172 protein-coding genes, 4 tRNA genes, 2 pseudogenes and 1 riboswitch are annotated in these 179568 nt (G+C 70.3%); of the genes and pseudogenes, 109 read left to right on the top strand and 69 right to left on the bottom strand.

Annotated features, from left to right (window positions below; translation table 11 throughout):
- Positions 1-431 precede the first annotated feature (431 nt).
- The 5 genes from C503_RS46805 to C503_RS46800 all read right to left on the bottom strand — a co-directional run bounded on the left by C503_RS46805 (position 432) and on the right by C503_RS46800 (position 3705).
- Complete coding sequence (locus C503_RS46805) at positions 432-596, bottom strand: hypothetical protein (RefSeq protein WP_018683366.1); 165 nt, start codon at positions 594-596, stop codon at positions 432-434.
- 81 nt (positions 597-677) lie between these two features.
- A complete protein-coding gene (locus tag C503_RS0116715; RefSeq protein ID WP_156893261.1) occupies positions 678-1364 on the bottom strand; it encodes a phosphotransferase in 687 nt (228 codons plus the stop codon).
- Positions 1365-1540: 176 nt separating this feature from the next.
- The gene (locus C503_RS0116710) at positions 1541-2377 is read right to left on the bottom strand and encodes an aldo/keto reductase (RefSeq protein ID WP_026316385.1); all 837 of its coding nucleotides are present in this window, start codon (positions 2375-2377) and stop codon (positions 1541-1543) included.
- Entirely contained in the window at positions 2314-3522 is a 1209-nt protein-coding gene (locus C503_RS0116705) for a JmjC domain-containing protein (protein WP_018683363.1), read from the bottom strand. Before C503_RS0116705 ends, C503_RS0116710 begins: the two co-directional genes overlap by 64 nt.
- A gap of 12 nt (positions 3523-3534) precedes the next feature.
- On the bottom strand, positions 3535-3705 hold the full coding sequence (locus C503_RS46800; RefSeq protein ID WP_018683362.1) for a hypothetical protein: 171 nt from the start codon (positions 3703-3705) through the stop codon (positions 3535-3537).
- Positions 3706-3977: 272 nt separating this feature from the next.
- On the opposite strand from C503_RS46800, the gene C503_RS0116695 reads away from it, so the two are divergent.
- The 3 genes and pseudogenes from C503_RS0116695 to C503_RS48880 form a co-directional block, all read left to right on the top strand.
- A complete protein-coding gene (locus C503_RS0116695; RefSeq protein WP_051114842.1) occupies positions 3978-5432 on the top strand; it encodes a helix-turn-helix transcriptional regulator in 1455 nt (484 codons plus the stop codon).
- Between the two features lie 563 nt (positions 5433-5995).
- Positions 5996-6559, top strand: a complete 564-nt coding sequence (locus C503_RS0116690) for a hypothetical protein (RefSeq protein ID WP_018683360.1) — start codon at positions 5996-5998, stop codon at positions 6557-6559.
- A pseudogene (locus C503_RS48880) lies at positions 6556-7893 on the top strand (recombinase family protein); the annotation flags it as partial. The gene C503_RS0116690 and the pseudogene C503_RS48880, both read left to right, overlap by 4 nt.
- Before the next feature lie 584 nt (positions 7894-8477).
- On the opposite strand, the gene C503_RS0116675 reads toward C503_RS48880, so the two are convergent.
- Positions 8478-8550, bottom strand: a tRNA-Arg gene (locus tag C503_RS0116675).
- Positions 8551-8654: 104 nt separating this feature from the next.
- On the opposite strand from C503_RS0116675, the gene C503_RS0116670 reads away from it, so the two are divergent.
- The 3 genes from C503_RS0116670 (at position 8655) to C503_RS0116660 (ending at position 11675) form a co-directional block, all read left to right on the top strand.
- Positions 8655-9614, top strand: a complete 960-nt coding sequence (locus C503_RS0116670; RefSeq protein WP_051114848.1) for an ABC transporter ATP-binding protein — start codon at positions 8655-8657, stop codon at positions 9612-9614.
- A complete protein-coding gene (locus C503_RS0116665; RefSeq protein ID WP_018683358.1) occupies positions 9611-10819 on the top strand; it encodes an ABC transporter permease in 1209 nt (402 codons plus the stop codon). The genes C503_RS0116670 and C503_RS0116665 overlap by 4 nt, the downstream gene beginning before the upstream one ends.
- A gap of 208 nt (positions 10820-11027) precedes the next feature.
- Positions 11028-11675 (top strand): response regulator transcription factor, encoded by a 648-nt coding sequence (locus C503_RS0116660; RefSeq protein WP_018683357.1) that lies wholly within the window; start codon positions 11028-11030, stop codon positions 11673-11675.
- On the opposite strand, the gene C503_RS0116655 is transcribed toward C503_RS0116660, so the two are convergent.
- A complete protein-coding gene (locus C503_RS0116655; protein ID WP_018683356.1) occupies positions 11651-13165 on the bottom strand; it encodes a GGDEF domain-containing protein in 1515 nt (504 codons plus the stop codon). The genes C503_RS0116660 and C503_RS0116655 overlap by 25 nt on opposite strands.
- 161 nt (positions 13166-13326) lie before the next feature.
- The gene (locus C503_RS0116650; RefSeq protein ID WP_018683355.1) at positions 13327-13968 is read right to left on the bottom strand and encodes a histidine phosphatase family protein; all 642 of its coding nucleotides are present in this window, start codon (positions 13966-13968) and stop codon (positions 13327-13329) included.
- A gap of 125 nt (positions 13969-14093) precedes the next feature.
- Between C503_RS0116650 and C503_RS0116645 the strand changes: the two genes are divergently transcribed.
- From C503_RS0116645 to C503_RS0116590, 11 genes are all read left to right on the top strand, one after another.
- Positions 14094-14939: a 3-hydroxyacyl-CoA dehydrogenase family protein gene (locus C503_RS0116645; protein ID WP_018683354.1), complete on the top strand. Its 846-nt coding sequence runs from the start codon at positions 14094-14096 to the stop codon at positions 14937-14939.
- The gene (locus C503_RS0116640) at positions 14933-16090 is read left to right on the top strand and encodes a GNAT family N-acetyltransferase (RefSeq protein WP_018683353.1); all 1158 of its coding nucleotides are present in this window, start codon (positions 14933-14935) and stop codon (positions 16088-16090) included. Before C503_RS0116645 ends, C503_RS0116640 begins: the two co-directional genes overlap by 7 nt.
- A 52-nt stretch (positions 16091-16142) precedes the next feature.
- Positions 16143-16754 carry a trimeric intracellular cation channel family protein gene (locus tag C503_RS0116635; protein WP_018683352.1) on the top strand — a complete coding sequence of 204 codons (612 nt, stop codon included), beginning with the start codon at positions 16143-16145 and terminating at the stop codon, positions 16752-16754.
- A gap of 66 nt (positions 16755-16820) precedes the next feature.
- The gene (locus C503_RS0116630) at positions 16821-17534 is read left to right on the top strand and encodes a response regulator transcription factor (protein ID WP_018683351.1); all 714 of its coding nucleotides are present in this window, start codon (positions 16821-16823) and stop codon (positions 17532-17534) included.
- A complete protein-coding gene (locus tag C503_RS0116625; RefSeq protein ID WP_018683350.1) occupies positions 17534-18928 on the top strand; it encodes a sensor histidine kinase in 1395 nt (464 codons plus the stop codon). The genes C503_RS0116630 and C503_RS0116625 overlap by 1 nt, the downstream gene beginning before the upstream one ends.
- Positions 18929-18995: 67 nt before the next feature.
- Entirely contained in the window at positions 18996-19808 is an 813-nt protein-coding gene (locus C503_RS0116620; RefSeq protein WP_026316381.1) for a DeoR/GlpR family DNA-binding transcription regulator, read from the top strand.
- Entirely contained in the window at positions 19805-20881 is a 1077-nt protein-coding gene (gene galT / locus C503_RS0116615) for a galactose-1-phosphate uridylyltransferase (RefSeq protein WP_018683348.1), read from the top strand. The genes C503_RS0116620 and galT overlap by 4 nt, the downstream gene beginning before the upstream one ends.
- 727 nt (positions 20882-21608) lie before the next feature.
- Positions 21609-22889, top strand: a complete 1281-nt coding sequence (locus C503_RS0116605; protein WP_018683347.1) for a S1C family serine protease — start codon at positions 21609-21611, stop codon at positions 22887-22889.
- Between the two features lie 523 nt (positions 22890-23412).
- A complete protein-coding gene (locus C503_RS0116600) occupies positions 23413-23724 on the top strand; it encodes a hypothetical protein (protein ID WP_018683346.1) in 312 nt (103 codons plus the stop codon).
- Positions 23725-23923: 199 nt separating this feature from the next.
- Complete coding sequence (locus tag C503_RS0116595) at positions 23924-24424, top strand: MogA/MoaB family molybdenum cofactor biosynthesis protein (RefSeq protein WP_018683345.1); 501 nt, start codon at positions 23924-23926, stop codon at positions 24422-24424.
- Between the two features lie 9 nt (positions 24425-24433).
- Entirely contained in the window at positions 24434-24697 is a 264-nt protein-coding gene (locus C503_RS0116590; RefSeq protein WP_018683344.1) for a hypothetical protein, read from the top strand.
- A 16-nt stretch (positions 24698-24713) separates the two neighbouring features.
- Here the strand turns inward: C503_RS0116590 and mscL are convergent, their stop codons facing one another.
- The 4 genes from mscL to C503_RS0116570 all read right to left on the bottom strand — a co-directional run bounded on the left by mscL (position 24714) and on the right by C503_RS0116570 (position 27049).
- Complete coding sequence (gene mscL, locus C503_RS0116585; RefSeq protein ID WP_018683343.1) at positions 24714-25112, bottom strand: large conductance mechanosensitive channel protein MscL; 399 nt, start codon at positions 25110-25112, stop codon at positions 24714-24716.
- Between the two features lie 52 nt (positions 25113-25164).
- Positions 25165-25779, bottom strand: a complete 615-nt coding sequence (locus C503_RS0116580) for an SAF domain-containing protein (protein WP_018683342.1) — start codon at positions 25777-25779, stop codon at positions 25165-25167.
- 111 nt (positions 25780-25890) lie between these two features.
- Complete coding sequence (locus C503_RS44600; protein ID WP_033400671.1) at positions 25891-26292, bottom strand: FmdB family zinc ribbon protein; 402 nt, start codon at positions 26290-26292, stop codon at positions 25891-25893.
- Positions 26293-26440: 148 nt separating this feature from the next.
- A complete protein-coding gene (locus C503_RS0116570; RefSeq protein WP_051114841.1) occupies positions 26441-27049 on the bottom strand; it encodes a 5-formyltetrahydrofolate cyclo-ligase in 609 nt (202 codons plus the stop codon).
- Between the two features lie 25 nt (positions 27050-27074).
- On the opposite strand from C503_RS0116570, the gene C503_RS0116565 reads away from it, so the two are divergent.
- The 8 genes from C503_RS0116565 to vanX all read left to right on the top strand — a co-directional run bounded on the left by C503_RS0116565 (position 27075) and on the right by vanX (position 33918).
- Positions 27075-27965, top strand: coding sequence for a UTP--glucose-1-phosphate uridylyltransferase (locus tag C503_RS0116565; RefSeq protein WP_018683339.1), 891 nt, complete (start codon positions 27075-27077; stop codon positions 27963-27965).
- 19 nt (positions 27966-27984) lie between these two features.
- A complete protein-coding gene (gene glp, locus C503_RS0116560; RefSeq protein ID WP_018683338.1) occupies positions 27985-29208 on the top strand; it encodes a molybdotransferase-like divisome protein Glp in 1224 nt (407 codons plus the stop codon).
- Positions 29201-29869, top strand: coding sequence for a GNAT family N-acetyltransferase (locus C503_RS0116555; RefSeq protein ID WP_026316377.1), 669 nt, complete (start codon positions 29201-29203; stop codon positions 29867-29869). The genes glp and C503_RS0116555 overlap by 8 nt, the downstream gene beginning before the upstream one ends.
- 162 nt (positions 29870-30031) lie before the next feature.
- Complete coding sequence (gene sepX / locus C503_RS0116550) at positions 30032-30736, top strand: divisome protein SepX/GlpR (protein ID WP_018683336.1); 705 nt, start codon at positions 30032-30034, stop codon at positions 30734-30736.
- Positions 30737-30793: 57 nt separating this feature from the next.
- A tRNA-Ala gene (locus C503_RS0116545) sits at positions 30794-30866 on the top strand.
- Between the two features lie 373 nt (positions 30867-31239).
- On the top strand, positions 31240-32280 hold the full coding sequence (gene vanH, locus C503_RS0116540; protein WP_026316376.1) for a D-lactate dehydrogenase VanH: 1041 nt from the start codon (positions 31240-31242) through the stop codon (positions 32278-32280).
- The gene (gene vanA / locus C503_RS0116535) at positions 32273-33313 is read left to right on the top strand and encodes a D-alanine--(R)-lactate ligase (RefSeq protein WP_018683334.1); all 1041 of its coding nucleotides are present in this window, start codon (positions 32273-32275) and stop codon (positions 33311-33313) included. The genes vanH and vanA overlap by 8 nt, the downstream gene beginning before the upstream one ends.
- On the top strand, positions 33310-33918 hold the full coding sequence (vanX, locus tag C503_RS0116530) for a D-Ala-D-Ala dipeptidase VanX (protein ID WP_018683333.1): 609 nt from the start codon (positions 33310-33312) through the stop codon (positions 33916-33918). Before vanA ends, vanX begins: the two co-directional genes overlap by 4 nt.
- Before the next feature lie 110 nt (positions 33919-34028).
- Here vanX and C503_RS39625 read toward each other — a convergent pair whose 3' ends face one another.
- Both C503_RS39625 and C503_RS0116520 read right to left on the bottom strand, forming a co-directional pair.
- The gene (locus C503_RS39625) at positions 34029-34733 is read right to left on the bottom strand and encodes a hypothetical protein (protein WP_018683332.1); all 705 of its coding nucleotides are present in this window, start codon (positions 34731-34733) and stop codon (positions 34029-34031) included.
- 58 nt (positions 34734-34791) lie between these two features.
- Positions 34792-35577 carry a maleylpyruvate isomerase family mycothiol-dependent enzyme gene (locus C503_RS0116520; protein ID WP_018683331.1) on the bottom strand — a complete coding sequence of 262 codons (786 nt, stop codon included), beginning with the start codon at positions 35575-35577 and terminating at the stop codon, positions 34792-34794.
- Between the two features lie 75 nt (positions 35578-35652).
- On the opposite strand from C503_RS0116520, the gene C503_RS0116515 reads away from it, so the two are divergent.
- Positions 35653-36378, top strand: a complete 726-nt coding sequence (locus C503_RS0116515) for a glycerophosphodiester phosphodiesterase family protein (RefSeq protein ID WP_018683330.1) — start codon at positions 35653-35655, stop codon at positions 36376-36378.
- Positions 36375-37211, top strand: a complete 837-nt coding sequence (locus tag C503_RS0116510; RefSeq protein WP_018683329.1) for a hypothetical protein — start codon at positions 36375-36377, stop codon at positions 37209-37211. Before C503_RS0116515 ends, C503_RS0116510 begins: the two co-directional genes overlap by 4 nt.
- Before the next feature lie 238 nt (positions 37212-37449).
- On the opposite strand, the gene C503_RS0116505 is transcribed toward C503_RS0116510, so the two are convergent.
- A complete protein-coding gene (locus C503_RS0116505) occupies positions 37450-37842 on the bottom strand; it encodes a hypothetical protein (protein ID WP_018683328.1) in 393 nt (130 codons plus the stop codon).
- A 261-nt stretch (positions 37843-38103) separates the two neighbouring features.
- On the opposite strand from C503_RS0116505, the gene C503_RS0116500 reads away from it, so the two are divergent.
- The 4 genes from C503_RS0116500 to C503_RS0116485 are packed head-to-tail and all read left to right on the top strand — an operon-like array spanning position 38104 to position 42428.
- Complete coding sequence (locus C503_RS0116500; protein ID WP_018683327.1) at positions 38104-39000, top strand: M48 family metalloprotease; 897 nt, start codon at positions 38104-38106, stop codon at positions 38998-39000.
- Between the two features lie 39 nt (positions 39001-39039).
- Positions 39040-40218, top strand: a complete 1179-nt coding sequence (locus C503_RS39620; protein ID WP_018683326.1) for a glycosyltransferase 87 family protein — start codon at positions 39040-39042, stop codon at positions 40216-40218.
- Positions 40218-41588 carry a dihydrolipoyl dehydrogenase family protein gene (locus C503_RS0116490; RefSeq protein WP_018683325.1) on the top strand — a complete coding sequence of 457 codons (1371 nt, stop codon included), beginning with the start codon at positions 40218-40220 and terminating at the stop codon, positions 41586-41588. Before C503_RS39620 ends, C503_RS0116490 begins: the two co-directional genes overlap by 1 nt.
- Positions 41589-42428, top strand: a complete 840-nt coding sequence (locus C503_RS0116485; RefSeq protein ID WP_018683324.1) for a putative RNA methyltransferase — start codon at positions 41589-41591, stop codon at positions 42426-42428.
- Here the strand turns inward: C503_RS0116485 and C503_RS0116480 are convergent.
- A complete protein-coding gene (locus tag C503_RS0116480; protein WP_018683323.1) occupies positions 42385-42951 on the bottom strand; it encodes a TIGR03086 family metal-binding protein in 567 nt (188 codons plus the stop codon). The two genes, C503_RS0116485 and C503_RS0116480, sit on opposite strands and share 44 nt — an antisense overlap.
- 91 nt (positions 42952-43042) lie before the next feature.
- A complete protein-coding gene (locus C503_RS0116475) occupies positions 43043-44029 on the bottom strand; it encodes a hypothetical protein (RefSeq protein WP_051114840.1) in 987 nt (328 codons plus the stop codon).
- A 72-nt stretch (positions 44030-44101) separates the two neighbouring features.
- Between C503_RS0116475 and C503_RS0116470 the strand changes: the two genes are divergently transcribed.
- The gene (locus C503_RS0116470; protein ID WP_033400670.1) at positions 44102-44695 is read left to right on the top strand and encodes a TetR/AcrR family transcriptional regulator; all 594 of its coding nucleotides are present in this window, start codon (positions 44102-44104) and stop codon (positions 44693-44695) included.
- An 89-nt stretch (positions 44696-44784) separates the two neighbouring features.
- Complete coding sequence (trxA, locus tag C503_RS0116465) at positions 44785-45180, top strand: thioredoxin (protein ID WP_018683321.1); 396 nt, start codon at positions 44785-44787, stop codon at positions 45178-45180.
- A gap of 51 nt (positions 45181-45231) precedes the next feature.
- Here trxA and C503_RS0116460 read toward each other — a convergent pair whose 3' ends face one another.
- Positions 45232-45444, bottom strand: coding sequence for a KTSC domain-containing protein (locus C503_RS0116460; RefSeq protein WP_018683320.1), 213 nt, complete (start codon positions 45442-45444; stop codon positions 45232-45234).
- Positions 45445-45751: 307 nt separating this feature from the next.
- Here C503_RS0116460 and C503_RS0116455 point away from each other — a divergent pair, with 307 nt between their 5' ends.
- Both C503_RS0116455 and C503_RS0116450 read left to right on the top strand, forming a co-directional pair.
- Positions 45752-47617 carry a serine/threonine-protein kinase gene (locus C503_RS0116455; RefSeq protein ID WP_051114845.1) on the top strand — a complete coding sequence of 622 codons (1866 nt, stop codon included), beginning with the start codon at positions 45752-45754 and terminating at the stop codon, positions 47615-47617.
- 102 nt (positions 47618-47719) lie between these two features.
- On the top strand, positions 47720-48697 hold the full coding sequence (locus C503_RS0116450; RefSeq protein WP_026316371.1) for a hypothetical protein: 978 nt from the start codon (positions 47720-47722) through the stop codon (positions 48695-48697).
- On the opposite strand, the gene C503_RS43370 is transcribed toward C503_RS0116450, so the two are convergent.
- The 3 genes from C503_RS43370 to C503_RS0116435 are packed head-to-tail and all read right to left on the bottom strand — an operon-like array spanning position 48670 to position 51368.
- Positions 48670-49974: a caspase, EACC1-associated type gene (locus C503_RS43370; RefSeq protein ID WP_051114839.1), complete on the bottom strand. Its 1305-nt coding sequence runs from the start codon at positions 49972-49974 to the stop codon at positions 48670-48672. The genes C503_RS0116450 and C503_RS43370 overlap by 28 nt on opposite strands.
- Positions 49961-50380 (bottom strand): effector-associated constant component EACC1, encoded by a 420-nt coding sequence (locus C503_RS39610; RefSeq protein ID WP_018683317.1) that lies wholly within the window; start codon positions 50378-50380, stop codon positions 49961-49963. Before C503_RS39610 ends, C503_RS43370 begins: the two co-directional genes overlap by 14 nt.
- Positions 50381-50411: 31 nt before the next feature.
- Positions 50412-51368, bottom strand: coding sequence for a GlxA family transcriptional regulator (locus C503_RS0116435; RefSeq protein WP_018683316.1), 957 nt, complete (start codon positions 51366-51368; stop codon positions 50412-50414).
- Positions 51369-51454: 86 nt separating this feature from the next.
- On the opposite strand from C503_RS0116435, the gene C503_RS0116430 reads away from it, so the two are divergent.
- Positions 51455-51733: a hypothetical protein gene (locus tag C503_RS0116430; RefSeq protein ID WP_018683315.1), complete on the top strand. Its 279-nt coding sequence runs from the start codon at positions 51455-51457 to the stop codon at positions 51731-51733.
- Here the strand turns inward: C503_RS0116430 and C503_RS0116425 are convergent.
- Positions 51684-53252: a dolichyl-phosphate-mannose--protein mannosyltransferase gene (locus tag C503_RS0116425; RefSeq protein WP_018683314.1), complete on the bottom strand. Its 1569-nt coding sequence runs from the start codon at positions 53250-53252 to the stop codon at positions 51684-51686. The genes C503_RS0116430 and C503_RS0116425 overlap by 50 nt on opposite strands.
- A gap of 188 nt (positions 53253-53440) precedes the next feature.
- On the opposite strand from C503_RS0116425, the gene C503_RS0116420 reads away from it, so the two are divergent.
- Complete coding sequence (locus C503_RS0116420; protein WP_018683313.1) at positions 53441-54292, top strand: helix-turn-helix domain-containing protein; 852 nt, start codon at positions 53441-53443, stop codon at positions 54290-54292.
- Here C503_RS0116420 and C503_RS0116415 read toward each other — a convergent pair.
- From C503_RS0116415 to C503_RS0116405, 3 genes are all read right to left on the bottom strand, one after another.
- The gene (locus C503_RS0116415) at positions 54289-55311 is read right to left on the bottom strand and encodes a glycoside hydrolase family 183 protein (protein WP_018683312.1); all 1023 of its coding nucleotides are present in this window, start codon (positions 55309-55311) and stop codon (positions 54289-54291) included. The genes C503_RS0116420 and C503_RS0116415 overlap by 4 nt on opposite strands.
- A gap of 172 nt (positions 55312-55483) precedes the next feature.
- Positions 55484-56320, bottom strand: a complete 837-nt coding sequence (gene rsmI, locus C503_RS0116410; RefSeq protein ID WP_018683311.1) for a 16S rRNA (cytidine(1402)-2'-O)-methyltransferase — start codon at positions 56318-56320, stop codon at positions 55484-55486.
- Positions 56317-56781 carry a hypothetical protein gene (locus C503_RS0116405; RefSeq protein ID WP_018683310.1) on the bottom strand — a complete coding sequence of 155 codons (465 nt, stop codon included), beginning with the start codon at positions 56779-56781 and terminating at the stop codon, positions 56317-56319. The genes rsmI and C503_RS0116405 overlap by 4 nt, the downstream gene beginning before the upstream one ends.
- An 87-nt stretch (positions 56782-56868) precedes the next feature.
- Between C503_RS0116405 and C503_RS0116400 the strand changes: the two genes are divergently transcribed.
- Positions 56869-57420: a PadR family transcriptional regulator gene (locus tag C503_RS0116400; protein ID WP_018683309.1), complete on the top strand. Its 552-nt coding sequence runs from the start codon at positions 56869-56871 to the stop codon at positions 57418-57420.
- Positions 57421-57452: 32 nt separating this feature from the next.
- Here C503_RS0116400 and C503_RS0116395 read toward each other — a convergent pair whose 3' ends face one another.
- Together C503_RS0116395 and C503_RS42690 are read right to left on the bottom strand one after the other, a co-directional pair.
- A complete protein-coding gene (locus C503_RS0116395) occupies positions 57453-58220 on the bottom strand; it encodes an ABC transporter permease (RefSeq protein WP_018683308.1) in 768 nt (255 codons plus the stop codon).
- A pseudogene (locus tag C503_RS42690) lies at positions 58210-59162 on the bottom strand (ATP-binding cassette domain-containing protein). The gene C503_RS0116395 and the pseudogene C503_RS42690 overlap by 11 nt, the downstream one beginning before the upstream one ends.
- Positions 59163-59416: 254 nt before the next feature.
- Between C503_RS42690 and metG the strand changes: the two are divergent.
- The 6 genes from metG (at position 59417) to C503_RS0116360 (ending at position 67502) form a co-directional block, all read left to right on the top strand.
- Positions 59417-61207: a methionine--tRNA ligase gene (gene metG / locus C503_RS0116385; protein ID WP_026316369.1), complete on the top strand. Its 1791-nt coding sequence runs from the start codon at positions 59417-59419 to the stop codon at positions 61205-61207.
- Positions 61204-62055 carry a TatD family hydrolase gene (locus tag C503_RS0116380; protein WP_018683306.1) on the top strand — a complete coding sequence of 284 codons (852 nt, stop codon included), beginning with the start codon at positions 61204-61206 and terminating at the stop codon, positions 62053-62055. The genes metG and C503_RS0116380 overlap by 4 nt, the downstream gene beginning before the upstream one ends.
- Before the next feature lie 308 nt (positions 62056-62363).
- On the top strand, positions 62364-63923 hold the full coding sequence (locus tag C503_RS48520) for a resuscitation-promoting factor (protein ID WP_018683305.1): 1560 nt from the start codon (positions 62364-62366) through the stop codon (positions 63921-63923).
- A 216-nt stretch (positions 63924-64139) separates the two neighbouring features.
- A complete protein-coding gene (gene rsmA / locus C503_RS0116370; protein ID WP_026316368.1) occupies positions 64140-64994 on the top strand; it encodes a 16S rRNA (adenine(1518)-N(6)/adenine(1519)-N(6))-dimethyltransferase RsmA in 855 nt (284 codons plus the stop codon).
- Between the two features lie 111 nt (positions 64995-65105).
- Positions 65106-65195: riboswitch (SAM riboswitch) on the top strand.
- A 223-nt stretch (positions 65196-65418) separates the two neighbouring features.
- On the top strand, positions 65419-66426 hold the full coding sequence (locus C503_RS0116365; RefSeq protein ID WP_018683303.1) for a methionine ABC transporter ATP-binding protein: 1008 nt from the start codon (positions 65419-65421) through the stop codon (positions 66424-66426).
- Between the two features lie 110 nt (positions 66427-66536).
- The gene (locus C503_RS0116360; protein WP_026316367.1) at positions 66537-67502 is read left to right on the top strand and encodes a 4-(cytidine 5'-diphospho)-2-C-methyl-D-erythritol kinase; all 966 of its coding nucleotides are present in this window, start codon (positions 66537-66539) and stop codon (positions 67500-67502) included.
- A 161-nt stretch (positions 67503-67663) separates the two neighbouring features.
- Here the strand turns inward: C503_RS0116360 and C503_RS0116355 are convergent, their stop codons facing one another.
- Positions 67664-68203 carry a hypothetical protein gene (locus tag C503_RS0116355; protein WP_018683301.1) on the bottom strand — a complete coding sequence of 180 codons (540 nt, stop codon included), beginning with the start codon at positions 68201-68203 and terminating at the stop codon, positions 67664-67666.
- Between the two features lie 262 nt (positions 68204-68465).
- On the opposite strand from C503_RS0116355, the gene C503_RS0116350 reads away from it, so the two are divergent.
- Entirely contained in the window at positions 68466-70253 is a 1788-nt protein-coding gene (locus C503_RS0116350) for an ABC-F family ATP-binding cassette domain-containing protein (protein WP_018683300.1), read from the top strand.
- Between the two features lie 64 nt (positions 70254-70317).
- A complete protein-coding gene (locus C503_RS0116345; protein ID WP_018683299.1) occupies positions 70318-71952 on the top strand; it encodes a fatty acyl-AMP ligase in 1635 nt (544 codons plus the stop codon).
- A gap of 60 nt (positions 71953-72012) precedes the next feature.
- Here the strand turns inward: C503_RS0116345 and mfd are convergent, their stop codons facing one another.
- Positions 72013-75585 carry a transcription-repair coupling factor gene (mfd, locus tag C503_RS0116340; protein ID WP_425393525.1) on the bottom strand — a complete coding sequence of 1191 codons (3573 nt, stop codon included), beginning with the start codon at positions 75583-75585 and terminating at the stop codon, positions 72013-72015.
- Positions 75586-75706: 121 nt separating this feature from the next.
- Here mfd and C503_RS0116335 point away from each other — a divergent pair, with 121 nt between their 5' ends.
- Complete coding sequence (locus C503_RS0116335; RefSeq protein WP_018683297.1) at positions 75707-76309, top strand: HD domain-containing protein; 603 nt, start codon at positions 75707-75709, stop codon at positions 76307-76309.
- 33 nt (positions 76310-76342) lie between these two features.
- On the opposite strand, the gene C503_RS0116330 is transcribed toward C503_RS0116335, so the two are convergent.
- Positions 76343-77104: an enoyl-CoA hydratase/isomerase family protein gene (locus C503_RS0116330; RefSeq protein WP_018683296.1), complete on the bottom strand. Its 762-nt coding sequence runs from the start codon at positions 77102-77104 to the stop codon at positions 76343-76345.
- Positions 77105-77250: 146 nt separating this feature from the next.
- On the opposite strand from C503_RS0116330, the gene C503_RS0116325 reads away from it, so the two are divergent.
- The gene (locus C503_RS0116325; RefSeq protein ID WP_018683295.1) at positions 77251-78390 is read left to right on the top strand and encodes a PQQ-dependent sugar dehydrogenase; all 1140 of its coding nucleotides are present in this window, start codon (positions 77251-77253) and stop codon (positions 78388-78390) included.
- 66 nt (positions 78391-78456) lie between these two features.
- Here the strand turns inward: C503_RS0116325 and C503_RS0116320 are convergent, their stop codons facing one another.
- Positions 78457-79074: a TetR/AcrR family transcriptional regulator gene (locus tag C503_RS0116320; RefSeq protein WP_018683294.1), complete on the bottom strand. Its 618-nt coding sequence runs from the start codon at positions 79072-79074 to the stop codon at positions 78457-78459.
- 117 nt (positions 79075-79191) lie between these two features.
- Positions 79192-80154: an acyl-CoA desaturase gene (locus tag C503_RS0116315; RefSeq protein ID WP_026316364.1), complete on the bottom strand. Its 963-nt coding sequence runs from the start codon at positions 80152-80154 to the stop codon at positions 79192-79194.
- Between the two features lie 396 nt (positions 80155-80550).
- Here C503_RS0116315 and C503_RS0116310 point away from each other — a divergent pair.
- From C503_RS0116310 to C503_RS0116240, 15 genes are all read left to right on the top strand, one after another.
- Positions 80551-80621: transfer RNA gene (locus tag C503_RS0116310), tRNA-Gln, on the top strand.
- A 161-nt stretch (positions 80622-80782) separates the two neighbouring features.
- Positions 80783-82570 (top strand): GGDEF domain-containing protein, encoded by a 1788-nt coding sequence (locus C503_RS0116305; protein WP_018683292.1) that lies wholly within the window; start codon positions 80783-80785, stop codon positions 82568-82570.
- 87 nt (positions 82571-82657) lie between these two features.
- Complete coding sequence (gene glmU, locus C503_RS0116300; RefSeq protein WP_018683291.1) at positions 82658-84157, top strand: bifunctional UDP-N-acetylglucosamine diphosphorylase/glucosamine-1-phosphate N-acetyltransferase GlmU; 1500 nt, start codon at positions 82658-82660, stop codon at positions 84155-84157.
- Positions 84154-85134: a ribose-phosphate diphosphokinase gene (locus C503_RS0116295; protein WP_018683290.1), complete on the top strand. Its 981-nt coding sequence runs from the start codon at positions 84154-84156 to the stop codon at positions 85132-85134. Before glmU ends, C503_RS0116295 begins: the two co-directional genes overlap by 4 nt.
- Before the next feature lie 228 nt (positions 85135-85362).
- On the top strand, positions 85363-85986 hold the full coding sequence (locus C503_RS0116290; RefSeq protein WP_018683289.1) for a 50S ribosomal protein L25/general stress protein Ctc: 624 nt from the start codon (positions 85363-85365) through the stop codon (positions 85984-85986).
- Between the two features lie 65 nt (positions 85987-86051).
- The gene (pth, locus tag C503_RS0116285; protein WP_018683288.1) at positions 86052-86633 is read left to right on the top strand and encodes an aminoacyl-tRNA hydrolase; all 582 of its coding nucleotides are present in this window, start codon (positions 86052-86054) and stop codon (positions 86631-86633) included.
- Between the two features lie 18 nt (positions 86634-86651).
- Positions 86652-87188, top strand: coding sequence for a DivIVA domain-containing protein (locus C503_RS44050; RefSeq protein ID WP_018683287.1), 537 nt, complete (start codon positions 86652-86654; stop codon positions 87186-87188).
- A 202-nt stretch (positions 87189-87390) separates the two neighbouring features.
- Complete coding sequence (locus tag C503_RS0116275) at positions 87391-87717, top strand: hypothetical protein (RefSeq protein WP_018683286.1); 327 nt, start codon at positions 87391-87393, stop codon at positions 87715-87717.
- Positions 87707-88975: a PPE domain-containing protein gene (locus C503_RS0116270; protein ID WP_018683285.1), complete on the top strand. Its 1269-nt coding sequence runs from the start codon at positions 87707-87709 to the stop codon at positions 88973-88975. The genes C503_RS0116275 and C503_RS0116270 overlap by 11 nt, the downstream gene beginning before the upstream one ends.
- Positions 88972-89715: an ESX secretion-associated protein EspG gene (locus C503_RS43365; RefSeq protein WP_018683284.1), complete on the top strand. Its 744-nt coding sequence runs from the start codon at positions 88972-88974 to the stop codon at positions 89713-89715. The genes C503_RS0116270 and C503_RS43365 overlap by 4 nt, the downstream gene beginning before the upstream one ends.
- 52 nt (positions 89716-89767) lie before the next feature.
- Positions 89768-90772, top strand: a complete 1005-nt coding sequence (locus C503_RS0116260) for a SurA N-terminal domain-containing protein (protein WP_018683283.1) — start codon at positions 89768-89770, stop codon at positions 90770-90772.
- Complete coding sequence (locus tag C503_RS0116255) at positions 90769-91707, top strand: nucleoside triphosphate pyrophosphohydrolase (RefSeq protein ID WP_018683282.1); 939 nt, start codon at positions 90769-90771, stop codon at positions 91705-91707. Before C503_RS0116260 ends, C503_RS0116255 begins: the two co-directional genes overlap by 4 nt.
- Positions 91708-92016: 309 nt before the next feature.
- The gene (locus tag C503_RS0116250) at positions 92017-95217 is read left to right on the top strand and encodes a S41 family peptidase (RefSeq protein WP_018683281.1); all 3201 of its coding nucleotides are present in this window, start codon (positions 92017-92019) and stop codon (positions 95215-95217) included.
- Positions 95218-95260: 43 nt separating this feature from the next.
- Positions 95261-96091 carry a class I SAM-dependent methyltransferase gene (locus C503_RS0116245; protein WP_018683280.1) on the top strand — a complete coding sequence of 277 codons (831 nt, stop codon included), beginning with the start codon at positions 95261-95263 and terminating at the stop codon, positions 96089-96091.
- Positions 96092-96171: 80 nt separating this feature from the next.
- Positions 96172-97002, top strand: coding sequence for a lysozyme family protein (locus tag C503_RS0116240; protein WP_245572494.1), 831 nt, complete (start codon positions 96172-96174; stop codon positions 97000-97002).
- On the opposite strand, the gene C503_RS0116235 is transcribed toward C503_RS0116240, so the two are convergent.
- The 5 genes from C503_RS0116235 to C503_RS0116220 all read right to left on the bottom strand — a co-directional run bounded on the left by C503_RS0116235 (position 96999) and on the right by C503_RS0116220 (position 99230).
- A complete protein-coding gene (locus C503_RS0116235) occupies positions 96999-97346 on the bottom strand; it encodes an Imm1 family immunity protein (protein ID WP_063710801.1) in 348 nt (115 codons plus the stop codon). The two genes, C503_RS0116240 and C503_RS0116235, sit on opposite strands and share 4 nt — an antisense overlap.
- A 62-nt stretch (positions 97347-97408) precedes the next feature.
- Positions 97409-97831 carry an Imm1 family immunity protein gene (locus C503_RS0116230; protein WP_018683277.1) on the bottom strand — a complete coding sequence of 141 codons (423 nt, stop codon included), beginning with the start codon at positions 97829-97831 and terminating at the stop codon, positions 97409-97411.
- Positions 97828-98496: a DddA-like double-stranded DNA deaminase toxin gene (locus C503_RS44595; protein ID WP_156893258.1), complete on the bottom strand. Its 669-nt coding sequence runs from the start codon at positions 98494-98496 to the stop codon at positions 97828-97830. Before C503_RS44595 ends, C503_RS0116230 begins: the two co-directional genes overlap by 4 nt.
- Complete coding sequence (locus C503_RS45965; protein WP_018683276.1) at positions 98493-98747, bottom strand: hypothetical protein; 255 nt, start codon at positions 98745-98747, stop codon at positions 98493-98495. The genes C503_RS44595 and C503_RS45965 overlap by 4 nt, the downstream gene beginning before the upstream one ends.
- A gap of 96 nt (positions 98748-98843) precedes the next feature.
- A complete protein-coding gene (locus C503_RS0116220; RefSeq protein ID WP_018683275.1) occupies positions 98844-99230 on the bottom strand; it encodes a tetratricopeptide repeat protein in 387 nt (128 codons plus the stop codon).
- 142 nt (positions 99231-99372) lie between these two features.
- On the opposite strand from C503_RS0116220, the gene eno reads away from it, so the two are divergent.
- The 3 genes from eno to C503_RS0116205 are packed head-to-tail and all read left to right on the top strand — an operon-like array spanning position 99373 to position 101694.
- A complete protein-coding gene (gene eno, locus C503_RS0116215; protein ID WP_018683274.1) occupies positions 99373-100659 on the top strand; it encodes a phosphopyruvate hydratase in 1287 nt (428 codons plus the stop codon).
- Positions 100660-100663: 4 nt separating this feature from the next.
- Positions 100664-101197, top strand: coding sequence for an FtsB family cell division protein (locus C503_RS0116210; RefSeq protein ID WP_018683273.1), 534 nt, complete (start codon positions 100664-100666; stop codon positions 101195-101197).
- Positions 101194-101694: a DUF501 domain-containing protein gene (locus tag C503_RS0116205; RefSeq protein ID WP_018683272.1), complete on the top strand. Its 501-nt coding sequence runs from the start codon at positions 101194-101196 to the stop codon at positions 101692-101694. The genes C503_RS0116210 and C503_RS0116205 overlap by 4 nt, the downstream gene beginning before the upstream one ends.
- Here C503_RS0116205 and C503_RS0116200 read toward each other — a convergent pair.
- Together C503_RS0116200 and C503_RS0116195 are read right to left on the bottom strand one after the other, a co-directional pair.
- Positions 101641-102261 (bottom strand): VanZ family protein, encoded by a 621-nt coding sequence (locus C503_RS0116200; protein WP_026316361.1) that lies wholly within the window; start codon positions 102259-102261, stop codon positions 101641-101643. The two genes, C503_RS0116205 and C503_RS0116200, sit on opposite strands and share 54 nt — an antisense overlap.
- Before the next feature lie 103 nt (positions 102262-102364).
- Positions 102365-103984, bottom strand: a complete 1620-nt coding sequence (locus C503_RS0116195; RefSeq protein WP_018683271.1) for an acyl-CoA dehydrogenase family protein — start codon at positions 103982-103984, stop codon at positions 102365-102367.
- A gap of 312 nt (positions 103985-104296) precedes the next feature.
- Here C503_RS0116195 and C503_RS42685 point away from each other — a divergent pair, with 312 nt between their 5' ends.
- The 7 genes from C503_RS42685 to C503_RS0116160 all read left to right on the top strand — a co-directional run bounded on the left by C503_RS42685 (position 104297) and on the right by C503_RS0116160 (position 112553).
- Positions 104297-105574: a lytic transglycosylase domain-containing protein gene (locus C503_RS42685; RefSeq protein ID WP_018683270.1), complete on the top strand. Its 1278-nt coding sequence runs from the start codon at positions 104297-104299 to the stop codon at positions 105572-105574.
- Between the two features lie 107 nt (positions 105575-105681).
- Entirely contained in the window at positions 105682-106653 is a 972-nt protein-coding gene (locus tag C503_RS0116185; protein WP_018683269.1) for a Ppx/GppA phosphatase family protein, read from the top strand.
- A 274-nt stretch (positions 106654-106927) separates the two neighbouring features.
- Positions 106928-108583, top strand: a complete 1656-nt coding sequence (locus C503_RS0116180; protein WP_026316360.1) for a peptide ABC transporter substrate-binding protein — start codon at positions 106928-106930, stop codon at positions 108581-108583.
- Between the two features lie 76 nt (positions 108584-108659).
- A complete protein-coding gene (locus C503_RS0116175) occupies positions 108660-109589 on the top strand; it encodes an ABC transporter permease (RefSeq protein WP_018683267.1) in 930 nt (309 codons plus the stop codon).
- Positions 109582-110538 carry an ABC transporter permease gene (locus tag C503_RS0116170; protein ID WP_018683266.1) on the top strand — a complete coding sequence of 319 codons (957 nt, stop codon included), beginning with the start codon at positions 109582-109584 and terminating at the stop codon, positions 110536-110538. Before C503_RS0116175 ends, C503_RS0116170 begins: the two co-directional genes overlap by 8 nt.
- 25 nt (positions 110539-110563) lie before the next feature.
- Complete coding sequence (locus C503_RS0116165; RefSeq protein ID WP_018683265.1) at positions 110564-111562, top strand: ABC transporter ATP-binding protein; 999 nt, start codon at positions 110564-110566, stop codon at positions 111560-111562.
- Entirely contained in the window at positions 111555-112553 is a 999-nt protein-coding gene (locus C503_RS0116160; protein ID WP_018683264.1) for an ABC transporter ATP-binding protein, read from the top strand. Before C503_RS0116165 ends, C503_RS0116160 begins: the two co-directional genes overlap by 8 nt.
- Positions 112554-112560: 7 nt before the next feature.
- On the opposite strand, the gene C503_RS39585 is transcribed toward C503_RS0116160, so the two are convergent.
- From C503_RS39585 to C503_RS0116140, 5 genes are all read right to left on the bottom strand, one after another.
- Positions 112561-113619: an NsdA family TPR-like regulatory protein gene (locus C503_RS39585; RefSeq protein ID WP_018683263.1), complete on the bottom strand. Its 1059-nt coding sequence runs from the start codon at positions 113617-113619 to the stop codon at positions 112561-112563.
- Entirely contained in the window at positions 113616-113768 is a 153-nt protein-coding gene (locus C503_RS45960) for a hypothetical protein (RefSeq protein WP_018683262.1), read from the bottom strand. Before C503_RS45960 ends, C503_RS39585 begins: the two co-directional genes overlap by 4 nt.
- Positions 113769-113929: 161 nt before the next feature.
- Entirely contained in the window at positions 113930-114145 is a 216-nt protein-coding gene (locus C503_RS0116150; RefSeq protein ID WP_018683261.1) for a hypothetical protein, read from the bottom strand.
- A gap of 159 nt (positions 114146-114304) precedes the next feature.
- The gene (locus tag C503_RS0116145; RefSeq protein WP_018683259.1) at positions 114305-115480 is read right to left on the bottom strand and encodes a helix-turn-helix domain-containing protein; all 1176 of its coding nucleotides are present in this window, start codon (positions 115478-115480) and stop codon (positions 114305-114307) included.
- 102 nt (positions 115481-115582) lie between these two features.
- Positions 115583-117055 (bottom strand): S10 family peptidase, encoded by a 1473-nt coding sequence (locus C503_RS0116140; RefSeq protein WP_018683258.1) that lies wholly within the window; start codon positions 117053-117055, stop codon positions 115583-115585.
- Positions 117056-117094: 39 nt separating this feature from the next.
- Between C503_RS0116140 and C503_RS0116135 the strand changes: the two genes are divergently transcribed.
- Entirely contained in the window at positions 117095-117796 is a 702-nt protein-coding gene (locus C503_RS0116135) for a uracil-DNA glycosylase (RefSeq protein WP_018683257.1), read from the top strand.
- Between the two features lie 209 nt (positions 117797-118005).
- Here C503_RS0116135 and C503_RS0116130 read toward each other — a convergent pair whose 3' ends face one another.
- A complete protein-coding gene (locus C503_RS0116130; protein WP_018683256.1) occupies positions 118006-118854 on the bottom strand; it encodes a helix-turn-helix domain-containing protein in 849 nt (282 codons plus the stop codon).
- 374 nt (positions 118855-119228) lie between these two features.
- Here C503_RS0116130 and C503_RS44585 point away from each other — a divergent pair, with 374 nt between their 5' ends.
- The 10 genes from C503_RS44585 (at position 119229) to C503_RS0116085 (ending at position 128333) form a co-directional block, all read left to right on the top strand.
- Positions 119229-119402 carry a DUF397 domain-containing protein gene (locus tag C503_RS44585; RefSeq protein WP_084477152.1) on the top strand — a complete coding sequence of 58 codons (174 nt, stop codon included), beginning with the start codon at positions 119229-119231 and terminating at the stop codon, positions 119400-119402.
- A 61-nt stretch (positions 119403-119463) separates the two neighbouring features.
- Entirely contained in the window at positions 119464-120150 is a 687-nt protein-coding gene (locus C503_RS0116125) for a DUF4129 domain-containing protein (RefSeq protein WP_018683255.1), read from the top strand.
- A gap of 172 nt (positions 120151-120322) precedes the next feature.
- Complete coding sequence (locus tag C503_RS0116120; RefSeq protein WP_018683254.1) at positions 120323-120784, top strand: hypothetical protein; 462 nt, start codon at positions 120323-120325, stop codon at positions 120782-120784.
- 43 nt (positions 120785-120827) lie between these two features.
- Positions 120828-121793, top strand: coding sequence for an AAA family ATPase (locus C503_RS0116115; RefSeq protein ID WP_026316358.1), 966 nt, complete (start codon positions 120828-120830; stop codon positions 121791-121793).
- A gap of 80 nt (positions 121794-121873) precedes the next feature.
- A complete protein-coding gene (locus tag C503_RS0116110) occupies positions 121874-123214 on the top strand; it encodes a DUF58 domain-containing protein (protein ID WP_018683252.1) in 1341 nt (446 codons plus the stop codon).
- 102 nt (positions 123215-123316) lie between these two features.
- Positions 123317-123847, top strand: coding sequence for a hypothetical protein (locus C503_RS43360; protein ID WP_018683251.1), 531 nt, complete (start codon positions 123317-123319; stop codon positions 123845-123847).
- Positions 123848-123952: 105 nt separating this feature from the next.
- A complete protein-coding gene (locus C503_RS0116100; protein ID WP_018683250.1) occupies positions 123953-125278 on the top strand; it encodes an NAD(P)/FAD-dependent oxidoreductase in 1326 nt (441 codons plus the stop codon).
- Between the two features lie 90 nt (positions 125279-125368).
- A tRNA-Leu gene (locus tag C503_RS0116095) sits at positions 125369-125442 on the top strand.
- Positions 125443-125694: 252 nt separating this feature from the next.
- Positions 125695-126441 carry a MerR family transcriptional regulator gene (locus tag C503_RS0116090; protein WP_018683249.1) on the top strand — a complete coding sequence of 249 codons (747 nt, stop codon included), beginning with the start codon at positions 125695-125697 and terminating at the stop codon, positions 126439-126441.
- A 104-nt stretch (positions 126442-126545) separates the two neighbouring features.
- Positions 126546-128333: an SDR family oxidoreductase gene (locus C503_RS0116085; protein ID WP_018683248.1), complete on the top strand. Its 1788-nt coding sequence runs from the start codon at positions 126546-126548 to the stop codon at positions 128331-128333.
- A gap of 308 nt (positions 128334-128641) precedes the next feature.
- Here the strand turns inward: C503_RS0116085 and C503_RS0116080 are convergent, their stop codons facing one another.
- Together C503_RS0116080 and C503_RS0116075 are read right to left on the bottom strand one after the other, a co-directional pair.
- The gene (locus C503_RS0116080) at positions 128642-129028 is read right to left on the bottom strand and encodes a hypothetical protein (protein WP_018683247.1); all 387 of its coding nucleotides are present in this window, start codon (positions 129026-129028) and stop codon (positions 128642-128644) included.
- A 71-nt stretch (positions 129029-129099) separates the two neighbouring features.
- A complete protein-coding gene (locus C503_RS0116075; protein WP_026316356.1) occupies positions 129100-129909 on the bottom strand; it encodes a Bax inhibitor-1/YccA family protein in 810 nt (269 codons plus the stop codon).
- Positions 129910-130348: 439 nt separating this feature from the next.
- Here C503_RS0116075 and C503_RS39575 point away from each other — a divergent pair, with 439 nt between their 5' ends.
- The 5 genes from C503_RS39575 to C503_RS0116050 all read left to right on the top strand — a co-directional run bounded on the left by C503_RS39575 (position 130349) and on the right by C503_RS0116050 (position 136048).
- Entirely contained in the window at positions 130349-131830 is a 1482-nt protein-coding gene (locus C503_RS39575; RefSeq protein WP_018683245.1) for an MSCRAMM family protein, read from the top strand.
- Between the two features lie 5 nt (positions 131831-131835).
- On the top strand, positions 131836-132582 hold the full coding sequence (locus C503_RS0116065) for a class F sortase (protein WP_018683244.1): 747 nt from the start codon (positions 131836-131838) through the stop codon (positions 132580-132582).
- 167 nt (positions 132583-132749) lie between these two features.
- Complete coding sequence (locus C503_RS0116060; RefSeq protein ID WP_018683243.1) at positions 132750-133895, top strand: polysaccharide deacetylase family protein; 1146 nt, start codon at positions 132750-132752, stop codon at positions 133893-133895.
- A gap of 91 nt (positions 133896-133986) precedes the next feature.
- On the top strand, positions 133987-134946 hold the full coding sequence (locus tag C503_RS0116055; protein ID WP_018683242.1) for an ATP-binding protein: 960 nt from the start codon (positions 133987-133989) through the stop codon (positions 134944-134946).
- Positions 134947-135133: 187 nt separating this feature from the next.
- Complete coding sequence (locus C503_RS0116050; RefSeq protein ID WP_026316355.1) at positions 135134-136048, top strand: coiled-coil domain-containing protein; 915 nt, start codon at positions 135134-135136, stop codon at positions 136046-136048.
- A 35-nt stretch (positions 136049-136083) separates the two neighbouring features.
- On the opposite strand, the gene C503_RS0116045 is transcribed toward C503_RS0116050, so the two are convergent.
- Together C503_RS0116045 and C503_RS39570 are read right to left on the bottom strand one after the other, a co-directional pair.
- The gene (locus C503_RS0116045; RefSeq protein WP_018683240.1) at positions 136084-137304 is read right to left on the bottom strand and encodes an acetyl-CoA C-acetyltransferase; all 1221 of its coding nucleotides are present in this window, start codon (positions 137302-137304) and stop codon (positions 136084-136086) included.
- A 77-nt stretch (positions 137305-137381) separates the two neighbouring features.
- Complete coding sequence (locus C503_RS39570; RefSeq protein WP_084477151.1) at positions 137382-138191, bottom strand: SGNH/GDSL hydrolase family protein; 810 nt, start codon at positions 138189-138191, stop codon at positions 137382-137384.
- Positions 138192-138372: 181 nt separating this feature from the next.
- Between C503_RS39570 and C503_RS0116035 the strand changes: the two genes are divergently transcribed.
- The 4 genes from C503_RS0116035 (at position 138373) to C503_RS0116020 (ending at position 143140) form a co-directional block, all read left to right on the top strand.
- Positions 138373-139752, top strand: a complete 1380-nt coding sequence (locus tag C503_RS0116035; protein ID WP_018683238.1) for a cystathionine beta-synthase — start codon at positions 138373-138375, stop codon at positions 139750-139752.
- A gap of 130 nt (positions 139753-139882) precedes the next feature.
- Positions 139883-141103, top strand: a complete 1221-nt coding sequence (locus C503_RS0116030; RefSeq protein ID WP_018683237.1) for a hypothetical protein — start codon at positions 139883-139885, stop codon at positions 141101-141103.
- A 126-nt stretch (positions 141104-141229) separates the two neighbouring features.
- A complete protein-coding gene (locus C503_RS43355; protein ID WP_026316354.1) occupies positions 141230-141889 on the top strand; it encodes a hypothetical protein in 660 nt (219 codons plus the stop codon).
- A 93-nt stretch (positions 141890-141982) separates the two neighbouring features.
- A complete protein-coding gene (locus C503_RS0116020) occupies positions 141983-143140 on the top strand; it encodes a cystathionine gamma-synthase (protein ID WP_018683236.1) in 1158 nt (385 codons plus the stop codon).
- Between the two features lie 43 nt (positions 143141-143183).
- On the opposite strand, the gene C503_RS39560 is transcribed toward C503_RS0116020, so the two are convergent.
- Positions 143184-143438: a hypothetical protein gene (locus C503_RS39560; protein ID WP_018683235.1), complete on the bottom strand. Its 255-nt coding sequence runs from the start codon at positions 143436-143438 to the stop codon at positions 143184-143186.
- 133 nt (positions 143439-143571) lie between these two features.
- A complete protein-coding gene (hppD, locus tag C503_RS0116010; protein ID WP_018683234.1) occupies positions 143572-144774 on the bottom strand; it encodes a 4-hydroxyphenylpyruvate dioxygenase in 1203 nt (400 codons plus the stop codon).
- A gap of 171 nt (positions 144775-144945) precedes the next feature.
- On the opposite strand from hppD, the gene C503_RS0116005 reads away from it, so the two are divergent.
- Positions 144946-145425 carry an Lrp/AsnC family transcriptional regulator gene (locus tag C503_RS0116005; protein ID WP_018683233.1) on the top strand — a complete coding sequence of 160 codons (480 nt, stop codon included), beginning with the start codon at positions 144946-144948 and terminating at the stop codon, positions 145423-145425.
- A 26-nt stretch (positions 145426-145451) separates the two neighbouring features.
- A complete protein-coding gene (locus C503_RS0116000; RefSeq protein ID WP_156893257.1) occupies positions 145452-146264 on the top strand; it encodes a hypothetical protein in 813 nt (270 codons plus the stop codon).
- Between the two features lie 71 nt (positions 146265-146335).
- On the opposite strand, the gene greA is transcribed toward C503_RS0116000, so the two are convergent.
- Together greA and C503_RS0115990 are read right to left on the bottom strand one after the other, a co-directional pair.
- Positions 146336-146830, bottom strand: a complete 495-nt coding sequence (greA, locus tag C503_RS0115995) for a transcription elongation factor GreA (protein ID WP_018683231.1) — start codon at positions 146828-146830, stop codon at positions 146336-146338.
- 172 nt (positions 146831-147002) lie between these two features.
- Positions 147003-147443 (bottom strand): DUF4307 domain-containing protein, encoded by a 441-nt coding sequence (locus C503_RS0115990; RefSeq protein WP_018683230.1) that lies wholly within the window; start codon positions 147441-147443, stop codon positions 147003-147005.
- A 130-nt stretch (positions 147444-147573) separates the two neighbouring features.
- Between C503_RS0115990 and mca the strand changes: the two genes are divergently transcribed.
- From mca to C503_RS0115970, 4 genes are all read left to right on the top strand, one after another.
- On the top strand, positions 147574-148455 hold the full coding sequence (mca, locus tag C503_RS0115985) for a mycothiol conjugate amidase Mca (RefSeq protein WP_018683229.1): 882 nt from the start codon (positions 147574-147576) through the stop codon (positions 148453-148455).
- Positions 148452-148796 (top strand): hypothetical protein, encoded by a 345-nt coding sequence (locus C503_RS0115980; protein WP_018683228.1) that lies wholly within the window; start codon positions 148452-148454, stop codon positions 148794-148796. Before mca ends, C503_RS0115980 begins: the two co-directional genes overlap by 4 nt.
- 87 nt (positions 148797-148883) lie before the next feature.
- Complete coding sequence (locus C503_RS0115975) at positions 148884-150035, top strand: NAD(P)/FAD-dependent oxidoreductase (RefSeq protein WP_018683227.1); 1152 nt, start codon at positions 148884-148886, stop codon at positions 150033-150035.
- Positions 150032-150916, top strand: coding sequence for an RNA polymerase sigma-70 factor (locus C503_RS0115970; protein ID WP_033400679.1), 885 nt, complete (start codon positions 150032-150034; stop codon positions 150914-150916). Before C503_RS0115975 ends, C503_RS0115970 begins: the two co-directional genes overlap by 4 nt.
- Here C503_RS0115970 and C503_RS0115965 read toward each other — a convergent pair whose 3' ends face one another.
- Together C503_RS0115965 and C503_RS0115960 are read right to left on the bottom strand one after the other, a co-directional pair.
- On the bottom strand, positions 150917-153418 hold the full coding sequence (locus tag C503_RS0115965) for a polynucleotide kinase-phosphatase (RefSeq protein ID WP_018683225.1): 2502 nt from the start codon (positions 153416-153418) through the stop codon (positions 150917-150919).
- Complete coding sequence (locus C503_RS0115960; protein WP_018683224.1) at positions 153418-154758, bottom strand: 3' terminal RNA ribose 2'-O-methyltransferase Hen1; 1341 nt, start codon at positions 154756-154758, stop codon at positions 153418-153420. Before C503_RS0115960 ends, C503_RS0115965 begins: the two co-directional genes overlap by 1 nt.
- A 59-nt stretch (positions 154759-154817) precedes the next feature.
- Between C503_RS0115960 and C503_RS0115955 the strand changes: the two genes are divergently transcribed.
- The 3 genes from C503_RS0115955 (at position 154818) to C503_RS0115945 (ending at position 158382) form a co-directional block, all read left to right on the top strand.
- Entirely contained in the window at positions 154818-156803 is a 1986-nt protein-coding gene (locus C503_RS0115955) for a thioredoxin domain-containing protein (RefSeq protein ID WP_018683223.1), read from the top strand.
- A gap of 460 nt (positions 156804-157263) precedes the next feature.
- Positions 157264-157809 carry a hypothetical protein gene (locus C503_RS0115950; protein WP_018683222.1) on the top strand — a complete coding sequence of 182 codons (546 nt, stop codon included), beginning with the start codon at positions 157264-157266 and terminating at the stop codon, positions 157807-157809.
- Positions 157810-157854: 45 nt separating this feature from the next.
- Positions 157855-158382: a GNAT family N-acetyltransferase gene (locus tag C503_RS0115945; protein WP_018683221.1), complete on the top strand. Its 528-nt coding sequence runs from the start codon at positions 157855-157857 to the stop codon at positions 158380-158382.
- On the opposite strand, the gene trhA is transcribed toward C503_RS0115945, so the two are convergent.
- The gene (gene trhA, locus C503_RS0115940; protein ID WP_033400678.1) at positions 158373-158996 is read right to left on the bottom strand and encodes a PAQR family membrane homeostasis protein TrhA; all 624 of its coding nucleotides are present in this window, start codon (positions 158994-158996) and stop codon (positions 158373-158375) included. The genes C503_RS0115945 and trhA overlap by 10 nt on opposite strands.
- 101 nt (positions 158997-159097) lie before the next feature.
- Entirely contained in the window at positions 159098-159535 is a 438-nt protein-coding gene (locus C503_RS0115935) for a CoA-binding protein (RefSeq protein ID WP_018683219.1), read from the bottom strand.
- A 49-nt stretch (positions 159536-159584) separates the two neighbouring features.
- Here C503_RS0115935 and C503_RS0115930 point away from each other — a divergent pair, with 49 nt between their 5' ends.
- Both C503_RS0115930 and phoH2 read left to right on the top strand, forming a co-directional pair.
- On the top strand, positions 159585-160361 hold the full coding sequence (locus C503_RS0115930) for an isoprenyl transferase (RefSeq protein ID WP_033400669.1): 777 nt from the start codon (positions 159585-159587) through the stop codon (positions 160359-160361).
- Positions 160362-160868: 507 nt separating this feature from the next.
- Entirely contained in the window at positions 160869-162251 is a 1383-nt protein-coding gene (phoH2, locus tag C503_RS0115925) for an RNA 5'-3' helicase PhoH2 (RefSeq protein ID WP_026316350.1), read from the top strand.
- Between the two features lie 450 nt (positions 162252-162701).
- Here the strand turns inward: phoH2 and C503_RS0115920 are convergent, their stop codons facing one another.
- From C503_RS0115920 to pdxR, 7 genes are all read right to left on the bottom strand, one after another.
- Positions 162702-163499 (bottom strand): ABC transporter permease, encoded by a 798-nt coding sequence (locus C503_RS0115920; protein ID WP_018683216.1) that lies wholly within the window; start codon positions 163497-163499, stop codon positions 162702-162704.
- Entirely contained in the window at positions 163496-164557 is a 1062-nt protein-coding gene (locus tag C503_RS0115915) for an ABC transporter ATP-binding protein (protein WP_018683215.1), read from the bottom strand. The genes C503_RS0115920 and C503_RS0115915 overlap by 4 nt, the downstream gene beginning before the upstream one ends.
- Positions 164558-164631: 74 nt before the next feature.
- Positions 164632-166068 (bottom strand): GuaB1 family IMP dehydrogenase-related protein, encoded by a 1437-nt coding sequence (locus C503_RS0115910; RefSeq protein ID WP_018683214.1) that lies wholly within the window; start codon positions 166066-166068, stop codon positions 164632-164634.
- A gap of 17 nt (positions 166069-166085) precedes the next feature.
- Entirely contained in the window at positions 166086-167003 is a 918-nt protein-coding gene (locus tag C503_RS0115905; protein WP_018683213.1) for a hypothetical protein, read from the bottom strand.
- 159 nt (positions 167004-167162) lie between these two features.
- Positions 167163-167642, bottom strand: a complete 480-nt coding sequence (locus C503_RS43350) for a hypothetical protein (RefSeq protein WP_156893255.1) — start codon at positions 167640-167642, stop codon at positions 167163-167165.
- A gap of 129 nt (positions 167643-167771) precedes the next feature.
- A complete protein-coding gene (locus C503_RS39550) occupies positions 167772-169340 on the bottom strand; it encodes an ATP-dependent DNA ligase (protein WP_156893262.1) in 1569 nt (522 codons plus the stop codon).
- Between the two features lie 308 nt (positions 169341-169648).
- Entirely contained in the window at positions 169649-171037 is a 1389-nt protein-coding gene (gene pdxR / locus C503_RS0115890) for a MocR-like pyridoxine biosynthesis transcription factor PdxR (RefSeq protein ID WP_026316349.1), read from the bottom strand.
- A gap of 107 nt (positions 171038-171144) precedes the next feature.
- Here pdxR and C503_RS0115885 point away from each other — a divergent pair, with 107 nt between their 5' ends.
- A complete protein-coding gene (locus tag C503_RS0115885) occupies positions 171145-172074 on the top strand; it encodes a DMT family transporter (RefSeq protein WP_169514544.1) in 930 nt (309 codons plus the stop codon).
- A gap of 304 nt (positions 172075-172378) precedes the next feature.
- Here the strand turns inward: C503_RS0115885 and C503_RS0115880 are convergent, their stop codons facing one another.
- On the bottom strand, positions 172379-172540 hold the full coding sequence (locus C503_RS0115880) for a hypothetical protein (protein WP_156893254.1): 162 nt from the start codon (positions 172538-172540) through the stop codon (positions 172379-172381).
- A 186-nt stretch (positions 172541-172726) separates the two neighbouring features.
- Positions 172727-173710, bottom strand: a complete 984-nt coding sequence (locus C503_RS0115875) for an NAD(P)/FAD-dependent oxidoreductase (RefSeq protein WP_018683207.1) — start codon at positions 173708-173710, stop codon at positions 172727-172729.
- A gap of 96 nt (positions 173711-173806) precedes the next feature.
- Between C503_RS0115875 and C503_RS0115870 the strand changes: the two genes are divergently transcribed.
- The 3 genes from C503_RS0115870 (at position 173807) to C503_RS0115860 (ending at position 176367) form a co-directional block, all read left to right on the top strand.
- On the top strand, positions 173807-175198 hold the full coding sequence (locus C503_RS0115870; RefSeq protein WP_018683206.1) for a class II fumarate hydratase: 1392 nt from the start codon (positions 173807-173809) through the stop codon (positions 175196-175198).
- A 105-nt stretch (positions 175199-175303) separates the two neighbouring features.
- Positions 175304-175507, top strand: a complete 204-nt coding sequence (locus C503_RS43345; RefSeq protein WP_018683205.1) for a hypothetical protein — start codon at positions 175304-175306, stop codon at positions 175505-175507.
- Positions 175508-176091: 584 nt separating this feature from the next.
- A complete protein-coding gene (locus C503_RS0115860; protein ID WP_156893253.1) occupies positions 176092-176367 on the top strand; it encodes a hypothetical protein in 276 nt (91 codons plus the stop codon).
- On the opposite strand, the gene C503_RS0115855 is transcribed toward C503_RS0115860, so the two are convergent.
- A complete protein-coding gene (locus C503_RS0115855) occupies positions 176368-177033 on the bottom strand; it encodes a L,D-transpeptidase (RefSeq protein WP_018683203.1) in 666 nt (221 codons plus the stop codon).
- Positions 177034-177170: 137 nt separating this feature from the next.
- Positions 177171-178241 (bottom strand): class II fructose-bisphosphatase, encoded by a 1071-nt coding sequence (gene glpX / locus C503_RS0115850; protein ID WP_018683202.1) that lies wholly within the window; start codon positions 178239-178241, stop codon positions 177171-177173.
- 136 nt (positions 178242-178377) lie between these two features.
- On the opposite strand from glpX, the gene C503_RS39540 reads away from it, so the two are divergent.
- Complete coding sequence (locus C503_RS39540; protein ID WP_018683201.1) at positions 178378-178914, top strand: DUF4245 domain-containing protein; 537 nt, start codon at positions 178378-178380, stop codon at positions 178912-178914.
- Between the two features lie 364 nt (positions 178915-179278).
- On the opposite strand, the gene C503_RS39535 is transcribed toward C503_RS39540, so the two are convergent.
- On the bottom strand, positions 179279-179568 hold a 290-nt coding region (locus C503_RS39535), incomplete at its 5' end, for an IS30 family transposase (RefSeq protein WP_018683200.1).

Raw genomic sequence — 179568 nt, 5'->3', positions numbered from 1 at the left:
CGGGCGGGTCTGGGGTCGCACCCCAGAAAAAACAACGAACGACCCAGTTCGCGCTTTCCGCGAACACAGGTCGCCCAGAGTGAGTGCCCCCGGGCAGGCTCGTACAGCATCCACACGAACCAGCACCCGTCGTGAGCTGCGCGTTTCTGCCACGATGGGAGTTATGCGCCGACGACGCTCAGGTCGCGATGCGCAATGACCCTTGGGCGATTCGTACCTGACTGACGCTCTGCAGCGACGCGGGCCGACCGCGAGTCAGCCAGGTCGGCCAACCCTGCACGAACCCCCGTGCCGCGCGGTACCGGCGCTGTCCGCGCGGCACGGGGAGTCACTACCAGACGAGATTTGCCGAGACGTGTCCGCAGTTGCCCGACGACATCTGCCCGAACTAGAGATGCGACACGACCAGCCGGACTTGCGTGGGGCGGGTATCAGGAGACACTAGTGAAACCGGGATCGAGAAGGACATCGATGTCCACGCCGCCATCGCCGTAGACCACGGTGTCGCTGTCCCAGTGCAGCTCGACATCGTCGAGCCCGCGGCTGCGAATGAGGTTGTCGTAGTTCTTCAACGCGATGCGGGTTTCGTCGGTCATGACACAGACAGTAACAACCTTGCTCATCCCTCAGCGTCGTTGTCTGGAAGCATCCGTGTCCGGTTGCTGACGCTCGCTCGGTCAACTGGGAGCAAGGTCTTGCTTCGCCATCAAGTCTGCTGCGACTGCCTGCACAGATGCATAGAGCGAATCGTGAGGTTCGGTGGTGTCGCTGAGGATCTTGGCGCAGTGGAACAGCGCCATGAGTCGTCCTGAGGGGTTGGCGAGGTCGGCTAGGCGTTCCTGGTGGATGCGTTCGGCCAGGTCAGGGACACTTAGTGAGGTGATCCACAGGGTTGCGGCGTCCAGGCCGCGTGGGGCCAGCCCGAAGTCCTCCCAGTCGATGATCGCGCAGTCGGGCGCGAGCAGGTTGGACCAGTTCAGGTCGGCGTGGGTGGGGACCCAGTCCAGGATGTCCAGTCGGGTGTCGACCTGTCCGGGGAAGACCTGATCGATGGTGGTCGTGACTAGGTCTTGGGTGATGAGTTGGGTGTCCGGGGTCGCGGTGCGGGTGGTGTGGTGCGCGGCTAGGGCGTCGAGTGACTGGTTGAAGGTGTGCCACCAGGCGGGCGACAGGGTGGACGCGGTCGCCAGTGACGCGCCTTGGCGGATGGGTGTGCCCTGTACGTGGTCGACTTCGTCGGCTCGCCAGACGGTGTCCTCGTCCAGCCACGTGACCGCTGCGTGCCAGCGAGGTTTAGCGACGCCGTCAAGGTGGGCGCTGGCCTCGATGCCGTCGCCGGGTTGTCCGTGGGCGATGATCCGCACGAGTGGGCGGGCCTCGATTCGGACCCAGGTGTCTCTGTCGCTGCGTGCGCCGAGTGTGCGTCGTTTGCGGACCAAGGTGGTGGGGTCGAGTTGGGTGCCTAGTCGCTGCTCGACTGTGCGGACGATGTCGTCGATGGGTTGTTTGCGCAGGTCGCGGCGGTGGGCAGGCTCGGTGGTCAACGGTCGTGCTCCCGGGTGAGTCCGCGGTAGGTGGTGACGGCCTCGGGGATGATCGGCAGGTTGGTGGCCGCGACGAGACTGCGGAGATGATCTCGGTTGGTGGTGCCTACGGCAACCCGTGTGACCGGTGGCAGGTCGTAGGCCACGCGGAACGCGATGTCGGTGTTCGGGGCGCTTGCTGGCGTGAAGTCGGTGAGGTCGACCTCTTGCCATGCCGCTTCTCGTGCGTCGCCACCGAAAGGGGACATGCCCCACACGTTGGTTGCCGGTAGGTCGCATAGCTCGATGAGGCGTTCGCACGCGGTCAGGATCGGGTGCGCGACGGACAGGCCGGATCGCAGCAGCAACACTGACGGCAGCGTCGGTGGTGGGGCTGTGATGAGTGAACGCGGGTCCCAGGTGGCAATGCCCCAGGCGCGGCACAGCCCAGCGCGCTGGGCGTCGGCCAGGGTGATGCAGGCTGCATCAAGAGCTTCCTCGGGAGCGCGGCCGGTTAGGCTGCGTTCGGGGGAGTGGAGGAACACCACGTCGGGCACGCGACCCAGGCTCTCGGCTGACTGCTCGACGGCCTCACGCAGGCGGCGCGGGTCGAGTGAGTGCAGCGCGCACGCCGCCGGGTCGCTCCCGGGGAAGAACCCCACCTTGGTGGAGATGGTGAAGTCGTCCAGGAGATCGCCGGCGACGTGCGCGAGGTGGCGGTGGGAGTTGAACCGCTGGTAGTTGAAGGCGGTGTCGATGCCCACCACGCCGAGGTCACGCGCGGTTTCGATCAGTTCCCGGGTGGGAGCAGATCGGTACAGGCCGAGGACAACGCCTCGGTCAGTTCCGCGCACAACCCCTCCTTGATCAGTACTTGCACCAGGTCGGTGACGCTCGTGCCCGCTGCTTCCGTGGCCGCAGTGACGGTGACCGGTCGGCCGCTGAGCAACAGCCGTAGAGCGGGCTCGACGGTGTCGGTGAAGGTGATCCGCCGCCCGGCTGCAGAGACGGTGAGCATGGTTCCTTCCCGCTCGATGTGCGGCGGGAAGTCGGTCACGCAGATCACCGCTTCAGGTGGTCCGAACACGCCGCCCGTGGCCACGTGGCGGGGTGGCTGTCGCTCCTGCTCGCGGGCAGCCAGGTACGTGTCGATGGGGTAGGTCTTGAGCAGGCCGGAGACGCCATCGGCCAATCCGCACTGCTGGGCGAACTGGTCGTCGGGGCTGCCCCAGCGGTCGAGGTCGTGGCGGAACCACTCCCGTTCCCGGCTGCGATCTGCCACCCAGTTCAGCCAGTCGACACCGGTGCGCTTCACGAACCCGAACGTGACGTGGAGGCTGAACCCCTCGCCGCAGTCGGTGCGTGTCGCTTGGTGCCAGTAGCCGCGCGGGATGTGCATGACGTCCCCGGCCTGCATGGTGCCCGACCAGACGATGTCGGGACTGGGCTCGTCGTTGGGTTCGGCGTCGCGGTACATCGGCGCCACCCGGGACGAGCCCCGCACCTCCCAGGACTTCTCCCCGGCCAACTGGACGATAACCACGTCGTGGTCGTCCCAGTGCAGGGAGAATCCGGCCGCGTCGTTGGTGGTGAGGTAGGTGTTGACCTGTGTCAACTCCCGTGACCACCATTGCAGCGCCCGGCAGGCGATCTCCATCGTGGGGTCGAACGAGTCCAGCGCGTCCAGCACCAGGGTGCACCCCGACTTGAGCAGTTGGCCCAGCCGGTCCATGTTGGCCACCGGCAGCGTCTGACCTCGTCGGGTCACCTGATGGGTGAGGTAGGCGTCCGGGTGCAGTTCGTCGCCCTTGCGGAAGCACCGCAACTGCGGCGGCGCGAGGCTGCGCCGCATCACGGTGTCCAGCAGCCGTGTCGGGGTCAGCAGCCGTCCGCAGATGGCGGGATCGTCCATCGCGCCGCGGACGAATCCCTGCCCGAGCCGGTCCGGGCCGGACCAGTCGAGCGCCTTCTCGATCGCCTGAACCAGGAGGTGTCGCATGGCGGCCTCAGATCAGGACGACTCGGGGATGTTCAGCCCGTCGCCACCGGAACTGCCGTGGCCGTCGCCGCCCGCGTCCTGCGCGCCGTCGGAGTGCTGGGCGTCCATTCGACCCCGGATGGTGCCGAGTCGCTGGACGGCGACGACCACGCCGCCGCCGGTCTGGTTGTCGGTCTCGTTCATGGGCAGGTTCCTCCTCGTGCGAGTTGCTGACGACCGTCGAGTGCGGTGTCAGGTCGCGCCCGTTCGTTTCTCTTGTGGAGACAAGGCCAGCGGCGGAGGCGTACAGGGGTCGGCACGGCTGGCCTTGTCAATTCGGGGGCGACGAGATCAATTCCACCAACCAGCGGGGCTGTGCCCAACCACTTCGAGCGCCCACCTGCGGGACGGTCGTGGGACATTGACGGGACATGCCTGCCCCGGCGCGTTCTGGCCTCTACGGTGGGGATGTGTCCATGCCTGCTCGCGTGCCTAACGCCGCGTTGAACCAGCTCCGGGAGAACGCCGGACTCTCGCAGCAGGAGCTGGCGGACGCGCTCAACAACCACGCTGCCCAACGACACGACCAGCACCCTCAGATCACCCGCAAGACCATCAGCCGCTGGGAACGCGGCGAAGTCGTCTGGCCCCAACCGTTCTACCGGCGGCTGCTGGCGGAGTACTTCGACGTGGCAGCCGACGAACTGGGCTTCCGAAAGACGGGACAACCAGCTTCGCCAGTGGTCGGTGTGCCGACCGAACCGCTGATGTTCCCGGTCGCCGCCGACCAACCGGACCCTCGGGTCGAGGCCGACCAAGCAACTTGGCGGGCCACCCGAGCGGCGCTGGGTCGCAACCGCCAGTCACTTGCTTGCCTGGCCGAAGGGCTCTACCCGGACTTTCGAGTACCAGGACTTGAGCACTCTGGGGTGATCGCAGCGCCAGACTGGCTGCCGCAGAAACCGATCCCGCTGGACCGCATTTCCCTCGTGCTCGACCCCGACGCACCACAGTCAGCGGTGTCCGGAACCGAGAACGCGACAGCGTTGCTACGCCCACTGCTCAGCTCTGAACGACGCTTCCGCAGCTACCACGCTGCGGTGCGGGACTTGGCCGCCCCGCGGCTGTTCGAGAACCGACTCTGCTTCCGCACGGTCGCCCTAGATTGGTCGGTCCCAACCTTGCGCATGTCGTTCGGACAGATGGGCTTCTTCGACGCCATCGACACCAACGAAGCCCTCGCCCACGAGTTCGCAACCCAACACCTGACCGGCGAAACCCTGGTCCCCCGAGCATCCTGGCGGCGCCTGCCCTTCCGCAAGCTGATCGGAAACCCCTTCGACCTGACCCGCCGACCCGTCATGGGCGCGGTCGGCACCTTGACCATCCGAGGCGGCGAAAGCCCCTGCGTCGTGCTGCACCAACGCGACAGCGACAAGGTGGCCGGAGGCGGCGGCATGATCCACCTGCTACCCGCCGGTATCTTCCAACCATCGTCGGTGATCCCAGAAGCCATCGCCGAAGACTTCTCCCTCTGGCGCAACATCCAACGCGAGTACGCCGAGGAACTGCTGGGACACGACGAATACGACGGCAGCGGCAAACCCATCCGGTACGGGCAGCTTGAACCTTTCGCCACCATGGACCAGGCCCTGGCCGATGGCCGCATCCGCGTGTGGTGCCTGGGCCTCACCCTCGACGCCCTGACCCTCGCCTGCGACATCCTCACAGTGGCCGTGTTCCAACCCGAACTCTACGACCAACTCTTCGCCGACGCAGTAGACTCCAACACCGAAGGAACCGTACCGAGCCGCGCGCTGCCCTTCGAGGAAAACACCCTCACCTGGCTACGAGACTCCCAGCGACTGTCACCGGGAGCCGCCGCGGCACTCGAACTAGCGTGGCGCCACCGAATTGATCTTCTCAGATAGGCGTGGTGCCCGACTAGCGATCTACTAGCGGTGCAGGTCAAGAGACGTTTCAGGCAGACTTGGCCGATCTCTGACGACGACGGAAACCGGCAGCGGATGCCGCACTGCCGTCTATTCACGGCCCGTCTTTCATAGATCGACGCCGACTCGGCGGCCTCTCGTCTCACCCCTCCTCCGCCTACTCCACCGACGCCTCCTCCCATTAGGTGAGGGGAGGGCAGGGATTGCATAGTGCCTGGCAGGCGGGGGTGTGGGGTCCTCCCGTGCGTCGGCCAACTCGGCATCAGAACGAGTAGTGTCGGGCCGATTCGACTGCCGCGCCGGGCTGGCTCCGCGGCGTCAGAAACTCACAGGAACCGCCGTGTCCAAAAACGGCGTTACGATTGGTTTTCAGGGATGTCAGTTCGCCGAAGGCGAACCCGCCGTGTTCGCTGGAGGGCGTCCCGTTGTCTGCTCAACCCGCTCCACGCCACCAACCACCCTCAGTCAGGTCGTGGCCATCCTTGCCCGCCGCCCGTTGGTCCACACTGGCCGCTGCGCTGGCGGTGCCTGACGGTGGCTTCGTGGTCGACCCTGCCACCGGGGCCGATGTGGTCGAGGGCTACGCGGTGTCGGTCGATCCGTACTGGGAGCGGGTCTACAACGAACCCGTGATCGCTGACGACCTTGTCCGCTACCTGACCGACGCGGACCGCGCCCTGGCGTTGCCCGGACGCGTGCTCAGTGGCTGGCGCGACCTCGCGTCCGGGCAGGTGTGGCTGTTCGTGGCGGTGGTTGTGCGGACCCTGTCGGATGCGTTGACGCTGGGACGCGCTGCCGGTCAGGCCGCGGTGTTCGATCTTGCGAACGGGAAGTCCGTTCCTGTGCCGGACGGTCCGGACGCGACTGTCATCCCACTCGGTAAGTCGTATGCGCTTGATGACGCCAGTAAATGCGTGACCGATGGGGGTGTATGGCGGTATCATGAAAGGCGGCGCGGGAAGTCAGGCCGAATCTATTCCGGCCACGTCTCCCGGGTGAATGGCGGCGAGGGTAAGCGTATTCGAGGCGAGCTTGCCGCTGCTGTTCTTGACTTGCTGAATTGGGCTGACGCCCGGAGATCATCTGATGAAAGGAATGCGGCATGAGGCGATCAGATGATCCGGTGGTCAACCCGCCCGCTCCCGGCTTGACGAGACGGGCTGTGTCGCTGGCGGCGTCCGTGCCAGTGTCCGGCCCATCCGGCTTGTCCGACTACGCGGTGTCGCCGCTGGGTGCGCCGCTGGCGCTCATGCGTGACGAGATCCGGGTCGCGTGGCTCGGGCGGACCTCGACCGACGACCAACAAGACCCGCGCCAGTCGGCGATGCGGCAGTTGGGCAACAGCCGTACGGCGATCCCGGAGTCGTGGGTGATCGTCGCCCACTTCTACGACGTCGAGTCCGGGCGGCTCGAACTGGACGCGCGCGGACAGCGCACCGACTACGAGAAGTACGACATCCCCATCCCACGTGACGGTGGTGTGGCCGACCTGCTGGCGGAAGCGGCGCATCCTGGGCGGCGTTTCGATGTGGTGATCTGCGAAAGCGTCTCTCGGGTGGCGCGGCGCACGTTCGAGGGTCTGTCGATCGAGCGGGAGTTGGAAAACGCGGGCGTGCCGCTGTTCGCGGCCAACGAGCCCATCACGCTCACCGGTAGCCGTGCTCAGCGGATTCTGCAACGGCGCATCAACCAGTCCGTCGCCGAATACGAGGTGTTGAACACCCTGGAGCAATCGTGGGGCGGGCTCTGTACCCACGTGCGGGAAGGGTGGAACATCGGCAAAGCCCCCTACGGCTACAAAGCGAAGACCTTCCGCCACCCCAACCCGACGAAAGCCGACAAGGGGCAGACCAAGACTCGGCTTGAGCCCGACGGTGTGCTGGGTGAAACGGTGACTCAGATCGTGCTGTGGCGGTATCACGAGGGCATCGGCTATGACACCATCGCCGACCGGCTCAACGCCGACCCGGTGAAGTACCCGCCGCCGACCCCGCCCGGTGGGCGGCGTGCGCGTGGCGCGTGGGGGAAGACGTCGGTGTACGAGATCCTGCGGAACCCCAAGTACACCGGATACCAGGTGTTCAACCGCCGCGCCTCACGCTCACGCGGAGGGAAGGTCAACGACCCGGCGCTGTGGGTCTGGTCGCTGGAACCGGCGCATGAGCCGTTGATCCCGAAATGGATGTACGACGAACTCAACGCCCGCCGCACCGCCCGACGCGGCTCACGCGACGCCAACACCCCGAACGCCCACCCGGAAACGCTACGGACCTACGTGTTCCGAGGTCTGCTGTTCTGCCACTGCGGTAGGCGGATGAACGGCAACGTCCGGCACCAATCCGCCTACTACATGTGCTGGCCGAAGAACAACAACCGAGGACGCCCGGACAAGTACGCAGGTCACCCGAAAGCGGTCTACCTGCGGGAAGACGCCGTGTTGGACGCGGTGTCCCGGTTCTTCGCCGACAGGGTCCTGGGACCGAACCGCCGCACCATCCTGGCGGCTGACCTGTCCACCGTGGATGACCGGGAAGCCCAAGCACGAGACGCCGAACGCGACCGGTTGCGGCGGGTATTGGCGGACCTGTCCCGACGCCAGAACTCGATCATGCGACAGGCACAAGATGGCGATCCTGACGACCCGTTCACCAGGGCACTGCGGGGCACCTACAACGACCTGGAAGCTGAACGCCACGCGGCCCTGTCCCTTGTCGCTGCCCTAGACGCTGCTGACGACGCGGAACCTGCCCGCCCCGACACGGCGGACGTAGATCTGTTGGACGCGCTTCCCTACCTGGTAGGACATCTGTCCGAGGCGCCGGAACCGTTGCTGCGCCGTCTGTTCGAGGCGGTCAGTCTGTCCGTCACTCTCTCTGACGATGGTGACCACGTGACCATCAGCGTTCGCCTGCCGGGCGACAACCTTCCGGAGATCATCAGCACGGCGGAATCCATCAACACCATGATCGACAAACACGAAACGCCTGGCCAGGGCGGCTCAGGCGCTTGTGTGGATGCTGTACGTGCCCCCGGCAGGATTCGAACCTGCGACACACGGTTTAGGAAACCGATGCTCTATCCCCTGAGCTACGAGGGCTGGCAGCCCACACCCTACCGGGTCCGGGGTCCGGGTGTGGCGGGTGGGCCGGGGTGGTCCACTAGGGGTGATACCGGATGTCGGTCCGCTTGCGGGCGGGCAGGATGTGCGCAGGTCAGGGTCGACGTGGGAGGGGTGGCTGCCAGGTGGAGCGGCGGTTGGAGATCGATCGGGTCTCCAAGAGGTACGGGGACGTCGTGGCGTTGCGGGAGATGGCGTTCGAGGTCGCGGCGGGGGAGTTGTTCGGGTTTGTCGGGTCCAACGGGGCCGGGAAGACGACCACGATGCGGATTGCGTTGGGGGTGCTTGCGGCCGATAGTGGGGTGGTTCGGTGGGGTGGGGAGCCCATTACCCTCGAAACTCGGCGGCATATCGGGTATATGCCGGAGGAGCGGGGGCTTTATCCCAAGATGAAGGTGGGGGAGCAGCTCGTCTACCTGGCTCGGTTGCACGGTTTGTCAGCTGTGACGGCTAAGCGGTCCGTGGTGGAGTGGACGGAACGGCTGGGGGTGGCGGAGCGGCTCGGGGATGAGGTGCAGAAGTTGAGTCTGGGGAATCAGCAGCGGGTGCAGCTGGCCGCGGCGCTGGTGCATGATCCGTCGATTCTCGTTCTCGATGAGCCGTTCTCCGGGTTGGACCCGGTGGCCGTGGATGTGATGAGTCGGGTGTTGTTGGACAAGGCGGCGGAGGGGGTGCCGGTGGTGTTCTCCAGTCACCAGCTGGATCTGGTCGAGCGGCTGTGCCATCGGGTCGGCATTGTCCGGAGTGGACAGATGGTGGCCTGTGACACCGTGGACGCGTTGCGGGCCGGGGGGACCGTGCATCTCGTGGTTGAGGCGCCGGGGGCGGTGCCGGGGTGGGCGGATGGGGTGCCGGGGGTCACGGTGACGGAGCATCTCGGTAGTCGGACGGTGTTGGAGTTGGCGGACGGGGCCGATGACCAGGCCGTGTTGCGGGCCGCGTTGGCGACCGGGCCGGTGGTGGAGTTCAGCAGGCGGCGGCAGTCGTTGACCGAGTTGTTCCGGAATGTCGTCTCGGAGCACACCGAGGAGGTGGCGGCGTGAGCGCGTCGGTCGATGTCAAGGTGGGAGACTGGGAGGCTGTCGGGCTGGTCGCCGGGCGTGAAGTCCGGACTCGGCTGCGGTCCAAGGCGTTCGTGATCACCACGGCGGTCACGCTGCTGTTGCTGATCGGGTTCAGCGTGGTCATGAAGTTCGTCTCCACCAACGGCTCCGACGCCACGGTCGGTGTGTCCGGTGGCGCGACGGCCCTGTCGGCGCCGCTCAAGGGGACGGCGGCCGCGATCGGGCAGACCGTGGATGTCGAGCAGGTCGACGAGGCCGCCGGGCGGGATCAGGTGGCCAAGGGTGACCTGGACGCGCTGTTGGTCGGTGACGGCACCACGGTCACCGTGGTGGTCAAGAAGGACATCGACCAGAAGCTCCGCAACGTGCTCAACGTGCTGGCCGGGCAGGTCGCGCTGAACCAGCAGATCACCGCCATCGGCGGTGACCCGGCCGAGGTGGGTCAGGCGGTCTCGGACGCCCGCGCCGTGGTCGAGCCGATCGAGCAGCCCTTCGACTACAACGGCCAGCAGGTGGCGCTCGGCGCGATCGCAGGCGTGCTCATCTACATGTCCCTGCTGATCAACGGCCAGGCCGTGGCGCAGGGCGTGGTGGAGGAGAAGTCCAGCCGGGTGGTCGAGCTGCTGTTGGCCACGATCCGGCCATGGCAGCTGATGGCGGGCAAGGTGCTCGGGATCGGCATTGTCGGGTTGATCCAGATGGTGGTGATCGGCGGTGTCGGTGTGGCCGCGGCGTTGACCACCGGGGTGTTGACGGTCTCGGTCTCGGCCGCGTTGGGCACTGTGATCTGGCTGATCGTGTGGTTCCTGCTCGGCTTCTTCGCCTACTCGCTGGTGTTCGCCGCGCTGGCCGCGCTGGTGTCCCGGCAGGAGGACGTCGGCGGGGTGATCACGCCGCCGCTGATGTTCGTGATCCTCGGCTACGTGCTGGGCATCTCGATCCTGCCCAGCGACCCCGGCAACCAGCTGGCCGAGGTGCTGTCGCTGGTCCCGCTGTTCGCCCCGACGCTGATGCCGATCCGGCTGGCCATGGGCGGGGTGCCGGTCTGGCAGGCGGCGGTCTCCGTGGTGCTGGTGCTGGCGTTGATCCCGGCCCTGGTCTGGTTGTCCGGCCGGATCTACCGCAACGCAGTGGTGCGCGGCGGGGCCAAGGTCAAGCTGTCGGACGCACTGCGCGCGGCCTGAACACGTCTCACGTTCCCATTCCCACCCGCACTGTGGCTTTCCCATTCCCACCCGCTCTGCCGCTCTCCCATTCCCACCCGCCCGATGCGGGTGGGAATGTTCTTTTCCGGGGTGATGGTCGTGCGGCGGTGGTCGGGTATCGGACGGTAGAATCCAACGTTATATACATATTGTTGGTGACAGGTTGACGTCAACCGGGGAGGCGCGTGTGATCAAGGTGCTGGTCGCCGACGACGAGGACCTCGTCCGATCGGGGCTGCGGACCATCCTGTCCGGCGCGGGCGACATCGAGGTGGTCGCGGAGTGCGATGACGGTGGGCCGGTGGCCGAACTGGTCCGTGTGCACCGGCCGCGGGTGGTCCTGCTGGATATCCGCATGCGCGCCGCCGACGGCATCGATGCGCTGCGCGAACTGATGATGTTGCCCGAGCCGCCCGCCGTGTCGATGCTGACCACCTTCGACGTGGACGAGTACGTGCGCGAGGCGCTGCGGGTGGGTGCCAGCGGGTTCCTGCTCAAGGACACCGCGCCCGGCCACCTGGTCCAGGCCGTGCGCGACCTGGCTCGCGGCGGTGCCGTGCTCGATCCCAAGGTGGCCGCGCGGCTGGTCAACTCGGTCGCGGTCGGCGCGCGGGCGGCCGAACCGGCGCGGCGGCTGCTGGCGATGTTGTCCGACCGCGAGCTGGAGGTCGTGGGCCTGGTCGGCGAGGGGTTGTCCAACGCGGAGATCGGGCACCGGCTGCACCTATCTGAGGCGACGGTGAAGGGTTATGTCTCCGCTGTGCTCGGGAAGATCGGTGCGGCTAACCGTGTGCAGGCCGCCCTGGTGGCCTATCGCGGTGGCCTGATCGCGTAGCCCTCGTCGGGTGTGTGTACCTCGACGCGGTTACGTCCACGGCGTTTCGCCCGGTACAGCGCCACATCCGCGTTCGCGAACAACCGTTCCAGGGTGTCCTGGCCAGTCGCCACCCCGACGCTGACGGTCGGCCGTTGTGATCCGCCGAGTACCGCTGTCCAGTCGTGGTGGTCGACCGCGATGCGGATCCGTTCGGCGACGGCAACACCCACTGGGCTGGTGCGTCCCTCCGAGTGGTCCAGCCGCGCCTCGGTGAGCAGTACTACGAACTCGTCACCCGCCCACCGCGCGATCACGTCCCCACCACGGCATTCCGCGCGCAGCAGCTGCGCGATCTCACGTAGTGCGGCGTCACCGGCCGCGTGTCCGGCGGCGTCGTTCACGCCCTTGAACCAGTCCACATCAATGAGCACCAGCCACGGCACCCGTCCGGTCGCGACCGCGCGCTCCAGGATGCCCGGTGCCATCCGCTCCAACCCGAGCCGGTTCGACAGTCCGGTCAACGGGTCGCGCGCGGCAGCCTCCTGCGCCGCAGTCGCGAGTCGTTGCGCGCGAATCGCCAGTCGCCGCTGCTCCAGCGCTTGGCCGAGCCCTTCCTGCAACGTCTCCATGGCGGTCTGGCGCGCGGTGATGTTGCAGCGCAGCGCGGCCGCCTCGCCCGCCGCGTCCTCGTTTTCCCGGCAGATGTCGGCGAGGTCCTGGGAATAGCGCTGGAGCAGCGAGGTGTCGTTGATCCGCGCCGCCTCGTCGACCGCGATCCGGCCGTGCTCGGTGGCCTCCCCGAGGGCGCCCTGCCGGTGCCGGATCCGGGACAGCACCCAGTTGCCGACCGACCGCGCCCACCGGTTCTCGTGCCGGGCGGCCAACTCCAGCGTCTCGTGCGCGATGCCCTCGGCCCGGTCGATCTCGCCGACGCCTGCCAGCGCGGCGCCGTAGGCAGCCAGCAGCGCAAGATGGATGCGGCCCTCGGAGACCAGCGCCAGGCCCTCCTCGAACAGCGGCACGGCCTCGGTGTAGGTGACCAGCGCGTCGTCCGGCGGCTGCTCGCAGGCGCGGAAGTTCAGCGTGCCCGCCAAGCCTTGCAGGCAGTGCGCGAGGGTCTCGACATCGTCCCCTGTTCGGGCTACATCGACTGCCACCCGAGAGATGTCCAGTGACGCTCGGCGGTGGCCGATTCCCTCCAGCAGGTAACCCAGACGGCCCAGTGTGTCCGCCGCGAACGAGCCGTGCGGCTGGTCGGCGTCGATATCGCTCCAGCCCTCCGCGGCCAGCTCCAGGGCCAGCGGGATGCGCCGCAGCCGCCACGCCGCGACCGCCCGTCTGGTCAGCAGCGCGGCCCGGGTCCACGCGTCCAGGCCCGGTGGGATCTTGGCCAGCAGCTGGTCGAACAGGGTGTTGGCCTCGTCCGTGCGGCCCGCGTCGATGAGCAGTCGGACCTCTTTGTCCGCCCGCAGCGCCTCCGAGGCGGCGATCCGGTCATCCTGCCCCACGGTGCCCCACCCGTCCCTCGAACGTTCCATCGAACGGCGGCCCGTCCGCGGCCTGCGACACGGCGACGGCCAGATTACAAGGGGCTTCCGTCGTGACTCGATCGGAGTGGTCCACAACCGAACCCCGGGTTAACGGAAGGTGATCAAGTCACCGCGACAGGTCAGACCTGGGTGGTGCCGTCCGGGGAGTCCCGCCACTGCGTGAACGGGCGCTCCAACCGCCACCGGCCATCGGCGTCGGTCAGTATTCGGTGGTCGCAGTGCGGCGGGTTGGACAGGGACTCGAACAGCTCGATGCTCCACGAGAACAGGCGCCTGCACAGCAATCGCATGGTCAGGCCGTGGGTGACCACGAGAGCCGTGTCGGGGTGGTCGGGATCGTGGCGTACCCGGTTCTCCAGTTCGGACAGGAAGCTGGCCACCCGGTCGTCCACGTCGGCACCGGACTCGCCGTGTTCGAGGCGGTAGAAGAAGTGCCCGAACTCGTGCCGCTTCTGCTTCTGCACCTGTTGGCCGACCGGGTCCTGCAAGTTGCCCCAGTCCTGTTCGCGCAACCGCGGCTCCTGGATCCGCCGCTCTATCGGGAGCCGCAACAGTTCGAAGGTCCGCATGGTGCGCACGTACGGACTTATGTACGCGGCGACAGGGGTGTCTCGCAGTAGCGCGCGCAACCGCGCACCCTCGGCGTCGGCCTGTTCCTCACCGCGTGGCGTCAACGGCAGGGCGTGGTCGGGAATGCGGCAGTAGGCGAGTTCGTCGATGTTGCCCAGACTCTCGCCGTGCCGCAGCAGAATGATCCGCACACTCACTATCGTGCCCAATGTCCACGAGGCAGTGTGGCCCCACCGAACCTACCCGGGAGTTCGACCGTGATCACAGACCCAGTGCGCGAACCGCCGCGAACCACCCCGAACCCGGGATCCCGGGCGTGAGCGGGGTTCCGGCCGCGGTCGCGGTAGTCGGTGGCGGGACCATGGGCGCGGGCATCGTGCACGTGTTCCTGGCCGCGGGCAGCGCGGTCACCCTCGCGGAGGCGGACGCGGACCGCGCGCGGGTCGGCGCGGCCAATGTCGAGGCGTCGCTGCGCAAGGCCGAGGAGCGCGGCAAGCTGGCCGAACCCGCGGCATCGCTGCTCGCCCGTCTGTCCGTTGTGGACGACCTGGGCGCGCTGCCGACGGACACCGCGCTGGTCGTGGAGGCGGTGCCGGAGAAGATCGAGCTCAAGCTGGCGGTGTTCACCGCGGTCGCGGCCAGGTGCCCGGACGCGGTGCTGGCGTCGAACACCTCCTCGCTGTCCATCGCCGAGTTGGCCAAGGGGCTGCCCGGTGCGCGGGTGATCGGGATGCACTTCTTCAACCCGGTCCCGGTGCAGGCGCTGGTAGAACTGGTTGTGCACGATGGTCTGCCCGATCGGGTGGTGGCCACCGCGCGCAGGTGGGCGGAGGCGCTGGGCAAGACCGTGATCGAGGTCCGCGACTCGCCCGGGTTCGCGACCTCGCGGCTCGGCGTGGCGGTAGGCTTGGAGGCGATCCGGATGCTGGAGGAGCGGGTGGCGTCCGCCGAGGACATCGACACCGGGATGCGCCTGGGCTACGGCTGGCCGATGGGCCCGTTGCGGCTCACCGACCTGGTGGGACTGGACGTGCGTCTGTCGATCGCCGACCACCTTGCCACGCGGTTGGGCCCGCGCTTCAACGCGCCACAGCTGCTGCGCGACAAGGTGGCCAGGGGCGAGCTGGGGCGCAAGAGCGGACAGGGGTTCTTCACATGGTGACCATTCGCCCGTTCCAGGACGACGACCACGAGCTGGCGTACCGGGTCGCCCGGCTCGCGTTCGGCGGACCGCCGCGGCCGACGGGGATCCCGGTCGATCCGCCCGGGGCCTGGCACGGCCTGGTCGCGGAGGATGGCGGCGCGATTGAGGGCTTCTTGCGCGTGTGGCGGTACAACCAGTTCTTCGGCGGCCGGGCGGTGCCTACGGGTGGCGTGGCCAGCGTCGCGGTGTCCCCGCACGTGCGCAGGCGCGGGATCGCCGGACGGATGCTCGCCGAGGCGTTGCAGGTGATGCGCGAGGAAGGGCAGTGCGTTTCGGCGCTGTACCCGTATGTGGTGCCGGTCTATCGCGCGCGGGGGTGGGAGCTCGTCGGCACTCGGCGTGAGGCGGTCGTACCGTTGTCCGAGCTTGCTGCTGTTGCGGACACGGATGTTCCACTGCGCCAGGCGACCGCCACTGACCTGGACAGCCTGCACGCGTGTTATTTGCGGACGGCGTCGCGGATCGACGGGATGTTCGATCGTGCGGCGCCCGCGTTCGATGTGTCCCGGGTACTTGAACTGGACGTTGTCACGGTCGCGCCCGGAGAGAGTGGTCTGCGGGGTTATCTGAGTGCGAACCGCCCGGATGGCAAACGTTTGCAGGTCTACGACCTGGCCGCGGACGACGTGGACACCGCGCGTGCCCTGCTGCGCGGGATCGCCAGCTGGGCGGGTGCGCTCGCCGACGCGAGCGTCCGGATCCTCGACGGCGCCCTGCTGGAGCTGATCTTCCCGATGCGGCTGTCGTACACCACCGAGGCCTTCATGCTCCGCGTGGTCGACCTGCCCGCCGCCGTCGCCGCGCGCGGCTGGCCCGCGGTCGCGTTCGCCCGGCCGTTCCGGGTGGACATCGAGGTGATCGACCCCTGGGCGCCCTGGCAGGCGGGTCGCTGGCGGCTCGCGGTCGAGGACGGTGTGGTCACCTGCGAGCCGGGTGGTGCGGGCGAGGTGACCCTGCACGCCGGTGCGCTCGGTCCGTGGTTCGCCGGATCGACGACCACCGACAGCCTGCGCCAGGTAGGACTGCTCACCGGTGATCCGGCTGCCGCGGCGGCGTTGGACGCGTTGACCGGCGCACCGCATCCGGTGCACCTCGCCGAGGCGTTCTAGCCGGTAAGGGCAGGTCTAACGGCAGTCGGGGCACTGGGTAGCGTGCGCTCTCGTGCTTGTCGTCGTCCTGGAACTGGCGGGGCTCGCGGTGTTCGCGGCTTCCGGGGCGCTGGCTGCTGTGCGGGCACGGTTGGACGTGTTCGGTGTCGTGGTGTTGGGGCTGACCACCGCGCTCGGCGGCGGCGTGATCCGGGACGTGCTGCTGGGCATCCACCCGCCGACGAGCCTGCGCAGGTGGCCGTACCTGCTGGTCCCGGTGGTCGCCGCGCTGGTGGTGTTCGTGTTCCACCCGCAGTTCGCCCGGCTGCGGCGTGCGGTACTGCTGGCCGACGCGGTGGGGCTCGGACTGTTCACCGTTTCGGGTACGGCTACCGCGCTGGCTACGGACGTGCCCGCGTACACGGCGTGCCTGATCGGGATGACCGCGGGGATCGGCGGCGGCGCCCTGCGCGACCTGCTGCTGCGGGAGATCCCGATGGTGCTGCGGCGGGAGATCTACGCGTTGGCCGCGCTCGCGGGCGCCGTGTTCGTCGTGGCGGCCACCAGGGCGGGCTTGCCCGCGGCCCTGGTCACGGTCATCGGCGCGGCGCTGGTGGTCACGGTCCGGTTGGTGACGGTGTGGCGGCAGTGGAACGCGCCGGTCGCTCGGGGCGGGTGGGAGTGAGATCCGTGTTGGGAATTGACGGGTTGCTCTCAGGCGCGTCTCAGCAGCAGGGGGAAGACTGACGATATGCGCATTCTCGTGGTCGACGACGATCGGGCCGTCCGCGAGTCCCTCCGGCGGTCGCTGCAGTTCAACGGCTACCAGGTGGACCTCGCCACCGACGGTCAACAGGCGTTGGAGTCGGTGCTCGGCACCGGCGCCGCGGCCGAGAATGGCGGCAGGCCCGACGCGATGGTGCTGGACGTGATGATGCCCAGGCTGGACGGCCTGGAGGTGTGCAGGCGGCTGCGCGGCATCGGCGACGACCTGCCGATCCTCGTGCTTACCGCGCGCGACCTGGTCTCCGACCGGGTGGCAGGCCTGGACGCGGGCGCCGACGACTACCTGCCGAAGCCGTTCGCGCTGGAGGAGCTGCTGGCCCGGCTGCGCGCGCTGCTCCGCAGGGCCACCCCGGAGCAGGCCGCGGGCAGCACCGCCGCGCTGCGCTTCGCCGATCTGGAGCTGGACCCGGGCACCCGCGAGGTGCGCCGGGCCGACCGCGAGATCAGCCTGACCCGCACCGAGTTCGCGCTGCTGGAGCTGCTGCTGGCGCACCCCAAGCAGGTGCTCACCCGCGGCCGCATCCTGGAGGAGGTCTGGGGCTACGACTTCCCGACCTCGGGCAACGCCCTGGAGGTCTACGTCGGCTACCTGCGCCGCAAGACCGAGTCCTCCGGCGAGCCCCGGCTGATCCACACCGTCCGCGGCGTCGGCTACGTGCTGCGCGAGACCCCGCCCTGATGGCCCTCCCGCACGCCGGGGAGCGGCCGCACCAGCGGGTCTCCCTGCGCTCCCGCATCACCCTGCTCGCCGCGTTCTGCGTCGGCGGCGCCGTGGCCCTGGTGTCGCTCGGCGCCTACATCACCGTCTACCGGGGCATCTACCAGCAGGTCGACGACACCCTGCGGGTCAGGGCCGCGGCCCTGGTCAGCAACACCCAGGTGGTCTCCGAGGGGCGCACCCAGCTGCCCACGTTCTTCCTGAACCTGTCCGACATCCGGTTCGACGTGATCGACCAGACCGGCCAGTCGATGATCAACCGGGCGGTGGTCAGCCCGCCGATCAGCACCGAGGAGCTGCGCGTCGCCGCGGGCCAGAAGACCGAGTTCTACCGCACCGACGAGGCCACCAACACGCGCGTGTTCTCGTTGCAGTACCCGTTCCTGCGCGGCACCGCGCTGGTGCTGGCCCAGCCGCTGGCCACGACCAAGAGCACGCTGAGCAAGCTGGCCGTGGTGCTGATCGTGATCGGCGGGTCGGGCATCATCGTGGCCGCGCTGGCTGGCACGGCGGTCGCCCGCGCCAGCCTGAGACCCGTCCAACGGCTGAACGCCGCCACCGAACGCGTCACGCGAACGGGTGAACTCCGGCCGATCCCGGTGGCGGGTGACGACGAGCTGTCCCGGCTCACGCACAGCTTCAACACCATGCTCGGCGCGGTCGCCGAGGCCCAGGAGCGACAACGCAGGCTCGTTGCCGACGCGGGCCACGAGCTGCGCACCCCGCTGACCTCGCTGCGCACCAACCTGGAGCTGCTGCTCGCCTCCGAGGCCCCGGGCGCGCCCCGGCTCTCCGCCCTGGACCGCACCGAGATCCAGGACGACCTGCGGGCCCAGCTCGGCGAGCTGACCCAGCTCATCGGCGACCTGGTCGAGCTGGCCAGGGAGGACGCCGCGCCCGCCGAGCAGGAGCACGTCGAGCTGGTCGAGGTGGTCGAGCAGGCGCTGGACCGGGCCCGGCGGCGGGCGGGCGACGTGCATTTCGACGTGCGGTTGCAGCCATGGCACCTGGTCGGGCATGCGGCCGCGCTGGAGCGCGCGGTGCTCAACCTGCTGGACAACGCGGTCAAGTTCAGCCCGCCCGGCGGCACCGTCCGGGTCGACCTCGCCCCGGCGGGCGACGGGTACGCGTTCCTGCAGGTCGCCGATGCCGGGCAGGGGATCAACGATGTCGACCTGCCGCACGTGTTCGACCGCTTCTACCGCTCCAGCGAGGCGCGCACGCTGCCCGGGTCCGGGCTCGGGCTGGCCATCGTCAAGCAGGCGGCGGAACGGCATGGCGGCACGGTCTTCGCGGGCCGTTCGGCCGACGGTGGCGCCTTGATGGCGATGCGGTTGCCGGGCAGCGGCGAATGAGTGTGGATCGTGTTCACACGCACACGACCACAACAACATCGCGCGTTTGACTGCGTAGAATTGTGTTGTGCTCGCTCGTCAGCGTCAGGAAGTGATCCTGGAGGAGATCCGGCGCACCGGCGCCGTCCAGGTGCACGCCCTGGTCGCCCGGCTCGGCGTGTCCGACATGACCATCCGCCGCGACCTGGACGCGCTGGCCAAGCGCGGCTTGGTGGAGAAGGTCTACGGCGGGGCCACCTCGGTGGTCGGCCGCCCGGCCCAGGACGGCGCGGGCGAGCCGCGCTCGGTGCGCGCGTTGGCCGAGAAGGAGGCGATCGCCGCGCATGCCGCGCGCCTGATCCGCCCCGGTACCGCTATCGGCGTCTCGGCAGGTAGCGCGACCTGGACCTTCGCCCGGTTCCTTGAGGACGTGCCGGACCTGACCGTGGTCACCAACTCGATTCGGGTCGCCGACGTGCTGCGCACCGGCGGCCGTGGCGACCGCACGGTGGTGCTCACCGGCGGTGTGCGCACCCCGTCCGACTCGCTGGTCGGGCCGGTCGCGGTGCGGACGCTGCGCTCGCTGCACCTGGACATGGTGTTCCTCGGGGTGCACGGCATGGCCGAGGGGCCGGGGTTCACCACACCGAACATCAACGAGAGTGAGACCGAACGCGCGCTCGTCGAGGCGGGCCGCAAGCTGGTCGTGCTGGCCGATCGCGGGAAGTGGGGCGTGGTCGGCATCTCGACGGTCGCCGCGCTGGACGAGGCGGACGTGCTGGTCACCGACGACGGGCTGCCGCCGGAGGCGGTCGAGGTGCTCCGCGACCGGGTGGGTGAGCTGGTGATCGTGGAGACCGTCGCGGCCGAGCTGCCGGAGCTCGCCGAGGCCGAGGCGTGAGGCGGACCGCCGCCCGGCTCGCGGACGGTCGGGAGATCGTCTACTTCGACGACACCCCTGGTGCTGCCCCGCGTGTTGCCGTTGACGAGCGGGATCTGCCGCGTGCGGAGTCGGTGTCGCAGATCCGTCGTGATCCGTTGACCGGCGAATGGTCGGTGCTGGCGGCGTTTCGGCAGACGCGCACGTACAAGCCGCCTGCGGGGCTGTGCCCGTTGTGCCCGTCCACGCCAGGTCGTCCTACCGAGATTCCGGAGGCGGACTACGACGTGGTGGTGTTCGAGAACCGGTTTCCTTCGTTCTCCCAACACGCCATGGGTGAGCCTGAGCCTGGGCTAGTGGCGCGCGCGCCGGGGCTGGGGCGATGTGAGGTGCTGTGCTTCACGTCTGACCACACTGCTTCGTTCGGAACGCTCAGTCCTGAGCGGGTGCGCACGATCATGGATGTGTGGGCGGATCGCACTGCGGTGTTGGGGGCGTTGCCCGGTGTGGAGCAGGTTTTCCCGTTCGAGAACCGCGGTGACGAGATCGGGGTGACGCTCGCTCATCCCCATGGGCAGATCTACGGGTATCCGTTCGTGACGCCGCGCACCGAACGCATGCTCACGGTCGCGCGAGAGCGGGGCGGGTCGCCGATGGGGGAGGTGCTCGCGGCCGAGCGTGCCGCGGGGACCCGGGTGGTGGCCGAGTCCGCGCACTGGACGGCGTATGTGCCCACGGCCGCGCGGTGGCCGGTCGAGGTGCATGTCGTGCCGCATCGGCAGGTGCCCGACCTGCCCGCGTTGACCGCGGCCGAACGCGCCGATTTCGCCGACTTGTACCTCGGAGTACTCGGTCGCCTGGATGGTCTTTATGACCGGGAACTGCCTTATGTCGCCGGTTGGCACCAGGCGCCGGTCCGCCTGGACCGTGAGCTGGGATGGCTGCACCTTCAGCTGTTCTCGGTGCTGCGGGCCGCGGACAAGCTGAAGTACCTGGCAGGCTCCGAGTCCGGTATGGCGGTCTGGATCAACGACGTGGATCCGGACGACCTCGCTGCCCGCCTCCGATCTGCTCCGCCGCGTTATAGGCGTTGATCGCTGGGTACCCCGGACGGGTGCTGAACCCGAAAATCTCGATCGGCGGCGGAATCTCGGCTTTCGCACAGGACGGTCTCAGGTGCTTCTCAGTCGGGGGGCGCAGGGTGGTGGCATGACGGAGAACAAGCCCGACGACGCGACCGGCGAGGTCAGCCCGTGGTCCGCGCGAGGGGCGGCGCACTCGACGCCGCCGCGCGCGAGCGGGGAGTCGGGTTACCGGACGCCGACCGGGGAGCAGGGCCCCGGCCGACCGGAGTCCGGCCCCCAGGCACGCGGGGAGCAGGGCCCCGCGGCGCCGGGGGCCGGAGACTCCACCCCCGCCCAGGCGACCGGTCACCCGGCCCATGAGCACACCCAGGACACCGCGGGCCCGGACGGGCGTGGGGTGTCAGGACAGACGACAGGACAGCAGGCAGTGGGGAGCACATCAGAGCAGGGAACACCGGAGCAGGGTGTACCGGGACAGAGTGTTTCGGGGCAGAGTGTTTCGGGTGAGGCCGCGCTGAGGCACGGCGGACCGGACCAGGCAGCCTCGGGAAACGCGCTGCCGGGCCAGGGCGCGGCGGGCCAGGGTGTGCCGGGGTCAAGTGCGCAGAGCCATGATGGGTCGGCGCAGCCGTTGGGATCGGGCGCGGCCGGGCACATCGCGCCTGGGCAGGCCGTGCCGGTCCAGGCGCCGCCTGGGTTGGGTGGTGTCGGGCATACCGGGGAGTCCTGGCCGCGAATGTGGCAGGGGGATCAGGGGACTGGTTCCTGGGCGCGGCCTGGAGACCAGACGCACGGGGCGCAGCACGGCCACGGGCTGGGCTGGCAGTCCGGCACCGGTGAGCACAACTTCGGTGCCGCCACTGGTGAGCACCGTTTCGGGTCCGCGCACTTCGCGGGTGCGCCGCAGCAGACGCAGACCTTGGTCAAGCCGCGTGGGGAGTCGCGGCGGAGTACCGGGTTGATCGTCGGGTTGACCGCGCTCGCGCTCGTGGTGGGTGGGGCGGCGGGGGCGGCCGGTGGCTATCTTGCCGCCGACTCGCATTCCTCGTCGGTGACCGCGTTGGACGCGGCGCCGCCCGCCAAGCAGACCGCGGCCGCGCCCGCCGGGTCGGTGGAGGCGGTGGCGCAGAAGGTGTTGCCCAGTGTCGTGCAGCTGCAGGTGCAGGGTCGGTCCTCCGCAGGGGAGGGGTCCGGCTTCGTGATCAGCGCCGACGGCCTGATCGTCACCAACAACCACGTGATCGAGGGCGCGGTCAACGGTGGGCAGATCGTCGCGGCGTTCCAGGACGGGCGCACCGCCAAGGCGACCATCATCGGTCGGGACCCCACCTCGGATGTGGCCGTGGTCAAGGCGCAGGGCGTGGACAACCTGACGGTGTCCGAGCTCGGGCGGTCCGACGACCTGCGGGTCGGGCAGGGCGTGGTGGCCATCGGGTCGCCGTTCGAGCTGTCCGGCACGGTGACCTCGGGCATCGTCAGCTCGCTGCAGCGGCCCACCAGGGCGGGCGGCGAGTCCGGCACCCAGGCCACGGTCATGGACGCCATCCAGACCGACGCCGCGATCAACCCGGGCAACTCCGGTGGTCCGCTGGTGAACACGCAGGGCCAGGTGATCGGCATCAACTCCGCCATCTACAGCCCGCAGACCAGCGCCAACGGCACCGGAGGCTCGGTCGGCATCGGGTTCGCCATCCCGATCGACCAGGCCCGCCGCACCGCGGACGAGATCGTCAAGACCGGCAAGGCCACCCAGACCGTCCTCGGCGTCTCGGTCCGCGACAACCAGCAGGGCGGCGGTGCGCTCATCTCCGAGGTCGTCGGTGGTGGTGCGGGCGAGAAGGCGGGCCTGAAGTCCGGCGATGTCGTCACCAAGCTCGACGACCGGCGCATCGACGCCTCCGACGCCCTCGTCGCCGCGGTCCGCTCCAAGGCGCCCGGTGACAAGGTCACCCTGACTCTCGCCGACGGCCGCACGGTCGACGCGACTCTCGGCGGCCAGCCCGTCGACCCACAGTAGAAGACGCTCGGGTGCTCCGCGCCCGAGACCAGCCCCGGTTCGCTGCCCCCGAACCGGACAGGGCCCCGGAACCCGGAGCCCGACCCAGGAGCCGCACGCGGATGGCAATCCCCTCGCCTGTCCGCTGCGGCTCCTGTCGTGTCCACCCCTGGGTCGCCGATGCGGGTCGGGTCACACAGTGTGGTCGGGTGGCGAGGTGGGGTGTGGTTGAACCAGTGCGAGACGGGCTCGTGTTGGTGTGAAACCGGTTCATTGCCGTGGGTGTACGGGCAGGCGGGATGTCTTCCCAGTTTGGGTCTCCGCAGGTAGATCGACTCGTCGAAGGGTTGTTCCCACTCCGTTTCACTAGGGTTCGCGCGAAGTTCCACTGTGGAGTCGCCGGGTTGGGAGCGCGACCAATGGGCCGTTCCGGGGATTCGCTGGTTCTGACGTGGACGGTCAAACCGTTGTTGTGGTGTACAGCGGGAGATCACGAATCGGGGGCTGCGCGCGGAAGGGGGAGCGTGGTCGTGACAATGGGGTCATGGCATCGCCGTTGCGGAGACTGCGCGACACCCTCGGGGGTCCGGTGCGCCTGCCGGTCGGGCTGGTCGCCGCGGCGGTGTGTCTCGGGGTGGCGTTGTTGCACGCGACCGTGTTGAGCGTGCGGATGCCGGACGGGTTGGCGCCCGCGCATGCCTTTCTCGTCCGGTGGGCGCATCCGGCCGTGTGGGTGGTGTTGGCGCTGGTCTGCCTGGAGTACGCGCTGCGCGCGGAGCGGGTCGTGCTGTCCCGGACGGCGATGGTGGCGGTGGGGCTGTACCTGGCTTTCCTGCTCGGGTTGAGCTTCGCCTGATCGTCAACGCCGGTGGACGAACCGGCCCGGCGCGGGCAGTAGACCGAACGGGTGGTGGGTTTGGTGATGATCAGTCCACATCGGCCGTCCGGATGCGACGTTTTCGTGAGGCGGGCACGCGTTCGGGCGGGTGGCGACGCGCTGTGACCGGGTCCACCTCCGAGGGCTCCTGGTCGGCCCGGCGGCTACGGTGGAGCGCATGGAACGCAGCGCGCAGCGGCTTGGCAGGGCACTGGTCGTGATCGTGGACGACCGGGTGGCGCATCGGGAGCACGAGGACACGTTCGGCCCGCTGGTGACGGAGCTGCTGGAGGAGGCGGGCTTCATCGTCGACGGTGTGGTCTCCGTGGTCGGCGAGACCGTGGCGATCCGCAACGCGCTCAACACCGCCGTGATCGGCGGGGCCGACCTGGTGGTCACCGTCGGCGGCACCGGGGTGTCCCCGCGCGATGTCACCCCGGACGCCACCCAGGGCGTGCTGGACCGGCCGGTCCCCGGCATCGCCGAGGCCATCCGCTCCTCCGGCCTGGCCGCGGGCTCGGTGGACGCGGGCGTCTCCCGCGGGCTGGTCGGCGTCTCCGGCAGCACCCTGGTGGTCAACCTGGCGGGCTCCCGGGCCGCTGTCCGGGACGGTATGGCCACCCTGTCCGCCCTGGTCCCGTACGTGATCGGCGAGCTGTCCGGTCTTGAGGGCAACTGACCGACGGGCATGGCGAGCACCGACGACACCCCACCGCCCGACGGCCAAGAGCTGGCCGACGGCCAAGAGCGGATAGCCGCGGGCGAGGCGGGCGCGGGCGACGGCGAGGACGAGACCGGGCAGGCCCGGCCGCGGGTATCGCGGCCGGACCTGGACCGGATCTTCGGGGACGTCCTCCCGGACACCACGTCCGACGAGCGCGGACCGGGCCGGGACTCCCGGGGCACCGACGACTGGTACCTGGGCAACCGTCCGCCGCACCACGGCGGTTGACCGGCGCCCCGGATGGTCAGCGGCTCTGCTGGTGCTTGAGCAGGTCGCGGATCTCCTTGAGCAGCTCCACATCGGTGGGCTCGGCCGGGCCGGGCTCCTGCCCGCGCTTGCGGCGCTCCTGGATGTGCTTGACCGGCAGCACGATCAGGAAGTAGATGATCGCCGCCACGATCACGAAGTTGATCGCGGAGTTGATCACACCGCCGAAGTCCAGGAACGTCGTCTCCTTGCTGCCGATGATCCGGAAGCCCAGCCCGTCGGCGGCGCGCGCGCCGCCCGCGGAGTTGAGCAGTGGCTTGAGCAGGCCGTCGGTGAACGACTTGACGACGTCGGTGAAGGCCGCGCCGATCACCACGGCGACCGCGAGGTCGATGACGTTCCCGCGCATCAGGAAGTCCTTGAAGCCCTTCAGCACGTCTGCGCTCCATTCTCGGCGAGGACGGTGGGTAGCCGTCCGGGGTCCAGGGCTACCGGAGCGTAACCGCCACCGGACCGGCCAACGCCGCCGAGGCGACCATGGTCGCGGACTCCCTGGGCAGCGCCAGGACCACCAGGTTCCCCGGCTCTCCCGGCCGCCCCGGGCGGACCGTCACCACGGCCGCGTCCCGGGCCAGCACCGCCGCCCGGCCGCCCGGATCGGCGCTGATCACGTCGACCCGGACGCCGGGCCGCAGCAGCCCGGCCACATCGGGGTCGGCGAGCCGGATCGCCACCGCGGCCGCGCCCGATCCGGCGGTGGCGGTGGTGTTCTCCGCGCCGACCAGGCGCAGCCGGGTGATCGGCTCGCCCGGTCCGATCGCGGCGGCGGGCACCCGGCCGATGGCGTCCAGCGGGTCGCCGAGCGCGAACTCCGGGCGCAGGTCGGGTGGGGCGCGGAGTACCCGGACATCGGCGGCGGTCAGCGCGGTCCCTGGCGCGAGCACACGGGTGGCGACCAGCAGCGGCTCGGCGGGGGACGGCGGGCGCAGGGCCAGCGCGGTGGCGGCGGCGCACAGCAGGACCGCCAGTACGCGGCGGGGCCGCAGGGCACGCGGGAACTTGCGGATGGTGGCGCGCACGCGGGCCACGTCGAAGCCGGACACGGGGTTCCTCCACAGGTCGGGTCGGGTTTACGACTCGACGTTAGGAAGGAACCCCGGCGGCGGGCACTCGGCGTCGTCCGGCTGTGGACAACTCCGGGGGATGTGGATAACTCAGGAGGCCTTGGCGGCCGTCGTCGTGGTGCTCGCGGACTTAGCCGTACTCCCGGACTTGGCCGTACTCCCGGACTTGGCCGTACTCCCGGACTTGGCCGTGGTCGACGACGAACCGGAGTCCGAGGAGGTCGAGGACGAGGACGACGACGTGGACTCGCTCTTCGCCGTGGACGGCGAGGACTCGGCCGAGGTGCCGGTGGTCGCTGACGTGCTCTTGCCGCCGGACCGGCTGTCGTTGCGGTAGAAGCCGCTGCCCTTGAACACCACGCCCACGGAGCCGTAGAGCTTGCGCAGGCGTCCCGTGCATTCCGGGCACTCGGTCAGCGCCGAGTCGGTGAACGACTGCACCGCCTCGAAGCGGTGCTCGCATGCCGTACAGGCGTACTGGTACGTGGGCACGGGGTGGTCTTCCTTTCCGACCTTGGCACTCGATCCGAAAGAGTGCTAACCGATTCTGCGGCAACGCGCACACGTAGCGCAAATGTTCCTGACAGAAGTCACAGCAGCACGGACACAACCTGTTACGGACCGCGCGCGTGCACCGGGTTCACCGCAGCCGGAGTAAGCCCCGTCCGGGCGTGAGAACACCGGTCACCATCACGTCGTGCGGTTCCGCGGGCAGCTGGTCGAACAGCTCCGGGTCGCGCACCACCGCGACCAGCGGTGTGCCCGGCGTCGCCAACGACAACGACCGGTCGTAGTACCCCGCCCCGCGCCCCAACCGCGTGCCGTTGCGATCCACTGCCAAGGCAGGCACCAGCACCACATCCGCGATCCGCAGCGCCGACTCGCCCAGCCGCTCACCGCTCGGCTGGTACAGCCCGTACGGTCCCGGCCGCAGGTACTCCCGGCCGTCGTACCAGGCCCAGTCCAGCGGACCCCGCCCGGACACGATCGGCAGCAGTATCCGCACCCCGTGCTCGGCCACCTCGTCGAGCATCTGCACCGAACCCGGCTCCGACCCGATCGGCACGTACGCGCACAGCGTCTGTCCGGTCCCGACCACCCGCCCGCTGGTCAGCAACGCCGTCAACCGCATGGCCTCCGCGAAGCGCACCCCGGCGGGCACCCGGCGGCGCTCGGCGAGCAGGGCCCGCCGCCATTGGTCCTTGGTCCACGCGCGAGTCGCATCGAGATCATTCCCAGGCCCGGCCACAGGACTGAGGTTAGGCTGCGTGTCCATGAGCGCGTCGACCGCATTCACCGCCGCCATCGTGCCCGCGGCGGGTCTGGGCACCCGATTCCTGCCCACCACCAAGGCCGTTCCCAAGGAGCTCCTGCCGGTGGTCGACACCCCCGGCATCGAGTACGTCGCCGCCGAGGCCGCCGAGGCGGGCGCCGAGCGGCTGATCATCGTCACCTCGCCCGGCAAGGACGCCGTCGCGCAGTACTTCCAGCCCCGGCCCGACCTGGAGAAGACCCTCGCCGACCGTGGCAAGGCGGCCCTGCTCGAAAAGGTCCGCCGAGCCCCCGGACTGCTCGCCGTGGAGACCGCGATCCAGGAGGAGGCCCTCGGTCTCGGCCACGCGGTCGGCTGCGCCGAACCCAACCTGCGCCCCGAGGACGAGGCTGTCGCCGTCCTGCTGCCCGACGACCTGGTGCTGCCGACCGGTGTGCTGGCCAGGATGGCCGAGGTGCGCGCGGCGAAGGGCGGCACCGTCCTGTGTGCCTTCGACATCCCGCGCGCGGAGATCTCCGCCTACGGCGTGTTCGACGTCGAGGAGACCGGCGACCCGGACGTCAAGAAGGTCAACGGGATGGTGGAGAAGCCGCCAGCCGACCAGGCCCCGTCGACCTTCGCCGCCGCGGGCCGCTACCTGCTCGATCGGGCGATCTTCGACGCGCTCAAGCGGATCACCCCGGGCGCGGGCGGCGAGCTCCAGCTCACCGACGCCATCGCGCTGCTGATCTCCGAGGGCCACCCGGTGCACGTGGTCGTGCACCGGGGCGGCAGGCATGACCTGGGAAATCCTGGCGGTTTCCTGCGCGCCGCCGTGGACTTCGCGCTCGACCATCCGGAGTATGGGCCCAGCCTGCAGGCTTGGCTGCGGGAACGAATCGGCTCCCAGTGAACGAACATAAGGTGACCGGATGAGGTCTGTCGACGAGCAAGTCGCACGGGCGTTGGCCGCCGCGGTGCGGCCAGCTCCGGTGCGCGTCGCCATCTCCGAGGCGCAGGGCCTGCTCTGCGCCGAGGAGGTGGTGGCCGAGCGGGCATTGCCCGGGTTCGACCAGGCGGCGGTGGACGGGTACGCGGTGCGCAGCGTGGACACCCAGGCCGCCGGGGTCGAGCCGGTGGTGCTCCCGGTCGTCGGCGAGATCGCCTCCGGATCCCGGCAGCCGCGCCGGTTGCAGCCCGGCCAGGCGGTCCGGGTGGCGACCGGCGCGCCGCTGCCGACCCTGGCCGACGCCGTGGTGCCGACCGGGTTCACAGACGGCCACCACGCCCGGGTGACGATCAACCAGCCGGTGCCGTCGGCCGCGTACGTCCGGCGCACCGGCGAGGACGTGCAGACCGGCGACGTCGCCGTGCGGCGCGGCGCGGTGATCGGCTCCGCCCAGGTGGGGCTGCTGGCCGCGGTCGGCCGGTCCAAGGTGCTGGTCTACCCGCGGCCCCGGGTGTCGGTGATCTCGCTCGGCGACGAGCTGGTGGACATCGACCGCACCCCGGGCGAGGGGCAGGTCTACGACGTCAACTCCTACGCGCTGGCCGCGGCCGCGCGGGACGCGGGCGCGGAGGTCAACCGGGTCGGCATCGTCAGCACGGACACCCGGCGGCTGCGCGAGGTGGTGGAGAGCAGGCTGCTGCTGTCCGAGATCGTGGTGATCTCCGGCGGGGTGGGCGGCGAGCTGGCGCACGAGGTCCGCGCCGCGCTGCGCGACCTCGGCGAGGTCGACCTGACCCGGGTCGCCATGCACCCCGGCTCGGTGCAGGGCTTCGGGCGGCTGGGCCCGGACGCGGTGCCCACGTTCCTCCTGCCCGGCAACCCGATGAGCGCCCTGGTGGTGTTCGAGGTGGTGGTGCGGCCGCTGATCCGGGCCGCACAGGGCAAGCGCAACCCGCACCGGCGGGTGGTGAGCGCGCGGCTGCTGTCGCCGGTCAGCTCCACCAAGGCCAGGCGCGGGTTCCTGCGCGGGCAGCTGCTGCGCGACGAGGCCAACGGCGAGTACCTCGTGCAGCCGCTGGGCCAGTCCGGTTCGCACCTGCTCGCCTCGTTGGCCGAGGCCAACTGCCTGGTCCTGGTCGACGAGGAGACCACCGAGATCTCCGTCGGCGAGCAGGTCCGGGTCACCTTCCTCGCCCAGCGTGGCTAACGGCCAACCGATCGGGCGACACCCCGGCTGGCCCGCCCGGCTGGGGCCGCTGACGGTGCCCGGTGGCGTGGTCGAGGTGCGCGCGCCCAGGCTGCTGGACGGTCGCGCGTGGAGCCGGGTACGCCTGCGCGACCAGGCCTACCTGCAGGAGTGGGAGCCCACGGCGCCCGGGACGTGGGCCGAGCGCAACGCCACCTCGGCCTGGCTCGGCCAGTGGTCCACGCTGCGCGCGCTGGCCCGGCGGGGCATGTCGCTGCCGTTCGTGATCACCGTGGACGGGCGGCTGGCGGGGCAGGTCACGGTGGGGAACGTGGTGCGCGGCGCGCTGTGCTCGGCGTGGGTGGGCTACTGGGTGGCATCGGACGCGGGTGGCGGGGGCGTGGCCACGGCCGCCGCGGCCCTGGTCGTGGACCACTGCTTCGGTCCGGCGGGGCTGCACCGGATCGAGGCGACGGTCCGGCCGGAGAACATCGCGAGCCTGCGGGTGCTGGCCAAGCTGGGTTTCCGCGAGGAGGGCCTGTTCCGTCGTTATCTGGACGTCGCGGGTGCCTGGCGTGATCACCGGTGTCTGGCCCTGACTACTGAGGACATTCCGACCGGTTTGGTGAACCGCCTGGTCACGGCCGGAAAAGCGGTTATCCCGCAGCTCGGTTCAGGTTAATCTGCGGACAAGTTCGATCAGTGCCGTTACGAGACATGGTCCACAAGCGAACTACCCGATCGGGTGGGCCTGGTCGGCGCGCCTCCGCCACACGTGTGACTGTTGTGACTAACGTGGCGAAGGAAGGCTGGGGGAGACGGAGCAAGGGGGAGGTGCCGGGACATGCCGAGCTCGTTGATCGTGGTCGGACTCGTGGTGGCGTGGCTCGTCGTGCTCGTCCCCATGGTCGTGCGCAAGCGCCAGGAGATCGCCCGCACCACCGACACCGCCCTCTCCGCCCGGGTGGTCCGCAGCGGTGCCGCCGTCGACCAGGACGCCGGGCCCGCCCCGGCCGAGGAGTCCGACGGCGAGCCCGAGGAGGAGTTCGCCATGGCCGAACCCGAGCCGGAGACCCCCGCGACCGACCCCGACACCCGCCGCTACCGCCCCGGCCGCGGCGGCTACGACCCGGAGGCCGCGGCCCGCACCGCCCGCGCCAAGTACGGGTTCCGCCAGCGCGTCGTGGTCCTGATGCTCGTGGCCGCCATCGCCACCGGCGTCGGCGCGGGTCTGGTCGCGCCCATGCTCTGGTGGGCGCACGGGCTGCTGGACGCACTGCTGGTCGGCTACCTCAGCTACCTGCGTCGCCAGGTCCGCATCGAGGAAGAGATCCGCGACCGCCGCGCCGCCCGCATGCAGACCACCCGTCGCTCGCACGCGCGCCCGGCACCGGAGCACGCGTACGAGGACGACGAACCCGTCACCGCGATGCCTGCCCGGGCCATCCACCCGGGCGCGGTCGTGGTCGAGCTCGACGACGAGGACCCCTGGTTCGACGAGCTCGGCGAGCCGGGAACCCCCACCTACCGCCGCGCGGTGGGCGAATGAGGACCCCGGTGCACGAGGCTGTGCGAGCGGACTGCTAAGCTCTGCGAGCACAACCAAGGGGCTGTAGCGCAGTTGGTAGCGCGTCTCGTTCGCATCGAGAAGGTCAGGGGTTCGATTCCCCTCAGCTCCACGCACTCAGCACGACCCTGCTCGCCGTTTCGCGGGGTCGTGCGTCATTATTTCTGGGGGCCGAGCCCTCAGACCCCCACGGTGCGGTCGGGTCCGACCCAGCGGTGTTGGGTAAGTGGGGCTTTTTCTCACCGCTTCGCGGTATCGCTTAGCCTGCGTTCGTTTGTGGCTTGGGTGTTCGCGGTTGCTGCTAAGGATCTTGTTGTGGCTATCTGGCTAGGTCCGGTGCGGGTGATCTGGTTTGGGGTGGGTTACTGGGGGTTGTGGGGTGTGTGCGGAGGGTTGGTTGTGGGGGTTACCGGTGGGTAACGTATTGTTGGCGTAGTTAGAACCACGTACGGGGTGGGGCGGGTAGGTTGCCTACAATGGAAGGCATGGCCCACAGCGAACCAGCACGAACAGCGGCCCACCGCACGTCATCGCTGGCGTCCGCGTCCGCCACGGCCGCCCCGGCAACGGGGATCACGATCTATGGGTGCTGCGCGGACGAGGCCGTCCTGTTCCGGGAAATGGCGCCCCGCTTCGGGATCGTGCCGACCATCAGCTCGGCGGCGCTGGCCGAGGACAATATCGGGTTGGCCATCGGGAACCGGTGTATCAGCATCGGGCACAAGACCAAGGTGACCCATTCCATTCTGCGTGCGCTCAACGAAGCGGGTGTGGACTATATCTCCACGCGCAGTATCGGGTTCAACCATATCGACGTCGAATACGCGGAAAGCATTGGGATTTCCGTCGGGAATGTGGCCTACTCGCCGGACAGTGTCGCCGACTACACGTTGATGCTGATGCTGATGGTGGTGCGCAATATCAAGGCCATGCTCCGCCGGGTCGAGGTGCACGACTACCGGCTGGACGAGGTGCGCGGAAAAGAGCTGCGCGACCTGACCATCGGGGTGGTCGGCACCGGGCGAATCGGGGTCGCGGTCATGGACCGGCTGCGCGGGTTCGGCTGCCGGGTGCTGGCATATGACAGCTACCCCAAGGCCGACGCCCATTATGTCCCGCTCGACGAATTACTCCGGCAGAGCGATATCGTCACACTGCACACCCCGCTCAACCCGGAAAGCCACCATCTCCTCGACCGGCACCGCATCGAGCACATGCGCCCCGGCGCGTACGTCATCAACACCGGGCGCGGTCCCCTCATCGACACCGAGGCCCTGATCTCGGCCCTGGACAGCGGCAGGCTCGGCGGCGCGGCGCTGGATGTCCTGGAGGAAGAAGAGGGCATCTTCTACGCCGACTGTCGGGACAAGGCCATCCCGAGCAAGCTGCTGCTGCGGTTGCAGGAACTCCCGAACGTGCTGATCAGCCCGCATACCGCCTATTACACGGACCATGCACTGAGTGACACCGTGGAAAACTCCATCATCAATTGCCTGGAATTCGAAAGCAGGAAGCAGCATGGGTAGGTTGAAAATCGGAATCATCTTCGGCGGTTGTTCCGAGGAGCACCCTATCTCTGTCAAGTCCGCACGCGAGGTCGCCAAGAGCCTCGACACCGGGAAGTACGAACCGTTCTACATCGGGATCACCAAGGACGGGTCGTGGCTGCTCTGCGACAGCCCGGAGGGCGACTGGGAGACCCGCGACACCCGCCCGGCCGTGCTGTCGCCGGACCGCGAGGTGCACGGGCTGCTGGTCCTGGACGAGGGCAAGTACGAGACGGTCCGCCTCGACGCGCTGGTGCCGGTGCTGCACGGCAAGCTCGGCGAGGACGGCGCGATGCAGGGCCTGATGGAGATCTCCGGCGTCCCCTACGTCGGCTGCGACGTTCAGAGCTCCGCGCTGTGCATGGACAAGTCGCTCGCCTACCTCGTGGCCCGCAACGCCGGGATCCCCACCCCGGACTTCTGGATCGTCGTCGCGGACCAGGAGGTCGACGCGGACGAGCTGACCTACCCGGTGTTCGTCAAGCCTGCCCGCTCCGGCTCGTCCTTCGGCGTCACCAAGGTGACTCGCAAGGAGGAGCTGGCGGAGGCGCTGGCAACCGCCCGCGAGTTCGACACCAAGGTGCTGATCGAGGCCGCGGTCGTGGGCAGCGAGATCGGCTGCGCCATCCTGGGCAACGGCGCGGAGCTGTTCGCCGGTGAGGTGGACCGGGTCGCGCTGACCCACGGCTTCTTCAAGATCCACCAGGAGAAGGAGCCGGAGAAGGGCTCCGAGAACTCGACGTTCATCGTGCCCGCGGATATCCCGGACGAGGCGCGCGACCGCGTCCAGGCGACCGCGAAGCTGCTCTACCACGCCCTCGGCTGCCGGGGCCTGGCCCGGGTGGACATGTTCCTCAAGGAGGACGGCGAGGTCGTGCTCAACGAGGTCAACACCCTGCCCGGCCTGACCTCCTACAGCCGTTACCCGCGGATGATGGCCGCCGCGGGCGTGCCGCTCGGCGACGTGGTCGACCGGCTGGTGACGCTGGCCCTGGCCGGACAGCCCGGATGAACGACGACTTCGCCTACGTAGACGAGCTGGTACCCGGGATTCGCTGGGACGCCAAGTACGCCACCTGGGACAACTTCACCGGCAAGCCGGTGGACGGCTACGTGGTGAACCGGATCGTCGGCACGAAGGCGTTGTGCGCCGCTCTGGCGCTGGCACAGGAGAAGGCCGCGGCCCTTGGCTTCGGTCTGCTGCTGTGGGACGGGTACCGCCCGCAGCGCGCGGTGGACTGCTTCATGCGCTGGGCGGAACTGCCGGAGGACGGCCGGAAGAAGGCGCGGCACTACCCGAACATCGACCGGCCCGACATGTTCGAGCAGGGTTATGTGGCCACCAAGTCGGGGCACAGCCGCGGTAGTACCGTCGACCTGACGATCTACCACCTGGACTCCGGTGAACTCGCCGCCATGGGCGGTGACCACGACGTGATGGACCCGATCTCGCACCACGGCGCGAGCGGGGTCACGGCGGAGGAGGCGGCGAACCGTCAGCACCTCTGCGCCATCATGGCGGAGAGCGGGTTCGCCCGCTACGACTACGAGTGGTGGCATTACTCGCTGACCGGCGAGCCGTATCCGGACACGTATTTCGATTTCCCCATCGTCTAGTCGCGACGGGTGATCGCAGGTGACGCCCTGGTCCCGTAAAGTCGGGACCAGGGCGTCACTTTCTCCGTCGGTAATGTCCATATCGGACAGTGCTTTGTGGACTCTCCCGATCAGTGTCCGCTGCCTGTCCGGCGGTGGGCGGCACCGTCGAGCAGGTTGGCGACGGTTCGACGCGGGACATCGGGGGCAGCAGGCAGGCCGGTCTCGGCGGCGGTCGCGAGAAGAACCGCGTCGAGCCGTAGGAAGTCGGCCAGGGCCTGCTGGGCCGGGGTGAGTGAGCCCAATCCGGGCGGCACCGGCGGTTCCAGGTCGCCATCGGCCTCGTCGTCGAAGGCGTCCTCGTCGCGTTCCCAGGTGCCGTAGGCGGCCAGCCAGGCCAGGTAGAGCGGCCGGAGATCGCCTGCCGCCAGCTCGCCCCGGACACCGACGATCGCCGACAACAGCGACTCGGGCTCGCGATCGATCTCGCTGTCCTCGTCCTCATTGGCGAAGTCGAGCACCACGAACTCGTCCACGACCCAGGCGCTCACCTGCTCCCCGACGCAGTACTCCGCGACGGTGTCGGGATCGAGCAGATCGCACGGCAGCCGGAACATCACCCGGTGCATACCCCAGTTCGCCAGGTACAGGTGGACGTCGTAGTAGCTCTCCATCAGCTCGTTCGGATCGCCCTTGAAGTCGCCGAAGTCGTACTCGTTCACGAACCGGGTCGATGTGATCGTCGCCCTGGACGACAGCGCCTCGATCTCGGCCCGCTCGTCGTCGTCCAGCGGACGGTCGATCGCTACGAACTCGTAGTACTGGTACTCGCTCACTGCCTGTCCAGTCCATCGGCGTCGGGAACAATGCGATGCCGATAGTACGACCGGCCGCTCAGCCGAAGGTGGAGTGCTTGTCCCAGAGGGAAAGCACGCCCGCATCGCCGCTGGAGACCACCGGCGTGGCAGGGGGGCGGTGGTAGAGGGCCAGGAGCAGGGAGAACAAGGAACCCTCGATGGTCGCCGTAGTCTCGGTGGCCTCGGTGGGGCGCGAGTACGTCATGGTCGTCCCGGACAGGTCCAGCAGCCAGGGCGCGGTATCGGGAGTGCGGAACAGAAGCGTTCGGCCAGGAGCGAGCAGCTCCCGCCGCGCTGGGAAGAAGTCGAACATCTCGGGCAGGGTGGCCAGGTCGAAGTACTCGTCGACGGCGTCCTCCAGAACTCCCGCCGGAACCGGGAGGTCGGCCGTGGACTGGCGCACGGCCTGCGCGGCGTCGACCCGGTGCATCAGGGTTTCGTGGGTGAAGCGACGGGCGTAGAAGGACGCCGTGGGGTCGCGGGGGACCGGGGACCAGACAGGGGTGTCCGGGGAAGTGGAGCCGAGGGCCTCGGTCAGGGCGTCGGCGCCCTCGCGGAGCCAGGTGGCCAGGTCGGCGGGGGACTTGGTGATCTCGGCGGGGAGCACGCGCAGAGCGTTGTCGGGTAGTGGGTCGGTGGCGCGGGTGCGGACCACCTCGGCGGCCCAGCGGTGGCCCTCGCCGATGTGGTGGAGGAGCTGGTGGAGGTTCCAGTCCGGGCAGGAGGGGACGCGGGCGGTGAGGTCCGCGGTCTGGATCTCGGCGGCGAGGGCGGCGGTCTGGGCCGTGATCTCGGTGCGGTACCGGTCGTAGCGGAGCGGCATCCGTGGTCTCCTGTTCGTGGGTCGCGGTCGCAGACATGACGGAGCCGCGGCGGAGTCCTCGACAGGGAGGGTGACGTGCGGGAGCGGTGGGTTTTCTCGGGGCCGGTGGCGCACCGGGGGCTGCACGGCACGGGGGTGCCGGAGAACAGCCTGGGCGCGTTCGAGGCCGCGGCGGCCGCCGGGTACGCGATCGAGTTGGACGTGCACCTGTCCGCGGACGGGCAGGTGGTGGTGATGCACGACCCGAGCGCGCTGCGGATGACCGGGAGAGACGTGTTGATCTCGACCGTGGCCGCGGCGGAGCTCGGCGGGCTGCGGCTGGACGGCACCGAGGAGGGGGTGCCGGTGCTGCGGGAGGTGTTCGACCTGGTGGCCGGGCGGGTGCCGGTGCTGGTGGAGGTCAAGGCGGGCAACCCGGTCGAGCGGATCGGGGCCGCGGTGGTCGCGGAAATCCGTCGGTACCGCGGCGAGGTGGCCGTGCAGTCCTTCGATCCTCGTATCGTGCTGTGGCTGCGTAGGCACGCCCCGGAGGTGGTGCGCGGGCAGCTGTCCGGGTCGATGCGGGGCGAGGGGTTGCCGTTGACGCACAGACTGTTGCTGCGCAGCATGCTCCTCAACGTCCTGACCCGGCCCGACTTCCTGGCCTACGAGGTCACCGCCCTGCCCAACGTCTTGGTGTCGCTGTGGCGGTGGCTGCTGCGGGCGCCGCTGCTGGCCTGGACCGTGCGTACGCCCGACCAGCTGGAAGTGGCCCGGCGGACCCGCGCCACGCCGATCTTCGAGGGCTTCCGGCCCGGATGAACCACCTGGCCGAGTACGTCGACGAGGTCGGGGTCAACCTCGTCGCCGTCTTCGTGGTGTTCGTGGCCCGCGTGCTCGGGTTCGACGTGTACGCCCGCGCCATCCGCGGCCGCCGGGCCCTGGGCACCGGGGTGCGCAGGCTGTGGCGCACCCGCACTGTCCTGCTCTACACCGACTGCAACGACGAGCTGCACACCAGCAAGGCCCTCGCCGCCCGATTACAGGAGGACCTGCTGGCTGCGGGTTTCCGGGTGCGGGTCCGGATGGCCCGCGACGGCGCCGACCTGGCGCGCTGGTCGTTCTCCCGGTCGGTGGTCGGCATCATCCTGCTGATCACCGACGTGACCCAGCTCAGCGTCCGCCCGCGCGACCGCGACCGGCTGCAGAAGCGCCTGGTCCGCTACGTGCACCGGGGCGGCTGCCTGGTGCTCGGCCACGACGTCATCTGGCGGCGCAGCCGCAACGAACGGCTGCAGAAGCTGGCGGGCTGCAGCCTGGACACCTTCGAGCGCAGCACCGAGCCGATCCGCTACACCCGGGTCGACTCCGGGCCGCGCGCCTCCGACCACACCGACCTGCTCGCCGCGCTCCCGGAGACCATGGAGCTGGGCGACAACGAGGTGGTCATCGGCAGGTGGAACCGCGACGTCGACTTCCTCTACTGCTGGGCCGACCGGCCCGACACACCGCTGGTGACCCGCCGGAGCATCGGCGACGGGCGGGTGTACTGGGTCAACAGCGGTGATTCGGACAGCAGTGGCCCGCCGAGATCCCTGGCGCGGCCGGAGCGGCCGTTCATCATCTTGCTGGCCGCCCTGATCCGCCTGGCGTGACGCACGACCTTGGCGATGGTGCCCTGCCGAGTCGGGGACGATGCCGGGCGGGGAAGTGGGGGCGGGAGGAGGCGGACACAGCCCGTCCGTGGGAAACTTGTAGGTGGCGCCGGGGTGTATAGCGGACACCCCGGCGCCCCTTTTTCGTCCGCATGCCAGCGCGCGGCGGGCGGAATACGTCGACCGTATTGTCAACAGTTCCTGTGTGGTGCTGTTAATCGACGGTCGTGGCGTTCACTTATTCGGCGGAAACGGCGACCGACGCGGAGCTGACCTCGGTTTCCTCGCCATGCGGGCCGAGTGTGTACACCTTGGCCCAGGTGGGCCCGTGCAGGCAGGCCAGCACGAAGGTGTCGGCGTTGCCGCGGAAGTGGATCGGCGAGCTGGTGTGCGGCGCCGGGTCCGGGCACAGGGCGCGCAGGATGAAGGCGCCCTCGCCGAAGCAGCCGCCCATGACCATGCCGGGCATGTGCGGGTCGAAGCCGACAGCGCAGTCGATGCGCGGGTGGTGCGGCGGCGGGGGCAACGGGTCGTCGTCGGCGTTGGCGCTCGCGGTCAGGCCCGCCATTCCGGCGGAAACCAGCAGCGCACCGGCGCCGAGGAATCCGAGTGCGCGTTTGGTGATGCCCACGTGCGTATCCTCTCGTCGGGGTGGTGGATTTACGAACCCCCGCCGCGATGCCGGCGGGGGCCGGTCGCTGGGACCTCTCGAAAACTTATCATCAATCGCTATGTGACCCGGTCGGTGTGAATTTCACCAACGGGATGGAGCCATACTGAATTCATGTGCCGGAAATGTCTGGGTCGAGCCGTGCGCGGTTTCCCGGCGGGCGGCTGGACAGCGGGCACCCGGAACCGCCAGGGTGGGCCGACACGATCTTTGTGAGGTGCGGTGACGCAGAGCTGGATCCCGCGCGAGCCGGTGCGCCCCAGGCCGGACGCCTCGGCGGTGATGGGATTGGTGTTCGGGCTGCCCGCGTTCGTCAGCAGCCTGGTCGTGGTCGGGCTGCTGCCGTCGCTGCTGTGGCCGGGCCGGACCTGGGTGCTCTGGCTGGTGATCGGTCTGTGGCTGGCCTCCGGGGCGCTCACCTTCCTGCCCGCGGTGGAGAGCCTGCTGGCCCGCGCCATGTTCGACATGCGCGCCCCGAGCGTGGGCGAGATGACCCGGCTCGCGCCGCCGTGGGAGCGGGTGTGCGCGGCGGCCGGGGTCGACGGCCGCCGCTACTCGCTGTGGGTCGAGCAGTCGCGCGAGTTGAACGCGTTCGCCGCGGGCGGTCGCACGGTCGCGGTGACCCGGCGCGCGCTCGAACTACCGCCGCGCGCGCTGGAGGCGATCCTGGCGCACGAGCTGGGGCACCACCTCTCCGGCCACTCCCGGGTGTCGCTGCTGGCTTGGTGGTACGAGCTGCCCGCGCGCGCATCGATCTTCCTGGTCCGGTGGGCGGTCCGGTTGGTACTCATGGTCGGCAACGTCTTCGCCCGCTTCGGCAGCGGCGCGGGCGCGTTGGCGTCGGTGTTGCTGGCGCTGTTGCTCGTGTTCGGGTTGGTCGTGCTGAACCCGTGGCTGCTGCTGATGCCGTTGCTCAGCCCGCTCCTGGCCTGGTCAAGCCGGTTGGGCGAGTACCGCGCGGACGCCACCGCCGCCCGCCTCGGCTATGGACCGGCGTTGGTCGACGTGCTCTCCGGCTGGCTCGCCGCGGAACGGGGAAAGCGGTCATTGCGGGTGCGCATGCTCGCCAGCCACCCGTCGACCTCGGACCGCATCAGAAGGTTGCACGGCACCCGCTAGCCCGATCTGGCCCGGGCCGAGGCACTAGGGTGGGGCGCCATGGGGGTCCTGCGGCGAGTGCCGCCCGCCGCGTTGTTGCTGGCTGCCGCGTTCATCGGCCTGGCCGTCTGGAGCTGGTCGATCAGCCGCGGCCTTGGCGTGGACAGTGTGGTCTACCGCGCGGGCGCGTTGACGGTGTTAAAGGGCGACCCGTTGTACGCACCGCTCACCACGGAGGACTCGTGGGCGCCCGCGCTGCCGTTCGCGTACCCGCCGGTCGCGGCTTTATTGTTTCTCCCGCTCGTGGTCGTGCCGTCACAACTGGGCTGGGGGGCGCTGGCGGTGCTGTCCACGCTGGCGCTCGCGTTCGTGCTGCGGGGGAGCCTGCCGGAGTCACTGCGCACCGGGTGGAAGTTCGGTGGCCTGTTGGTGGCCACGGTCGTGCTCGAACCGGTCTGGCGCTCGCTGGGCCTCGGGCAGGTCAACCTGATCCTGATGGCGATGGTGTTCGCCGATGTGCTGTTCCTGCGCGGCAGCCGCTGGTCCGGGTTGCTCATCGGGGCGGCGTCGGCGATCAAGCTGACCCCGCTGATCTTCGTCGGCCACCTCGTGCTGACCCGCCGCTGGGCGGACGCGGGTCGCGCTGTGGCCGCCTTTGCCGGGTTGAACGTGCTGGCCGCGTTGGTCCTGCCGCGCGACACAGCCGAGTTCTGGGCAGTGGGGCTTATCGACGGCAACGACGCCACTACCAACTCCTGGATCGGCAACCAGTCCCTCAACGGCATCTTCCAGCGGCTCACCGGTGAGGGCCATGCTGCCCTGGCGCTGTTCGCGATCACCGCGCTGCTCGCGCTGGTGGTCGGCGCGTTGGTGGTGCGCGCCCGGCACCGTGAGGACGACGACCTGGGCGCGTTGCTGGTCAGCGCGTTCGCCGGGCTGCTGGTATCGCCGGTCAGCTGGACCCACCACTGGGTGTGGGTGGTGCCGCTCGCGGGCTACCTGCTGGCGCGGCGGCGCTGGTGGGAGGTCGCGCTGCTGGTCGTGGTGTTCACCGGCTGGCAGTTCCCACTGGTCCCCAGCGGCTCGAAGAATGAACTGCGTTGGACCGGTCTCGACGCGCTGCTCGGCAACGCGTACATCGTGGCGGCACTGGTGGCCGCGCCCGTTGTGGTGATACTGGCGCTGCGCGGCCGCGTCCGCCGTGCTGGGGTGGACGTGGAAACGGCGACGAGGAGTTGATGCGCGTGTCCGGCACGGAAATCTCGGTCGAGGTGGCGGTCGTCGGTCTCGGACCCGGCGGAGAGGCGCTGGCCACCCGGCTGGCGCGGGCCGGGCTGTCCGTCGCGGGCATCGAGTCCCGCCTGGTCGGCGGCGAGTGCCCGTACTACGCGTGTGTCCCGACCAAGGCCATGATCCGCGCCGCCGACGTGCTGGCCGAGGCGCGCCGGGTACCGGACCTCGCGGGCGAGGTGGACCTGCGGCCGGACTGGGGCCGGGTCGCCGCCCGGGTCCGGGACGAGATCACCGACGACTGGAACGACCAGGTCGCGGTGGACCGGCTGGCAGCGGCGGGGGTTCGGGTCGTGCGCGGGCGGGCGAGGATCACCGCGCCGGGCGTGCTGGACGTCGACGGTCAGGTCGTCCGGGCGAGTCGCGGGATCGTGCTGAACCCGGGCACCGACCCGGCCGTGCCGCCGATCCCCGGCCTGGCGGGCACTCCGGTGTGGACGAACCGGGAGGCGGTCCGGGCCACCGCGGTGCCCGCGTCGTTGATCGTGATCGGCGGCGGCCCGGTCGGCTGCGAGTTCGCCCAGGTCTTCGCCCGGTTCGGGGCCGCGGTGACGCTGTTGCAGGCCAACGACCGGCTGCTGCCGCAGGACGAGCCGGAGTCGGGCGCGCTGCTGGCCGAGCGGTTCGCCGCCGAGGGTATCGACGTGCGGACCGGGGTCAGGATCACCGCCGCCCGGTACGACGGGGAGCGGTTCACCCTCGATCTCGACGGCACCGAGCCGGTCACCGCCACGCAGGTCATGGTCGCCGCCGGGCGCAGGTCCGACATGGCCGCGCTCGGTATCGGTGCCTACGGCCTGGACGAGTCCGCCCGTGGCGTGACCGTGGACGAGCACCTGCGCGCGGCCGATGGCCTGTGGGCCATCGGCGACATCACCGGCGCGGGCGCGTTCACGCATATCTCGATGTACCAGGCGGGCATCGCGGCCGCCGACATCCTGGGCGAGGGCGGTCCGGGCGCGGAGTACCACGCGGTGCCAAGGGTGACATTCACCGACCCGGAGATCGGATCGGTCGGTCTATCGGAGGCCGCCGCCCGCGCCGCCGGGCTGACCGTGCGCACCGGCAGCGCGCAGATCTCCGCGTCCACGCGCGGTTTCCTGCACAAGGCGGAGGGCCTGATCAAGCTCATCGAAGACGCCGACCGGGGTGTCCTGGTCGGGGCGACCTCGGTCGGGCCGACCGGCGGCGAGGTGCTCGGCGCGCTCGTGGTGGCCGTGCACGCCCAGGTCCCGGTGGACCGGCTGCGGCAGATGATCTACGCCTATCCGACGTTCCACCGCGCCATCGAGGCCGCGCTGTCGGATCTGCGCGGGTAGGTGCTCGCCGACGTCCTGCCTTACCTGGTCTGTCCACATTGCTCGGATGGACTCGACCAGGTGGGCAACACCTTGCGCTGTGCCAACCGGCACAGCTTCGACATCGCCCGTCAGGGTTATGTGAGCCTGCTGCGCGCCGCGACCGCGTTCACCGGCGACACCCCGGCGATGGTCGAGGCGCGCGCGGCGTTCCTCGGTGCCGGTCATTACGCGCCGATTGAGCGCGCGCTCGCGACAGTGCAACCGGGGCCGGGGTGTGTGGTCGATGTCGGCGCGGGTATCGGGCACTACCTTGCACGTGTGCTGGACGCGCGCCCCGATCGCGTCGGTATTGCCTTGGATGCAGCCAAACCGGCCTTGCGGCGGGCAGCCAAGCATGCACGTGTGGGCGCGGTCCTCGCGGACGCTTGGCAGCCGCTGCCGATCCGGACGGGCTCGGTCGGGTTGGCGCTGAACGTGTTCGCCCCGCGCAACCCGGCCGAGCTGCACCGGGTGCTGCACCCCGAGGGGCGGCTGGTGGTCGTGGCGCCGACCGGGCACCACCTGGCCGCGCTGGTGTCCACTGTGGATATGGTGACCGTCGCGGCGGACAAGCGTGAGCAGGTGGCGGCCCGGTTGGCGCCTGGTTTCGAGCCGGAAACCGAGGTGGTGTGCGAGTTCGAGCTTGTGCTGTCCCATCGCGACGCCGCCGCCCTGGTCGGGATGGGGCCGACGGCGTTCCATGCGGACGCCGACACCATCGCCGCACGGGTGGCAGTACTACCGGAACCGGTAGCCGTCACCGCCTCGGTCATTGTCAGTTCGTTCCGGCCGGTGCCCAGTCCGCCTGCCGACCGGTGATCGCGAGCAGCCGATCGTGCGCGGACGACCCCTCGGCGACCGGCAACCGTCCGGCGAACGCGGCGTCCGGTCCCCACACGTCCGGCGTGTTCGGGAACGCCTCCAGCGTCTGGACCATCTGCTCGGCCAGCTCCTCCTCGAACCGCACCTCCACCCCGATGGACCGGCCGAGGTCCCAGCCGTGCACGAGCACGTCGCCGAACATGATGCCCAGCACCTCGCCGCCGGTGCGGGACTTGCCCGCCAGCTCGTAGGTCGCCGACAGCGCGGCGCCGTCGGCGAACGCCGCCTGGGTCGCGTCAGTGGCCCTGCGGTACCCGACCCGCACGTCGTCGGCGGTCTCCGGGGCGGTGCCGCCGAGCGCCGCGATCAGCCGCGTGTGGTTGTCCACCATGTGCCCCACGACCTCCCGGACCGTCCACTTGGAACACGGCGTCGGCAGGTCGAGCTGCGCGTCGGTGAGCCCGTCGACCAGCTTGCCGGTGGCCTCGACCGCCCGTCGGTGCAATGCGCGAACGCCCATCGTTACCCTCCCTGATGTTGACCGAACGTTCGGTCAAATAGTTCCACGGGACAGGACGCCACGTCCAGGTGTCGGCGATCTTTCGTCAGGATCAGCGGGGCGGGGAATACCCCGACTGCTGCGGATACCAGGGCTGCGGCGGGTACTGCTGCTGCGGATACCCGTGCGGGTAAGGCTGCTGCGGGTGGCCGGGCTGTTGCGGATAGCCCTGCGGGGGATACGGCTGCTGGGGATATGGCTGCTGCGCGCTGGGCTGTTGCGGATAGGGCTGCTGATAGGCCGGTTGTGGGTACTGCTGCGGCGGGTACGGCTGCTGATAGGCCTGCTGCGGCACAGGTGCCTGTTGCGGATACGGGACCGGCGCCTGTTGCGGGTACGCCTGCGGCTGCTGGTAGCCCGGTTGTTGCGGGTACTGCTGCACCGGCGGTTGCCCTGCCTGACCGGGAAGCAGCGGCACCAGGTACGCGAGTGCCTGGAGGCCGGACAGGATCATCTCCGGCTTCGTCGCGGGAATCATGTGCTTGCGCGTGTACAACACATCGGTGCCGAGCAGTGACAACGAGTCACCCTCGCCGTCCCGCAGCCACGCCTGCACCCACGGCGTCAGCACCTGGCCCGCCGCGTACGGATCGGTGTCGACCAGCCGGAACTTCTTGTCGAACTTCTTGTCCCCGGTCGCCGGGCGCGGGTTGGAACCGTTGTCCTCGTGATAGGTCCACCGGCGCGCGATCTGGAAGAACGGCATCCGCGGCAGATTGTGGAACACCCACACCGTGTCGATGTCGTACTGGTCGCGCTCGGAGACCTTGATGCCCAGTTCCTTGCGCACGATCACCGTCGGCCTGCGGAAGAAGTCGACCACGGTGAACGACATCCCCTGGAACGCCCCGGTCATCACGCCGTAGGCGTGCCGCATGTCACCGCGCTGCGAGAACGGGATCACCGGCCACCGTTCCGGTAGCCACGGCGCCTCCTCCGCGAACTGCCAGCCGTACGCGCGCGCCAGCTCGGCCCGGCCCTCCAGTGCCTTCCTGATGCCGTACCGGTGCCCCCAGTTCGGCTTGCCCCGCTCGTCCACGGGCGACAGGCTATCCGGCCATTCCCGCAGCTCGTGGCCGATTGGGTTCCGGTGTCCGATTAGATTGGAGCCATGGACGGACGACGAGCCCGCGGCGCGGAGACCAGGCGCGCCATCCTCGCCCGTGCGATGGACATCGCGGGCGTGGACGGCCTGGAGGGGCTGACCGTGGGCAGGCTCGCCGCCGACCTGGGGTCCAGCAAGAGCGGCATCTTCGCCCAGTTCGGCTCCAAGGAGGAGCTGCAGCTGGCCACGGTCGCCTTCGCCGAGGAGGTGTTCACCGGCAACGTCCTGGCCCCCGCGCTGAGTGAGCCCCGCGGCGTGCCGCGGCTGCTGGGCCTGTTCGAGCGGTGGATGGTTTTCTCCCGGGCACGCGTGTGCCAGGGTGGCTGCTTCTTCTCCGCGGTCAGCGCCGAGTTCGACGCCCGCGACGGCCGGGTGCGCGACGCGCTCGCCGAACGCAGCCAGGGCTACCGCGACCTGCTCGTCCGGCTGGCCACCGAGGCCGTCGAGGAGGGGCACCTGCCCGCCGACACCGATGTCGTCCAGCTGGTCTTCGAGATCGTCGCGTTCGGCCGGGCCGCCAACCACGAGGGCCTGCTGACCCGCGAGGATGCCCCCTACGAGCGGGCCATCGCGGCCGTGCGCGCCCGGCTGGGGCGGTAATCGGGCGGGAATGTTTGCCGCCCGTGCCTCGTTGGTAGGGCTGTAGCGCGCACACCGGGGGACCCGAGCACCGGACACAAGGAGGCACTGTGGCAACGGTCGAGCTGACCAGCGAGAACTTCGACGAGGTGGTCGGTGGCGGAGGCACCGTGCTGGTCGACTTCTGGGCATCCTGGTGCGGACCGTGCCGTCAGTTCGCCCCGGTCTACGACGCGGCCTCGGAGAAGCACGGGGACGTCGTGTTCGCCAAGGTCGACACCGAGGCCCAGCAGCAGCTGGCGCAGGCGTTCAACATCTCCTCCATCCCCACCGTGATGGCCGTGCGCGAAGGTGTCGTGCTCTACGCCCAGCCCGGCGCGCTGCCCGCGCCCGCGCTGGAGGACCTGATCACCCAGGTCAAGTCGGTGGACATGGCCGAGGTGCACGCGCAGGTGGCGGCCGCGCGGGACGAGGCGGACGCGAAGCTCGCGGGCCGCGAGGACTGAGTCCAGGATCTCCCCGATGGGCCCCGGCGACGAGCCGGGGCCCATCGGCGTTCAGTCGACCTCGCGCACCTCGTAGCGGCCCTTGATCTCGTGGTTGAGGTACGAGCCGAGGCTGGGCGCCGAGGCGAACTGCCAGTAGACCTTCTTCGGGACCGACAGGTACTGGAAGACGCCGCCGTGGTGGAACTCGACCTCCAGCACGTGGTGGTCGGCGTCGTAGCCGACGGCGGCGATGCTCGCGGACGCGACGGGTCTGCGGTGCACGGGACCTCCGATCGCCTTCCCCCGGCTTCACTGTGCCACTGGCAGTGGCGTGCCACCGAGTATCACCCGATTCCGGGAAACGTGAACCGGACCCCGGTTCGTGCCCGGATGACCACGATCCGTCAACGATCCGGGCGCCCAACCGCCCTGGGGTGCTACCCCGGGCGGATAAACTGGGTGCCGCGGGTGACTGCGTGGGCGAGGCCACCACAACCCGGGCGCCCCGGTCCGCGTCGTATAGACGACGAGCCGGGGGCCCGGTCACAGCTCGACCTACTCCGTGACCGGTGCGCCGGTACCCGGTCGGATGTTGTCCGGTTGGACGAGAAAGGAGCTGGTGGACGCGGTGCTGGAGCTCGCTGCCTCACTGTTGTCGTTCGCGCACACCGTGTTCGGACCGGGGTTCTGCCCCGGCGACTGGGTGTGGGCGACCAGCATGGCGGGCGCGCTGGTCGCGCTGCTGCCGGTGCTCGGCACGGTGGTGATCGCGATCGTCCGTAAGGGGACCGGCAACACATACAACGCCACGACGCTGACGGTGTTCGGCATCATCGGCGGTCTCACCGCGTTCCTGTTCCCCTGGCTGCTGTTCAACGGCATCGGCAGCGTGTACCGCAGCGTCTTCGCCAACGAGGGTGTCGTCGACTTCACCAGGGCGGAGCTGGCGTCGTTCAGCGAGAGCCACTGCGTCGGCACGCAGAGCTCCTTCCTCGGCGGCCAGGCCACCGGCTACGAGCTGCTGTTCCACCCGTACGAGGACTGGCCGATGTACCTGCTGCGGCTCGGCGGTCTCGTCGTCGTGCCCGCGGTGTGCCTGCTGTTCGTGATGCTCCAGGCCAGGATGGCCCTGCGCCGCGGCCCCAAGTGGCCCGGCCGGTTCGTCTGGATCCCGTTCGCCGCGTTCGCCCTGCTGAGCCTGCCGGTCGAGGCCAACACGGCCGCGTTCCTCTGGCTGGGCTTCCTGCCGATCAGCGTGCTCGGGCTGGTGCCGGTGCTGGTGATCGGACCGCCGAGCTGGTCGACGGTCGAGCGGAACTACCAGAAGCCGGAGGGGGCCCAGCACCCGCAGCCGGTCGGCGCGCAGCAGCCGGGGCAGCAGAAGCCGCCGCCGTACCAGCCCCCGCCGCCGGTGCCGAAGTACGTGCCGCCGCCGCAGTCGATGCGCCAGCCGCCGTTCCCGCCGCTCAACCCGACCCGGCGCGAACCGGAGCCGGACCGTGCCGCGCTCGCCCGGCTCGCCGCCGACCCTGGCCCGCTGCCGTTCGCCCCGCGCGGCGCCGCCCCGCCGCCTCCGCCGATCAAGCCGTCCGGCAGCCGCTTCCGCAAGGTCCGGGCGCTCGGGCACGGCGGTTTCGGCACGGTCTGGCTGGCGGTCGACACCCAGCTGGACCGCACGGTCGCGGTGAAGACCGCGCACGCGCCGGACGCCGAGACCGAGGAGCGGATGCTCCGCGAGGCCCGCGCGCTGGCGGCCGTGCACCACCCGAACTGCGTGCGGGTCTACGACATCGTCTCCGAGCCGGACGGCCTCGGCCTGGTGATGGAGTACATCGAGGGCCAGCCGCTGGCCGACCGGGTCACCAGCGGCGGCCCGCTGGACGATGTGGCGGTCGCCCGGCTGTGGATCACCATGGCGGGCGCGCTGTCCGCCGCGCACGCCAAGGGCGTGCTGCACCGGGACGTGAAGCCGTCGAACATCATCATCGACCCGGACGGCAACGCGCACCTGATCGACTTCGGCATCGCCCGGTCCAAGGGCGACTCCACGCTGACCGCCACCGGGATGATGGTCGGCACACCCGACTTCCTCGCCTCGGAGACGGCCGCGGGCGCCAACGCCACCCCGGCCTCGGACGCCTGGCAGCTGGCCGCGACGGTGAGCTACGCGCTCACCGGGAAGCCGCCGCGCGGCACGCGGGACAACGCGATGGCCGCGTTGATGGCCGCGGCCAAGGGCGAGCCGTTGTCGGAGCTGCCCACGAAGAGCGCGCACCAGCGGCTGCTGCGGGCCTCGCTGGAGGCAGACCCGGCGCGCAGGCCGACGCTGAACGCGGTCGCCAGGGAGCTGAGCGACTGGCTGGCGCGGGAAGGGCACACCGAGACCGGCCCGGTCACCCAGATCGTTCGGCGGCAGCACATCGAAGCCGAGGAACGCACCCGTCCAATGCGCTGACACCCGAGGCGAAACCCGAGCGCCGGTTACGTTTTCCCGCTGCTTGACCGGGGGTGTTCGGGGTAAGACACTGGGCGGGCAGAGCCTTGGGTGGGAGTGCGGATGATTCTCGGTGGCTTGCTCTTGGCCGTTCTCGGGGTGGGCGGCCTGTTCATCGACAAAGTCATCACCACCATCCCGCACGAGGTCATCCCCTACGTCCACGGCGGCGCCATCGCCTTCATCGCGGTGGGTGCGCTGATCTTCGCGATCGGCGCCACCGAGGAATACGGCGCGGGTTTCTGGGCGCTGGCGGTCGTCGGTTTCGGCGCCAGTGAACTGTTCGGGCACTGGCTCTCCCCGCAGCTGCGCCCCTGGGTCCTGTGGACGACCTTGGCGATCATCGTGCTCGGCGCGCTGATCGGCGTCGGCGTCGGCCTTCTGGTCCTGGACGAGGAGTTCGGGACCGAGGCGTCCGGCGGCGTCGCCGCCACGGTCGGGCTCATCGCGGTCTTGGTGGGGGCCTTCCTCGACCTGGGCCCGGGATGGGATCCGTCCCTGGACGGGGTCGGCGTGTCCCTGTTGGCAGGCGGTGTCACCGCGGTACTCGCCGACGGAATGCGGTATTCCGGCCAGGCCCAGCCGATCGAGCCGATCTTCCCGGCGCTGCTGGCCGGGCTGGCCGGTGCGGCCGCCGTGGTGGTCGTGGCGGGACCGGCGGCCTGGGTGACCGCGCTCGTCTGGCTCATGGGCGCGGCCGCGGCGGCGGCCGTGCTGGGTCTCGCCTTCGCCGCGCTGTTGTGGTGGCGCCATCCTGTCCAGACGAAACTCGACCTGGGTCAGTACCTGCCATTGGGGATTGTGGCGGCGGGTGTGGGTATTTACGCGGTCGTCCTCGCGTTGTGCGGTTGGCTGCTCTGGTTGTTCATCCCGCTCGCCGTGGCGGGTTCCGGTTCGGCGTATTTCGCGGGTCGGAGAGTCTGGTGGGACTGGGTGGCGGCAATCGGCGAGATACCGCCGGTGCGGCGGTTGTCCGACCACCTCCTCGATCTCTCCGCGCGTACCGATCCGGTCTACCGATTGCTGCCGCGCGAGTGGTAGGCATTCGCCCGGTATCCGGATAGGCCGTTCAGGAGGGCCTCGGCCTGGGCGGGCTTGCCCAGCACCGCCAGCTCGTGCACCGCCTGGTGCCGGGCCTTCTCGCTGAGGCCGAAGGCGTGCAGGGTCATGGCCATGAGCAGACCCCATACCTGGTCCGGGTCGTCCGAGCCAAGCACCGGGTCGATGTCCCAGCTTGGGGACATCGCCGCGTACCAGGCGTCGTGGTCGTCCAACAGCCGCAGGAACGCGGCGACCGCCGCCCACTCCGGCCGGATGCTCGGATCCCGGTCGAACGAGGTCAGCAGGACGGAGGCGACCGCGGGCCCGAGCACCAGGCCTGCCTTGTGTACACAGTGGATCCGCAACAGGATCGGCAGCCGGAGGTCGCCTGCCAGCGTGGTGAGCGCCTGCGCGATCTCCGGCGCGCCTGCCAGCGAGGCCAGCTCGTCCACCGCCGCCATCCGGCTGCCCAGCTCAGCGGCGGGGTCCAGCGCCCGCGACCGGGTCAGCTGCCAGCGCGGGATCTGCGCGGGAATCGCGACCACCGGTGTGGCCGAACGGTTGCGGACCAGGGCGAGGTTCTCCGCGGTGTTGGTGTTCAGCTGCTTGGGCGAGGGCAGGCCCTGGCGCAGCAGCCTGCGGTTCAGGTCGCGGAAGATCGTGTGCATGGACAGCAGGTCGCCTGCGTCGGGAACGCCGGTGCGCAGCAGGTCGATCAGTTCGCCGGTGAACGCGGTGTGCCGGGCGCCCGGCGGGGCCACCGCGGGGTGGTACTTGGAGGCGGAGGCGAGCGTGTAGGTGCCGACGATCTCCAGCTGTGCGTCCGTCGGCCCCATCGCACCGAGCTCACGCAGGGCGCGCTCGGAGTAACAGCTGTCCAGCACCAGCACGCAGACCCGGGCCGGGCTGTTGGTGATCGCCGAGCGGAGCTGTCCGACCGTCCACACGTTGTAGTCCGCCAGGTCGCTCTCGGTGTTGCGCATCGCGAAGGCGATCTGGCCCTGCGAGGTGAACACGCTGTGCCCGGCGAAGTAGATCAGCAGCAGGTCCTCGGCCTCCCGTGCCAGGCGCTGCACCCGGGTGGTCTGGTCTGCGGTGATGTCCAGCAGCACGTGGCAGGACTCGGGCGCGAGCCCGCCCAGCGCGGGGTCGGTGAACACGGCCGCGAGGTCGGCGAGGTTGTTGGCCACCGCGGGCAGGGCCGCCAGCCGCGCGTCCTCGTAGTGCGCGCTGCCGACCAGGATCACCCGCGAGCGTCGCGGATCACCCAGCTGCATCCGGCCGCCCCTCGATCCGCCCCGGTGCCCCGTGCGCTTGCTGTGCGCGTTGCATCGCCTCGATCGCCGCCGTGGTCAGCCGGAGCACGGCCGCGGGGTCGGCGTTGAGCTGCTTGGCGTCCAGCACCAGTTCGTCCCCGCCGATGGTCAGCCTGATCGACAGGTCCCGCCGCTTGCTCTGCAGCCAGCCGAACAGCGACTGCACCAGCACCGTGACCGCGCCGCCCGCGCCCGCCGCGACCACCAGCACCTCCCACAGCGACCCCATCTCGCCCGGTCGTGGCGGTGCGGACCGCAGATCGATCCGACCGCGCAGCTCGTCCTCCAGGCGCAGCCAGGCGGCGATGTCCGCCAGGGCGTCGGCGTCCCTCGGGTCGGCCGTGATCGGGGTCACCAGGATATCCATGCTGGAAACGTACCTAATCCGTCACCCGCGGTTAGCCGGTTTGGCCTGCGAAAGTGCGCCGGTAGTCGGTGGGGGACACACCGACGATGCGCTGGAAGTGGTGGCGCAGCAGGGCGCCGCTACCGAACCCGCACCGGCGGGCCACCTCGTCCACGCCCAGCGTCGTCTGTTCCAGCAGCCTGCGCGCGTGCAGGATGCGCTGCGCGGACAGCCACTTGTGCGGGGTCGTGCCGGCCTCGGCCACGAAGTGCCTGGCGAAGCTGCGCTCGGACATCCGCGCCCGCCGGGCCAGCGCGGCCACGCTGTGCTCCTCGGCGAGGTTCTCCACCAGCCAGGCCAGCACCGGCTGCAGGCTGTCGCTGGAGCACTGCGGGATCGGCAGGTCCACGAACTGGCGCTGGCCGCCGTCGCGCTGCGGCGGCACCACCATCCGGCGGGCGATCGCCATCGCCACCTCCGAGCCCAGTTCGCGACGCACCACGTGCAGGCAGGCGTCGATGCCGGAGGCGGTGCCCGCGCTGGTGACGATGTCGCCGTCGTCCACGAATAACACGTCCGGGTTGAGCCGGGCGGCGGGGAACCGCTCGGCGAACAGGGACGCGTACCGCCAGTGCGTGGTGCACGCGCGACCGTCGAGCAGCCCGGCCGCGCCGAGGATGAACGCGCCGCTGCACTCGGACAGCAGCGTCACCCCGCGCGCGCTCGCCTCCCGCAGCGCCGCCAGGACGGCGGGCGGGTACTTCTCGCGGATCACGGTCGCGGGGACCGCGATCAGGTCGGCACCGGCCAGCGCGTCCAGCCCGTGCGGCGGGATCAGCGGGACGCCGATGCTGGTCGGCAGGGGCGCGCCGGGGTTCTCCCCGCACACCCGGAACTCGATCGGCGGCACGCCGTCCTCGGTGCGGTCGATACCGAAGATCTCGCACAGCACGCCGAACTCGAACGGGGCCACACCGTCGATCAGGACGGCCGCCACGGTGGTCAGCATGCGGTCAGGGTAACTGGCAGGATCTTTGCGGACAAGGTCGTAACTGCCACTGTTGGCGGGATTTCGGCCAACGCAAACTTAGTGCCATGACCGCATCTGACCTGATCGGAGGCCTGGTCCTCATCGCCATGGCGGCCCTGGTGATCTACCGCCTGGACCGCGTTCACCAGCACTCACGCCACACCCGACAGTCCACCCGCACCCTAACCGGCACCACCGACATCGAGGACCGGGACGTGATCCGGGTCGCCGACGAGATCCGGGCGGCCCAGGTGGTCGGCCACCCGGACCGCCCGGCGGAGCGGACCGCTCAGCTCACCGCCAGGACGGCAGCCACAGTTCGGCCTGCCAGCGCCATTCGGTGATCGAGTCGCCGTTGAGGATCGGCCACAGCCAGACGAAGTTGGCCACCACCAGGCCGACGTAGAGGGCGAGGGCGAGCAGACCGGTACGCCGCCGTTCCGGTCCATCGCCCTCCTTGCCCAGCAGGTGCCCCGCGCACAACGTCAGCCCGAGCACCAGGAACGCCGCCATCGGGGTGGCGTAGAAGAAGTACATCTGCCGGTCCAGGTTCAGGAACCAGGGCAGGTACCCGGCCAGGTACGCGGTGACCACCGCGGCGTAGCGCCAGTCGAAGCGGGTGACCATCCGCCACAGACCCCAGCCCAGCATCGGCAGCGACAGCCACCACAGCGCGGGCGTGCCGATCAACATCGTCGCCGAGACGCACTTGGCCTCGCCGCAGCCGAGCGTCGAGCCGTCGTAGTAGTAGAGCATCGGCCGCAGGCTCATCGGCCACACCCACGGCTTGGACTCCCACGGGTGCTGCTTCTCCGGGTTCGTCTTCAGCGTCTCGTGGAAGTTGAGCACGTGCTCGTGGTAGTTGAACAGCGAGCCGATCGCGCCCTTGGTCACCGACCACGGGTCCGTGCCCATGGTCTCCACCAGGTGCCGGTCGATCCCGGTCTCGCTGCCGAACCACGCCCACCAGCAGGCCAGGTAGGTGATCACGGCCAGCACCAGGAACGACCAGAGCGCGGGCAGCAGGTCGCGCAGCAGCACCGCGACCCAGGGCTTGCGGACCCCGGCGGTGCGGCGCGCGGACAGGTCGAACGCGAGCGTCAGCAGCCCGTAGGCGGCCATGAAGTACAGGCCCGACCACTTGACCCCACAGGCCAAGCCGAGGGACACACCGCCCGCGACCCGCCACCAGCGCACACCGAGCCGGGGGCCGTAGACGGACTCGTGCAGCCAGCCCTCGTCCAGCGCCCGGCCCAGCCGGTCGCGCACCTGGTCGCGGTCGAGCAGCACGCAGGCGAACGCGACCAGCACGAAAAAGGCCTGGAAGATGTCCAGCATGCCCATCCGGGCCTGCAGGTGCGAGACGCCGTCGGCGATCAGCAGCACGCCGCCGACCGCGCCGAGCAGGGTCGACCGGGTCAGCCTGCGGGCGATGCGCACCACCAGGATGACCATCAGCACGCTGCACAGCGCGCCGGTGAACCGCCAGCCCCAGCCGTTGTAGCCGAAGAGGTACTCGCCGATGGCGATCATCGTCTTGCCGAGCGGAGGGTGTACGGTCAGCTCGTAGGCCGGGTTGTCCTCGACCCCGCCGTTGCGCAGCATCTGCCACGCCTGCGGCACATAGTGCTTCTCGTCGAAGACCGGCGTCCCCTTGTCGGTGGGGAAGCCAAGGTTCTGGAAGCGGATGATGCCCGCGAGCACGCCGATGAACGCGGTCACCAGCCAGCCGCGCAGGCGGTCGGTCGGCATGGGTCTGCCGAGCAACCGCGCGCGCGCGACGTCGGCAGGGTCGGCCGCCGGGGTCACCGGTTCGGGTGACGGGGTCCGGCTGGCCTCGTCGTCGGCTACGAGGGCGCTCACGGGGGGAGATCGTAGGGTGCGCGGTGTGCGGTCCGCGTCGGAACTTCCCGTTCGGGTGGTCCGGCGGCGCGCGGTCACCGTCCGCATCATCTGATCGTGTAGTTGTTTGCCCAGTTCAGGCGCGGTACAAGAGATCATAAGCCGCTGTCGTACGGGGACGTCGGCGCGAGGAACGGGCGGGGGACGAGGTGCCTCCTGGACGGCCGACCATCCGGTCCCGGCAGGTCGCGGGCGAACTGCGGCGACTGCGCAAACAGGCCGGCTACACCACCGGCGAGGTGGGCGCCCGCCTCGGCCTGTCCCAGGCGAAGGTCAGCCGGGTGGAGACCGGCACCAGCGGCCTGCGCCTGCGCGACGTGGAGGCGATGCTCGGCCTCTACCGGGTGCCCGAGCCGCGCCAGGAGGAGATCCTCGACCTGGTCCGGCAGGCCGCCGAACCCGGCTGGGTCCAGGTGCACGGCCGCGGCCTCCCCGACCAGTGGCAGACCCTGATCGACTGGGAGTCCAAGGCGATCGCGCTGCGCGTCCACCACCCGGTCCTGGTCCCTGGCCTGCTGCAGACCGCCGACTACGCCCGCGCCGCCATCCGCGACACCGCCCCCACCATGCCGTCGGCGGCGGAACTGGACGGCAAGGTCGCCGCCCGCCTCGCCCGCCAGGGCATCCTCAGCCGCGAGTACCCACCGACCCTGCACGCCCTGCTCGGCGAGGCCGCGCTGGGCATCCCGGTCGGCGGCACGGCGGTGGCCTCCGCCCAGCTGCGGCACCTGCTGGAGATCATCCGCAAACCGCACGTCCTGGTTCGCGTGGTGCCCCAGGACGTCGGCGCGCACCCCGGGCTGGAGGGCTCGTTCGTGGTGATGGACCTGCCGCAGGGGCAGACCGTCGTCTACACCGAACACCGCTCGCGCAGCCTGTTCCTGGACGAGGTGCTGGAGGTCGAGTCCCATCGGCTGGCGTGGGAGCGGGTCTCCGAACTGGCCCTGTCGGTCGAGGACTCGGCCAAACTGATCACCGACCTGGCCGACCGCGCGGGCTAGCGGCTTGGGTTATCGAACGTCAGCCGGGTGCGCATCAGGAACACGTTGTACGGACCCCACTGGGACATCGTGAAGTAGACGTCCGGGCCGGTCGCGGACACCGGATGCAGGAAGCCGCCATACAAGGCGGGAAACTCCTGGCCGGTGACCAGCGGCAGCGGATCAGTCCACGGACCGGCGAGATCCGTCGCCGTCCGCAGCACCAACGCCGCCAACGACTCATCGAGGTGGATCGCCAGCCACCGGCGGGCATGCGCGGAGTAGATCACCGACAGCTCACCCACGGGCCCGCGCATTACCGGTTGCGCGCGGTATTCGTCGCTCGGGTGCCAAGTCGCTCCGGTCCAGTATTCGTAGGCACGTCGGTCGAGAACATGATCGGGCGAGACCCTGGCCAGATAGGCGTGACCGAGACGCCCGCTCGGAGTGCCGAGCAGGTACAGATGGTTGTCGGCCCGTGCGAAAGCTCCCATCTGGAACGGGCTGTCACGCCTGGACCGTCTACGCCAGAAGGATCTGATGTGGTTGCGCCAGATCGCGGACGACGGTTTGTCCCAGGTAGCCCCACCATCGCTGGACACCGCTATCCCGCCATAGTTGGTGTACCAGCGCCTTGGCCCACTCCAGGTCCGTACGGACATGTACTGCAGATAGTGCTTCCCGCCGATCGAGATCCCGGAACAGGGAATGACGGTCTCCTCTTTCACCCGCGGATCTCGTTCGATGATCTGCCGCGCATGCCCATCCGGGCGGGCCACCATCGAGTCGATCGTCAGACCGGCGGAGAGATCCCGGTTCGTGCAGTAGCCGAGCACATTGCAGCGCCAGTCCGCCTCGCGCGGCCCAGCGCCATGGCCGCCCCAACGCTCGCCATAGGTGTCGCCGAAGACGATCAGGGTGCGGCCGTCGTCGGCGTCCCAGGTGATGCCCAGGTCGGTGCCGTGCACACCGAACCGGTCGGTGCGGTTCGCCGACCCCGGCCCGGTGACCCGGGCGACCAGCTCGGTCTCAGTCAGCACTTGTCCTCCTAGGCGCTGTCCGGCAAGTCCGGCACGCGCTATCCGCGCCCGCGCGGCCTCTGGCCGCACGGGCGGAAAGCCCAAGTACAACCCGGTACGTGCGGCTTCCCGCCCGCACGCCCAGAGGCCACGCGGATCACGAATCCCGCGCACCAGACTTACAGGACAGCGCCTAGGCGCGGCTCCCCGCGCGCACGGCCGCGTCGTACAGGGTCTTCTTGCTCACCCCGGTCGCCGCGGCGATCTCACCGGCGGCGTCCTTGAGCCGGGCGCCCGCGTCGGCCAGCTCGCGTACCCGCTCGACCAGGGTGTCCAGGTCGACCGCGCGCGGCTCGGCCCCGGCGAGCACGACCGTGATCTCGCCGCGCACGCCCTCGCGCGCCCACTCCGCCAGCTCAGCCAGCGTGCCCCGGCGGACCTCCTCGTGCGACTTGGTCAGCTCCCGGCACACCGCCGCCCGCCGCTCGCCGCCCAGCACCTCGACGGCATCGGCCAGCAGGTCGTCGATCCGGTGCGGGGCCTCGAACAGCACCGCCGTGCGCGGCTCGTCCAGCAGCGCGGCCAGCCACTTGCGTCGCTCGCCGGACTTGCGCGGCGCGAACCCCTCGAAGCAGAACCGGTCGCACGGCAGGCCGGACAGCGCGAGCGCGGTCGTCACGGCCGATGGGCCGGGCAGGCACGTCACCGGCAGGTCTTCCGCCACGCACGCGGCGACCATCCGGTAGCCGGGGTCGGACACGCTGGGCATACCCGCGTCGGTGATCAACAGGACCGTCTGGCCGTCGCGGACCGCCGCCACCAGGCCCGGCGCCCGGTTGGCCTCCACCGCGTCGTAGAAGCTGACGATGCGACCGGTCGTGGTGACCCCGAGTGCGGAGGCGAGGTTGCGGGCGCGGCGGGTGTCCTCGGCGGCGATCACGTCCGCCGAGCCGAGCGCGGCCACCAGGCGGGGCGAGGCGTCGCCGATCTCGCCGAGCGGGGTGGCGGCCAGGATGAGCTGCCCGGTCATCGGTCTCCCAACGCCACACCGACCGGCGAGGTCCGCCAGTCGCGGAAGTACCGGGAGATGAACACCCGCCGTTGCGCGTCCCGCCTCCGCAGTCTGCGGTCCATCCGGCGGTTGGGTCCCCCGTTGGCGAACTCGACCTCGCCGTCGGTGAACCACAGCTCGACCCGCCCGTGCGAGCGCTCCCGCACCCGCTCGAAGTCCGTCCAGCGCACCGTGACGCGCGAACCGCTGCCCTCGACGAAGACCCCGGCCTGGGTGATGCACAGGACCCGCGTCCGGACCATGTAGGCGAGGAACCCACTGGCAACGACCCCGGCGGCGAGCTCACTCCAGCGGAACCCCGCCCACTCCCACGGCAGCAGCGCCATCAGCGCGAACAGGCAAGCCATCATGGCGAGGTACAGCAGCGTCATGAGAAACACGTACGACCAGCGCGGCCTGTGCTCCGAGATCACCCTCACCGGCCAAGCGTAGCGAGTGCGGTCCACGCGACCCCGCGAATATCAGGCTCTAGCCTGGTGTTTCAAAACCCGACCGGTGGAGGCTGGATGTCGGCGGCGCGAATGCTGGCGTTGGGCGTGGTGCACTGGGCCAAGCGTGCCCACATGTACCAGATCCGGGCCGAGCTGCTGAGCTGGCGAGCGGACGACTGGGCCCGCGTCAAACCCGGCTCGCTCTACCACGCGCTGCGCAAGGCGGTGGCCGACGGTCTGCTGGTCGACTCGCACGAACCCGGCCACGGCGGTCCCGACCGGACTGTCTACACGATCACCGGCAAGGGCCGCGCGGAACTGGAACGCCTGGTCACGAACGGCCTGCGGGAGCCGGGCGACCCGTTCATGCTGAACGCGGCCATCGCCATGCTGCCCATCTTGGACAGTCCGACCGCCGCGCGGATCCTGCGCGAGCGGGTGGCCGCGCTGCACCGGCAACGGGCCGACCTCGACGAGCGGCTGGTCGAGCCGGTCAAGCCCGCGCACGTGGCCGAGCAGTTCCAGCTGTGGGCGGGCAACGTCGACAACGAGATCGCCTGGGCGAACCGCCTGATCGACAAGCTGGACGCGGGCACCTACGCGACGTTCGAACCCCCGGAGTCCTGAGGGCGCCCGGACCACCGGACGCCCTCAGGTGTCTACGCGTCCTCGCGGCGGAACGCGCGCGTGCCCCACAGGAGACTGAGCGCGGCCAGCGCGATGAGCACCAGAGACCCGGTTAGCAGCGCGTCGGTGGTGAACTCACCACGGAAGGACGCGCGCTCGGCGTCGACCACGTGCGTGAACGGATTCCACCGGGAGACCGTGTACAGCCAGCCCGGCGCCAGGCCCTGGGTGATCGGGATGAAGATCCCGGACAGCAGGAGGATCGGCAGCAATACCGTGTTGAGCACTGCGGGGAACGCCTCTTCACTGCGCAGCGCGAGTGCTAGGGCGTAGGAACAGGAAGACAGTGCTACCGCCAGCATCGCGACCATCACGAGGGTGAGCACTACCGCGCCCACAGACGCGCGCAGGTCGAACACGGTGAACGCGAGAATCAGAATCAGGCTCGCCTGTACGAGGGTGTGCACGGTGTCCCGCATGACCCTGCCGAGTAGCAGCGCTGAGCGGCTCACCGGAGTGACGCGCAACTGTTCCAGCACACCCATGCGCAGCTCGGCCAGGAGAGAGAAGCCGACGAAGGACGCACCGAACAGCGCCAGCTGCACGATGAGCGCCGGGGTGAGGATCTGCCAGGACGTGCCGGTCGGGAAGCCTGGGGTGTGTTCGGTCATCCGTTCCAGGAGGGGGCCGAAGAAGAAGAGGTACAGAACGGGCTGCATCAGCCCGACCACGGTCCAGGTCGGGTTACGCAGGGACAGCTTCATCGCCCGGGAGAACACAAGCCAGGTGTCACGCGGCATGGTCGGCCTCCGCGAGGGTGCGCCCGGTCAGGATGAGGAACACGTCGTCCAGCGTCGGCCGCTGCACACTGAGCGAGGTCGTGCTGATGTCGTGCGCGTCGAGGGCGCGGAGCAGCTCCGGCATGACCAGATCGCCGCGCGGCACCCGGAAACTGACGGTGTCCGGTTTCGTGTCGACCTCATCGGCGAACTTGCCCGCGATATCCGCCGTCTTCACCAGATCCACCGCGTCGACCCCGACGGTGACGAGGTCACCGGAGATCCGCGCCTTGAGCTCCGTGGGCGAGCCGGTGGCCACGATCCGGCCGCTGTCGATCACGAGCACGCGGTCGCAAAGGGCGTCTGCCTCGTCAAGGTAATGAGTGGTGAGGAAGACGGTGGTGCCCAGCTCGGCGTGCATGGTCCGGATGTGCTGCCACACATTCGCCCGACTCCGCGGATCCAACGCGGCGGTCGGCTCATCCAGGAACACCAGCCGCGGCCCATGCACCAGTCCTTTGGCGATATCCATCCGCCGCCGCTGCCCGCCTGACAGGGTCTTCACCGGCCTGGCCAGCAGATCGTCCAACTCGAACTGCCCCGCAAGCGCTTTCGCCCGCTCTTGTGCCTTGGCTGCCGACAGGCCGTAGAGCCTCGCCTGGGCCGCCAACTCCTCGCCGACCCGGGCGTCGAACTGCGCACCACCCGCCTGTCCGCGTACCCGATGTTCCGTCGCACCCCGACGGGATCCGTCGCCAGATCGCATCCGGCCACGGTGGCGGCTCCCGATGTCGGCCGGAGCAGGGTCGTCAACATCCGCAACGTGGTCGTCTTCCCGGCTCCGTTGGGGCCTAGGAAGCCGACCAGCTCCCCAGCCGCCACATCGATGTCCACCCCTTGAACGGCCTGCACAGTCCGACCTCTACCGGCGAACTCCCGCGCCAACCCGCGCGCCTCGATCATGCCCACCCCTCTAGTCAAGTTTGAATACTTGAGCCAGACGAGGATGGCCGACCGAGGTCCAACTAGTCAAATTTGAATACTCGGTGGTGGTCCGGTGTTCCGAAGTCGGAAGCGAGCTGGGCCCTCAGGCCGGGAAGCGCCAAGGTTTGTCCCCGGCGGCGCGCGGGCGACTACCGGCGCGCCTGATCCCGGTCGCGTGAGCAGGGGATAACCCGGTGTCCCCCACCCGCCCGGGCTCCGTACCCTAGGCAACCATGAGTGCCCCCGTGTTGACCGCGGTGGCCTGGCCCTACGCCAATGGCCCCCGCCACATCGGTCACGTTTCCGGATTCGGTGTCCCTTCGGACGTCTTCTCCCGCTACATGCGCATGTCCGGGCACCGCGTGCTCATGGTCAGCGGTACCGACGAGCACGGGACGCCGATCCTGGTGCAGGCCGAGAAGGAGGGGCTGATCACCCGGCAGCTGGTCGACAAGTACAACCGGGTCATCGCCGAGGATCTGCATGGGCTCGGGCTCTCCTACGACCTGTTCACCCGCACCACCACCGGCAACCACTACCAGGTGGTGCAGGACCTGTTCCTCGCGCTGTACCGCAACGGCTACGTGCAGGCGAAGGTGCAGATGGGGGCGATCAGTCCGTCCACCGGCCGCACGCTGCCCGACCGCTACATCGAGGGCACCTGCCCCATCTGCGGTTACGACGGCGCGCGCGGCGACCAGTGCGACAACTGCGGTAACCAGCTCGACCCCGTCGACCTGAAGAACCCGCGGTCGCGGATCAACGGCGAGATTCCCCAGTTCATCGAGACCGAGCACCTGTTCGTCGACCTGCCCGCGTTCACCGAGTCGCTCGGCAACTGGCTGTCCACGCGCACCGAGTGGCGGCCGAACGTGCTCAAGTTCAGCCAGAACCTGCTCGACGACATGCGGCCGCGCGCCATCACCCGGGATCTCGACTGGGGGATCCCGGTGCCGTTGGACGGCTGGCGGGACGCGCCGATGAAGCGGTTCTACGTGTGGTTCGACGCGGTGATCGGGTACCTGAGCGCGAGTGTCGAGTGGGCGCGGCGCACCGGGGACAAGGACGCCTGGAAGGAGTTCTGGACCGACCCGGCCCAGGGCTACTACTTCATGGGCAAGGACAACATCGTCTTCCACTCGCTGATCTGGCCCGCGCTGCTGCTCGGCCAGAACGGCGCGGGGGACAAGGGCGGGCAGCCGGGTGCGTTCGGCACGTTGAACCTGCCCACCGAGGTGGTGTCCAGCGAGTTCCTCACCATGAGCGGCTCCAAGGTGTCCACCTCCCGCGGCACCGTGATCTACGTGCGGGACTTCCTCCGGGAGTTCGGGCCGGACGCGCTGCGGTACTTCATCGCGGCGGCCGGGCCGGAGAACCAGGACACCGACTTCACCTGGGACGAGTTCGTCCGGCGGACCAACTTCGAGCTGGCCAACGAGTGGGGCAACCTGGTCAACCGGTCGGTGTCGATGGCGCACAAGAACGTCGGCGCCGTGCCCGCGCCGACCGCGCCCACCGCGGCGGACGAGGAGCTGAAGGCGCTGGCCAGGGGTGCGTTCGCGACCGTGGGCGACAATCTGCGCCGGTCCCGGTTCAAGGCGGCCATCGGCGAGGCGATGCGGGTGGTCGGTGCGGCCAACAAGTACCTGTCCGACGAGGAGCCCTGGAAGCGCAAGGACGACCCGGCGCGCCGCGACACCATCCTGCACACCGCGCTGCAGGTCGTGTCCGACGCGAACACGCTGCTGACCCCGTTCCTGCCGCACTCGGCGCAGAAGGTGCACGAGGCGCTCGGCGGTACCGGCGTGTGGGCGGCGCAGCCGGAGGTCCGTGAGGTCGAGGACCTCGACAACGCGGGCATCGACTACCCGGTCCTCACCGGCGACTACGCGGGCGAGCAGGCGCGCTGGGCGTCGACCGAGATCGAGGTCGGCAGGCCGTTGGACAAGCCGGTGCCGTTGTTCGCCAAGCTCGACGCCGAGCTGGGCGAGACCGGTCCGGAGTGGGCGCCGATCGTCAAGTGACCCCGCGCAAGGGCGAGCGGCCGCCGGTGCCGGAGCGGCTTCCGGCGCCGGTGGTCGACGCCCACACCCACCTGGATGCCTGCGGTGCCAAGGATGCCGCCGATGTGTCCACAATGCTCGACCGGGCCGGGGCGGCCGGGGTGGACCGGGTGATCACCGTCGCGGACGACCTGGCTTCGGCTGGCTGGGCGGCCGAGGCGTCCACCTGGGACAGTCGGGTGTTCGCCGCGGTCGCGGTGCACCCGACCAGGACGAAGGACTTCTCCGACGCCGACAAGGCCGTGCTGGAGGAGCTGTCCCGGCGGCCGCGGGTCGTCGCGGTGGGGGAGACCGGGCTCGATTACTACTGGGATTACTCCCCGCCGGAGGCCCAGCACGAGGCATTCCGCTGGCATATCGACCTCGCCAAGCGGGTCGGCAAGCCGTTGATGATCCACGACCGGGACGCGCACGCGGACATCCTGCGCATCCTCACCGAGGAAGGCGCCCCGGAGTCGGTCGTGTTCCACTGTTTCTCCGGTGATCTGGAGTTCGCGCGGGCCTGCGTCGAGCGCGGTTTCGTACTCTCCTTCGCCGGTCCGGTGACCTTCCGCAACGCGGCGCCGCTGCGCGAGGCGGCCGCGTTCACGCCCGTCGACCAGCTGTTGGTGGAGACCGACGCGCCATTCCTCACCCCGCACCCGTTCCGCGGCAGGCCGAACGAGCCGTACTGCGCCGCGTACACGCTCCGCGACCTCGCCGCGCTGCGCGGTGCCGACGTGGCCGAGCTGGCGAGCGCGGTGTCCGCGACCGCGGACCGCGTGTTCCGACTGCGGAACGTGACATCCGACGATGCGGGCAGTGCATGACTGGGCTGTTCGAGGGATGTCCAGACGCCGCCAGAGGTGTGATGGGACTCACGAGATCGCACGATGTGTTTGCGCAACCCGCCGGTCCTCGTTACTGTCCCGTGACCGTACGACCAGGGGCAGACCGCCCCGAGTCGGCCCGGAGCGGGTCAGTACACGTCGGGGTGGCTGGCAACGGGTCGTCGGACGCACTTGAAAGCGCTGGAACAGGCACGAACGTGAGGGAGTGGGAGTCGCTGGCAGACAGCTGAGCCGACAACCACCACGCGCGGGCCACGGGTCCGGCGCCTTCTGGAGGAAACGACCCTGTGAGCGGTAAACAGACCGGCGGTTCCGACCGCCCCGGCTACGACGACGGCTTCGCCGACACGGACTGGTTCAGACCGGTGACCGTGCCTGGCACCGCGACCCTGGACGACGACTTCAAGGCGTGGCAGGCCGAGTTCCCGCCGGAGTACCGATCCTTCCCGGCCAGCCAGTCCACCGGCTTCTATGACGTCCGTGCCGAGTTCGACGGAGACGGCTACTCCTCCTCGCTCGCCATCACGGACCACGACGTTCGGCACGCCCTCGGCCCGCAGGCCGACGAGATCATGGCCACCGCCGGTGTCGACGTCGACGAGCTGATCCGGCTCATCAACGCCGAGACCACTGTCCTCCCCGCCCTCCCCGACGAGCTGTCCGCGGAGCCGCAGCCGCTCAAGGTCGGTATCGCCGACCCCGACGCGCCCGCTCCCGGCCTCATCGCCGCCGTCAAGCGGTGGAAGTCCACCTTCCTCAAGGCCACCATCGCGGCCGTGCTCGCCACCCTGATCGGCGGCGGCAGCGCGGCCATCGCGATGAACAACACGGTGACCGTCGACGTCGACGGCCAGACCCACCAGGTGCACACCTACGCCGACACGGTCGGCGAGGTCCTGGCCGAAGAGGGCATCACCGTCGGCGCGCACGACACCCTGAGCCCCTCGCCGAGCGCCGAGATCGGCGACGACGGCAAGATCGTCCTCCAGCGCGGCCGCCTGCTCCAGGTGACCGTGGACGGCGTCCAGCAGGACCACTGGGTCCGCGCCGACAACCTCGGCGACGCCCTCCGCCAGCTCAACGCCCCCACCGCGGGCGCGTGGGTCTCCCAGGGCGCCGACGCCCAGGTCCCGCTGAACGGCCTCGCCGTCGAGATCCGCACCCCCAAGAACATCACCCTGTACGACGGCGGCAACGAGCCGGTCGCGTTCACCACCACGGCGCTCACCGTCGGGGACCTGCTCGCCGAGCGCCACCTGAGCCTCGGCCCGGCCGACGCCATCCTCCCCGGCGCCGACCTCAAGATCACCTCGGGCGCCGAGATCCGGATCAGCCGCACCGGCGTGACCGTGATCAACCAGGCCGAGCCGATCGCCATCCCGGTGCAGAAGGTGGACGACCCGGAGGCCGACAAGGGCACCGAGACGGTCGTCGACCCGGGCGCGGCGGGCCAGCGCATGGTGACCTACCGGATCACCGAGAAGGACGGCAAGGTCGTCAAGCGCGAGGAGATCGGCTCCAAGACGCTGACCGAGGCCAAGCCGAAGATCGTGAAGGTCGGCAGCAAGAAGCCGCCGCAGCCGGTCATCTCGGACGGCGAGGTCTGGGACCGGCTGGCTCAGTGCGAGGCCACCGGGAACTGGGCCATCAACACCGGCAACGGGTACTACGGCGGTCTCCAGTTCGACGCGGGCACCTGGCGGTCCAATGGCGGCACCGCGTACGCGCCATTGCCCAACCAGGCCAGTCGGGAACAGCAGATCGCCATCGCGACCAAGGTCCGGGACGCCCGTGGCGGCTACAGTGCCTGGCCTGCCTGCGCTCGGAAGCTCGGCCTCCCCACCTGACCGACTCGGCAAGAAACGAAAGCCCCGGCCTGGACTACCAGGTCGGGGCTTTTCTTTGCCGAGTCCTGGCCTGTTTCTTGTATCGCCGACTCGAAATCGGGAATAGGAAGCTCATTACGCATCACCGGTGGGCAGCCACCCCGCTGCCGTGCGCGTAGCCCATTGCGTGGCGGGCTGTCGGACGGGTCGGGCGGGGCTTCCCGTATCGTTCGGTCGGTGAGTGGATCGGGATTGTTGGGACCTGCCGACGTGCGCCGGTTGGCCGCGGATCTCGACGTCCGCCCCACCAAGAAGCTGGGCCAGAACTTCGTCCACGACCCCAACACGGTCCGCCGCATCGTCACCACGGCCGACCTGGGCGACGACGACATCGTCCTGGAGGTGGGCCCCGGCCTTGGCTCGCTGACCCTCGCCCTCCTCCCGGCGTGCGCCGAGGTGGTCGCGGTGGAGATCGATCCGGTGCTGGCGGAGCAACTCCCCAAGACCGCCCAAGAGCGCACCCCGGAACTGGCCGACCGCCTCCGGGTCGTCAACGCCGACGCGCTCAAGATCACCACAGCGCGGCTGGGCGTCGCTCCCACCGCCTTGGTCGCGAACCTCCCCTACAACATCGCGGTCCCGGTGGTGCTGCACCTGCTGGCCGAGGTCCCGAGCCTCCACACAGTCCTCGTCATGGTCCAGGCCGAAGTGGCCGATCGGATGGCCGCCCCGCCCGGCAACAAGGTCTACGGCGTGCCGAGCGTCAAAGTGGCCTGGTACGCGGAAGCGCGGCGAGTGGCCACTGTGTCCCGTTCGGTCTTCTGGCCGGTGCCCAATGTCGACTCCGCCCTCGTTCTGTTGCGCAGGCGGGAAACACCGACCGGCATCGACCGTGACGCTGTGTTCTCCGTTGTCGACGCGGCGTTCTCGCAGCGGCGGAAGACGTTGCGGGCGGCGTTGGCGGAGTGGGCCGGGTCGGCGGCGCGGGCCGGTGAAGTGCTCGAAGCGGCCGGGGTCGAGCCGGGCCTGAGGGGTGAGCAATTGTCCGTACGGGAGTTCGTCCGGATAGCCCAGGCTGTCACGCGGGTGTAGTAAGCCGTTCACGTCGGCATTACTCCCTCCGTGTGACGTGGCGGACGTCAAACCTCATCTTGACCTCTCGCTCTTGCGTTCAGGTGTGCTGGTCAGGTCTACTCTTGGGGCAATCCATCCCGAGCGGCTGAGAGACCTGGCTCGTAGACGCCGCAGCAACCACCCACCGCGGGCAGGTGCTACCGCCAGGAGCGATGGAGGAGTTGAGAACGATGGGGATGCGGGTCCTCACCGAGCGTCGGGTCATCGACCAGTGCAGGCGAACCGTGACGGCATGTCGTCCGATGTGCGTTGCCAGCTGATCTTCTGCCAGCACCACGTCACCTTCGCCCCTGATCATCATCGGCACCGCCGAGCACCGGACTGTCCATAGTGGACTTCCGTAGTTGCCGCGTGCCGTCGCGCCCGCTTGGAGAGAACCACCGTGATCACCGTCGAGAACCTGAGCAAGTCCTTCTGGGGCAACGCCGGTCCCGTCGTCGCGCTCGACGACGTCACCCTGGACGTGCCCACCGGCACCATCACCGGCGTCGTCGGGCCCGCGGGCTCCGGCAAGTCGACCCTGGCCCGGCTCGTCGCCCTGCAGGAGCGCCCGGACAGCGGCGTCATCCGGGTCGACGGGTTCAACACCGCCGCCCTCGACCCGCGCAGACTGCGCGCCGCGCGCCGACGAATCGGCGTGGTCACCCAGGGCGACCTGCTGCCGCAGCGGACCGCGGCCGGGAACATCGCGCTGCCGCTTGAGCAGGCGGGCGTGGACGGGCCGCAGCGCCGGGAGAAGGTCGGCAAGCTGCTCGACCTGATCGGGCTCACCGACAAGGCCGCCCGCTACCCGGACACCCTCACCCCCGGCCAGCGCGCCCGGGTCGAGGTGGCCCGCGCCCTGGTCGGCGACCCCGGCCTGCTGCTCGCCGACGACCCCACCCGGGAGCTGGGCACCGACGCCGCCGCGGGCGTGCTGACCGTGCTCGACCGGGCGCGTGCCGAGCTGGGCGCGACCGTCCTGGTGGTCACCAGCGACGCGGGCGTGGTCCGCCGGATCGCCGACGACGTCGCCCTGCTGGACGGCGGCCGGATCGGCGAGAGCGGCCACCTGCTGTCCCTCGTGCAGGACCCGACCAGCCAGGTCGCGCAGACCCTGCTGCCCGCGGTGGACGTGCCCAAGGGCGCCACCGCGGCGCACGACCGGGTCGCCGAGGTCGTGCTGGTCGGCTTCGCCGCGGTCGGCGCGCTGCTGCCCGAGGCCACCGCCCGGTTCGACGTGTCCGTCTCGGTCATCGGCGGCGGCCTGACCCGGGTCGGCGAGACCCCGGTGGCCCGCTTCCTGCTCGGCCTCACCGGCGGCCGGGCCGACCAGGCGCTGGGCTGGATCGGCGAGCGCGGCGGCGTCGTCCGCCAGACCACCGGCCCGCGCGCCGTTCTCGCGGCTTAGTGGTGGGTTGCACCACTAGTGTCTCCGGGTCCTGCCTCGCCCAGGGGACGGGGCAGGGCCCGGTACTCGGGGGTGCCGGGCGGCCCGTCGGACCCCCGTAGGCTGGTCTGGTGCTCGCTGTCGTGCCCACCCCGGTGACCGTCCGCGTGCCGTCCAAGGTCAACCTGCACCTAGCGGTCGGCGACCTGCGCCCGGACGGCTACCACGACCTGGCCACCGTCTTCCAGGCCCTCTCGCTCACCGACGAGGTCACCGTGGCGGTGGCCGACGAGCCAGGGGTCGAGGTGCACGGCGAGGGCGCGGACGCGGTGCCCACCGGGGCCAGCAACCTGGCCTGGCGGGCCGTGCAGGAGCTGGCCAGGCATGTCGGCCGGGACGCGGACGAGCCCAAGGTGCGCATCGTCATCCGCAAGGGCATCCCGGTGGCGGGCGGCATGGCGGGCGGCAGCGCGGACGCGGCCGCCACCCTGGTCGGCCTGGCCGCGCTGTGGCGGCTGGAGATCGGCCGGGACGAGCTGGCCAGGATCGCCGCCCGGCTGGGCAGCGACGTCCCGTTCGTGCTGCACGGCGGCACCGCGCTGGGCACCGGCCGGGGCGAACGGCTGGTGCCGGTGCTGACCAGGCACACCTACCACTGGGTGCTGGCGTTCGACCGGCGCGGCCTATCCACCCCCAAGGTCTTCGGCGAGCTGGACCGGCTGCGCGCCGAGGGCGACCCGCCCCGCATCGGCGAGGTCGAGCCGGTGCTGGAGGCCCTGGTCACCGGCGACCCGCGCCAGCTGGCCCTGCTGCTCGGCAACGACCTGCAGGCCGCCTCGGTGTCGCTGCGCCCCGGCCTGCGCCGCACCCTGCGCGCGGGCGTGGCCGCCGGGGCGCTCGCAGGCACCGTCTCCGGATCCGGCCCCACCTGCGCGTTCCTGTGCGCCGACGGCGAGTCCGCGCTGCACGTGGCGGCCGAGCTGTCCGGCGCGGGCGTGTGCCGCACGGTCCGTGTGGCACACGGACCGGTCCCCGGCGCCCGAGTGGTCAGCGGCGACGACGCCCCACGGACCATCCCACCCGAGGCCCACGCCTGACCAACCTCCGGGGCCCATGCCCACACAGCGCACCGACCGCCATGGTCTCGGGCCGGGACTGCTTTACCTCGCATCGTTCCCGACGCCCTGGTGGCCGTGCCCTGTCGAGGCGGGGACCGTGCCGGGCGGGGATGAGGGGGTGGGCGGCGGGAGGAAATGTCTCAGTACGCCCAACTCCATCCGGTGATGTCTTTGGGGAGGTTGTGCGGCTTGTAGATCAGGGTGCCGTGGTCACTGGCCGAGTCGATCAGCACGACGCCGTAGTAGCCGGAGTCGGACAGGTAGAAGTCGTCCGGTAGGTAGCGGTGCTTGGGCAGGCAGGACGTCAGGATGCCCTTGCCGGTGACCTTGCCGTCCTTGTCCTCGGTGGTGAAGTCGCCCGCGCTCATCCACCAGCCGGAGTCCGGTGTGTACTCGTCGGTGGTCTTCAACACGATCGTCGCGGCCAGGTAGTGGCCGCTGTTGGGGGGCAGGCTGCCGGGCTCGGTGCAGTTCACCACGACCACGCTGTCCAGCCAGAGCGTGGCGAGCACCGGGCTGGCACCGGATCGGATGTCGATCTGGCGGCCCATCCGCATCGACCGGGTGCCCTCGGCACCGGGCTGCTCCTCGGATGACGGCGCGCTCCCGCAAGCGGTGAGCAGCAGGGCACCGGCCGCGAGGACGGCGGGGATCCGCGCCCACCGGCGCACATACGACATTGAACCTCCAGACAACGTGTAAGTCGTAATTAGTCGATTTCCGTTACCAGGTCAAAAGAATCACACAGAGAGTGGCGAAGTCGTCGCGGAGAATGCGATTGGTCACCCCCGGTCGTCGGGCAACCGCGCTCGATATTCGGTAATACTGTGAATGTGATGTGACTGGTCACACCGTTGCGGTCGACCGCGGCCGGACGACCACCCGACGCGCTCGATAGGCTGGCGGACGGCAGTGGCGGCGGGTGAGCGGAAGCGCGGGTAGATGGCCAACCTGGTCAACCTGGAAAATGTGGGCAAGAGCTTCGGCGTGCGGCCGTTGCTCGACCGGGTCTCCCTGGGGGTGGCGCAGGGCGACCGGATCGGCGTCGTCGGCCTCAACGGCGGCGGCAAGACCACCCTGCTGGAGGTGCTGGCCGGGCTGGAACCCGTGGACGAGGGCCGGGTGAGCCGCAACCGCGACCTGCGGATGGCGGTGGTCACCCAGCGCACCGAGCTGGCCCCCGGCTCCACGGTCCGGCACGCCGTGCTCGACCCGCTTGGCATCACCGAGGAGCACCAGTGGGCGGCCGACCCGCGGGCCCGCTCCATCCTGGACGGCCTCGGCATCCTCGGCCTCGGCCTGGACAGTCCGGTGGACACCATGTCCGGCGGCGAGCGGCGCCGGGTCGCGCTGGCCGCGGCCCTGGTCCGCGAGCTGGACCTGGTGGTGCTGGACGAGCCGACCAACCACCTGGACGTGGAGGGCGTGCGCTGGCTGGCCGACCACCTGCTGGCCAGGGGCACCGCGCTGGTGGTGGTCACGCACGACCGGTGGTTCCTGGACACGGTGTGCACGCGCACCTGGGAGGTCGTCGGCGGCCGCGTCGAGCAGTACGAGGGCGGCTACGCGGACTGGGTGTACGCACGCGCCGAGCGGGCCCGGCTGGCCGACACGCTGGAGGAGAAGCGGCGCAACCTGGCCCGCAAGGAGCTGGCCTGGCTGCGTCGCGGCGCCCCCGCGCGCACCTCGAAGCCGCGCTACCGGATCGAGGCGGCCGAGGCGCTGATCGCCGACGTGCCCGCGCCCCGGGACAACGTGGAGCTGCTCGCGTTCGCCAAGCGCAGGCTGGGCCGGACGGTGATCGAGCTGGAGGACGTGACGGCCGCGGCCGGGGACAAGCCGATCCTGGACGACGAGACCTGGCGCATCGGTCCCGGCGACCGGGTCGGCCTGGTCGGCGTGAACGGCTCCGGCAAGACGACGCTGCTGCGGCTGCTGGCGGGCGACACCGAGCCCGCCGCGGGTCGGCGCGTGCAGGGGCAGACGGTCCGGCTCGCCCACCTGACCCAGGAGCTGCAGGAGCTACCGGCCGCGCAGCGGGTGCTGGAGGCGGTCGAGGAGGTGGCCAGGCGGGTCACGCTGGGCAAGCAGGAGCTGTCCGCGTCCCAGCTGGCCGAGCGGTTCGGCTTCCCGGCCAACCGCCAGTGGACCCCGATCGGCGACCTGTCCGGCGGCGAGCGCCGTCGGCTCCAGCTGGCCCGGCTGCTGATGGCCGAGCCGAACGTGCTGCTGCTCGACGAGCCGACGAACGACCTGGACATCGACACCCTCCAGCAGCTGGAGGACCTGCTCGACTCCTGGCCGGGCACCATCGTGGTGGTCTCGCACGACCGGTACCTGGTGGAACGGGTGTGCGACCGGGTCGTGGCCCTGTTCGGCGACGGCAAGGTGACCCACCTGGTGGGCGGCATCGAGGAGTACCTGGACCGCCGCGAGGCCGCCATCGCCGCACCCGCGGCGACCGGGGCCCCGGTCAAGCCGGTCAAGCAGGCCGCCGAGGCGCCGAAGGCGAGCGCCGCCGACCGGCGGGCCGCGCAGAAGGAACTGGCCCGACTGGAGCGGCAGATCGACAACCTGGGTAAGAAGGAGGCCGACCTGCACACCGCGCTCGCGGGCGCGGCCACCGACGCGACCCGGCTGCTGGAGCTGGACGCGGAGCTGCGGAAGATCGTCGCGGAGAAGGCCGACCTGGAACTGCGCTGGTTGGAAGTGGCCGACACCGCCGAGTAGAGCGCCTTGCCCGACCTGGCACACATGGTCCAAGGTGCACTGGGGCCGCACTAGGCTGCTGCCCATGAGCAGGTTCGTCGACACGCTCCTGGACACCGCGCGCGCCAGGGGAGACCGCAAAGGCATCACCACCGGCGAGCCCACCGCCCCGGTCCGCCACACCTGGGGCGAGATCCACGACCGCGCCCTGCGCATGGCGGGTGCCCTGGTCGCCGGTGGTCTGGACCGGTACGGTGCGGTCGCGGTGCTGGCGACCACCCCGGTCACCATCGCCCCGGCCGTCCAGGCGGTCTGGCTGGCAGGCGGCAGCGTCACCATGCTGCACCAGCCCACCGCCCGCACCGACCTGGCCGAATGGGCGCATGACACGGTCCGGGTGCTCAGCATGATCGACTCCCGGCTGGTCCTGCTCGGCGAACCCTTCGACCAGCTGGCCCCGCTGCTGGACGAACACGGCATCGCCTACCGCAAGCTGGCCGACCTGGACGGCGACCCGCTCGCCGAGGTGGTCACGGTCGACGAGGACGCCCCGGCGCTGCTCCAGCTGACCAGCGGCTCCACCGCCGACCCGAAGGCCGTCCGCATCACCCACGGCAACCTGTACGCCAACCTCACCGCGATGGCGGAGCGGGCGGCGCTGGACGCGGAGACGGACATCATGGTGTCCTGGCTCCCGCTCTTCCACGACATGGGTATGGTCGGCTTCCTGACCATCCCGATGACCGTCGGCCTGGAACTGGTGAAGGTCACCCCGGTCGAGTTCCTCGGTGGCCCGCTGCTGTGGGCCGACCTCATTTCCCGCCACCGGGGAACGATCACCGCCGCGCCCAACTTCGCCTATGCGCTGCTGGGCCGTCGACTGTCCGGTGTGGACGAAGAGGACAAGTACGACCTGTCGTCGCTGCGGATCGCGTTGAACGGCGCGGAACCCATCGACGAGAAGGCTGTTCGCGCGTTCACCGAACAGGGTGGCCGGTTCGGTCTCCGGGCAGAGTGCGTGTTCCCCGCCTACGGGATGGCTGAGGCGACGCTCGCGGTGTCGTTCGCGCCGTTGTTCACCGGGTTGACGTTGGACCGGATCGACGCGGAGAAGCTTGAGGCGGAGAACCGGGCTGTTCCTGGGGAGGGACGGGCGTTCGCAGTCCTTGGGGAGCCGTTGCCCGGGATCGAGGCCAGGATCGTCGGGGATGACGGGGCTGTGCTGGGGGAGCGCTCCGTCGGGGAGATCCAGCTTCGGGGCGAGGCCGTGACGCCCGGATACCTGACGGTCAACGGGCCGGTGCCCACGCAGGACGCCGACGGCTGGCTGGCCACCGGGGACATCGGGTACCTGGTGGACGGGCAGATCGTGATCTGCGGGCGGCGCAAGGATGTGATCATCCTGGCCGGGCGGAACATCTACCCGACGGATATCGAGCGTGCGGCATCCACTGTGGAGGGTGTGCGGGCGGGGAACGCGGTGGCCGTGCGGATCGACGCCGGGTCGCGGCGGGAGCGGTTCGCCGTGGTGGTGGAGTCGCGGTTGGCCGGGGATGAGAACGCGGTGAAGGTGCTGCGGAAGGATGTCGGGGCGCGGGTGTTCGAGGCGGTGAACGCGCGGCCGGTGGCTGTTGTGGTGCTGGCGCCCGGATCGTTGCCCAAGACGCCTTCGGGAAAGCTTCGGCGAGCCGCCGCGGGCGCTTTGGTCACCGACGTCTAGCAGAACGTACTTCTCGCCCACGAAACGGGCCCCTGTGCACAAGGGGCCCGTTTCGTATGTCTAGACGGCGGCTGGAGCCGGGGTGACCTCCAAGGAGGACAGGAACTTCGCACACCAGTCCAGCAGGTCTTGGTCCCGCAGCACCGGTGCGCCGATCCGCCCGCCCGCGGGCCCTTCCGTAGGCCGGGGAACAGTGACCGTGTTGGTCACGGCCTTGTGCCCGGCCTTGGGGTACAACCGCTTCAACCGCACCAACTGCGAATCCCGCAACGGCAACGGCGCGAACCGGATAGCGTTCCCCTGCGTCACGACCTCGGTAACTCCGTGCCTGCGGCACAACTGCCGGAACCGGGCCACCGCCAACAGGTTCACCACCGGCGCGGGCAGCTCCCCGTACCGGTCCACCAGCTCCTCCCGGACGGCGTCCAAGGCGGCTTCATCCACCGCGGCGGCAAGCTTCCGGTAGGCCTCCAACCGGAGCCGCTCGCCGGGCACGTAGTCATGCGGGATGTGCGCGTCGACCGGGAGGTCGACCCGGACCTCCGCCAGGTCTTCCTCGTCCTCGGCCCCGGGCGCCCCGGCGTGCTTCCGGAACGCCTCCACGGCTTCGCCCACCAGCCGCACATAGAGGTCGAACCCGACCCCGGCGATGTGCCCGGACTGTTCGGCACCAAGGATGTTCCCGGCGCCCCGGATCTCCAGGTCCTTCATGGCGACCGCCATACCCGCGCCAAGTTCGGTGTTCTGCGCGATGGTCGCGAGCCGGTCGTGCGCCGTCTCGGTCAACGGGGCCTCCGGCGGGTACAGGAAGTACGCGTACCCCCGTTCCCGACCACGCCCGACCCGGCCGCGCAGCTGGTGCAGCTGGGCCAGCCCGAGCATGTCGCCGCGCTCCACGATCAGCGTGTTGGCGTTGGAGATGTCCAGGCCGGTCTCCACGATCGTCGTGGAGACCAGGACATCGTGTTCCCGCTCCCAGAAGCCCTGAATGATCTTCTCCAGGCGGTCCTCGTTCATCTGGCCGTGTGCGGTGACGACGCGGGCTTCCGGGATCAGTTCACGGAGCCTGCGGGCCGCCTTCTCGATCGAGGAGACACGGTTGTGGACGTAGAAGACCTGGCCGTCGCGGAGGAGTTCACGGCGGATGGCGGCGGCCACCTGCTTGTCGTCGTAGCCGCCGACATAGGTGAGGATCGGGTGCCGGTCCTCCGGCGGGGTGAGGATCGTGGACATCTCGCGGATTCCCGCGAGGGACATCTCCAGCGTGCGCGGAATCGGGGTGGCCGACATGGTCAGCACATCCACGTGCGTGCGCAGCGCCTTGATGTGTTCCTTGTGCTCCACACCGAACCGCTGTTCCTCGTCGACGATCACGAGGCCCAGGTCCTTGTAGCGCAAGCCCGTCTGCAACAGCCGGTGCGTGCCGATGACGATGTCCACCGAACCGTCCGCCAGACCCGCCACGGTCTGTTCGGATTCCTGCGGGTCGGTGAACCGGGACAGGCCGCGAATGGTCACCGGGAACGAGTGCATTCGACCGGCAAAAGTGTTCAGGTGTTGCTGCGCCAACAGGGTCGTGGGCACCAGCACAGCCACCTGCTTGCCGTCCTGCACGGCCTTGAAAGCGGCGCGGACGGCGATCTCCGTCTTTCCATAACCCACGTCACCGCAGATCACGCGGTCCATCGGGACGCCGCGCATCATGTCGGCCTTGACCTCGTCGATGGCGGCCAGCTGGTCGACGGTCTCGGTGAACGGGAACGCGTCCTCCAGCTCGCGCTGCCACGGGGTGTCCTGGCCGAAAGCGTGGCCGGGGGCGGCCTGGCGGGCCGCGTAGAGCTGGACGAGCTCGGCGGCGATCTGCTTGACCGCCTTCTTCGCCTTCGCCTTGGTGTTCTTCCAATCGGAGCCGCCCAGCTTGTTCAGCGTGGGCAGTTCACCGCCGACGTAGCGGGAGATCTCGTCCAACTGGTCCGTCGGGACGAACAGGCGGTCGCCCGGTTGGCCGCGCTTGGAGCTGGCGTACTCCAGCACCAGGTACTCGCGTGTCACCGGGGCGCCGGAGGTGTCCTTGATGGCGCGCTGGACCATCTCCACGTACCGGCCGATGCCGTGCTGCTCGTGCACGACGTAGTCGCCCGCCTTGAGCGCCAACGGGTCCACCGCGTTGCGGCGGCGGGACGGCATCTTGACCGTCATGTCCTTTGTGGACGTGCCGTGCCTGCCGCCGGTCAGGTCCGTCTCGGTGAGCACCACCAGGCCGGAGCCGGGCGCGATGAAGCCGTCCTCGATCGCCCCGCAGACCACCGTGACCATCCCGGCGCGCGGCGGCTCGGGCAGCCCGTCGTCGGCGAACACCGCCGCCACCTCGGCCTCGGCCAGCTGCTCCACCGCCCGCTTCGCGGTACCCGCACCGGGCACGACCAGCACCGCGGCCCCGCCGGCCGCGGTGTGCGCGCGCAGGTCGGCGAACGCGCGGTCGATCTCGCCGCGGTAGGCCTCCACCGGGCGGACGTCCAAGACCATCGCGTCCGCGTCGGGGGTGGTCAGCTGGGAGAGGGTCCACCACGGGTGGTCGTGGTCGCGGGCGTGCGCGGCCACCTCGCCGAGATCCCGGTACGCGGACGCGCCCAGGTCGATCGGGGCCTTGCCGCCGCCCGCGGCCGCCATCCAGGAGGCCTCCAGGAACTCCTGGCCGGTGCGCACCAGGTCGTGCGCGCGCGTGCGGATCTTCTCCGGGTCGTTCAGCAGCACGTGCGTGTCCGCCGGGACGACGTCGGTGAGCAGCTGCATCTGCCCCGGCACGAGCGCCGGGATGAGCGCCTCCATGCCCTCCGACGGGATGCCCTCGGACAGCTTGGTGAGCATCTCGTGCAGGTGCGCGTCCGCCTGGTGCAGCTCGGCGAGCGCGCCCGCCCGGCCGCGCACGTCCGCGGTGAGCAGCAGCTCCCGGCACGGCGGCGCGGTGACCTCGGCCACCTCGCCGGGCAGCGAGCGCTGGTCGGCCACCGCGAACGGGCGGATCTCGCTGACCTCGTCGCCCCAGAACTCCACCCGGACCGGGTGCTCGGCGGTCGGCGGGAACAGGTCGACGATGCCGCCGCGCACCGCGAACTCGCCGCGCTTCTCCACCATGTCGACCCGCGCGTAGGCCAGGTCGGCCAGCCGGGCGATGGTCTCCTCGAAGTCGGACTCCGCGCCGGTCTTGAGGTGCACCGGCGCCAGCTCGCCCAGTCCGGGGGCCATCGGCTGGATCAGGCTGCGCACCGTGGCGACCACCACCCGCACCGGCCCGGCCGGGTGCTCCTCCGGGTGAGCCAGTCTGCGCAGCACCGCCAGCCGGGCACCGACCGTGTCCGCGCGTGGCGACAGCCGCTCGTGCGGCAGCGTCTCCCAGCTGGGGAAGTCGACCACGACGTCCCGGCCGAGCAGGTCGCCGAGCACCGAGACCAGGTCGCTCGCCTCCCGCCCGGTGGCGGTGATCGCCAGCACCGGGGCCTTCGCCGCCAGCGCGGCCACGACCAGCGGGCGCGCCGCGACCGGCCCGTGCAGTGTCTGGGTGGGTGCCCCCACGGCCCCGGTGACCGCGGCGGCGGCAGGGTCGGCGAGCAGTGTTTCGAGCAGGCCGTGCAGCTTAGACACGAGAGCAGCGTCCTTGTCGGCTGGCTTGGTCAGGATCTTCCCGCGGAGAGGGCGGCACCGACCAGCCTACGACCTGGGACCGACAGCCGTCTCGCCGTATAGCGTGCCGACCATGCCGCTCGGACAGTGGACCGCGTTGACCCGCAGGCTCGGCCTCACCGCCGACGACCTGGGCCGGAGCCTGCTGGCCAGGTGGTCGGAGCCGGGCAGGCGCTATCACGATGTCGACCACTTGACGACGGTTTTGTCGGGTGTGGACGACCTGGTGACGCACGCCGCCGACCCGGACCTGGTCCGCCTCGCCGCCTGGTATCACGACGCGGTCTACCTCGGCCGCGCCGACGACGAGGAGGCCAGCGCCCGGCTGGCCGAAACCGAGCTGCCCGCGGTGGGCCTGTCGGCCGAGGCGACCGGGGAAGTGGCCCGGTTGGTGCGGTTGACCGCGGGCCACCGCACCGCGCCCGGCGACCGCAACGGCGAGGTCCTGTGCGACGCCGACCTGGCGATCCTGGCCTCCGCCGAGTACCGGGCGTACGTGGACGCGGTCCGCGCCGAGTACGCGCACGTGCCCGACGACCAGTTCCGCGCGGGCCGGGCCGCCGTGCTGCGTGGCCTGCTGGAGCTGCCGCAGCTCTACCGGACACCGCAGGCCCGCTCGCGTTGGGAGACAGCCGCCCGCGCCAACATGACCGCGGAACTCGCCGAACTGAACTAGTGGTGCGACCCGCTACTAGCGGCTTGACCAGGCTCAGAACTGCGGAGAGCGCTTCTCCAGGAAGGCGGACACGCCTTCCGCGTAATCGGCGCCGCCCACGGAAGCCGCGTACAGCAGGTGCACGGCGTCGTCCTCGTCGTGGCGCCCGTCCACGATCCGCCCGATGATCTCCTTGGCGCCGCTGATGGTCGTGCGCGAACGCGCGGCCATCACCCCGGCCAACTCCACCGCGCGCGCCCGCGGATCCGCCTGGAGCTCGTTCACCAGCCCGATTCGCAATGCCGTTCGAGCGTCCAGGATGTCGGCGGTGAAGAGTATTTGTTTGGCCCACGCCGGGCCGACCGCGTTCACCAGCAGCCGGGTCGACGGCAACGCGAACACGATTCCCAGCTTGGCCGGGGTGATTCCGAACCGGGCGTCCTCTGCGGCCACCCGGAGATCGCAGGCGAGCGCCAGTTCGCAGCCGCCGCCGATGCAGAACCCGGTGACCGCGGCAATGGTCGGCTTGGGCAGCGCGGTCAGTGCCCCGGTAGCCGCCTCGATCGCCGCCGCGTAGTCGCGCGCGCCCGCGACGTCCCGGCGCACGGTGCCGAACTCGGTGATGTCGGCGCCCGCGGAAAACGATTCCGTGCCCTGGATGATCAGCGCGCGGAGTGTGTCATCAGCGGCGACCTGGCGCACCAGGTCGGGGAGCGCGCGCCACATTTCGTAGCTGAGCGCGTTCTTTTTCGCGGGGCGGTCGATGGTGACCGTGGCGACCGGGCCGTCCGTCGTCAAGATCAGGTTCTGGTCCACCCGGTAACGGTAACTGGGAAACGATCGGGGTAAGCCCAGTTCGCCCGATGTTCCCATGGGCGGTTTCCGGTCGCCGTCCAGTGGCAATGGATGTTTTGCGGCACTCTGCGGTCATGCGCCTAATCACCTCCACTGCGATATCGGTGATGTTGGTCCTCTCGGTCGGGTACGCCACGGCGGACGGTTCGCCACAGGCACCCGGCGGGACAGCCGGGGCGACCGCCCCGGCGTTGACGGTGCAGACCGTGGCCGCCGGGCTCACCCACGGCTGGGACGTCGGCTTCCTGCCCGACGGCAAAGTCCTGGTGACCCAGCGGACCGGGAAGTTCGCGTTGCTGTCGTCCGCCCGGCCCGGCGCGACGGTGACCACGCTGCGGGCCGACACCAGCTCCGTGCGGGTGCTCGGCGAGGGCGGGTTGATGGGACTGGTCATCCACCCGGACTTCGCCACCACCCGGGAGTTCACCGCTTGCCAGACCTACCAGCAGAACAACAAGCCGGTCGACATCCGGCTGGTCACCTGGAAGCTGGGCACCGACAACCGGAGCGCGACCAAGGTCAAGGACCTGCTCACCGGGCTGCCCATCTCCCAGCAGGGCAGGCACTCCGGCTGCCGCCCGACCATCGGTCCAGACGGTGCGCTGCTCGTCGGCACCGGGGACACCGCCAACCCGACCGTGGCCCAGAACAAGAACAGCTTCGGCGGCAAGGTGCTGCGGATCGACCTGCACACCGGGAAACCGTTGCCGGACAACCCGTTCCCGGGCTCGCCGGTCTACAACTACGGCCACCGCAACGTCCAGGGCGTCGCGGTCCGGTCCAACGGGCAGGTGCTCACCGCCGAGCAGGGCCCGGACAAGGATGACGAGGTCAACCTGCTGGTGAAGGGCGCCAACTACGGTTGGGACCCCTCGCGCGGCGGGACCAGCACCAAGTACGACGAGACCGTGCCGATGACCGACCTGACCCGGTTCCCGGACGCCGTGCCTGCCAAGTGGTCCTCGGGCACCCCCACCGAGGCGACCTGCGGGGACACCTTCCTCGCAGGCAAGCAGTGGGGTGAATGGGACGGCGCGCTGGCCATCGTCGCGCTCAAGGGCGCCAAGCTGATCGTGCTCACCCTGGACGAGCAGGCCAACGTGGTCTCGAAGGCCATTCCCGCCGAGGTCAACGGCAAGTTCGGCAGGCTGCGCGCCGCGCGCACCGGCCCAGACGGGGCGCTGTACGTGACCACGTCCACCGGCTCCAACGACAAACTGCTGCGCATCGCCCCGACCGGCAGCTGACGCCACCGACCGGATAGGAGCAAACCACCAGGTAAACCGGACCGGGCCGGTAAGTCCGCAGTGGACTTACCGGCCCCCGACCGTCCCGGGCCGCTCGCACAGCTCCGGGCTGCCGTCCAAGTTGGACAGGCCATTCCAGGCCAGGTTCACCAGGTGCGCGGCCACCTTGTCCTTGCCCGGCTTGCGCGCCTCCAGCCACCACTGGCCGGTGAAGGCCACCATGCCGACCAGAGCCTGGCTGTATAGCGCGGCCAGCCTCGGCTCGTAGCCGCGCTTGCCGAACTGCACGCCCAGGATGTGTTCGACCTGGCTGGCGATGTCGTTGAGCAGGCTGGAGAAGGTGCCGGTGGAGGTGGCCACCGGCGAGTCCCGCACCAGGATGCGGAACCCGTCCGTGCTGCCCTCGACATAGTCCAACAGCGACAGTGCGGCGCGCTCAAGCAGCACCCTGGGGTGCGCGTCCTCGGACAGCGCGCGGCTCATGCCCTCCAGCAGCGAGCGCATCTCCCGGTCGACCACGACCGCGTAGATGCCCTCCTTGCCGCCGAAGTGCTCGTACACCACGGGTTTGCTGACGTGCGCCCGGTGCGCGATCTCCTCGACCGAGGCGCCGTCGAACCCCTTCTCGGCGAACAGGGCGCGCGCCACGTCCAGCAGCTGCTGCCTGCGCTCCTTGCCGGTCATTCGCACGCGCGTCGTCGGGGATGTCTCGATCCTTCTCGCCGCCACCGATCCAGCCTAGTGGCGCGAACCGGCGTTGCGCGGTAGAGCGCGGTTTCGCGTGTGGAAAGCGCGGTGGGGTCAGTCCTTGGCGACCGCGAGCTTGGCCAGCCGGGCCTCGCTCGGCCAGCGCACGTCGCTCACCCAGCCGAACTTCTCGAAGATCCAGATGAGTCGGGCGGAGGTGTCGATCTGGCCGCGCTGCACGCCGTGCCTGGCGCAGGTGGGGTCGGCGTGGTGCAGGTTGTGCCAGGACTCGCCGAAGCTGAGGATGGCCAGCGGCCAGAAGTTGGCTGCCTTGTCCCGGCTGGCGAACGGGCGCTCGCCGATCATGTGGCAGACCGAGTTGGTGGACCAGGTGACGTGGTGCAGGAACGACACGCGCACCAGGCCCGCCCAGAAGAACGCGGTGAACGCGCCCCACCAGGACCAGGAGATGAGCCCGCCGAGCACCGCGGGCATCAGCAGGCTGACCGCGGTGATCAGCGGGAACAGCCGGTTGACGCGCATGATGTCGCGGTCGGCGAGCAGGTCGGGGGCGAAGCGCTCCTTGTTGGTCACGTCGTGGTCGAAGATCCAGCCCATGTGCGAGTGCCAGAAGCCCTTGGCCAGCGCCACCGGCGAGGTGCCGAACAGCCACGGCGAGTGCGGGTCGCCCTCCCGGTCGGAGAAGGCGTGGTGGCGGCGGTGGTCGGCGACCCAGGTGACCGGCGGGCCCTCGGCAGCCATGCTGCCCATCACCGCGAGCACGATCTTCAGCGGGCGCTTCGGCTTGAACGAGCCGTGCGTGAACAGTCGGTGGTAGCCGACCGTTACGCCGAGGCCGGAGAGGTAGAAGAAGGACACCGCCAGGATCACGTCGGTCCAGCCCAACCCCCAGCCCCAGGCGAAGGGCACCGCGCCGACCAGCGCGACGAAGGGCAGCAGGATGAAGACGTACACCCCGATCCGGGTGGTGAGGTTCCGCCTGCCCTCGATGAGGGGCTTGGGCCCCTTCTTCTCGTTCTCGGCCACTCCCGCTTTCGCGTCGAGCGTGCTCGTCATGGATGTCCCTACTTTCCGACCGGCGCGACCAAGGCGAGGCTCACCTACGCCTCCGTAACCTACGACAGCGTAAGGACTCGGTCGGGCGTGGCGCCAGTACCCCGAGCCCCTTGTCCCACTGGATATTCGCCACTGGACGGCGGTGTGGCGTGGTCGTGAAGCGGACATAGTGTGGCGGTGAAGTCGACGCTGGCCAAGACCTCCGGAGTGCCGGTTGTCGGCCGGACAAGGAACTGACCGCACCCATATCGCCTCGTTGCGTAACGCCGTCTCGATTCTTGTGACCCCGCTAACACCCGAACGGACGCGAGCCAGGGCCAATCGCGCGGGTAGTGCTGCCCGTACCGCCACCCGCATGCCACGATGTTCCCCACTGTGAGCGAACCTCGCTCGCGGTCCGCCGTGGTGTAAAGGCAGCACCTTGGATTTTGGTTCCAATGGTTCAGGTTCGAATCCTGGCGGCGGAGCACGGTCGTCGAATGCCCGGACCGGTCGGCAGCACGCAGGCCGGGACCAGGGCCCGCGCCGGGCGGGCAGCCGGTCCCCGCGTCGACGACCCGGTGGCCGAGGGCCGAGGCGAACCCGGTGGCACGACCGAACACGCACCTAGGGGGGTGTCGCGGCGCAGGTGGACGACGAGCGGCGGGACGAGGGCGAGCTGCCCGCGTTGGAGGAGCGCTCCGACGCCTGGCTGGTCGGCCGCGCGCGGGAGCTGCTCGCCGTCATCCAGGTCAGCGGCAGACCGGAGCGGGCCAGGCACGCCGAGGAGGTCGACCGGCTGCTGGCCGAGGCCCAGCACCGCGGCGAGCCCAGGATGGTCGCGCAGCTGCTGCGCTCCGCGGTGGCCGTGCGGGTGTTCAACCCGGAGCTGGTCGACTCCGCCGAACCGCTGCTGGACGAGCTGCTCGCGCACACCCGCAGGCACGGTCTGGTGGTGCTGAAGGCCGACGCGCACGCGCTGCGCGGGCACCGGCTGCTGCTCGCCTCCGCCGAGGACCCGGCGCTGACCGAGGCCGCCATCGCGCTGGCGATGCTGGACGAGGACATCACCCCGGACACCCAGTTCGGCCGCCGCAGCTGGGACATGATCATGGCGACCACGCTGATGGACATCGGCACGCTGCTCACCCAGCTGGGCGTCTACGAGATCGCCGACCAGGTGATGAACCGGGCGGCCAAGAGCATCCGGGCGGGCGCGGGCCCGCACCTGATCTCCGTGCACATGATCAACCGGGCCCGGCTGCTGGTCGGCTGGGGCCTGCGGCTGGAGCGGATCAGCGAGGACGAGCGGGCCGCCGAGCGGTTCGCCACCGCGGCCGCCATCGCGGTCGCGGTGGAGCCGCCGTTCCGCGAGTCGCTGTTCCCGCGCGACTCCGACCTGGCCGCCGCCGACCAGAACCCGGTCGTGGGCGCCGCGCTGGCGCTGGCCCAGCCGTCCGCGGTGCACCTGACCCGGCTGCGCGCGCTCGCCGAGTCGCCGCGCGAGCTGGTGATCGTGGCCATCGCGCTGGCCCGCTGCCTGGAGCACGAGGGCCGCGAGGAGGACGCCGTCGAGGTGCTCGCCGGGGCGCGCGCCCGGATGTACGACGAGCACGAGACCTCCGAGCAGACGCTGCGGCTGTGCCTGATCCGCGAGTACGCCCGGCTGTCCGGCACGGAGAGTACCGAACGCACCACCAGCGCCCTGGAGCACTACGCCACCGAGCTTGAGGCGCAGCTGTGGGACATGCGGGAGTCCCGGATCGCCACCCTGAACACCCGCCGCGAGCACGAGCGCCTCTCCGCCATGCACGGCACGGTCGCCAGGCAGGCCATGCAGGACCCGCTCACCGGCCTGCCCAACCGGCGCGCGCTGGATGAGCGGCTGGCCACCCTGGCCGCCTCGCCGACCAACCACCCGTTGGCCATCGCCCTGGTCGACCTGGACGGCTTCAAGGGCGTCAACGACCGCATGTCGCACGCCGAGGGCGACGACGTGCTGCGTGTGGTCGCGGGCACGCTGCGGGACGCGTTGCGCGGCAGCGACATGGTGGCCCGCTACGGCGGCGACGAGTTCATCGTGCTGCTGCCCGGCGCCCCGCTGACCGCCGCCGAGGCCGCGCTGCGCCGCGCGGTCACCGCGGTGGCCGGGCTGCCGCCGGACCTCTCGCACGGCGTCACGCTGTCCATCGGCGTGGTGTGCCTGCGCCCGCAGGAGACCGCGGTGCGCGCGCTGGCCCGCGCGGACGCGGCCATGTACGCGGCCAAGCGCAAGGGCGGCAACGGCATCGTCGCGGTCACCGGCGGTGCGGGAGCCGAGCCCGAGGACGGGACGACCGGTGCGGAACCGGGCGATCGCGGCGGCCGGGAACGTACCAACGGCAACCGGTCCACCCGCCCGGACGACCCGGCGTGGGTGCTGCCGGAGACCACGTAGGATCGTGCCCCGGCGGCGTCGACCCAGCGACCCCCGTCCCGCGGGCGAGCCGTCCACTCCGAGCTTTCGCCGACGCTAGGGAGCGCGATGTCTACAACCTCCCCCGATCAAGCGCGCCCGGGCGCGGTCACCACCGTCATCCTGGCCGCCGGGGAAGGCACCCGGATGCGGTCGGCCACTCCCAAGGTGCTGCACCCGGTCGCGGGCAGGCCGCTGGTGGAGCACGCCGTGCGGGCCGCCGCCGGGCTCAAGCCAGAACACCTGGTCGTGGTCCTCGGCCACGGCCGGGACGCGGTTGGCGCGCACCTGGCCAGGGTCGCCGGGGTGCTCGGCCGGGACGTGACCACCGCGGTGCAGGAGACGCAGGACGGCACCGGGCACGCGGTCGCCTGCGGGCTGGCCCCGCTCGGCGCGGTCACCGGCACCGTCGTGGTCACCTACGGCGACGTGCCGCTGCTGGACACCGCCACCCTGGCCGCCCTGCTCGACGAGCACGCCGAGCAGGGCAACGCCGTCACCGTGCTGACCGCCCAGGTCCCCGACCCGACCGGCTACGGCCGGATCGTGCGGGCCGCGGACGGCACCGTGCAGGCCATCGTCGAGCACAAGGACGCCACCGAGGCCCAGCACGCCATCGACGAGATCAACTCCGGGGTGTACGCCTTCGACGCGGCCGTGCTGCGCGACGGGCTCACCCGCATCTCCACCGACAACGTCCAGGGCGAGCTGTACCTGACCGACGTGCTGGGCATCGCCCGCGGCGACGGCCGCCGGGTGGGGGCGCTGGTGTGCGCCGACCCGTGGCTGGTCGAGGGCGTCAACGACCGGGTGCAGCTGGCCAGGCTGGGCGCCGAGCTGAACCGGCGCACGGTCGAGGCGTGGATGCGCGCCGGGGTCACCGTCATCGACCCGGGCACCACCTGGATCGAGGCGGACGTCACCCTCGACCGGGACGTGCTGCTGGAGCCGAACACCCAGCTGCGCGGGGCCACCTCGGTGGGCACCGGCGCGGTGGTCGGCCCGGACACCACGCTCACCGACGTGGTCGTGGGGGCGGGCGCGCAGGTGGTGCGCACGCACGGGTCGTCGGCCGAGATCGGCGCCGGGGCGAGCGTTGGGCCGTTCGCGTTCGTCCGGCCGGGCACCCGACTGGGTGATCACGGCAAGATCGGCACCTTCGTCGAGACCAAGAACGCGCAGATCGGGACGGGTAGCAAGGTCCCGCACCTGTCCTATGTGGGTGACGCCACGATTGGTGAGCACAGCAACATCGGGGCGGCTAGCGTGTTCGTCAACTACGACGGGGTGAACAAACACCACACAGTCGTCGGCTCCCACGTGCGCATGGGGTCCGACAACATGTATGTGGCGCCGGTCACGGTCGGGGACGGCGCCTACAGCGGTGCGGGCACGGTCATCCGGCGCGACGTGCCGCCCGGCGCCCTCGCGGTGTCCGGCGGTCCGCAGCGCAACGTCGAGAACTGGGTGGTCCGCCGCCGCCCGGGTACCCCGGCCGCCGAGGCCGCCCAGCTCGCCAAGCGCGCCGCTGAGACCAGCGGTGATCCAGACAACGAGGACAGCCCATGAGCACCAAGGTCGGGACCCCCAAGAAGAACCTGATGCTGTTCTCCGGCCGGGCGCACCCGGAGCTGGCCGAGGAGGTGGCCAAGCACCTCAATGTCAGCATCACCCCGCAGTCGGCCTACGACTTCGCCAACGGCGAGATCTTCGTCCGGTTCGAGGAGTCGGTGCGCGGCTGCGACGCGTTCGTCATGCAGAGCGCGTGCGCCCCGATCAACCAGTGGGTCATGGAGCAGCTGCTCATGGTCGACGCGCTCAAGCGGGCCAGCGCCAAGCGCATCACCGTGATCATGCCGTTCTACCCGTACGCCCGGCAGGACAAGAAGCACAAGGGCCGGGAGCCGATCTCCGCGCGGCTGATCGCGGACCTGTTCAAGGTGGCAGGCGCGGACCGGATCATGACCGTGGACCTGCACACCGCGCAGATCCAGGGCTTCTTCGACGGCCCGGTCGACCACCTGTTCGCCCAGAGCACGCTGGCCAGGTACCTCAAGGACAACTACCCGCAGTCGAACATGGTCGTGGTGTCCCCGGACGCGGGCCGCACCAAGCTGGCCGAGAAGTGGGCCGACGACCTCGGCGGCGCGCCGATCGCGTTCATCCACAAGACCCGCGACCCGCTGCGGCCGAACGAGGTCGTCGCCAACCGGGTGGTCGGTGACGTCGAGGGCAAGCTCTGCGTGGTCATCGACGACATGGTGGACACCGGCGGCACCATCGCCAAGGCGGTCCGCCAGCTGCTCGACGAGGGCGCCGCGGACGTGGTCATCGCGGCAACGCACGGCGTGCTGTCCGGCCCGGCGCGGGAGCGGCTGTCCGGCTCCGGCGCGCGCGAGGTGGTCTTCACCAACACCCTGCCGATCCCGGACGACAAGCGGTTCCCCGGCATGACCGTGCTGTCCATCGCCCCGCTGCTGGCCCGCGCCATCCAGCAGGTCTTCGAGGACGGCTCGGTCACCTCGCTGTTCGACGGCGACGCCTGATCTCACCCGGTCGGGGCGCGGGCGGACCCCCGGGTTCGCCCCGCGCCGCGGCCGTGCGTAGACTATTCAAGTTGCCTCGGCGAGGCGGGCATCGCGCCTGGCGTGATCGACGTGGTGGTTTTCGGGCCGTAGCGTCTCACGCCCTCCCGTGCCCCTTGCCGCAGGCTGCCGCCCCGACATCAAGAAGTCGCGCCCCCGCCGCACTGTGATCGCAAGGAGAGCACCACCGTGTCCGAGGTACGTCTGGCCGCCGAACAGCGAACCGAGTTCGGCAAGGGCGCCGCCCGTCGCACCCGCCGCGCCGGGAAGATCCCCGCCGTGCTCTACGGACACGGTTCCGACCCCAAGCACCTGGCCCTGCCCGGCCTGGAGTTCGCCCGCGTCGTGCGTGAGCACGGCCAGAACACGGTGCTCACGCTCAACATCGGCAGCGACACCGAGCTCGCGCTGACCAAGACCGTGACCACCCACCCGCTCAAGAACTACATCGAGCACGTCGACCTGCTGCTGGTCAAGCGCGGCGAGAAGGTCACCGTGGACGTGCCGGTCGTGGTCTCCGGCGACGCGGTCCCGGGCAGCCTGGTCACCCAGGACCTGACCACGCTGCAGATCGAGGTCGAGGCCCTGCACATCCCGGAGCAGGTCGAGCTGTCCATCGCGGGCGTCGGGATCGGCACCCAGATCACCGCCGCCCAGGTCGAGCTGCCGCGTGGCGCCAGCCTGGTCACCGACCCCGAGGCGCTGGTGCTGGCGGTCAACGCCGCGCCCACCGCCGAGCAGCTGGAGGGCGAGATCGACGCCGCCGGTGCGGGTGTGGTGGAGGAGCCGAAGTCCGAGGCCACCGCGGGCTGAGCTAGCTTTCCGGTGCCCCGGTCCCAGCCATGGGGCCGGGGCACCGGCCTGTCAGGAGCAGGAGCATGGTCGACACCGACGCACCGATGATCGTGGTGGGCCTGGGCAACCCCGGCCCCCAGTACGAGGGCAACCGGCACAACATCGGCTTCCTGGTCGCCGACGAGCTGGCCGCCCGGGTCGGCGGCCGCTTCAAGGCGCACAAGGCGGGCGCCGAGGTGCTGGAGGGCAGGCTGTCGGGGGCCAGGGTGGTGCTGGTCAAGCCCAGATCGTTCATGAACCTCTCGGGCGGCCCGGTGGCGGGCGCCATGAAGTTCTTCAAGGCGGGCCCGGACCGCCTCGCCGTGGTTCACGACGAGCTGGACCTCCCGTTCGGCGCCCTCCGGCTCAAGCTCGGCGGCGGCGACAACGGCCACAACGGACTCCGCTCGATCACCAAGTCGCTGGGTACCAAGGACTACTACCGCGTCCGCTTCGGCATCGACCGCCCGCCGGGCCGGATGGACCCGGCCGACTACGTCCTGCGCGACTTCGGCACCCTCGAACGCAAGGAGCTGGCGTTCGAGATCGACCGCTGCGCCGACGCTGTCGAGGCCCTGCTGACCCAGGGCCTCGAAGCCGCCCAGAACTCCTTCCACGCGAACTGACGGGACCCGACCATGCCCATGACCGCGGAAACCGTCCGCTCCGTCACCTTCGACAAGGCCCCCTTCGGTCGGCGCGGCTACCACGAGGACCAGGTCGACGAGTTCATCGACCGCATCGAGGCCGCGTTGGACGGTCGGTCGCGGATGACGGTGAAGGAGGTGCGGGAGGCCGAGTTCGACGCGGCGCCGTTGGTGAAGCGGGGCTACCACGAGGACCAGGTCGACGAGTTCCTGGACGACGTGGCCACCGAGCTGGAGAACCGGACACGGGAGATGGACCCGCCGGAGCCCACCCATTCCGAGGTGCCGTATCTGCCGTTACCGCCCGCGCCCACCGGTGTGCGGGGGTATCACCCCAGTGACGTGGAGAGGTTGGCGCATCTTCTGGACCGGGCGGCGGTGGAACACAATGCAGGCCCGACCGCCGAGCAGATCGAGGGGATGCAGCTGGGGTTGTCCGCCTATCCGGGCCAGGGATATCACCCGGACGCCGTGGACGCGGTGCAGGCGGCCTGGGTGGAAGAACTGCGCCGTCGAAGCAAGAAGGCCGAATAGTTTCCCTGGGGGAACGGCCTTTCGGGCACGCGAACGCTCTCGCCGGAAGCCCGTGCCACGGATGATTCCCCTCTGCCACTTGCCGTACGCGGGTGAACGCGCGACGGCAGCCGTGTGACCCCACCCGGCCTGCGGTAACACCCCGCGACCACCCGGCGACACCCCAGGCGATCATGCGTCGGGTCCGGAGAGGGGTCGCCTGGTGGCGGGGTATTTCGCCATTGAGCCTGATGCGGCGCGCGAGGCCTTCCGCCTCTGCATCGCCCAGATCGAGCGGGTCCGCGCCCTGGTGGCCGCCGTCGAGGTCTCGACCAGGGCGGACTGCGGGGACTGCCGCCTCGGCCAGGGCCTGACCGGCAAGTTCGCCGGGAAGATCGAGGCCGAGCACGGGTTCCTCGGTCGGATGCGGCAGGTCCAGGACGGCCTGGTGGCCATGGCGACCCGGTTCAACGAGGCGGGGCGGTGTGTCGAGTCCACCGAGGAGCTGAACCGGCTCCTGTTCGGACCGGGAGGCGCCGGTGTGGTCTGACAGCCCGGAGGTCGACCCGCCGGAGATCGTCGAGCTGGACAACTGGTGGGTGTGGCGGCACCGCGATCTCAAGCGGATGGTCGACGGTATCGACCTTGAGCCGCTGGTGGCGGCGCGGGACATGTGGCAGCGGGCGGCCGAGGAGATCGGGCGGGGGTTCGCCGAGTTCGGGGCGCGGTTGGACGATCTGCTCGGGACGGCATGGGTCGGGGAGTCGGCGGACAGCGCGGCGGGGGCGGCGCGGCCGTTCCGGGACTGGGCCATGCGGATGGCCGACGCGATGGAGGGGACGGCCGCGCGGACGCAGGATGCCGTCGAGGCCGTGCAGCAGACGAAGGCCGCGCTGCCCGAGCCGGTCGAGTTCTCGTGGCGGCGGAACCTGGACGCGATGATCCGGGGCGCGGCGACCAGGGGAGTCGGTGGGCCGCAGGCGGCCGCGCTCGGGGCAAGTGCGGCGGGCACTTTCGACCTGTGCCAGCAGTTCACCGAGCGCGAGAACGCGCTGGCTCGGGCGCGACAGGTCATGCTCACCCATTACACCGCGCCCTATCTGGCGATCGACGCCGGTGTGCCTGCCTTCCCCGAGCCGCCCGTGATCGGTCGCTCGGATCCGCATGTGGACACTCGTGTCGATCCACAGTGGACGCCCTACCAGTCGGCCACCGGTGGCGGCGCGCCCACGCACGCCCGGCCCATCACGTACACCCCTTCGGCCGGGTACCAGGCGCAGCCCGTCTCCCAGCCCACCACTCAGCAGTACGCGCCGCCTGCCTGTTACCTGCCGAGTGCGGCGGCCTACGCGCCGACCGAGCCGAACATCACCGCCCGGGCGGAGCTGACGACACCCAGCACTGTCCTACCGGGCAGTACGGCTTCGACTGTCACACCGGGCGAAAGCGTGTCCCCGCCGGTACCCGGTCCACCCGTGGGCGGTGCCCAGTCCACGGGTGGACCCCTCGGTGACTACCGGCGCGGGGCGTTCGGACCACCGGGAGTACCGCCGACCGTGGGACCACGCTCCGCGAGCGGGCCACCAGGGCAGTTCGGCCCTACCGGATCGGTCGGTCCGGGTCCAGTGTCCGCTCAGGCGTCCCGCCCCGGTTCGGCGGTGACGCCGGGACCGGTCGGGGCGGCCGGGGCCGGGCGCGCGGACGAGGAACTCGACCACCGCAACCGGTACCTGATCGAGGTGGACAGGAACGAGATCTTCGGCGCCGGTGGAACGGCCGCGCCGCCCGTGATCGGGGAGCAGCAGTGACGCTCACGACCCAGCTCGGCTGGACGCTGAGCCCGGACGAGTTCGGCCATGTCTGGGACCAGCTGGGCATCGACACCTTCCCGTACCCGCTGCAGGTGGCCCGCGCCGGGCTGACCGCGCGCGAGCAGGCCGTGGTGGCCGACCGGGTACGGGCGCGGCTGCGCACCTCCGGGGTGCTCGGTCGCGGCGACCGGCTGGACCCCGAGCTGGAGGCGAGCCTGCGCATGCTGCACGCCCCGGACGTCTCGGTCGACTCCGTGTGGATGGCCGAGGACGGGTCCGACTCGCCGCACCGCGTGCTGGCCGCGCGGGTCGGCCGCCGGGCCGTGATCGCCACCCAGGAGCCGGGGCCGAGCGAGCACGCGGGCGGCGACGTGCTGATCCGGGACGTCGGGATCGAGGCGCTGGCCGCGGCCGTGGTCGCCGAGCTGCCCGCGGACCGGGCCGGACGCCGGGCGGGCGGCAGCTGGCGGGCCGAACACGCCGAGCAGGTCCCGGTACTCACCGAGCTGCTGGCCGCGCGCAGGCTGCGCGCCGGGCAGCTGGGCGTGGCCGCGCGTGGCGAGCGCGGGCCGTCGCTGTTCTGGTTCGACGTCGCCGACGACGGCCGCTACGCGCTGATGCGGACCGTGCGCGCCGATGGCAGGCAGTGGGTGGGCCTGGCGCCCGCGGACACCGCCCTGCTCCGCGACCAGCTGGCGCACGTGCTCGGCCAGACCGCCGCTGATCACGGGCGGTAACCCGAACGGGTCCTCGCGAGCGTGGTCGCGGCGCTGTGAGAGGCTTGGCACTGTGACCACCGTCATCCGTCGCCGGGGCCCGTTCGTCGCGCTGCTCGGCACGCTCGGGCTGCTGCTCGGGGCCTGCGCCTCCGGGCCCAGCCAGGTGAACGCCGCCGCCATCGTCGGCGGCAAGACCATCACCGTTGACCGGATCCAGGACCTGGTGGAGCGGGCCGTCAAGGCCGAGCCCGCCGCCCGGTCGCTGGCCGACCAGCGCAAGCTGGGGCTGTTCTCCCGGGAGGCGCTCAAGCAGCTCGTGCAGCACGAGCTGGTCGAGCACTACGCGGCCAAGGAGCACATCACCGTCGACCCGGGCAAGGTGTCCGAGTTCGCCAGGCAGATGCCCGCCGCGTTCCGGCAGTTCCCCACCGACGGCAGCGTCCCGGCCAACACCGTGGTGAGCCAGGCGATCGCTCGGGTGTTGGACCCGGAGATGATCGCCCGCGACTACCTGCTGATGGCCGAGATGGGCGACCGCGAGGCCGCCAAGCTGACGGTGACCTTCGACTTCACCGTGGTCTCCCCGCCCGAGCAGGGCAAGCCCGCAGGCTCCACCAGGGACCGGGCGATGGCCAAGGCCCAGCAGCTGGCCGCGGACCCGAAGCAGGCCACCAAGCTGATCGAGGCGGACGTGGCGGCAGGCCAGCAGGCGGCCACCGACCAGGTGCTGACCCCGGCGATGGCCTCGGACATCGCGGGCACGGTCGTGTTCGGCGCGCCCGCGAACTCGGTCGCGGTGTTCAAGCCGAGCCCGGAAGAGGACAACTGGGTCATCGCGATCATCCGCAAGCGCAACCCGGACGGCAAGCCGTCCGACGACCCGCAGGCCCAGCCCACCGCCCAGCTCGCGCAGACCCTCGGCCCGCGCCTGCTGGAGAGCAGCGTGGCCGAGGTCGGCGTGCAGATCAGCCCCCGCTACGGCGTGTGGGACGAGGTCGCCATGGACATCGCGCCGAGCGCGGCGGAGACCTCGGGTGCGGTGCTGCCGATGAAGAACCCCGTCGCCGCTCCGTGACCCCGCACCCCGGCACCGCCGTGGTGCTCGTCGGCGGTGGGACGGTGCCCGCCGCCGCGCTGCCGCTGCTGCGCTCCGCCAAGCGGGTCTACGTGGCGGGAACGGCCGACCCGGCACTCGGTGACGGCCCGCTGCCCGGCTCCGCGCTCGACGAGCTGGCGGGCAGCGCGGTCGTGGTGGTCGCCGACGACCTCGCCGAGGTGGCCGAGCTGGTCGAGGCGGGCGTGCCGGTGTACCGCGCGCCCGGCGTCGGTCTGCTGTCGGCGATGCGGGTGATGGACACACTGCGCTCGCCGGGCGGCTGCCCGTGGGACGCCGAGCAGACCCACGACTCGCTGCGCCAGTACCTGGTCGAGGAGGCCTACGAGCTGCTCGACGCGATCGAGGACGGCGACCGGGCGGCACTACGCGAGGAGCTGGGCGACGTGCTGCTCCAGGTGCTCTTCCACGCCAGGGTGGCCGAGGAGCACCCGCAGGACCCGTTCGACGTGGACGAGGTGGCCGAGGCGCTGGTGACCAAGCTGGTCGGCAGGCACCCGCACGTGTTCGCTGGCGGCGACCCGGCGGTGCGCGACGCGGCCACCCAGGAGCACCGCTGGGAGGAGCTCAAGCAGCGGGAGAAGCGCCGCGAGTCCTGTGTGGACGGTGTGGCGATGGGGCAGCCCGCGGTCGCGCTGGCGGCCAAGCTGGCCCAGCGGACCCGGCGCGCCGGGCTGCCCGCCGACCTGCTGCCCGCCGGTGACGAGCCGGGGGAGCGGCTGTTCGCGCTGGCCGCCGAGGCCCGGCTGGCAGGCCGCGACCCCGAGGACGAGCTGCGCCTGGTGGCCAGGAGCCTCGCCGCCCGGGTGCGCGCGGCGGAGGTCTCGGCGCGCGCGGCGGGCCTGGACCCGGCCCGGATGGGCCACGACGACTGGCGCGCGCACTGGTCCGCGTGACAGCGGTCCGCCCGCCCGATGTCACGGGGCGAGCCGCTAGCCGGCTCTCGTGTCCGCGTCGTCCGAGGGTGTCCGGCTAACCGGACCGGCGTCCTCTGTGTCCGATGTTCACCCGAACCGGTCGTCGTTTCCGAGCGTCGACCGGGGCGGATCCGGGTCCGGAGCGTCCCGAATGGACGGTCGACCCCGGCCGGACGGTGGTGCGGGCGGCGGCGAACCCGGCACCCGGATTACGACAGTTGGCGGGTCCCGCAGGCCAGGCCGGTGAAAGTGGGGGCGGGGCGCGGGGTCAGTGGCTAACTTGACAGGGTGACCGACGCCTACCTCAGATTCCCCCACCTGCACGCGGACCTGATCACCTTCGTCGCCGAGGACGACGTGTGGCTGGCGCCCGCGGCCGGTGGGCGGGCCTGGCGGCTCTCGGCCGACCAGGTCCCGGTGACCAACCCCCGGTTCTCCCCCGACGGCACCCGGATCGCCTGGACCAGCACCCGCGATGTCGAGCCCGAGGTGCACGTCGCCCCGGTGGAGGGCGGCCCGAGCCAGCGGCTCACCCACTGGGGGGACGTCAACACCGCGGTGATCGGCTGGACCGCCGACGGCCGGGTGATCGCCCGCAGCACCTGGGGGCGCTCCTCGCTGCGCCAGACCTGGGCGCACGCGGTGCCGCTGGACGGCGCCCCGGCGGAGCGGCTGCCCTACGGCCCGCTGGCCTCGCTGGAGACCAACCCGGCCGGGGCCGTGCTGCTCGGCACGGTGATCTCCCGGGAGCCCGCCTCCTGGAAGCGCTACCGCGGCGGCACCGCGGGCAAGATCTGGCTTGACCCGACCGGCGGCGGCGAGTTCCACCGCGTGCTGTCCGATGTGGATGGACACATCGTCCGCCCACAGTGGGTCGGCGACCGGATCGTGTTCCTGTCCGACCACGAGGGCATCGGCAACCTCTACTCCTGCACCGCCGACGGCGGCGACGTGCGCAAACACACCGACCACGCGGACTTCTACGCGCGTAACCCCACCACCGACGGCACCCGGGTGAGCTACCACCGGGCGGGCGAGGTGTGGGTGCTGGACGCGCTGGACGCCGAGCCGCGCCGGGTCGAGGTGAAGCTTGGCGGCTCCCGCAACCCCCGCCAGGTCCGCCCAATCGGCGTCGGTCGCAACATCGGCCACGTCGGCCCGGACCGCACCGGCCGCGCCAGCGCCATCGAGGTCCGCGGCACCGTGCACTGGGTGACCCACCGCGACGGCCCGGTACGCGCACTCGCCGTGGAACCCGGCGCCCGCGCCCGGTTGCCGCAGGTCCTGGGCAGCACCGGGCAGGCGGTGTGGGTCACCGACGCGGACGGCGAGGACGCCCTGGAGTTCGGCCCGGTGGAGGGCCGCGAGCCGGGCGTGAGCCCGCGCCGGGTGGCCACCGGCGAGCTGGGCCGGGTGCTGGAGCTGGCCGCCGCCCCGGACGGCAGGCGGGTCGCCGTGGTCACCCACGACGGCAGGCTGCTGCTGGTCGACGCGGACGACGGCGAGGTCCGCGAGATCGTCCGGGTGCGCGAGGGCGACCCGACCGGGCTGGCCTTCTCCCCGGACTCGGCCTGGCTTGCCTGGTCGCATCCGGGCCCGGACCCGTTGCGGCACATCAGGATGGTGAACACGACCAGCCTCACCGTGGTGGACGTGACCCCGCTGCGGTTCGTCGACTCCGACCCGGCGTTCACCCTGGACGGCAAGCACATCGCGTTCCTGTCCTCGCGCAGCTTCGACCCGATCTACGACGTGCACGTGTTCGACCTGTCCTTCGCCAACGGCAGCAGGCCCTACCTGGTCCCGCTGGCCGCGACCACGCCGTCCCCGTTCGCCCCGCTGCGCGAGGGCCGCGCGTTCGGGGACTCGGACGACAAGGACGAGGACAAGGACGAGGACGACAAGACCCCCCGTACCTCGGTCGACCTGGAGGGCATCGCCGATCGCGTGGTCGCCTTCCCGGTGCCCGCCGCCCGCTACTCGCGGCTGCTGGCGGTCAAGAGCGGTGTGGCCTGGCTGCGTGACCCGCTCACCGGCTCGCTCGGCGACGACCTGGACGAGTCCGGCGCGGCCGCGCCCCGGTCCGTGCTGGAGCGCTACGACCTGGCCAAGCTCAAGGTCGACACGCTGGTGGACGGCCTGGACGAGGTGTGGCCCAGCGGCGACGGCAGCCGCATCGTGGTCCGCGACGGCCGCGCGCTGCGGGTGCTGCCCGCCGACCGCAAGGCCGACTCGGAGGAGGGCTCGGAGGACAACATCTCCGTCGACCTTGGCCGGGTGCGGGTGCACGTCGACCCGGCGGCGGAATGGCGGCAGTCCTACGACGAGACCGGCAGGCTCATGCGCGACCACTTCTGGCGTGCGGACATGGGCGGCGTCGACTGGGCCGCCGCGCTGGCCCGCTACCGCCCGCTGGTCGACACCCTCGGCTCGCACGACGAGCTGGTCGACCTGCTTTGGGAGGTGCAGGGCGAGCTGGGAACCTCGCACGCGTACGTGATGCCGTCGGGCGGCGGCGCGGACCACCGGCGCCGGATGGGCCTGCTGGGCGCCGACCTGGTCCGGGACGCCGACGGGGTGTGGCGGGTGCGCGACATCGTGCCCGGCGAGAGCTCCGACCCCAAGGCCCGCTCGCCGCTGCGCGCGCCCGGCGTCGGGGTGCGCGACGGCGACGCGGTGGTCGCGGTCGACGGCATCCCGGTCGACCCGGTGCGCGGCCCGGCCACGCTGCTGGTCGGCACCGCGGGCAACCCGGTCGAGCTGACGATCGTGCCCAAGGGCGGCGGCGCGACCCGGCGGGTGGTCGTGGTGCCGTTGCTGGACGACCTGCCGCTGCGCTACCAGGCGTGGGTCAACGACCGGCGCGCGCACGTGCACGCGGCCACCGACGGCCGGGTCGGCTACCTGCACGTGCCGGACATGATCGCCAACGGCTGGGCCCAGTTCCACCGCGACCTGCGGCTGGAGATGCGCCGCGACGGCATCGTGGTCGACCTGCGGGAGAACCGCGGCGGCCACCTGTCCCAGCTGGTCGTGGAGAAGCTGAGCAGGCGGATCGTGGGCTGGGGTCGCGCCCGCGACGGCTACTACGAGGAGACCTACCCGCTGGACGCCCCGCGCGGCCCGGTGGTGGCGGTGGCCAATGAGTTCTCGGGCTCGGACGGCGACATCGTCAACGCCGCGATCAAGGCGCTGAAGATCGGTCCGGTGGTGGGTACCCGCACCTGGGGCGGGGTCATCGGGATGGACATGCGCTACCACCTGGTGGACGGCACGCTGGTCACCCAGCCCCGGTACGCGTCCTGGATGGAGGGCCCCGGCTGGGGCATCGAGAACCACGGCGTCGACCCGGACGTGGAGGTCGTGACCACGCCGCAGGACTACGCGGCCGGACGCGACCCGCAGCTGGACAAGGCCATCGAGATCGCCCTGGAACGGCTGTCCGCCCGGCCAGCCGCGACCCCACCGGAGTTTCCGCCGCTCAGCTAGCTGTTTTTCCGGTGGCACCCCGGCACAGGGCAGGATGACGATCATGGCATTCGACCCCGAGACCACCCGCCGGATCGCGGCCAACGAGGCGAACTGGGACGCGCGTACCCCGATCCACCTCGCCTCGGCGTTCTACGACGTCGCCAACCGCGATCCGGAGGTGTGGTTCGCCGATTTCGAGTGGACCGACCTCGGCGACCTGACCGGCAAGGACGTGGCCCACCTGCAGTGCCACATCGGCGCGGAGACCGTCGCGCTCGCCCGGCGCGGCGCCCGCGTCGTCGGCTTGGACATCTCCACCGAGTCCGTCCGCGCCGCCACCGACCTGGCCGCCGCGCAGGGCGTGGACATCCGATATGTGAAGTCGGATGTCCACGACGCGGCCGCGGCCCTGGGCCACGAGGCGTTCGACATCGTCTACACCGGCAAGGGAGCCATCTGCTACCTGCCCGACCTGCCCGTGTGGGCCGCGCAGGTCGCCACGCTGCTGCGACCCGGCGGCCAGGTGTACATCGTGGAGTTCCACCCGCTGCTGAACTCGCTGAGCCCGGTCCCGCCACCGGACGGCAGCGAGGACCTGCTGCTGCGACACGACTACCTGGGCGGTCGCGCGGTGGAACGGGACGGGACCCGCACGTACACGGACGGCCCGGAACTGCCGACCGCGCGGGAGTCCTACGAGTGGCCGCACGGGGTGGGCGAGGTGGTGAACGCCCTGGTCGGCGCCGGACTGCGGATCGTGCACCTGCGCGAGACCGAGCAACTCCCATGGCCCCGCTGGTCCACCATGACCACCACCGGCGGCTGGTTCAGCCTCCCGGCCGCGGCCCCGCGCATCCCGTTGATCTACGCACTGCGCGCCGAGAAGCCGTAACACCTGGTCAGCCTGGCCCGAAAGGCCGAGCCGACCAGGGAATGGCGGCGGTCGGCGGTGGAGCACGTAGCCTGGATTTCGTGGCCGCATCCCCAACGCCCCCGCCGACCACGCTCGCGATCCCCTTACAGCCGCTCCGGGAACCCCCGCGGCGGCGCCGGTGGAAGCTCGTGGCCCGGCTCCTGGTGGTGACCGCGCTCGTGACCCTGGGCGCGGTCACGGTGGTGCTCCTGGACGACGCGGGCAACGACCCGAAACCACCCCCACCCTTCACGGTGACCAGCCTGGACGTCCGCCCGGGAACGGCGGTGCCCCCGGTACCGCCGGTCCCATCCGGCCCGGAACTGGACGACTGGGCATCGAAGGTATCCCGCGCGACGGACATCCCGGCCCGGACGCTGATCGCCTACGCCCGCGCGGAGACACAGATGCGCGGACGGCTGCCCGACTGCAAGCTGACCTGGATCACCCTGGCGGGGGTGGGACGGGTGGAGTCCCACCACGGGAAGTACGGGGGGACCCGGGTGGGCGAGGACGGGACACTGTCCAAACCGATCATCGGGGTACCGCTGGACGGGTCGCCCGGGGTACGGGCCATCCCGGACACGGACCAGGGTCGGCTCGACGGCGACGCCCAGTGGGACCGCGCGGTGGGGTCGATGCAGTTTCTGCCATCCACCTGGCAGGAATGGTCCCTGCGCGCGTCGGGAGACGGAGCGGCGCCGGACCCGCAGAACGTGGACGACTCGGCTTTGACGGCCGGGCGGTATCTGTGCGAGAGCGGGGGGGATCTGTCCACGGGGGAGGGGTGGTGGAAGGCGGTCATGACGTACAACGAGTCCACAAAGTATGGACGGGATGTGTATAGCGGGGCGGCCGCGTATGCGCGGAAGGCGGCGGAACTGGCTTAGCGCCAGGTGATGCAGGTGGGGATGGCGCGGGTCTCCAGGAACTCGGTGATGGCGTCGGTGAGCTGGTCGGTGGTGATGCCGGAGCCGGGCGGAAATTCGTCATCGTCGTACTCGACCCCTGGTGATTCCGAAGCGCCGACCGAGTAGCACTTGCCGATCGTCGAGTCCTGGAAGCTGATGTACCCGTAGCCGCCGTGGACGGCGACGAACATGTCGTGGTCGGTGATCCCGTTCGCCTCGTCCCACATCGGCCGATCTCGATGATCGAGCCAGGCGGCCGTCGTGCCCGGCTCGATCAGTTGTCGCACAAGAGCGGCCACGTCCTCCGCAGACACGAGTCGCATGCCTGCACCGCAGAACGCGCCATCCGCATTCTCGATGCCCCACCCAGCCTGGATACCCGCTCTCAAGCGAAAGCCGCCGGCTTCCAGGCGAGGCACCCGGGCCGCTCGCTGGTCACCAGGAACTCCGTGATGGCGTCGGTGAGTTGGTCGGTGGTGATCCCGGAGCCGGGCGGAAAGTCGTCGTCGTCGTACTCGGCGCCGGGAGAATCGGGGCTGCCGACAGAATAGTGCTTGCCGATCACGTAGTCCTGATAGCTCAGGTACGCATAGTCACCATGGATCGCCGCGTAGACGGCATGATCGAAGTAGCCTTCTCGCTCTTCGAACCACGGCCGTCCCCGGTGAACGACACGTGTGTGGAGTGCGCCGGGCTCAGCTAGCCGTCGCACGAACTCCGCCACGTCGTCGGGGGTGGTGAGCGTCATGACCACTTCCTCGCAGAAGCCGTCCGCTCGATCGACATCCCACCCGACCTCGATAGTCATTCTGGTTTCCGTCCTGTATAGACGCGTCCCTGCGGGGACGAGCCGTCTTTCACGGTCAACCTGGCACCTTCCGGTAGGAAATAGGGGAGCTGCTTATCGCAGGTCTCCGGCCAATCCCGGTCCCGCGACCTGGTCCCGCACACTCGCCGGTTGATTTCGATGGTTTCGTCTCGTAGCCCTTCTGCCGCCATCCGGCAGGCGAACTGTATTTCCACATGCCGGACGATGGCCGGTTCGGCGGTCGTGTTTCCCTGAGGGAGCCCGATCTCTCGGGCTCGTGCGATCGCCGAATCGAAGTACTGGCTGCCTCGCCCGCTGGTGAGGATGACCGTATGCCCCTGGCCATCGATCCACCGACCATGTGTTTTCCCTGGGGCAGGTGGCTTCGGTAGAGCGGCCCTGGTATTCGCCGAGGCAGCAGACGCTGCCGTTCTCGCCGCGCCGTGATGGTCCGCGGCCTGGTCGAGTGCCGTCCGCAACTGCTCCAGCACCCGCTCCAGCAGCTCCGCGCAAGCCAGTGCCGCCCGGAACGTGCCCACCACCGCGTGCTCGCCGACCAGCTCCGCGACTGCCTGACCGCACGTCTCGATCTCCCCCGTGAGGGATCTCGCCACGGCGATCGGGACGGCCAAGGCGCGTAGCCGGTCGGCGGACTGCGGGATCAACCGTTGAGGTGGTGGTGGGCCGCGTTGGTGATCTCGGTGCGGGCTTGTTCGAGCAGGCCGCCCAGGTCGTTCACGACGCTCTGGGCCTGGCCGAGGATGGAGCGGACGGAGTTCGCGCTGGTGGTCTCGCCGAGGATGCTGGAGACCTGGTTCGCGAGGTCGGACAGGTCGTTGTTCAGCTGCTGGATGTTGGCGGTCGGCACGCGGTCGGCGAGGCCCGCGAGCTGGTTGGCTTGCTCCTGGATGCTCATCCTCCGGATTCTCCAAGTCGCCCGGGTCGGCTGGTGGTCGGGGATATCTTCGCCGAGACCGGCCGGGTACTCACGGTGATGACCGGTATCCGCCGACTACCGGTCGCGTTCGACCGCCATTCGGGCGTTGACCTCGCCCAATGCTTCCTGGTACTCGGGCAGCGGGTTCATCGCGACGGCCATCCGCAGCTGGGTCTGGGCTTCCGGGAGCCGACTCTGCCGTTGCAGGGTCTTGCCGAGCGCGAAGCGGGCGTAGTGGTCCGTGGGGTCCAGCTCCAGCACCCGCAGGAACGCCTGTTCGGCGCGGCGGAGCTGGGCGGATCCGAGGTACGCGCGGCCTGCCAGCAGGTGCACGCTGGGGGCGTCGGGGGCGGCGTCGAGCACGGGGCCGAGGGCCGCGAGGGCGTCCAGCGGCCTGCGTTGGGCCACCAGTGACTCGGCGTGGCGGAACGCGTCGAAGGTGTTGGCGGGCTCCTCCGTCATAGTCAGATCAACACTACGCGGGAAAACGCTGTTCCTCGACCCCGCATTGTGAGCGATCCCCCCTCGTGGGCGCGGCCGGACGCGCACCGGCACCGCTAGGCTCACCCTGGAGTGGTACGTACGCGGTGTGAGGAGCAACTACGTGGCAGTCATCGAGCAGGTCGGTGCCCGAGAGATTCTGGACTCGCGGGGCAACCCCACCGTCGAGGTGGAGGTCATGCTGGACGACGGGACACTGGCCCGCGCCGCGGTGCCCTCCGGCGCCTCGACCGGCGAGCACGAGGCCGTGGAGCTGCGCGACGGTGACGCCAACCGCTACTTCGGCAAGGGCGTGGAAAAGGCCGTGACCGCGGTGCTCGACGAGATCGGGCCCGAGCTGTCCGGTGTCGACGCGGTGGACCAGCGGATCGTGGACCAGAAGCTGGTCGACCTGGACGGCACGCCGGACAAGTCCCGGCTGGGCGCGAACGCCATCCTGGGCGTGTCGCTGGCGGTGGCGAAGGCGGCCGCCGAGTCCTCCGGCCTGGAGCTGTTCCGCTACCTGGGCGGCCCGAACGCGCACGTGCTGCCGGTGCCGATGCTGAACATCCTCAACGGCGGCGCGCACGCCGACACCGAGGTGGACATCCAGGAGTTCATGATCGCGCCGATCGGCGCGGAGAGCTTCCGCGAGGCGCTGCGCTGGGGCACCGAGGTCTACCACTCGCTCAAGTCGGTGCTGAAGTCAAAGGGCCTGGCCACCGGCCTCGGCGACGAGGGCGGGTTCGCGCCGAGCCTTGGCAACAACCGCGAGGCGCTTGACCTGATCCTGCAGGCCATCGAGAAGGCGGGCTACACCGCGGGCCGCGACATCGCGCTGGCCCTGGACGTGGCGGCCACCGAGTTCTACTCCGACGGCGCCTACAGCTTCGAGGGCGCCAAGAAGAGCGCCGAGCAGCTGGCCGCGTACTACACCGAGCTGGTCGACGCGTACCCGCTGGTCTCCATCGAGGACCCGCTGGCCGAGGACGACTGGGACGGCTGGGTGCGGCTCACCGCGGAGCTCGGCGAGCGCGTACAGCTGGTCGGCGACGACCTGTTCGTCACCAACCCGGACCGCCTGGAGGAGGGCATCGCCCGCCGCGCGGCGAACGCGCTGCTGGTGAAGGTCAACCAGATCGGCACGCTGTCCGAGACCCTGGACGCGGTCACCCTGGCCACCTCCTACGGCTACCGCAGCATGATGAGCCACCGCTCCGGCGAGACCGAGGACACCACCATCGCCGACCTGGCCGTGGCCACCGGCGTCGGCCAGATCAAGACCGGCGCCCCGGCCCGCGGCGAGCGCACCGCGAAGTACAACCAGCTGCTGCGCATCGAGGAGACCCTAGGCGACGCCGCGCGTTACGCGGGCGACCTCGCCTTCCCGCGCTTCACCGCGGAGTCCTGAGCCGATGGTCGGGCGCGGCACCGAACGCGGCGGACGAGCCGCCAAGCGCGCCACCGTGGCCCGCCGCCCGGAGCGAACCCGGCGCACGCGCCCGACCACCGCGCAGGCCCGGTCGGAGTCCCGACCGGGCCAGCAGAAGAAGTCCCGCAAACGCGGCGGCGTCCTCGGCCTGGCCACCACCCGCCGCGCGGCCGTCGTCGCCACGGTCGTCTGCGCCCTGGCGTTGAGCGTGGCGGTGCCGTTGCGCAACTACCTGTCCCAGCGCACCGATCTTGAGGCGATGGAACACCGCCAGGCCGAACTGCACAAGCAGGTCGACGACCTGACCAGGCGCAAGGAACAACTGGCCGACCCGGAACAGATCCGCGTCCAGGCCCGCGAGAGACTGCGCTACGTGATGCCCGGAGAAACCCCCTACATGGTCGAACTGCCGCCCACCGCCAACCAGGGCGCGGGCGACCAGGCAACGACCCAGCCGATCCCGCAACAGGCCTGGTACCAGTCGCTGTGGGACTCGGTCACGGGGGAGCGCCGGTGAACCTCGAACCCGTCACCGAACTCGACCGCGACACCGTCGCCGTCCAGCTGGGCCGCCCGCCCCGCGCCATCCGCGCCATCGCCGCCCGCTGCCCGAGCGGCCACCCGGCGGTGATCCAGACCAGCCCGCGGCTGGAGGACGGCACACCGTTCCCCACGCTGTACTACTTGACGTGCTCCCGACTCGCGGCCGCGGTGAGCACCTTGGAGACGACCGGCGTCATGAAGGACATGACGGACCGGTTGTCCACCGACGCGGACCTGGCGGCCCACTACCTCCGCGCCCACGAGACCTACCTGGCCGAGCGCGACGCCATCGAACCCTTGGGCACCCAGGTGACCGCGGGCGGCATGCCCGGCCGAGTCAAATGCCTGCACGTCCACATCGCCCACTCGCTGGCCGCGGGCCCAGGCGTGAACCCGTTCGGTGACGAGGCTCTGGCCCTACTCGGTACCTCCTGGCCCACCGGCGACTGCGCGGCCCCCAGCACCAACTGACGTCGGGTGCCTCACGAGTGTCGCAGTTCGTTCGCGGCTGGTTGGCCTTCGGCCCCACCAGAAGCGGGTGAGCGCCGCGCCGAGCATTCCGCCGGTAACGTTCAGGATCACGTCATCGACGGCTGTGATCCTGCCGAGCGGGAGGAGCCATTGCAGAGCTTCGATGGCGCAGGAAGCTGCCAGCAGGATCAATCCGGAACGGATCCACGTGCGGGCGGCGGGGTAGCGTATGGGCACCAGCGCGCCAATCGGGGCCAGGAGGGCCAGGTTTCCCAGTGCTTGCCAGAGGTTCGACTCTTCCGCGAAGACCTTCGAGATCTCCGCTCCTGGCACGAGGCTGACTGAATGGTTTTCCGTCGGACCGAAAACAGGAAACGCGACGAGATAAAGAACCGGCAGGATAGACAAGAGCGAGAGCATATCGAGCACTGACTTCATGAGCGCCGCACGAGCGGGCATACGGCGCTTCCTGTGCAGTGTCAATACCAAGCCGACTATCAGCAGGATCGGCAGGATCGCCCAGGTCAACGGGATGACCTTGCCGAAGCTCCGCCAGAGTTGCTCCATCCGACACCCCTCGACGTCCGGTGATCGACCCCTTGCTCAGGGTAGCAGCTCGGATTCTCGCGCCGAGAGGTATCGACAGTCGACTGCAATTTGCGGCTTGGTATCAGTTCGGCGTGATTCGGTCGACCAATCCCCGAATATCCACCCCCCGAGGTAACACCCCCATCACCCGGCCAGTCCCCGCGAACCGGCTGGCGAGGAATCCTTCCGCCACCTCAGGCGCATACCGAACCAACAAACTCCCCTGCAAGCACAACGTAACCTGCTCGGCCAACAACCGAGCCCCCTCCGCCCTAGCCCCGGCAACCAGAGCGCGCAATCCCGCCACAGCCCCATCAAGCCGTGAATCCAGGCCATCGGTCAAAGCCAGCTCGGCCATCAACGCATCCACACTGGACGGAGACCGATCAACCGCGCGCACCACGTCAAGCGCGGTCACATTCCCCGATCCCTCCCAGATCGACATCAATGGCGCCTCCCGGTACAGCCGGGGCAGCTCCGACTCCTCCACATACCCATTGCCGCCCAGGCACTCCAGCGCCTCGGCCACCACTCCCGGCGCCCGTTTGCACACATAGAACTTCGCCGCGGGCAACGCGATCCGCAGCAGCTCGCCGCCTGAGTCCACTTCGGACGCCAGGCGCATGGCAAGCACGGTCGCCGCGTCAGACTCCAGCGCCAGGTCGGCCAGGACCGCCGTCATCGCGGGCTGATCGCGCAGCATGGAGCCGAAAGCCGATCGATGTGCCGCGTGATGGGCTGCATACGTCAACGCCGCCCGGATGTTCGACGTCGATCCCAGTACACAATCCAGCCGCGTCAACGTCACCATCTCGATGATCGTGCGAACCCCTCGCCCCTCCTCTCCGACCCGCCACGCGATCGCCCCCATGTACTCCAGTTCTGCGGAGGCGTTGGACTTGTTCCCCAACTTGTCCTTCAACCGCTGCAACCGCACCGCGTTGCGCGTCCCGTCGGGCAACACCCGCGGCAGCAGGAAACATGTGAGCCCGCCAGGCGCCTGGGCGAGGGTCAGGAACAGGTCGTTCATCGGTGCCGACGTGAACCACTTGTGCCCCACCAGCGAATACGTCCCGTCTCCCACGGGAGTCGCGGTTGTCGTGTTTGTCCGGACGTCGGATCCACCCTGTTTCTCAGTCATCGACATACCCGCCAGCAGCCCGGCTTTGTCCGAAGGGGACCGAAGTCCCGGGTCGTAGACGGTCGACCGCAGGCCGGGTTCGAACTGTTCCGCCAGTTCCGGCGCGTGCCGCAGGGCCGGGACAGCCGCGTACGTCATCGAGATCGGGCAGCCGTGGCCTGCCTCCATCTGGGACCACAGTGTGAATGCCGCCGCCCGGCGTAGATGCGCGTGCGGGCCCGCGTCCGGGGCCCATGGTGCCGCGTGCAGGCCATGGGCGACGGCGCGGTCCATGAGCCAGTGCCAGGACGGGTGGAACTCGACCTCGTCGATCCGGTTGCCGTACCGGTCGTGCGTACGGAGGGTCGGTGGATGGTCGTTGGCGAGCCTTCCCTGTTGCCGGCTTTCCACCGCCCACGCCTCTTTCGCGACAGGCTCCAACGAGGACAGTACCGCCCCGGATCCGAACGCCCGAACCGCGCTGACCAGCGTCGGGTCACACGCGAGCGGGTCGAGGCGATGCACGGGTGGTGCCTGGTTGGCCACCTCGTGGGTGTGGTCCAGCGGGCGCGTCGCGGTCATTACCGGAGAGTAATACCCGTGGCAGGGGCAACCGGGGCGATCTAGCGTTACGTCCCAGGCGTGGCCCGGCGGTGCGCCGCCGGGGACCGCTGCCCCCCGGCCGGGGCGCTCGGTTTGACGGTTGGTTTGACTGTTGGTTTGACGACAGAGTTAACAACGGACGGACGAAAGGGCGGAACGTGAAGACATCTGGCCCCATCTCCGCGTTGACGATGACTCGGCGCCCGAGATGCGGCAGGGTAGATGGCCGGGACGCGAGTACGGGTCGGCGCGAGCCGGCGGACACACGATGGTCGAGGGGCGGGGTTCAGGGTGAGTGCGCGCAGAACCGGAGGTAGGAAGGTCGGGAAGCACCGGCAGCAGACCAAGCGCAGGCGCGGGGCGGTCGCGGCCGCGGGCGCGCTGTTATTGGTCCCCGCCGTCGGCGCGGGCGCCCCGGTGGCGCTCTACGACATGCAGACCGCCTCGGCGCTCGCCGCGCAGGCGGGTGGCGGCCTGAACGGCATGACCGACCCGGCCGAGGTCGGTGTCGACGGTTCGGCGCCCGCCGACGACAAGCTCGGCCAGGAGGTGCTCGACCTGGCGGGCAACCCGGATCTGCTGGCCTACACCGCCGGTCCCCCGATCCCGGTCCCGACCGGGACGAACAACATCCCCGGGACCATGCTGCAGGCCTACATGCGCGCCGCGCAGACGATGGCCACCACCACGCCGAACTGCCACCTGGACTGGCCGCTGCTGGCCAGCATCGGGCGCATCGAGTCCAACCACGCGCGCGGCGGCCGGGTCGACGCCACCGGGCGCACGGTCGCGCCGATCCTGGGCCCGGTGCTCAACGGCGGCGGGTACGCCGCGATCGCCGACACCGACGGCGGCCGCTACGACGGCGACGCCCGCTGGGACCGCGCGGTCGGCCCGATGCAGTTCATCCCGTCCACCTGGCGCGGCTACGCCTCGGACGGTAACGGCGACGGCCAGACCGACCCGAACAACGTGTTCGACGCGGCGCTCGGCGCGGCGAAGTACCTGTGCTCGGGTGGTCTGGACGTGTCGAACCCGCAGCAGCGGGCGGCGGCGGTGTTCCGCTACAACCACTCGGACAGCTACGTGCGCACGGTCCTGGTCTGGGCCGACGCCTACGGCAAGGGCGTCACGCCGGTCGCCGACTCGCACGCCGGGCCGGTGCAGCAGTTGGCGCTGCCCGCGCCCGTGCTGCCCACCGCCACCATCACGCCGGGCCCGTCGCCGGTCCCGCCGCCGGTGGACGGGGTGAGCCCGTCGCAGAACCCGAGCGTGCCGCCGTCGACGACGACGCAGCCGGGTGGGTCGAGCACCACCGCGCCGAGCAGCACGGTCACGCAGACCACGCAGACGACACAGCCGACGACGACCACCGAGCCGTCGACGACCACCCCGCCGGTCACCACCACGCCGTCGTGCACCGAGGTCGTGCCCACCACGACCCCGACCACCACCACGACCCCCGCGGGCGCCCCGACCACGCCGGAGCCGTGCGTCACCCCGACGACGACCCCGGCGGCTGGCGCCACCACGACCGGTGCGGTCGGATCGGCACTGCCGACCACCTGATACCGGACAAGCGATCGACTGGAAGCCGCCCACGCCACGGTGTGGGCGGCTTCCGACGTCCATACCGGACCGAGCGCGTGACACACCCCATCCCTAGGCTGCTGGGCATGAACAGGGTCGCCGCCATCGATTGCGGTACGAATTCGCTGCGGCTGTTGGTCGCGGAGGTCACCGAGCGGCACGACGGGTCGTTCTCGCTGCGTGACCTGCACCGGGAGATGCGCGTGGTCCGGTTGGGCCAGGGCGTTGACGCGACCGGCCGATTGGCCCCGGAGGCCTTGCAGCGCACCGCGGACGCGCTCGCCGACTACGTGGGTGTGCTGCGCCGCAAGGGAGTCGAGCAGGTCCGCATGGTGGCCACCTCCGCCACCCGGGACGCGGCCAACCGGGACGAGTTCTTCGCCATGACCCATGCGGTGCTCGGTGTCGAGGCCGAGGTGATCAGCGGCGCGGAGGAGGCCCGGCTGTCGTTCGTGGGCGCGGTGGGAGAGCTGGCACCCGAGGACGGCCCGTTCCTGGTCGCGGACGTCGGCGGCGGCTCGACGGAGCTGGTGCTGGGCGACTGGGACGGCACCCGCGCCGTCGTGCGGGCCGCCAAGTCGGTCGACATCGGCTGTGTGCGGCTCACCGAGCGGTGCCTGCGCTCCGACCCGCCCACGGCCGACGAGATCGCCGCAGCCGACGCGGTGGCCGTGGAGGTGCTGGCGGAGGCCTTCGCCGCGGTCCCGGTGGCCGAGGCGCGCACCTGGGTGGGCGTGGCGGGCACGGTGACCACGCTGTCCGCCATCGCGCAGGACCTGCCCGCCTACGACCCCGACCGGATCCACCTGAGCGCGCTGTCCGGCGCGGACATCGAGGGGATCACCGGGCGGCTGCTGGCCGCCACGCACGACGAGCGGGCCGCGATCCCGGCCATGCACCCGGGCCGGGTCGACGTGATCGCAGGCGGGGCGCTGGTGGTGCGCGCGCTGGCCCGGCACATCATCGGCACCGCGCCGATCGAGCGGTTGTCGGTGAGTGAACACGACATTCTCGACGGAATCGCCTTGTCCATCGTGGAAAACGCCGACCGTCCGTGACATAAACTGGATAAAACGTTGTTGTCACAACCAGGACTCGTCACTCGACCGTCACAGAATTGGTGTTCGATTACCGGTCATTCCCAGTTTTAACCATCCCCCGAATGGATGAATCTGGGATGATTGTGACTGCTTTGTGACGTCCGCGAATGCTCGGCGCCTCATGCCACCGGTTAACTTCCTCTCACTTTCGGAGCGGGCTTCCGCTCCGGGATCGGCGCGGCGGTCGGCAGAACCGGCCGACCACGTCGAACTAGTCTCGGGAGGGAGACCCATGCGCAGACCGCGCTGGATAGCGGTGTCCGTGCTGCCGGTGGCACTCGCGCTCACGATCGCCGGGTGCGGCGCGAGCGGGGACAGCGGTGGCGACGCCGGCTCCGGGAGCGTCGACCCGAACGGCGCGTTGTCCGCCTTCGACACCGAGCCGCAGCACCCGCTGGTGCCCGGCAACACCGTGGAAACCGGTGGCGGCAAGGTCGTCCGCGCCCTGTTCACCGGCCTGACCAGGTACGACCCGCTCACCGCCGAGTCAACCAACGCGGTCGCGGACAAGATCGAGACCACCGACTCCAAGGTCTACACGATCACCCTCAAGCACGGCTGGAAGTTCCACGACGGCACCGAGGTCAAGGCCAAGAACTTCGTGGATGCCTGGAACTACACCGCATACAGCCCCAACGGGCAGCTCGCCGCCAGCTTCTTCGAGCAGGTGCAGGGCTACGAGGACGTGCACACCTCGGACCCGGACGGCAAGGACGGCCCGCAGCAGGCGCCGACGCCGGTGGCCAAGGAGATGTCCGGCCTCAAGGTCCTCGACGACTACAGCTTCCAGGTCACGCTGAGCTCCCCGTTCTCGGTGTTCGCCATCAAGCTGGGCTACAGCGCGTTCTTCCCGCTGCCGGACTCCTTCTTCGCCGACCCGAAGGCATTCGAGAGCAAGCCGATCGGCAACGGGCCGTTCAGCTTCGTCTCGCGCAAGCCGGGCACCGAGATCAAGCTGACCCGTTTCGACGGCTACTCCGGCCAGGACAAGCCGAAGTTCAAGGACCTCACGTTCAAGATGTTCCAGACCAACGAGGCCGCCTACACCGCGGTCGTCTCCGGTTCGCTGGACTTCCTGGACAAGATCCCGCCCACCGGCATCGCGGGCGGCCAGTACAAGAAGGACCTGGACAAGCGCAACGGCTCGCTGCCGTACATGGGCAACCAGGCCCTGATGTTCCCGCTGTACGACCCGACCTACCAGAACGTGGACCTGCGCAAGGCCATCTCGATGGCGATCAACCGGGACGAGATCGTGAACAAGATCTTCGAGGGCACCCGGGTCGCCGCCGACGGCTGGGTCAACCCCGCCGTCCCCGGTTACGCCAAGGGCCAGTGCGGCGAGATCTGCACGTTCAACCCGGCGAAGGCCAAGGAGTCGCTGGACAAGTCCGGCTACCACGGCCCGATCACGTTGATCGCCAACGCCGACGGCGGCCACAAGGAGTGGATGACCGCGGCCTGCAACAGCATCAAGAACACGCTCGGCCTGGACTGCACCTACCAGCCGATCCCGACCTTCGGCGAGACCAGGACGCTGATCGACGACCGGAAGATGACCGGCCTGTTCCGGGCCAGCTGGATCGCGGACTACCCGTCCATCGAGAACTTCCTCAGCCAGCTCTACCGGACCAACGCCTCGTCCAACGACTCCACCTACAGCAGCCCCAAGTTCGACGGGCTGATGGACCAGGCGGACGCCGCGCCGACCGTCGAGCAGGCGAACAAGCTGTACCAGCAGGCCGAGCAGGTACTCCGGGACGATCTGCCGACCATTCCGCTGTGGAACGAGACCGCCCAGTTCGGCTGGTCCCAGCGGCTCGGCGACGTCCGGCTGAACACCCAGAAGGAGCTGGACCTCACCACGGTGACGGTAAAGAAGAAGTAGTCGCCACCAGTGCCTGTCCGGGCCGGGCGCGCGGTCACCCCGCGCGTCCGGCCCGGCGCCGGGTTGGGAGATTCCGATGGGACGCTACGTCCTCCGCCGTCTGCTGCAGCTGGTCCCGGTGTTCGTCGGGACCACGTTCCTGATCTACTGGCTGGTGTGGAGCCTGCCCGGCGACCGGTTCGCCGGGAAGTGCGGCGAGAAGCCGTGCGATCCCACCTACATCGCCAAGATGACCGAGAAGTTCAACCTGGACGACCCGTTGGTCCTGCAGTACCTCAAGTACCTGGGGAAGCTGCTCACCGGTGACTTCGGCGAGAACTCCAGCGAGGTCGCGATCGGCTCGCTGATCAACGAGGCATACCCGAACACGCTGCGCCTCGCCCTGGTCGCGCTGCTCATCGAGGCGGTCATCGGGCTGGCCGCGGGCATCCTGTCCGGCCTGCGTGGGCGGGGTTTCGTGGACAGCCTGACCCTGGTCTCCACGCTGTTCCTGATCTCGCTGCCGGTGTTCGTGACCGGGTTCGCGCTGCAGATCCTGCTCGGCTACGAGCTGCAATGGATCACGCCGACGGTGACCGACTCCCCGGCCCCCTGGGGGCAGCTGATCGCGCCAGGGTTCGTGCTCGGCAGCCTCTCCATGGCCTATGTGGCCCGGCTGACGCGCACCTCGATCGCGGAGAACAGACGCGCGGACTACGTGCGCACCGCGATCGCCAAGGGGCAGCCGCCGCGCCGCGTGGTCGGCGTGCACCTGCTGCGCAACTCCGCCATCCCCGTGGTGACCTACCTCGGGACCGATCTCGGTGCCCTGATGGGCGGTGCGATCGTCACCGAGGGCATCTTCGACATCAAGGGCATCGGCTTCCTGGTCTACGACGGCATCCTCGGCAAGGACGGCGCGACCGTCACCGGCGTGGTCTCGCTGCTGGTGGTCGTCTACCTGCTGGCGAACCTGCTGGTGGACCTGCTCTACGCCGTCCTCGACCCAAGGATCCGCTATGACTGACCCGAGCACCGCGGCCTCCGGCGCGGCGGTGTCCGCGAGCGAGTTCGTCACCGGCGCGGAACACGTCCAGACCAAGCCGGGCAAACCGCGCAGCCTCGCCTCCGACGCCTGGTACGACCTGCGCAGGCGGCCCCGGTTCATCATCTCCGCCGCGTTGATCCTGCTGGTGCTGCTGATGGCGGCGTGGCCGTCGCTGTTCACCTCGGTCGACCCGAACTACGCCGACCTCGACCGCAGCAGGCTGGGCCCGTCCGCGCAGGCCTGGTTCGGCTACGACAACCAGGGCGCGGACATCTTCGCCCGCACCATCTACGGCGCGCGCGCCTCGATCGTCGTTGGCATCAGCGCGACGGTGTTCACCGTGCTGCTCGGCGGCACCCTCGGGCTGCTCGCCGGATACCACGGCGGCTGGGTGGACGCGGTGATGTCGCGCGTCGCGGACATCTTCTTCGGACTGCCGTTCGTGCTCGGCGCGATCGTCATCCTGTCCAGCTTCCGGGCCACCGGCGGCTCTTCGGCGACCGAGATCACGCTGCTGGTGATCCTTTCCATCTCGGTGCTGTCCTGGCCCGCGTGCATGCGCATCACCCGCGCCGCGGCGATCACGGCCAAGCAGCAGGACTATGTGAAGGCGGCCCGCGCGCTGGGCGCGAGCACGTCCCGGATCATCCTGCGGCACCTGCTGCCCAACATCCTGGCGCCGGTGCTGGTCTACGCGACCATCGCGCTCGGCGGCTTCATCGGCGCCGAGGCGACCCTGTCCTTCCTGGGCATCGGGCTGCACGCGCCGGTGGTGTCCTGGGGCGTGATGATCGCCGACTCGCGCGACTTCCTCCGGATCGCCCCGCACACCCTGCTGTTCCCGGCGGCGTTCCTGACCGCGACCGTGCTGGCCTTCGTGATGCTCGGCGACGCCGTGCGCGAAGCGCTCGACCCGAAGACGAGGTAGGACCCAGGTGACAGTCGAGTCCATAGTGGACAGCGAGGCGGCCGGGCCGCTGCTGGCGGTCGACGAGCTGTTCGTCGAGTTCCGCACCAGGGACGGGGTGGCCAAGGTGCTCAACGGGGTGAGCTACCGGGTCGAGGCAGGCGAGACGCTGGCCGTGCTCGGCGAGTCCGGCTCCGGCAAGAGCGTGACCGCGCAGACGATCATGGGTATCCTGGACACGCCGCCCGGCGTCATCACCGGCGGCGAGGTCCGCTACCACGGCGAGAACCTGTTGGCCGCCTCGGCCAAGCGGCGCCGGGAGGTGCGCGGCTCGGGCATCGCGATGATCTTCCAGGACGCGCTGTCCGCGTTGAACCCGGTGTTCACCGTGGGGTTCCAGATCGAGGAACAGCTGCGGGTGCGCCGGGGAATGTCCCGTCGGGACGCGCGCAAGCGTGCCGTCGAACTCCTCGACCAGGTGCGGATCCCGAACGCGCGGGACCGGGTCCGGCAGTACCCGCACGAGTTCTCCGGCGGCATGCGGCAGCGCGCGATGATCGCCATGTCGCTGGCGCTGGACCCGGAGCTGCTGATCGCGGACGAGCCGACCACCGCGCTGGACGTGACGGTGCAGGCGCAGATCATGGACCTGCTGCGGGAGATCCAGCTGGACCGGCACATGGGCCTGATCCTGATCACCCACGACCTTGGCGTGGTCGCCGAGGTGGCGGACCGGATCGCGGTCATGTACGCGGGCCGGATCGTGGAGCAGTCGGACGCGGTCTCGCTCTACCGGCAGCCCGGCCACCCGTACACGCAGGCGCTGCTGGACTCGTTGCCGCGCCTTGACCTGAAGGGCGCGCGGCTGAACACCATCAAGGGCCTGCCGCCCAGCCTGATCGACATCCCGGCGGGTTGCCCGTTCCACCCCCGCTGCCCGCGGGTGCGGGACGTGTGCCGCACCGACGTCCCGCCCGCCCACCGACCGGCCGCGGGCAGGCTCAGCGCCTGCCATTTCGCCGAGGAGCTGATCTCCGGTGAGTGACCCCATCCTGGAAGTCCGCGACCTGGTCAAGCACTTCCCCGTCCGGATGGGCGTGGTGTTCAAGCGCACCGTCGGCCACGTCCGCGCGGTGGACGGCGTGTCGTTCGACCTCGCCCGCGCCGAGACCCTTGGCGTGGTCGGCGAGTCGGGCTGTGGCAAGTCCACCCTCGCCCAGGTCCTCATGCGACTGGAACCCGCTACCGCGGGCGCGGTCCGGTTCGAGGGTCAGGAGGTGCTGGACCTCAAGGGCGCGGCCCTGCGCAAGCTGCGCCGCGACATCCAGATCGTGCTGCAGGACCCGTACACCTCGCTCAACCCGCGCATGACGGTCGGCGACATCGTCGGCGAGCCGTTCGAGATCCACGCCGAGGTCGCGCCGAAGGGGGACCGCCGCAAACGGGTGCAGGACCTGCTGGACGTGGTCGGCCTCAACCCCGAGCACATCAACCGCTACCCGCACCAGTTCTCCGGCGGCCAACGCCAGCGCATCGGCATCGCCCGCGCCCTCGCCCTCCGCCCCAAGGTCATCATCTGCGACGAGCCGGTGTCCGCGCTGGACGTGTCGATCCAGGCGCAGGTGATGAACCTGCTTGGGGAGCTGCAGCAGGAGTTCGGCCTGTCCTATGTGTTCATCGCGCACGACCTGTCGGTGGTCCGCCACCTGTCGGACCGGGTGGCGGTGATGTACCTCGGCAAGATCGTGGAGATCGGCACCGAGGCGGAACTGTACGAACACCCGACCCACCCGTACACGCAGGCCCTGCTGTCGGCGGTCCCGGTACCGGACCCGGACCTGCGCGGCCAACGCCAGATCATCCGACTGGAGGGCGACGTGCCGAGCCCGGTGGACCCGCCGTCGGGGTGTCGCTTCCGGACTCGGTGCTGGAAGGCGCAGGAGGTGTGCGCCACCGAGGAACCGGAGCTGATCACCCGGGTCGGCGGCCACCCGAGCGCCTGCCACTTCGCGGAGGAACGCTCCGTCGTCCCGTGACCGGTGGTCATGGATTGTCGGCCAAGAGCCGGGTGACGCGGCTGTCCAGGTCGGTGAGCTGTCCGGACGATCGAGGCTGGGCGCGGACCTGACTCCGCAATACGCGAAGACGCTCGGTGACGCGTGCCGATGTCATCGTCGTCGCTGTGCGGACGGCGGTTCGCCCGAGGCTCGCGGCCTGCTCGTGCTCACCGGTGACGAGGTAGGAGGCGGCCAAGTCGGCCTCTATGATGCACCGGCTGCGTACCCGGTGTGGCGGGTTGGTGTCGAGGGCCCGGGTCAGCTCACGCACGCTCTCCTGGCCGTCACCGATGTCCCGCAGACATCGCCCGAGGTCCGCAGCGAACTGCCCTTCCGCATAGTGGAGGTGATCCGGCTCGGCGCTTGGCCGTGTTCGGGCATAGGCAAGTTCGGCTGCCCGCATCGACCGGCGTGTCTCGACCGCGTCGTCGAGAAGGGCGTGCCCGCGGGCTTCAACGGCGTGCAATGCCGTGGTCAACGTCGGAATAGGAGCGGTACCCGCGAGTGAGCGACCCGCGCGAGCAAGCGCCAGACCTTGTCGTGCGTTGCGGCGCCTGCCGTCGGTCGTCGGCGCCCCCTGCCCGACTAGTACGGCCATGTGGCTCATGCGAACCAACACGTCAGCGGCGAACATCCGGTCACCCGCGCCAACAGCCAGGTTCAGCGCCTGGATCTGGTGGCGCTGGGCCAATGCGTGCCTGCCGATATCGATGGACGTACCGGCGGCCAAGTCCGCGAGCCGGGCCACCGCGCCCAGCAGCGCGCGGCCGGTTGTCTCCGAGTAGGAGCCCTGACGGGCCCTGGCGGCCTCGTGACCGAGCAACCGCACCACCTGTTCACGCACCCGCCCTGAGCCGTACTGGTGGTCGAGCCGCCGAAGGTGCACCACGTTCTCATGGACGATCTCCGCCTCCGCCAGGCCGATCCGTCCGCCCGTCGCCCGCGCCACACCCTCCACCTGCGGCGTGGTGAGTGCGAACAGTGCGGGCTCGGCGAACGCCGCAGCGGTGAAAGCGGATCCCACCAGGAAGTTCCGTCGCTTCATGTCCCGTCCTGCCAGCATCCGCTTGACGGACGTCGGGCCAGTACCGAGGTGGATGCCTTCCCGCCGCCCAGCGGCGACCACGGCACGGCCAGCGCGGTGTTGCTGATCTCCACCTCCGCCATCAACTCGCGGAGCTTCGCGTTGTCCACGTGGGCTCCCTGGTTGTTCGGTGAGGAATCATCGATAGTGGACTCGCGTTCCAGTGTCCATTTCAGATGAACGTCGAATATCCACAATGTCCGTCCACACTGGATGGCAGCGAGCCCCGCCAGGACCACCGACGGGACCCGCTGCCGTTGCGGTGGCGGGGTTATTCCATGGTCAGCACGAACTGCGGGCGGTTGACGCGCACCTGTCGTGCCGTCTCTTCCAGGGCCGCGGCCAAGGCATCGGCCTGCTCGGGCGAGGCCCAGCCGATGATCAGACCGGAGGCGTAGTCGCGCAATCGTGCGGGTAGCGTGTCGAGCTTGGCGGCTAGCAGGACGAGCGCCCGTGCCGTGTCGACCTGCTCCGGGGTCGCCGTCAAACCGCGCCACCCCTTTTCCGGATCGCGGACCCGATCTCCCCGACCACGTCCATCACCTCCTCCACCGCGGTCAACGGTAGGAGCGGGCCGACAACGCCCCTTGCCACAGTGGCAAGGTCCCCCGTTCGGCGCAGGCAAGGTCTGGACAACCGGGCATGACTACGTCAGGAGACCGGATCGGTAGGCCAGGCCGCGCAATTCCCGGCCGATGGCGTCATCGCGGGCGCGAGCGAGGAGTTCGGAGAGGATCGAGTGTATGAACGGGTGCCGGTGTACCCGGGCCGGGGAAATGCGTTCGGCCTTGCGCAGCATCATCACCGCGTCGTCGCGGCGGTTGGGCATGCGGGCCAGGGCTCGGCCGTACTCGCGCCAGTAGGCGGAGCGGCGGGTGGGGGAGGGTAACGCGTCGGGGTCGATGGTGGCCGCGATCCGGGCCGCCTCACCGTGCTCGCCCGCCTCCAGGGCCACCGACATCCGCCACACGCCGACGTTCGCCGGGCCGAAGCCGAACCACATCGCGTTGCCCTCGCCCGCGAACCGGGCCAGGTCCTCGGCCTGGTCGAGGGCGGCGACCCGCTCGGACTGGTTGCCCCGGGAGGCGGCGACCAGCGAGCGGGCCAGCGTGAGCATGCCCGACATCTGCAGCTCGACGTTGTCCGTGGTGCCCGGGTCGGTGGCGTCCAGCACCTCGTCGGCCAGCTCGAAGCCACCCGCCCCGATCAGCCCGAACGCCATGCCGAACCCGCTGACCGCCAGCGCCACCGGCTCGGCCAGCCGCTGTGCCGCGTCCGCGGCCATGGTCGCGGCCTGCCAGGCGAGGTCCTGGCTGGCGCCGATGTCGCCGAGCCACGCCTGGGTGCCCTGCACGTGCGTCGTCACGAGCAGCCGCAGCACGTCGCGGGTGTGCGCGCCCGACTCCAGGGTGGTGTGCAGGTCGTTGATGAGCCCCGGTAACCGGGTACCGACCGTCGCGTAGTCGCAGTCGCGCTGCCGGTTCAGCAGGTCCGTTGCGCGGGCGTCCAGCTCGTCCGCCCCGCACACCCGCCCGCGCGGGGCGTGCATGCTCGCCGCGAACAGGGCCAGCCGCACCGCGCCGAGGGCCCGGTCCTCCTCGGCCTCGCCTGGCGTGGTCAGCGCCGCGTTGGTGATCTCCGTGGGGGCCACGTCCAGCGCCCTGGCCAGGGCGACGATCAGCGATCGCCGGTCCAGCGCGCGGTGCCCCGACTCCAGCCTGCTCAGGTATGACGGCGAGATCCCGGCCAGACCCGCGACCACCGCCAGCGACTTGCCGCGGGCGTTGCGGATCTGCCGGAGCCTTCGTCCGATGTCGCTCACGCTCGACCCCTTCGCCGAAGGGAGGCTTGAGACCGCGCTCCCGGCCACCGGGCCGGGAGCCTCGGCCCCAGGTTACGGCGTCGGGGTCGGCGTGGGCACCGCTTAGCGGCTGGTGCTTCGGTTCACGAACGCCGCGATGTCCTTCGACTGGCGCAGCCGGGACGGCTCGTGGACGTACATCATGTGTCCGGCCTCGTAGTAGGAAACCTCGATGTTGTCCCGCAGCTCGGCCGGAATGTCCAGCTGTGCCAACGAGTGCTCGGTGGCGAAGTAGGGGGTGGCGCCGTCGGTGTACCCGGATGCGACATGGACCCGCAGCGCCGGGTTGGCCCGCATGGCCGCGGCCAGCTTGTCCAGGACCGACACGTAGGCGTTCTCGAACTCCTTGTACGACCAGGCCCGGTTCACGTCCATGCTCAGTACCTCGTACGGCAAGTCGTTGGGGTAGGCCAGTTCCGTGTGCAGGTAGTGGTTCATACCAGCGGTGTAGGCGCCGATGATGCCGGAGATCGACGGGTCGTCGGTGAACCGGTCACGCACGTAGTCGGCCTCCCAGCCGAGGAACCGACCGTCCATCCGGCCGACCGTGCGTTTGCGGTCCCGCAATATCTCGGTGAAGAAGCGAACGTGTTCGATCCGCAGGTCCGAGCGGTCCACGTAGTCCTCGGACAGCCCGGTCAGCCGGGCCAGCGTGGCCACCGCCCCGGCCCGCTCCTCAGTGGACAGGCGGCTGCCCCGGGCCAGCAGGTACGGGTAGTCCCGGGCGGCGTAGGACTCGGCCTCGTCCAGCACCTCGCGCAGCGACCGGTCCCCGTGCAGGCCGTGGTGGTGCGCGATGGCCGCGTAGGTGGGCAGGTAGAGCGGGTACGGCAGGTCGTTGCCGCTGGTGAACTGCAGGGTCGCGAAGTCGAGCACGGCCGAGACGAGGATCAGACCATTCAGGTACAGACCATGCCGGGTCTGCAGGTGGTGGGCCAGCCCGGCGGCCCGGGTGGTCCCGTAGGACTCGCCCGCCAGGAACTTGGGCGACAGCCACCGGCCGTTGCGGGTCGTCCACAGCCGGATGACCTCGCCGACCGACTCCAGGTCGGCCTGGAAGCCGTGGAACTCGCCCGGCTTCTCCCCGCGCGCCGCCCGCGAGTAGCCGGTGCTGACCGGGTCGATGAACACCAGGTCGCTGTGCGCGAGCAGCGTCTCCGCGTTGTCGACCAGCCCGTACGGCGGCTCCGCGAGCTCGCCCGCGTCGCCGGACACCACCCGGCGCGGCCCGAGCACCCCCAGGTGCAGCCAGATGCTGGCCGCCCCCGGCCCGCCGTTGAACGCGAAGGTCACCGGGCGGCGGGCCGGGTCGGCCCCGTCCAGGGTGTAGGCGGTGAGGAACACCTCGGCCTTGGGCTGGTGGCCCTCGAACTTGCCCTCGGTGACCACCTCCTTGCGCAGCACGAGCCTGCCCGTGGTGGCCGTGTAGTTGAGCTTGCGCCTGCGCACGGTCAGCGAGTGCGCGGTGGTGACCAGGTCGTCGGTGGGTTCGACGACAGCCGTGGGCTGGTCGTCGTCGGAGTCCGTGGATGCCATGTCCAGACCTTAGTGGCGATCCGTAGCAGTATTGGCGGGGTGAGCAGCCTCGCCGACCTCGACCGCGACGTCACCGCCTGCCGCGCCTGCCCCCGCCTGGTCGCCTGGCGGGAGGAGGTGGCCAGGGTCAAGCGCGCGGCGTTCCGCGACCAGACGTACTGGGGCCGCCCGGTGCCCGGCTTCGGTCCGCCGGACGCCGCGATCGGCATCGTCGGGTTGGCCCCGGCCGCGCACGGCGCCAACCGCACCGGCCGGATGTTCACCGGGGACAAATCGGGCGAGGTGCTCTACGCCGCCATGCACGCGGTGGGCCTGGCCTCGCAGCCGACCGCCACGCACATCGGTGACGGATTGGAGCTGTACGGCACCCGGATCACCGCGCCGGTGAAGTGTGCGCCGCCCGCCAACAAACCGACCACGGAAGAACGGGACAACTGCCGGTCCTGGCTTGTCCGCGAACTCGCGCTGCTCCGCCCGACATTGCGCAGCGTGGTCATACTGGGCGCGTTCGGTTGGCAGGCGTTGCTACCGATCCTGCACACGGCGTGGGTCGTCCCGGTACCGCGCCCCCGGTTCGGCCACGGCGTCCGGTACGACCTGGCTGCCCGGGACGACGGCCCGCCGCTGTCGGTGTTCGGGTGTTACCACGTCAGCCAGCAGAACACGTTCACCGGCAGGCTGACCCCGGCCATGGTCGAGGACGTGCTCACCGCCGCCAAGACGGCCGCCGGACTCGCCTGACCGCCCGCCATTCCGGCTGGTCGGGAGCGGTCTCGCCGGGCCGATTGTCCGGTGGGCCGTGCCAAAAGTCCGCGACCGTACCCGGTGAAATCCGTGGTCGTCGCGGTGTCCGGGCGGGTGTCCCGGCCGGACGATTTTCCCCCCATTCCGGGAAACCTTCACCGGGTGATCACGTGCTGGTCGAGAAAACGAGACCGGGAATGCGGTGGTCAGTTCTCGCCGAGCAGACCGCGCAGCAGCGTGACGGTCTCGGCCTCGGTGAGCGCCGACTGCTCGATGGCGAGGAACCGCTCCCACGCCGCCGTGACCACGTCACTGTCACCGTTGGCCAGGTAGTCCTTGCCCGCGGTCTCCTCGAACAGGACCGTGTCGCTGATCTCCTCGTCCAGCTCCAGCAACACGAACGCGCCTGCCAGCCCCGGGTGCGCGCCCGCGCCGTAGGGCACCACGCGCACGCAGGTGGTCGGCTCGGACGTGCGGACCAGCAGGTGGCGCAGCTGCTCGTGCAGCACCTCGCGGCCGCCGATCTCGCGCCGCACCGCGCCCTCGTCGATCAGCATGACCAGCCGCGGCGGCTCCTCGGCCAGCCGCTGCTGGCGCTGCATCCTGGCCTCCAGGGCCAGGTCCAGCTCGGCGCCGGAGTACACGGTGGCCAGCACGGCGCGCGCGTACTCGCGGGTCTGCAGGTGGCCTGGGACCAGCAGCGGGTGGAACTGGTGGATGGCCACCGCGGAGCCCTCGTAGGCCAGCAGCCTGCGGAAAGGCTCGCTGGTCACCGAGTCGAACTGGGCGTACCAGGGCTGCTCGCGGCTTTCCTTGGCCACGTTGGTGAGGTCGGTGACGAGCTCGTCGTCGTGCATGCCGTACTCGGTCAGCAGCGCCCGCAGGTCGGTGGTGGACACGCCGACCGCCGCCTTTTCGATGCGAATCAGTTTCGAAACGGACCAGTCCATCCGGGCGGCCACTTCGGGCTGGGTCTTGCCCGCCTGCTCACGGAACGTGCGCAGCAGCCTGCCGAGCTGCCGCTTGGAGAACCGGGGGTCCCGCTGTCTGGTCATCGTGGCTCCGCTCGGACGATCACTTCGACTACCGGCTGTCATACTATCGAGGGAGCCGTCAGGTAGCTGTCTGCCACGTGGCCATCTGCCAACTTCCCAGGGGTGGACCGGCGTTTGGCAAGGTAGCACGGTTGGGCGCGGACGCGCTGCCCCATTCGGGCGCAGCGCCGGCGGTTATCGGCCACCGAAACGGGTTCACCCGAATACGCGGAATAACTACACAGCGTAGAAGAACCGGCAAGTGTGAATTGCGGCCCGCTGCGGATCTCCGCGAGTGTGAGTTACCCGAGAAGAGGATTCACGTCCTCCTCTCCTTCGCGAATAATCGCCGGGTGTCTGCTCCCGGAGGGGAGCTTCAACTCGGAGGGGCTTAGATGAGTGTCGTACGTCCGGAGTGGCGAAAGAGTTCGTACAGCGACAGTCACAATTGTGTCGAACTCGCCAGGTCAGCGGGCGGTAATTTGGTAAGGGATTCGAAGAACCCGACCGCGAAATTGGACATCTCGACCCGGTCGGTGCGCAGGCTGATCGCCTTCGCCCGCGGCTGAGCGGCGGTCGCGGGCCCGCGACCGATCGACGCAGGCCCGCCGGTGGGGCACGCTGGCGGCCATGCCCTCGCGCCTGCCGCCGCCGCTGGTCGTGACCGCGTTGCTGGTGCTCGCGGTCGTGGCGGCGCGGGGCGAGTCGGCCATCCCCACCGGCACCGGCGATTCGCCGCGCCCGGACCCCGCGCCCGCACCGGTGGCCACCCCCGCCGAGCCCGTCGACCGGCACCCGGTGCTGGACCTGATCAGCGGGCTCAGCGCGGGTGTCCTGCTGCTGGTCGTGGCCGCCATGCTGGTGGTCGGCCTGGCGGGCATCCTCGCCGCGCTGGCCGGTGTGCGCAGGCGTCGGGTCCGCCTCGCCCTGCCCGAAGCGGGCCCGGTGGATCTTGACGCGCCCGCGGACGGCACCGCGACTGCACGCGCGCTCGCGGGCGCCGCGCACACTGCTCGGCTGAAGTTGTCCGAGCATGCCGATGGTGTGGAAACCGCTGACGCGATCATCGCCGCGTGGCTGGTTCTCGAACGCGCGGCCGCGGGACTGGGAACGCCGCGCGCGCCGCATCAGACGCCGACCGAGTTCACCGCCGTCGTGCTCGCCGAGCACGATGCAGATGCGGATGCACTTGCAGATCTTCGCGGCGTCTACCAACGCGCGCGGTTCGGGCGGGCGAACGTGATAACACAGTCCGACGTTCTCGCCGCGATCGACGCGCTTAACCGGGTCGAACGTTCATTGGTGATTTCCCAGTGAGGTTCCGGCGTGTGTCCTGCCCCCGGAATCACTCAATGCCCGGTCGAGTTGTGCACATGGTGCCGAGTTTGTCCACAGGCGTCGTCGACCCGGTTGTTTGCCCAGGTCAACGGGAGATACTAGGACTCGTCCCAGGCGGAGGATCGTGACCGGATCGTGAGGGAGGACAGCCGTGGACGGGGCGCGGAGCGTGGTGTTCGGGGTACTGGCGGGCGCCGTCGTGGTCGTGGTGGCGTCGCGCGCAGGCGGCGTTCCGCCGTTCTGGGCGGTCGCTCTCGGTGTTCCCGCCTGCGCGCTGGTGTGGCTGGCGACGCGGTTGGCCGGACCGTTGGAACCGCTGTGGACAGCCGTTCCCGACGAGTCCGGTCCGGCCACGTTGTCACAGGCAGCGACACTCGCCGCCCGACTCGCCGAAGCCGAAAGAGATCCACATAGGTTCCGCACCAGGGTCCAACCCAGACTCCGCGCGCTCGCCGCCGCCCGATTACGCGCGCACGGGGTGTCCGATGTGGAGAGCGCGCGGGCGCGTGACCTGCTCGGCCCCGATCTGCACCGGCTGATCACCTCACCCACGGCGACTTTGCCGGAACCGAGAGTGGTCGCCGCCCTGCTCGACGCCCTGGACCGCCGATGACGGTCCTGGTGGGATGGTGCCCGGCCGGATCGACGGGAGCGACATGACCGAGTCCACTGTGGAGCAAACCGCAGCCGCGCTGCGCGCGGTGACCGCCGCCGTCGGCGAGGCCGTGGTCGGCCGCGACCGCGCTGTCCGCCTGGCCCTGGCGGGCGTGCTGGCGGGCGGACACGTGCTGCTGGAGGACGTCCCCGGCCTGGGCAAGACGCTGCTCGCCCGCAGCCTCGCCACCGCCCTCGGCCTCGACTTCACGCGCCTGCAATGCACCCCGGACCTGCAACCGGCCGACGTCACCGGCTCGTTCGTCTTCGACCCGGCCCGCCGCGAGTTCGACTTCCGCCCGGGTCCGGTGTTCACCGGCCTGCTGCTCGCCGACGAGATCAACCGGACACCGCCCAAGACCCAGGCGGCCCTGCTGGAAGCCATGCAGGAGCGCCAGGTCACGGTGGAGGGCCGCACTTTCCCGCTGCCACCCCCGTTCCACGTGCTGGCGACCGCGAACCCGGTGGAGTACGAGGGAACGTTCCCACTCCCGGAAGCCCAACTCGACCGCTTCCTCCTCCGCGTCGACATCGGCTACCCGCCCGCGGACGAGGAGATCGAGGTACTGCGGCGCAGACTCGCCCGCCGCACCGAGGACACGAAGGTGCCCCCGGTCGTCGACGCCGCCTGCCTGGCCGCACTGCAGTCATCGGTGGAACACGTCGCCGTCGACCTCGACGTGATCCGCTACTGCGTCGACCTCGCCCGCGCCTCCCGCGACCACCCAAGCGTCGAGGTCGGCGCCTCGCCCCGGGGTTCCCAGGCGGTGCTGCTGGTCGCCCGCGCACTCGCGGTCCTCGACGGACGGGACTTCGTGCTGCCGGAAGACGTGAAGGACTGCGCCATCCCGGCCCTTGCCCACCGACTCACACTGCGCCCCGAGACCTGGAGCTCTGGCGTCAGCACGACAGAGGTGATCGCGGAACTGCTCACCAGCGTCCCCGGACCGGTGACCACCCGGTCCTGAAGGCTTTCCCTTGGCAGTGACCATTCGGTCCAGGGCATGGGTGTTGACCGGTCGGGTCTGGAGTGGAGAGCATCCAGAGCATGAACCGCGTCCTGGCTTGGGCCACCGCGCGCCGGGCGGCCGGTCGGGCCGGGTGGCGGGGGACCGACGCGCTGTTCCGGGGTGCGGTCGGCGGGGTCGGGCTGGTGGCGACGGGTGTGGTGCTGCACCACGTCGACCTGGTGTTCATCGGCGCACCCTTGTTGCTCGGCACCGTGTTCGCGCTCGGCGCCCCGGTCGGCCGGTCGCCGGCGGTGCGCGCGGAACGAGTGAGCAACATCGTGACAGCGGGCGATCGCGGGCGGCTGACGGTCACGGTCGTGGCGTCGCCGGGCGTCGAGTTCCTGGCTGTCCGCATGCCTTTGCCGCCGGGCAACGGAACGCGCTCGCCCGGCCCGGTGCACCTGTTGCCCGGTTCGACGCGGGAGATCCGGGCGGCGGTGCAGTGGAACGCGTGGGGTGAGGGGCTCGACATCCGTCCCGATCACCTGGCCGCGGGCCGGGACGGCCTGTTGATCCACGGTCCGATCGTCGGCGCGGAAAGCAGACGGACCGTCCTGCCGCCGGTGCTGCCGTTGGAGCCTGGCCCGCTGCCACCACGCGCCGCCGGGTTGGTCGGGGCGCACCGGTCACCGCGCGCGGGTGACGGCACCGAGCTACGCACGGTCCGCCCGTTCCGCCCCGGCGACCGCCTCCGCCGCATCGACTGGCGCGTCACCCTGCGCGCGGGCGCAGCCACCGGCGACCCGCTGGGCACCCCGCACGTCCGCGAACGCCACGCCGAAGCGGACGCCGACCTGCTGCTGGCCCTGGACTCCCGCGCCGACCCCACCGCCACCCTCGCCGACTGGTCTCTCTCCGAACCCGGCATCGCCACCCGCCCCGGCGGCAGCCTCGACATCGCCGTCCGCGCTGTCGCCGCCCTCGCCGCCGCTTGTCTCCGCCAAGGCGACCGCGTCGGCCTGGTCGACCTCGGCCGCCCCCACCTGGGCTTACCTCCCGGCGTCGGCCACCGTCAACTCCTGCGCATCCGCCACCAGTTGGTCGCCTGCTGTCGAACCGCGGGCTGGGCCCCGAGACCCCTGCTCCCCACCCGCCGCCTCCCGCGCGGCGCGGTCGTCGTCCTGCTCTCCCCGTTCCTGGACGACGACATCACCGACCTCACCATCCGCACCGCCCGCGGCCACCTGGTGATCGCCGTCGACACCCTCCCCACGCCACTGACCGCCGACCCCGACGAACCCTGGGGCGAGGTGGTCCGCCACATCCTCACCACCGAACACCAGAACCGCCTCAACGCCTTGCGCACCAACGGAATCACCGTCGTCCCCACTCCGGACGAGATCGCCCCCACCCTCCGTCGCCTCCGCCACCGCCGCTAGCGGCTCGGTCATGCGTTCAGGGGCCGATGTGGACAGCCCGGATCCAGGCTTGGCAGTGGGACCGGGGGGCGCGATCATGCCTCAGCGACCAGGGGGTGATCTTTGACCGAGGGCAACGACGCAGGCGAGGACGGCCTCGACGTCGGCAGAGGGGTCTCCGCGTGGTGGTTGCGAGCCGGGGCAGGCGCCGCCGCCGCGGGCATCCTCATCGACCTCCTGACCCACCACGCCTCCCTCTTCCTCCTCCTCACCGCCGCACTCCTCTCCCTCGCCTGCGTCCTCCTCCCCGCCTCGCCCGCCCCCCTCGTGCTCATCGGACTCGCCGCACTGGTGATCACCATCGACGGCGGCTCTCCTTTCCGCCCCGGCGTCCTGGTGCTCATCCCCCTGACCCACCTCCTCCACCTGAGCTGCTCCCTGGCGGGCCTGCTCCCCGACGGCGCCCGACTCGATCCGCGCGCGGTCAGGCCGACGCTCCGCCGGGCCGCGATCGTCCAGGTGATCACGTTCACCATCGTCGGGATCGCGGCCCTGGTGCCCCTCGGCCGTACACCCGAACCGGTGGAGTTGATCGCGTTACTGTCGATCGCGGGCCTGGCACTCGCCGTGATCGTTCTTGACCGATCCCGCTGAACGGCGGCGACGGGCGTCACACCTGCGAAAACGTGTCGGCGACCCCGGTCACACCAGTGTGGGGGCGCCTCGCGGCGAGGTAAAACCAGTGCCACCATTGCGGGTATGGCGCAAGGAAAGTCGGAGCCCACCCGGATCCTCATCCTCGGTGGCGGCTACGTCGGGCTGTACACGGCGCTCGGGCTTCAGCGGAAGCTGCGTTCCGGGGAGGCCTCGGTCACCGTGGTCGACCCGCAGCCGCACATGACCTACCAGCCGTTCCTGCCCGAGGCCGCGGCCGGGGCGATCGAGCCGCGGCATGTGGTGGTGCCGCTGCGCCGGGCGCTCAAGCGCTGTCACGTGATCACCGCGCGGGTCACCGGGATCGAGCACGGGCGCAAGGTCGCCACCATCGAGGCCCCGGACGGGCACAGCGAGGAGCTGGGCTACGACGTGCTGGTCGTGGCGCTCGGCTCGGTGGCCCGGCTGCTGCCGGTGCCCGGCCTGGTCGAGCACGGCATCGCCTTCCGCACCATCGGTGAGGCGATCTACCTGCGCAACCACGTGATGAGCAAGCTGGACGAGGCGGACAGCACGCTCGACCCGGAGCTGCGCAAGCGGCTGCTGACCTTCACTTTCGTCGGCGGCGGGTTCGCGGGCGTGGAGGCGCTTGGCGAGCTGGAGGACATGGCCCGCTTCGCCACCCAGTACTACAAGAACGTGCGGCCGGAGGACCTGCGCTTCGTGCTGGTCGAGGCCGCGGGCCGGATCCTGCCCGAGGTGCGCGAGAGCCTCGGCGTGTACACGGTGATGCAGCTGGAGAAGCGCGGCATCGAGGTCTACCTGTCGACCCTGGCGAAGTCGTTCGAGGGCGGGCGCGTGGTGCTCTCCGACGGCACCGAGTTCGACAGCGACACCATCGTCTGGACCGCGGGCGTCAAGTCGAACCCGGTGCTCGCCGCCTCGGACCTGCCGCTGACCAAGCAGGGCAGGCTGCGCGCCACCGCGGCGATGCGGGTGGAGGGCCTCACCGACGCCTGGACCGCGGGCGACTGCGCGGCCGTGCCCGACCTGTCGCGCACCGACGACGACCCCACCGCGATCTGCGCGCCGAACGCCCAGAACGCGGTGCGCCAGGCGCGGCTGCTGGCCAAGAACATCGTCACCGCGCTGCGCGGCCACGAGCCGAAGGACTACTTCCACAAGAACATCGGCTCGGTGGCCAGCCTCGGCCTGCACAAGGGCGTCGGCGACGTGTTCAACATCAAGGCCAAGGGCTTCATCGCCTGGGCCATGCACCGCGCCTACCATGTCAAGGCCATGCCGACGTTCAACCGCAAGGTCCGGATCACCCTCGACTGGTTAACTGGTGGATTGTTCCGGCGTGAGGTCATCTCGATGGGGCAGATCAACGACCCGAAGGCGGAGTTCACCCGGGTCTCCAAAGGCTGACGGCAAACGGCCCAACCCGAGTTGGGCCACCCGGCCGGAAGTTGTCACAAACACGTCCCGAGACCGGTTGGCGCGCCCTAGGCTGCGGCTGCCCCCGTAGCCCAACAGGCAGAGGCAGCCCCCTTAAAAGGGGTCGAGTGCCGGTTCGAATCCGGTCGGGGGCACGAAAGCGGGACAGGTGTCCGGTGAGGACGTCTCATGACGATTGTCCACACGGTCCCGGTCCCGGTGGTGATTCACGGTGCCCGGCGCGGCAGACATGGGATGTCCGCGCCGGGACCGCACTCCGGTGGACGATCGTCCACTCCTCGCGATATGCGGCGGATTGTTGGAGTTTGACGAACCGGTTTCGCTCGCCGGTCGAGGTTCCCGATTGTGTCCATAGTGGAAGCGCGGGCACCCCCTAAGCTGCCCGCGTGGCCGAGTACCGGATCGACGACCTGGCTCGGGCGGCGGGCACGTCGGTACGCAACGTCCGCGTCTACCAGGACCGAGACCTGCTGCCGCCGCCCATCCGCCGGGGCCGCGCGGCGGTCTACGGCGACGCGCACCTGTCCCGGCTGCGGCTGATCCGCAACATGCTCGACCGCGGCTACGCGTTCGCCCAGATCAAGGAGATGCTGGACGCCTGGCAGGCCGGGCACAGCCTGGCCGACGTGCTCGGACTGGAGGCGGCCACCGGCGCGGCCTGGTCGCACGAGCCGCCCGCGGTGCTGTCCGTGGCCGACCTGGCCCGGATGTTCGGCGCCGAGGTCACCCCGGCCACCCTCCGCACCGCGCTGCGCCTTGGCGTGCTGGAACGGCGCGGTGGTCGGTTCGTCGCGCCGAGCCCGGGGCTGCTGGAGGCGGGCCGCGAGCTGGTCCGGCTCGGCGTGCCCCTGGCCGAGGCGTTGGCGCTGGCCGCCGAGCTGCTGGCCGAGACCGACCGGGTGACCGCGCTGCTGGTCGGCCTGGTCCACCGCTACGTGCTCGACCCGAAGGGCCCGGACTGGCTGCCCGCGGGCGACGAGCTGCCGCACTACGCGGACGTGATCTCCCGGCTGCACCCGCTGGTGATGTCCGCGCTGAGCGCCGCCGTCGACCGCTCGGCCCGACGGGTCATCCCGGAGGTGCTGGGCGACCGGCTGATCGCGCTGGCGGAGCGGGCGCGGGCCGGGAGCTGAGCGTTGCATCGTGACAATGGCGGTTGTAACGTTCGCCATTGTCACCGAATAAACCCTGTTCACCTGCCGCCCCGGGTGGGTGTCGCCCTGCCCGGGAGCCGCCCATGGCCAGCGAACCGACCCGCCTGCCCACCTCGATCCACGCTCCACGACGGCGGACCGTGCGTGGCGACGGCGTCGACCTCGCCGTGTTCACCCAGGGCGACCCGGACTCACCGACAGTGCTGCTCGTGCACGGCTTCCCGGACACCCACCGCCTGTGGGACGCCGTGGCCGACCAGCTGACCGAGGACTACCACGTCGCCCGCTACGACGTACGCGGCGCGGGCGAGTCCGGCGCACCGCGAAAACTGGCCGCCTACCGCGTGGAGACACTCGCCGAAGACCTGTTCGCGGTCGCCGACGCGGTCAGCCCCCGCCGCCCGGTGCATGTGGTCGCCCACGACTGGGGATCAATCCAGTCCTGGGCCGCCGTCACCGATCGACGCGCCAAGACCCGGATCGCCTCGTTCACTTCGATCTCCGGCCCCAGCCTCGACCACGTCGGTCAGTGGATGCGCCGCAGGCTCGCCCGCCCGACCCCGGCCAACCTCGCGCAGATCCTCCGCCAGCTCGGAAAGTCCTGGTACATCTACCTGTTCCACATCCCCGTACTGCCCGCACTGGCCTGGCGCACACTCATCGGCCCGCGTTGGGGCGCACTACTGCGTCGCGCGGAAGGTGTCCGCGCGCGCCCGGCCCCTACTGTCGGTTCTGATGCCGCGCGCGGAATCCGCCTCTACCGCGCCAACACGTTCTCCGGTCTCGGCAGGCCCAAGCCGCGCGAAGCGGAAATCCCCGTACAGGTGGTGATCCCGACCCGCGACCGGTTCGTCAGCCCCGCGCTCGCGGAGGACCTGGAACGCTGGATCGGCCGGTTATGGCGGCGGCGGGTGGTGGCCGGGCACTGGGTGCCGCTGTCGCGCCCGGGCGTGGTCGCCCGCGTGGTCGAGGAGTTCGTCGCACACATCGACGGCGCGCCGATGACGCGCGGTCTGCAACGCGCCCGGGTCGGCGCTCCGGATCTCGGGTTCACCAACCGGCTCGTGGTGGTCACCGGCGCCGGGCACGGCATCGGCCGGGCAACCGCCGCCGCGTTCGCTGAGCGCGGCGCCGAGGTCGTCGTCGCCGATCTGGACCTGGACGCGGCGAACCGCACCGCGGCGGAGATCGGCCCCGCCGCCTACCCCTACCGCGTCGACGTGTCCGACGCGGAGGCGATGCGCCGCTTCGCCGAGGACGTGGCCGATGAGCACGGGGTGCCGGATGTGGTGGTCAACAACGCCGGGATCGGCATCGTGGGGCCATTCCTGCACACCACCGCGGCCGAATGGCGGCGGATCACGGACGTCAACCTGCTCGGCGTCGCACACGGCTGCCACGCTTTCGGCGCGCTGATGGCGGCGGCAGGGGAGGGCGGGCACCTGGTCAACCTGGCTTCCGCTGCCGCCTACCTGCCGCACCGGTCATTGTCGGCGTACGCGGCTACCAAGGCGGGAGTGCTGATGCTGTCCGACTGCTTGCGTGCCGAGTTGGCCGAGCACGGCGTTGGTGTCACGGCGGTGTGTCCGGGGATCGTTGCCACGGACATCACCAATACGACCCGGTTCGCCGGTACTTCCGAGGTGGAACAGCGCCATCTGCGGGCCAACGCGACCCGTGCTTACGCCCGTCGTGGGTTCGGGCCGGATCGGGTCGCCGGGGAAATCGTGCGGGCTGTCGAACAGGAGTTGCCGGTGGTGCACGTGACACCGGAGGCCAAACTGGCCCGCCTCCTATCCCGACTCAGCCCCGGCCTGCTCCGCCGCACCGCTCGGATCACAGGGCACACCCCCTCCCTCCCGGGGGGCTGACCCGCCCTATACGTGGAACCCTAGGCGGTCCGGCTCGCTGTCAATATCGCCTAACTGTCCCGTCCTGTGGCCCGCCCCCTGGTCGGGCGGGGCCTGGCTTGCAGCTTGCGGTGGATCATCGCTGCCGGCTTGAGGCTGGGGACTGCTCGCCTGCGCCATCGCTGGGTTTCGGCTCGCCTGCGGCATCGCGTTGGCGGGGCGTGTCGCGGTCTTGTGCTGGCCGATCATGCGCATAGGCGGAAAGGTGTTGTTCCCGTCCAGGCCGGTTGCCGTGTGGTCCTGGGCCGATGAATCGGTCCATAGAGGACTCAAAGGCGGGCGGGCCGCATCAGGCTTGCGGCCAGGATGATGAGGCTGCCGAACAGTGCGTTCCAGGCGCCCAGTTGCAGGTCCTTCAGGTCGATCACGTCCAACACCTGGCTGATCCACACACTCACCGACGCCACCAACAGCACGCCGCCGAGTTGCATCAGCCCCCGGGCGCGGAACATGCCGACGACCGTCAGCAGCACCCCCAGCGCCAAGGGGACGAGCATCGACGAGACTGCCGGTGCGGTGTCCCGGTGCACCCCGGTGAACAGGTCGCTCAGCGGTCGGGTGTCGCCCGTGCGGTCCTCGTACCAGGCGTGGAACGTGCCGTAGCCGAGGAGGACGACACCCGCGAGGGTGAGCAACCAGGAGATGATCGCGCGCACCCCTGCACTCTACGAAAGAACGGGGCGCCCGGCGGAAGTTCGCCGGGCGCCCCGTTCGGGTCGGGCGCTGATCAGTCGCTGCTCTGCAGCATCCACAGCAGGCGCAGGATCTCCAGGTACAGCCACACCAGGGTGGTCATCAGGCCGAAGGCGACGTACCAGGCGAACTTCGCCGGGGTGCCGCTGCGGATCATGCGGTCGGCCATGTCGAAGTCGAGCAGGAAGTTGAACGCGGCGATGCCGATGAACAGCAGCGAGATGCCGATGCCCAGCGGGCCCGCCTCGCGCAGGCCGGTGTGCACGCCGAACGCGGACAGCAGCAGGTTGACCAGCATCAGTCCGGCCGCGCCGACGGTCGCGCCGATGATCCACTTGGTCAGCTTCGGGGTGACCTTGACCGCGCCGGTCTTGTAGACCACCAGCATGGTCACGAACACGATCGCGGTGCCCAGGATGGCCTGCACGCCGATGCCCTGCGCGCCGCGGATCTGCTCGACCACGCCGGTGATCGCGCCGAGGAACAGGCCCTCGGCCACCGAGTAGCCCAGCACCAGCGCCGGGTTCGGGGTGCGCTTGAAGATCACCACCAGGGAGAGCACCAGGCCCGCGACCAGGCCGGTGATCATCAGCGGGTACGGGCTGACCGCGTGGCTGAGCACCGCGATGGCGGTGATGATGCCGGTGATCAGGCCGACGCCGAGGGTGACCGCGGTCTTGGTGACCACGTCGTCGACCGTCATCGGGCGGTCGGCGGAGGTCGGCGGCGCGGGGTGGCCGCCGTAGCCGGGCGGGCTCTGGTCGTAGCCCTGGGTCTGGGTCTGGAAGCCCGCGTACCCGCCCGAGGGCAGGTTCCGGAACGCGGGGTTGCTGGTAGAACGCACCTGATCCTCCATGGGCCTTCAATGGCGCCTGCACGACGGTAACGATCGAAGCGGCCGACCGGTTCCCGCTGGGGTAAAGCTCACTTTACCCACACCCACCCCAACGCGGACGTCGCACCGCCGATTCCCGCCGCGACCGCTCAGCGTGAGCATCGACCGTGCGACGTACGCCGATCGGGCGGCGACGACCGCACCCGGTTCCGAGCCTACCTGGGCCGATGACGTGGTGTAACGACGATCTTCGCACTGTCTGGCGGATTGTCACCCGCCCTAGGACATACCAGGCTCGCGGAGGTACGCGCCACGTAGCCGATCAGCTCCCCTCAGCCAGCAGATGTCCCCCGGACGTGGCCCGTGCGCAGCAGCGGAGATCCGAGATCCAGCACTTCAAGCGTCGCGGGCGTGCGCTGCCGCGGCGCGGCAAGGAGCCGACCGACCCATGCGGCGAACCACTCTCCTGGCCCGGCTGACCACCCTGGCGGCAGGCATCGCGACGATCACGGGGTCCTTACTCCTGGCGGCGGGCCCCATCGCGGTCGCCGCGCCCGCCCAGGCGCCGAACTACAAGGAGGGCTTCGGCATCGGCGTCCCGCCGCAGCCCTACAAGGGCTATAAGGCGGACAAGCCGGACTGGCTGGGCTCCTACGAGGTGAACGGGCAGCTCGTCTGGTGCGTGCGGTTCGCCTACTGGGAGCCGTCGATCAACGAGCAGTTCGGCGCGAAGCAGGAGCTGGGAACCAAGTTCCCCGGTGTCGCGCTCGACCCGTCCGCCGCCGCGGACATCTCCTACCTGCTGCTCAAGTACGGCGACACCAAGGACCCGAACACCTCCGCCGCGCTGGCGCACCTGCTGCACACCTGGACGGCCCCTTCGGGCACCGGCCACGACACCAACCCCGCGCGGGACTTCCGCAGCGTCGCCTATGACCCCGTCTTCCACGAGAACGCGTTGCCCGCGCCCGCCAAGAAGGCGGTCAACGACATGCGCGCGGCGGCCGCGGCGAACCGCGGGCCGTGGAAGGTGGTGCTCACCAAGCCCGCCAAGCCGCAGATCATCGGCACCCCGGACAAGTGGACCGTGGAGGTCCGCAACGCCGCGAACAACGGCGTGCCCGACGTGGAGGTCAAGGCGACCGTCCAGGGCGGCACGATCGACGGCAAGGAGACCGGGACCGCGAAGACCAAGTCCGACGGCTCCGCCGCCGAGCTGGCGGTGACACCGACCAGGGCCGACGTCTCGGTGGCGGTCACGGTGAAGACCCCGGCGGACAAGCCGGTGATGCTCCCGCCGACCAAGGACGACGTGCAGGCCGTGGTCACCACCGGCGGTGAGAAGGAGGTCGGCGCCAACGCGCAGGTGACCGCCGTGACCGCGCCCGGCTCGGTGGCGGTGACCAAGGTCGACGAGAAGACCGGCAAGGGCATCGCGTCGGTGTCGCTGCGGCTGACCGCCGCGGACAAGGCCTCGCCCGCGGTCGACCAGGACGGCAAGCCGCTGGCCGGGGCGGACGGCAAGCCCGTGGTGCTGGTGACCGACGCGGACGGCAAGGCCGCGGTGCCGAACCTGCGCACCCCGCAGGAGCTGTGCGTCACCGAGGTGGCCGCGCCACCCGGCTACGAGCAGTCGTTCGATGCCGCGTCCCCGCCGCAGGCCTGCGGCACGCTGGACGCCGGGAAGACGCTGGAACTGCGGGTGGTCAACAAACCCAACGTGCCGACCGTGCCGCGCACGATCCCGGCCGGTGACGGGCCGATCGACAACGCGGCCGCCGTGCTGGACCAGGACGGCCCGTCCGGCGGGCTGCTCGCCGCGCTGGGCGCGCTGTTGCTGCTGGCCGCGGGTGTCGGCACCACGCTGTACCGGAAGGGCCGGGGCAAGCAGGTGGTCGGCCGCCGGATGCGCAAGGACTGGGGGCACTGACGAGCATGGCTCGCCGAGGTTCCCGGCTCGCCCCGCCCGCCACCGCGGCCGGGGCGGGCCTGCTCATCGCCTTGATCAGCGGGTTGGCGTTCGCGGGCCCGGTACACGTCGAGGGCATGCCGTTACCCGGCCGGGCCGGACTGGCCCAGGGTGACGTGCGGCGCGCGGCGGACGAGAGCTCGACCACGCTGGCCGAGATGCGGCTGCAGGTCGGCCCCGCCCCGACCACCCCTACGCCGCCCGCGCCCGGGGACGCGCCGCCGCCCACCCGGGCGCCCGCGCCGCCACCCGTGCCCGCCGCCGGGCCCGCCGAGCAGCGGCCGGGCACCCTGCGGCTGGCCAAGGGCGGCACGGCCACGTTGGTGCGCAAGGAGTTGTCCGCCGACGCGACCCTGCCGGTGCCCACCGGCGTCCACGAGGCCACCTGGTGGGGCGCCGGTCTGACGGCCGCGTCGGGCGCCACGGTGTTCGCCGGGCACGTGAACTGGCGCGGGCAGACCGGGCCGTTCGCGGAGCTGTGGGACGCCAGGGTGGGCGACCCGGTGTCCGTGGTGGACGCCGGTGGTCAGCGGTTCCGGTTCCGAGTGTCCCAAGTGGAGACCGTGCACAAGGACGACCTGCCGAACCGGGCCGAGGAGTTCTTCGGCCAGACCGGGCCGCACCGGGTGGTCCTGGTCACCTGCGGCGGCCGGTGGGTGGGTGGTCACGACGGCTACGAGTCGAACCGGGTCGTGGTCGCGGTGCCGGAATGACCTGGATAAGCCGGGTGTGCGCGGATCGGGTGCCCGGTTGACGCTGAATCGTGTCGTTCACCCGGAACTGGTCACACCAAAATTACGGTTGGCAACGCGTACTGGCCGGTGCGCGTCTACCCGTCGGGAGGAACGAGCGACCGCGTTGATCTGAAGGGGAGGACGGCATGGCGGCCCGCAGGCGTTGGGATCGGATCGTGTTCGGGGTGGGGCTGGTGCTCGTCGCGGTCGTTTTAGTCGTGTTGGGCACCAGACAACCGGACCGGTCTGACCAGGCCGGATTAGCGACCACGACCTCGGCCACGCCGAGCCCGCAGGCGGCACCGCCCGCCCCGCCGCCGTGGATGCACAAGCTCGCACCGGGGGAGAAACCGCCGCAGTTCGTGCTGTTCTCCTTCGACGGCGCGGGCTCGCACGACCACTGGCAGCGATTCCTGCCACTGGCGCACAAGGTCAACGCGCACTTCTCCGGATTCCTGTCCGGCATCTACCTGCTGGACGACTCGCAGAAGGCCGATTACACCGGCCCTGGGCACAAGCCGGGCAAGGCGTCGATCGGATTCGGCGGTTCACCGGAGGACGTGCGAAATCTGGTAAACGACCTGAACTCCGCCGTGGAACAGGGCCACGAGATCGGCACGCACTACAACGGCCATTTCTGCCAGGGTGCCGAGCCCAGTGTCGGCCGGTGGACCACCGCGCAGTGGAACGACGAGATGAACCAGTTCTTCTCCTACGTCGACCGGGCCAAGGCACTGGGTCTGCGGATCGATCCCAAGGCCATCAAGGGCGGCCGCACGCCCTGCCTGGAAGGCCGGTTCGACCAGTTGTTCCCAGCGCTCACCGCGCGCGGAATGGACTACGACACCAGCAAAGTCAGCGATGGACTCGCCTGGCCCACGCTGGATAACGGGGTGTGGGAATTTGCCATGCCCTCGGTTCGGGTGCCGGGCCTGAACTACAAGAAGACAATCATGATGGACTACAACTTCTGGTTCACACTCAACAAGGCCAAGGACGAACCGGCGCGGGCCCCGGAGTTCACCGCGATCGTCCTGGAGACCTACGAGCGCGCCTACCAGGCCGCGTTCGACGGGAACCGGGCGCCGATGGTGGTGGGCAACCACTTCAACCAGTGGTCCGGCGGTGCGTTCGTCAACGCGACGGAGAAGTTCATGGGCGAGGTGTGCGGGAAGCCGGACACGGTGTGCGCGACCTACAGCGAGGTCATCCAGTGGATGAAGCTGCAGGACCCGGCCGTGCTGGACGCCTTCCGCAAGCAGCCTGCCGCACAGGTCGCCGCGCCGAGCTGATCACATTCGGGTGATGCGACTTGCCCCGGATAATGAAAACCGATACCAGTAGTGGGGTCCCCCTCCGTCAGCCCTAGACCCGGAGACCCACGTGAAGATCGCCTTCGTCGGCAAGGGCGGCAGTGGCAAGACGACGCTCGCGTCGTTGTTCCTGCGCCATCTCGCCGCCGAGACGCCCGCACCACCCCTGCTGGCGCTCGACGCCGACATCAACCAGCACCTGGCCGCCGCGCTCGGTGCCCCGGAGTCGCTCACCATGCCGACCCTGGGCGCCGAGCTGGCGGCGATCAAGGACTACCTGCGCGGGGACAACCCGCGCCTGCGCTCGGCCGCCGACATGATCAAGACCAGCCCGCCCGGCCGCGGCTCTCGGCTGGTCGGCATCGCCGAGGACAACCCGCTCTACGACCGGTTCGTGCGCGAGGTCGACGGCGTGCGGCTCGCCGCAACCGGCCCGTTCGCCGAGGCCGACCTGGGCGTCGCCTGCTACCACGCCAAAGTCGGCGCGGTCGAGCTGCTGCTCAACCACATGGTCGACGGCGCGGGCGAGTACGCCGTGGTCGACATGACCGCGGGCGCCGACTCGTTCGCCTCCGGCCTGTTCACCCGCTTCGACGTCACGTTCCTGGTGTGCGAACCGACCGTGCGCAGCGTTGGCGTCTACCGCCAGTACCTGGAGTACGCGCGCGACTTCGACGTGCGCGTCGCGGTGGTCGGCAACAAGGTCATCGACGACGAGGACCTGGCGTTCCTGCGCGAGCACGTCGGCCCCGACCTGCTCACCTGGGTCGGCCGCTCCGACCACGTGCGGGCCGCCGAACGCGGCGAGGTGCGCCCCATCGCCACCCTGGAACCGGCCAACCGCGATGCCTTGCGCGCCATGCGCGAGCTGGTCGACGGCGTGTCCAAGGACTGGGCCAAGTTCCAGCGGCAGACCATCGAGTTCCACCTGCGCAACGCCCACGCGTGGGGCAACGACCGCGCGGGCCGCGACCTGGCCGACCAGGTCGACCCCGGGTTCGCCATGGGCCCGGTGCCCGCCGCGTTCTGACCGCGCGGCGGTGATGCCACCGGCCTGGCATCGCCCAGTCGGGCATCACCCGCTCGTCGGACATGGCGGGAATGGACCGGGCTTTTCCCCGTTATGGCCGGGAACGTCCTGCTCGTGCGAGTGAAGTCTCACCTGATCGTGCGGCGGTTATGTTGCCGATCGTGGCAACCCCGGTACGGTCGTCGCCATGGTCTCGCAACCGGATCGTGATCCCGCGCGCTTCCCCGTGGTGCGCCATGGTTTCGACAAGGCCCAGGTGCGCAGGCACATCGAGGCGCTGGACGTGGAGATCCTGACCGCGCGCACCGAACGCGACGCCGCGAAGACCGAACTGGACGAGACCAAGGGTCAGCTCGAACTGGCGCGCCGGGAGATCGCGGCGCTGAACGAGCGCCTGGACAAGATCGGCAACAGCGCGGCCGCCGGATCCGCGCCGCACGCCGCCGAGCGGGCGGCGCGGGTGGTGGCCACGGCCGAGTCGCAGGCGGCGGAGATCACCGCTCGGGCGCAGGCCGCCGCCGACACCGCTTGGTCCGCCGCCGAGTCCGCCTCCGCCGAGCTGCGGGAACGGTACCGGGGGTTGCTGGCCGAGCTCGACCGACAGCACGAGGAGCTGCACTCGGCCCACCGGCGGGTGATGGACGAGGCGGCGGCGAAGGTCAGGGACATGACGGCCGTCGCCGGGCAACGGCAGAAGAAGGTCGACGACGAGGCCGAGCGCGGCAGGCAGCGCCAGGAACAACAGTTCCAGGAGGAGCTGGCGGGCCGCCGGTCGGCGCTGGCCGAGGAGATCGAGGCCGCGCGCGCCGAGTCCACCGCCGAGTCGGCCCGCCGCGTCCGCGCGGCGACGGACGAGGCGGACAAGCGGATCGCGACGGCGACCAGCCAGGTGGAGCGGCTGACCGCGCTGCGCGAACAGCTGGCCGGACGACTGCGCGGCACCTCGGAGCTGTTGAACCAGAGTGAGCGGCTGCTGGAGCCGTTGGAGGCCGAGGTCGAGCTGGAGGGACCCGCGTCCCCGGCTGCGGCGGAGGCTTCCACGACCAAGCTGCAGCCCGTCCGGGCGCCGCAGCAGCGGTCCGCGAAAGCCGCCACCTCCTGACCCGGCCGCGGCCTCCGGAGTGTCGGCTCAGTCGATCAGCTCAGTCGCTCGATGACCATCGCCATGCCCTGGCCGCCGCCGACGCACATGGTCTCCAGGCCGATCTGCTTGTCGTGCCACTGCAACGAGTTGATCAGCGTGGTGGTGATCCGCGCGCCGGTCATGCCGAAGGGGTGGCCGACGGCGATGGCGCCGCCGTTGACGTTCAGCCGGTCGTCGGGGATGTCCAGCTCGCGGGCCGACGGGATGACCTGGGCGGCGAAGGCCTCGTTGATCTCGACGAGGTCGATGTCGCCGATGGTCATGCCAGCGCGGGCCAGGGCCCGGCGGGAGGCCTCGACCGGGCCCAGGCCCATGATCTCCGGGGACAGCCCGGACACGCCGGTGGCGACGATCCGCGCCAGCGGGGTCAGGCCGAGTTCGGCCGCCCTGGTGTCGGACATGATCACCAGGGCCGCGGCGCCGTCGTTGAGCGGGCAGCAGTTGCCCGCGGTGATCCGGCCGTCGGGGCGGAAGACCGGGTTGAGGGTGGCCGTCTTCTCGTAGGTGATGCCGGGGCGGGGGCCGTCGTCGGTGTCGATCACGCGGCCGTCCGGGAGGGTGACCGGGGTGATCTCGCGGGACCAGAAACCGTCCTTGATGGCCTGTTCGGCGCGGTTCTGCGAGCGGACGCCGAAGTGGTCCATGTCCTCGCGGGTGATTCCCTTGGCCAGGGCCAGGTTCTCCGCGGTCTGGCCCATGGCGATGTAGGCGTCCGGCACCAGGCCGTCGGTGCGCGGGTCGTGCCACTCGGGGCTGCCGGACTCGGCCACCGACCGCGTGCGGGACTCGGCCTCGGCGAAGATCGGGTTGTGCGTGTCCGGCCAGGAGTCGGAGCTGCCCTTGGCGAAGCGGGAGACCGTCTCCACGCCCGCCGAGATGAACACGTCGCCCTCGCCCGCCTTGATCGCGTGCAGGGCCATGCGGGTGGTCTGCAGGGACGAGGCGCAGTAGCGGGTCACCGTGCAGCCGGGCAGGAAGTCGTAGCCCAGCAGTACGGCCACGATCCGGCCCATGTTGTTGCCCTGTTCGCCGCCGGGCAGGCCGCAGCCCAGCATGAGGTCGTCGATGTCCGCCGGGTCCAGAGCCGGGACCCGGTCCAGCGCCGCCCTGATCATCTGCGCGGTCAGGTCGTCGGGTCGGATGTCGACCAGCGAGCCTTTCCCGGCGCGGCCGATGGGGGAGCGGACGGCGGAGACGATGACGGCCTCTGGCATGGCGAGCACTCCTTGGCGGTGATCGGATCGATCCGGCACCGAGGAGGTTACCCACAGGTAGAGCGGGGTGAGAACGGTCAGCCGGGTGTCACCGCGCTGTTCCACACCCCCGCCGCCGCACACAGCGGAGCGAGGATGACGCCCGCCGCCAGCGCGTAGCCCGCGCCGTTGGGGTGGAAGTGGTCGGCGCTGAACAGCTCGGCCGGGCGGGTCATGAAGTCGCGGGTGAGCAGGGTCAGCGGGACAACCGTGGCGGGGGTGCCGCGCAGGGCACGGGCCTGGGCACGGCCGAGGGCGCGGCTCCACCGGTGCGCGACCGAGCGCAGCGGCTGCGGGATGGGCTGGATGGCGCCGAGGTCCGGGCAGGTGCCGACGACCACGGCCGTGCCCGCCTCGATCAGCCTGCGCACCTGCACGGCCAGCAGGGCCGCCGAGGCGCGCACGCTCATCCTGGCGGTGACGTCGTTGCCGCCGATCAGGATCAGGGCCACATCCGGCGGGTCGGCCAGGGCGCGGTCCACCTGCTCGGCCAGGTCCATGGTGCGGGAGCCGCTGACCGCGTAGGTGGTCAGCCGCACCGTGCGGTGCGACTCCGCCGCCAGACCGCGCGCGAGCGTCACTCCCGGTAGCCGATCGGGGGACTCGGCACCCAGCCCGGCCGCGCTGGAATCGCCGAAAACGCCGAAGCGGAGCGTGGGGGCGTGCGGGTCGGTGGTGGTCGAGAGGTACTCGCCGTCGGCGTTGAACGGCAGTTCGGTGGGTACGCCGATGATCTCGCGGGCATGCCGCGACTGGCTGCTGAGCAGCGAGTACGCCGCGCCGGACAGGCCGCCGACCGATCCGGCGGCCACCGCGGCCACCCACACCAAGCCTCGAAAGCGGAACATCGTCAGACCCCCTCACCGGATCGGGCGTCCACGGGTTCACTCACCGTGTCTTTGTGCTATCGCCCGCTGCCGTCAACTCCTTACCAAAGAGCGCGACAAACCTGGTGCCGATACCGGCCGGGATAGGCTTTCGGCGCGGTCCAGGACGCCGGTCCGGATGTCAGAGCCTGAAGGAGCCCCGGTGGAGTACGTCGAGCACGTCTTCGATCTCGTCGGCGACACGCCGCTGGTCAAGCTGAACTCGCTGGCCGCTGGCCTGGCGCCGACGGTGCTGGCCAAGGTCGAGTACTTCAACCCGGGCGGCAGCGTGAAGGACCGGATCGCGGTGCGCATGATCGAGGCGGCCGAGCGCTCCGGCGAGCTGCGGCCCGGCGGCACCATCGTCGAGCCCACCTCCGGCAACACCGGCGTCGGCCTGGCCATGGTCGCCCAGCGCCGGGGCTACAAGTGCGTGTTCGTCTGCCCGGACAAGGTCAGCGAGGACAAGCGCAACGTGCTCAAGGCCTACGGCGCCGAGGTCGTGGTCTGCCCGACCGCGGTCGCCCCGGAGCACCCCGACTCCTACTACAACGTGTCCGACCGGCTGGTCCGGGAGATCGACGGCGCCTGGAAGCCCAACCAGTACGCCAACCCGCAGAACCCGGAGAGCCACTACCACTCCACCGGCCCCGAGCTGTGGAAGCAGACCGAGGGCCGGATCACGCACTTCGTCGCGGGCGTCGGCACCGGCGGCACCATCTCCGGCACCGGCCGCTACCTCAAGGAGGTCTCCGGCGGCCGGGTCCGGATCGTGGGCGCCGACCCGGAGGGCTCCGTCTACTCCGGCGGCACCGGCCGCCCCTACCTGGTGGAGGGCGTCGGCGAGGACTTCTGGCCGGACACCTACGACCGGGACATCGCCGACGAGATCATCGCGGTCAGCGACGCCGACTCGTTCGACGTCACCCGCAGGCTGGCCCGCGAGGAGGGCCTGCTGGTCGGCGGCTCCTGCGGGATGGCGGCCGCCGCCGCGCTGCGCTTGGCCGAGCGGCTCGGCCCGGACGACGTGGTGGTCGTGCTGCTGCCCGACGGCGGCCGCGGCTACCTGTCCAAGGTCTTCAACGACTCCTGGATGGCCCAGTACGGTTTCCTGCCGCCCGAGCACTCCGGCGCCACCGTGGGTGACGTGCTGCGCCGCAAGAGCGCCTCGGGCACGGTGATCCCGGACTTCGTGCACGCGCACCCGACCGAGACCGTCGCCGACGCGGTCGCCATCCTGCGCGAGTTCGGCGTCAGCCAGATGCCGGTGGTCAACGCCGAGCCGCCGGTGATGGCCGCCGAGGTGGTCGGCGCGGTCAACGAGCGCGACCTGCTCGACGCCCTGTTCACCGGCAAGGCCGCGCTGGCCGACCGGCTCGACCGGCACATGTCCGGACCGTTGCCCACCATCGGCGCGGGCGAGCAGGTGGCCGCCGCGATGGGCGCGCTGACCAACGCCGACGGCGCCCTGGTCCTGGTGGACGGCAAGCCCGCGGGCGTGGTGACCAGGCAGGACCTGCTGGGCTTCCTCGCGGGCCGCTAGCCGTCCCCGGTCATCGTCCGTGCCGATCAGTACACCCGGACGGCGCATCCGATAGCGTTACCCTCAGTGTTGTCCGCGACGTGAGTCGATAGCCGGGACACGTCCCGGCCATAAGGGGTGGGTAAACCCGATGAGCGCTCCCCAGCCGCCGAACCAGCCCTGGCAGGGCGGTCAGCCCCAGTGGTCCGGCCAACCAGGTCCGGACCAGGGCCAGCAGCCCGGCGGGTTCCCCCCGCCGCCGCCGTTCACCCCGCCGTCGGGTGACAACGCGGGCGCGGACGGGGTCGAGCGCACCCAGGCGATCCGCCCTGGTCAGCAGCCCCCCGGCCAGGAGGGCGAGGACCGCACCCAGGTCGTGCGCCCCGGCCAACAGCCCCCCGCCGGGGACGCCACTCAGATGGTGCCGCCCGGCTCGGTGCCGCAGTCCCCGCCGTACGCGCCGCCGCCGAGCGCGGCCGACGCGTCCCAGCCCGGCTACGGCCAGCCCTACGGACAGCAGCCGCCGCAGCAGTTCGGGCAGCCGCCGCAGGGCGGGTACAGCCAGCCCGGCTACGGCCAGCAGCCCCCCGGCTACCCGCCGCAGGGCGGCTTCGCCCAGCAGGGCGGTCTCGGCGCGGGCCCGAACTTCGGCGGCCAGGGCAACAACACCGGCATGATCGCCCTGATCATCCAGGGCGCGGTCGCCCTGCTCGGGCTGATCACGCTGATCATGGGCATCACGTCGCTGTCGGACTTCCTGTCCTACTCCAGCTACTGCGGCGACATCCCGGGCTGCAGCTCGGGTACCGGCCTCGCGGTGTTCTACTCGCTGCTGATCATCGCGGGCGGCGCGGCCGCCGGGACCGGCGCGGTGTTCCTCTACCTGCGCAAGACCACCTACGCGCACCTGCTGGTGCTCGGCGGTGGCGCGCTCCTGTTCCTGGTCTCGATCCTGCTCGGCGCCAGCTACATCTTCGCCGGACGGGTCGTTACGATCCTGCTGTTCGGCCTGATCATCGGGGCCGCCGGGGCCATGTTCTTCTTCCCGCAGACCAAGCAGTTCCTGGTCGCCAGCCAGCCGCTCGGCTCGGTCGGCGGTCAGGGCGGGTTCGGCGGTCCGCAGCAGCCGGGCGGGTTCGGCCAGCCCCAGCAGGGTTTCGGTCAGCCGCAGCCGGGCTACGGCCAGCCCCAGCCGGGCCAGCCCGGTCAGCCGCCGCAGGGCTACGGGCAGCAGCCCGGTGGGTACAGCCAGCCGCCGCAGACCCCGCCGCCCGGGTTCGGCCAGCCGCCGCAGCCGGGCCAGGGCTACGGCCAGCCGCCGCAGGGCGGGTACGGCCAGCAGCCGCCCGGTCAGCAGCCGCCGCAGTGGTGACGACCACCGGCTGAGGAATCGCACGGGCCCCGGCAACCGCCGGGGCCCGTTCGCGTCTTCGGTATCACAGACAACCCGAGCACCGGGCTGACAGACTGTGCGCGAATGCCAGGTGAGGGGGAAGACATGAGCTATCCGCAGCAGGGTCCCGGTGGCTACCCGGGGCAACAGCAGCCCCAGGGCTACCCGGGCTACGCGCCGCCGCAGACCCCGCCGCCCGGGTTCGCCGCGCCGGGCCAGCCGTACGCGCAGCCATACCCGCAGCAACAGCAATACGGCTACCCGGCCCAGGGTGGCGGCTACCCGCAGCCGTCCGCGTCCTCGGCGACGGCGATCATTGCGGGCATCCTGTCGCTCGCGGTGGCGGTGTGCCTCGGCGGCGCGGGTGTGGCGTTCCTCAGCGACGTGCCGTTCGATCTCGGCAACCTGCCCGGCGGTGCCGCCGCGATCCTCTATGGACGGTTCGCGCTCGCGGCCCTGGCACTGCTCGGCGCCATCCTGATCTTCGCCAGGCAGACCGCGGGCGCGGTGCTCGCACTGATCGCCGCCGCCCTCGGCGCGCTGTCGATCGTGCTGGAGCCGATGATCTCCGAGATGTACTCCTTCCGCGGCGTGAGCATGGACCTCGGCACCTTCCTGGAGGCGCTGTTCAAGTTCAAGGTCGCCTGGGCCTCGCTGCTCGCGGTCGGGCTGGTCGTGGCCCCGCTGACGATCGTGTTCTGCGCGCTGCCCACCACTTTCCGGTGGTTCCGGGCCAGGCACGCCGCCTACCCGCAGCCCTACTGAGCCACCCGCGCCCAGGTCGGCGGCCGGTTATTCCTCATCGTGGGATGACTCCCACATGCTGGTCGAGTCGGTCGCCGGCCGTAGCCTGGGGGCATGGCTGAGGACACCTCCCGCTGGGGCTTCGAGACCCGGGCGATCCACGCAGGTCAGGCGCCGGACCCGCGCACCGGGTCGGTGATCGTGCCGATCTACGCCACCTCCACCTTCGCCCAGGACGGCGTCGGCGGGCTGCGCGAGGGCGGCTACGAGTACTCCAGAACGGCCAACCCCACCCGCACCGCGCTGGAGGAGGCGCTCGCCGCGCTGGAGGGCGCCAAGCACGCGCTCGCCTTCGGCTCCGGCATGGCCGCCGCGGACACCGCGCTGCGCGCCCTCACCCGCCCCGGCGACCACGTCATCCTCGGCGGCGACGCCTACGGTGGCACGTTCCGGCTGCTGGACAAGGTCCTCAAGCTGTGGGGCGTCGAGCACACCGCGGTCGACCTGGCCGACCCGACCGCCACCCGGGCCGCGATCCGGCCGAACACCAAGGTCATCTGGGCGGAGACGCCGAGCAACCCGCTGCTGGGCATCATCGACATCGCCGCGCTGGCCGGGGTGGCCGCCGAGTCCGGCGTGAAGCTGGTCATCGACAACACCTTCGCCACCCCGTACCTGCAGTCCCCGCTCGGCCTCGGCGCCGACGTGGTGCTGCACTCCACCACCAAGTACCTCGGCGGCCACTCGGACGTCGTCGGCGGCGCCCTGGTCACCTCGGACGACGACCTTCGCGAGCAGTTCTTCTTCCTGCGCAACGCGGTCGGCGGTGTGCCCGGCCCGTTCGACTCGTGGCTGGTGCTGCGCGGCGCGAAGACGCTGGCGCTGCGCATGGAGCGGCACAGCGACAACGCCGAGCGGGTGGTCGAGGCGCTGGTCGGGCACCCCAAGGTCACCAAGGTCTACTACCCGGGCCTGGCCGAGCACCCCGGCCACGAGACCGCGGCCAAGCAGATGCGCCGGTTCGGCGGCATGGTGTCGTTCAGCGTGGCGGGCGGCGAGGCTGAGGCGCTGGCCATCGCGAGCCGCACCAAGCTGTTCATCCTGGGCGAGTCGCTCGGCGGCATCGAGTCGCTGATCGAGCACCCGGGGAAGATGACCCACGCCAGCACCACCGGTTCGCCGCTGCAGGTCTCCGGCGACGTCCTGCGGCTGTCGGTGGGCATCGAGGACGCCACCGACCTGGTCGACGACCTGCTCACCGCACTGGGCTGAGCTGAGAAGGCACGGTCCGCGGGGCCGGGGCCGCCGGGGACGCCTACGGGCTGATCTGGTGGAACCGGTCCACCGCGCGGCCGGGCGTGCCCGCGGGCTGGGTGCCGGGGGCGGGCGGCAGGTCGGCCGGGTCGACGCACCCGCCGACCAGCTCCACCTGACCGTCGTGCTGGACGTACTCGCCCGCGCTCGCGCAGCCCGCGTTGCTCACGGTGAAGACCGCCGTACCGGCGAGCACGAGCGCCGCGGCCAGGGCACCGGCGAGCGGCATCGCCTGCTTCTTCCGTGTGCCGGCCATGAAAGTTTCTCCCCTGATGGATACGCCCTCTGCCGAGCGTACCCGCCCGGTCCGGCGCGTACCTGAGGAGTAGCTGAGTGTGGCCCCCGCCGGGAGAAAACCGACGGGGGCCACACGGGCGTTCGGGTAGTGCCTACAGGTTGCCGCGCCGGTCCTGCTCGCGCTCGATCGCCTCGAACAGGGCCTTGAAGTTGCCCTTGCCGAAGCCGAGCGAGCCGTGCCGCTCGATCATCTCGTAGAACACCGTCGGCCGGTCGCCGGTCGGCTTGGTGAAGATCTGCAGCAGGTAGCCGTCCTCGTCCCGGTCGACCAGGATGGCGTTCTCCTTGAGCACCTCGATCGGCACCCGCACGTTGCCGATGCGCGCGCGCAGCTCCGGGTCCTCGTAGTAGGAGTCCGGCACGTCCAGGAACTCCACGCCCGCGGCGCGCATGGCCTGCACGGTGGCGATGATGTCGTTGGTGGCCAGCGCGATGTGCTGGCAGCCGGGGCCGCCGTAGAACTCCAGGTACTCGTCGATCTGCGACTTCTTCTGCGCGACCGCGGGCTCGTTGAGCGGGAACTTGACCCGGTGGTTGCCGTTGGCCACCACCTTGCTCATCAGCGCCGAGTACTCGGTGGCGATGTCGTCGCCGACGAACTCCGCCATGTTGACGAAGCCCATGACCCGGTTGTACCAGGCCACCCAGTAGTCCATCTTGCCCAGCTCGACGTTGCCGACACAGTGGTCGACGGCCTGGAAGACGCGCTTCGGCGCGCCTGCGGGCTTGGTGTACGCGCCCGCCTTGGCGACGTAGCCGGGCAGGTAGACGCCGTTGTAGCGGGAGCGGTCGACCAGGGTGTGCCGGGTCTTGCCGTAGGTGGCGATGGCGCCGACCCGGATGGTGCCGTGCTCGTCGGTGACGTCGTGCGCCTCCTCCAGCACGATCGCGCCCTCGCCGCGGGCGTGCTCCAGGCACTTGTCCACGTCGGTGACCTCCAGCGCGAGGTCGACGACGCCGTCGCCGTGCTCGCGGTGGTGGTCGAGCAGCGGGCTCTTCGGGTCCACCCCGCCCTTGATCACGAACCGGGCCGAGCCGGAGGTCAGCACGTACGCCTTGTGGTCGCGGTTGCCGGTCTCCGGACCGGAGTACGCGACCTGGGTCATGCCGAACGCGGACTGGTAGAACAGCGCGGTCTGGGTCGCGTTGCCGACCACGAAGACCACCGCGTCCATCGCCCGGACCGGGAACGGGTCCCGGGACTCGTCGTACTCGACCAGGCCGACGAGCTGGCGGAGCTGGTCGTAGCTCACCTCGTCCAGGCCCTGCTCGTTGCGTCCGAGCGTCCCCGTCATGTGCTCCTCCTGCGTCCGGTCGGCTTTGACTCTGCGATACATCTCTGCGGTACAACGAGGATGGAATCCACCGGGCATACTGTGCAAGAGACACTGATTTTGCTGGACACAATGCCTAGTGTTTAACCGGTAGTGTTCGACAAAGTGGACACTCTGACCAGGAGGTGGCGGGTGCCGGAGGAGACCGACCTGGACGCCCTCGACGCGCGCCTGCTGTTGTTGCTCACCGATGAGCCCCGGCTCGGCGTGCTGGAGTGCTCGCGCAGGCTCGGCGTCGCCCGCGGCACCGTGCAGGCCCGGATGGACCGGTTGGAGCGGCGCGGCGTGCTGACCGGCTTCCCGCCCGCGGTCGACCTGGCCGCGATGGGCTACGGGCTGACCGCGTTCGCCGTGCTGGAGATCGCCCAGGGCAGGCGCAGCGAGGTCGCGGAGCGGCTGCGGGCGATCGCGGAGGTCTGCGAGGTGCACGCCACCACCGGGCAGGGCGACCTCCTGGTCCGCATGGTGGCCCGGGACAACGACGACCTGCAGCGGGTGATCGACGCGGTGGTCGACGTGGAGTGGGTCCGCCGGACATCGACCGCCATCGCGCTGTCGACGCCGGTCCCGACCCGCGTCCGGCCGCTGCTGGAACGCGCCGTGCAGGGTTAGCGGCCGAGTGGTCCATGATCAGGGCCGTGACGACTGAGTCCAAGCCCGACCGGTCCGCTGGGGTGTCCGAGGCGCGGGCCGAGTGGAACTCCGCGCTGCTGGCGACTGTGCCGACGTTCGTCGTGCTGATGTTGCTGGTTCTCGCGAACGATCCCGTGCTGCTGCGCGTGCTGGGGGCGCGCGGCGACCTCATCGGGCTGTGGGTCGTCGTGGTGAGCCCGTTGTTGTCGGTGTTCGTCACTGTCGTGCTCGTGTTGCTCGCGATCCGCATCGGCAAGGGCCTGCACGGGGGCACGGCCCTGGCGGCGGTCGCCGTGGGCGCGCTGCTGCTCGCCACCACCACGCCGGTCGGTGTCACGTTGTGGGTTGTTCCGGCGCTCGCGCTGGTGGCGGGTGGTGTCGCGGTGGTCCGCGCGCGGCGGAAGTCCGAAGGTGAGTGGATCGGGGCGTCGCCGTGGCTGGAGCGGGGATTGACGACGGTGATGGGCCTGGCGGTCAGCCTGCTGACGTCGGCCCAGGTCGTGGATGGGTCCGTGGGGCTCGCGGACGCGGCGCGGAACGTAGTGGTGAGCGGCTTACCGGTCGAGGTGATCGGCGTGGCGCCCGGCCAACGCGTGGAGATCTTCTACGTCGTGCAGGCGGGCGACCAGGTGACCACGGTGGTCGACCACGCGGGCCAGGTGGAGAACCTGTGGAACGCGGACCTGTCGTTCCGGGTCCCCTGCGACGACCGCGCGGACTGGTGGGAACGCCCGCTGGTCACGTTGGTCCTGGGCGGCCCGCCCGGCACTCCGGACTGCCGGGCGGTCGTGCGCACTCCGCCGCCCTGGCGGGGCTGAGACCGGAAGCAAAAGGACCGGCCCCCAGCGGCACCCGGGGACCGGTCCTTCGCGCACGTCGAGATCAGGTCTCAGCCGCCGTAGGGGACCGCCTTGCGCAGGGTGACCTTCTGCGTCTTGCCGTTGGGCAGCTCGTACTCGCGGGTCTCGCCCTCCTTGGCACCGAGCAGGGCGCGGCCAAGCGGCGACTCGGGGGAGTAGACCTCCAGCTCACCCTCGCCGCCCTCTTCGCGGGTGGCCAGCAGGAACCGCTCCTCGTCGTCGTCGCCCTCGTACCTGACGGTCAGCACCATGCCCGGCTCGGCGATGCCGTCGTTGGCGGGAGCCTCGCCGACCTTGGCACCGCGCAGCAGCTCCTGCAGGTGGCGGATGCGCGCCTCCTGCTGGCCCTGCTCCTCGCGGGCCGCGTGGTAACCACCGTTCTCCTTGAGGTCACCCTCCTCGCGGCTGGTGTTGATCTTCTGCGCGATGACCGGGCGGTTTTCAATCAGCTCGTCGAGCTCGTGCTTGAGCCGGTTGTAGGCCTCCTGGGTCAACCAGGTCACCTGGGTGTCGCTCACGGTCACCAACTCCTCGTCGTACTCCGGGCCCGTGGTTACGGGTCGGCGTCCCGGGCCGTAGTGCACCCGGAATGGAAAAACACGGCCCGCCTAGGGGCCGTGCAGGTCTACGAGGGTACCACGAACAGGCGTGCTAAAGCGCCGGAAATATCCGGTTCGCACTGTTCAACAGTGTAGTTCACCCCGTTGGCGGCTGGGATGTGGACAGGTAAACCGGCACCTGATAGGAGCACCCGAACACGTCCGCCGTCACCGGTTCGGACGTGCCGCGCACCACCGTCGTCAGCCGCGTCGACCGGCCGCCCGGCGGCACGTACACCTCCTTGCGCCCGCTCTCCTGACCGTCCGCGCCGCGCACCCGCACCACGCACACGGCGGGCCGGTCCGGGGTCTGCCTGGTCACGTCGAAGGTCATCCGCATCCGGTTGCCCGGCTCCCCGCTGAACCCGGCCCGCTCGGCCTCGATCGGCGCGGAGCCCAGGTTCACGTACCCGAGGTAGGCGACGAACCCGCCCGCCAGCACCCCGCAGACGGTCAGCACCAGCGCGGTCCGGCGGGACCGCCGGGCCTTGGGCGCGCCGTAGCGGCCCTCCGGCAGTTCGCGACCGGGCACGGTCATCGCGGGGCCTCCTGGCGGCGGTTGTCCGACCGGCGGGAACAATGGGCCCGACCCGGTGCGTTCTGGCTATCCGGGGTCGAGTATCCGCCCCGGGGGCGGACCCAGGACCAGGAGGGGGCCGAGGAGGACCATGTCCGAGAAGCTGCGGTTGATGGCGGTGCACGCCCACCCGGACGACGAGTCGAGCAAGGGCGCGGCCACGATGGCCAAGTACGTGGCCGCAGGCCACGAGGTCATGGTGGTCACCTGCACCGGTGGGGAACGCGGCGACATCCTCAACCCGGCCATGGACCGGCCCGAGGTCGTCGCCGACATCCCGGCCGTGCGCAGGCAGGAGATGGCCAAGGCGGCCGAGATCCTCGGGGTCGCGCACCGCTGGCTTGGCTTCGTCGACTCCGGGCTGCCCGAGGGCGACCCGAAGCCGCCGCTGCCCGATGGCTGCTTCGCGCTGGTGCCGCTGGAAGAGTCGGTCCCGCCGCTGGTCAGGGCCATCCGCGAGTTCAAGCCGCACGTCGTGCTCACCTACGACGAGAACGGCGGCTACCCGCACCCCGACCACATCCGGTGCCACGAGGTCTCGATGGCCGCGTTCGATGCCGCGGGCGATCCCGACCTGCACCCGGCCGAGGGCGAGCCGTGGACCCCGCTGAAGCTGTACTACATGCACGGCTTCTCCCGGGCCCGGCTGGTCGCCATGCACGAGGCCCTGCTGGCCGCCGGGCTGGAGTCGCCGTACGAGGAGTGGCTGGCCAACTGGCCCGCCGACCGGGGCGACAACGCGCACCGGATCACCACCAGGATCGAGTGCGCGGACCACTTCGAGACCCGGGACGCCGCGCTGCTCGCGCACGCCACCCAGATCGACCCGAACAGCCGCTGGTTCGCCGTGCCGCTGGACATCCAGCGCTCGGTGTGGCCGTACGAGGACTACGAGCTGGTGCGCTCGCTGGTCGACAGCACGCTGCCCGAGGACGACCTGTTCTCCGGCATCAGCGAGAAGGTGACGTTGTGAGTGCCGCGTTCGCCGTCGTCCTGCCGTACACGGCGGCGGACCCGGTGGCCGCCCAGCCCACCTCGGTCACCCCGCCGCCGCCGGGGCCCGCGGACAAGGGCGGCCAGGGCGAGGACTTCGGCAAGTCCTCGCCGCTGGGCTTCCTGATCCTGGTCCTGTTCTTCGTCGCGGTCGCGTTCCTGATCCGCTCGATGACCAAGCACCTCAAGCGGCTCCCGGCCAGCTTCGACGAACCGGCCGAGGGTGCCCGGTCCGCCGAGGGCACTCCGGACCCGGACGGCGCGGACAGCGCCGAGAAGAAGCCGGAGAACGGGGACGCCACGTCCAAGCCGGTCAGCTGACGCCTGTGGTCCCGGTCACCTGAGGTCACGTCCGCCGCGCGCGGTCTCGTCATGTGCTCGTCCTTCGACGAGAGAGAGGCGAGACCGATGCGCGAGATCGTGATCCTGGGTGCCGGGTACGCGGGGCTGACCGCGGCGGTGAGCCTGGCTGGCCGCACCAAGCGGCGGGACGACGTGCGGATCACCCTGGTCAACGCCACCGAGCGGTTCACCGAACGGCTGCGGCTGCACCAGGCCGCGACCGGTCAGGACCTGGCCGACCTGCGGGTGCCCGAGCTGCTGGCGGGTACCGGCGTGGAGTTCGTCGCGGGCTGGGTGACGGCCGTGGACGCGGCCGCGCGGACCGTGCGCGTCGACGACGACCGGATGCTGACCTACGACACGCTCGTGTTCGCCCTGGGCGGCGTCACGGACACCACGGTGCCCGGCGTCGACGAGCACGCCTACACCTTCGGCGGCCTCCAGGACGCCGAGGCGCTGGCCCGCCGACTGGGCGCGGGCGGCACTGTCGCCGTCTGCGGTACGGGACTGACCGGGGTCGAGGCCGCTGCCGAGATCGCCGAGCGGTACCCGGATCTGGACGTGCTGCTCCTGGGCCGGGACGAGCCCGGGGCCACGCTGGCCCCGCGGGCGCGGGACCACGTTCAGGCCGTGCTCGACCGGCTCGGGGTGCGGGTGCGTGCCGGTGTGGAGATCGTCAAGGTGGCGGCGGATTCGCTGCTGCTGGCCGACGGCTCGACAGTGCCGGTCGACGTGGTGTTGTGGACCAGCGGTGTGCGGGTGTCGCCGCTGGCGGCCGCCGCCGGGTTCGATGTGGACGAACGCGGCCGGATCATCACCGACCCCGCGCTGCGCTCGGTCTCGCACCCCGACGTGTACGCGGTCGGCGACGCTGCCGCCGTGCAGCAGGCTTTCGGCCTGCTGCACGGCACCTGCCAGGGCGGCATGCCCACCGGCGTGCACGCGGCCGTGTCGATCGAGCGGCAGCTGCGCGGCAAGGAGCCCAAGCCGTTCCGGTTCGGCTACCTGCACGTCCCGGTCAGCCTGGGCCGCGGCGACGCCGTCGTGCAGTTCACCCACCCCGACGACACCCCGAAGCGGCTGTGCCTGACCGGTCGCCGCGCGGTTTGGTACAAGGAGACGGTGAGCTCAGCGCCTTGGCCGTCGTTCTGCCGCATGCTGACCTTCCCGGCATCGGGATCGCTGGCGTGGCGGCGCGGCGGGCGGTACACGCGATGACCACCGCTGAGGTCTTCGCCGACCACCGTGACCTGCTGTTCTCCGTGGCCTACCGGGTGCTGGGCAGGGTGGCCGACGCCGAGGACGCGGTGCAGGACGCGCTGGTGAAGTGGTTGTCCGCGGACCGGTCGCAGGTCGCGGACCCCAAGTCCTACCTGGTCCGCATCGTCTCCAACGCGGCCATCGACCGGCTGCGCTCGGCCCAGCACCGGCGCGAGACCTATATCGGTCCGTGGATCCCGGAGCCGGTGCGCACCGACCCGGACACGGTCGAGGTGGCGGAGTCGGTGTCGATCGCGCTGCTCATGGTCCTGGAGACGCTGAGCCCCATCGAGCGCGCGGTCTACGTGCTGAAGGAGGCGTTCGGCTTCAGCCACGCGGAGATCGCCGACGCCGTCGACCGCACCGAGACCGCGGTGCGGCAGGCGGCGCACCGGGCCCGCGAGCACGTGCAGGCCCGTCGTCCCCGGTTCACCGCCACCCGCGCCCGGCAGCGCGAGGTCACCGAGAGGTTCCTGGCCGCTGTCGGCGGCGGTGACATCAACGAGCTGATGGACCTGCTCGCCCCCGACGTGACACTGTGGACGGACGGGGGCGGCAAGGTCCGCGCGGCGGTCAAGCCGGTCAGCGGCGCCGATCGGGTGGCGGCCTGGTTCGCGGGCATCGCCACCCGGCCCTACCAGGGCGTGCTCCCGGCGGAGATGTCCGTGCAGCTGGTGGATCTGAACGGTGCGCCAGGGGTCGTGTTCTCCGGCGCGGGCCGGGTTATCGCGACCCTCACCTTCGATCTCGCCGAGGACGGGCGCGTCACCGCCATCCACAACGTCGCCAACCCGGACAAGCTGGGCGCGACCACCACGCCCCGGGCGCTGCCGACCTGATCACAGCCGCGGGTCGACCGGCTCCGATTCCAACGCCAGCACGGCGAACACGCACTCGTGCACCCGCCACAGCGGCTCGCCGCGCGTCAGCCGGGCCAGCGCCTCCAGACCCAGCGCGTACTCGCGCAGGGCGAGCGAGCGCTTGAAGCCCAGCTTCCGGTCGCGGAACCGGGGGAGGTGGTCGGTGTAGTCCGGTCCGTAGATGATCCGCAGGTACTCCCGCCCGCGGACCTTCATGCCCGGCTGCGCCACCTTCCGCCCGTCGCGCACGAGGTTCGCCGCCGGTTTGACGACCATCCCCTCGCCGCCGGACGCGGTCATGTCCTCCCACCAGGCGACGCCAGCGGCGACCGAGGCCGGATCGGTCGGATCCACCGCCAGGCGGCGGGTCTCGACGAAGAACTCCGGGTCGGCTCGGCGCAGACGGTCGGCGATGTCCAGGTGCCAGGCGTGCGGGCGGGTCTCGAACGTCCCGCTTTCGGCGGCGAGCACCTGGAACGGCGCGAGCCGGACGCCGTCGAGATCGGTAGTCGGCCAGCAGTAGCGGCGGTAGGCGTCGCGGAACAAACCGGCGTTGCCGACCCGGGTTCGCGTTCGTGCCAACAGGTCTGCGACGTCCACGCCCCGCGCGGCCGCGGACTCCAGGACCGAGACCGACGCGGGCAGCGCGGTGTGTGCTGCGGCGCCGACGGCGGCGAACTGGCGGGTGATCAGGTCTGTCGCCTTGGCGTTCCACGGCAGTAGTTCCGCGTCCAGCAGCAGCCAGTCCGTTTCCAGTTCATCCCACAGATCCGAGGCGGCGGCCCGCACACGGGTGAGCAACGCGTTGTTGGCCGTGTCCTCGAAGAACGGCCTACCGGTGCGGGTATAGACCGCGCCATCACCCTCGATGCCGAAGCGGCGTGGGGCAACCTCGGGGGAGCGGGTCACGAGCACGACCGCCCGCGAACCCATGTGCTTCTCCTCGCACAGCAACGGCATGGCGCCGTACCCCGCGAACGCCTCGCGCGGGTGTTCCAGCACCTCACCTTCCTGCGCGGTCGCCGCGGGCGACATCGTCGGCGGCAGGTACACCAGCCACCGCGGGTCGACCGAGAACCGGCTCATCACCTCCAACGCCGCCGCGGCCTGGTCCTCGCGCACGGTGACCTGCCCCTGCACGGCCGTTTCCACGACCCGCTTGCCGATCACGTCGTCCAGCGCCAACGCGGTCGGTTCGCGATCGGCGGCCGTCGGGCCGAGCGGGCGCACCGGCTCGTACCAGACCTGCTGCGCCGGAACCGAGACGACCTCGCGTTCCGGGTAGCGCAAGGCGGTGAGCTTCCCGCCGAACACGCAGCCGGTGTCCAGGCACATGGTGTTGTTGACCCACTCCGCCGCCGGGGTCGGCGTGTGTCCATAGAGGACCATTGCGCGGCCGCGGTAGTCCCGGGCCCACGGGTAGCGCACGGGCATGCCGTACTCGTCGGTCTCGCCGGTGGTGTCGCCGTAGAGCGCGAACGAGCGGACCGTGCCACCGGACCGGCCGTGGAAGTGCTCCGGCAGACCCGCGTGCGCGACGACGAGCTTGCCTCCGTCGAGCCGGTAGTGCGGGGACAGCCCGTCGCAGAACTTCTCGGCGCGGGCGACGAAATCGGGGTCCTCCGCGCCCAGCTGCTCCAACGACTCGACGATCCCGTGCTTCATCGTCACCTGTTTGCCGCGCAGCGCGCGAACCAGCTTGCTCTCGTGGTTCCCGCACACCACCAGCGCGGTGCCCGCCTCGACCATGCCCATGGCCAGCCGCAACACACCCGGCGTGTCCGGCCCGCGGTCCACCAGGTCGCCAACCAGCACCACCCGCCGCCCGGCCGGGTGTGCGGCCCCGACAGCGCGGCCCGCGTCGTCGCGCTCGATCGCGTAGCCGAGCGTGGTGAGCAGCTCCTCCAACTCGGCGCGGCAGCCGTGCACGTCACCGATCACGTCGAACGGACCGGTCTCCGCGCGCAGGTCGTTGCGCAGCGGCTCCATCACGATCCGGGCCGCGTCCACCTCGGCCTCGCCGCGCAGCACGTGCACCCGGCGGAAGCCCTCCTTGGCCAGGTGCCGCAGCGACCGGCGCAGCGAGTCCGCCTGCCGTTTCACCACGTGCGCACCGAAGTCCCGGTCCGCGCGCTCGGCGTTGCGCCGCAGGCATACCGACTCCGGCACGTTCAACACGATCGCCACCGGCATCACGTTGTGCTCGCGCGCCAACCGCACCAGGTCCGCGCGCGGCTTCGAGTTCACGTTGGTCGCGTCGACCACCGTCACCCGACCCGCGCGCAGCCGCTTCGCCGCGACATAGTGCAGCGCGTCGAACGCGTCGGCCGATGCCTCCTGGTCGTTCTCGTCGTCGCTGACCAGGCCGCGGAAGAAGTCGCTGGAGAGCACCTGGGTGGGCGCGAAGTGCCTGCGCGCGAAGGTCGACTTGCCCGAGCCGGACGCGCCGACCAGCACGACCAGGGACATGTCCGGGTCCATCACGCCTCCGTCCGGGAGAACACCGCGAGCTGCGTCGGCGCGCCGACACCGAGGTCCTCGGGGCCGACCGGGCCGAACCGCGTGGTGTAGCCGTGCCGCTCGGCGACCGCCGCCGCCCAGGCGCGGAACTCCGCGCGGGTCCACTCGAAACGGTGGTCCGAGTGCCGGAAGCGGCCCGCCGCCAAGGCCGGGTACAGCACGTTGTACTCGGAGTTCGGCGTGGTCACGACGACGTGCGTCGGCCGGGCGGTGCCGAACACCGCCCGTTCGAGCGCGGCCAGCCTGCTCGGGTCCAGGTGCTCCACGACCTCCATCAACACCGCCGCGTCGAACCCAGCCAGCCCCGGGTCGGTGTAGGTGAGCGACGACTGCCGCAAGGTGAACCGTTCACGCACCCGATCCGGCAGCCGCGCCAGCTTCCGCTCGGCGGCCGCGAGCGCGTCGGCGGCCACATCCGTGCCCGTGACCTCGGTGAACGTCGGGTCCTCGGCGAGCGCCGCCAGCAGCGCGCCACCGCCGCAGCCCAGGTCGAGAACCCTTCGCGCGCCCAGCTCGCGCAGCGTCGCCATCACGGTCTCCCGCCGCGTGACCGCCAGCGGCCGGGTCGTCTCCTCGGTGTCGCTGATCTCCGGGCCGTCCAGCTGCGCCAGCGCCGAGCGCGTGTATCCGCACTGGTGGGCGAGGTAGCGGGCACTGATGAGGGTGCGCTCGGGGTGCACGGGTAGCCAGTCGCCACCCGCGCGGACCAGCTTGGCCACCTCGTCCTCGCCGACCCAGTAGTGCTTGTTGTCGTCCATGACCGGCAGCAGCACGTAGAGGTGGGACAGCGCGTCGGCCAACCGCAGCTCACCCTCCAGTCGCAGGTCCACGTACCGCGAGTCGCCCCACTCCGGGAAGGCCGGGTCCAACGGCACCGACCGCGCGTCCACCTGCCACCCCAGCGGTGCGAACAACCGCTCCGCCAACTCGCGACCACCCAGACAGGCCGCCGCCGGGACGTGGATACGCAGCGGGATCGCCGTCGCCGCCAACTCGGGGCGCTCGTCGCAGCGGCCGTTCATCGCGGTGCGGAACAACGCCCCCAACGCCACGGCCAACATCGAACCCGCCGCGTACGGCCGGTCGTCGACGTATCGACCACCGTGTTTGTCCCGCGCCACCGCGACCGGGTCGATATCGAGCAGCAGCGCGGCAGTGCACTCCTCCTCGGTCGCCACCGGGTAGAAGACATGCGCCGTGCCGCCCGACACGGAGAACTCCTGCGCCCGATCGGGGTGTTTGAACAGCAGGTATCCCAGGTCGGTCGCCGGGTGCACAGTCGTGGACAGGGTCATCAGCACGGTCGCATTGTTGCTCAGCCCGGCGGCCCGCTCACCTCGGTTTATGGAAGGCTGGGCACATGGCGAACCGGCTGCGCGAATCGACCAGCCCCTACCTGCTCCAACACCAGGACAACCCGGTCGACTGGTGGGAGTGGGGCCCGGAGGCCTTCGCCGAGGCCCGCGCGCGCGACGTGCCGGTCCTGCTATCCGTCGGCTACGCCGCGTGCCACTGGTGCCACGTCATGGCCCACGAGTCCTTCGAGGACGCCGAGACGGCCCGGCTGATGAACGAGTCGTTCGTGAACATCAAGGTCGACCGCGAGGAACGCCCGGACGTCGACGCCGTCTACATGACCGCCACCCAGGCCATGACCGGCCAGGGCGGCTGGCCGATGACCTGCTTCCTCACCCCGGCCGCCGAGCCGTTCCACTGCGGCACCTACTACCCGCCCACCCCGCGCCCCGGCATGCCCTCCTTCCGCCAACTCCTCGAAGCCGTCCACGACGCCTGGACCAGCCGCGACGCCGAGGTCCGCGAGGCAGGCTCGCGCATCGTCACCCAACTGCGCGCCCAGACCGGACCGCTTGAAGTGTCCATTGTGGATGCTGAGGCACTGACGGGCGCGGCCACCTCGCTGCTGGGCGAATACGACCGCGTCAACGGCGGTTTCGGCGGCGCGCCCAAGTTCCCCCCGACCATGGTGCTGGAGTTCCTGCTCCGCCACCACGAGCGCACGGGTTCGGTGGAAGCACTCTCCATTGTGGAGGGATCGGCCCTGGCAATGGCCGATGGCGGGCTCAACGACCAGCTCGCGGGCGGCTTCGCGCGGTACAGCGTGGATGCCGGATGGGTGGTGCCGCACTTCGAGAAGATGCTGTACGACAACGCTCTGCTCCTGCGCTTCTACGCACACCTCGCCCGCCGGACCGGCAACCCCCGGTACATCGAGGTCGCCCGCGACACGGCCCACTTCCTGCTCAACGACCTCCGCACCCCGGCAGGCGGCTTCGCGGCTTCTCTGGACGCGGACACCGACGGCGTCGAGGGTCTGACCTATGTGTGGACCCCTGCGCAGCTGACCGAGGCCCTCGGTCCGGAAGACGGCCCATGGGCGGCCGACCTGCTGGGCGTCACCTCCGACGGGACTTTCGAGCACGGCGCGTCAACCCTGCGCCTGCTGCGCCCCGTGGACGACCTGGCCCGATGGACCCGGGTGAAGGCCGCGCTGCTGGCGGCCCGTTCGACCCGCCCGCAGCCCGGTCGTGACGACAAGGTGGTCACGGCCTGGAACGGCCTGGCCATCTCGGCCCTGGCCGAGGCGGGCGTGGCCCTGGCCGAACCTTCCTGGATCCTCGCCGCCGAACAGGCCGCCACCCTGCTGCTCGACCTGCACCTGGTCGACGGCCGCCTCCGCCGCACCTCCCGCGACGGCTCGGTCGGCACCGCCGCAGGCGTCCTGGAGGACTACGCCTGCCTGGCCGAGGCCCTGCTGGTCCTGCACCAGTCCACCGGCCGCTGGCTCCCCGAAGCGCTCTCCCTCCTCGACACCGCCCTGACCCACTTCGCCGACCCGACCGCACCCGGCGCCTACCACGACACCGCCGACGACGCCGCCCCCTTGGTCTGGCGCCCCGCCGACCCCGGCGACAACGCCAGCCCCTCCGGCGCTTCCGCCCTCGCGGGTGCGTTGCTCCTGGGCAGCGCCCTAGCGGGCCCTGCCGACGCCGACCGCTACGCAACTGCCGCCACGGAAGCAGTCGCCCGCACCGGCTTGTTGGCCGCCCGAGCCCCTCGCTTCGCTGGCCACTGGCTCACCGTCGCCGAGGCCATGGAATCCGGCCCCATCCAGGTAGCCATCGTCGGCTCATCGGACGAACTACTCGCCGCCGCGATCGCCCACGCCCCTGGCGGCGCGGTCATCCTTTCCGGCGCCCCAGACTCAGCTCCCCTGCTGGCAGACCGCCCCTTGGTCGACGGCCAACCGGCCGCTTACGTCTGCCGTGGCTACATCTGCGACCGCCCAGTCACCACGGCTGAGGAACTGATCGCAGCCCTTGCCTGACCAACATGGCCTGCAAGCGCGCTGGACCTGCCCGATCCTGACCAGAGCCCTGGTGTCCCAGGAATAGACCCAGTACATCGGGCCGGGTCGGAAACCATGCTTGGACCATCCCCGCACGCGGGGACGAGATTCGAGCGCGCAGGACGCGGCCTGCATCTCGATCGGGTCATCTCCGCATGCAGGGACGAGATACTTGCTGACCTGCGGCGTCGTTGATCGTAACGCCGTTTCTCCTTCACCTTCTCCGGCCCTCGTGGATCACTTGCTGTTGCAACGACCCCCCACCTGCCTACGACCCGCCCTCCCTGGGGGGCCGCCACCTCTTCCGACCCTAACCAAGATCACGTTCTGTCAATAGGGGTGTCGGAGCGGCTGTGGATGGATCGCGAACCTTGTGGATAACCGCGAGCAACGCGCGTAACGTCGACAGTACTGTAATCATGTAAGCAAGGGAGTGGACATGCGCAAGCACTGGCGGCCCCGGGCGGGCGCCGACGTCCCGTCCGCCGATGACGCCGCCGCCTGGTTCTCCGGGCGGTTGCCCGACACCTGGTTCACCGAGCAGCCCGAGGTCACCGTCGACCGCGAGGAGATCCTGATCGTCGGCACCCTCCCCGACCTCGCCGACGAGTACTCCGACGACGCCGCCCGCGCGGCCGCCGAGAGCGGGCGGATCGCGCGGTGGCGGGAGGACACGCGCGAGGAGCGGATCGAGATCGCGCGGCAGGCCGAGTACCGCTACGACCGCAAGGTCGCCTGGGGTGCCCAGCTCGGTCAGACCCGCGAGTTGTTCACCACGCTCTCGGTCCCCGTCATGACCCGCCTGCGCCAGCCCGAGCGGCTCGTGCTCGACACGCTGGTGGACGCGGGTGTCGCCCGGTCGCGGTCGGACGCGCTCGCCTGGGCGGTCAAGCTGCTCGGCAGGCACGCCGAGTCGTGGCTTGGCGAGCTGCGCGAGGCGATGAGCAAGGTCGACGACCTGCGGGCGAAGGGGCCCGAGCTGTAAAACCGGTGGCCGTCATCGCCGCCCTTCCGCCATGGTGGGGCGGTGATGACCGGCGAGCGAGTGCGATTGCGGGCGATCGAGCCCGAGGATGCCGACGCGTTGTGGCGTTGGCACAACGACCCCGAGGCCATGCGCTGGCTGGAGACGTCGTATCCGGAGTCGTTGGCGCAGATCCGCAAGCGCATGCAGGACATGGCGCCGAACAGCTACGAGCGCACCCGGTTCGCCGTCGAGACCGTCGCCGACAACCGATTCATCGGCATTGTCTGCCTCCGCGACGCGCGGCCGGAGACCGGGCGCGCGGAGATCGACATCTATTTCGGCGAGAGCCGCAACGAGGGCTACGGCAGCGAGGCCCTGCGGCTGCTGTGCAAGTTCGGGTTCGACGACATGCGGCTGCACGCGATCCAGCTCTGGGTCGCCGCCGACAACGAGATCGCGCGGCACGTGTACCGCAAGATCGGCTTCGTGGAGGAGGGCCGGTCGCGCGAGGCGTTCCGCCGCGACGGCAAGCTGTACGACATGGTGCTGATGAGCATGCTCGCCCGCGAGTACTACGAACGCTACGCGTAGATCGCCAGCCAGATGGCCACGTAGTGCGAGACGGCCGCGAGCACGGTGGCGGCGTGGAAGAACTCGTGGTGGCCGAAGGTGCGCGGCCACGGGTTCGGCCACTTCGTGGCGTAGAAGACGGCGCCGACGGTGTAGAACGCGCCGCCCACGAGCAGCAGCACCAGGGCGGCCACACCCGCGTGCGAGAGCAGCTGCGGCAGCACGAAGATCGCGACCCAGCCGAGCGCGAGGTAGATCGGGGTGCCGAGCCAGCGCGGCGCGTGCGGCCAGATGAGCTTGAGGCCGACGCCGAGCAGCGCGCCGCCCCAGACGATGGCCAGCACGATGTAGCCGGTCGGTTTGTCCATGGCGAGCAGGCTGAACGGGGTGTACGTGCCCGCGATGAACAGGAAGATCATCGAGTGGTCGAGGCGCTTCATCATGGTGCGCGCCCGCTCGGTGGTCCACCAGCGCCGGTGGTACAGCGCGCTGACGCCGAACAGGCCGAGCACGGTGAGGCCGTAGACCGAGGTGGCGAGCGCCGCCGTCGGCGAGACGGTGGCGGCCATCGAGATCAGCGTGCCGCCGGTGGCGATCGAGATGAAGAACGACCAGAGGTGGATGACGCCGCGCATCCGCGGCTTGGTGCCGGCCCGCGGCCGGGTGGGGGTCGCTGCCGTCACGTACGCCACGTTACGGGCCCGTAGGTTATTCCGCCGGGTGACTGTGCCGTGGGTCACGACCAGCCGACGACCTCCCGGTGTTCGACACCCAGGCACCGGTCCATCACCACGTCCAGCCCGGCATCGGCGGCCGCGCGCGCCGCGTTGTCGTTGATGACGCCCAACTGCAGCCAGAGCGCGCCCGCGCCGACCGCGATCGCCTCCGCCGCGACGGCGGGCACGTGCTCCGGTTTGCGGAACACGTCCACGATGTCGATGTGCTCGGGCACGTCAGCCAGCGACGCGTACGCGGGCCGCCCCTCCCACTCGGTCAGCGCCGGGTTGACCGGGTACACCGTCAGGCCCGCCGACACCAGGTACCGCGCGACGCCGTGGCTGGGCCGCTCCGGGTTCGCGCTCAACCCGACGACCGCGACCACCCGCGATTCCCTGACCAGGCGTTCGATCACCGCGAGGTCCTGCCATATCGGATCGATCTCGGTACGGTGCACACACCTAGTGTGCCCCCACTCGGCCGGGGGCGGCGTACTCTCGTTGGCCGTGAGTCTCCGCAGGCGCGTGGCCGACCTCGTGTACGGCCTCTACGAGAAGCGGCTCTTCCAGCAGGCGGGCGGGCGCATCCCACGACACGTCGGGGTGATGCTCGACGGCAACCGCCGGTGGGCGCGCGAAGCGGGGTTCACCGACGTCAACGACGGCCACCGGGTCGGCGCCCGGCGTATCGCCGACTTGCTCGGCTGGTGCGACGAGGCAGGCGTCGAGGTGGTCACGTTGTGGCTGCTGTCCACCGACAACCTCAACCGCGACGAGTCCGAGCTGGCCCCGCTGCTGGAGATCATCGGCGACGTGGTGGACGAGCTGGCCGAGCCGGGCGCGCCATGGCGGCTGCGCATCATCGGCGCGCAGGACATCCTGCCGGTGGACACCGCCACCCGGTTGCAGGCCGCCGCCGAGCGCGCGGCGGGCCGGGAAGGCATGCAGGTCAACATCGCTGTCGGGTACGGCGGCAGGCGTGAGATCGCGGACGCGGTGCGCAAGTTGTTGCAGCAGCACGCCGAGGCGGGCACCAGCATCGAGGAGCTGGCCGAGGTGCTCGACGTCGACCACATCGCCGAACACCTCTACACCTCCGGGCAGCCGGACCCCGATCTGGTCATCCGAACCTCCGGTGAACAACGGTTGTCCGGCTTCCTGCTCTGGCAGTCCGCGCACTCGGAATTCCACTTCTGCGAGGCCTACTGGCCCGATTTCCGCCGCACCGACTTTCTCCGCGCACTGCGCGCGTACGGAATACGACACCGCCGTTTCGGGTCGTAGTCCGCCCGCGTAAACGATTTCGGACGTCCGACGGCGTTTTCCGCCCGGCCGCGCCGCGACCTCCGGTCGTGCGGCAGGCCGGATACGGGGCGTCACCGCCACTAGTACGCGCGGTGGCCGCCCCCGGCCACTCGGCGATCACGGCCGAACGGGCGCTGCCGCAGGTCACGGACTGTGGTAAGTGGACTGGACGGGCATAACGCGGCGCGGTCGCGTGGCTGCGGGATGTCACGATGATGACGAAATAGAAAATCACCGGGTTGGCAGCGTGCCGTTTGTCGTAGTCCGCAGGTACTTTTCGAAGTGTCGGACCGTGTCCACTGCGGGCCGACCCGGGAGGCCCTGGTCGTGAGCGTGACTATCGCGAGGGGGCAGGCACCCGGCCCCCGTGGGAAGCGGGGTGGACGCCGGTAGGCAGTGCGGCGTCATACCCGAGCGACCCAGCCAGGGGCCGGTTGCCCGGCCCACCGAGGAGCGGACGCGGTGCCGTGTCCGCGAGGAGTTGCCGTGACAGCTTCGCGTTCGTCCAGGCGCACCGCAGGCCTTTCCTCAGGCTCGTCCGCCTCCCCGGAGGCCGACTCAGCCCGGCGCACCTACGTCCTCGACACCTCCGTGCTGTTGTCGGACCCGTGGGCGTTGACCCGGTTCGCCGAGCACTCGGTGGTCGTCCCGCTGGTGGTCATCAGCGAACTGGAGGGCAAGCGGCACCACCCCGAGCTGGGCTGGTTCGCCCGCGAGACCCTCCGGCTGCTCGACGACATGCGGCTGCGACACGGCAGGCTCGACAAGCCCATCCCCGTCGGCGACGCGGGCGGCACCCTGCACGTGGAGCTCAACCACTCCGACCCCTCGGTACTGCCCCCCGGCTTCCGCACCGAGGGCAACGACGCCCGGATCCTCGCCTGCGCCCTCAACCTGGCCGCCGAGGGCCTCGCGGTCACCCTGGTCACCAAGGACATCCCGCTGCGCGTCAAGGCGGGCTCGGTCGGCCTGGACGCGGACGCGTACCGGGCGGGCGAGGTCACCCCGTCCGGCTGGACCGGCATCGCCGACCTGGAGATCCCCGCCGACGCCATCGACGCCCTGTTCGCCGCCGAGCACGGCACGATCGACCTGGCCGACCACGGCTTCCCGGTCGCCGACCTGCCGACCAACACCGGCCTGCGGTTACTGGCAGGCACCAGCAGCGCCCTCGCCCGGGTGACCGCCGACAAACGGGTCCGCCTGGTCCGCGGCGACCGCGAGGCGTTCGGCCTGCACGGCCGCTCCGCCGAACAGCGCATCGCCCTCGACCTGCTGCTCGACCCGGACATCGGCATCGTCTCCCTCGGCGGCCGCGCGGGCACCGGCAAGTCGGCCCTCGCCCTGTGCGCCGGGCTGGAGGCGGTGCTGGAACGCAACCTGCACAAGCGGGTCATCGTGTTCCGCCCGATGTACGCGGTCGGCGGCCAGGACCTCGGCTACCTGCCGGGCTCCGAGAGCGAGAAGATGCAGCCCTGGGCCCAGGCCGTGTTCGACACGCTGGGCGCGCTGGTCGGCAAACCGGTGATCGAAGAGGTCATGCACCGGGGGATGCTGGAGGTCCTGCCACTGACCCACATCCGCGGCCGCTCGCTGCACGACAGCTTCGTGATCGTGGACGAGGCGCAGTCACTGGAACGCAACGTGCTGCTGACCGTGCTGTCCAGGTTGGGGTCCGGATCGCGCGTCGTGCTGACGCACGATGTGGCACAGCGGGACAACCTGCGGGTCGGACGGCATGACGGGGTGGCGGCGGTGATCGAGAAGCTGAAGGGCCACCCGCTGTTCGCCCATGTGACGCTGACCCGGTCGGAGCGGTCGCCCATCGCGGCACTGGTGACGGAGATGCTGGAGGACCACTCGCTGTAGCTCGCGGGTTCGCGCTTGTCGGGTGGCGGTTCGGTCGAGCCGCCACCCGACAAGCACGCGCGGTGTCTGATGGTCCACAAGGGACAGCGCGAACCGAAGCATCGCCGGTACGTTCTCGCCTGCTCTGCATCGACCTCGGGATCAGCAGGGAGAACGAGGCCCACGCCACGGTGTGATCGGCCCCCGGGGCGCGAACCTGGACATCGTTGCTCGGCCAAGTGGCTAGAGATCAATCCCCCGCCCGTCCCCCACACAAAACCCACCGCTCCCAGGGGGATCCCCCTCGGCCATTCTATCGGGTGGGGGTGGAAAAGGATCTTGGGGGAGGGGTGGGGAGGGGTGGGTTGTGGATAACTTCTGTCGCTCGGATGGGGGAAGTTTTCCGGGTGGGAAAGGAAGATCCGCTGGTCGCCCGGGTGTGGGCGGCCAGCGGATCTTGAGGTGGGAAAGTCAGTCGAGAGCGCGGCGGAGGAAGCCGCGGATGCCGAGGGTGCCGAAGAGGCCGCAGGCGGCGACCAGGACCAGCAGGCAGATCCACACCGCGATGTGCGGTACCTGGGGTACCAGCTCCGCGCGCATCGCCTCGCTTACGTACGTGAGCGGGTTCAGGGCGCAGATGACCTGGAACCAGCGCAGGTGCGCCAGGCCCATCCAGGGGAACTGGGTGGAGCCGGTGAACATCAGCGGCATCAGGATCACCGCGAACAGGATGTTGATCTGCCGTGGCTGTACCGACGTGCCGATGGTCATGCCGATGGCGGCGCCGACGAGGGCGCCGAGGATGACGATCAGCAGGACCGGCAGCCAGGCGGCGGCAGGCCAGTGCACGTCGTCCAGGATGAGGAAGCCGATGGGGATCATCACCAGGGCGGCGACGAAGCCGCGCAGGGCGCCGAACAGCATCTTCTCCACCGCGACCCAGGCGATCGGGATCGGGGCGAGCAGCCGGTCCTCGATCTCGCGGGTCCAGGAGAAGTCGAGGATCAGCGGCATGGTGGTGTTCTGCAGCGCGCCGAGGAAACCGTTCAGCGCGACGATGCCGGGCAGCAGGATGGCGGCGTAGTTGCCGCCGACGTAGCCCAGGCTGGTCAGCACCTTGCCGAAGATGAACAGGGTGAAGAACGGCTGGACGATCACCTGGGCGAGGAACGGCAGCAGGTCGCGGCCGGTGACGAAGACGTCCCGCCACAGCACCGAGCCGAAGGTGCGCAGCGGGGTGCTCGGCCGCGTGTCGACGGCGGTGGTCATCGAAGTTCCCGTCCGGTGAGGTGGATGAAGACGTCTTCCAGGCTGGGGGTGCCGATGGACAGGTCGGTCACCTCGCAGGCCGAGTCGCCCAGCACGCGCAGCACGGCGGGCAGGATTACCGCGGCGTCCAGGCCGGTGTAGAGCCGGAACTGGCCGGTGCCCGCGGCACCCGCGGACTCGGCGGCCTTCGCCGCGATCGCGGCCAGCGCGGCCGGGGGCAGACCCGCGGGCAGCGCGCCCGGGGGCGGACCGCCTGCCGCGGCGGCGATCTTCTCGACCCGTTCCACGCCCTCGATGCCCGCGAGCGCCTTCTCCACGACCTCCGCGTCGGAGGCAACAAGGTTCACCGTGACGCTCACCGTGGTGCTGCCGGGCAGGCCACGGGTCAGCGCGGCCGGGGTGTCGAGGGCCAGCAGCTTGCCGTGGTCGACGATGCCGATGCGGTCGCACAGCTTGCCCGCCTCGTCCATGTCGTGCGTGGTGAGCACGACCGTGACGCCCTCGGCGCGCAGGTCGCGGATGCGGTCGTGCACGAACAGCCGGGCCTGCGGGTCCAGGCCGGTGGACGGCTCGTCCAGGAACATCACCCTGGGCCGGTGCATCAGCGCGCGGGCGATCATGATCCGCTGCGCCTGCCCGCCGGACACCATCTCGATCCGGTCCTTGGCCCGGTCGGCCAGGCCCATCCTGGTCAGGATCTCGTCGGCGCGCGCGGTCCGCTCGGCCCGGGGGACGCCGTGGTAGGCGGCGTGGAACAGCAGGTTCTGCCGGATGCTCAGCGAGCGGTCCAGGTTGTTGCGCTGCGGCACCACGGCCAGCAGCTGCCGCGCCCGGCGCGACTCGCGCAGCACGTCGACGCCGTAGACGCGCGCGGTCCCCGAGGTGGGCAGCACCCGGGTCGTCAGTACCCCGATCGTGGAGGTCTTGCCCGCGCCGTTGGGGCCGAGCAGGCCGAACACCTCACCGGGCTCCGCGGTGAAGCTCAGGCCGTCCACCGCGGGTTTGGGATTTTTCTTGTACACCTTCACCAGGTCGGTGACCTCGACGGCTTTCACCATTCCACCTTAATGTCATGGTCAATGGGATTTCCGCGACTTCCGGACATTTCCGACTACGCCATGGGCGAAATCTTTCACCAGCCGGACGGAAGTGGCCGCCCTTCGGCGAAACCGGCCGCGGACTGCACGCCGACAACCGCGCGCTCGTGGAATTCCGCCACGGTTCGCGCGCCCGCGTACGTGCACGCGGAGCGCACGCCGGAGCAGATGGCGTCCAGCAGGTCCTCGACCCCCGGGGCCTGCGGATCCAGCCGCATCCGCGACGAGGAGATGCCCTCCTCGAACAATGCCTTGCGGGCCCGGTCGAAACCGTTGTCGGACCGTGTCCGCGCGGTTACCGCGCGTTTCGATGCCATGCCGAACGACTCCTTGTACGGCCTGCCCTGCTCGTCCCGCAGCAGATCGCCCGGCGATTCGAACGTGCCTGCGAACCACGAGCCGACCATCACGCTCGCCGCGCCTGCCGCCAAGGCCAGCGCCACATCGCGCGGGTGCCGCACGCCGCCGTCGGCCCAGACGTGCTTGCCGAGTTCGCGCGCCGCCGCCGAACACTCGGCCACCGCGGAGAACTGCGGCCTGCCCACGCCGGTCATCATCCTGGTCGTGCACATCGCTCCGGGCCCGACTCCCACCTTGATCACGTCGGCGCCCGCCTCGACCAGGTCCCGCACGCCTTCCGGGGTCACCACATTGCCCGCCACCACCGGCACCGCGGGATCGACCGAGCGCACGGCGCGCAGCGCGGCCACCATCTTCTCCTGGTGCCCGTGCGCGGTGTCCACGACCAACGCGTCCACTCCGTACGCCAGCACCGCCGCGGCCTTGGCCGCCACGTCGCCGTTGACGCCGATCGCCGCCGCCACCCGCAACCGGCCCTTCGCGTCCGCCGCGGGCGTGTAGGTCTCCGACCGCACCGCGCCCACCTCGGTCATGATCCCGGCCAGCACGCCTGCACCGTCCACCGCCAAGGCAATCTTGGACGGTCGGCCGTGCAGGGCGTCGAACACCTCGCGCGGGGCGGAGTCGATCGACAGTGTGACGATGTCCGTCGCGGCCACCTCGCCGACCCGCGTGAACCGGTCCACGCCCAGGCAGGCGGCCTCGTCCACCACGCCGACCGGCTTGCCGTCCGCGTCCACCACGACCACGGCGCCGTGTGCCCGCTTGGGCAACAGGTTCAGCGCGTCGGCCACCGAGTCGCTCGCGGCGAGCACCAGCGGCGTGTCCCACACCCGGTGTCGCGCCTTGACCCAGTCCACGATGTCGCCCACCGCGCGCGGGTCGACGTCCTGCGGCAGCACTACGAGCCCGCCGCGCCGGGCTACCGTCTCGGCCATCCGCCTGCCCGCCACCGCGGTCATGTTCGCCACCACGATCGGGATGGTCGCGCCTGTTCCGTCCGAAGTGGACAGATCGACGTCGAACCGGCTGGCCACCGCGGACCGGCCGGGCATCAGGAAGACGTCGTCATAGGTCAGGTCATGGGCGGGTTCGCCGTGATAGAAGCGCACGAAACCACGTTACGGCCTCAGCTCCACTCCAGCGAGATCCCGGCAAGACCGCGGTCGACGCCCGGGTAGTACGCGCTGACCACGTAACCCCGATCGCAGTACAGGTCGGCCGACACCGACGGCGGACGCGCCTCCGTCGTGCGCACTTCCTGCACACAACGCGCGGGCAGGTCGTCGGCGGGCAGCTCCAGTTGGAGCAGGAACGGGCCGGATGGGGCGCGGAAGATGCGGAAGTAGCCGGGGCACTCCACGCCGGACCCGTCGTCCACCGCGTAGCTGATCACCACGGTGTCGCCCTCGGTGAGCGCCCGGTCGAACATCAGCTCGAAGACCACGCAGATCTCCCGGCGCCGCACCCGACCGAGCCTGCACCCGTCACCCGCGGTGATGCGCACTGACTCCACGCTGCTGCCGGTCTCGCTGTGGTAGACGGCGACATACCGGTCCACCCCGGCGTCGCGGGCCCGGCCGACCAGGCGGGTGTGCACGCGGCCCTGCGAGCGGTCCGGGGAGATGGTCACCCGTTCATGGGCCATCTGCAGGTCGAGCGCGGAATTGCAGTTCTCGGGATCCACGCCGAGCTGGGCGAGGAGGTCCCGTGTGGTCGGGCCCGCGGACACCAGCTCGGCGAACGAAGCGGAGGGTTTGCGGCGGCGCTGGGCGCGTTCGCGCGGGCCGAGAAGCACCACCAGGGAGTCGGCGGGGAGCCCGAGCACGGTCTCCAATCCGCGCACGGCGGTGAGGGCGTGATGCACGTCAGGGTGACGCAAGCCGCGCTGCCAGTAACTCAGCGTGGACTCGGCCACGGTGATGTCGATCCGCGAGAGGTGTGCCCGCAACCGGGCCAGGGACAGCCCGCGGTGCTCGATCGCGGTGCGCAGCGCCACATGGAACGGGCCACGCCGCAACGCGTCGGCGAGGGCGTCGGCGGACACGGGACCTCCGCAAAGCGTTCACGGACGGGTGAAAGCTGGTGATTGTTCACCCTAACCACCCACTACGGGTGGGTAAAGGTGCCGGTCCCGGACGAGTTCTTCCCAGACGACAAACCGCCGCATGGGAGGTGGTGGACCAGGCGGCCCACCACCTCCGGATCAGTTGTTCTCGCTCTGCGCGATCAGGTGCCCGATCAGTCGGGTGATCTCGGCCTGCCCGGCCGCCGTCGCGTCGAGCACGCCCCGGATGGCGGTGAACGACCGGTCTACCGCGGCGAAGTTCTGCTCGATGGTGGCGAAGTTCTGGTCGATCTTCGTGAAATTCTCATCCAACCGCGCATCAACCGCCGCGAATCTCGCATCGACCGCCGCAAATCGCGCATCGATCCTCGCGAAGCCGTCGATCATATCTTCGCGCAAGGTATTGATCATCATGTTGTTGGTCGTACGGAATTCCCGAAGTTCGACGCGGAGTCTCTTGACGCGATCGTTGGACCGCTTGGCGTTGATGTTGGCCTGCCGTGCATTCGTGTCGGCTTTCTCGGCCGCCTGTCGGGTTACGGTCAAATCCCGCTCCACAATGGAGATTCTCCCCCCGAAGTCGTTGAACCGCGCATCCAGATCATCTGGCGATGTCATGCGGCCAGACTAGCGGGTTGTCGGTCCGGAATACACCTTGTTGTCACTACCGAAACAGTGAGCGATGTGCGTCACTCCGCCGATAGCTGCATAATCCGATGAAATTCCCGCCGAGCGCGGAAACGGTCATCAATTCTCGACAGCCTCGGCCCGATCGGTGGTCTCGCCTTGCGCCGATCCTCCCCCGACGAGTAGGGACCGCACGGTATCGAGGGTGTCCGCGTCCGCCGGATCCTTGTCGGGCCGGTAACGCACGACCCGCGCGAACCGCAGCGCCACCCCGCCCGGGTAGCGCGTGCTGACCTGCACCCCGTCCAGTGCGATCTCCACGACCAGCGATGGTCGCAAATAGACGGTCCAGTCATCGCGGTGCGACTCGTGCGCGGGGAACTCCGCCGTCTGCCACCGCAATAGTTCGTCGGTCAAGCCTTTGAACGTCTTGCCCACCATCACCGGCGGCCCGCCGTCCGGGTCGCGCGCCCCGAGGTGCAGATTGGACAGGAACCCGGTCCGCCGCCCGTGCCCCCATTCCGCGCCGAGCACCACCAGGTCCAGCGTGTGCACCGGCTTGACCTTCTGCCACGCCTTCCCGCGCCGCCCGGCCTGGTAGACCGAGTCGAGGTCCTTGACCATCACGCCTTCGTGCCCGGCCGCCAGCGCGGCGTCCGTCAACGCCGCCGCGTCCTCGCCGGTCGGCTCGACCGCGCCCGGGATCACGTGCGGCCCGACCGCCTCGCGCAGCGCGGACACGCGATCGCGCAGCGGCAGGTCGATCAGGTCCCGGCCGTCGAGGTGCAGGCAGTCGAAGAAGTACGGCCGCAGCAGCAGGGCCTTGACCTGCTCCTCGACCGTGCTGCCGAACCGGCTCATGGTCTCCTGGAACGGCCGGGGCCTGCCGTCGTCGGTCAGCGCGAGGGTCTCGCCGTCCAAGACGACCGTTCGGCAAGGCAGGTCGCGGACCAGCTCGACCAGTTCCGGCACGCTGTCGGTGATCTCCCGCAGCGTCCGCGTGTAGACGCTCACCCGCGCGTCGTCCTTGTGCACCTGGATGCGCGCGCCGTCAAGCTTGTACTCGACCAGGCACGGCGTCAGCTCCTCCAGCGCCGCCGCCAGCGACGACCCCGGCGAGGCCAGCATCGGCCGCACCGGTCGGTGCAGCTCCAGCCCGAACGCGGCCAGCGCCGCGACCCCGCCGTCGAGGGCCGCCGTTGCCGTGGCGGGCAGCCTGCCGGACAGCATGAACGCCCGCCGCACGGCCGCGCCCGGCACGTCGGCCGCCCGCGCGATCGCGTCCAGCATCACCCCTTCGAGTGCTCCTTGCCGCAGTTCCCCGGTGAGCAGCACGCGCAGGAACGCCTGTTCCTCCTCGGTCGCCGCGCCGAACAGCTCGCCGAGCAGCGCCGCCCGCCGCGCCGCCGAGCCCTTGCCCGCGGTGACCGCGATCTCGCCAAGCAGCTCGTCGACCGCCCGCACGGACAGCCGCGGCTCGGCCACCGGATCCGGCCGCACGTCCACGATGGTGCGCCAGCCCGCGCCGATCCGGCCCTGCCGCGGTGTGCCCGCGAGGAACGCCACCAGCGGCGCCACCTCGTCGGCCGCCGCCCGGCGCAGCAGCGCGGCGAGGGCGTCCACCTTCGCCAGGCGGGACCGGGTCGCCCCGACCTCACCCGACACCGCCACCATGTCCGCGAAGCTCAGCACGCCCCCATGGTGCCCCGGGACACCGACAGTCGGCACTGTCGATCATTCCCGGGGATTTCGATCAACGCGGGCAACCTCCGGCACGCCCACCCGTCCTGATCACTGAGCCCCTCGTACCCAGTGGAGCGCCTCGATGCGTGTTGTCCTCGCCGTCGTCGGTCTGGCGATCCTGGCGTCGGCCGGGTGTGCCGACCGCACCCCGCCCACCGCCGAGCCCCGGCCGGTTCGCGTCGCGATCCCGGTCGCGCCGCCCGTGCAGGTCGCCAGTGAGGCGGTACCGACGTCGAGAAGTACGGTGTGGACAGTCAGAGTCCAGGCGCGCTGACCGCGGCGATCTCGCCGACGGCCGCGCGCAGCCGGTCGACCGACAGCGCGGCGTAGCCGACGACCAGCCCGGGGAACGGACTCGCCGACAGCGCGTACCGGGACAGCGCCGGAGCGTTGATCCCCCGTCGCGCCAACTCGTCCTGCAGCGCCCCGTCGTCGGTGCCCTCGGGTAGCCGCAACACCAGGTGCAACCCCGCTGCCACGCCGTGTGGTCTCCAGCCGGGCAGTTCGTTGGCCACTGCCGCCAACAGGGCGTCTCTACGACGCCGGTAGAGCTGCCTGCTGCGGCGGAGATGCCTGTCGTAGCCGCCTGAGCGCAGGAGGTGGGCCAGCGCGGCTTGCGGTAGAGGCGAACAGCCCAGGTCGGACAATCGCTTGTGGTCGACCACCCGTTCCCGCAGCGTTGCGGGGACGACCATCCAGCCGAGCCGGATCGCGGGGGCCAGCACCTTGCTCACGCTGCCGAGGTAGATGACCCTGTCCCGGTCCAGAACCTGCGTTGTTCCCACCGCGGGGCGGTCGTAGCGGTGTTCGGCGTCGTAGTCGTCTTCCAGGACGTATCCGTCCCGTTCGCGTGCCCATGCCACCAACGCCCGCCTGCGCTGTGGACTGAGGACCACGCCGAGTGGGAACTGGTGGGCCGATGTCACCAGTACCGCTCGACAACCGGTGTTCGGCAGCAAGTCGACTCGCATGCCGTGCTCGTCCACCGGAACCGGTACCGGTTTCAGTCCGTGCGCGGCCAATGCCTCCGCGGATCCGGGATGGGTCGGGTCCTCCACGGCGATCGAGCGATGCCCGTCCGCTTTGAGCACGCGTGCGATGAGCGACTGGCTTTCGGCGACACCGTGCGTGATTACCACGTCGGCGGCTTCGACTGCTCGGACCCGGCCGAGATAGGCAGCCAGTTCGGTTCGCAGTGCCGGTAGACCTGCCGGGTCCGGATAACCCAGGTCGTCATCTGTCAGTTCAGCCATTCCTGCTTTTGTAGCCGTGTGCCATTCCGCGCGAGGGAAAGCACTCAACGCGGGGACGCCTGGCCGCAGGTCATAACGCCAGCGCGGTCTGTTCTCGACTGGAGCCGGCACGGCTACCGTGGCGGCGGCCGGTGTCGCGGCGACAGTAGTGCCTGAGCCATGTTTCGCGCGCAGGTATCCCTCGGCGACGAGTTGCGCGTATGCGGCGCTGACAGTCCCGCGTGACAGCCCGAGCTGCCCCGCGAGATCCCGTGTCGACGGCAGGCGCGTCCCGTGTGGCAGCCGTCCGTCCCGGATGGCGGCGCGCACAGCCGCCTCCAGCGCGCGCCCGCGTTTGCCGTGGCCTGCCTCGGCCAGGTCGGGTATCAGCAGCTCACGCAGGGTGGACATGGCGTCAGCCTACAGATCCGCGCGCGGTGTCCGCAGAAAAGTGGACCAGTCTAGATAGGACAAAGTGGAGCTGTTTGTGAGGCCACTTCGCGGTCATGCTCGGTCCCGTGACGTTCTCCGAACACCGGTTCGCCATTACCGGCGGCCTGCTCGCCGCCGCCATGGTCGGCGGATCGGTCCCCATCTCCGGCCTGCTCGTCGACTTCCCGTTGTTCACCGGGCAGTCGGTCCGATACGCGATCGGCGCTGTCCTCATCGCCCTGTGGGCGTACGGCAGGCGTGCGCGGATCAAGCTACCGAAGTTGAGGGACGTTCCGGCGCTCGTCACGGTGGTCGTCGTGGGCATGCTCGGGTTCAACGCGGCGATGATCGGTGCGCAGCGGTTCGCGGAACCGGGCCTGGTCGCTGCAGTGCTCGGCGGGAGTCCGCTGGTGTTGGCGACAGTCGCGCCGTTGCTGACGCGGCGACGGCCTGCGGTGCGGACGTTGTTGGGTGCCGGAGTCGTCGTCTCGGGAGTGGTTGTGCTGTCCGGTGGTGGCAGTTGGACCGGGCCTGGCTTGGTTCTCGCTGTCGTGACCATGTTGAGTGAAGCGGGTTTCACGTTGTTCGCGGTCGGGGTGGTCGGCAGGCTCGGCGGCTTGTCCGTGGCGTTGTGGTGCCATGTGATCGCGGCTGTCGGGGGAGCTGTTCTCGCGGGGGTGTTCGAGCCGGTGCGCGGGCCGTCCGGGCGTGAGACGGCCGCGCTTCTGACGGTCGCGGTATTGACCGTGGTGGCGTTTGTCCTGTGGTACCAGTCGGTCGCAGTGCTGGGGGCGGACCGGGCGGGTGTGCTGATCGGGATGATGCCCGCGGCCGGGTTCGCGGTGTCGGTCGTGGTGGGCGCGCAGTCGTTCCGGTGGTCCGGTCTCGCGGGTGTGGTGATGGTAGGTGTCGGTTGTGTCATCGGGCTCCTGGCTCCTCGGCGACGCGCGGAAGTCGTTGCCGTTGCGCCGAAGCAAAACGATGTCGGGGTGTTGCGAGTTGACACTGACGGGTGAAACCTTGTTATCTCAAGGAAATCTCAGCTTCGACCGGTAGCTTGGCGGTGTCGAGTCGAGCGGCGAAGGAGTCGAGATGCGTTACGTGGCAATGGTTCTTGTGGCTGCCGGTGTGGCGGGGACGGTGCTGAAGGCCGTCCGGCACCGAGCTGTCGAGCGGACGAATGACGCGCCGGGCGTGCTGGGCCCGGACGGGCAGGCGGAACGAGCAAAGCCCGCCGATGACTCCCGTGGCGGCCAGGCCCGGGACGACAAGGCCAGGCATCGAGCCCGACAGCCGAGGCGAGCCGGGCCGGTCGCGATGTCACATGATGGGGAAAGTCGGGTGGCGGTGCCGGACGGCCGGACCCGCACTCCCGCGCCGTCCCAGCTCCACCGTGGACACGGCCGTCACCGGCTTGTCCCGGGCAAGAGTGATCGGCGCGGTGCCGATGTCCTGGCGCACCGGGGTGGTCGTCTTGACCACGCGGGTGTGCTCGGCCGGAAGCACATCGGCCAGGCGCTACAGCATTGCCTGGCGCGTCCTTTCCTGCCGTCACTGTCGATCCCGACCGCGTTGTCCAGCCGTGCCACGACACCGGCGATGGCCGTGGTTTCCCGTCGTCCTGCTCTCGCCTCGACTTCCGGCGTGCGATGGCCGGTGGTCGACCGGCTATTCGGCGTTGCTGGAGTGGCCGGGGAACAGGTGGGCCTCCGGGTTCAGGGCCACCGCGATGTTGTTCACCGCGGTCGCGGCCTCGCCGAAGCCCGTCGCGATCAGCTTCACCTTGCCCAGGTAGGCGGCCACGTCCCCGGCCGCGTAGACCCGCTCGCGGCCGGTGCGCATGGTCGAGTCGACCGTGATCGAGCGGTGGTCGATCTCCAGCCCCCACGAGTCGATCGGACCGAGATCGGCGGTGAACCCGAGCGCGGCCACCACCGCGTGCGCGGGCAGCACGACGGGCTCGGCCGCACCCTTAACCGCGACCTCGACCTCGCGCAACCCGTCCGCGTCCCCGCGCAGGGCGGTGACCTCCGCGTCGGTGATGATCCGGATGCCCAGGGCCTCGACCTGGCGCACGGTCGCGGGCATGGCGCGGAACCTCGCCCGCCGGTGCACCAGCGTCACGCCGGTGGCGATCGGGTGCAGGGCCAGCGCCCAGTCGAAGGCCGAGTCACCGCCGCCGACGATCACCACGTGCTGGTCGCGGTGCACCTCCAGGGACGGCACGAAGTGCACCATGCCGCGGCCGAGCCAGTCCTGGCCCGCGGGCAACGGGCGCGGGGTGAACTCGCCGATCCCGGCGGTGATCAGGACCGCGCCCGCGCGCACGACCGCGCCGCCGTCCAGCTCCACCGTGAACAAACCGTCCACTTCGGACAGGGTGAGCGCCCGGCGGCCCAGCAGGTAGGTGGGTTTCCACTGGTCGGCCTGCTCGACCAGGGCGGTCACCAGGTCCCGGCCGCGGACGGCGGGGAAGCCGGCCACGTCGTAGATCATCTTCTCCGGGTACATGGCGGTGATCTGACCGCCCGGCTCGGGCAGCGAGTCCACCACGGCGGTGGACAGCTCCCGGAACCCGGCGTAATAGGCGGCGAACAGGCCGGTCGGGCCCGCGCCGATGATGAGGAGATCGACTTCGGTCGGAGCGGTCACGGCTGCACCTGCTCTCCGCGTGGTGGGCGTCCGACTCCACCCTATTGTGGGGAAGCTGACCATGCCCAGACCCCGGAACCGGACGACACTGGCGGCATGGCCGACTTTCGCGTTGAGCACGACACCATGGGCGAGGTCCGGGTCCCCGCCGACGCACTCTGGCGTGCGCAGACCCAGCGGGCCGTCGAGAATTTCCCAATTTCCGGGCGGGGCCTGGAACGGGCCCAGATCCGCGCGCTGGGGTTGCTCAAGGCCGCCACCGCCCGGGTCAACGACCGGCTGGGGGTGCTGCCGCACGAGGTCGCCGAGGCCATCGCGGCCGCCGCCCAGGAGGTCGCCGACGGCGGGCACGACGCGCACTTCCCGATCGACGTGTTCCAGACCGGGTCCGGCACCTCGTCGAACATGAACGCCAACGAGGTCATCGCGACCCTGGCCAGCCGGGCCCTGGGGCAGGACGTGCACCCGAACGACCACGTGAACGCCTCGCAGTCGTCCAACGACACGTTCCCCACCACGCTGCGGGTCGCGGCCACCGAGGCCCTGGTCACCGACGTGGTGCCCGCCCTCACCGGGCTGGCCGACGCGCTGGCGGCGCGCGCGGGGGAGTGGGCGGAGGTGGTCAAGTCGGGGCGCACGCACCTGATGGACGCCGTGCCCATCACCCTGGGACAGGAGGCGCGGGCCTGGGCGGCCCAGGTCCGCTATGGCGTCGAACGCGTCCAGGCGGTGCTTCCCCGGCTGGGTGAACTGCCGATCGGCGGCACCGCCGTGGGCAGCGGGCTCAACGCGCCGCCCGGGTTCGGCGCGGCCGTGGCGGCCGAGCTGGCGGCGGTGACCGACCTGCCGCTGACCGAGGCCCGCGACCACTTCGAGGCACAGGCCACCCAGGACGCCGTGGTCGAGGCGTCCGGCCAGCTCCGCACGGTCGCGGTATCCCTCTACAAGATCGCCAACGACCTGCGCTGGCTGGGCTCCGGGCCGCGCACCGGCCTGGGCGAACTGGCGCTGCCCGACCTGCAACCAGGGTCGTCGATCATGCCGGGGAAGGTGAACCCGGTGATCCCGGAGGCGACGATGATGGTCGTCGCCCAGGTCATCGGCAACGACGCGGCCATCGCGTTTGCGGGCAGCCAGGGCAACTTCCAGCTCAACGTGATGCTGCCGGTCATCGCCCGCAACATCCTGGAGTCCGCGCGCCTGCTGGCCGCCGTCGCCCGACTGCTGGCCACCAAGGTCGTCGAGGGTGTCACCGCCAACACCGACCGGATGCGCGAGCTGGCCGAGTCGTCCCCGTCCATCGTGACCCCGCTGAACAAGTACCTCGGGTACGAGGAGGCGGCATCGATCGCCAAGCAGTCGCTGAAGGAGCGCAAGACGATCCGCGAGGTCGTAGTGGAACGCGGGCATGTCGCCGCGGGCAAGGTGACCGAGCAACAGCTGGACGAGGCACTCGACGTGCTCCGAATGGCCCACGGAAACCGCTGACCGGTTGCAGGCAACGAAGATATCGAGGTGTCGACTTAACAAAACGGGAATCAGAGCGGTGTACTCGCTGACAGTGATCTTCGGTGTACCGGAGGTGGTTTGTCAGTGGTCGAGGTCATGGGCCTGGGCTCGGAGCCGGTGGCGTTCGCCAGGGACGTGGTAGCCCGGTACTACCCGGACGAGCTGGAGATCTTCGACGACATCGTCGCCGACTACGCCGACGACCCCGTAGGCACCGTGCGCGGGGTGCGGGGTGGGGGGTGCGGCTGGAGGCACCTGTCGGCATCGGCGTCGACCTCGCCGCGATGACCCCGTACGTGCTGTCGCCGGTCGGGGCGGTCGGTGGGATCGTGCTGGAGAAGACCGCGAGCGGTGTCTACGACGCGGCACGCGAACGGCTGCGCAAGGCATGGATTCACCACCGGTCGGGCAGGAAACCCGATGCGGATACCGAGCCGGACGTGACCGGGGCCGAGACCGAACAGGTCGTCCTGACCATCACTGTCAAGCTCACCGGTCGGGTCGTGACCAGTTGCTGGGTCCGGACGAGTGACCCCGGCGGGGGTTCGCGAAGCCCAGGCCCGCACGCCCTGCAGCTCGCACTCCCGATCCTCGCCGCCTGCTTGTCGGCTCCTGCATCTATCAACAGGCGTTCACCCGCACCTACGCCGATGAACGGAGGGCTTGCCTCACACCACAGACCGATCCGTTGCCGGGGGACCCGACGGCCCACTGGGAGGTCGTCAACGACTGCCCTGCCGTTGCCTCGCGACCGCAGTTCTTCCTGGCGATCGCGTTCGGCGTCATCGCATGTCGTGCGGTCTCGCGCTGCTGCGCTGGCTCCCCTACCGCATGTATCGACGGGCAGGCCGATCGCGGACCGCGGGCGAGCGATGGCAGACCCTGGCCATGGCGGCGGTTCGGAGATGGGCGGCAAGGCGATCCCGTGGGGCGTCGTGTTCGCCTCGCGTACCAGGGAGGCATTCACCGTTCGGATCCACGGCCGGTACCGCGTCGTGCTTCCCAACGGCATCGTCCGACTCCCGGCCGACCAGGCCGAAGACCTGGTTCGGCATGAATGCGCGCGCACATCGTCGTGGGAGACGTCGGCCGGGTATGGCTCACCAGGGGCGTCTGGTGGCCCCACGGTCATCACCCGCAGGGTGTGATCAGGGCACGACCTGCACGGTGGCGCCCACCGACAGCGAGTTGTAGTACGCCTTCGCCGCGGCCGCCGACAGGTGGATGCACCCGTGCGACTGCACCGACAGGCTGCCCTGGTGGAAGGCGATGCCACCGTTAAAGAACACCGAGTACGGCATCGGCGCGTCGTTGAACTCGTGGCTCTTGTGGTCGATGTCCTTCCACTGCACGTGGAAGGTGCCGGGCGGGGTGACGTGACCGGGGCGGCCGTGCGTGATCGGCACCGGGCCGTAGACGACCTTTCCGTCCTTGAGCAGCCACGACTTGTTCGCCGACAGGTCGATGCACGCGTCGACCGTCGCCGCGCACGGGGTGCCCTCGGCGGGGCCCGCTGGCGCGGGCGGCTTGGTCGTGGTCGGCGTCGGCTTCTTGGTCGTCGTCGTGGTGGTCGTCTTCTTGGTGGTGGTCGTGGTCGGTGCCGCGGTGGTCGTCGTGGTGGTCGGCGCGGTCGTGGTCGTCTCGACCGTGGTCGTGGTGGCCGCCGTGGTCGGGGCCGCGCTCGACGCGCTGCTCGGGAAGGTCGGCACGGCGGCCTGCTGCTTCGCGGGCGCCCCCTCGCTCGTCCCGCACGCCCCAACCAGGAGCGCGGAAGCCGCCACCGCCACGCCCAGGACCAGCCTGTTGACCTGCATTAACCGGCTCCCGCCTTGAGCCAAGGGGGTTCCAGGCGGAACCCCTCACCCTGCTCGACGCCGGACCCCACCTCGGGGTTGCCCGTCGCTACCAATCCGTTACCGGTGCGGGGCAGGCCCGCACCGGTAACCCCCGACTACGGGAGCGGGGGGATGGCGTCGACGTCCTCGGCGCCGTGCCGGTCGAAGTCGACCGACGAGTACGCGCGCAGCTTGTTCAGCCGGTGGAAGCCGTCGATCATGCGCACGGTGCCCGACTTGGAGCGCATCACGATCGACTGCGTGGTGCAGCCGCCGGAGCGGTAGTGCACGCCGCGCAGCAGGTCGCCGTCGGTGACGCCGGTGGCGCAGAAGAACACGTTGTCCCCGCGCACCAGGTCGTCGGTCAGCAGCACCCGGTCCAGGTCGTGCCCGGCGTCGATCGCCTTGGCGCGCTCGGCGTCGTCCTTGGGCCACAGCCTGCCCTGGATCGCGCCGCCCATGCACTTGAGCGCGCACGCGGCGATGATCCCCTCCGGCGTGCCGCCGATGCCCAGCAGCAGGTCGACGCCGGTGTTCGGGCGGGCGGCCGAGATGGCGCCCGCGACGTCGCCGTCGGAGATGAAGTGGATCCGCGCGCCCGCCTCGCGGACCTCCTTGACCAGGCTGTCGTGCCGGGGCCGGTCCAGGATGCACACGGTCACGTCGGAGACGTCGGTGCTCTTGGCCCGCGCCACCCGGCGGATGTTCTCCGCCACCGGCGCGGTGATGTCGACGACGTCGGCTGCCTCCGGCCCGACGGCGAGCTTCTCCATGTAGAACACGGCGGACGGGTCGAACATGGCACCCCGCTCGGCCACCGCGAGCACCGCGATGGCGTTCGGCATGCCCTTGGACATCAGCGTGGTGCCGTCGATCGGGTCGACCGCGACATCGCAGTCCGGCCCATCCCCGTTGCCGACCTCCTCGCCGTTGTAGAGCATCGGCGCCTCGTCCTTCTCGCCCTCGCCGATGACGACTACTCCGCGCATCGACACGGTGCCGACGAGCTTGCGCATCGCGTCCACCGCCGCCTGGTCGCCGCCGTTCTTGTCACCGCGCCCGACCCACCGCCCGGCGGCCATCGCCGCCGCCTCGGTCACCCGCACCAGCTCCAGCGCGAGGTTACGGTCGGGTGCTTCCCGGCGACGCCCGGCGTTGCCGCTGGTGGGCGTGATCGGCGTGGTCATGCTGCCTCCCGGATCGGCTGGGGACCGGCTGCGCGGTGCGCAGACCAATTCGCATCCTCCCAGATCAGGGTGTGTACCTGGGCACGAGCGCCGCCGTGCCGCTCGTCACTCGCCGCCATTTGCGACGATGGTGCGCGTGGCCGCCGCGAACCGCCTGACCCATGGACCACGCGACATGCTCCTGTCGCTGCTGGCCCTCCTGTTGATCATCGGCGCCATCCTGGTGGCCAACCGCGCCTGCTCGTTCAGCCCCGGCGCCCCCCAATCCGACCCGGCCACCGCCCCCAAGGTCGACGTCGCCGCAGGCCTGCGCCGAGCCGACGCCCCGTTCACGGTTCGTAACCCCTCGGTCCCGATCACCTGGCAGGGCAACTCGCTCAGCAGCGCCCCCATCGACACCGCCCGCGTCATCCGTTCTGGCTGGCTGACCCCCACCAACTACATCCAGCTGAGCCAGTCCAACGGGAGCATCATGGACCTGGTAGCCGCCGAAACCGGCTCCTCTTCCGGCGCCACCGGCACCGTCGACATCGCAGGCGTCCAATGGACGATCTTCCCCGCCCGCCGCTCCGAACAGGCCTGGGTAACCGACCTGGGCCCCTCCCGCCTCCTCATCACCGGCGACGCCCCCGACCCCGACTTTCGCACCCTGGCAAGCGCCGCCACCCACTAGTCCACAGCCAAGATCACCCCACCCCACAAACCCGCCCACCCCGATAGAATTGATTTCGGGGGTTCCCGGCGAGTTATCCACAATGGCTCAAATCATCCACAGCCGGAGGCTCGGTTCTAGGTTGATCATCCGTGCGCCGATAGCGTGGAATCTCGGGGATCCCCGGGCGGCTATCCACAAGCGTCGAAATCATCCACAGCCAGCCCGAGAGGGCTCGACCACGCACGTCAGCGCGCGGTAGCATGGAATTTCAGGGGTACCCTGGGAAGTTGTCCACAGCCCCCAGGATTCACCCACAGCCCCCAGCCCACGGCTATGCACACGTCGCCAGGCCCAGTAGCGTGGAAACCGGGGATCCTTGACCTCATGTGGTCATTGCGCCACCGTGTCTGAGCAGGAGTTCGTTCATCTTCTCGACGGGTTTGTAGCCGCCGAGGGTCTCACGGGGACGGCCGTTGAGTTCCCGGGCGACCGCGTCGAGGTGAGCCTGGGAATGGACCGACAGGTCGGTCCCCTTCGGAAAATACTGGCGCAGCAGTCGATTCGTGTTCTCGTTCGTGCCCCGCTGCCATGGGCTGTGCGGGTCACAGAAATAGACCGGCATTCCGGTGGCCATGGTGAAGTACGCGTGATCGGCCATCTCGCTGCCCTGAT

The organism is Actinokineospora enzanensis DSM 44649 (genome assembly GCF_000374445.1).
GTDB classification, from domain to species: Bacteria; Actinomycetota; Actinomycetes; order Mycobacteriales; family Pseudonocardiaceae; genus Actinokineospora; species Actinokineospora enzanensis.
The sequence above is the reverse complement of the archived record's forward strand: the minus strand, read 5'-3'. Positions and strand labels throughout refer to the sequence as shown.

Coding starts and splice junctions, on each gene's coding strand:
- pdxR (WP_026316349.1), bottom strand. CDS start 171,037: ATGTCCACCCTGCGTGAGCTGCTGATACCCGACCTGGCCGAGGCAGGC.
- C503_RS39575 (WP_018683245.1), top strand. CDS start 130,349: ATGCGGCGAACCACTCTCCTGGCCCGGCTGACCACCCTGGCGGCAGGC.
- C503_RS0116455 (WP_051114845.1), top strand. CDS start 45,752: ATGTTGTCCGGTTGGACGAGAAAGGAGCTGGTGGACGCGGTGCTGGAG.
- C503_RS0116295 (WP_018683290.1), top strand. CDS start 84,154: ATGAGCACCAAGGTCGGGACCCCCAAGAAGAACCTGATGCTGTTCTCC.
- C503_RS0115855 (WP_018683203.1), bottom strand. CDS start 177,033: ATGCAGGTCAACAGGCTGGTCCTGGGCGTGGCGGTGGCGGCTTCCGCG.
- C503_RS0116520 (WP_018683331.1), bottom strand. CDS start 35,577: ATGCCGCTCCGCTACGACCGGTACCGCACCGAGATCACGGCCCAGACC.
- C503_RS0116625 (WP_018683350.1), top strand. CDS start 17,534: ATGGCCCTCCCGCACGCCGGGGAGCGGCCGCACCAGCGGGTCTCCCTG.
- C503_RS0116600 (WP_018683346.1), top strand. CDS start 23,413: ATGGCATCGCCGTTGCGGAGACTGCGCGACACCCTCGGGGGTCCGGTG.
- vanA (WP_018683334.1), top strand. CDS start 32,273: ATGGGTAGGTTGAAAATCGGAATCATCTTCGGCGGTTGTTCCGAGGAG.
- C503_RS0115945 (WP_018683221.1), top strand. CDS start 157,855: ATGACCGGCGAGCGAGTGCGATTGCGGGCGATCGAGCCCGAGGATGCC.
- C503_RS46800 (WP_018683362.1), bottom strand. CDS start 3,705: ATGAACGAGACCGACAACCAGACCGGCGGCGGCGTGGTCGTCGCCGTC.
- vanX (WP_018683333.1), top strand. CDS start 33,310: ATGAACGACGACTTCGCCTACGTAGACGAGCTGGTACCCGGGATTCGC.
- C503_RS0116470 (WP_033400670.1), top strand. CDS start 44,102: ATGGACGGACGACGAGCCCGCGGCGCGGAGACCAGGCGCGCCATCCTC.
- C503_RS0116235 (WP_063710801.1), bottom strand. CDS start 97,346: ATGCGACTCGTGTCTGCGGAGGACGTGGCCGCTCTTGTGCGACAACTG.
- rsmI (WP_018683311.1), bottom strand. CDS start 56,320: ATGACCGGGCAGCTCATCCTGGCCGCCACCCCGCTCGGCGAGATCGGC.
- C503_RS0116350 (WP_018683300.1), top strand. CDS start 68,466: ATGGCCAACCTGGTCAACCTGGAAAATGTGGGCAAGAGCTTCGGCGTG.
- glpX (WP_018683202.1), bottom strand. CDS start 178,241: ATGACCACGCCGATCACGCCCACCAGCGGCAACGCCGGGCGTCGCCGG.
- C503_RS0116020 (WP_018683236.1), top strand. CDS start 141,983: ATGGCTGAGGACACCTCCCGCTGGGGCTTCGAGACCCGGGCGATCCAC.
- C503_RS0115915 (WP_018683215.1), bottom strand. CDS start 164,557: ATGGTGAAAGCCGTCGAGGTCACCGACCTGGTGAAGGTGTACAAGAAA.
- pth (WP_018683288.1), top strand. CDS start 86,052: ATGGTCGACACCGACGCACCGATGATCGTGGTGGGCCTGGGCAACCCC.
- C503_RS0116670 (WP_051114848.1), top strand. CDS start 8,655: ATGTGCGCAGGTCAGGGTCGACGTGGGAGGGGTGGCTGCCAGGTGGAG.
- C503_RS0116605 (WP_018683347.1), top strand. CDS start 21,609: ATGTGGCAGGGGGATCAGGGGACTGGTTCCTGGGCGCGGCCTGGAGAC.
- C503_RS0116130 (WP_018683256.1), bottom strand. CDS start 118,854: ATGACCAGACAGCGGGACCCCCGGTTCTCCAAGCGGCAGCTCGGCAGG.
- C503_RS0116210 (WP_018683273.1), top strand. CDS start 100,664: ATGGTCGGGCGCGGCACCGAACGCGGCGGACGAGCCGCCAAGCGCGCC.
- glp (WP_018683338.1), top strand. CDS start 27,985: ATGAGGTCTGTCGACGAGCAAGTCGCACGGGCGTTGGCCGCCGCGGTG.
- C503_RS0116400 (WP_018683309.1), top strand. CDS start 56,869: ATGTCGGCGGCGCGAATGCTGGCGTTGGGCGTGGTGCACTGGGCCAAG.
- C503_RS0116200 (WP_026316361.1), bottom strand. CDS start 102,261: ATGGAGCAACTCTGGCGGAGCTTCGGCAAGGTCATCCCGTTGACCTGG.
- C503_RS43355 (WP_026316354.1), top strand. CDS start 141,230: ATGAGCTATCCGCAGCAGGGTCCCGGTGGCTACCCGGGGCAACAGCAG.
- metG (WP_026316369.1), top strand. CDS start 59,417: ATGAGTGCCCCCGTGTTGACCGCGGTGGCCTGGCCCTACGCCAATGGC.
- C503_RS0116050 (WP_026316355.1), top strand. CDS start 135,134: ATGGTCTCGCAACCGGATCGTGATCCCGCGCGCTTCCCCGTGGTGCGC.
- C503_RS43370 (WP_051114839.1), bottom strand. CDS start 49,974: ATGCAGCTGGGTGATCCGCGACGCTCGCGGGTGATCCTGGTCGGCAGC.
- trhA (WP_033400678.1), bottom strand. CDS start 158,996: ATGCGCGGCGTCATCCACCTCTGGTCGTTCTTCATCTCGATCGCCACC.
- C503_RS0115975 (WP_018683227.1), top strand. CDS start 148,884: ATGCGCGAGATCGTGATCCTGGGTGCCGGGTACGCGGGGCTGACCGCG.
- C503_RS0116180 (WP_026316360.1), top strand. CDS start 106,928: ATGCGCAGACCGCGCTGGATAGCGGTGTCCGTGCTGCCGGTGGCACTC.
- hppD (WP_018683234.1), bottom strand. CDS start 144,774: ATGACGGGGACGCTCGGACGCAACGAGCAGGGCCTGGACGAGGTGAGC.
- C503_RS0116630 (WP_018683351.1), top strand. CDS start 16,821: ATGCGCATTCTCGTGGTCGACGACGATCGGGCCGTCCGCGAGTCCCTC.
- C503_RS0115950 (WP_018683222.1), top strand. CDS start 157,264: ATGCGCAAGCACTGGCGGCCCCGGGCGGGCGCCGACGTCCCGTCCGCC.
- vanH (WP_026316376.1), top strand. CDS start 31,240: ATGGCCCACAGCGAACCAGCACGAACAGCGGCCCACCGCACGTCATCG.
- C503_RS0116045 (WP_018683240.1), bottom strand. CDS start 137,304: ATGCCAGAGGCCGTCATCGTCTCCGCCGTCCGCTCCCCCATCGGCCGC.
- C503_RS0116695 (WP_051114842.1), top strand. CDS start 3,978: ATGCCTGCTCGCGTGCCTAACGCCGCGTTGAACCAGCTCCGGGAGAAC.
- C503_RS0115870 (WP_018683206.1), top strand. CDS start 173,807: ATGGCCGACTTTCGCGTTGAGCACGACACCATGGGCGAGGTCCGGGTC.
- C503_RS0116060 (WP_018683243.1), top strand. CDS start 132,750: ATGGCGGCCCGCAGGCGTTGGGATCGGATCGTGTTCGGGGTGGGGCTG.
- C503_RS0116185 (WP_018683269.1), top strand. CDS start 105,682: ATGAACAGGGTCGCCGCCATCGATTGCGGTACGAATTCGCTGCGGCTG.
- C503_RS46805 (WP_018683366.1), bottom strand. CDS start 596: ATGACCGACGAAACCCGCATCGCGTTGAAGAACTACGACAACCTCATT.
- C503_RS0115990 (WP_018683230.1), bottom strand. CDS start 147,443: ATGACCGTGCCCGGTCGCGAACTGCCGGAGGGCCGCTACGGCGCGCCC.
- C503_RS0115860 (WP_156893253.1), top strand. CDS start 176,092: ATGGCAGACCCTGGCCATGGCGGCGGTTCGGAGATGGGCGGCAAGGCG.
- C503_RS0115920 (WP_018683216.1), bottom strand. CDS start 163,499: ATGACCACCGCCGTCGACACGCGGCCGAGCACCCCGCTGCGCACCTTC.
- C503_RS0116395 (WP_018683308.1), bottom strand. CDS start 58,220: ATGCCGCGTGACACCTGGCTTGTGTTCTCCCGGGCGATGAAGCTGTCC.
- C503_RS0116100 (WP_018683250.1), top strand. CDS start 123,953: ATGGCGCAAGGAAAGTCGGAGCCCACCCGGATCCTCATCCTCGGTGGC.
- C503_RS0116315 (WP_026316364.1), bottom strand. CDS start 80,154: ATGACGAGCACGCTCGACGCGAAAGCGGGAGTGGCCGAGAACGAGAAG.
- C503_RS0116220 (WP_018683275.1), bottom strand. CDS start 99,230: ATGACGGAGGAGCCCGCCAACACCTTCGACGCGTTCCGCCACGCCGAG.
- C503_RS0116115 (WP_026316358.1), top strand. CDS start 120,828: ATGACCGAGTCCACTGTGGAGCAAACCGCAGCCGCGCTGCGCGCGGTG.
- C503_RS44585 (WP_084477152.1), top strand. CDS start 119,229: ATGAGTGTCGTACGTCCGGAGTGGCGAAAGAGTTCGTACAGCGACAGT.
- C503_RS0116175 (WP_018683267.1), top strand. CDS start 108,660: ATGGGACGCTACGTCCTCCGCCGTCTGCTGCAGCTGGTCCCGGTGTTC.
- C503_RS0116345 (WP_018683299.1), top strand. CDS start 70,318: ATGAGCAGGTTCGTCGACACGCTCCTGGACACCGCGCGCGCCAGGGGA.
- C503_RS39620 (WP_018683326.1), top strand. CDS start 39,040: ATGGGGGTCCTGCGGCGAGTGCCGCCCGCCGCGTTGTTGCTGGCTGCC.
- glmU (WP_018683291.1), top strand. CDS start 82,658: ATGTCTACAACCTCCCCCGATCAAGCGCGCCCGGGCGCGGTCACCACC.
- C503_RS0116335 (WP_018683297.1), top strand. CDS start 75,707: ATGCCGCTCGGACAGTGGACCGCGTTGACCCGCAGGCTCGGCCTCACC.
- C503_RS39570 (WP_084477151.1), bottom strand. CDS start 138,191: ATGTTCCGCTTTCGAGGCTTGGTGTGGGTGGCCGCGGTGGCCGCCGGA.
- C503_RS43350 (WP_156893255.1), bottom strand. CDS start 167,642: ATGACATCGCCAGATGATCTGGATGCGCGGTTCAACGACTTCGGGGGG.
- C503_RS45965 (WP_018683276.1), bottom strand. CDS start 98,747: ATGAGCATCCAGGAGCAAGCCAACCAGCTCGCGGGCCTCGCCGACCGC.
- C503_RS0116325 (WP_018683295.1), top strand. CDS start 77,251: ATGTTGGTCCTCTCGGTCGGGTACGCCACGGCGGACGGTTCGCCACAG.
- C503_RS0116065 (WP_018683244.1), top strand. CDS start 131,836: ATGGCTCGCCGAGGTTCCCGGCTCGCCCCGCCCGCCACCGCGGCCGGG.
- C503_RS39560 (WP_018683235.1), bottom strand. CDS start 143,438: ATGGCCGGCACACGGAAGAAGCAGGCGATGCCGCTCGCCGGTGCCCTG.
- C503_RS0116245 (WP_018683280.1), top strand. CDS start 95,261: ATGGCATTCGACCCCGAGACCACCCGCCGGATCGCGGCCAACGAGGCG.
- C503_RS0116030 (WP_018683237.1), top strand. CDS start 139,883: ATGAGCGCTCCCCAGCCGCCGAACCAGCCCTGGCAGGGCGGTCAGCCC.
- C503_RS0115955 (WP_018683223.1), top strand. CDS start 154,818: ATGGCGAACCGGCTGCGCGAATCGACCAGCCCCTACCTGCTCCAACAC.
- C503_RS0116480 (WP_018683323.1), bottom strand. CDS start 42,951: ATGGGCGTTCGCGCATTGCACCGACGGGCGGTCGAGGCCACCGGCAAG.
- C503_RS0115965 (WP_018683225.1), bottom strand. CDS start 153,418: ATGGACCCGGACATGTCCCTGGTCGTGCTGGTCGGCGCGTCCGGCTCG.
- C503_RS0116355 (WP_018683301.1), bottom strand. CDS start 68,203: ATGTCGTATGTGCGCCGGTGGGCGCGGATCCCCGCCGTCCTCGCGGCC.
- mca (WP_018683229.1), top strand. CDS start 147,574: ATGTCCGAGAAGCTGCGGTTGATGGCGGTGCACGCCCACCCGGACGAC.
- C503_RS0116595 (WP_018683345.1), top strand. CDS start 23,924: ATGGAACGCAGCGCGCAGCGGCTTGGCAGGGCACTGGTCGTGATCGTG.
- C503_RS0116320 (WP_018683294.1), bottom strand. CDS start 79,074: ATGACCGGCAAGGAGCGCAGGCAGCAGCTGCTGGACGTGGCGCGCGCC.
- C503_RS0116430 (WP_018683315.1), top strand. CDS start 51,455: ATGACCGCATCTGACCTGATCGGAGGCCTGGTCCTCATCGCCATGGCG.
- C503_RS0116565 (WP_018683339.1), top strand. CDS start 27,075: ATGAGCGCGTCGACCGCATTCACCGCCGCCATCGTGCCCGCGGCGGGT.
- C503_RS0116435 (WP_018683316.1), bottom strand. CDS start 51,368: ATGCTGACCACCGTGGCGGCCGTCCTGATCGACGGTGTGGCCCCGTTC.
- C503_RS39610 (WP_018683317.1), bottom strand. CDS start 50,380: ATGGATATCCTGGTGACCCCGATCACGGCCGACCCGAGGGACGCCGAC.
- C503_RS0116450 (WP_026316371.1), top strand. CDS start 47,720: ATGATTCTCGGTGGCTTGCTCTTGGCCGTTCTCGGGGTGGGCGGCCTG.
- C503_RS0116230 (WP_018683277.1), bottom strand. CDS start 97,831: ATGACTATCGAGGTCGGGTGGGATGTCGATCGAGCGGACGGCTTCTGC.
- C503_RS0116590 (WP_018683344.1), top strand. CDS start 24,434: ATGGCGAGCACCGACGACACCCCACCGCCCGACGGCCAAGAGCTGGCC.
- C503_RS39585 (WP_018683263.1), bottom strand. CDS start 113,619: ATGAAGCGACGGAACTTCCTGGTGGGATCCGCTTTCACCGCTGCGGCG.
- C503_RS0116490 (WP_018683325.1), top strand. CDS start 40,218: ATGCGCGTGTCCGGCACGGAAATCTCGGTCGAGGTGGCGGTCGTCGGT.
- C503_RS0116085 (WP_018683248.1), top strand. CDS start 126,546: ATGGCCAGCGAACCGACCCGCCTGCCCACCTCGATCCACGCTCCACGA.
- C503_RS0116195 (WP_018683271.1), bottom strand. CDS start 103,984: ATGACCGCGACGCGCCCGCTGGACCACACCCACGAGGTGGCCAACCAG.
- C503_RS0115970 (WP_033400679.1), top strand. CDS start 150,032: ATGACCACCGCTGAGGTCTTCGCCGACCACCGTGACCTGCTGTTCTCC.
- C503_RS0116140 (WP_018683258.1), bottom strand. CDS start 117,055: ATGGCATCCACGGACTCCGACGACGACCAGCCCACGGCTGTCGTCGAA.
- C503_RS0116110 (WP_018683252.1), top strand. CDS start 121,874: ATGAACCGCGTCCTGGCTTGGGCCACCGCGCGCCGGGCGGCCGGTCGG.
- C503_RS0116170 (WP_018683266.1), top strand. CDS start 109,582: ATGACTGACCCGAGCACCGCGGCCTCCGGCGCGGCGGTGTCCGCGAGC.
- sepX (WP_018683336.1), top strand. CDS start 30,032: ATGCCGAGCTCGTTGATCGTGGTCGGACTCGTGGTGGCGTGGCTCGTC.
- C503_RS0116640 (WP_018683353.1), top strand. CDS start 14,933: ATGGTGACCATTCGCCCGTTCCAGGACGACGACCACGAGCTGGCGTAC.
- C503_RS0116510 (WP_018683329.1), top strand. CDS start 36,375: ATGAACCACCTGGCCGAGTACGTCGACGAGGTCGGGGTCAACCTCGTC.
- C503_RS0116125 (WP_018683255.1), top strand. CDS start 119,464: ATGCCCTCGCGCCTGCCGCCGCCGCTGGTCGTGACCGCGTTGCTGGTG.
- C503_RS44050 (WP_018683287.1), top strand. CDS start 86,652: ATGACCGCGGAAACCGTCCGCTCCGTCACCTTCGACAAGGCCCCCTTC.
- C503_RS0116705 (WP_018683363.1), bottom strand. CDS start 3,522: ATGCGACACCTCCTGGTTCAGGCGATCGAGAAGGCGCTCGACTGGTCC.